The sequence below is a fragment of the Boseongicola sp. genome, from assembly GCA_014075275.1.
GTDB lineage: Bacteria > Pseudomonadota > Alphaproteobacteria > Rhodobacterales > Rhodobacteraceae.
The window spans coordinates 300172-530857 of record CP046179.1 but is presented as its reverse complement, the minus strand read 5'-3'; the positions used below and the strand labels follow the sequence as shown (position 1 = coordinate 530857).

219 protein-coding genes, 3 tRNA genes, 1 other RNA gene and 6 pseudogenes (2 of these 229 running past the window's edge) are annotated in these 230686 nt (G+C 55.2%); 97 read left to right on the top strand and 132 right to left on the bottom strand.

All coding sequences use genetic code 11. From position 1 onward, the window contains the following. Positions 1-537: the 3' portion of a hypothetical protein gene (locus tag GKR98_02745; GenBank protein ID QMU57215.1), read on the top strand. The gene continues 216 nt to the left of window position 1, outside the view; 537 of the gene's 753 nt are visible here — the last part of the coding sequence; its start codon lies beyond the left edge, outside the window; the stop codon is at positions 535-537. 7 nt (positions 538-544) lie between these two features. Continuing rightward, positions 545-925 carry a hypothetical protein gene (locus GKR98_02740; protein QMU57214.1) on the top strand — a complete coding sequence of 127 codons (381 nt, stop codon included), beginning with the start codon at positions 545-547 and terminating at the stop codon, positions 923-925. 89 nt (positions 926-1014) lie between these two features. Here the strand turns inward: GKR98_02740 and betC are convergent, their stop codons facing one another. From betC to GKR98_02720, 4 genes are all read right to left on the bottom strand, one after another. Continuing rightward, on the bottom strand, positions 1015-2523 hold the full coding sequence (betC, locus tag GKR98_02735; GenBank protein ID QMU57213.1) for a choline-sulfatase: 1509 nt from the start codon (positions 2521-2523) through the stop codon (positions 1015-1017). A gap of 63 nt (positions 2524-2586) precedes the next feature. After that, complete coding sequence (locus GKR98_02730; protein ID QMU57212.1) at positions 2587-3171, bottom strand: hypothetical protein; 585 nt, start codon at positions 3169-3171, stop codon at positions 2587-2589. 81 nt (positions 3172-3252) lie between these two features. Continuing rightward, entirely contained in the window at positions 3253-4104 is an 852-nt protein-coding gene (locus tag GKR98_02725) for an EamA family transporter (protein ID QMU59944.1), read from the bottom strand. 137 nt (positions 4105-4241) lie between these two features. Next, positions 4242-4982, bottom strand: a complete 741-nt coding sequence (locus GKR98_02720) for a YebC/PmpR family DNA-binding transcriptional regulator (protein ID QMU57211.1) — start codon at positions 4980-4982, stop codon at positions 4242-4244. A gap of 302 nt (positions 4983-5284) precedes the next feature. On the opposite strand from GKR98_02720, the gene GKR98_02715 reads away from it, so the two are divergent. Next, the gene (locus GKR98_02715) at positions 5285-5827 is read left to right on the top strand and encodes a hypothetical protein (GenBank protein QMU57210.1); all 543 of its coding nucleotides are present in this window, start codon (positions 5285-5287) and stop codon (positions 5825-5827) included. A gap of 67 nt (positions 5828-5894) precedes the next feature. On the opposite strand, the gene GKR98_02710 is transcribed toward GKR98_02715, so the two are convergent. The 5 genes from GKR98_02710 to mgtE are packed head-to-tail and all read right to left on the bottom strand — an operon-like array spanning position 5895 to position 11409. Then, positions 5895-7682, bottom strand: coding sequence for an SLC13 family permease (locus GKR98_02710; protein ID QMU57209.1), 1788 nt, complete (start codon positions 7680-7682; stop codon positions 5895-5897). A 7-nt stretch (positions 7683-7689) separates the two neighbouring features. After that, entirely contained in the window at positions 7690-8607 is a 918-nt protein-coding gene (locus GKR98_02705; GenBank protein ID QMU57208.1) for an EamA family transporter, read from the bottom strand. Next, a complete protein-coding gene (locus GKR98_02700; protein ID QMU57207.1) occupies positions 8604-9419 on the bottom strand; it encodes a metallophosphoesterase in 816 nt (271 codons plus the stop codon). Before GKR98_02700 ends, GKR98_02705 begins: the two co-directional genes overlap by 4 nt. A 50-nt stretch (positions 9420-9469) precedes the next feature. After that, on the bottom strand, positions 9470-10018 hold the full coding sequence (locus GKR98_02695; GenBank protein ID QMU57206.1) for a 5-formyltetrahydrofolate cyclo-ligase: 549 nt from the start codon (positions 10016-10018) through the stop codon (positions 9470-9472). Beyond that, positions 10015-11409: a magnesium transporter gene (gene mgtE / locus GKR98_02690; protein ID QMU57205.1), complete on the bottom strand. Its 1395-nt coding sequence runs from the start codon at positions 11407-11409 to the stop codon at positions 10015-10017. The genes GKR98_02695 and mgtE overlap by 4 nt, the downstream gene beginning before the upstream one ends. A 97-nt stretch (positions 11410-11506) precedes the next feature. Here mgtE and guaD point away from each other — a divergent pair, with 97 nt between their 5' ends. After that, positions 11507-12796 (top strand): guanine deaminase, encoded by a 1290-nt coding sequence (guaD, locus tag GKR98_02685; GenBank protein QMU57204.1) that lies wholly within the window; start codon positions 11507-11509, stop codon positions 12794-12796. A 13-nt stretch (positions 12797-12809) separates the two neighbouring features. Here the strand turns inward: guaD and GKR98_02680 are convergent, their stop codons facing one another. From GKR98_02680 to GKR98_02670, 3 genes are all read right to left on the bottom strand, one after another. Next, positions 12810-14147 (bottom strand): 8-oxoguanine deaminase, encoded by a 1338-nt coding sequence (locus GKR98_02680; GenBank protein ID QMU57203.1) that lies wholly within the window; start codon positions 14145-14147, stop codon positions 12810-12812. A 2-nt stretch (positions 14148-14149) separates the two neighbouring features. Further along, positions 14150-14947, bottom strand: coding sequence for a histidinol-phosphatase (gene hisN, locus GKR98_02675; GenBank protein ID QMU57202.1), 798 nt, complete (start codon positions 14945-14947; stop codon positions 14150-14152). 67 nt (positions 14948-15014) lie between these two features. Then, positions 15015-15386 carry a helix-turn-helix domain-containing protein gene (locus tag GKR98_02670; GenBank protein QMU57201.1) on the bottom strand — a complete coding sequence of 124 codons (372 nt, stop codon included), beginning with the start codon at positions 15384-15386 and terminating at the stop codon, positions 15015-15017. A gap of 269 nt (positions 15387-15655) precedes the next feature. Here GKR98_02670 and GKR98_02665 point away from each other — a divergent pair, with 269 nt between their 5' ends. Further along, the gene (locus GKR98_02665; GenBank protein ID QMU57200.1) at positions 15656-16627 is read left to right on the top strand and encodes a zinc-binding dehydrogenase; all 972 of its coding nucleotides are present in this window, start codon (positions 15656-15658) and stop codon (positions 16625-16627) included. Here GKR98_02665 and GKR98_02660 read toward each other — a convergent pair. Then, positions 16617-17489, bottom strand: a complete 873-nt coding sequence (locus GKR98_02660; protein QMU57199.1) for a LysR family transcriptional regulator — start codon at positions 17487-17489, stop codon at positions 16617-16619. The genes GKR98_02665 and GKR98_02660 overlap by 11 nt on opposite strands. A gap of 192 nt (positions 17490-17681) precedes the next feature. Here GKR98_02660 and GKR98_02655 point away from each other — a divergent pair, with 192 nt between their 5' ends. Together GKR98_02655 and GKR98_02650 are read left to right on the top strand one after the other, a co-directional pair. Next, positions 17682-17828, top strand: a complete 147-nt coding sequence (locus GKR98_02655; protein QMU59943.1) for a DUF1127 domain-containing protein — start codon at positions 17682-17684, stop codon at positions 17826-17828. 242 nt (positions 17829-18070) lie between these two features. Continuing rightward, positions 18071-18850: a BAX inhibitor (BI)-1/YccA family protein gene (locus GKR98_02650; protein QMU57198.1), complete on the top strand. Its 780-nt coding sequence runs from the start codon at positions 18071-18073 to the stop codon at positions 18848-18850. A 152-nt stretch (positions 18851-19002) separates the two neighbouring features. Here GKR98_02650 and zapA read toward each other — a convergent pair whose 3' ends face one another. After that, positions 19003-19401 (bottom strand): cell division protein ZapA, encoded by a 399-nt coding sequence (gene zapA / locus GKR98_02645; protein ID QMU57197.1) that lies wholly within the window; start codon positions 19399-19401, stop codon positions 19003-19005. Position 19402: 1 nt separating this feature from the next. Then, the gene (locus tag GKR98_02640) at positions 19403-19876 is read right to left on the bottom strand and encodes a hypothetical protein (GenBank protein ID QMU57196.1); all 474 of its coding nucleotides are present in this window, start codon (positions 19874-19876) and stop codon (positions 19403-19405) included. A gap of 211 nt (positions 19877-20087) precedes the next feature. On the opposite strand from GKR98_02640, the gene tkt reads away from it, so the two are divergent. Further along, positions 20088-22109 carry a transketolase gene (tkt, locus tag GKR98_02635; protein ID QMU57195.1) on the top strand — a complete coding sequence of 674 codons (2022 nt, stop codon included), beginning with the start codon at positions 20088-20090 and terminating at the stop codon, positions 22107-22109. 32 nt (positions 22110-22141) lie between these two features. Here the strand turns inward: tkt and GKR98_02630 are convergent, their stop codons facing one another. Further along, positions 22142-23728 (bottom strand): hypothetical protein, encoded by a 1587-nt coding sequence (locus GKR98_02630; GenBank protein ID QMU57194.1) that lies wholly within the window; start codon positions 23726-23728, stop codon positions 22142-22144. A gap of 85 nt (positions 23729-23813) precedes the next feature. Here GKR98_02630 and GKR98_02625 point away from each other — a divergent pair, with 85 nt between their 5' ends. Then, positions 23814-23969 (top strand): hypothetical protein, encoded by a 156-nt coding sequence (locus tag GKR98_02625; protein QMU57193.1) that lies wholly within the window; start codon positions 23814-23816, stop codon positions 23967-23969. 375 nt (positions 23970-24344) lie between these two features. On the opposite strand, the gene GKR98_02620 is transcribed toward GKR98_02625, so the two are convergent. The 3 genes from GKR98_02620 to rpmG all read right to left on the bottom strand — a co-directional run bounded on the left by GKR98_02620 (position 24345) and on the right by rpmG (position 25432). Next, positions 24345-24644, bottom strand: coding sequence for a hypothetical protein (locus tag GKR98_02620; GenBank protein QMU57192.1), 300 nt, complete (start codon positions 24642-24644; stop codon positions 24345-24347). 10 nt (positions 24645-24654) lie between these two features. Beyond that, a complete protein-coding gene (locus GKR98_02615) occupies positions 24655-25167 on the bottom strand; it encodes a GNAT family N-acetyltransferase (protein QMU57191.1) in 513 nt (170 codons plus the stop codon). Between the two features lie 97 nt (positions 25168-25264). Next, a complete protein-coding gene (gene rpmG / locus GKR98_02610) occupies positions 25265-25432 on the bottom strand; it encodes a 50S ribosomal protein L33 (protein ID QMU57190.1) in 168 nt (55 codons plus the stop codon). 98 nt (positions 25433-25530) lie between these two features. On the opposite strand from rpmG, the gene GKR98_02605 reads away from it, so the two are divergent. Then, positions 25531-26682 carry a hypothetical protein gene (locus GKR98_02605; GenBank protein QMU57189.1) on the top strand — a complete coding sequence of 384 codons (1152 nt, stop codon included), beginning with the start codon at positions 25531-25533 and terminating at the stop codon, positions 26680-26682. 122 nt (positions 26683-26804) lie between these two features. Here the strand turns inward: GKR98_02605 and rnpB are convergent. The 7 genes from rnpB to GKR98_02570 all read right to left on the bottom strand — a co-directional run bounded on the left by rnpB (position 26805) and on the right by GKR98_02570 (position 31906). Next, positions 26805-27216: RNase P RNA component class A (rnpB, locus tag GKR98_02600), an RNA gene on the bottom strand. A gap of 33 nt (positions 27217-27249) precedes the next feature. Then, a complete protein-coding gene (locus GKR98_02595) occupies positions 27250-27873 on the bottom strand; it encodes an N-acetylmuramoyl-L-alanine amidase (protein QMU59942.1) in 624 nt (207 codons plus the stop codon). 87 nt (positions 27874-27960) lie between these two features. After that, positions 27961-28704 (bottom strand): hypothetical protein, encoded by a 744-nt coding sequence (locus tag GKR98_02590; GenBank protein QMU57188.1) that lies wholly within the window; start codon positions 28702-28704, stop codon positions 27961-27963. Positions 28705-28738: 34 nt separating this feature from the next. Next, positions 28739-30223, bottom strand: coding sequence for an Asp-tRNA(Asn)/Glu-tRNA(Gln) amidotransferase subunit GatA (gene gatA, locus GKR98_02585; GenBank protein ID QMU57187.1), 1485 nt, complete (start codon positions 30221-30223; stop codon positions 28739-28741). Positions 30224-30225: 2 nt separating this feature from the next. Beyond that, the gene (gene gatC / locus GKR98_02580) at positions 30226-30513 is read right to left on the bottom strand and encodes an Asp-tRNA(Asn)/Glu-tRNA(Gln) amidotransferase subunit GatC (protein QMU57186.1); all 288 of its coding nucleotides are present in this window, start codon (positions 30511-30513) and stop codon (positions 30226-30228) included. Between the two features lie 74 nt (positions 30514-30587). Next, on the bottom strand, positions 30588-31232 hold the full coding sequence (locus GKR98_02575; protein QMU57185.1) for a hypothetical protein: 645 nt from the start codon (positions 31230-31232) through the stop codon (positions 30588-30590). 224 nt (positions 31233-31456) lie between these two features. Next, positions 31457-31906: a nucleoside deaminase gene (locus tag GKR98_02570; protein QMU57184.1), complete on the bottom strand. Its 450-nt coding sequence runs from the start codon at positions 31904-31906 to the stop codon at positions 31457-31459. Between the two features lie 97 nt (positions 31907-32003). Between GKR98_02570 and GKR98_02565 the strand changes: the two genes are divergently transcribed. Genes GKR98_02565 through GKR98_02555 form a run of 3 tightly spaced genes read left to right on the top strand, consistent with a single transcriptional unit; the run spans position 32004 to position 33587 of the window. Continuing rightward, positions 32004-32810, top strand: a complete 807-nt coding sequence (locus tag GKR98_02565) for a pseudouridine synthase (protein ID QMU57183.1) — start codon at positions 32004-32006, stop codon at positions 32808-32810. Between the two features lie 22 nt (positions 32811-32832). Beyond that, positions 32833-33093: a hypothetical protein gene (locus GKR98_02560; GenBank protein QMU57182.1), complete on the top strand. Its 261-nt coding sequence runs from the start codon at positions 32833-32835 to the stop codon at positions 33091-33093. Continuing rightward, entirely contained in the window at positions 33093-33587 is a 495-nt protein-coding gene (locus GKR98_02555; GenBank protein ID QMU57181.1) for a hypothetical protein, read from the top strand. The genes GKR98_02560 and GKR98_02555 overlap by 1 nt, the downstream gene beginning before the upstream one ends. Here GKR98_02555 and GKR98_02550 read toward each other — a convergent pair. The 6 genes and pseudogenes from GKR98_02550 to GKR98_02525 all read right to left on the bottom strand — a co-directional run bounded on the left by GKR98_02550 (position 33474) and on the right by GKR98_02525 (position 39703). After that, a complete protein-coding gene (locus GKR98_02550; GenBank protein ID QMU57180.1) occupies positions 33474-34103 on the bottom strand; it encodes a hypothetical protein in 630 nt (209 codons plus the stop codon). The two genes, GKR98_02555 and GKR98_02550, sit on opposite strands and share 114 nt — an antisense overlap. A gap of 3 nt (positions 34104-34106) precedes the next feature. Further along, on the bottom strand, positions 34107-35084 hold the full coding sequence (locus tag GKR98_02545) for a KpsF/GutQ family sugar-phosphate isomerase (GenBank protein QMU57179.1): 978 nt from the start codon (positions 35082-35084) through the stop codon (positions 34107-34109). 113 nt (positions 35085-35197) lie between these two features. Further along, positions 35198-36016: a 3-deoxy-8-phosphooctulonate synthase gene (kdsA, locus tag GKR98_02540; protein QMU57178.1), complete on the bottom strand. Its 819-nt coding sequence runs from the start codon at positions 36014-36016 to the stop codon at positions 35198-35200. Then, positions 36013-36807 (bottom strand): annotated as a pseudogene (gene kdsB / locus GKR98_02535) (3-deoxy-manno-octulosonate cytidylyltransferase). Before kdsB ends, kdsA begins: the two are co-directional and overlap by 4 nt. Before the next feature lie 213 nt (positions 36808-37020). Beyond that, positions 37021-38283, bottom strand: coding sequence for a fumarylacetoacetase (gene fahA, locus GKR98_02530; protein QMU57177.1), 1263 nt, complete (start codon positions 38281-38283; stop codon positions 37021-37023). An 82-nt stretch (positions 38284-38365) separates the two neighbouring features. Further along, complete coding sequence (locus GKR98_02525; GenBank protein QMU57176.1) at positions 38366-39703, bottom strand: homogentisate 1,2-dioxygenase; 1338 nt, start codon at positions 39701-39703, stop codon at positions 38366-38368. A 90-nt stretch (positions 39704-39793) separates the two neighbouring features. On the opposite strand from GKR98_02525, the gene GKR98_02520 reads away from it, so the two are divergent. Next, positions 39794-40246 carry a MarR family transcriptional regulator gene (locus GKR98_02520; protein QMU57175.1) on the top strand — a complete coding sequence of 151 codons (453 nt, stop codon included), beginning with the start codon at positions 39794-39796 and terminating at the stop codon, positions 40244-40246. Between the two features lie 20 nt (positions 40247-40266). Here the strand turns inward: GKR98_02520 and GKR98_02515 are convergent. After that, a tRNA-Thr gene (locus tag GKR98_02515) sits at positions 40267-40341 on the bottom strand. Positions 40342-40588: 247 nt separating this feature from the next. Here GKR98_02515 and murA point away from each other — a divergent pair. From murA to GKR98_02460, 11 genes are all read left to right on the top strand, one after another. Beyond that, complete coding sequence (gene murA, locus GKR98_02510) at positions 40589-41857, top strand: UDP-N-acetylglucosamine 1-carboxyvinyltransferase (GenBank protein QMU57174.1); 1269 nt, start codon at positions 40589-40591, stop codon at positions 41855-41857. Beyond that, positions 41854-42333: a DUF2948 family protein gene (locus tag GKR98_02505; protein QMU57173.1), complete on the top strand. Its 480-nt coding sequence runs from the start codon at positions 41854-41856 to the stop codon at positions 42331-42333. Before murA ends, GKR98_02505 begins: the two co-directional genes overlap by 4 nt. Continuing rightward, positions 42330-42848, top strand: coding sequence for a GNAT family N-acetyltransferase (locus GKR98_02500; protein ID QMU57172.1), 519 nt, complete (start codon positions 42330-42332; stop codon positions 42846-42848). The genes GKR98_02505 and GKR98_02500 overlap by 4 nt, the downstream gene beginning before the upstream one ends. Before the next feature lie 91 nt (positions 42849-42939). Next, positions 42940-44250: a histidinol dehydrogenase gene (hisD, locus tag GKR98_02495; GenBank protein ID QMU57171.1), complete on the top strand. Its 1311-nt coding sequence runs from the start codon at positions 42940-42942 to the stop codon at positions 44248-44250. After that, on the top strand, positions 44247-44726 hold the full coding sequence (locus GKR98_02490; GenBank protein QMU57170.1) for a UPF0262 family protein: 480 nt from the start codon (positions 44247-44249) through the stop codon (positions 44724-44726). Before hisD ends, GKR98_02490 begins: the two co-directional genes overlap by 4 nt. Positions 44727-44729: 3 nt before the next feature. After that, positions 44730-45185, top strand: a complete 456-nt coding sequence (locus tag GKR98_02485) for a low molecular weight phosphatase family protein (protein ID QMU57169.1) — start codon at positions 44730-44732, stop codon at positions 45183-45185. Between the two features lie 328 nt (positions 45186-45513). Beyond that, positions 45514-45732, top strand: coding sequence for a translation initiation factor IF-1 (infA, locus tag GKR98_02480; GenBank protein QMU57168.1), 219 nt, complete (start codon positions 45514-45516; stop codon positions 45730-45732). 11 nt (positions 45733-45743) lie between these two features. Next, positions 45744-46325, top strand: coding sequence for a septum formation protein Maf (gene maf, locus GKR98_02475; protein ID QMU59941.1), 582 nt, complete (start codon positions 45744-45746; stop codon positions 46323-46325). Continuing rightward, on the top strand, positions 46322-47353 hold the full coding sequence (locus GKR98_02470; protein ID QMU57167.1) for a ribonuclease G: 1032 nt from the start codon (positions 46322-46324) through the stop codon (positions 47351-47353). Before maf ends, GKR98_02470 begins: the two co-directional genes overlap by 4 nt. Then, positions 47350-47532: a DNA gyrase inhibitor YacG gene (gene yacG / locus GKR98_02465; protein QMU57166.1), complete on the top strand. Its 183-nt coding sequence runs from the start codon at positions 47350-47352 to the stop codon at positions 47530-47532. The genes GKR98_02470 and yacG overlap by 4 nt, the downstream gene beginning before the upstream one ends. Positions 47533-47618: 86 nt before the next feature. Further along, positions 47619-47693: transfer RNA gene (locus tag GKR98_02460), tRNA-Phe, on the top strand. Positions 47694-48031: 338 nt separating this feature from the next. Here GKR98_02460 and GKR98_02455 read toward each other — a convergent pair. From GKR98_02455 to GKR98_02440, 4 genes are all read right to left on the bottom strand, one after another. Next, complete coding sequence (locus GKR98_02455) at positions 48032-49339, bottom strand: FAD-dependent oxidoreductase (protein ID QMU57165.1); 1308 nt, start codon at positions 49337-49339, stop codon at positions 48032-48034. A gap of 803 nt (positions 49340-50142) precedes the next feature. Further along, positions 50143-51186: a peptidase gene (locus GKR98_02450; GenBank protein QMU57164.1), complete on the bottom strand. Its 1044-nt coding sequence runs from the start codon at positions 51184-51186 to the stop codon at positions 50143-50145. Then, a complete protein-coding gene (locus GKR98_02445) occupies positions 51187-51801 on the bottom strand; it encodes a pyridoxamine 5'-phosphate oxidase family protein (protein ID QMU57163.1) in 615 nt (204 codons plus the stop codon). It lies immediately after the preceding gene. A 213-nt stretch (positions 51802-52014) separates the two neighbouring features. Further along, entirely contained in the window at positions 52015-52218 is a 204-nt protein-coding gene (locus GKR98_02440) for a hypothetical protein (GenBank protein ID QMU57162.1), read from the bottom strand. Between the two features lie 637 nt (positions 52219-52855). Between GKR98_02440 and GKR98_02435 the strand changes: the two genes are divergently transcribed. Beyond that, entirely contained in the window at positions 52856-53167 is a 312-nt protein-coding gene (locus GKR98_02435) for a DUF4387 family protein (GenBank protein QMU57161.1), read from the top strand. Continuing rightward, positions 53167-54075, top strand: a complete 909-nt coding sequence (locus GKR98_02430; GenBank protein QMU57160.1) for a hypothetical protein — start codon at positions 53167-53169, stop codon at positions 54073-54075. Before GKR98_02435 ends, GKR98_02430 begins: the two co-directional genes overlap by 1 nt. Before the next feature lie 186 nt (positions 54076-54261). Here GKR98_02430 and GKR98_02425 read toward each other — a convergent pair whose 3' ends face one another. From GKR98_02425 to GKR98_02405, 5 genes are all read right to left on the bottom strand, one after another. Further along, positions 54262-56694, bottom strand: coding sequence for an FAD-dependent oxidoreductase (locus tag GKR98_02425; protein QMU57159.1), 2433 nt, complete (start codon positions 56692-56694; stop codon positions 54262-54264). A gap of 12 nt (positions 56695-56706) precedes the next feature. Further along, positions 56707-57582 carry a homocysteine S-methyltransferase gene (locus tag GKR98_02420; GenBank protein ID QMU57158.1) on the bottom strand — a complete coding sequence of 292 codons (876 nt, stop codon included), beginning with the start codon at positions 57580-57582 and terminating at the stop codon, positions 56707-56709. Continuing rightward, complete coding sequence (locus GKR98_02415) at positions 57579-58046, bottom strand: pyridoxamine 5'-phosphate oxidase family protein (protein QMU57157.1); 468 nt, start codon at positions 58044-58046, stop codon at positions 57579-57581. The genes GKR98_02420 and GKR98_02415 overlap by 4 nt, the downstream gene beginning before the upstream one ends. Positions 58047-58158: 112 nt before the next feature. Beyond that, positions 58159-60603 carry an FAD-dependent oxidoreductase gene (locus GKR98_02410; GenBank protein QMU57156.1) on the bottom strand — a complete coding sequence of 815 codons (2445 nt, stop codon included), beginning with the start codon at positions 60601-60603 and terminating at the stop codon, positions 58159-58161. Positions 60604-60627: 24 nt separating this feature from the next. After that, a complete protein-coding gene (locus GKR98_02405; protein QMU57155.1) occupies positions 60628-61194 on the bottom strand; it encodes a cupin domain-containing protein in 567 nt (188 codons plus the stop codon). A gap of 196 nt (positions 61195-61390) precedes the next feature. Here GKR98_02405 and GKR98_02400 point away from each other — a divergent pair, with 196 nt between their 5' ends. Together GKR98_02400 and argE are read left to right on the top strand one after the other, a co-directional pair. Further along, on the top strand, positions 61391-62671 hold the full coding sequence (locus tag GKR98_02400; GenBank protein QMU57154.1) for a DUF3422 family protein: 1281 nt from the start codon (positions 61391-61393) through the stop codon (positions 62669-62671). 74 nt (positions 62672-62745) lie between these two features. Beyond that, positions 62746-63903, top strand: a complete 1158-nt coding sequence (gene argE, locus GKR98_02395) for an acetylornithine deacetylase (GenBank protein ID QMU57153.1) — start codon at positions 62746-62748, stop codon at positions 63901-63903. Between the two features lie 95 nt (positions 63904-63998). Here the strand turns inward: argE and GKR98_02390 are convergent, their stop codons facing one another. Together GKR98_02390 and GKR98_02385 are read right to left on the bottom strand one after the other, a co-directional pair. Further along, on the bottom strand, positions 63999-64232 hold the full coding sequence (locus tag GKR98_02390; GenBank protein ID QMU57152.1) for a DUF2842 domain-containing protein: 234 nt from the start codon (positions 64230-64232) through the stop codon (positions 63999-64001). A gap of 21 nt (positions 64233-64253) precedes the next feature. Beyond that, a complete protein-coding gene (locus GKR98_02385; GenBank protein QMU57151.1) occupies positions 64254-65546 on the bottom strand; it encodes an adenylosuccinate synthase in 1293 nt (430 codons plus the stop codon). Positions 65547-65722: 176 nt separating this feature from the next. Here GKR98_02385 and glpX point away from each other — a divergent pair, with 176 nt between their 5' ends. The 3 genes from glpX (at position 65723) to GKR98_02370 (ending at position 68691) form a co-directional block, all read left to right on the top strand. Beyond that, entirely contained in the window at positions 65723-66682 is a 960-nt protein-coding gene (gene glpX / locus GKR98_02380; GenBank protein QMU57150.1) for a class II fructose-bisphosphatase, read from the top strand. Positions 66683-66698: 16 nt separating this feature from the next. Next, a complete protein-coding gene (recJ, locus tag GKR98_02375; GenBank protein QMU57149.1) occupies positions 66699-68453 on the top strand; it encodes a single-stranded-DNA-specific exonuclease RecJ in 1755 nt (584 codons plus the stop codon). A gap of 163 nt (positions 68454-68616) precedes the next feature. Continuing rightward, positions 68617-68691, top strand: a tRNA-Glu gene (locus GKR98_02370). A 123-nt stretch (positions 68692-68814) separates the two neighbouring features. On the opposite strand, the gene GKR98_02365 is transcribed toward GKR98_02370, so the two are convergent. From GKR98_02365 to GKR98_02315, 11 genes and pseudogenes are all read right to left on the bottom strand, one after another. After that, on the bottom strand, positions 68815-70398 hold the full coding sequence (locus GKR98_02365) for a hypothetical protein (GenBank protein ID QMU57148.1): 1584 nt from the start codon (positions 70396-70398) through the stop codon (positions 68815-68817). Continuing rightward, the gene (gene melA / locus GKR98_02360) at positions 70362-71735 is read right to left on the bottom strand and encodes an alpha-galactosidase (GenBank protein ID QMU57147.1); all 1374 of its coding nucleotides are present in this window, start codon (positions 71733-71735) and stop codon (positions 70362-70364) included. The genes GKR98_02365 and melA overlap by 37 nt, the downstream gene beginning before the upstream one ends. Positions 71736-71828: 93 nt before the next feature. Further along, the gene (locus tag GKR98_02355; protein QMU57146.1) at positions 71829-73442 is read right to left on the bottom strand and encodes a dipeptide ABC transporter ATP-binding protein; all 1614 of its coding nucleotides are present in this window, start codon (positions 73440-73442) and stop codon (positions 71829-71831) included. Next, positions 73429-74559 carry an ABC transporter permease subunit gene (locus GKR98_02350; protein ID QMU57145.1) on the bottom strand — a complete coding sequence of 377 codons (1131 nt, stop codon included), beginning with the start codon at positions 74557-74559 and terminating at the stop codon, positions 73429-73431. Before GKR98_02350 ends, GKR98_02355 begins: the two co-directional genes overlap by 14 nt. A 1-nt stretch (position 74560) precedes the next feature. Next, entirely contained in the window at positions 74561-75583 is a 1023-nt protein-coding gene (locus GKR98_02345) for an ABC transporter permease subunit (GenBank protein QMU57144.1), read from the bottom strand. Positions 75584-75655: 72 nt separating this feature from the next. Then, positions 75656-77662 (bottom strand): alpha-galactoside ABC transporter substrate-binding protein, encoded by a 2007-nt coding sequence (locus GKR98_02340; protein ID QMU57143.1) that lies wholly within the window; start codon positions 77660-77662, stop codon positions 75656-75658. Between the two features lie 636 nt (positions 77663-78298). Further along, positions 78299-78625 carry a hypothetical protein gene (locus GKR98_02335; protein ID QMU57142.1) on the bottom strand — a complete coding sequence of 109 codons (327 nt, stop codon included), beginning with the start codon at positions 78623-78625 and terminating at the stop codon, positions 78299-78301. Further along, the gene (locus GKR98_02330) at positions 78619-79866 is read right to left on the bottom strand and encodes a tagatose-6-phosphate kinase (GenBank protein ID QMU57141.1); all 1248 of its coding nucleotides are present in this window, start codon (positions 79864-79866) and stop codon (positions 78619-78621) included. Before GKR98_02330 ends, GKR98_02335 begins: the two co-directional genes overlap by 7 nt. Continuing rightward, on the bottom strand, positions 79859-80764 hold the full coding sequence (locus GKR98_02325; GenBank protein QMU57140.1) for an ROK family protein: 906 nt from the start codon (positions 80762-80764) through the stop codon (positions 79859-79861). The genes GKR98_02330 and GKR98_02325 overlap by 8 nt, the downstream gene beginning before the upstream one ends. Continuing rightward, positions 80761-81841 (bottom strand): annotated as a pseudogene (locus GKR98_02320) (SIS domain-containing protein). The gene GKR98_02325 and the pseudogene GKR98_02320 overlap by 4 nt, the downstream one beginning before the upstream one ends. Then, complete coding sequence (locus GKR98_02315; GenBank protein ID QMU59940.1) at positions 81838-82692, bottom strand: transcriptional regulator; 855 nt, start codon at positions 82690-82692, stop codon at positions 81838-81840. Before GKR98_02315 ends, GKR98_02320 begins: the two are co-directional and overlap by 4 nt. A gap of 147 nt (positions 82693-82839) precedes the next feature. Here GKR98_02315 and GKR98_02310 point away from each other — a divergent pair, with 147 nt between their 5' ends. Then, a complete protein-coding gene (locus GKR98_02310; GenBank protein QMU57139.1) occupies positions 82840-83988 on the top strand; it encodes a gfo/Idh/MocA family oxidoreductase in 1149 nt (382 codons plus the stop codon). A gap of 71 nt (positions 83989-84059) precedes the next feature. Here the strand turns inward: GKR98_02310 and GKR98_02305 are convergent, their stop codons facing one another. Beyond that, complete coding sequence (locus tag GKR98_02305) at positions 84060-85061, bottom strand: helix-turn-helix domain-containing protein (GenBank protein ID QMU57138.1); 1002 nt, start codon at positions 85059-85061, stop codon at positions 84060-84062. A 72-nt stretch (positions 85062-85133) separates the two neighbouring features. Here GKR98_02305 and GKR98_02300 point away from each other — a divergent pair, with 72 nt between their 5' ends. The 4 genes from GKR98_02300 to GKR98_02285 are packed head-to-tail and all read left to right on the top strand — an operon-like array spanning position 85134 to position 90152. Further along, positions 85134-86384, top strand: a complete 1251-nt coding sequence (locus GKR98_02300; protein QMU57137.1) for a sarcosine oxidase subunit beta family protein — start codon at positions 85134-85136, stop codon at positions 86382-86384. Positions 86385-86396: 12 nt separating this feature from the next. After that, complete coding sequence (locus GKR98_02295) at positions 86397-86684, top strand: sarcosine oxidase subunit delta (GenBank protein QMU57136.1); 288 nt, start codon at positions 86397-86399, stop codon at positions 86682-86684. After that, positions 86681-89584 carry a sarcosine oxidase subunit alpha family protein gene (locus GKR98_02290; protein ID QMU57135.1) on the top strand — a complete coding sequence of 968 codons (2904 nt, stop codon included), beginning with the start codon at positions 86681-86683 and terminating at the stop codon, positions 89582-89584. Before GKR98_02295 ends, GKR98_02290 begins: the two co-directional genes overlap by 4 nt. Next, positions 89550-90152, top strand: coding sequence for a hypothetical protein (locus tag GKR98_02285; protein QMU57134.1), 603 nt, complete (start codon positions 89550-89552; stop codon positions 90150-90152). The genes GKR98_02290 and GKR98_02285 overlap by 35 nt, the downstream gene beginning before the upstream one ends. A gap of 8 nt (positions 90153-90160) precedes the next feature. On the opposite strand, the gene GKR98_02280 is transcribed toward GKR98_02285, so the two are convergent. The 10 genes from GKR98_02280 to GKR98_02235 all read right to left on the bottom strand — a co-directional run bounded on the left by GKR98_02280 (position 90161) and on the right by GKR98_02235 (position 101253). After that, positions 90161-91198 carry a diguanylate cyclase gene (locus GKR98_02280; GenBank protein ID QMU57133.1) on the bottom strand — a complete coding sequence of 346 codons (1038 nt, stop codon included), beginning with the start codon at positions 91196-91198 and terminating at the stop codon, positions 90161-90163. After that, positions 91195-91785 (bottom strand): heme NO-binding protein, encoded by a 591-nt coding sequence (locus tag GKR98_02275; protein QMU57132.1) that lies wholly within the window; start codon positions 91783-91785, stop codon positions 91195-91197. The genes GKR98_02280 and GKR98_02275 overlap by 4 nt, the downstream gene beginning before the upstream one ends. 76 nt (positions 91786-91861) lie before the next feature. Next, a complete protein-coding gene (locus GKR98_02270; GenBank protein QMU57131.1) occupies positions 91862-93415 on the bottom strand; it encodes a methyltransferase in 1554 nt (517 codons plus the stop codon). Between the two features lie 99 nt (positions 93416-93514). Continuing rightward, entirely contained in the window at positions 93515-94198 is a 684-nt protein-coding gene (locus tag GKR98_02265; protein ID QMU57130.1) for an HAD-IA family hydrolase, read from the bottom strand. A gap of 93 nt (positions 94199-94291) precedes the next feature. Beyond that, positions 94292-95077, bottom strand: a complete 786-nt coding sequence (caiD, locus tag GKR98_02260) for a crotonobetainyl-CoA hydratase (GenBank protein ID QMU57129.1) — start codon at positions 95075-95077, stop codon at positions 94292-94294. Beyond that, positions 95074-97065 (bottom strand): CoA-binding protein, encoded by a 1992-nt coding sequence (locus GKR98_02255; GenBank protein ID QMU57128.1) that lies wholly within the window; start codon positions 97063-97065, stop codon positions 95074-95076. Before GKR98_02255 ends, caiD begins: the two co-directional genes overlap by 4 nt. A 39-nt stretch (positions 97066-97104) precedes the next feature. After that, complete coding sequence (locus GKR98_02250; protein QMU57127.1) at positions 97105-98277, bottom strand: acyl-CoA dehydrogenase; 1173 nt, start codon at positions 98275-98277, stop codon at positions 97105-97107. Between the two features lie 16 nt (positions 98278-98293). Then, entirely contained in the window at positions 98294-99700 is a 1407-nt protein-coding gene (locus GKR98_02245) for a carnitine 3-dehydrogenase (GenBank protein ID QMU57126.1), read from the bottom strand. A 15-nt stretch (positions 99701-99715) separates the two neighbouring features. Beyond that, positions 99716-100342 carry a GDSL family lipase gene (locus GKR98_02240; protein ID QMU57125.1) on the bottom strand — a complete coding sequence of 209 codons (627 nt, stop codon included), beginning with the start codon at positions 100340-100342 and terminating at the stop codon, positions 99716-99718. Continuing rightward, entirely contained in the window at positions 100342-101253 is a 912-nt protein-coding gene (locus tag GKR98_02235) for a 3-keto-5-aminohexanoate cleavage protein (GenBank protein ID QMU57124.1), read from the bottom strand. The genes GKR98_02240 and GKR98_02235 overlap by 1 nt, the downstream gene beginning before the upstream one ends. Before the next feature lie 74 nt (positions 101254-101327). Here GKR98_02235 and GKR98_02230 point away from each other — a divergent pair, with 74 nt between their 5' ends. Then, positions 101328-102272 (top strand): helix-turn-helix domain-containing protein, encoded by a 945-nt coding sequence (locus tag GKR98_02230; protein QMU57123.1) that lies wholly within the window; start codon positions 101328-101330, stop codon positions 102270-102272. 34 nt (positions 102273-102306) lie between these two features. Here GKR98_02230 and GKR98_02225 read toward each other — a convergent pair whose 3' ends face one another. Continuing rightward, the gene (locus tag GKR98_02225; protein QMU57122.1) at positions 102307-103134 is read right to left on the bottom strand and encodes a DUF541 domain-containing protein; all 828 of its coding nucleotides are present in this window, start codon (positions 103132-103134) and stop codon (positions 102307-102309) included. A gap of 14 nt (positions 103135-103148) precedes the next feature. Here GKR98_02225 and GKR98_02220 point away from each other — a divergent pair, with 14 nt between their 5' ends. Then, positions 103149-105494 carry a hypothetical protein gene (locus GKR98_02220; protein QMU57121.1) on the top strand — a complete coding sequence of 782 codons (2346 nt, stop codon included), beginning with the start codon at positions 103149-103151 and terminating at the stop codon, positions 105492-105494. Here GKR98_02220 and GKR98_02215 read toward each other — a convergent pair. Together GKR98_02215 and GKR98_02210 are read right to left on the bottom strand one after the other, a co-directional pair. Further along, positions 105491-106198: a VCBS repeat-containing protein gene (locus GKR98_02215; protein ID QMU57120.1), complete on the bottom strand. Its 708-nt coding sequence runs from the start codon at positions 106196-106198 to the stop codon at positions 105491-105493. The genes GKR98_02220 and GKR98_02215 overlap by 4 nt on opposite strands. Continuing rightward, positions 106198-106521 carry a 2Fe-2S iron-sulfur cluster binding domain-containing protein gene (locus GKR98_02210; GenBank protein ID QMU57119.1) on the bottom strand — a complete coding sequence of 108 codons (324 nt, stop codon included), beginning with the start codon at positions 106519-106521 and terminating at the stop codon, positions 106198-106200. Before GKR98_02210 ends, GKR98_02215 begins: the two co-directional genes overlap by 1 nt. A gap of 118 nt (positions 106522-106639) precedes the next feature. Here GKR98_02210 and GKR98_02205 point away from each other — a divergent pair, with 118 nt between their 5' ends. Beyond that, positions 106640-107005 (top strand): hypothetical protein, encoded by a 366-nt coding sequence (locus GKR98_02205; protein ID QMU57118.1) that lies wholly within the window; start codon positions 106640-106642, stop codon positions 107003-107005. Positions 107006-107018: 13 nt separating this feature from the next. Here GKR98_02205 and GKR98_02200 read toward each other — a convergent pair whose 3' ends face one another. From GKR98_02200 to GKR98_02180, 5 genes are all read right to left on the bottom strand, one after another. Beyond that, the gene (locus tag GKR98_02200) at positions 107019-107276 is read right to left on the bottom strand and encodes a hypothetical protein (protein QMU57117.1); all 258 of its coding nucleotides are present in this window, start codon (positions 107274-107276) and stop codon (positions 107019-107021) included. 140 nt (positions 107277-107416) lie between these two features. Continuing rightward, positions 107417-108226: an ABC transporter permease subunit gene (locus GKR98_02195; protein ID QMU57116.1), complete on the bottom strand. Its 810-nt coding sequence runs from the start codon at positions 108224-108226 to the stop codon at positions 107417-107419. Then, complete coding sequence (locus GKR98_02190) at positions 108226-109110, bottom strand: ABC transporter permease subunit (GenBank protein QMU57115.1); 885 nt, start codon at positions 109108-109110, stop codon at positions 108226-108228. The genes GKR98_02195 and GKR98_02190 overlap by 1 nt, the downstream gene beginning before the upstream one ends. A gap of 112 nt (positions 109111-109222) precedes the next feature. Continuing rightward, positions 109223-110365, bottom strand: coding sequence for a polyamine ABC transporter ATP-binding protein (gene potA, locus GKR98_02185; GenBank protein ID QMU57114.1), 1143 nt, complete (start codon positions 110363-110365; stop codon positions 109223-109225). Positions 110366-110426: 61 nt separating this feature from the next. Further along, entirely contained in the window at positions 110427-111512 is a 1086-nt protein-coding gene (locus GKR98_02180) for an extracellular solute-binding protein (GenBank protein QMU57113.1), read from the bottom strand. 122 nt (positions 111513-111634) lie between these two features. On the opposite strand from GKR98_02180, the gene GKR98_02175 reads away from it, so the two are divergent. Together GKR98_02175 and GKR98_02170 are read left to right on the top strand one after the other, a co-directional pair. Then, positions 111635-112285: an FCD domain-containing protein gene (locus GKR98_02175; GenBank protein QMU57112.1), complete on the top strand. Its 651-nt coding sequence runs from the start codon at positions 111635-111637 to the stop codon at positions 112283-112285. A gap of 82 nt (positions 112286-112367) precedes the next feature. Next, positions 112368-113765, top strand: coding sequence for an aminotransferase class III-fold pyridoxal phosphate-dependent enzyme (locus GKR98_02170; protein QMU57111.1), 1398 nt, complete (start codon positions 112368-112370; stop codon positions 113763-113765). Positions 113766-113870: 105 nt separating this feature from the next. On the opposite strand, the gene cobU is transcribed toward GKR98_02170, so the two are convergent. After that, a complete protein-coding gene (cobU, locus tag GKR98_02165) occupies positions 113871-114383 on the bottom strand; it encodes a bifunctional adenosylcobinamide kinase/adenosylcobinamide-phosphate guanylyltransferase (protein QMU57110.1) in 513 nt (170 codons plus the stop codon). A gap of 87 nt (positions 114384-114470) precedes the next feature. Here cobU and cobD point away from each other — a divergent pair, with 87 nt between their 5' ends. Further along, on the top strand, positions 114471-115409 hold the full coding sequence (gene cobD / locus GKR98_02160; protein QMU57109.1) for a cobalamin biosynthesis protein CobD: 939 nt from the start codon (positions 114471-114473) through the stop codon (positions 115407-115409). Positions 115410-115430: 21 nt separating this feature from the next. Then, positions 115431-116399, top strand: coding sequence for a threonine-phosphate decarboxylase (locus GKR98_02155; GenBank protein QMU57108.1), 969 nt, complete (start codon positions 115431-115433; stop codon positions 116397-116399). Here GKR98_02155 and GKR98_02150 read toward each other — a convergent pair. From GKR98_02150 to cobO, 3 genes are read right to left on the bottom strand one after another with little or no spacing between them, the layout of a single operon-like run. Further along, on the bottom strand, positions 116396-117835 hold the full coding sequence (locus GKR98_02150; GenBank protein ID QMU57107.1) for a cobyric acid synthase: 1440 nt from the start codon (positions 117833-117835) through the stop codon (positions 116396-116398). The genes GKR98_02155 and GKR98_02150 overlap by 4 nt on opposite strands. An 11-nt stretch (positions 117836-117846) precedes the next feature. After that, positions 117847-118458, bottom strand: a complete 612-nt coding sequence (locus GKR98_02145; protein QMU57106.1) for an HAD family hydrolase — start codon at positions 118456-118458, stop codon at positions 117847-117849. Between the two features lie 5 nt (positions 118459-118463). Beyond that, entirely contained in the window at positions 118464-119084 is a 621-nt protein-coding gene (cobO, locus tag GKR98_02140) for a cob(I)yrinic acid a,c-diamide adenosyltransferase (GenBank protein QMU57105.1), read from the bottom strand. 122 nt (positions 119085-119206) lie between these two features. On the opposite strand from cobO, the gene cobT reads away from it, so the two are divergent. From cobT to GKR98_02120, 4 genes are read left to right on the top strand one after another with little or no spacing between them, the layout of a single operon-like run. Beyond that, positions 119207-120166, top strand: a complete 960-nt coding sequence (gene cobT, locus GKR98_02135; protein QMU59939.1) for a nicotinate-nucleotide--dimethylbenzimidazole phosphoribosyltransferase — start codon at positions 119207-119209, stop codon at positions 120164-120166. Then, positions 120085-120915, top strand: a complete 831-nt coding sequence (gene cobS, locus GKR98_02130; GenBank protein QMU57104.1) for an adenosylcobinamide-GDP ribazoletransferase — start codon at positions 120085-120087, stop codon at positions 120913-120915. The genes cobT and cobS overlap by 82 nt, the downstream gene beginning before the upstream one ends. Continuing rightward, complete coding sequence (locus GKR98_02125) at positions 120906-121415, top strand: alpha-ribazole phosphatase (GenBank protein ID QMU57103.1); 510 nt, start codon at positions 120906-120908, stop codon at positions 121413-121415. The genes cobS and GKR98_02125 overlap by 10 nt, the downstream gene beginning before the upstream one ends. A gap of 57 nt (positions 121416-121472) precedes the next feature. Then, positions 121473-122444 (top strand): NAD-dependent epimerase/dehydratase family protein, encoded by a 972-nt coding sequence (locus GKR98_02120; protein ID QMU57102.1) that lies wholly within the window; start codon positions 121473-121475, stop codon positions 122442-122444. A gap of 20 nt (positions 122445-122464) precedes the next feature. Here the strand turns inward: GKR98_02120 and GKR98_02115 are convergent, their stop codons facing one another. Together GKR98_02115 and GKR98_02110 are read right to left on the bottom strand one after the other, a co-directional pair. Then, positions 122465-122686, bottom strand: a complete 222-nt coding sequence (locus GKR98_02115; protein QMU57101.1) for a hypothetical protein — start codon at positions 122684-122686, stop codon at positions 122465-122467. 25 nt (positions 122687-122711) lie between these two features. Then, positions 122712-123731, bottom strand: coding sequence for a substrate-binding domain-containing protein (locus GKR98_02110; GenBank protein QMU57100.1), 1020 nt, complete (start codon positions 123729-123731; stop codon positions 122712-122714). Between the two features lie 88 nt (positions 123732-123819). Here GKR98_02110 and GKR98_02105 point away from each other — a divergent pair, with 88 nt between their 5' ends. Beyond that, on the top strand, positions 123820-124995 hold the full coding sequence (locus GKR98_02105) for a phytanoyl-CoA dioxygenase (protein QMU57099.1): 1176 nt from the start codon (positions 123820-123822) through the stop codon (positions 124993-124995). A 100-nt stretch (positions 124996-125095) separates the two neighbouring features. On the opposite strand, the gene GKR98_02100 is transcribed toward GKR98_02105, so the two are convergent. The 3 genes and pseudogenes from GKR98_02100 to GKR98_02090 all read right to left on the bottom strand — a co-directional run bounded on the left by GKR98_02100 (position 125096) and on the right by GKR98_02090 (position 129244). Next, complete coding sequence (locus tag GKR98_02100; GenBank protein ID QMU57098.1) at positions 125096-127177, bottom strand: DUF3520 domain-containing protein; 2082 nt, start codon at positions 127175-127177, stop codon at positions 125096-125098. After that, entirely contained in the window at positions 127174-127707 is a 534-nt protein-coding gene (locus GKR98_02095) for a sigma-70 family RNA polymerase sigma factor (GenBank protein QMU57097.1), read from the bottom strand. Before GKR98_02095 ends, GKR98_02100 begins: the two co-directional genes overlap by 4 nt. Positions 127708-127926: 219 nt before the next feature. Further along, positions 127927-129244: pseudogene (locus GKR98_02090) on the bottom strand (aldehyde dehydrogenase family protein). Between the two features lie 80 nt (positions 129245-129324). Between GKR98_02090 and GKR98_02085 the strand changes: the two are divergent. Continuing rightward, positions 129325-130131, top strand: a complete 807-nt coding sequence (locus GKR98_02085) for an alpha/beta fold hydrolase (protein QMU57096.1) — start codon at positions 129325-129327, stop codon at positions 130129-130131. A gap of 79 nt (positions 130132-130210) precedes the next feature. Here GKR98_02085 and GKR98_02080 read toward each other — a convergent pair whose 3' ends face one another. Next, positions 130211-131188, bottom strand: a complete 978-nt coding sequence (locus GKR98_02080) for a peptidase T4 (protein ID QMU57095.1) — start codon at positions 131186-131188, stop codon at positions 130211-130213. Then, on the bottom strand, positions 131185-131538 hold the full coding sequence (locus GKR98_02075; protein ID QMU57094.1) for a hypothetical protein: 354 nt from the start codon (positions 131536-131538) through the stop codon (positions 131185-131187). The genes GKR98_02080 and GKR98_02075 overlap by 4 nt, the downstream gene beginning before the upstream one ends. Before the next feature lie 115 nt (positions 131539-131653). On the opposite strand from GKR98_02075, the gene GKR98_02070 reads away from it, so the two are divergent. Then, positions 131654-132283, top strand: a complete 630-nt coding sequence (locus tag GKR98_02070) for a DUF1523 family protein (protein QMU57093.1) — start codon at positions 131654-131656, stop codon at positions 132281-132283. Between the two features lie 64 nt (positions 132284-132347). Here the strand turns inward: GKR98_02070 and GKR98_02065 are convergent, their stop codons facing one another. Continuing rightward, positions 132348-133088, bottom strand: coding sequence for a VPLPA-CTERM sorting domain-containing protein (locus tag GKR98_02065; protein ID QMU57092.1), 741 nt, complete (start codon positions 133086-133088; stop codon positions 132348-132350). A gap of 355 nt (positions 133089-133443) precedes the next feature. Here GKR98_02065 and parE point away from each other — a divergent pair, with 355 nt between their 5' ends. From parE to GKR98_02045, 4 genes are all read left to right on the top strand, one after another. Continuing rightward, entirely contained in the window at positions 133444-135402 is a 1959-nt protein-coding gene (gene parE / locus GKR98_02060; protein ID QMU57091.1) for a DNA topoisomerase IV subunit B, read from the top strand. A gap of 9 nt (positions 135403-135411) precedes the next feature. Beyond that, entirely contained in the window at positions 135412-136062 is a 651-nt protein-coding gene (locus tag GKR98_02055) for a hypothetical protein (protein ID QMU57090.1), read from the top strand. A 767-nt stretch (positions 136063-136829) separates the two neighbouring features. Next, positions 136830-137327: a DUF4395 family protein gene (locus tag GKR98_02050; protein ID QMU57089.1), complete on the top strand. Its 498-nt coding sequence runs from the start codon at positions 136830-136832 to the stop codon at positions 137325-137327. Between the two features lie 184 nt (positions 137328-137511). Further along, a complete protein-coding gene (locus tag GKR98_02045) occupies positions 137512-137964 on the top strand; it encodes a hypothetical protein (GenBank protein QMU57088.1) in 453 nt (150 codons plus the stop codon). A 16-nt stretch (positions 137965-137980) separates the two neighbouring features. On the opposite strand, the gene GKR98_02040 is transcribed toward GKR98_02045, so the two are convergent. The 4 genes from GKR98_02040 to GKR98_02025 all read right to left on the bottom strand — a co-directional run bounded on the left by GKR98_02040 (position 137981) and on the right by GKR98_02025 (position 142394). Beyond that, on the bottom strand, positions 137981-138655 hold the full coding sequence (locus tag GKR98_02040; GenBank protein ID QMU57087.1) for an ATP-binding cassette domain-containing protein: 675 nt from the start codon (positions 138653-138655) through the stop codon (positions 137981-137983). Further along, entirely contained in the window at positions 138648-139931 is a 1284-nt protein-coding gene (locus GKR98_02035; GenBank protein ID QMU57086.1) for an FtsX-like permease family protein, read from the bottom strand. Before GKR98_02035 ends, GKR98_02040 begins: the two co-directional genes overlap by 8 nt. Before the next feature lie 141 nt (positions 139932-140072). Continuing rightward, entirely contained in the window at positions 140073-141614 is a 1542-nt protein-coding gene (locus GKR98_02030; GenBank protein QMU57085.1) for a methyltransferase, read from the bottom strand. Positions 141615-141836: 222 nt separating this feature from the next. Beyond that, entirely contained in the window at positions 141837-142394 is a 558-nt protein-coding gene (locus tag GKR98_02025) for a redoxin family protein (protein ID QMU57084.1), read from the bottom strand. 187 nt (positions 142395-142581) lie between these two features. On the opposite strand from GKR98_02025, the gene GKR98_02020 reads away from it, so the two are divergent. After that, entirely contained in the window at positions 142582-143799 is a 1218-nt protein-coding gene (locus GKR98_02020; protein QMU57083.1) for an MFS transporter, read from the top strand. 7 nt (positions 143800-143806) lie between these two features. Here GKR98_02020 and GKR98_02015 read toward each other — a convergent pair whose 3' ends face one another. Then, a complete protein-coding gene (locus GKR98_02015) occupies positions 143807-145207 on the bottom strand; it encodes a proline--tRNA ligase (GenBank protein QMU57082.1) in 1401 nt (466 codons plus the stop codon). A gap of 223 nt (positions 145208-145430) precedes the next feature. Here GKR98_02015 and GKR98_02010 point away from each other — a divergent pair, with 223 nt between their 5' ends. The 5 genes from GKR98_02010 (at position 145431) to GKR98_01990 (ending at position 151929) form a co-directional block, all read left to right on the top strand. Continuing rightward, positions 145431-146498, top strand: coding sequence for an AI-2E family transporter (locus GKR98_02010; GenBank protein QMU57081.1), 1068 nt, complete (start codon positions 145431-145433; stop codon positions 146496-146498). Between the two features lies 1 nt (position 146499). Beyond that, positions 146500-147174 (top strand): chromosomal replication initiator DnaA, encoded by a 675-nt coding sequence (locus GKR98_02005; protein ID QMU57080.1) that lies wholly within the window; start codon positions 146500-146502, stop codon positions 147172-147174. A gap of 42 nt (positions 147175-147216) precedes the next feature. Further along, positions 147217-149394 carry an RNA degradosome polyphosphate kinase gene (locus GKR98_02000; protein QMU57079.1) on the top strand — a complete coding sequence of 726 codons (2178 nt, stop codon included), beginning with the start codon at positions 147217-147219 and terminating at the stop codon, positions 149392-149394. Positions 149395-149666: 272 nt separating this feature from the next. Continuing rightward, positions 149667-150041, top strand: a complete 375-nt coding sequence (gene secG, locus GKR98_01995) for a preprotein translocase subunit SecG (protein ID QMU57078.1) — start codon at positions 149667-149669, stop codon at positions 150039-150041. 244 nt (positions 150042-150285) lie between these two features. Further along, positions 150286-151929, top strand: coding sequence for a CTP synthase (locus GKR98_01990; protein ID QMU57077.1), 1644 nt, complete (start codon positions 150286-150288; stop codon positions 151927-151929). A gap of 116 nt (positions 151930-152045) precedes the next feature. Here the strand turns inward: GKR98_01990 and GKR98_01985 are convergent, their stop codons facing one another. After that, on the bottom strand, positions 152046-152822 hold the full coding sequence (locus tag GKR98_01985) for a LuxR family transcriptional regulator (protein ID QMU57076.1): 777 nt from the start codon (positions 152820-152822) through the stop codon (positions 152046-152048). A gap of 1451 nt (positions 152823-154273) precedes the next feature. Between GKR98_01985 and GKR98_01980 the strand changes: the two genes are divergently transcribed. The 7 genes from GKR98_01980 (at position 154274) to GKR98_01950 (ending at position 160144) form a co-directional block, all read left to right on the top strand. Then, positions 154274-154714, top strand: coding sequence for a TerB family tellurite resistance protein (locus GKR98_01980; protein QMU59938.1), 441 nt, complete (start codon positions 154274-154276; stop codon positions 154712-154714). Continuing rightward, entirely contained in the window at positions 154711-155463 is a 753-nt protein-coding gene (locus GKR98_01975; protein QMU57075.1) for a PhnD/SsuA/transferrin family substrate-binding protein, read from the top strand. Before GKR98_01980 ends, GKR98_01975 begins: the two co-directional genes overlap by 4 nt. A 92-nt stretch (positions 155464-155555) precedes the next feature. Next, the gene (locus tag GKR98_01970) at positions 155556-156347 is read left to right on the top strand and encodes an ATP-binding cassette domain-containing protein (protein QMU57074.1); all 792 of its coding nucleotides are present in this window, start codon (positions 155556-155558) and stop codon (positions 156345-156347) included. A 16-nt stretch (positions 156348-156363) separates the two neighbouring features. After that, positions 156364-157095: a transporter substrate-binding domain-containing protein gene (locus GKR98_01965; GenBank protein ID QMU57073.1), complete on the top strand. Its 732-nt coding sequence runs from the start codon at positions 156364-156366 to the stop codon at positions 157093-157095. A 43-nt stretch (positions 157096-157138) separates the two neighbouring features. After that, positions 157139-158005: an ABC transporter permease subunit gene (locus GKR98_01960; protein QMU57072.1), complete on the top strand. Its 867-nt coding sequence runs from the start codon at positions 157139-157141 to the stop codon at positions 158003-158005. Continuing rightward, the gene (locus tag GKR98_01955) at positions 158002-158805 is read left to right on the top strand and encodes an ABC transporter permease subunit (GenBank protein QMU57071.1); all 804 of its coding nucleotides are present in this window, start codon (positions 158002-158004) and stop codon (positions 158803-158805) included. The genes GKR98_01960 and GKR98_01955 overlap by 4 nt, the downstream gene beginning before the upstream one ends. Before the next feature lie 7 nt (positions 158806-158812). Beyond that, positions 158813-160144 (top strand): glutamine synthetase, encoded by a 1332-nt coding sequence (locus GKR98_01950; protein QMU57070.1) that lies wholly within the window; start codon positions 158813-158815, stop codon positions 160142-160144. A 45-nt stretch (positions 160145-160189) separates the two neighbouring features. Here the strand turns inward: GKR98_01950 and GKR98_01945 are convergent, their stop codons facing one another. Further along, on the bottom strand, positions 160190-160984 hold the full coding sequence (locus GKR98_01945) for a glutathione S-transferase family protein (GenBank protein ID QMU57069.1): 795 nt from the start codon (positions 160982-160984) through the stop codon (positions 160190-160192). A 131-nt stretch (positions 160985-161115) separates the two neighbouring features. Between GKR98_01945 and GKR98_01940 the strand changes: the two genes are divergently transcribed. The 6 genes from GKR98_01940 (at position 161116) to GKR98_01915 (ending at position 169912) form a co-directional block, all read left to right on the top strand. Next, positions 161116-162336: an MFS transporter gene (locus GKR98_01940; protein QMU57068.1), complete on the top strand. Its 1221-nt coding sequence runs from the start codon at positions 161116-161118 to the stop codon at positions 162334-162336. A gap of 231 nt (positions 162337-162567) precedes the next feature. After that, entirely contained in the window at positions 162568-163296 is a 729-nt protein-coding gene (locus GKR98_01935) for a helix-turn-helix domain-containing protein (GenBank protein QMU59937.1), read from the top strand. A 223-nt stretch (positions 163297-163519) separates the two neighbouring features. Next, the gene (locus tag GKR98_01930; GenBank protein QMU57067.1) at positions 163520-165181 is read left to right on the top strand and encodes a diguanylate cyclase; all 1662 of its coding nucleotides are present in this window, start codon (positions 163520-163522) and stop codon (positions 165179-165181) included. A 93-nt stretch (positions 165182-165274) separates the two neighbouring features. Next, positions 165275-166321, top strand: coding sequence for an ABC transporter permease subunit (locus GKR98_01925; GenBank protein QMU57066.1), 1047 nt, complete (start codon positions 165275-165277; stop codon positions 166319-166321). A 14-nt stretch (positions 166322-166335) separates the two neighbouring features. After that, positions 166336-167748, top strand: coding sequence for an ABC transporter permease subunit (locus GKR98_01920; GenBank protein ID QMU57065.1), 1413 nt, complete (start codon positions 166336-166338; stop codon positions 167746-167748). Between the two features lie 79 nt (positions 167749-167827). Next, the gene (locus tag GKR98_01915) at positions 167828-169912 is read left to right on the top strand and encodes a dipeptide ABC transporter ATP-binding protein (protein QMU57064.1); all 2085 of its coding nucleotides are present in this window, start codon (positions 167828-167830) and stop codon (positions 169910-169912) included. Between the two features lie 62 nt (positions 169913-169974). Here the strand turns inward: GKR98_01915 and GKR98_01910 are convergent, their stop codons facing one another. From GKR98_01910 to scpA, 8 genes are all read right to left on the bottom strand, one after another. After that, positions 169975-170499 (bottom strand): hypothetical protein, encoded by a 525-nt coding sequence (locus GKR98_01910; protein QMU57063.1) that lies wholly within the window; start codon positions 170497-170499, stop codon positions 169975-169977. Between the two features lie 299 nt (positions 170500-170798). Further along, complete coding sequence (locus tag GKR98_01905; protein ID QMU57062.1) at positions 170799-172343, bottom strand: exopolyphosphatase; 1545 nt, start codon at positions 172341-172343, stop codon at positions 170799-170801. A gap of 75 nt (positions 172344-172418) precedes the next feature. Continuing rightward, complete coding sequence (locus tag GKR98_01900; protein ID QMU57061.1) at positions 172419-173414, bottom strand: endonuclease; 996 nt, start codon at positions 173412-173414, stop codon at positions 172419-172421. Beyond that, positions 173414-174094 (bottom strand): DnaJ domain-containing protein, encoded by a 681-nt coding sequence (locus GKR98_01895; GenBank protein QMU57060.1) that lies wholly within the window; start codon positions 174092-174094, stop codon positions 173414-173416. Before GKR98_01895 ends, GKR98_01900 begins: the two co-directional genes overlap by 1 nt. 10 nt (positions 174095-174104) lie before the next feature. Next, complete coding sequence (locus tag GKR98_01890) at positions 174105-174614, bottom strand: GNAT family N-acetyltransferase (GenBank protein QMU57059.1); 510 nt, start codon at positions 174612-174614, stop codon at positions 174105-174107. Further along, positions 174611-175237, bottom strand: a complete 627-nt coding sequence (locus GKR98_01885; GenBank protein QMU57058.1) for a VOC family protein — start codon at positions 175235-175237, stop codon at positions 174611-174613. Before GKR98_01885 ends, GKR98_01890 begins: the two co-directional genes overlap by 4 nt. Before the next feature lie 68 nt (positions 175238-175305). Continuing rightward, positions 175306-175680: a hypothetical protein gene (locus GKR98_01880; GenBank protein QMU57057.1), complete on the bottom strand. Its 375-nt coding sequence runs from the start codon at positions 175678-175680 to the stop codon at positions 175306-175308. Between the two features lie 119 nt (positions 175681-175799). Further along, a complete protein-coding gene (scpA, locus tag GKR98_01875) occupies positions 175800-177920 on the bottom strand; it encodes a methylmalonyl-CoA mutase (GenBank protein QMU57056.1) in 2121 nt (706 codons plus the stop codon). Between the two features lie 144 nt (positions 177921-178064). On the opposite strand from scpA, the gene GKR98_01870 reads away from it, so the two are divergent. Further along, positions 178065-178517: a DUF4174 domain-containing protein gene (locus GKR98_01870; protein QMU57055.1), complete on the top strand. Its 453-nt coding sequence runs from the start codon at positions 178065-178067 to the stop codon at positions 178515-178517. A gap of 10 nt (positions 178518-178527) precedes the next feature. Here the strand turns inward: GKR98_01870 and GKR98_01865 are convergent, their stop codons facing one another. From GKR98_01865 to GKR98_01845, 5 genes are all read right to left on the bottom strand, one after another. Beyond that, positions 178528-180066, bottom strand: a complete 1539-nt coding sequence (locus GKR98_01865) for a hypothetical protein (protein QMU57054.1) — start codon at positions 180064-180066, stop codon at positions 178528-178530. Then, a complete protein-coding gene (locus tag GKR98_01860) occupies positions 180063-182132 on the bottom strand; it encodes an acetyl-CoA carboxylase biotin carboxylase subunit (protein ID QMU57053.1) in 2070 nt (689 codons plus the stop codon). Before GKR98_01860 ends, GKR98_01865 begins: the two co-directional genes overlap by 4 nt. A 105-nt stretch (positions 182133-182237) precedes the next feature. Then, complete coding sequence (locus GKR98_01855; GenBank protein QMU57052.1) at positions 182238-182432, bottom strand: hypothetical protein; 195 nt, start codon at positions 182430-182432, stop codon at positions 182238-182240. Between the two features lie 331 nt (positions 182433-182763). Beyond that, positions 182764-183123: a hypothetical protein gene (locus GKR98_01850; protein ID QMU57051.1), complete on the bottom strand. Its 360-nt coding sequence runs from the start codon at positions 183121-183123 to the stop codon at positions 182764-182766. Positions 183124-183547: 424 nt separating this feature from the next. After that, positions 183548-185080 (bottom strand): methylmalonyl-CoA carboxyltransferase, encoded by a 1533-nt coding sequence (locus GKR98_01845; protein ID QMU57050.1) that lies wholly within the window; start codon positions 185078-185080, stop codon positions 183548-183550. A 176-nt stretch (positions 185081-185256) separates the two neighbouring features. Here GKR98_01845 and GKR98_01840 point away from each other — a divergent pair, with 176 nt between their 5' ends. Both GKR98_01840 and GKR98_01835 read left to right on the top strand, forming a co-directional pair. Continuing rightward, positions 185257-186474 carry a Bcr/CflA family efflux MFS transporter gene (locus GKR98_01840; GenBank protein ID QMU57049.1) on the top strand — a complete coding sequence of 406 codons (1218 nt, stop codon included), beginning with the start codon at positions 185257-185259 and terminating at the stop codon, positions 186472-186474. Positions 186475-186536: 62 nt separating this feature from the next. Next, a pseudogene (locus tag GKR98_01835) lies at positions 186537-187931 on the top strand (ImmA/IrrE family metallo-endopeptidase). Here GKR98_01835 and GKR98_01830 read toward each other — a convergent pair. After that, positions 187913-188803: an alpha/beta fold hydrolase gene (locus GKR98_01830; GenBank protein QMU57048.1), complete on the bottom strand. Its 891-nt coding sequence runs from the start codon at positions 188801-188803 to the stop codon at positions 187913-187915. The pseudogene GKR98_01835 and the gene GKR98_01830 overlap by 19 nt on opposite strands. Before the next feature lie 51 nt (positions 188804-188854). Between GKR98_01830 and thrS the strand changes: the two genes are divergently transcribed. Next, positions 188855-190810 carry a threonine--tRNA ligase gene (thrS, locus tag GKR98_01825; protein ID QMU57047.1) on the top strand — a complete coding sequence of 652 codons (1956 nt, stop codon included), beginning with the start codon at positions 188855-188857 and terminating at the stop codon, positions 190808-190810. Between the two features lie 18 nt (positions 190811-190828). Here the strand turns inward: thrS and GKR98_01820 are convergent, their stop codons facing one another. The 3 genes from GKR98_01820 to GKR98_01810 form a co-directional block, all read right to left on the bottom strand. After that, on the bottom strand, positions 190829-192862 hold the full coding sequence (locus GKR98_01820) for an EAL domain-containing protein (protein QMU57046.1): 2034 nt from the start codon (positions 192860-192862) through the stop codon (positions 190829-190831). A gap of 249 nt (positions 192863-193111) precedes the next feature. Continuing rightward, positions 193112-193480 (bottom strand): hypothetical protein, encoded by a 369-nt coding sequence (locus tag GKR98_01815; GenBank protein QMU57045.1) that lies wholly within the window; start codon positions 193478-193480, stop codon positions 193112-193114. Positions 193481-193517: 37 nt separating this feature from the next. Next, positions 193518-193853: a hypothetical protein gene (locus GKR98_01810; protein ID QMU59936.1), complete on the bottom strand. Its 336-nt coding sequence runs from the start codon at positions 193851-193853 to the stop codon at positions 193518-193520. A gap of 168 nt (positions 193854-194021) precedes the next feature. On the opposite strand from GKR98_01810, the gene GKR98_01805 reads away from it, so the two are divergent. Further along, positions 194022-194228 carry a cold-shock protein gene (locus tag GKR98_01805; protein QMU59935.1) on the top strand — a complete coding sequence of 69 codons (207 nt, stop codon included), beginning with the start codon at positions 194022-194024 and terminating at the stop codon, positions 194226-194228. A gap of 1 nt (position 194229) precedes the next feature. Here the strand turns inward: GKR98_01805 and GKR98_01800 are convergent, their stop codons facing one another. The 5 genes from GKR98_01800 to GKR98_01780 all read right to left on the bottom strand — a co-directional run bounded on the left by GKR98_01800 (position 194230) and on the right by GKR98_01780 (position 196276). After that, positions 194230-194655: a hypothetical protein gene (locus tag GKR98_01800; protein QMU57044.1), complete on the bottom strand. Its 426-nt coding sequence runs from the start codon at positions 194653-194655 to the stop codon at positions 194230-194232. 91 nt (positions 194656-194746) lie between these two features. Further along, positions 194747-195097, bottom strand: a complete 351-nt coding sequence (locus GKR98_01795) for a cupin domain-containing protein (protein QMU57043.1) — start codon at positions 195095-195097, stop codon at positions 194747-194749. 45 nt (positions 195098-195142) lie between these two features. Further along, complete coding sequence (locus GKR98_01790) at positions 195143-195460, bottom strand: HPF/RaiA family ribosome-associated protein (GenBank protein QMU57042.1); 318 nt, start codon at positions 195458-195460, stop codon at positions 195143-195145. A gap of 136 nt (positions 195461-195596) precedes the next feature. Continuing rightward, on the bottom strand, positions 195597-195968 hold the full coding sequence (locus tag GKR98_01785) for a hypothetical protein (protein QMU57041.1): 372 nt from the start codon (positions 195966-195968) through the stop codon (positions 195597-195599). A 125-nt stretch (positions 195969-196093) separates the two neighbouring features. Further along, the gene (locus GKR98_01780; protein QMU57040.1) at positions 196094-196276 is read right to left on the bottom strand and encodes a hypothetical protein; all 183 of its coding nucleotides are present in this window, start codon (positions 196274-196276) and stop codon (positions 196094-196096) included. Between the two features lie 653 nt (positions 196277-196929). Between GKR98_01780 and GKR98_01775 the strand changes: the two genes are divergently transcribed. Beyond that, positions 196930-197205 (top strand): hypothetical protein, encoded by a 276-nt coding sequence (locus tag GKR98_01775; protein ID QMU57039.1) that lies wholly within the window; start codon positions 196930-196932, stop codon positions 197203-197205. Beyond that, positions 197186-197404 (top strand): hypothetical protein, encoded by a 219-nt coding sequence (locus tag GKR98_01770; GenBank protein QMU57038.1) that lies wholly within the window; start codon positions 197186-197188, stop codon positions 197402-197404. The genes GKR98_01775 and GKR98_01770 overlap by 20 nt, the downstream gene beginning before the upstream one ends. A gap of 94 nt (positions 197405-197498) precedes the next feature. On the opposite strand, the gene GKR98_01765 is transcribed toward GKR98_01770, so the two are convergent. Next, positions 197499-198404, bottom strand: coding sequence for an FAD-dependent thymidylate synthase (locus tag GKR98_01765; protein ID QMU57037.1), 906 nt, complete (start codon positions 198402-198404; stop codon positions 197499-197501). A 198-nt stretch (positions 198405-198602) separates the two neighbouring features. Between GKR98_01765 and GKR98_01760 the strand changes: the two genes are divergently transcribed. The 5 genes from GKR98_01760 to GKR98_01740 all read left to right on the top strand — a co-directional run bounded on the left by GKR98_01760 (position 198603) and on the right by GKR98_01740 (position 202209). Beyond that, positions 198603-199436 carry a hypothetical protein gene (locus tag GKR98_01760; GenBank protein QMU57036.1) on the top strand — a complete coding sequence of 278 codons (834 nt, stop codon included), beginning with the start codon at positions 198603-198605 and terminating at the stop codon, positions 199434-199436. Between the two features lie 2 nt (positions 199437-199438). Continuing rightward, positions 199439-199786: a hypothetical protein gene (locus GKR98_01755; GenBank protein ID QMU57035.1), complete on the top strand. Its 348-nt coding sequence runs from the start codon at positions 199439-199441 to the stop codon at positions 199784-199786. Positions 199787-199813: 27 nt separating this feature from the next. Next, positions 199814-200863 carry a DUF560 domain-containing protein gene (locus GKR98_01750; protein QMU57034.1) on the top strand — a complete coding sequence of 350 codons (1050 nt, stop codon included), beginning with the start codon at positions 199814-199816 and terminating at the stop codon, positions 200861-200863. A gap of 114 nt (positions 200864-200977) precedes the next feature. Beyond that, positions 200978-201406 (top strand): lactoylglutathione lyase, encoded by a 429-nt coding sequence (locus GKR98_01745; protein QMU59934.1) that lies wholly within the window; start codon positions 200978-200980, stop codon positions 201404-201406. Next, complete coding sequence (locus GKR98_01740; protein QMU57033.1) at positions 201403-202209, top strand: DUF1194 domain-containing protein; 807 nt, start codon at positions 201403-201405, stop codon at positions 202207-202209. Before GKR98_01745 ends, GKR98_01740 begins: the two co-directional genes overlap by 4 nt. A gap of 15 nt (positions 202210-202224) precedes the next feature. Here the strand turns inward: GKR98_01740 and GKR98_01735 are convergent, their stop codons facing one another. The 3 genes from GKR98_01735 to GKR98_01725 all read right to left on the bottom strand — a co-directional run bounded on the left by GKR98_01735 (position 202225) and on the right by GKR98_01725 (position 203484). After that, the gene (locus GKR98_01735) at positions 202225-202725 is read right to left on the bottom strand and encodes a winged helix DNA-binding protein (GenBank protein ID QMU57032.1); all 501 of its coding nucleotides are present in this window, start codon (positions 202723-202725) and stop codon (positions 202225-202227) included. Between the two features lie 103 nt (positions 202726-202828). Then, positions 202829-203089, bottom strand: coding sequence for a succinate dehydrogenase assembly factor 2 (locus tag GKR98_01730; GenBank protein ID QMU57031.1), 261 nt, complete (start codon positions 203087-203089; stop codon positions 202829-202831). Continuing rightward, complete coding sequence (locus GKR98_01725) at positions 203086-203484, bottom strand: helix-turn-helix domain-containing protein (protein QMU57030.1); 399 nt, start codon at positions 203482-203484, stop codon at positions 203086-203088. The genes GKR98_01730 and GKR98_01725 overlap by 4 nt, the downstream gene beginning before the upstream one ends. A 79-nt stretch (positions 203485-203563) precedes the next feature. Here GKR98_01725 and GKR98_01720 point away from each other — a divergent pair, with 79 nt between their 5' ends. Both GKR98_01720 and GKR98_01715 read left to right on the top strand, forming a co-directional pair. Then, positions 203564-204766, top strand: coding sequence for an aminotransferase class I/II-fold pyridoxal phosphate-dependent enzyme (locus GKR98_01720; GenBank protein ID QMU57029.1), 1203 nt, complete (start codon positions 203564-203566; stop codon positions 204764-204766). After that, a complete protein-coding gene (locus GKR98_01715) occupies positions 204763-205164 on the top strand; it encodes a hypothetical protein (GenBank protein ID QMU57028.1) in 402 nt (133 codons plus the stop codon). The genes GKR98_01720 and GKR98_01715 overlap by 4 nt, the downstream gene beginning before the upstream one ends. A 10-nt stretch (positions 205165-205174) precedes the next feature. Here GKR98_01715 and GKR98_01710 read toward each other — a convergent pair whose 3' ends face one another. After that, on the bottom strand, positions 205175-205660 hold the full coding sequence (locus GKR98_01710; protein QMU57027.1) for a GNAT family N-acetyltransferase: 486 nt from the start codon (positions 205658-205660) through the stop codon (positions 205175-205177). A gap of 92 nt (positions 205661-205752) precedes the next feature. Here GKR98_01710 and GKR98_01705 point away from each other — a divergent pair, with 92 nt between their 5' ends. Further along, on the top strand, positions 205753-206358 hold the full coding sequence (locus GKR98_01705; protein QMU57026.1) for a flavin reductase family protein: 606 nt from the start codon (positions 205753-205755) through the stop codon (positions 206356-206358). An 81-nt stretch (positions 206359-206439) separates the two neighbouring features. Here GKR98_01705 and GKR98_01700 read toward each other — a convergent pair whose 3' ends face one another. From GKR98_01700 to GKR98_01685, 4 genes are all read right to left on the bottom strand, one after another. Further along, on the bottom strand, positions 206440-208503 hold the full coding sequence (locus GKR98_01700; protein QMU57025.1) for a hypothetical protein: 2064 nt from the start codon (positions 208501-208503) through the stop codon (positions 206440-206442). A gap of 41 nt (positions 208504-208544) precedes the next feature. Continuing rightward, positions 208545-211316, bottom strand: a complete 2772-nt coding sequence (locus GKR98_01695; GenBank protein ID QMU57024.1) for a DUF4159 domain-containing protein — start codon at positions 211314-211316, stop codon at positions 208545-208547. A 67-nt stretch (positions 211317-211383) separates the two neighbouring features. Further along, positions 211384-212259 carry a DUF58 domain-containing protein gene (locus GKR98_01690; GenBank protein ID QMU57023.1) on the bottom strand — a complete coding sequence of 292 codons (876 nt, stop codon included), beginning with the start codon at positions 212257-212259 and terminating at the stop codon, positions 211384-211386. After that, on the bottom strand, positions 212256-213263 hold the full coding sequence (locus tag GKR98_01685; GenBank protein QMU57022.1) for an AAA domain-containing protein: 1008 nt from the start codon (positions 213261-213263) through the stop codon (positions 212256-212258). Before GKR98_01685 ends, GKR98_01690 begins: the two co-directional genes overlap by 4 nt. 59 nt (positions 213264-213322) lie before the next feature. On the opposite strand from GKR98_01685, the gene GKR98_01680 reads away from it, so the two are divergent. Next, positions 213323-213922, top strand: coding sequence for a DUF1285 domain-containing protein (locus GKR98_01680; protein QMU57021.1), 600 nt, complete (start codon positions 213323-213325; stop codon positions 213920-213922). Between the two features lie 13 nt (positions 213923-213935). On the opposite strand, the pseudogene GKR98_01675 reads toward GKR98_01680, so the two are convergent. The 6 genes and pseudogenes from GKR98_01675 to GKR98_01650 form a co-directional block, all read right to left on the bottom strand. Further along, positions 213936-214943: pseudogene (locus tag GKR98_01675) on the bottom strand (ATP-binding cassette domain-containing protein). Next, positions 214940-215968 carry a gfo/Idh/MocA family oxidoreductase gene (locus GKR98_01670; GenBank protein QMU57020.1) on the bottom strand — a complete coding sequence of 343 codons (1029 nt, stop codon included), beginning with the start codon at positions 215966-215968 and terminating at the stop codon, positions 214940-214942. Before GKR98_01670 ends, GKR98_01675 begins: the two are co-directional and overlap by 4 nt. Next, positions 215965-216804 carry an ABC transporter permease subunit gene (locus GKR98_01665; GenBank protein ID QMU57019.1) on the bottom strand — a complete coding sequence of 280 codons (840 nt, stop codon included), beginning with the start codon at positions 216802-216804 and terminating at the stop codon, positions 215965-215967. The genes GKR98_01670 and GKR98_01665 overlap by 4 nt, the downstream gene beginning before the upstream one ends. 13 nt (positions 216805-216817) lie before the next feature. After that, on the bottom strand, positions 216818-217747 hold the full coding sequence (locus GKR98_01660; protein ID QMU57018.1) for an ABC transporter permease subunit: 930 nt from the start codon (positions 217745-217747) through the stop codon (positions 216818-216820). A gap of 83 nt (positions 217748-217830) precedes the next feature. Then, positions 217831-219086, bottom strand: a pseudogene (locus GKR98_01655) (extracellular solute-binding protein). Between the two features lie 25 nt (positions 219087-219111). Further along, positions 219112-220128, bottom strand: a complete 1017-nt coding sequence (locus GKR98_01650; protein QMU57017.1) for an N-acetylmuramic acid 6-phosphate etherase — start codon at positions 220126-220128, stop codon at positions 219112-219114. A 42-nt stretch (positions 220129-220170) separates the two neighbouring features. Between GKR98_01650 and GKR98_01645 the strand changes: the two genes are divergently transcribed. From GKR98_01645 to GKR98_01615, 7 genes are all read left to right on the top strand, one after another. Then, positions 220171-221064, top strand: coding sequence for an N-acetylglucosamine kinase (locus tag GKR98_01645; GenBank protein QMU57016.1), 894 nt, complete (start codon positions 220171-220173; stop codon positions 221062-221064). Further along, a complete protein-coding gene (locus tag GKR98_01640) occupies positions 221061-221819 on the top strand; it encodes a UTRA domain-containing protein (protein QMU57015.1) in 759 nt (252 codons plus the stop codon). The genes GKR98_01645 and GKR98_01640 overlap by 4 nt, the downstream gene beginning before the upstream one ends. Before the next feature lie 2 nt (positions 221820-221821). After that, on the top strand, positions 221822-222850 hold the full coding sequence (locus GKR98_01635) for an SIS domain-containing protein (GenBank protein ID QMU57014.1): 1029 nt from the start codon (positions 221822-221824) through the stop codon (positions 222848-222850). Further along, positions 222847-223977, top strand: a complete 1131-nt coding sequence (nagA, locus tag GKR98_01630) for an N-acetylglucosamine-6-phosphate deacetylase (protein QMU57013.1) — start codon at positions 222847-222849, stop codon at positions 223975-223977. The genes GKR98_01635 and nagA overlap by 4 nt, the downstream gene beginning before the upstream one ends. Positions 223978-224281: 304 nt before the next feature. Beyond that, entirely contained in the window at positions 224282-225367 is a 1086-nt protein-coding gene (locus tag GKR98_01625; GenBank protein QMU57012.1) for a twin-arginine translocation signal domain-containing protein, read from the top strand. A 59-nt stretch (positions 225368-225426) separates the two neighbouring features. Further along, a complete protein-coding gene (locus GKR98_01620) occupies positions 225427-226320 on the top strand; it encodes a C4-dicarboxylate ABC transporter permease (protein ID QMU57011.1) in 894 nt (297 codons plus the stop codon). 2 nt (positions 226321-226322) lie between these two features. Continuing rightward, entirely contained in the window at positions 226323-228671 is a 2349-nt protein-coding gene (locus tag GKR98_01615) for a TRAP transporter large permease subunit (protein QMU57010.1), read from the top strand. A 41-nt stretch (positions 228672-228712) separates the two neighbouring features. Here the strand turns inward: GKR98_01615 and GKR98_01610 are convergent, their stop codons facing one another. Together GKR98_01610 and GKR98_01605 are read right to left on the bottom strand one after the other, a co-directional pair. Then, entirely contained in the window at positions 228713-230329 is a 1617-nt protein-coding gene (locus GKR98_01610; GenBank protein QMU57009.1) for an AMP-binding protein, read from the bottom strand. After that, a protein-coding gene (locus GKR98_01605; GenBank protein ID QMU57008.1) for an enoyl-CoA hydratase crosses the window boundary here: on the bottom strand, positions 230326-230686 show its final stretch. It continues 452 nt past the right edge of the window; 361 of the gene's 813 nt are visible here — the last part of the coding sequence; the start codon falls outside the window, past its right edge; it ends in the stop codon at positions 230326-230328. The genes GKR98_01610 and GKR98_01605 overlap by 4 nt, the downstream gene beginning before the upstream one ends.

Genomic DNA, 230686 nt, shown 5'->3' with positions numbered 1-230686 from the left:
GCGTGGCGTCCTGACATATGGTCACTTCCGGTCAGCCCTCCTGGGCTGGCCGCGGTCACATCCAAAACAAATATCGGTGGCGAAGCGAAGGTGTTCCATGACTGCCAACTGAATGAACTCACCGTCCGTCAGATCCGAAACACCCGTGTCGAAGATATTGCGCCTTATGGCCTGCGCATGGACGTGTTCCGCTTTGATGGTTCGTTCCTCAGTCTGGTTCTGGATCTGCCGCAGGCCGCCGTCGAAAACCTGTCGCGCCGCCATATCATCCGCCTGGACATACGTGCGGAAACCGAAAGCTCACTGGAAATATTTGGCCGACTGAACATCCGTCACGGACCAAATGTCGAGCAAATCGTGCGGGAATTTGACCTCAAGTCCGAAGAAAAGACCGTCGAGTTCGACATTGCTGCCTCGCGCCTGAACGAAAAGCGGGTGGACCGTGCTTGGGTCGATCTGATTTTCGAAGGTCCCAATATGAACCAGATCACTCTCAGCGACGTCACGCTCACACGCCGCCCGCGGGCCGAGGTGTAATCTGGATATGAGCGACGTCACTCTCACTCGCATGCGTCTAGCCGAGGGCATCTGGGAAGGGCTTCTGGCCACTCGTCGCGACGCCCCCCCAAACTTGCGGCTACGTCATCAAGACCAATTAGTCGGCGCGCCGGAAACCCTGGATGCTGATCCAGACCCCAACGGCGCGCGGCGCTGGCTTGTCCGATTCCAGATCCCGATCGAACGGCTGTCAGACGGGGTGCAAACATTTATCATCGAAGATGCCGAAACCGGTGACGCCCTGGCTCATGAAACTGTCATCGCCGGCGAAATTCTAGATGAAGACATCCGCGCTGAAGTTGTCCTTCTGCGTGCTGAACTAGATATGCTGAAACGCGCCTTTCGCCGACACTGCGCCGAAACCTGACACTCAGTTCTTCTTCTGTCCAAAAATACTTCAGGGGGTCCGGGGGACAGTGTCCCCCGGTTTTTCGCCTTCAAAGAAGGCGAATCCTTCTACTCGCCGCGCGGATATCGCTGGCGCTCCTCCAGATCATTCAAGTCCATATGGTTGCGCATGAACCGTTCCGAGGCTTTCTGAAGCGGCTGGAAATCCCAAGGGTAATACCCGCCCTCGCGCAGGGCGTCATACACAACCAACCGACGCGCCTGGCTGGCCCGGATATCCGCATCTATCGCTTCCAGGTTCCAATAATCATCGGCCATCTTGCGCAACTCGGTCAAAGCATCGCCATGAGCTTCATCATCAACCAGGTTCACAAGCTCATTCGGATCCGCGTCCAGATCGAACAACAGTTCGGGATCAACGGCACATCTGATGTATTTGTATCGGCCCCACCGCAGCGCCGCCATCGGGGCAATCGTCGCTTCGGCGGCATATTCGATCCGCACTGGTTCGGTTCGATCCGATCCTGCAGCGATTGGCAAAAGAGTTTCGCCGTCCGTCCAATCCGCTAGGGACGACACATCAAGGCCGGCAATGTCGGCCAGCGTCGGCCCCAAATCCAATGTTGATACCGGCGTATCGATCCGGCCTGTCTCCAACCCCGGCGCGGCGATCATTAATGGCACCCGCGATGATCCCTCGAACATGCTCATCTTGAACCATAAGCCACGCTCGCCCAACATATCGCCGTGATCCGAAACAAAGACCACTATCGCCTCTTGGCGCGTGTCCTCCAGAACCTTCATCAATTCGCCGACCTTGTCGTCCAGATACGACAGGTTAGAGAAATAGCCGCGGCGGGCGCTTTCCACATTCTCATCGGTAATGTCAAAGGACCGCCAGTCGTTGGCATCAAAGATCCGCTGCGAATGAGGATCGTGATCTTCATATGCCATTGCTGGCACTTCGGGTTGAAGGTGCTCACAATCCTCATAAAGGTCCCAATACTTCCGCCGGGCAACATATGGGTCATGCGGATGGGTGAAGCTCACCGTCAAACACCAGGGGCGCTCGTCTTTGCCACGAGCCAAATCATACAGCTTTTGACACCCAAGGTGCGCAACCTCGTCGTCATATTCCATTTGATTGCTGATCTCAGCCACACCTGCGCCCGTAACGGACCCCATATTGTGATACCACCAGTCAATTCGCTCGCCAGGTTTGCGATAGTCCGGAGTCCAGCCAAAGTCGGCCGGATATATATCAGTGGTCAAACGCTCTTCAAACCCGTGCAACTGATCGGGACCCACAAAATGCATCTTACCCGATAAACAGGTCGCATACCCGGTCCGTCGAAGATGATGCGCAAAAGTCGGAATATCTGATCGAAACTCGGCGGCATTGTCGTAAACACCGGTGCGCGATGCCAACATTGATGACATGAACCCGGCGCGCCCCGGAGCACAAAGCGGTGAAGCGGTATAGGTGTTCGTGAATCGCGCCGAACGGTCTGCCAGCTTCTTTAGATTTGGTGTGTGTAGCCACTCTGCGGGACCATCCGGGAAAAAAGTTCCCGCCAGCTGGTCCACCATGATGATAAGGATATTCGAACGTTTCATTGCGCATGCTCCGTTGGTGGCCACAGATCAACCGATTGCGGAACACGCGTCAACTCATATTCGTCACCCCAATCTACGCACTTTTGGAAGGGCCGGCGTCTCCGGGACATCAACGTCTTCAATGTCTTCCGCCACTTCCTGTTCGGGACTTAAAACAAAGTAATTCCCACGAAAATAAATCGAGTTCGGCTCGGACCGAGCGATAACCTCTTCTGTCCATTCCGCCGAAAACAACAACGAAAATACCCGCGGCGCGGAATGAACGAAATTATGCATCATACAGATCATCGCAATGATGCCGAAAGTCTGTGCCGCTTTGAATTCCTTGCCTTCAAATCGTAATAGGCCGAACAGAAGAAAAGAACACAAACCAGCCACCACACCATCAATGACCATCGTGATATCGGCATCAAAGCCTTCCAATCCACCATCCATCAGATGAGCTCGCGCGAACCGGGCTATGAAAACAGCCGCCATGCCCAACACCGCAGCCCCAATTAGCCCGCTAGGATACCTTACATTCTGTTTCCAGTCCGGAAGAACATCCACCTGAGGTCGGGCCGCCTCGATCGGCGCCCTGCGCTCAGCGACACGGTTCAACCGGTCCTGAAAACTCCCATCACTTTGCGGATTTTGCGGTCCACTCATACCTACATTCCCTTTAAGCCACCGTCGCCAAACTTGCGGGCGAAAGCGGCGAAATAAGGGCAAACCGCGGGTAATTTCAGTTTAGATGCCACCTGCGTGGTTATGAGCTGCTCGTTTCAAATAGGCCTCTCGTACTGTGATAAACACAACTGATGACAAGATGACGATACCACCCAATACGACCCAACCATCAATCACCTCGCCAAAAGCCCAATACCCAAGAAGTGTCGCCCAGATCAGCTGCAGGAAAGTTACCGGTTGCGTCACCATCACAGGGGCAGCAGCAAATGCCAGGGTCATGCTGTAATGTGCGCCCGTGGCCACCAGGGCAACCAGTGCCATCCACCCGATCTCGGCCCACGTCGGTGTCTGCCAAACGGCAATCGCGAATGGGAGCAGACCGATTGTAACAGTGATCGTCATCATCCCGATGACCACTGGCGCCGACACCTCGTCTGCCAAACGCTTTGCCGACAAATAGCTGATTGCAAAGAATATCGCAGTCCCGATCATCGCGAAATGCCCTGAACTCAACTCACGAAATCCCGGACGCAAAATGATTAAAGCACCGACAAATGCCAGAGCAATGGCTGCAATGCGCCGAAACGCCAAACGTTCACCCAGGAACAAGGCCGCTCCAAGCGTAATGTATATTGGTGCCATATAGTTCATCGCCGTAACTTCAGCGACGGTGATACGGGTCATGGCATAGAACCAAAGAATTACACCCAATGTGTGCCCGGCTCCGCGAATACTGAACATAGTCAGCTGCTGTCGCGTCAAATTCGATGCCAAAATGGGACGGATAAGCGGCGCCAGAAAAACCAACCCAATCACATACCTCAAAAATGCTGACTGCGCCGCTGGAAGATCCTGAGCGCCATGTTTCACAATTGCGGTAACAGCTACAAACCCCAAACCGGTTACGAACATCCAGAAGACCCCAAGCAGTGGTCTTTGTCCGGCAGTCGAAGAAGGGCCTGTTTCCATACCGCCCTTATGATCCTGCACTTCCGGCGTCACAAGCCGCGAACGACACGACCCAAACCAGACAACTTGTCAGAACCAGATCAGAGCTGTTCCATAACCTCATCGGAAATGTCGAAGTTAGCGGTGACACGCTGAATGTCGTCGTCATCCTCCAGAACCTCGATCAGACGCATCAACTTTTGAGCACCTTCCAGATCCAGCTCTGTCGTCGTGGAAGGCTTCCAGATCAGCTTAGTCGATTCGGCCTCGCCAAGTTCCGTCTCAAGCGACGTTGAGACTTCGTTCAGATCGGTATCAGCCGTATAGATGGTGTGCTCATCTTCCGAGCTTTCGACATCCTCGGCACCTGCTTCAATCGCTGCCATCATGATCGTGTCTTCGTCACCCGCTTCGGGCAAATAGATGATCTCGCCCTTGCGTTCGAACATAAAGCTCACCGATCCGGTTTCGCCCAGATTTCCGCCGTGTTTACCGAATGTCGAACGAACGGTAGACGCCGTGCGGTTACGATTGTCCGTCATCGCTTCGACGATAACTGCAACACCGTTCGGCCCATAGCCCTCATAGCGGATCTCTTCGAATTCATCGCCCTCGCCAGCTTGCGACTTGGAAATTGCGCGATCAATAACGTCCTTCGGAACCGAGTTCGACTTCGCTTCCTTTACAGCCAGCCGCAAACGAGGATTTTTCTCCGGATCCGGATCGCCCATTTTGGCTGCAACAGTGATCTCTTTGGACAGTTTCGAAAATAGCTTAGAGCGCGCAGCATCCTGCCGCCCCTTACGATGTTGAATGTTTGCCCATTTTGAATGGCCCGCCATGCACGAAACTCCCGATGTCCCAGATCCGGGCCGTTCTAGTCGGCCCTGTCTTGGACCTCAAGCGGAACAGCGCATTAACTTTCAACTTCGATTTTCCACGCATTTATCACGATTTTGCCTAAATATGCACAAACCTGAATGTCAGTGTCACATTCGACGAGTTAGTTAGTATCCAGACAAGAGTAACCAGTATGAAACCGATCAATCTCCTTATTCCTGCAATTGTTGCCTTTGGCCTTAGCGCACCTGCGTCCATGGCTGCCAAACTGTCATCTGCCGAAGGTGTGACATGTTCAACCGTCTTGATTGTGACCTTCTGTTCGCCGAACAGGCAAGTCGAAGAAGTCGATAATATTCAACAACTTGCAAACGCCCGCCACGATCGCGCTGATCGCCGCGCTGACCGTGCCGGCAAGTCAGCAACCGACGCAACTGAAGACAGCGCGGCTGCATCTGCAAAAGCGGAAAAGACGGCTGAGAAAGCCGCGAATAAGGCAACGAAGGCTGAAAAAGCTGAAAAGAACGCCGATAAGGCAGTGAAAAAAGCAGCTAATAAAGCCCAAAAGGCCGACAACACCGCAAGTAAGCTGACGAAAGAAAAGGCCAAACTCCAAGCCGCCAAGAAAAAGGCCAAAACCGCCAAGAACGACAAGCAAAAAGCCAAGGCAGAAGCAAAAGTCGAAAAAGCTAAAGCCAAAGTTGCCAAGGCCAAGGACGCCAAAAAGACCGCTGCTCAAAAGGCAAAAGATGCCAAAAAGGCCGCCAACACGGCTAAGCAAAAAGCCAATAAGGCCACCAAAGCCGCAGATAAGGCCCAAAAGAAAGCCGATAAGGCCGCAAAATAACGAACCGATCAGCTAAACCTTACCCGAGCGGCATCTCCCGATGTTCGCTCGGTTGCTGCTCAGGGCTCTAGTATAACGGCCAGATCATTGGAATCATCAGCGACGCCAGCAACCCAATAGATAAATTCAGCGGCACACCGACCTTAAGGAAGTCAGTGAATTTATACCCACCCGGACCATAGACCAGCATATTAGTTTGATACCCGATAGGCGTGGAAAACGCAGCCGATGCGGCAACCATCACCGCCACAACAAGCGGCCTAGGGTCGATGCCCAGCGCTGTCGCTAATCCGATGGCAATTGGCGTGATAACCACCGCCACCGCATTGTTGGTTACCAGCTCCGTCAAAACAGATGTCAACAAGTAGATCGCCCAAACAATGGCCCACGGCGGCAGTGCCCCCAGATAAGGCGCAAACCCGTCGACAATCAGGGCAACAGCACCCGTCGCCTCTAAAGCGGCCCCAATCCCGAGCATCGCGAAAATCAATGCCAGCAACCGTCCGTCGATCATGTCAAACGCTTCTTCTGCGTCGATGCACCCGGTCAACAACACAACAGCTACCGACAAGATCGCCAGGAAAAAGATCGGCGCAACTCCAAATGCGGCAAGCAGGACGATGCCCAACAAAGCTGCAACCGCAATCGGTGCTTTGCCACGCCGATATGCACGCGCGGTCGGATGACTGACATCCACAAGATTCATATCTACGGCCAGACGTTGAATGTCGCTCGGATCACCCTCCAACAGCAGCGTGTCACCTACCCGCACGACCAGATCATCCAACTGACGCCCGATGTTCTGCGACCGGCGATGCACTGCCAAAGGATACACGCCATAGCGCCGGCGCAGTCTCAATGCCCCTAATGACCATCCAATCATCCGACACCCGGGCGTTATCAGCACTTCGACCGTTGTGGTCTCAACTGACGACAACTTATCGACGGTGTGCAGTTCTTTGGCCTGTTGCAGTCCCAGCGCTTCGGCCATTGGTGTGCGTAAGACCACCCGGTCACCGGCCTCCAGCGCCACATCCTCCAAATTGCGCCGCAACGAAGCGTCGCCGCGCAGCACATCAATCAATCGCACGCCATCACGCTTGAACAATCCGACTTCGCGCACCGCACGCCCGATCAACTCGCTGTTTTCCGGAACAGCAACTTCGGTAAAGAATTTCATTTTGCTCGACCTATCCGACAACACGGTCGCCATCGAGGAACGGTCAGGTAACAATCTCGGCCCAAATATGCGCAGATACAGCATCCCCCAGGCTACCAGAACGATTGCCAAAGGCGTCACTTCGAAGATGGTAAAAGGCTCCAGTCCATGTGTTCGCGCCACGCCGTCGACCAACAAATTTGTTGAAGTGCCCAACAGTGTAAGTGTGCCGCCCAGAATAGCTCCGTAGCTGAGTGGGATCAGCAGTTTCGACGCCGACAATCCCAGTTTTGACGCCAGTTGCACAAAGACCGGTATCATCACGACAACAACCGGCGTATTGGACACAATCGCCGACGAAAAAACGACGAACCCCATCATCGCCGCCAAGGCGGCTGCGGGTCGAATACCGGCTTGCTTTTCCACTTTCGCAGTGAACCAGCTCAAGGCACCTGTGCGCACCAATGCGCCCATAACGATGAACATCGCTGCAATCGTCCACGGGGCCGGATTCGACAAAACCGTCAGCCCGGTTTCATAGGGCAAAAGGCCTGTCGCCAACAGCAGCGCCACCCCGCCGATGGCCACAACCTCCGTCGGCCACCGCTCCCACAGGAACATGGCAAACATGATGCCAACTACGGCCAGCGATAATATCGCCTGAACCTCGGGCGAAAATCCGAAAACATCCGTCATCTCGTGATCAAGTCTTGCCGGTTTCCGGCTCGTCTACAAGCGTTTCACTTGATCGCGGCTGAACGAGGAAAACACCCGACAATATAACTGCCATCGCAGCCCAAACCCAAATCGAATAACTTTCACCCAAAATCAACATAGCCCAGCCAACCCCAAAACCCGTCACCAAATAGCTGACCTGTACCGCAAAGACCGGTCCGGCGCGCTTCACCATCCAGACATAGCACGTATAAACCAACACATGGATCACTGACGCCAATATCAGGGCGTAATCCGGCGTGCTCCACGGTAGTCTCGGGTCAATAAACTCACCTGACAGCAGGGCAGCCGGAAACGTGATGATCGCGCCTACAACCGAGGCGCCATATAATACTGCTACAGGGCCAAGACCGGCCGTGCCCCACTTGGCAACTACATTTCCCTCCAGCGCGTAAAACGCCGGTGCGACCAGAGCCAATGGAATGAATATCAGCGCCGCCCTCTCCGGCAAACTCGCTTCCGGGGCTACAATCAACAAAACACCAATCAAACCAAGCACTAATCCGATGAACCTGATCGGTTGAAATCGCTCGATATACAATGCCAATGCAATAGGAAATGCCATCATCGGCACCAACGACAAAAGTATCGAGATAATCCCCGATGGCAGATGCCTGATCGCCTCATAGGATGCCGAGTTCGGCAGAATGGTCCCGATTAATGCAATCAGTAGATAAATCTTCAATGCCGGAACCGTCAAAATCAGCCGTTTGCCACGCACAGTCTGAATGATGAACATCACCAAAGCACCGATAGCAAGTTGCCAGAAGATCAATCCGATGTGGCGATAGCCCTCACTGGTGGCAATCTTTGCTAATGGTTGGGTGGCTCCCCAACCAGCGCCCATCACCGCCAGGCAGAGTAAAAGAAATATTAGTTCCCTCATTCCGGAACAGACTGCGACAACATTCCGCCATCCCGGATCATTTGCACGTCCTTGGCTTTGCCGGTCCGATCATCCGTCACAACGAAGAGACCGCTTAACGTGCCCTCGCCGCTCGCAGGCTGAAACCGCCCCTTGCCCATGCCAGTGATAAACCGCCGCAACGGCTCTTCCTTGTCCATCCCAATGACCGAGTTGTAGTCGCCACACATTCCCGCATCGGATTGGAACGCCGTGCCGCCGGGCAGGATCATCGCATCCGCAGTCGGCACATGGGTATGCGAACCAACCACAATGCTAGCACGACCATCACAATAATGCCCCATGCCCATCTTTTCGCTGGTGGCCTCGCAATGAATGTCGACCAGACTGGCCTGCACCATTCCGCCCATGGGGTGCTTCTTCAGCACAGTATCCACCGCCGAAAACGGGTCATCGAACGGGCGCTTCATAAAGACCTGACCCAAGACCTGCGCGACCAATATCTTACGGCCGCCAGGCACATCATAAACCCGCGCACCAACACCTGGCGCAGATTTAGCATAATTCAATGGCCTGAGAATGCGCGGCTCCTGCCCGATAAAAGTCTGCATGTCACGCTGATCAAAGGCGTGATCGCCCAAAACCAACACATCCGCGCCCGCCTCCAGCAACCCTTTGGCGTGATCGCCCGAAAGCCCCGCCCCCGAAGTCGCGTTTTCGCCATTCAGCACAACAAAATCGGCGCGCAACTTGGCACGCAATCCGGCCAATCGGTCGCGGATGGCATTCCGGCCGGATAGCCCGACCACGTCACCTAGATAAAGAATACGCATGAAACCGCCCTAATGCGGCTACGAAGAACGCGCAAGCCTTGTGAACGGGGCTATTCGATAAACCTGCGCACGCGGTCTTCGGTCACGATCAGATCCAAACGTTGGTCAGTCGGTTCAATCGGCAGGGTTTCTGCCATTTGTGCCTCAAACGCCAGGCCAATCGCTGTCACCGGCCCGTTTGGGCGCAGTCGATCCAGTGTGCGGTCATAGTGCCCCGCGCCATATCCCAACCGATGCCCATGGCCATCAAATGCCAACAGCGGAACCACCAAGACTTCAGGCGTCACCAGCTCGGTCGCCTTAGGCGTCTCAACACCGAAACTATCCACCTCCATCTCGGTCCCCGGCACCCAGGCACGAAACGTCAAGGCCTCATATCCGCGGGTCACAGGCAGGCAGACGACCCGCTCCCCGGCCAGTTCTTCCATGACGGGCCGCGGGTCCATCTCGGTGCGGATCGGCCAATAAAATGACACCGGCCCGTCTGTCTTTGCCAATACCAGCCGCAGAGCATCCAATGCTGGGATAGGATCGACCTCCTCAAATGCAGCCTTGCGGCGTTTTCCCGCCTCTTTGCGCAATAATTTCTTGTCGGTCATAACAATACCATCGATGCCAGCCCCAAAAACGCAAAGAAACCAACCACATCCGTCACAGTGGTCACGAACGTGCCAGCCGCCAACGCAGGATCAACGCCCGCCTTATCCAGCGCCAACGGCACTAGAACGCCGGATAATCCGGCGACTGACAGATTAACGACCATCGCAACCGCAATGACGACCCCAATCAAGGGAGAGCCAAACCACAACACCCCAACGATCCCCATAATTACGGCAAATAGCCCACCATTCAAAAGCCCGGCCAGACTTTCTCGTCGGATCACCCGCCAGGCATTCGATCCCGTCAGGTCGCGCGTGGCCAGTGCCCGCACCGAAACTGTCATTGACTGCGTGCCGGCATTTCCACCCATCGAGGCGACAATCGGCATTAGCACGGCCAAAGCCACCACTGCTTCGATAACGTCTTCAAAATATGAAATGACAAGTGACGCCAATATTGCGGTCGCCAAATTCACCCCAAGCCACGGGAATCGGCGCTTCACAATTTCCATTGTCGAGTTCGACAGGCTTTCGTCACCCACACCGCCAAGACGCAAAACGTCTTCCTCGTGCTCTTCATCCAACACCGCCATGGCGTCATCTATTGTGATGACCCCAACCAATCGACCGTCTTCTTCAATGACTGGTGCCGTGATCAAGTGATATTGGTTGAACGCATAGGCAACGTCGCCTTCATCCTCAATCACATCAAATGTTCGAAACTCTTCCTCGGTAATATCTTTCAATGGCACGTCGCGCCGTGATGCCAACAATCGACCCAAGGCCACAAACGCCGTTGGCTGATGTCGTGGATCGACCAAAATCACATGATAAAATTCCTCGGGCAAATCATCGTGCGCGCGTAGATGGTCGATCGAGTCACCCACAGTCCAATGTTCGGGCGCAATAACAGCTTCGCGTTGCATAAGACGACCGGCCGAGAACTCCGGGTAAGACAACGCCTGTTCGACAGCGATCCGGTCAACAACATCCAGCGCGTCAAGAATCGCTTTGTGTTGCGGCTCGTCCAAATCTTCCAAAATGTCGACAACATCATCGGATTCCAACTCGCGCACCGCGTCCGCCAAAACCGTTGGCTCAAGTGCTTCAACGACCTCGTCTCGAATGTCGTCGTCGATCTCACTCAGGATATCGCCATCGATAAGATCACCGGCCAGCCGCAACATCGCTACTCGATCATCTCCGTCGACCTGCTCCAAAAGGTCAGCGATATCGGCCGCGTGAAGCGGCTCCAGAACCTGGGCCAGAGCTACTCGATCACCCGCTTCCGTCGCCTCAATGGCGGCGTTGACCACCCGATTTCGCAGCGCGTAATCGTCCTCGGTCTCGTCCTCTGAGGCGTCGATTTCTTCGATCTGATCGCTCGTCATCGGGGCACCCTCCTGAGATTGCGGGCACCCTAGGCGAAGTCTGCCATGGACAACAGAGCCTCAGCGCATTTTACTAGGTCGCCGGAGGGACCACGCCATGGCCGACAAACAACTGCTTATTGGGCAGACATTGCAATTTAACAGTGACCCGTTTCAGACAGGTCTGGATGCAGCGCGCCACAACACACGCGGTGCCGTTCTGATCGACGACGGAAAGATCGGTGCTGTCGGCAATTCCGACGATTTAATAGCTGCGCATTCCGACGCTGCGATTACAGATTACGGCGAAAGCCTGATCCTGCCAGGCTTTGTGGATGCTCACGTCCATTATCCGCAGACCGCAATCATCGCCAGCTGGGGCAAACGGCTGATCGACTGGCTGAACAGCTATACCTTCCCCGAAGAAATGCGCTTCGGTGATCCCGACTACGCCGCCGAGGCGGCAAAGCTCTTCTTCGATCTTTCGTTATCGAACGGCACCACAACCGTCGCCAGTTTCTGCACCATCCATCCTGAAAGCGTCGATGCCTTTTTTGCTGAAGCTCAAGCCCGCAACCTCTGCACTGTCGCTGGCAAAACCTGTATGGACCGGAACGCACCAGATGGGCTTAAGGACACCGTCCAGTCGGCCTATGACGACAGCAAAGCCCTTCTGAACAAATGGCACGGTCAGGATCGCCTGACATACGCCATCACACCGCGGTTTTCGCCCACATCAACGCGCGATCAGCTTTCTGCACTTGGTGCACTTTGGGGCGAACACCCCGATTGCCCTATGCAAACGCATCTTTCTGAACAAACCGACGAAATCGCATGGGTGCTCGACCTGTTCCCCGAGGCGCGTGACTATCTCGATACCTATGAGGCCACCGGACTTTTGCGAGAAGGTGGAATCTTCGGCCACGCCATCCACCTGACCGACCGCGAACGCGCTCGCTTAAAGGAAACCGGCAGCGCCGTTGTCCATTGCCCAACGTCAAACACCTTCATCGGTTCGGGATTGTTCGACATGGGCGGCCTAAAAGGCGAGCATCAAACGGTAGGCCTTGCTACGGACACCGGCGGCGGCTCATCCTTCTCTATGCTGCGCACAATGGCCGCGGCTTATGAGATCGGCCAACTGAAAGGCCGCCCAACACACCCTGCTGAACTTCTTTGGCTGGCAACAACCGGGTCAGCCCAGGCACTCGGTCAGCAAAACCGCATTGGTTCGCTACAGCCCGGGTTCGATGCCGACCTCATGGTTCTCGACTTGAAATCTACACCGGTCATCGAACAACGCGCCAACCGAGCCAACGACATCTGGGAAGCCGTCTTCCCAACCATCATGATCGGCGATGACCGCGCCATTCAGGATGTGCGCATCTTAGGCAAATCCATTCACTAGGGGCGCATCGCCCCTAGCCCATCAGCCGCGCCAATGACCTGCGACCATCTGCCAGGGCCGCGTCCATGTTGACGGTCGCAATCCGGCCATCGTCCACAACGCGCCGCCCTTCGACAAACAGATCTCGCACCTTTGTTGGCCCCGCCAGCAGCAGTGCCGCCCGATCCCAACTGCCCGCACTTTCCACGCCCGACACATCCCAAACCGCAATATCGGCCCGCATGCCCGCACGCAGTCGCCCGATGTCGTCGCGGCCCAAAACCTTTGCGCCGCCCACGGTTGCGATCTCCAAAGCCTCACGCGCCGACATAACATCGGCACCCCGACTTACCCTTTGCAGCAGCATCGCCATGCGTGCCTCGCCAACAAGCGAACCCATGTCGTTCGAAGCTGATCCATCAACGCCCAAACCAACTGGCACGCCCGCATCCCGCATCGCGCGGACCGGTGCAATTCCAGACCCAAGTCGACAGTTCGAACAAGGGCAATGCGCAACTCCTGTTCGCGTTCTTGCAAACAAATCAATTTCTTCGGCGTCTAACTTCACGCAATGTGCGTGCCAGACATCATCACCAGTCCACCCCAGATCTTCGGCGTATTGCCCCGGACGGCACCCGAACTGTTCTAGCGAATAGGCGATATCCTCGTCATTCTCGGCCAAATGCGTGTGCATTCTAACACCCTTGTCGCGCGCCAGAATTGCCGCATCACGCATCAACTCACGCGTGACGGAAAACGGAGAACAAGGCGCAACACCCACCCGAACCATTGATCCTGGTGCCGGGTCATGAAACGCATCAATCACACACAGACAATCTTTAAGAATAGCCGGCTCGCGCTCAACCACGGCATCGGGCGGCAGACCGCCGTCGCTTTCCCCGATCGACATCGCGCCACGGGTCGGATGAAACCGAATGCCCAACTCGACCGCCGCTTCAATCGTGTCATCCAACCGCGATCCGTTCGGAAACAGATACAGATGATCCGAACTCGTGGTGCACCCAGACAGTGCCAGTTCCGCTAATCCCAAAGTCGTCGAAACGCGCATGTCATCCGGCGTAAATTGCGCCCAGATCGGATAAAGCGTCTTCAACCACCCAAACAGCAATGCGTCCTGTCCTGCGGGCACCGCGCGCGTCAGCGTCTGATAAAGATGGTGATGGGTATTCACTAATCCAGGCGTCACGACACAGCCGGAAACATCCAGAACCTCAGCGCCATCTACTTCAATTGCAGTTCCAACTTCGGCAATTACGCCGCCCTGGATTAAAACATCGCCGCAGCCGATCTCATCTCCATCCATCGTCAGAACGGTGTCAGCACCTTTTAGCAGAATGTCTTTGCTCGACATGACTATCCCCTCAGTAATTCCATCGCAGCCGCGTGTAACTCGGGCGTGGCCGCTGCCAACGCGCGCCCGCCATTGTGAACCGGCGCGCCTTCCCAGTTGGTGACAACTCCACCGGCCGCCTCAATCACAGCGATCGGGGCCTGAATATCATAAGGATATAGCCCCGCCTCAATGACCAGATCAATTTGCCCGGCTGCCAGCAGCGCATAGGCATAACAATCAGTGCCGTAACGCGTTAGCCGAACCTTACTATCCACTCGCAGGAACGCTTCCCGCTCATCTGGCGTCCCAACTTCGGGAAACGTCGAAAACAAAGTTGCCCCTTCAAGACCACCAATCTTACGAACTCCCAGATTACGGACACCCAAAGGCCCGGTCATATCAGACCGGTCGGGCCCACCAAAAAAGCGCTCTCCGATATAGGGCTGATCGATAACCCCCAAAATTGGCCCGTCCTCATCCGAAAGCGCAATCAGCACTCCCCAAGTTGGAGTTCCGGAAATATACCCGCGCGTCCCGTCGATAGGGTCCAGCACCCATGTCAGCCCGCTGGTGCCTTTAGTAGCCTCCTGTTCTTCGCCAAGAATACCGTCATCGGGTCGACGCTCTGCCAATATCTTGCGCATCGCTGCCTCTGAGGCCCGATCTGCAACCGTGACTGGGTCAAAGTCGTCGGACTTGTTGTCCGCATGCAGCCCATTCGCGCGAAAATGCGCCAGTGTCTCAACTCGGGCAGCGTCGGCCAGTTCCGTCGCAACCGACCAGAACTCCGAATAATCCTCAAGATTTCTATAAGACAAACCAAACCCCCAAGCCGTGAGACATGGGGGTTTGGGTAGACAGGCCCGATCAAAGGGTCAAGTCAGGTCAGACGACGTCGCTCAAAACTCGAGCCAACTCAAAAAGCCGACGTCTCTGTGTTTCGGGAATTGCGTAATAGGAACGAACAAGTTCAAGCGCTTCATTATCAGCCAAAATATCACCGGGCAGGCTGTCGCCTGCACCCGCATCTTCAGAGTCGTGATCCAACCCTTCGAAGAAAAAACTGACAGGAGCGTTCAGAGTTTCCGAAATGTCCCAAAGACGGGACGCAGAAACGCGATTCATACCAGTTTCGTATTTTTGAATCTGCTGAAACTTTATTCCAACGTGCTCAGCTAATTGTTGCTGCGTCATTCCCACCATCCAACGACGGTGTCGAATACGCTTCCCAACGTGCACATCAACTGGATGCTTCATTTAGTACCACCTTTTGCAACCATAGCTATAAATGCGCCATTGCAGCACAACTTAGATAGCTGTCTTTTTCGACAGGTAAGGATTTCCCACATCATTCCACCTCCTTTTAACCAGTCTTTTCGCTGGATTGACAGTAATAATTATTATATTACATGGCATTAAGCAATTTTTGGCTCACGCGCTTCCGCTTTTCGATTGGCGGCTTTGATGCGCTAAGCCTCGTTTCAATGCCGCCAACAGTGTCGCAGTAAGCCAGAGAAAAATCAACTATGAGGCAAATCAGACGCGCCATCACCGCCAGTAAAGGTTGTGAGATTCGCGTAAAGGTTGCATCGCTATTGCCGCCACGCGAAGGGCAGATTTGCATCAAAGTGGCTGCGACAGCCTTGAATTTTTCGGACCACCTTTTGATCAATGGCACGTATCAGGACATGCCCGAGTTCCCTTTGACTCCGGGAATGGAGTTCTCCGGAGTTGTGGACTCAATTGCTCCAGACGTCGCGGACTTCGCACCCGGCATGCGGGTTGTGGCCGTCGCGGGCCACGGTGGACTGGCAGAATTTACCAATGTCGATGCCGTCCGCGCCGTGGCCCTGCCCGATACTATCGACCATAATTCAGCGGCAGCAATGCCCATCGCCTACAGCACAGCTCATCTTGCTCTGTCCCTCCGCGGTGGCCTTTCCTTTGGCAAAACATTGATCGTATTGGGGGCAACCGGTGGCGTCGGACTGGCCGCAATAGAGGTCGGCAAAGCCCTGGGCGCCAGTGTCGTGGCGGTTGCGCGTGGCGCCAACCGATTGGCTTCCGCCCAAGCTGCTGGCGCGGATGTCACCATCGACACGACAACTACCCCGGATCTGTATCAGACACTTAAATCCCTTGCCCCGGCCGACGTCGTCTTTGACAGCGTTGGCGGCGCAGATGGCGAAACTGCCCAGCGTTGCCTCAAACCTGAAGGTCGCCATCTGCTGATCGGCTTTGCCAGCGGCGATCTTCCTCGCCTGAAGCCCAATCATCTTCTGGTCAAGAATATCGACGTTATCGGATTCAACCTAAGCGGCTATTGGAAATTCAACTCCAAGGCTATCCACTCCAGTTTGCAAACTCTCCTGGACTGGCACGCAGATGGCAAAATCCAGCCTCAGGTCAGTCAGGTATTCACCCTCAACCAAACCCGTGAAGCACTCGACCTTCTCAAGAGCCGCAAATCTACAGGCAAAATCATCGTTACGCCGTAAGCGCCAACTGCGGCCCTCGGTATGATCGACGCACCAAATCCGCCAAATGATCTTTCACCGCACCCTTGGCAATCTCGGCGACATATAGGTTGATCTTCTTCGACCCCAGCTCTGGCAGGGCCCCACCATGCACAACCTGCTCAAGAATTGGTGCAACACTGCCTGCCAGCTGTGACTGAAAAGCCAAATCAGCTGCAACCGAAGCCTCCACGGTGCGGGTTGATTCTGAATCCACCGCCATCTCCCAGGGTATGCCGGCCCGATCCAGCGCCGCCTGCGTGGATCGGCGAAACTGGGACTGGGGCTCGGACGCAATCGGCAACGGACGCCGCTGCCACGCCTGCCCGCCAGAGGCACCATACCAAAGCAACGGCTTTTCGGTCAGCGTTTCACCACCAGCGTCAACATGATCTTCCGTCGTCAGGATCATATCGCACTTGCCATCCGCAAACATCTCTTTCAGCCGCGATGTGTATGACGAGATCAACTGCACCCGCATACGTGGATAGTCAGCGTTGAACACCTGCAAAACCTGCGAGATCGACGGGTAAACGATGTCATGCGGCACCCCCAACACCAAAATCCTCTCATAGGCCTGATCGGTCATCTGGCTGAAAACTTCGTCATTCATGGCAATCATACGCCGCCCATAAGACAGCAACTTCTCTCCCGCAGTCGTCAACCCGATGGTGCGCGACGAACGATCCAATAGATCCGCGTTTAGTGATTCCTCCAACCGCTTCAACTGCATCGAAACCGCCGATTGGGTCAAATTCAACATGCCAGCAGCCTTGGTCACGCCACCCATATCAGCGACGGCCACAAACGAACGCAAAGCTGTCAGATCAAGATTTCTTGGCATATCAATCTCCGTGATACGATACTTCAATAACATTCGTTTTACTAATTTATCGGATTGGTCCAGATAGATCAAGCAAGCTGATATATCAGCACCAAAACATTAGCGAACGGAAAGGAAATACCGATGACAACTCTCGTACACTCCGGAGCCGTTTGTGCCGCACGCCCACAGAATGATCTCTGGGCTCGCGTCATGACGGCCATAGAACTCAGAAAATCCCGCAAGGCTCTGGGTAAACTCGATCTGCATCTGCTGAACGACATTGGCGTCACCCAAAAAGACGCGAAGATCGAGGCGAACCGCTCAACATGGGACGCCCCATCCCATTGGATGCGCTAATGCGATTCGACTTAGCCTGAGCTCTCTATTCTTCGAAATTCGCATTCGACCACAGGGCGAAAGTGCGAAAAAAGATACAAGGTTAAGTCGAAACGCCAATTTCGCAACAATTCGGGACAAAATCGCACCCATCTTTGCCCGCAAAAACTTGAAAATCCGGCCATTCCGCACAATATTACCCAAGGAGATGGCCGGATTAACCGGCTGTGACGAGAACCAACGCTTTTAGGAGTATTCCTCTCATGGCAGAATATCAGACCGTCCGCACCGGTGCAGGTGTCCGCACGGCCGAGATAGATGCGGGCCTTCGCGCCCATATGAACAAAGTCTACGGCAGCATGTCCATCGGCATGGTGATCACGGCATTTGCAGCCTGGGCCATTGCTGGCCTGTCGGTAACAACCGACCCCACCGGAGCAACTGTGGCCATCCGCGAAGGCCAATACCTGACCGGCTTGGGCGAAGCGCTTTACATGTCGCCCCTGAAATGGGTCGTGATGTTCGCCCCGCTGGCTTTTGTGTTCTTTGGCTTTGGTGCCGTGATGAACAAAGGCTCCGCCGCCGCCGTGCAACTGGCATTCTTTGCCTTCGCCGCCCTTATGGGTATTTCGATCAGCTCGATCTTCCTGGTCTTCACCGGATTTTCGATCGTGCAGACGTTCCTGATTACCGCGATTGCTTTCGCTGGTCTCAGCCTCTGGGGCTATACCACGAAGAAAGATATCTCGGGTTGGGGCGCGTTCCTGATCATGGGCGTGATTGGCCTGATCGTGGCAATGGTCGTAAACATCTTCCTGGCCTCACCGGCCATGATGTTTGCCATCTCGGCCATCGGCATCCTGATTTTCGCGGGCCTCACCGCCTACGATACACAGAAGATCAAAACCAATTATCTGGCCCACGCCCATGCGGGCGACCAGGAATGGCTCGACAAATCGGCTTATGCAGGTGCGTTGAACCTCTATTTGGACTTCATCAACCTGTTCATGTTCCTGCTACAGTTCATGGGCAATCGCGAATAGGTCGACGACCAAAGCAAACAAACGAAAAGGCCGACGCAACGCGTCGGCCTTTTTCTATTCCAGAGCCCAATCGCCCCTATCTTTTTGGCAGAAATACTCCGGGGTCTGGGGCAGCGCCCCAGCGGATCGCCCCGTCAGGGGCGGAAACCACATTAACCCGCCGCCTTCTTCTCCTCAGCAGCCTCTGCCAGCGCCTCTGCGCGCGCCGCCAGTTCCGCCAGCGTCTGGGTCACCTCATCGGGGATCACGGCCACTTCAACGCGGGTCGGCTCGGGCACAGGACGCGATTGCATCTCTTCGATCCAGGCCTGCTGCTGCGCCACCTTGTCTTCCAGCGCCTTTAACTGGTCATCCGATCCGGCGGTCTTATCCGCCAGCATCAACCCGGCCATCAACAGCATCCGCGCCTCAGGCAACCGCCCGATCTGCTCCATCAGTGTCGAGGCCTCGTTATCCAACAATTGCGCGGCCGATTGCAGGAAATGCTCTTCGCCTTCCTGACAAGCCACCGCAAACGGACGTCCCCCGATCGAGATTTGCACTTCCGGCATCTCAGGCCTCCTTCAACACAGGTTCAAGCGTCGCCAGAATATCGTCCAGCTCTGCGCGGTCCGCACTTCGCGCTGCACGCAGGCTTTCCAACTCCGACATCATCGACTTGTTCACCAGATGCGGGTCTGCCAAGCCACTGGCATTCGCTTCACGCAAAGCCTGGTTCGACCCCCGCAAATCCTCGTTCACCGCCTTCACGCGCTGCAACTCACCATCGCGCCCGGACAAAGCGTCGCGAAGACGCGCCACCTCGGACTCAAGCCCCGCCAACGTCGTCTCCTGCTTATCCTTGATGGCGCGCACCCGCTCTTCAAGCTGCGCATTCGCCATCCGTTCGGCTTCAAGTTCAGATGCCAAAGCCGTGGCATCCCCCGCGTCAGACGCAGCCGCCCCCGTCGCCATCCGGTCCATGGCCTGCCCGGCCCTGTCCAGCGCCGCCGAGATCCGGCGTTCTAGTTCGGAAATATCACTCATGGATTTGCCGCTCTCCCCTGTCGTGTGCTGGCAGGACGCGAAAGCCTCGAATCGCCTCCATTCCCACCTTTTCACTAGTCATACGAAGGTCTCGGGCGGTTTTCACCCCCTTTCGCACGGATCCGGCCTCCCACGCGCTTGAACTCGCCGAATTGACTGCTATCAACCGCCCCAAGGCAGCAAACCATCTACAGGCAGGGGGACACACACCTTGGATATCGCGACGCTGAAAGACCACCACCCGGATCACTTCGCCAAAGCCAACGCAATCCGCGCATTGGCCATGGACGCGGTACAGGCCGCAAATTCCGGCCACACCGGCATGCCCATGGGTATGGCAGACGTCGCAACCGTGCTGTTCGAAAAGCACTTGAAATTCGACGCTGCAAATCCCGATTGGCCAGATCGCGATCGCTTTATCCTTTCGGCAGGTCACGGCTCGATGCTGATTTATGCGCTGCTGCACCTCACCGGCTACGAAGACATGACGATCGACCCGATCAAAAATTTCCGCCAGTTGGGTTCGATCACTGCAGGTCACCCCGAATATGGCCACGTAAAAGGCGTCGAAACCACCACTGGCCCGCTTGGTCAGGGCATCGCCAATGCCGTCGGCTTTGCAATGGCGGAAGAATCCCTGCGCTCCCGCTACGGCAAAAAGGTTGTCGATCACTACACCTACTGCATCGCTGGTGACGGCTGCCTGATGGAAGGCATCAGCCATGAAGCGATCGGCCTTGCCGGCATGCAAAGGCTCGGCAAACTGATCGTGCTTTGGGACGACAACAACATCTCGATTGATGGCGAGGTTTCACTCTCGGACATCACCGACCAGAAAAAGCGCTTTCAGGCAGCCGGCTGGCAGGTACTGGAATGTGACGGCCACGATCCGGCGGCAATTGACGAAGCCCTCACCAACGCGAAATCCACCAACAAGCCGACGATGATCGCCTGCAAAAGCCACATCGGCTTTGGCTCACCCAACCGGCAGGACACGGCCAAAGCACACGGTGCGCCACTTGGACCCGAAGAAATCGCTTTGACCCGCGAAGCCCTGGGCTGGCCCCACGGGCCGTTCGAGATCCCGCGAAACCTGCTCGAGCAATGGCGTGCAATCGGCGCACGTGGCGCTGCAGACCGCACAGATTGGGATGCCCGCTTTGCTGGCCTTTCCACGTCCCGCCAGAACGAGCTGACACGCATGTGGTCGGGCGTTCCCCACAAGAAACTTGCAGGTGTGATCCGCAGCCTGAAACGCGATATTTCCGAAGGCGCGCCGAAAATGGCCACCCGGAAATCATCCGAAATGGTGCTTGGTGTTGTGAACCCGGTCATGCCCGAAAACATCGGCGGCTCTGCCGACCTCACCGGTTCGAACAACACGCTGACCCCGGACCTTGGCATTTTCGGCCCCGATAACCGCAAAGGCCGTTACGTCCACTACGGCATCCGCGAACACGGCATGGCGGCTGCCATGAACGGTATGGCGCTCCACGGCGGCGTGAAACCCTACGGCGGCACCTTCATGTGCTTCACCGATTACGCGCGCGGGGCGATGCGCCTTTCCGCGCTGATGGGCGTGCCAACAACTTATGTCATGACCCACGACAGCATTGGCCTTGGCGAAGACGGCCCGACCCATCAGCCGGTCGAACACCTCGCCATGCTGCGTGCCACACCAAACATCAACGTTTTCCGCCCTGCGGACACCGTGGAAACGGCCGAAGCCTGGGAACTGGCGCTGACATCTGAAAAAACCCCTTCGGTTCTCAGCCTCACACGTCAGGGCCTGCCCACCGTGCGGACCGAACATAAGATGAAGAACCTGACCGCTTTTGGTGCCTATGTTCTGGCCGAAGCAGATGACAAGCGTCAGGCAATCCTCATGGCGACCGGTTCCGAAGTCGAGATCGCCTTGAAAGCCCGCGAACTTCTGCAAGAAGAAGGCATCGGCACACGCGTGGTCTCCATGCCCTGCATCGACCTCTTCGCGCAGCAGGACGAAAAATACCGCCGGAAGATCCTGCCCGCCGGTCCCGTCCGCGTGGCAATCGAAGCGGGTGTTGGCTTTGGCTGGGATACTTGGCTGTTCAACGAACGCGGCAAGCGCGACAAAGGCCGCTTCATCGGCATGGATAGCTTCGGCGCGTCTGCCCCTGCACCCGAACTATATGACTACTTCGGCATCCGCGCCGAAGCCGTGGTCGAAGCCGTCAAAGGTATGCTCACCTAAGTATCCGTCTAAAACTCACAAAAGCGGGCTTGCTACTCCGGCAGGCCCGCTTTTTTCATGCCTTCGCCGACCCGCGCCCGATCCTCCGCCTGATAATACAGCACCGTCCGCTCGATCTCCGACGCCCGCGCATGGGGCACCAGCTTCAAGAACGCCGCCAAAGCCTGCTCGGCCAACGTCTGTTTACCTGCCAGCGCCAAGGAGGCCGTGAAAAACAAATGCGAACTCGGATGCGCCGGTTTCAACTGGATCGCTTTTTCTGCCGCCGCCGCGCAGGCCGCATAATCCGCTGCCTGAAACTCGGCAATCGACAGATACAGATAGAACTTATCGATAAAAGTATCCCGCGGACTTAAGGCAATCGCCTTCTTGATATCGCGCCGCGCAAACTCAGCGTTGCCCGCATAACCATTGGCATTCCCAAGCAGCGCCCGCGCATACGCAAAGTTCGGGCTCAGATCGACAGCGTGACCATAGTTCATGATCGCCGCATCGCCATCGCGGGCAACGATCGACACATACCCCCGCCCAATCGACGCCCAGGGATCATTCGTATCCGCCAATAGCGCCCGATCCGACGCCTCCCGCGCCCGCGTAATCGTCGGCTCCATCGGCTCCCAATGCTGAATGATCCGCCAGGCCAGAATAACCGCATAAAGCCCCAGCGCCTGCGAATAGTCGGGATCAATCTCAATCGCCTGCTCCAACAGCGCAATCGCCTCAGTGCTGCTGTCCTGCGACTGCTTGCCATAAAGATGCAGCGCATTCACGAAACATTCCCAGGCATCCAGACTTTTCGGATGCCGCCGCTTCAGGCGTGCATGTTCCGCCGCATATAATTCGGGCGAAAGATGCGCCACCAAACTGGCCGCCAACTCGTCCTGAATTTCAAAGATGTCCGTTACATCGCGATCATACCGCTCGCTCCAAAGCTGCGAGCGCGTCTCGGTGTCGATCAAACTCGCCGTCACCCGAATGCGCGACCCTGCCGAACGCACAGATCCCTGAAGGATATACCGAACCCCCATTTTCTCGGCCACCGCACGCGCATCCTGCGCCTCGTCCTTCAACGCAAACGTCGTGCTGCGGTCCGTCACAAAGAAATCGCGCAACTTCGACAACGCCGTCACCACGTCCTCAGTCAAGCCATCCGCCAGAAACTCGTGGTCCGGGTCTGCCCCTTGATTGGTAAACGGCAACACCGTCAGCGATGGCCGCCCTCCCGATCCATTGGGTTTGGCAACCTCAGCCGTCGGCGCGTCATCAGCGCCCTCCGTCACCTCAGCCACAAACCGAAAGCCCTTACGCGGGATCGTCCGAATGACCGCCTGCGCCTCACCCGTGTCGCCCAGCGCCTTCCGGGCTGCCGCCAGCCGCGCGTTCATCGTCCCGTCCGAGATCGCGCGCCCTTCCCAGATGCCGTCCACCAACTCGTCCTTGGTCACCACGCGCTCGCGGTTCTCCGCCAGCAAAACGATCAGATCAAAGACCTGCGGCTGCACCGTCACCACCTGCCCGCCCCGCCGGATTTCCCGGCGGTCGATGTCCAACTGGCAGTCTTCAAACGTAATTATCAAGCGATCTGAACCTTTTGGCACGAAGAAAGAAGCAAATGACAAGCCTTTGGCAAGCTCCCGTTCAAGCGCACCGGCATTCAGCCGTTTATCAATAATTCAACACGAAACATCAAACGGGAATACGAAAATGACCGATCAAGCACACGTCACCGCCAAGCCAACCCTCGAAATTACCGTTCCATTGTCCACTGAAAAAGTTTGGAGCCGTTTTCTGACATGGCTGGGCAAAGCATGCGACGCGCAATCAAAGACCGGCACAGACTCATTCCGTGACATCATCTAATTGGCAGAAGACAGGACGATCGATTAACCAGTGCGTAACACAGATTACCGCTCACCCATGATCTTGTGTGCGAACGCGCAACACGCGCTAGGGACACCGACGTGATACCGACGTAATACCGACGCGATACAGACAGGCCGATTTCGCCCCATCCTCAATGTTTTAAGGCGTTAACCAATGCTCCGTTGCAAAGCAACGTCCGACCACCGAACGTTGCTTTTTCAGCCGTTAACTACAGTCCAGTGTATAGACTGCAGCGTCATCCGAACGCAGGGGTTGCGGATCAACCAAACACCCGGTCCGGGCGCGAATAACACCTGTCAAACTCGCAACCGGAGCAGCGCCTTCAGCGACCACGAAGTTACTGTTATTCAACTAAATTTGCCGCATGAAATAGGTGCTAGATTCAACTGCAACTTCAAGGTTCTCGCTTTCGGTGCGCAACCTGCTGTTGCCAGCATTGATGGCATCTGCCGGGCTCGGATCACCGGTCATAGAAAACCGATATAAAGGAAGCGATTCCACGCCCCCCATCTCAAATTCTGTCCGCGTTGACGCTGGTAGGTTCGCCGGCTCACCGCCCGCACCAACCGTGCCCAGCCCAACACCTCTTGGTTGGTTACAACCAGCCACCACAAGCAGCACCGCAACACATGCCAATGTCTTGTTCATCATAACAATTTCCTCACTCAATAGACTTTACAGACCGTCGCATAAGCACCGCCGGGAAGTCGATACCCGGACGCAAATTTACGCTAACGGGTTGCATTTCGACAAACCCGCAAGTGGCATAGAACGGCACCGCCGTAATTGTCGAAAGACAATCCAACCGGCTTAGTCGGGCATATTCTGCTGACATAACAATGCGCTGCATCAATACGCGCCCAATGCCTTCGCGCACCCTTGCATGGTCTGTCACCACGTGTCGGATATGCCCCACTCCTTCCGCGGCGCCCTGCCCACCGGGTGCAGATCGCGTCCATCCCCCTGCCCCGACAATCTCGCCGCGGTCATCTTCAACTACGTAATATGTCCCTGATGTCACCAGCTGCGGTTGTGCTTTAGAAATCAATGGGATCGCCGTTACCAATACCGACGGCGCGTAGTCCGCCTTCAGCAAAACCGGATAAGATCGTTGGAACAGCCGGTCGATCGCGTTGAAGTCCGACATTGTCGAGGATCTGACAGTAAAGGGCATCACCATGGCCTCAAACTTTTACCGCCCACGCGACGCACAAAAAGAAAAAGCCGCGCTCATTGCGCGGCCTTTGCCATTGAAAAAGATGGAAGATCAATTACTTGATCTTGCCTTCCTTATACTCGACGTGCTTGCGCGCAACCGGGTCGTACTTCCGCACCACCATTTTCTCGGTCATCGTACGGGCGTTCTTCTTGGTCACATAAAAGTGGCCGGTGTCCGCGGTCGAGTTCAGACGAATTTTGATCGTCGTCGGTTTCGCCATGGGTCGTCTCCTACTTGGGCGCCCCCAAAGGTGCACCCGAAAATCCTTGAAGCCCGCCTTCTAAGCGCAATTGCGACAGAGTCAACATCAAAGGCAGATTGCGACGGATCGAATTCGACTATAGGTTATCAAAGCAGCGTAAATACATTGAATTACGAATGATACCCACCTGGAAAATCAAGCGAGAGTTGGCGCGACTACAGGTGCAAGTATATGGCCTGTTTGGATATCTGACCGACCCGTATCGACGACGCAAGCATAAAGTCTGGCGGACAAATGAGCTCAAAGCATATGAAGGCAGAATCTCCGAGTCTGCCAAGATTGCATTGCTTCTGATTTACCAACCAAAATTAATACCGGAGTCGTTGCTTCAGTCCATCAAGCACTTGGTTCAAAACGGGTATTCTCCCCTAGTTATCAGCAACACACCATTGTCTTCTTCAGACACCAAGTTACTTCTCGAGAACTGCTGGCGGTTGGTCTTCAGACCGAACTTTGGTTACGATTTTGGCGGGTACCAGGATGGAGTTTGGCTGTTGAACCAACTTGGTATTCAGCCAACCACGTTGTTAATACAAAATGATAGCGTTTGGCATCCAATCTTCGACGGCTCCACAATGCTAGAACAGATGGAAGCCTCGCCCGCAGACTTCGTAGGCACGCAAATTTTCGAGAGAATTAGTACGAAACCTCTGACGCCCGAACTTATGTTCATGGGCTCCTATTGCTTTATGATAAAAGAAAAAGCCTACGAATCTGAGGCATTCCAGAGTTTTTGGATCAATTATCGAGCGACATCTAACAAAGAGAAAACCTTACGACGTGGTGAACGGGCCTTTTCCCGAAAGCTCATGGATGCAGGCATCACCTTTAAAGGCATTTTCGCTGCCTCGGACTACTTCGCCATGATCGATGGACTATCGGATACCCAGGTTGAAATCGGAATCGAATATCTTATCTGCACCAACCCTGAGCTAGTCGTGAGGCGAGACTCCTTGAAAGTGGCAGATATCGATGCAGATTGGTACATCGAAGCACGACGCCTCCTTAAAGACATGTGCAAAAAGAAAAATTTTATCGGTGCAAGTCCAGTGCTTGCAATTAATCACATGGATTTCCCAATGATCAAAAAGAATAATGAACGACACTATAAGTTAGCTCGCGCGGCGATTCTTCGAGCAGCCCAAAACAATGACATTCGCCCTTTAAGAAGCGAAATACTGGATGAACTCAGAAAACGTGACGTGTAAGAAGACAGATATCCGACCACACAAATAGCACTATGGTCGCAGGCTTAATTGAAAACTACATTGCAGATTGCAGGTCGCTCTTTTGAGTGGCTGCTGCCTGAGATGTACTCTTCACAGGATATTTGCGCGGACAGCCTGTAAGCCGGATTTTGTCCAGCCGAGTTTCCCCGGCCTGAATGATCATTCATCTGCTCCTGCCGTTGCCGACAAGATCTAGCTGCCAACCCGGATTTCTCGGGCTGAAACAACCCTGCCGTGGCGATATCCTTAGCGGATCAACCCGGCGCGAAACCCCTATTTGGCATTGCTCCCGGTGGGGCTTGCCGTGCCGCCCTTGTTGCCAAGGCCGCGGTGGGCTCTTACCCCACCGTTTCACCCTTACCCCGGATCAGATCCGGGGCGGTCTGTTCTCTGTGGCGCTATCCCTCGGGTTACCCCGGCCGGGCGTTACCCGGCACCGTTGTCTCATGGAGTCCGGACTTTCCTCCCAGACCACCCCGAAAGGCGACCAAAGGCGATCATTCGGCCATCCGCGCCCGCGCTATTTAGGGATTTAAGGCAATCAGGTCAATTGATCCGACTGATAGGTCGCGAAGGAACCCTTCGCGCAATTCGTTCGGTCACGTCTGCTGGCCATTGGCGCGCCATGCCAGCCATCATGGCCTGATCCGCATGCCCCATCGGGCCAGACGCCGATGGCCTGAAGCGCTGCCGGAATGCATCCAGAACAACAGCTTCACCATGCTCTACCGGATACCCGACAGCCGCAGCATATCGCATAAAATCGCCCGGCAATGCTGGCTCGGGCCATACCGATAGTTCCTTGTCAGCAAGACGTTTCCAGTTGAACAGACGGCCAGGGTCACATTTACGGTCAGGAGCCATGTCAGAATGAGCGATCACAGCTTTGGGTGATAGGTCGTGGCGCGAAAGTATTTCGCCAAGCAAAGCTTCAAGTGACACCATCAATTCATCGGAAAATGCGGTCACCCCGTCATTGTCCAGTTCGATCCCGATGGACCGCGAATTGACATCTTCACGCCCTGCCCAATGCCCTGCTCCTGCATGCCAAGCCCGGTTTTCTTCGCCGACCAATCCGTAAACGGTTCCTTTCCGCCCGATTAGATAATGCGCAGAAACTTCTGCCTCAGAATCACATAGCTTTTCTAAAGCCGCCTCGGCGCTTTCCATCGCTGTGTAGTGCAGAACTATCAGTGTTACCGCATGACCACGTCGGTTACCAAAGTTAGGGGAGGGGCGCTCGACGATCTCCACGACCTAGCCACCTCTTGCCGTTCTGAACGCCGATGGGTCCCAGAAACAGGCAAAGCCATCTCCGTCGGGATCCATCCCTTTGCGATCTCTCTCTGGTCCACCGTTTTCAAGAAAGGCCTCCTGCGCCAAATCGTTAGATGGATAGGCGGCACAAATGCGATTGAACCGATCAATATTGGCGCGGCCCGAGCGCTGGAACATTTGGGTTCCGACCGGATGGGTGGTCGACAAAGCAAAGGCCACCACGTTTGGTCGCCCCTGAGAATTTCGCGTCGGCAAAGCACCAGCCTGCGACTGGAATGAGTCACTATTTCGCGCAATCCGGTCTGCATCAGTTTCGACTGGCTCAGGAACGGCAACTACTTCAACAGGCTTTGGCGCCGGCGCTGCGGGCTTGGCAGGCGCTGGAACTGGTGCAACCTCTACAGCTGCAACTACAGCGACTGGGGCTGTTCCGGCAACAGGTTGGCGCTGTTCAGCAGTCCTTGCAGCCACGGGTGCGGTTCCGGCCGTTGGGGAACGGGTTGCAGCCAAAGCGTTGGCGGTTTCGGCCGCGATTATTTGCCCTTCCGGCACCGGTATTGTGCGCATTGCCTGTAGCTCGGCATCGCGCCGTGCTCGTTCCGTAGTGTAAGCGTCATATCCACCAAAACCAACGCCACCTAATTGAGGATTGCTTTCCGGTACAGGGGTTGCGCAGGCGGCTAACAATGCCAGCCCTGCAAAATAGCCTAATTTATTGGTCATTTTTCTGCTCTGCCAATTATTTATTGGCGTCAGACTACCACCATTTCGTCGGCTTGGAAACAAAACCTGCGCGATCTTCCAATGCCTGTGCGACATTCATCAACGCACCCTCTTCCCAGGGTTTGCCAATCAATTGCAGACCCAAGGGCAAGCCTTGGCTATCCAGCCCCGCAGGAACCGCAATTCCGGGAAGCCCGGCAAGGTTCACCGTCACCGTGAAAACGTCGTTCAGATACATCTGCACCGGATCATCAAATTCCTGACCCAAGGCAAAGGCCGAAGATGGCGTCGCCGGCGTCAGGATCGCGTCCACACCATCGGCAAACACATCTTCAAAGTCTTTCTTGATCAACGCCCGGACACGCCGCGCACGGTTATAATAGGCGTCGTAAAAACCAGCCGACAAAACATATGTCCCGATCATCACCCGACGCTTCACCTCGTCTCCAAAACCTTCAGCACGGGTCTTTTCATACATCTCGGTAATGCCGTCGCCCTGCGCCAGTTTCGCGCGGTGGCCATAGCGAACCCCATCATAGCGCGCCAGGTTCGACGATGCCTCAGCCGGGGCAATCACATAATAGGCTGGCAGCGCGTATTTTGTGTGTGGCAAAGTTATATCAACGATCTTCGCTCCCGCATCTTCCAGCATCTCGCGGCCACGGGTCCAAAGCGTCTCGATCTCTTCCGGCATACCGTCCAAACGATACTCGCGCGGGATACCGATGGTCTGACCCTTGATGTCGCCCTTCAGCATCGCCTCGAAGTCCGGCACCGCCAGTTCGGCGCTGGTGGAATCCTTGGCATCGTGTCCGGCCATCGACTTCAGCATGATCGCACAGTCGCGCACTGATTTCGCCATCGGCCCGGCCTGATCCAGCGAAGATGCAAAGGCAACAATACCCCATCGGCTTACACGCCCATAGGTCGGCTTCAGGCCCGTAATGCCCACAAAGGCTGCCGGTTGGCGGATTGACCCACCAGTGTCCGTTCCCGTCGCGGCCAGACACAAGTCAGCCGCCACAGCGCTGGCGGAACCACCGGACGATCCACCGGGCGTCAACGCCGCCTCGTCATTGCCGCGCCGCCAGGGGTTTACCACATTGCCGTAAACGCTGGTTTCGTTGCTGCTGCCCATGGCGAATTCGTCCATGTTCAGCTTGCCAACCATCACTGCACCGTCACCGAACAACTGGCTGGTCACCGTTGATTCATACTCGGGCTTGAACCCGTTCAGAATGCCGCTGCCTGCCTGGCTTGGCACGCCCTTGGTGCAGAACAGATCCTTGATCCCCAACGGAATACCGCACATATCCGGCGCATCCCCCGCCGCAATCCGCACGTCCGCAGCTTTCGCCTGTTCGACTGCCAATTCTGGCGTCGGATGCACAACGGCGTTCAATACAACAGCCTCGCTGACCGCCGACAAACAGGACTCCGTCAGCTCTACCGCCGTCACTTCACCCGAACGCAACTTGTCGCGCGCGTCGGCAATCGTCAGTTTGTTCAATTCACCCATGATCACTCAACCACTTTCGGAACCGCAAAAAAGCCTTCGCGCGCATCAGGTGCATTGGCCAGAACCTTATCCTGCTGCCCACCGTCGGTCACCTCATCAACTCGCCGCTTCAAACGCATCGGCGTCACCGAGGTCATCGGTTCAACGCCTTCAACATCGACTTCGTTCAATTGCTCAACGAACCCAAGGATACGGTTAAAGTCATCGGCCAGCGCGGGCAGATCAGCGTCTTCAACCTTGATCCGGGCCAATTTGGCCACGCGGCGGGCAGTTTCCGTGTCGATGGACATGGCATTCTCCAACTGAAGTTCGCCTGCATTTAGCGCGAACCCCCAAGGCCCGCAAGAATGACCAGCAACTTGTCTTACGCCGACCCGGTTTTGTGACGCCGCCAAACCTCGATCATCCACCCCAACAACACCGCATTCAACATGTGCCACATGAAATGCGTTCCTAGCGGAAACGCTGCACATACCGCCTCGTCCACGCTTCTGAATGTCAACGACACGCACAATATCCCACACGCCAACGCCATGCCGCGCGCTACTACCGGCAGCCTTTGCCGCAGCAAAACCGCATAAACCAACATCAACAGCGGCAACGTCCAATAGACCGACGAAATCGCAAAAAACGGCAGCGCCTGAAAAACCGGCGCCATCACAGCAGCAAATGGCACATAGGCAAAGGCCCCCAAAGCCGACGCCCACGCCGACAATCCCAGAAAATCCCGGTTCGCCAGAAAGATGTAAACTAGGGCGAACACCAGGATTGAAAGCGAATCCAACGCAGCAGCCCAGCCCGTCGCATGGGTGTGAAACAACCAAGACCCGACACCGATTGCGAACAGTGACCCCGTCAAAACCCGACCACCCGCTAACCCGCGCGTGCGCCGCCACATGAATACTGCCACCAAAAGAAATGCCAGATTGGTCACAGCATTCACCGGCTCGGACCAGTAACTCAGGTCGGTCCGCTCGCAATAGGCATCAAAGGCGTTTGTCCAGTCCATCGGCCCTCACAAAAATGAAGCGGCTACATAGATAGGGATAGCCATTCAGCCCGGCCATTCCAGACCAAAATGCGAAAGTCCGGCTTGCCATCATTGCATCGGACGGCCTGTTAACATCCTCGGAACAGGTTTTCCTTATAAGGGGCCACACCAACGCGTTCGACATCACAAACAACGACTACCCGAAAAACGCGAAACCAACGAAAACGCTCTAAAGCAATTTTCTACCGACGGCTGGCAAAAAACCCTTTCATCAACTCAGCCGCAGCTTCAGCAGAAATATCCCCGTAAATCTCGGGCACATGATGCGCTTGCGGGTGCGTGAACACTTTCGGCCCTACCGTGACCCCGCCGCTTTTAGGATCACTCGCCCCGTAATACAGCCGCGCGATACGCGCGTTCGAAATGGCTGCCGCACACATCGGACAAGGCTCAAGCGTCACATATAGATCGCAGCCCACCAATCGATCTGACCCAATAGCGGCACCTGCCGCACGGATTGCCAGAACCTCAGCATGGGCGGTCGGGTCATTCAACTGCCGCATCCGGTTGCCAGTTGCGGCAATCACAACCCCATCTGGCCCAATCACCACAGCCCCAACCGGCACTTCACCGCGTGCACCGGCGGCGCGCGCTTCGCTAAGCGCTTGCTCCATATGACTTTTAAAGACCATACCCTGTCATGCCCCGCCCCAAGCTTCGGTGCAAGCAGCGAAGTTCAGGCAAGGTTGAGCCTTCCCCTTCATGCGAACGCCATGTAATGCACAAGCCATGACCGATAGCCCCTACAAAGGCGAACGCATCGCCAAAAACCTTGCCCGTCGTGGTGTTGCCTCGCGCCGCGAGGTTGAACGCATGATCGAAGCCGGTCGGATCGCAGTGGATGGTAAAGTGATCAAAAGCCCCGCGCTGAACGTCACGGGCTCCGAAACTATCACGGTCGACAAATCCCCCGTCGGCGAAGCCGAACCGCCCCGCCTCTGGCGCTATCACAAGCCGTCCGGTCGCGTGACCACCGCCAAAGACGAAAAGGGCCGCGCCACCATTCATGACGACTTGCCCGAAGAAATGCCGCGCGTCATGCCTGTCGGTCGCCTTGATCTCACATCCGAAGGGCTACTGCTTCTCACTAACGACGGCGAAATCAAACGCCGCCTCGAAATGCCAAAGACCGGTTGGCTTAGAAAGTATCGCGTCCGCGTGCGCGGCACCCCCGAGGATCAAATTTTCGACCCTTTGCGCAAAGGCATCACCATTGATGGCGAGCGGTTTCTGGGCATGGAAATCAAGCTGGATCGCCAACAGGGCAGCAATGCTTGGTTAACTGTTGGGCTGCGCGAAGGAAAAAACCGCGAAATTCGCCGTGCCATGGAAAGCCTTGATCTGATCGTAAACCGGCTGATCCGTATCAGTTATGGCCCCTTCCGCTTGGAAGATCTGAAACCGGGAGAAACCGATGAAATCAAACAGAAAATTTTGCGCGACCAACTAGGATTGGACAAACCGGACGACGAAAAACCTAAGGGTGGAACAGCGCGAAAAGTAACGCGCAAGGCAAGACCTCGCCGAAATAGCTGACCCGACGATATTTTCTTGCCCTATGGCAAGCGCGGTTCCGTTAACCTATGTTATCGACAACGCTCAAAGGACCACCCGCGTTATGCCTAGGTTAGTTCTAGTTGTTCTTGTGCTTGCGATCGCATGTGCGCTTATTGCACTCTCGGCAATGGTGCTTGGCCGTTCGTTTGAACGATTACTGGCGGACGGGAACGAGAACGCAAAAGGGTATGGCATGCAAAAGATAGCTTTCTTCCTGCTTCTTGCATTGATGGCCTATGTCATTTCCAACGGTGTCAGCTGATGAGTTCGCGATTTGGCGGCAAATATTCCCCCAATGCCGATATTGGGTCTTCAGAGGATTTGCCGCGCCGTCGCCGAAAGGGCGCGCGCGTCAACCTGTTGTTCGTGGTACCTTTCCTGCTGGTTTTCACAGCTTTTCAGCAAGAGCCTGTTGGCCTGACGCTAGACCTTTTGGCGTTTGTGACCCTTATGCTGGCTGCTTGGCTGACACGCGAAGGAATTGAAGCCGAAGATGCCTATGACGCGAAGAAGATTTCGCGGCGGCCAGCGATCCCCCGGAAAATATTTGGCAGTACTCTCACGGGCCTTGGCCTGGCGCTGGCCGGTCTTAGTGCCGAGACATTTTCGCTTTTGAACCCTATACTGTTTGCCATCCTTGGCTCAGCGCTCCATTTTACCGCCTTTGGGCCCGACCCCCTTAAAAACAAGGGCATGGACGACGGACACGTCTTGCACACCGATGAAGTCAAAATACCCAAAGATGTCGCGCATTAGCCCCGACATTCTTTTGCGGCTTTGAAAATTTGCTTTCATCATTCGGCTATTGACTAAGGCCATTGGAATTTTTCGCCGATGTGTTTCGGTCATGAGCCTTGGCCAAAAATCCAGCTCTGCAAAAATTGCAAGGTCGGGCACCCAGTGATCCAAGAAACGTCGAGTAACCTTTTGAGTGTCTATGGGCAGCATAACATGCACACACCGATCGGGAAGTTGAGCCTTTTCCAGTGCGACAGCGGAACTACGTGTTGAACTGCTCAGAACAACACTCGCTTCTGGCAGCGCCGACAAAACGTGTTCAATTAGCGGTATGACCGCGAGACACTCTCCAATTCCAAGTGCATTGATCCAGATTATGGTGCCATTTGGCCGTTGCTTTTCATAAACACCGAACTTCTCGGGCAGCCGCGCCCCGTTTTCTTTTCCGCGTCTTAGTCTTCTTCGAATGATCGCCCGCCAGATCGGATCCGAAAATCGCGAAAACCCGAGATACAGTCGAAGCAGCGGCGACATTTGCTAGGCAACGCCGCGATTGAGCAGTCTTAGCATTGTGACAAGTCCAATCGGTTGATTTTTTTCGACAACAAACGCCGCTGAAATGCGTCGCTCTTGCAAAACTGACAACGCTTCACCTGCAATTATATCACTGCTGAACGTGACAGAACCCTCGGTCATTAGTTTCCTGCAAGGGGATTCATGTAAAGCCTCGCGCATTGTGGACGCCGCATGGCTTTCCAAGTAGCGCCGAATGTCGCCATCCGTAATGACACCTTGCAGCGCCCCACTCCGCGTAACGCCGACAATACCCTTGCCCTTCGCGGACAAAACGCCCAGGGCACCAACGACCGACATGTTCTCTTCAACCAGTGGCAACTCGTCCCCTTGGATCATGACTTCATCCAATCGTTTCAGCGCTGCACCAAGACTGCCGCCAGGATGGAAACCGTGGAATCCTTCTTCAGAAAGACCCTTTTCCTGGAGCAAAGCGATTGCCAGTGCGTCTCCCATCGCAAGTTGCAGCAATGTGGACGTAGTCGGCGCCAAATTATGGGGGCAAGCCTCGCGAACCCGAGGCAGAATAATCGATATATCCGACGCTTTTGCCAAAGTGCTTTCGGCAACACTTGTTATGGAAATCAATTTGACTGAACGGCGTTTCGCGTAACCAACAACATCTGCCAGTTCACGGGTTTCTCCAGACCAACTTAAAGCCAAAATTACGTCTTCAGGCTGAACCATCCCCAAATCACCATGACTGGCCTCAGCGGGATGCAGGAAGAACGCCGGTGTGCCAGTTGACGCAAAAGTAGCGGCAAGTTTGGACCCGATGTGGCCCGACTTTCCAAGACCGGTCAGTATCAAGCGGCCGTGCATGGCAGCAATGCAGTCCAAAGCATCGCGCGTTTGATCCGCAATTGCATCCAGATGATCATTCAACATCGACAGACCGGTCATGTCGGCAGCGATGATTTTCTTAACTTCAGCTATTTTCATCGCTCACCCATTTGGCACTTAAATCCCTCACTTCATTGCCAATCTTACATTTATTGGTGTTTTATTTACCAAGCTCTTCGTTGTGCTTGATCACTACATGACTTTGCGACGCGCTATCCCTTAGCCACAGCGTCTATCGCCTTCAACTTTGAAAGAAGCGCGGGCATGTCTTCGATCGGCACCATATTTGGTCCGTCTGATGGCGAACGCGACGGTTCTTCATGAGTTTCGATGAAAACGGCGCTACAGCCAACTGCCACAGCTGCTCGCGAAAGAGCGGGCACAAACTCGGCCTGCCCGCCCGAAGAGGTGCCGGCTCCGCCCGGCAACTGAACTGAATGAGTGGCGTCAAAAACCACCGGATAACCTGTCCGAGCCATTATCGGCAAACTGCGCATGTCGCTGACAAGCATATTGTAGCCAAAGCTAGCACCGCGCTCGGTTAGGAGAATGCTCTTGTTGCCAGTGCTTTCGATCTTGTCGACAATGTTCTGGACATCCCAAGGCGCAAGGAACTGTCCTTTCTTGACGTTGACGACAGCACCGGTTTTCGCCGCTGCCAAAAGCAAATCAGTCTGTCGGCACAAAAATGCGGGAATCTGCAGAATATCGACAGCTTGTGCTGCAGCCACACACTGTGTCGAGTCGTGGATATCGGTCAGAACCGGGCAATCAAACTCTTCACGGACACGCGCCATAATTTCCAAACCGTCGTCCATCCCAACGCCTCGACGGCCTTCCAAAGAAGACCGGTTCGCTTTGTCGAAACTGGCTTTGAAAATATATCCAATACCCAACTCTGAACTCATGCGAACCAGTTTTTCCGCAAGCATCCGTGCGTGATCCAATGATTCAAGTTGGCAGGGACCGGAGATCAACGTGAATGGTAAATCGTTGGCGATTTTTAGGTTGCCGACTTGAACCGAATTCATTCGATACCCTCACGTTTCATTATGCCTTCGATGACTGGAACGTCAGAAGGATTGTTTAACTCCCAAAATTCACGCCCGCGCGATTGAACTTCGACACACCGGATCAGAATGCCATTCTCTAAAAACCGAAGCTGTTCAAGTCCCTCGCGAAGTTCCAAATGGCCTTCTTCGAAAGACACATATTTCTGCAACGCCGATGGACGATATGCATAGCAACCGACATGGTGGAAGACCGGAACCGCGTCATTCCCGGCATTGTCGTAGAAAGGCACAATCTCTTTTGAAAAATAGAGCGCCTGGTTCTCCACTCCAAATACTGCGGTTGTCGCGCCGACACGGCCGGAACGCCTGTCGCCTTGAAGTTTTGCAAGATGCTCGGGTTCAGTCTTTAGAACTGGGGTCGCTACGGGTGTGTCAGGTTCGTTTGACATACAGGTAATCAAATCTTCAACGTAGTGCGGTGGCGTTAATGGCGCATCGCCTTGAAGATTGATCACCAAGTCAGGCTTTTTCGGGATCAAATCCGCACCTTGTGAACATCGTTCTGTTCCATTCCGACATTCGGGCGACGTCATGATTACATCAGCACCAAATTCATCTGCAGCCGATGCGATGCGGTCATCATCAGTAAGCACTTACACAGCGTGAACGTTGCCAACAGATTTGGCGGCCTCCCAACTTCTCTGGATAAGGCTTTTTGTAATACCGCTCGAACCTGTTAGCATCTGCAGCGGTTTCCCCGGAAACCGGGACGATTTGTATCGCGCGGGTATAAAAATAACTGTCTGCAACGTCTACTTTCTGTGTTCGGCTTCAAAAGGCATAGAAAGGATCGCTGATTTTCGCAATCGCCCAAGCTGCCAAATCGTGCGCGCCCATACAGATGCCATTTTATTTGGTTTTTGACACTCATTTAATTAGGCAAACAATAAACTCTGAATAAACTCAAATTACTAATGAAAATCTGGCTAAAATCGAAGTCCAGTGGTTCAAACAAGACTGGACTATCTCAACTTTCCAACGAACTCTCTGTCTGCAGGAACCACAGAGTTGGTGCACTCACCGAAACCTACTCTAAATCCATCTCCTTGAGCCCAACCTGATAGAGTAAGCGTATCGCCATCTTCGACAAACGTCCGCCGTTCTCCAGTATCTAACCTCAAAGGCTCTTCACCGTCCCACGTAAGTTCGAGCAAGCTGCCGCGCTGCTCTCTTCCGGGACCTGAGACAGTTCCTGAACCGACCAAATCCCCGGGCCTCATTGGACACCCCGACGAAGCGTGATGTGCAATTTGCTGCGCTGAAGAATAATACATCTCACGATAATTCGTGTGCGAGATTGTTGTTGCGGCCTTACCGCTTGGCGACATTTCCACTGAGAGTTCAATATCATACAACATGGGGCTTGGTTCGTGCAGATACGACAACAGTTCTTTTTCACGTTGGGGCGTCGAAACTCTGAATTGCTCAAGCGCAGCTTTCGTCACAACCCAAGGGCTAATGGATGTCGCAAACGCTTTTGCTTGAAAGGGTCCGAGTGGTTGATATTCCCAAGATTGTATATCTCTTGCAGACCAGTCGTTCAAAAGTAGATAGCCAAAAATCATGTCATCGGCTTCCTGAACCGTCACGGGTGACCCCATCCTGTTTGATCCCCCAATGACTGCTCCCAGCTCCAGCTCAATGTCCAAGCGCTGGCTGGGACCAAATATGGGTGCATCGGCACCGGGCTCAACAAGTTGACCGCATGGACGAACGATATCAGTTCCTGAAACCACGACAGACGAAGCCCGGCCATTGTAGCCGATTGGGATGTGGAGCCAGTTCCGCGGTAATGCATTTTCAGCCCCTCGGAACATCGTGCCCACATTGGTTGCATGAGACTTGGATGCGTAAAAATCCGTGAACTCTGCAACGACGAATGGCATATGCATTTTGCAATTTGACTGCCTGACAAGAAGATCAGCGCGCGCGATTGCCGTGTCAGACAATATGTCCGTGATCTGACCTCGAAGAAGGAGCCACAAATCCTCGCCCGCAGCCATGAAGTGGTTCCAGGTTGAGCAATTTAGAAATGAAATATTGTCCGTGTTTAGCAAACCCTCGCTTTCTGCCTGAGCCAAATCCAGGATCATTTCGCCGATGGCCACTCCACAACGAGGTGTGCGATTTCCGACTGAAAAAACGCCGTAAGGCAGGTTGTTGAGCGGAAACGGAGTCGACGGCGAGTTTGCAGACTCGACCCATGATCGAGTTAACCCGCTCATTTGAGAACCGTGACATTTGTAGCGTCGCTGCGTGCATCCGGCGTGGTAACACGCCGCAAAACTAACAACTGTTTAATAGAATTCATTTTGTCCCCGGTGTTCCGTCGAACTTTTTTTCCAAGCTAACCCAGCAGTCAATATAGTCATCCTGGAGAGGAGCTTCTCGTCCGGCAAACTCAGTCAAATGCTGCGGGAACCGCGTCTCGAACATGAACGACATTGTGTTTTCGAGCTTCTCCGGTCCAAGCACCGCATTTGAAGCGCCTTCGAATGCCTGTTTGTCGGGCCCATGCGGCAGCATCATGTTGTGCAAACTTACGCCTCCGGGAATGAACCCTTTTGGCTTTGCATCATACTGCCCATAAATGTTGCCCATGAGTTCGGACATGATGTTTTTATGGTACCACGGCGGACGAAAGGTATCCTCGGCAACCAACCAACGTTCTCGGAATAAGACGAAATCGATATTCGCAGTGCCCGGCTGACCAGATGGGGCAGTCAACACCGTAAATATTGATGGGTCCGGGTGGTCGAACAGGATTGCCCCGACTGGACAGTAGGTCGTTAAGTCATATTTATAAGGGGCGTAATTGCCGTGCCACGCAACGACGTCCAGTGGAGATTGTGCAATTTCAGTTTCGTGAAACTGGCCGCACCATTTCACTACAACCCGACTTTGCACTTCTCGGTCCTCGAACGCAGCGACTGGCGCTTTAAAATCTCTTGGATTTGCCATACAATTTGCGCCAATCGGCCCCCTGCCCGGCAAATGAAACTTTTGTCCGTAATTCTCACAAACGAAGCCCCTGCAAGGACCATCAAGAACTTCCACCCGATAGAGCAGACCCCTAGGCAAAATGACGATTTCTTGTGGCTCGGCTTCAATTACGCCCAGTTCGGTTGAAAAACGTAGTCGCCCTTCTTGTGGAACAACCAGAAGTTCGCTGTCTGCCGAGTAAAAATATTCATCGACCATACTTTGATTGACCAAATAGATGTGGGTCGCCATTCCAACTTGAGTGTTAACATCGCCTGCGGTCGTCATTGTCCGCATGCCTGTTAGCCAGGTTAATTGTTGGGTCGAGTGCGGCACCGGATCCCAGCGGTATTGTCCCAGTGAAGTGATGCCACTGACGATGTGAGGTGCAGTATTCCAGTGTGGTAAATCAATACGTTGGAATCGATGTGAGTGCTTCACAGACGGCCTGATCCTATAACACCAGGTTCGCTCGGGTCGCTCGTGTGTAAATGCCGTTCCTGATAGTTGCTCGCCATAAAGCCCGTAGTTGCACTTCTGCGGGCTATTCATCCCTTGTGGCAAAGCGTCCGGGAGTGCCTCGGTCTCAAAATCATTTCCAAATCCGGACATGTACGAGATCGCATTCTTCGAAGCGCCATTATGCAGTCCGGCAGCAGACATTTTTTCTGACGTGCCCAATTCACATTCCTTCCACGGTTTTATTCTAGGTATTAGTTGTATTTGTAACTATCAACGCATACTTTTGTTGCCATGTGTAAATCGCACCCCTTCCAGCTTCATGAATTTATGCCCTATTTGCTGAACCGAGCAGCAGAGGTGGCGGGACAGGAATTTCAGAAAACCTACAAAGATAAATATGGAATGCTGCGGACAGAGTGGCGTGTTCTGTTTCATCTAGGATGCTACGGGCAGATGACGGCCAAAGAGATTTGCGATCGAGCCAGTCTTCATAAAACCAAAGTTAGCAGAGCGGTCGCTGCTCTACAAAATCGCCGATATGTCGCTCGAGAGACGATGGAGAACGATCGAAGGCACGAGATCCTATCGCTCACAAGATTGGGCCAAACTGTATTTGACGACATATTTCAAAGTGCAGAGATTTTTAACGCCCATCTCATGACGACATTCAGTGACCAAGAGGTCCTGATCGCACGCAAAGTCTTACTCAGAATCGCCAATATGGCAGACGCCACAACTTCATGAATTTGGCTTTCATTGTGAAGTGGTGCTGCTGGAGAGAATTGAACTCTCGACCTCTCCCTTACCAAGGGAGTGCTCTACCTCTGAGCTACAGCAGCTAAGGGTCGAAACGACGTCGCGCCGAATACTGGCAAATGGCTTTTCACGCAAGCGCAATCTGGACGGTATTTTGTTGCTGGGCTAGGAAGGCAGCATGGGCAGGAAATCAACATCCGATACACCGTCGAAGGCGGGCGATACACGCAAAGACCGTTTAAAATCGGCGCTAAAGGCCAATTTGCAAAGGCGCAAATCCCAGGCACGTGCACGAAAGACATCGGACAGCAGTGACGAGGCAGAAAAATAATGGATTCAATAATTGTAACAGGCGGCGCTGAACTAAACGGCAAAATTCCGATTGCTGGGGCTAAGAATGCTTGCCTGACACTAATGCCGGCGACTTTGTTGACCGAAGAACCGCTGACTTTGACCAATGTGCCGCGTCTGTCTGACATCGAGACGATGTCGCTGCTATTGCAATCGCTGGGGGCGGAAGCCCAAAGCCTGCAAGATGGCCGAGTTATTACGATGTCATCGCACGGTCTTACAACCGTTCGCGCCGACTACGAGATTGTGCGCAAAATGCGGGCTTCGAACCTGGTACTTGGGCCGTTACTGGCCAGGGAAGGGCACGCCGTTGTTTCACTACCAGGCGGGTGTGCGATTGGCGCAAGGCCCATGGACATTCATACAACTGCTCTCGAGCTCATGGGTGCAGAAATAGAATTGAAGGACGGTTATCTGCACGCGTCAACTTCCGGAGGGTTGAAGGGAGCCATTATTCCCCTTCGGTTTGCTTCGGTTGGTGCCACTGAAAACATCTTGATGGCGGCTACGTTGGCCAAGGGCACGACAGTCATCGAAAATGCGGCCCGTGAACCAGAAATCGTGGATTTGGCAACCTGTCTTGCAAAGATGGGTGCACAGATCGAAGGGGCCGGAACTGATCGTATTGAAATTCAAGGGGTGGATCGGCTATCGGGCGCTACCCATCCGGTTGTTGCAGACCGCATTGAACTTGGCACCTATATGTTGGCACCCGTCATCGCGGGTGGCGAGGTTGAGTGTGTTGGTGGCTCTCTTGAGTTAGTCGCGGCGTTCGCAGAAAAGCTTGCAGCCACGGGTGTCGAAATCGAGGACACAGGAAGCAGCCTGAAAGTTGCCCGTGGGAATGGTCGACCAACGGCCGTCGATGTCAGAACAGAAGTATTTCCAGGCTTTCCAACAGACTTGCAAGCGCAGATGATGGCGATGCTCTGCACCGCGTCGGGAACGTCTACGCTCGAAGAAACGATATTTGAAAATCGCTTCATGCACGCCCCAGAGCTTGTTCGGATGGGGGCTGAAATAGACGTACAAGGCGGCATTGCGACCGTTACTGGCGTTGACCAGCTTAAAGGCGCGCCTGTCATGGCTACTGACCTTCGGGCATCTGTATCATTGATACTGGCCGGGTTGGCCGCCGAGGGCGAAACGATTGTAAATCGCGTTTACCATCTAGACCGCGGTTACGAGCATGTTGAAGAAAAGCTAAGTGCCGTTGGTGCCAAAATTGAAAGAGTTCCGGGATCATGACCGAAGACGCTAGATTTGAAGATGGTGGTGACAGCCCACTGAGACTTAAAGCTCTGGAGGCCGAAGACCTGGGGGTCATTTCTTCATTGGCTCAGGACGCAGTTTTTCCTGTTACCGAGATGAAATGGGACAAGCGCAGACACCGCTTCGCGATATTGATTAACCGATTTCGATGGGAGGATGCAGATCTCGCTGACCGGCGGGATCGACCATTCGAGCGTGTGCAGTCTGTGCTGACGATTGAAGATGCGATGCATGTAACCAGTCAAGGTATCGACCGGAGCGACGGCGATTTTATTATGTCGCTTTTGGCTGTTGATTTCGATGCCGGTGAAGATGGGACAGGACGCATTATGCTGACGTTGGCCGGAGACGGCGCGATAGCAATTGAAGTAGAGGCTTTAGAGGTGTCGCTTACTGATGTGACTCGGCCCTACGTCGCGCCATCCGGGAAAGTTCCGCAGCACCCCGAATGACAGTTCGAATACTAAATCCTTCGGATGTGGACATCTTTCGCTCGCTGCGGTTGGAGGCGCTTGAACTCGATCCCGACAACTTCGCTTCAGACCGCGATGAATGGGAAGTTATGTCAGAAGACCAGTGGCGAAGTTTTCTCGAAAACGAGCCAATTTTTGCCGCTTTTGACGACGAACAAGCCGTTGGAATTACGGGGCTTATTTTCCAAAAACGACGACGAATGGCGCACCGTTGTGGGATTGGGATGGTCTATGTTCGTCGCTCGCATCGCGGCTGCGGCATAGCTGACAGCCTTCTGAAGGCGGCAATAAACCATGCGCGCAACTTGGGAATTCGACAGGTGGAACTCTCGGTCAATGCCGAGAACTCTGGTGCCATTAGACTATATGAACGGCATGGCTTTACCCATTATGGCCGACTTCCCCGTGGGTTTCGCCAGGGTAAAGGCTTTGTTGATGACGCATTGATGGTACTTGCACTGGACACCACAGATGAACAAATCAACAAACTGTAAGTACCTGCCAATTTTATGAGTTCGCAGCGACAACCTGGGCGCTTGAGCACCAATCGCCCCGGCTGTATGTCCGGCGCAAAGGATAGTCCTAATGCCAATGCTTCTAGATACTCGTGCACAGAATTTTGAGAGCAAATTTGCCGCTCTACTTTCAATGAAACGCGAGGATTCGCCAGACGTCGACGCTGCCGTCGCCAATATCATTTCAGACGTCCGCGAGCGAGGCGACGAAGCAGTCATCGAGTACACGAAACGATTTGACGGTTTGGAGCTTACTCCGGACACACTCGCGTTTACCGCCGCGGAGATTGACGAAGCAATTACACTGGTCCCAGACGAGGAACGCGCCGCTCTTGAACTGGCAGCTGAACGCATCAGAGCCTATCACGAGCGCCAACTGCCAGAGGACGCGAGCTGGACTGACACTCATGGCGCGACACTTGGTTGGCGCTGGACGTCTGTTGGCACAGCCGGGCTTTATGTGCCGGGTGGGTTGGCCAGCTATCCGTCTTCTGTATTGATGAACGCCATTCCTGCTCGCGTCGCCGGGGTCGATCAACTGATCATGACAGCGCCGACTCCGAACGGCGATTCTAATCCGCTCGTACTTCTGGCCGCGCGACTAGCCGGTGTCGACAAGGTGTATCGACTTGGGGGCGCACAGGCCATTGCAGCTTTGGCATATGGCACTCAATCTATTTCTGCTGTGGACAAAATTACTGGACCCGGAAACGCATTTGTAGCCGCCGCAAAAAAACGGGTTTTTGGTAAAGTCGGCATCGACATGATTGCAGGTCCATCCGAAATTCTGGTCATTGCGGACAAAGAGAACGATCCGGAGTGGATCGCCTTGGACTTACTCAGTCAAGCCGAACACGATGAAAGCGCCCAATCGATCTTGATCACTACAGACGAGGCTTTTGGACAGGCCGTGTCGAACTCGATTAACCATCTTCTGACCAAACTGGAACGTCGCAAAATTGCGCGAAAAAGTTGGGATGACTTTGGTGCGGTGATCATAACGCGTGATCTGGACGAGGCTGTGCTTCTTTCTGACCGGGTGGCTCCGGAGCACCTAGAGATTTGCACGCAGAATGCGGATGAACTGGCGGCAAAAGTCAGAAATGCAGGAGCTCTGTTTGTTGGTCGCTGGACCCCCGAAGCCATTGGCGATTACGTCGGCGGCCCGAACCATGTTCTGCCAACGGCACGAACAGCGCGCTTCTCTTCGGGGCTAAGCGTCATGGATTTTCTTAAACGAACAACAGTGTCAAAGATGACACCAGGAGCTATTTCCGCAGTCGGTCCGGCAGCTGAAATCCTAGCCAAAAGCGAAAGCCTTGAGGCACATGGGTTATCTGTGCGGGCGCGCCTTAAGCAAGTAAATGAGGATTCATTGTGAGCCGCATCGTTCATATAGATATCGACGATAGCGCGCTGCCGCCTCCAACACCCGAAATCGAACAGGAGCGACGTGTCGCGGTTTTCGATCTGCTAGAGGATAACTCGTTTGAACTTCCCAAGCGGGACGATGGGGTTCCGGTCTTAGGACCATTTCGGTTGCTCCTGGCGATTAGAGACAGGCGCCTAGTGTTTGATCTTCGGAGCGAGTCGGAAGAACCGGCGGCCGCTTTTCATCTTTCGCTCGGACCCTTTCGGCAAGTCGTCAAAGATTACTTTCAGATTTGCGAAAGTTATTTCGACGCAGTGAAAAAGCTCCCACCCAGCCAGATTGAGGCAATCGATATGGCAAGGCGTGGCATTCACAACGAAGGCGCGCGGGTCTTACAGGAACGGTTGGAGGGCAAGGCAAATCTGGACATAGACACTGCCAGGCGTTTATTTACATTGATTTGCGTTTTGCATTTCGGAGGCTGAGACTTGGGCGAACTTCCACAGTCGGTCTTATTTTGCTGTGACTACAATGCAGTTCGCTCTCCTATGGCCGAAGGCATGATGAAGAAATACTATGGCCAAAGATGCTATGTTCAGTCTGCCGGCGTTCACAATGACCTTGAAATTGATGGGTTCTCGATCGCCGTTTGCGAAGAGTTAGGAATTGAGCTGGCCCGTCATCGTTCACGCAGCTTTGACGAAATGGAGCAGTGGGGCGATGACCTGTCAGGGTTTGACCTTGTCGTTGCATTATCTCCGGCATCGCAACGCCGAGCGCTGGACTTGACACGCCTATTTCACTTGGAAGTGGAGTATTGGCCAATCCTGGATCCGACTGGTTTGGGTGAAACGCGCGAACAACGATTAAAAAGCTATCGACAGTCTCGAGACCAGATCAGCGACCGAATTCAAAGTCGATTTGGCCCACCTACGTCAGAGTGATGGAGACTCGGCGCAGGACCATTTCCTGGGCTTCACGCGGTAATGCAAGAGACGGCGCGCCACCAACAGATCAAGATTTTCATGATCAAAACGCCCTCAATTAGTTGGCGCAAAATTAGAATGTGACAGCTAAGGGGGCCGAGGATGCCAGCACAATTTCTACGGCTCAACAGTCATAGATTTGAGTTGAATTTCGCGGCAACTTTCACAATTCGACACATCTTTAACTGCATTGCAGCATTTTTTCGTTTTCCCCTTTGATTCACCCGCCATTCCGCCTACATATTCGCCGCGTCCGCAAAGGCGGGTCTATGCAAGAGGAGAAAACATGGCCAAGGAAGAACTGCTCGAATTTCCTGGTGTCGTGAAGGAACTTTTGCCGAACGCGACATTTCGGGTCGAGCTTGAGAACGGCCATGAGATAATCGCGCATACGGCAGGTAAGATGCGCAAGAACCGCATCCGAGTTCTGGCTGGCGACAAAGTCCAGGTCGAGATGACACCATACGATCTGACCAAAGGTCGGATTAATTACCGCTTCAAGTGAACGGTTCGCCGGTGCGTTTTATTCTCGGCTCGGCTAGCCCGCGCCGGTTAGAACTGCTTGCGCAACTCGGCATTCGTCCGGACTCTATACAAGCGGCCGATGTCGACGAAACTCCCCATTCTGGAGAGCGTCCGCTGGCTTATTGTGTGCGTGTTGCGCTCGCAAAGTCGGCAGCCATCTCTCGATTGCCAGGTGAACTAGTGCTGACGGCTGATACAACAGTCGCCATTGGACGACGCATACTTGGTAAGCCAAACGACGAAAAAGAGGCGGCCGAGTTTTTGGTGTCCCTGTCAGGCCGTCGACACAAGGTGATCACGGCCATCACTGTATCATCGGATCAAGGAGTGCTTCAGCGTCACGTAACAACTGCGGTTCAAATGAAGCGTCTCTCTGACGAGGAATTGAACTTTTATCTTGCCTGCGACGATTGGCGTGGCAAAGCAGGGGCCTATGCCATCCAGGGCCCAGCAGCCGCATTTATTCCATGGATAAAGGGTTCCTATTCTGCTGTCATGGGCCTGCCCCTGGCAGAGACAGCGACGTTGTTGCAAGCCTCTGGCCTTCCGGTTGCCCGAGGCTGGGCAAAATGAAGGGTTTGCAGGCAGTTTTTGGACACGTCCACGGCATTCAAGCCGCAGCATTGATCCGCGATGGTCAGCTCGACGACCTACTGATTGATTCCCCCGAGAATCGAATACGTTCTGGCTCAATATTTCGCGCCAAGGCGTTGCGGTCGATGAAAGGCCAAGGCGGAACAATTCTGGAAACATCTCAGGGCAATCTATTTTTGAGAAACGCAAAAGGAATTGCACCAGGCCAAACGATTATTGTGCAATCGGGGTCCTATGCTGAGCCTGGCAAAGCTATGCCCGCGACTCAGAAACTGGTTCTCAAAAGTCGATACTGTCTTGCCACTCCTGATGCGCCCGGTCTGAACATCTCAAAAATGGTTAAAGATGAAGACCGGCGGGTCGCGCTTCGCGAAATACTGGCGTCAGCTAATCCGCCACCCGAAACCGGCATTGTCGTTCGCTCGGCAGCCTTGAGTGCCGATGACACTACGATCCGGGACGATATTGCGGCGATTGTGAATTTGGCTCACCGGATTTCATCGGAACCCAACGCGGGCTCGCCAGAGCTGCTTCTGGAAGGACCAGATGCACAGACGCTTGCCTGGAGGGATTGGCCAACGCCAGACAGCACGACCGATGTGCCTGAAGCGATGGATCAATTCGGCGTTTTGGACCGTGTGGACCAGCTTAGGCGGGCAGAAATGCCACTGGACAATAGTGGCGTGGCTTACGTCGAGCCAACTCGGGCATTTGTAGCAATTGATGTAAATACGTCCGGCGACACGTCCCCTGCCGCTGGACTGAAGGCGAATATGGCCCTGATAAGAGGCTTGACTCGAGAATTGCGTTTGCGAGGTCTGGGTGGTCAAATCGTTCTGGATCTTGCTCCAATGCCCAAGAGGGATCGTCGACTGGTAGAGCAACAATTCCGTACAGCATTTCGGCGCGACGCTATTGAAACGATGCTCGTTGGCTGGACACCTTTTGGGCATCTGGAAATCCAGCGAAAACGAGAGCGTTTGCCGCTTTTTGAGGTGCTGCCGTGAGTTGCCCGATATGCAAAAAAGAACCCGCAACTGATTACAAGCCATTTTGCTCTCGACGCTGCGCCGACGTGGATCTCGGGCGTTGGTTGACAGAGAGTTATTCCCTCCCTGAGGGCGACGAAGACGTCAATGAAATCGCGCCAACCATCGAGTCTTCCAAACCTCCGTTACACCACTGAAAATTTCGCATTCCACCACTGGACAGTCCGAGAACAGCCAATTAGAAGGCAGCGGACTGAGAAGCGGCACATTGATGCCATCCCGTGCCCGGGTAGCTCAGGGGTAGAGCAGTGGATTGAAAATCCTCGTGTCGGTGGTTCGATTCCGCCCCCGGGCACCATCAAATACTCGCCCTTGTTCAGTTTTTCTTTTGAGGATGGGGATTTGGCTTTTGCACTGGGTCATAGGCATAGATAAGACCTACCTTCAGAGAGCTCGGTATTCCTGCCATTCTTTGATGCACCCAGTTTCAGGCCTGCCCAATTACTTTGTCAGGACAACGCAAAATCAGAATTTGAGATGCGCTTTCGCTTTTCTGGTTTCTGTCGAGCGGTCAGGAACTCGAGTCAAATCTCTTTGACGCTTTCATTCGAATTATCCATGAGCAGCACTATCAGCGCGGCTTGAGCGTGCAATGTGAAGATCGCCAACGATCCGATCTGGGCGGTCAGCTTGGGTTTAACCGAGAACTGAAAAACTCGACTCCGTGTTGATTTCTCGCTTTCGGGAGTAAAATCCAACATCAATGTCCAAACCGATATACGGCAGTCGGAATGTCAGCGGATTTGCGTCGTGATCGTTGCCCGCTTCGCAGTATTCCACCAACGCCGCCATCATCTTGCCCGCAATTGGTGCGTTCTTGTATTGGTTCCCGCTGGTGCCGCAGGCCATGTAGAATCCCCCGAGGCTGGATTTATCGTAGATTGGTATCCAATCCGTTGACGCATCATAAAGGTCAACAACTTCACGGGTTTTGGACGGTATACCCAACGACGGAACCCGTTGGGCATAGCGCATAGCTTGTGTTGTCCATTGTTCGGTAAAGTTGCGATCATAGTCGGTGTCGTTTTCTGTCCAGTAATGCTCATCACATTCGGGATCTTCAGAACCAATCAAGATGTGATTGCCGTGTTCCGGGCGAATGTAGACACCGATATCATTGTCAGAAACGACGGGGGCCGTACCTTCGAAGTCAAAACCCTCTGGAGACGGCACGTGAACGACCTCTTGGCGCAAAGGACGTGTTGAAATGGTCATTTCATCAACAACTCCAGCCAATTCATTGATGATCGCCGAGCCTGGGCCTGCAACATTGATCACGATAGGAGCGCGTATTTCTTCACCTGTCGAAAGCTTCAATCCCTGAACACGCCCATTTTCTTGCAATATTTCAGATACTTCCACACCCATACGAAATTCGGCACCATGTGCGCGCGCGGCGTCGGCCAGGTTTTGCGAAGACAGCGCCGGGTCAGTGACATAACCGCCGTTCGGCCAATAAACCGCGCCTTTCAATTTGCCGCCATTGGTTTGCCCGAACTCGTCATCATCGCGCGACTTCGGAGGAAAGTAACTATCAAGCTGGTAGATCGGCATACGATCGGTGACTTGCTTGGCGTCCCACTCTTCGATTGGAATGTTCAAGTCTCGTGAATTCTTGGCGTGTTTGGATAGATAATCGTTCTCGGCTGTCTTCATGACCATGCATCCGCACTCGCGGAACTCGGCTAAGTTTGCTGTGTCGTCCAGTCCCAGATAGGTCTGCCAGTCGCGCCAGTAGTGATACCCTTCCCATGCGAAAGCCGTGCCGTCAAAGGTGGAGTAATGCATGCGAATGATAGCGCATGAACCTGCAGTAGAGCCGTGGCCGATCTGGGTATTTCGGTCCAAAGAGAGCGTTTTGAAGCCGGCTTTTGCCATCTCGAAAGCGGTCGCCGTGCCAATGACGCCTGTTCCGATGATGATTGCGTCGGGGGAAATTGTCATTGTTTTCTCCGTTCTAAAAGGCCATATCGTCGGCCCGGAAGCCTGCTACTTTCTGGGGTTTCATTGCCCTCCAGTTAATCTGATTAGAATGTTGGAAACTATCCAAATACGTCGTTTGTTGGTCGTTTTCAGTCGCCCCCGCAGGAGGCATTTCTTTGTCAATCGTAAGATCTTGCGACTGTCTGTCCTCGACTTCACCATATCTATATCATTGTAATGAATATATATTTTTGATGAACGCCTTGCCGATCCAAGTTCACGGTGAAATACATTCTTGGAGCAGGACAGCCGTGCAAATCATCAACCCCAAGTCGGCAGAAACCAGAACTTTCTTTTGCCAAAACTGCAATTGACGAACTGCTTGACGCTCGTAGAAGCGCAAAGGGATGAACTGAAAGGACTGACGCTTAGATAGTCGCCCTTGGTCGTAATGGGACGTCTCTCGATTTCGTCCGAGATGAAGTTTTCATTCGCGGCGATCTAGAAGATATGGCGCACGGGTTTGAAATCTCTGAGCGGTGGTGACTGCGTGGGATCAGATGGAGGCAACGCCTGGGTCCTCGCCGTCGCCGGACGTTCTGAACATCGATTTTTCGGATCGAATTTGGCAAATTTCGGAGATATTTCCCGTGTCTGTATCGCGTCGGTATCACGTCGGTATTACGTCGGTGCCTGCGAACGGAGCATTTTGACTTCGTTAATCTTTAGGCATCGCGGATTTCGACACGAAATCCGATGAGCGGGCTGACGCCCGCTGGCCTCCGGCGGGGATATTTTTGGGCCAATAATGATAGCGTGATGGTTTATTTGGCTGGTGAAAGATGCGTTGACAGAAACGCCAGCCAATTCTCGTGCGTAATTTTATCGATCAGGGTTTGACCGAAACCGGCATGTTCCATAGCCGCGATCAGAAGCGGCAGATCCGCGGACGACGTCAATGGGTCGGGCAAAGGAGCGCCGTCAAAATCGGAACCGATTGCAACGTGATCTTCGCCCGCCACGTCGATCATATGTGCCAGATGCGGAATACAGGCATCCATAGGTGCCTTGCCGGTCTTCCAGGCGGCACTGTCAAGAAACACCGTTGCGAAGTTCAGCCCTGCGATGCCGCCGGTTTCTCCGATAGCGCGAAGCTGGTCATCGGTCAGGTTTCGGCTGGTTTTGCAAACTTCCCACGCATTTGAATGCGTGGCCACAAGTGGCAGACCCGCGTCCGCCACATCCCAAAAACCCTTCATCGTGAGGTGAGAGTTGTCGATCATGATACCAAGCTCTTTGCAGCGGGCGACCAGTCGCTTTCCGTCATCGGTCAGTCCCGGACCTGTGTCACCATCGCTTTCAAATCCAAACGGCACGCCATCGCCAAATATCGTCGGCCGCGACCAGACAATGCCGAGGGATCTGAGGCCCAGCGCGTAAAGTGCATCCAGAGCCAGAAGATCGGGGCCAATGCAATCGGCCCCTTCGAGATGCAGAATGCAAGCAACGGGATCATCGACGAAAGCACGCCCCAGAGTCGGCGCATCAGTGACGATCTCGATTTGCCCGGCATCGTGCAACTGGTGCGCAATCGCCGCCTGACCGACAGCAGAACTGAGAGCGATGCCTTCGTCCATCATAGGTGGCAACGGGCTGTTGAAAACTGCGGGATCAAAGTTGGTAAAATCAAAGACAGCGCGCGCCGGCGGAGAAAAAATGGCAAAAAAGCCGCCACCCATCCCCCCTGCCCGGCAGTTTGGGACATTGACGTGGCCAATGGCCTGACCAAATTCCTGAACAGGGTCACCCATGCTGCACCACAGGCGCGAGAGAGCGTCGTTGTGGCCGTCGAATACTTTGGTCGTCATTTAGTCGGTGTTCCTTTCGGCGAGCGCTTTGCGAAGGCGCGCGTTTTCTTCGGTGAGGTCCCGTAGTCTGGGGCCCAACATCGCCTCAATCTCTGCCTCTGTATAGCGGGGCACTATATATTTCGGACAGTTCCAGTCGTAGGCCGTGATGTGGATGGTGGTCAGGTGGTCGGTGGGGTTGTCGCCGGGCGCTGCCAGACGCGCGGCCAGGTCGGGGTCATCACTGGCATCGATCATCGTGGCGTGGCCAATCATCTTCAGGCGGGCGCGGCGGGGGTAGTCCATCAGGAACAATGACACGCGGTCATTGCCCTTGAGGTTGCCCTTGGTGATCACCTGTTTGTTTCCGGTGTATCCGGCAAATCCCAGGGTTTCGTAGTCCAGAAGTTTCAGGAAGCCGGACGATCCACCGCGATGCTGGATGTAGGGCCAGCCGGTTTCGCCAACGCTGGCCATATAAAAAGACGTGCGCGTGGCAATGAAGGCTTTGGTGTCTTCATCAAGGCCGTCGGTGAATCTGTTTCGATATGCCTTTTGAAAACGGTCGCGCATGCCGAGGGTTTGTTGTTCGGACTGAACGGCCTCGGTGAACATGTGCAGAGCGAAAGAATCCATGGATGGTCACCTATTTCTTTGACGTCTGTGGCATCGGTCATTCCTGTTTGATGGAGGATTCCCGGTTTCTGAGAAAGGTCTTTCTGGTCAGCTTGTCGAGCGAGGCCACCAGGTCAGGACCAAGTTGGATGGGTCTGAGTGCGGCATGGCCTTCGAGAGACTTTGTATCACTCGCAGGCAGACCCGAGGCTTCTACCAGATCGGGACGCTGTTTCAGGCGTGCCAGAACGTTGACGAATTTTGTGCATTACCCTGATGTTCGGTGCTGTCTGTGATCAGAACTGTTCTGAGCATGACATTGGCAATATCGCGCATTTCGATAGTCTTGTAGCCGCCTGATTTTTGAAGTTGACCTGAGGTATAACTGCCAAGAACATTGTAGGTGATGGCAAGTTCGCCGTCCCGAGTATCGCGCAAGATGCCGCCGGAACAACCCTATAGCTGTAGATCGGAGCGATCTATGACCTCGAGTGGGTGTCAGAATTTTTCCGACACCCGAGTATCCCGGGTTGCTATCAGATAGCTGAGGCCAGACGCGCGCGCATCATAGGTGCCGACCTTGCCGCAGAAACGGTCAAGTTGATCGCGCGGAATGTCGATAAGTTCTTCGCGCGATGTCGGATAATCATCGACTTCGAATGCGGATAAGGGCAGCAGGTTTTGGGCCTAAGAGATTACCAGGTCGAATGTCTCGTCCTCTTCAGGCACGGCCAAAATTCTACAGCGTGCTGAAGGGAGGGTCGGTGATTTCACGCAGGGATTACGTTTGAATGGTCAGAAAGCCCCTTTGGATGCCATAGAAACGGGCCGGATAGACCGTAGCGATCGCCGCCCTGAGTTGGTCTGGGCAAATATGTCGGAACTGCCCGCAGAAATTACGAGTTGCCAAACCTCCGTCATTTGCGCCATCCGCTGACGCGCGAAAGAGACGTGTCGGCATTTGCCTTTTCATTGTCGCCGGTCGATATTGAACGCGGTGCGGTCCAAGCTATTTTCCTGAACCACGCCCTGCATTTGTCGGACCCGATGGATGCCCTTTTACTTGAGGTGCTGAATGCCTGATATTTGCGACATCGCGCAGAAAGCTCGTGCAAAAATTGCTGATCCCTTTTGGGAGACCGTCGATAACTTTTGCGAAGATGCCGAGGCAAATAAATGTAATTCAAGCGGTTTGGAGGCTTCGGTGCTAGATCGCGCCTTCGACACCACCCAGCAAACTTTGAACCGCGCTAACATCGCCTGTTTGAATGTCATCAAGCGGCCCATTCAGCGACCCGCCGTTCAGGGCACAAGTGCAGATTTTGACAGTCACGAGACGGTCTGGCCGCAGGTTGCGGTTGAACTGTCCGTATATAGGGCGCTGTGATGTCGGGAGTGTTTTCGACCTTGCCTGATGGGCGTGACGTTCACGCTGTTACGCTTCGATCAGAAGACCTTGAGGCAGATATTGTGACCTATGGGGCCCGGCTGAACGGGTTGCGCTTTCGCGGTTCTGCATCATTGGTGCCCACGCATGATCTGGACGCAATGCAAGGCAGTGAACGCTATGCGGGGGCAATCATCGGGCCGGTCATGAACCGAATTTCGGGCGCATCAGCACCCCTTGGAAACAACGTCCTGAACTTTCAACCGAACGAAGGGAAAAACCTTCTGCATTCGGGTGATACTGCGACTTTTGCCGAGATTTGGAACATCAAGGCGCAGACTGAGACGTCCGTGACCCTGATCTGCGACCTGCCCGATGGAGCATTTCCGGGCAACCGAACACTTACAGTGCAATATGCTCTGCAAGGTCCAGAGCTTAATGTCCGGATTTCGGCAACCAGCGACAAAGACACACTTATGGCGCCAGGATTTCATCCTTATTGGACGCTATCCGGGCAAGGTCGCGAAGGCCACGACGTGGTTGTTCACGCGGACCGCTATCTTCCAACCGGGCCTGATAGCATCCCAACAGGTGTGGTTTCGCACGTCGGCGACAGCCGTTTCGACCTGCGCCAAAAACGCAGCCCATCTTTCGACATCGATCATTGTTTTGATCTCGCTCCGGCCGGTGATGTTGCTTTGGCGGTCAGTCTTTCGTCGGGCAAACTGCAACTGGACATTTTGACCGACGCACCCGGAGTGCACCTTTATACCGGCGACCCTTCTGGCATCGCAGTCGAGCCTGAAATGTGGCCAGACGCCCCAAACCAGGTGAACTTCCCTTCCATTGCTCTGGCACCTGGTCACTCGTTCGAACAACGCATCGTCCACCGGTTCTCAGCAAAATAACAGGCCGCGCAGGCGCGCAGTTTGTCGCCGGTGAAACTGGCAGCGGCGGAGCCGCAGCGTCCATTCCCTGGCCCTCGGGGCCGTCTGCTCTGCGCCAGCCAATGGGACCTTATATCCTCGGTCAGCTTTCCGGGTGATTCAAAGAATGGTGTGCGGCGGGGCTTTTCGACCCGCCGCTCAATTTGATCAGGCGCGCATCCGTTCGGACTTTGGATCATACATTGGGCGTAGGGACGCATTGGCGGAGATCCGTTGCCCAGCGACTTCGATTTCCCAGCCTGCTGTTTCAGTGGCCAAATCCGCTGGCACATAGCCCATACCCACTGCGGCCCCCAAGGTATGGCCATAATTGCCGGATGAAAGGTAACCGACGAATGCGCCATCCTTCAGGATGGGTTCATTGTGAAACAACAACGGTCCGGGATTGGTCAGCAGGAATTGCATCATGCGAAGCTCAGGCCCGCTTTCTTTGCGCGCCAGAACGGAATCCCGGCCAATGAATTCGGGCTTGGACGTTTTCACCGCGAAACTCAGACCTGCATCGACCACGTTATCTTCGCAGGTGATGTCGTGTCCAAAGTGACGAAAGGCCTTTTCAATGCGCAGGGAGTCCATTGCGTGCAAGCCGACCAGTTTCGCGCCAAGGTCTGCGCCTGCTTCTGACAGGGTTTCGAACACATGGCCGCACATATCGGATGAGACATAAAGCTCCCAACCCAATTCGCCGACGTAGGACACGCGATGGGCACGGGCCAGTCCAAGGCCAACTTCGACCTCGCGGGCCAACCCGAAGGGGTGTGTTTCGTTGGACCAGTCGTCGGGGCTAACGCGGGTCATCAATTCACGCGCATTCGGACCCATCACGGCAATCACGCCCTCGCCCGCTGTAACATCCGTGATAACTACGCGTTCATCACCAGTGTGGCGTTGAAGCCAGGTTTGGTCGGCGAGGCGCGTGGCGGCCGGGGTAACGGCCAGATAGGCGGTCTCAGTCAAACGCGTGACCGTGACGTCAGCTTCGATGCCACCGCGTTTGTTCAGGAATTGGGTATAGACGATGCGGCCCGGAGCTACGGCGACATCGTTACCGCAAACCCGGTTCAGAAAGGTTTCTGCGTCGGGGCCTTCGACGCGGATTTTGCCGAAGGATGACATGTCATACATGCCAACATTTTCACGCACCGCGCGGTGTTCAGCGGCGGAGTTCTCGAACCAGTTCTGGCGTTTCCAACTGTATTCGTAGGCCGGGGTTTGACCTTCATTGGCAAACCAGTTTGCACGTTCCCAGCCAGCAATTTCGCCCATGACCGCATTGCGTTCCAGAAGATGGTTGTGCAACGGCGAGCGCCGGATGCCGCGGGCGGTGGTTTTCTGGCGATACGGGAAATGGTCGGCATAGAGCAGGCCAAGTGTTTCGACGGAGCGGTCGTAGAGATATTTTTTGTTGCCCTGAAACGGCTGCATCCGCGAGATGTCGACATCACCCAGATCAAAGGGTTTTTCGCCGGTGTCAATCCATTCTGCCAGCGCCATGCCCGCGCCACCAGCGGACTGTATACCGATAGAGTTAAAGCCCGCGGCAACCCAGATGTTGTCTGCGCCGGGGGCAAGACCAAGGTGGTAAGCGTCGTCGGGTGTGAAACTTTCGGGGCCGTTGAAGAACGTGTGAATTCCGGCTTCGGCCAGGATCGGCATGCGATCAACGGCCTTTTCCAGGATCGGTTCGAAGTGGTCGAAGTCTTCCGGCAGTTGGTCAAATTCGAAACTGTCGGGGATGCCATTCATACCCCAGGGTTTTGAGACTGGTTCGAACGCCCCAAGCAGGATTTTGCCCGCATCCTCTTTGTAATACGCACATTCATCCGGCACTCTTAGAACCGGCAATTGTGTCATGTCTTCAATGCCTTCGGTGACGATGTAGAAGTGTTCGCAGGCGTGCAGCGGGATGTTGACGCCTGCCATTTTGCCAACTTCACGCGACCACATGCCTGAGGCGATAACGACCGCCTCGCAAGCGGTGTGACCGACCTCGCCCTTCTCGGTTTCCCAATCGACACCGGTCACGCGTTTGCCAGAGCGGTGAATTTTGGTGACTTTCACACCTTCGATGGTTTTTGCGCCGCGTTGGCGGGCGCCTTTGGCCAATGCCAGCGCAATGTTTGCCGGATCGCCCTGCCCGTCTTTCGGCAACCAGACGCCTTGCAGGACGTCTTTGGTTTCCAGATATTCGTATTTGGCTTTGACCTCGGCCGGGCTGATCTCTTCGACTTCAACGCCGAAGACACGCGCCATCGAGGCCAGTCGCAGTATCTCTTCTTTGCGTTCTTCGGTCAGGGCAACCGTGATCGAACCGCAACGGCGCAAGCCTGTCGAGACGCCGGTTTCGGCTTCCAGATCGCCGTAGAGCTCTTGGGTATACTTCGCCAGTTTGGTCATGTTGGACGAATTGCGAAGCTGGGCGATCAGGCCAGCGGCGTGCCATGTGGTGCCGGACGTCAGGCGTTTGCGCTCCATCAATACGACGTCGCTCCAGCCGAGTTTCGCCAGGTGATAGGCGATTGAGCAGCCGATGACGCCGCCCCCGATGATGACCACGCGGGCGTTGGCAGGAACGGTCATGATAGGATCCCCTTAGACAATGGTGTGGCCTGCGGCGGTCAGCCGTCGGGCGATTTCGCGAATGTGTGCCGGGCCGGTTTCGCAGCAGCCGCCGACGATGGTGGCCCCGCTTTCGACCCATGCGAGAACGTGATCGGCGTAGATTTCAGGGCCGAGGTCGCGTTTGGGCAGGGCGTCGGTCGAGCTTCCCGGATTGAGATAGGCTTTGGTGATTTCCTTAAAGCCGTTGGCGTAGGCCCCGAAGGGTTTGCCCCAAGTGGCAAATATAGCCAGCGCGGCAGGCATGGCCTCGGGGGCCGAGCAGTTGGCAAGCCAGGCGTCGGGGTCCAAGTCTTTGAGCCCGTTCAGGTGTTCGCCTGAGCGCAGGCGGATGCCGTCTTCGTCGTCAAGCGTAACAGACAGCCAAACTGGCTGATCGGTTTCGCGCGCGCCATCGAGGCTTGCCCGCGCCTGTTCGACCGAGGCGACCGTCTCGCAGATCAGCAAATCTGTGCGCGAGGCGAGATGTTGGGCAACCTCGGCGTAAAGCTCTCGGGCCTCGCGGTAGGCAGGCAAGCCTTCCGCCTTGTAGGACCACGTCAGCGGGCCGATGGACCCGGCAATGCGGCCAATTGCGGGCTTGGCGGCATGTGCTTCCTCAAGCGCGCGTTGCATGAGCGTTGCAAGCTGCCCCTCTTGGGCTGTTCCTGTGAAGCGGTCATGGTGAAGCGCGTAGGTATTGGCGGTTGCGATGGTGGCACCCGCGTCGAAGTAGTCCCTATGAATGTCAGCGACCAGTCCCGGGTGATCGACCATAACTTGCGTGGCCCAGAGGCCGGTGGGCGCGTCGGGAACCCTTGCAAGAAGCTCCTGCCCCATGCCGCCGTCAAGAAGGGTGATATCGGTCATTTGGTGCTGGCCGGATAGAGTGCTGCGTATTTCGCGACATAGAGCGCAATCATTTCGTCTTCCGTGACGCCATCGTCGTAGGGTGGGGTCGTCAACGGAAGCGCACGGTCGATGTTGATCACAACCAGAGCATTGATGCGATCGGCTAGGTCGCCCCAGGTCTCGCGCCATTTGCCGATGAGCGTTTGGAACGGCTCCGACCCGATAGTGTGGACCGTCGCGTTTCCGCGAATGCGCACGCCTTTACGGCGGAATGTATCGACGAAGACGACTTCGGTCTTCGGGTTCTGATCGAGGTTCGCGCGCGTTCCGGGGGAACGGATGTCGCCATATGCAATCGTGGTGTCATCCAGCACGAGGAAGGTGCCTTTTGGGGAAGCGGCAGGGGTGCCGTCGGAGGTGACAGTTGCCACGACGCCTAACGGGAACTCAGCGATAATCCGGGCTGCTTCCTTGGTGATCATGTGCCTCTCCAGGCAGTGATTTCTGACACAGAAATCGGATTGGAAAATGACGCATTTTCCGGGGTGGGATTTTGCGTCAAAATCCATTGCAGAAATTGCGTCAATTTTTGCGTCACGCGCGGATCCTATCGTTGGCGGGATCCCAGATGGGTTGGTCTTCTTGCACCACTGCGCGACACCGCTCGCCGTAGATTTCAACCTCGATTTCAGTGCCCGGTGTTGCCAGATCGGCGCGGAGCATTCCCAGCGCGATGGAAGCGTTCACGCGGTAACCCCATGCGCCCGACGTGGTTTCACCGACCACTTGTCCGTCGTGCCAAAGCGTTGACATATAGGGCGCATCAGCAGCACCCGCGTCGACCGAAAGTGTAACAAATCGCTTAGAGACACCTTGCTGTTTTTCGTTCTGCAGCGCGGCCTTGCCGGGAAAGTCAGTCGGCTTATCGAGTTTGACAAAACGGTCGAGGCCGCCCTCTAACAGGCTGTAATCCGTGGACAAATCACCCTTCCAGGCGCGGTAGCCTTTTTCGATGCGAAGGCTGTTCAACGCCCACATCCCAAATGGCGTTGCGCCGCCGGAGGTGACCGCATCCCAAATTGCAGGCGCGTCTTCCATGAGGCTGTGGATTTCCCAGCCAAGTTCGCCTGCGAAGGAAACCCGCGCCAATGTGCAGGGTTTGCCTGCGATGGTGCCTTCGGTCTGAACGGTCAACCAGCCCTTGGACAGATCGAAGCCTTCTGTGATGGGACCGAGGATTTCGCGGGCTTTTGGGCCGGTGACAAGCAGGCATTCGCGTTCCCGCGTGTGGTCAGTCATCGTGACGCCATCAGGCAGGTTTTTTGCCAGATAGTCGCGGTCATGCCATTGCGCCACGGCGGCGGCAACGACATCGACGTCTTCGGGCGAATGCACAGCCACTGAGGTTTCCGTCAGGATGCGACCGCGAGTGTCTGCGAAATAGGCCAACCCGATGCGGCCCGGCGATGGCATCCGTGAGGCGCTGAGGCTATCGAGATAGTCCAGAGCGCCAGGGCCTGCCAGTTTTAGGCGGGAAAAGCCGGTAATTGCGATCACACCGCAACCGTCACGGACCGCTTCGCATTCTTCGCGCACGCGTTGCTCCCACGGGCCTGCGCGTTCCCAGGTTTTGGTGGCCTCGATGCTGATGTCGTCACCGTCCTTGGCAAACCAATTGGCGCGTTCCCAGCCGTTGTATGAGCCGAGCACAGCGCCCGCGTCTTCAAGACGACTGTGGATGGACGACAGTTTCTGATTGCGCCCTTCCGGCCATTCCATCCACGGAAAGTGCATGGCGTATTCGTGGCCGTAGGTCTCTTTTCCCTTAGCAATGCAATAGTCGTTGTCGGTGTAATCGGTGTAGCGGCGGGGATCGACGGCCCACATATCCCATTCGGTTTCGCCTTCGGTGATCCACTCGGCCAGCACTTTGCCAGCGCCGCCGGATTGGGCGATGCCAAAGGTGAACACGCAGGCCTCGAACGCGTTTGGAACGCCGGGCATGGGCCCGATCAACGGCAGGCCATCGGGTGCGTATGGGATCGGGCCGTTGATGACACGGGACACGCCCGAGGTGCCCAGAAGTGGGACGCGGGCCATGGCGTCTTCGATGTAGTATTCGAGCCGGTCCAGGTCATCGGGATAAAGCTGGAAGCTGAAATCTTCGGGCATTGGATCTTCGGGCGTGACCCAATGCGCCTTACAGTTCATCTCGTAAGGTCCTAGATTAAAACCGTTTTTTTCTTGCCTTAGGTAATAAGACACATCGACATCACGCAGCAGCGGCAGTTTTTTACCGGTCTCTTTCGAGAAAGCTTCGATCTCGGGGACTTCTTCGGACAACATATACTGGTGACTCATCACCATCATCGGAACGGTGCGGCCACCGTAAGGTTTGAACCATTCGCCGACGCGCTGGGCATAGTATCCGGCGGCATTCACCACGTATTCGCAACGGATTTCGCCCTTTTCCGTTTCGACCACCCATTCGCCGTTTTCGCGGCGCACACCAGTGGCCGGGGTGAAGCGTAAGATCTTCGCGCCCATGTCGCGCGCGCCCTTGGCCAATGCTTGGGTCAATTGGGCCGGATCAATGTCGCCATCAGTCGGATCATAAAGCGAGCCGACCAGATCATGGGTTTCCAGGAAGGGATAACGCGCCTGCGTTTCAGCCGGGTCAATGATGTCGATACCCTGATAGCGGCCCATGCCAGCGGCGCGTTCAAATTCCTGCATCCGCTCTTTCGAATGAGCAAGACGAAGCGAACCTGTGACGTGGTAATTCATCGGATAGTCGACCTCTTCGGCGAGGCCCCGATAAAGCTCGGTTGAGTAGCGCTGCATGTTCATGATCGACCACGAAGTCGAAAAGGTCGGGACGTTCCCGGCGGCGTGCCATGTGGATCCCGCCGTCAGCTCGTTCTTTTCGAGGATGACGCAATCGGTCCAGCCCGCCTTGGCCAGGTGATATAGCGCCGAGGCCCCTACCGCGCCGCCGCCGATGATGACAACACGCGCTGTCGTTGGGAAATCAGACATGAGGTTTCTCCCTTGTTCGCCGGATCAGTAGACCGGCGGTGCGATCACCCAGATCGCAACACATGGTTCATTTGTTCTGTTCGCCCAGCGCAAAGGCTCGCCGCGCACGCGGAAGCTGTCGCCGGGGTTTAAAGCGTGCGTTTTACCGTCGATGGTAACTTCAAGGTGGCCCGAAATGATCACGCCAAGTTCCTGCGTCGGGCGGGTGATCGGATCGCTTCTTTCAGCACCGGGCGCAAAGGTGGAATGCACAACCTCGAAATCGTCGGTGAGGTCAGGAGAAAGCAGCTCTTCCAGCAGCCCCTCGGCCTTTTTTCCGATCGGACGCCGTGCATTCTTGCGCACAACAATTCCCTCTTCCCCAGCAGGAGCCGGGGCACGGCCAAAGAACGTCGAGACCGAAACGTTCAGGACGGCAGCAAGGGTTTTGATCTCTTCCATTGTTGGTTCGGACATGTCCCGTTCGACCTGGCTGAGCCAACCCACCGACCTTTCCACGGCAGCGGCGACATCCATCAAGGTTTTGCCGCGCGACTTGCGCAGAGCGCGAAGGTCGCGGCCTAGGCTGTTGGGTGGGGCAACGTAAGTCACTGGCACTCCGACCGATGTGAAATTTTCTATCTATTTTTCACGATACTTGCGTGAAAAAGTCAATCAAAATTTCACAGACCCGAAGACGTAGAATTTGTATACTATGGTGGACATTTAAGTTGCTGATTTAGAACAATTAAATTGTTTACAATCTCGTCGAATTGCGTAGGTTCCGCCTGAGCTGCCGAGTCGCCTGATGCAAAATATTGCGGACCATACATTGCGAAAACAACTGGTGAACGAGCTTCATGCCCGTCCATTCCCGGTTATTGACGCCCCCAGCAGTGCAGCGTTTCTGGCGATCAAGCCCGAAATGGACGCTGCTGCGCGCGATCGCACCGCCGACGTCGCTCATTTGACTGAACTTTTGGACCACTATGGGGCACCACATCCCAAACCTGATGCGACACATTACTTTGGGGCAATCGGCAAGCATTTTGTCAAATGGGAAAGCCATACCGAATTTGTGACCTACACGATCTTCGGCAGCGGCGTGAATGACATTCCTTTTGGCGGCACGACATTCGATACATTTCCGAAAGAATGGCTGGAGAAAGCCCCGGGAGTGCGCATGGTGTCGATCTTGATGCGTGTCGAGCTTGAAACTGATTGTGACTCTATCGCTGCCAAACTTGAAGATTGGTTTGTTCCTGAAAGCCTCGCGGCAAGTTATGTCCTGGACCAAAGCGCTGTTGTCGCAAGTGATTTCCGACTGGATGCCGCCGGCCACTCGCGTTTTGCTGTGTTTGTTCGCCCCGGCACGGGCAATCGGCGTATTGGAAGGATTGTCCAGCGCTTATGCGAGATTGAGACCTACAAAACCATGTCGATGCTCGGGCATGCCCGTTGCGGTCAACTGGAGCGCAACATGGGTGCCATTGACGGGCGATTGAATGAACTGATGGTGGACATGAGCCAGGACGAGGCCGAGCCTGAAGAAACACTAAAGGCTCTTTTAAAGGTCTCGACCCGACTGGAAAGCCTGCTGGCCAACTCACAATTCCGGTTTGGGGCCACGGGCGCCTACGGCGCTTTGGTCAATCAGCGGATTGATATTCTTCATGAGGAACGTTTTGGCGAAAAACAGACCTTTTCAGAATTCATGATGCGCCGGTTTGACCCGGCCATGCGCACAGTCAAGTCGACCCAAAACCGCCTGCACGCCCTCGCTGACAGGGCCACTCGCGCCGGGGAACTCTTGCGCACGAGTGTCGATGTCGAGCGATCTGCCCAAAACCAGCGCCTTTTGGAAAGTATGGATCACCGCGCTGACGTTCAGTTGCGGTTGCAGCGCACAGTCGAGGGGCTGTCGGTGGTTGCAATCAGCTACTATGCCGTGAACCTTTTGATCTATGTGTTTTACCCTGCTGCAACGGCTTTTGGGATGAGCAAAGGCTGGCTGGGTGCTGCGTTGACACCGTTGGTTGCCGGAGCAGTTTATCTGGTGGTACGGCGCATTCGATTGAAATCTCACTAGGAACCAGACGGGCCGTTTGACAGGCCTTCCCCTGGTGCCCTAGCGTGCAGACGATTATGACAATCGGACCGAAAATGCCCCTGTCTTCCCGGCAAATCCTAGAAAAACTTGTTTCTTTTAAAACCGTTAGCCGCGATTCAAACCTGGAGCTGGTTGATTGGGTTCAGGGTTATCTCGAAGACCAGGGTATCAAGTCACATCGTCTGCCCAGCGACGATGGCACAAAATCTGCATTATTTGCCCAGGTCGGGCCAGATGAATTGGGCGGCATTGTCCTTTCCGGGCACACGGATGTGGTGCCGGTGGACGGTCAGTCGTGGAGCAACGATCCTTGGACGCTGACAGAACGCGATGGCAAACTGCACGGCCGCGGCGCTTGTGATATGAAGGGGTTCGACGCTCTGGCGATAGAGGCATTGGTTCGCGCGAAAGAGGCACCCCTGCAGCGCCCGCTTCAAATCGCCTTGAGTTATGATGAAGAAATCGGATGCGCGATCGCCGCTCCCTTAGTTCAGGCAATGGCAAAGGTTCTGCCCAAGGCCGCCATCGCCATCGTTGGCGAACCTTCGATGATGAAAGTAGTCACTGGCCACAAAGGCAACGATGGATACCGGGTCCATGTCAAAGGATACGAAATGCATTCATCCCTGATGCATCGGGGTGTCAATGCAATCATGGAAGGCGCACGTCTGATCGATTGGGCCAATCGCACCAATGCCAGACTTGGTTCACTTGACCCAAACCCTGTTGCCGCCGCATTCGAGCCGCCCTGGACGACCGTTCATGTCGGCACCATTTCAGGCGGCACAGCTGCAAACATCACAGCCAAGGATTGTCGCTTCAGTCTGGATTTTCGTTTTGTGCCCAGCGACGACCCCGACGCATTGAAGGCCGAGTTCATCGAAGAAGTCGCGGCCATCCAGTCCGAGATGCAAAACGTGCACACAGACACCGGCATCGAAGTCGTCCCGCATTTCGGTGTCCCGGCCCTGAAACCTGAGACCAATGGCGCAGCGGAAGAACTGACCCGGAAACTGACGGGCGACAACGGCACCCATGTTGTCAGCTATGCCACTGAGGCCGGGCATTTCCAGAATGCGGGATATTCGACCGTCGTTTGTGGACCCGGCAATATCGCCCAGGCGCATCAGCCGGACGAATTCATCACATTGCAGCAGCTTGCGGCTTGCGAAGACTTCCTGAAACGGGTCGTGCATCACCTTTGTCAGTGACTTTCTGACTTCTTCTGTCCCAAAATACTTCGGGGTCTGGGGCAGCGCCCCAGCCAAAAATGTCGTGCGCCCGAAGGGCGCTCCGCCAGATTACTCTAGTTATCGTCTTTTGACTGCGCATCCGGGTCGGGCTTGCCGATCCCAAGAAATATGGGCTTCAAAGGCAATATCCAGGCCACGCCCAAAACCACATAAAGGATAAATTCCAACCATATAGGCGGGCGATCCAACATGTTCACGATGCTAATGGCCACAACCACATAGATTGGCAGACCAATCAACAAGATCACCAGCGACCAGCGGCGACGGGCTTTCCAGGATAATGCCATGGCCTTGCTCCCTTTCAGCGATCAATCCGCAAAGGGATCGGTTACCAGAATAGTATCTTCGCGCTCGGGCGACGTCGACACCATTGCCACGGGGCAATTGATCAGTTCCTCGATGCGGCGCACATATTTGACGGCCTCGCCGGGCAGGTCGGCCCAACTCCGTGCACCAGCAGTGCTTTCGGACCAACCCTTCATCGTCTCATAGATCGGCTTTACCCGGGCCTGCTTATCGGCGGCAGTCGGCAGATAGTCCAGGCGTTCGCCGTCCAGATCATAGGCAACGCAGATTTTCAGTTCGTCAAAACCGTCCAACACATCCAGCTTTGTCAGCGAGATGCCGTTGACCCCGGATGTCGCGCAGGTCTGTCGAACCAGAACGGCATCAAACCATCCGCAACGACGTTTGCGCCCTGTTGTTGTTCCAAACTCGTGTCCGCGCTCGCCCAGGCGTTGGCCATCATCGTCGAAAAGTTCGGTCGGAAACGGCCCCTCGCCAACGCGGGTGGTGTAGGCTTTGACGATACCGAGAACGAAGTCGATTGCGCCCGGCCCGATGCCAGTGCCGGTGGCTGCCTGACCGGAGATTACATTCGAAGACGTCACGAATGGATAGGTTCCAAAATCAACGTCCAAAAGAACGCCCTGCGCACCTTCGAACAGAATACGCTGCCCGGCGCGGCGACGTTCATTCAAAATTTTCCAGACAGGTGCGGCGTAGGGCAATATTTGCGGCGCAATTTCTTTCAGGGCGGCAATCAGGCCATCGCGATCAATGGCTTCCAGACCCAGCCCGCGGCGCAGTGCGTCGTGGTGCACCAACAACCGGCCGACGCGCGTTTCCAGAGTAGCTTCGTCTGCCAGGTCAGCGACGCGCACAACACGCCGACCAACTTTGTCTTCGTAAGCGGGACCAATTCCGCGTCCCGTCGTGCCGATGCGCGCGACTGAATTCTGTGATTCCCTGGCACGATCCAATTCACCATGAAGCGGCAGGATCAGGGGTGTATTCTCGGCGATCATCAGGGTCTCGGGCGATATTTCAACGCCCTGGGCACGGATGGTCTCGATCTCTTTAATCAGATGCCAGGGGTCCAGGACCACACCATTGCCGATGACCGAAAGTTTGCCCCCACGGACAACCCCCGACGGCAAAGCGTGAAGCTTGTAGACCTCACCGTCGATAACCAGAGTATGCCCGGCGTTGTGTCCGCCCTGAAAGCGCGCAATCACGTCTGCGCGTTCGCTCAACCAATCCACGATCTTGCCTTTGCCTTCGTCGCCCCATTGCGCGCCGACAACCACCACATTCGCCATACTGAGAGTTCCCTCGGAAAGTGCTCCGAAAGCCCGTATAACGCTCCAGCCCGGCCCGCGAAACAACAAAAGCCGTCCCTGCGTCACACTGTGCCCGCTAACATGCCCCAAGTGCCCTTGCCCCATTGCACCCTGCCCGATAGGACGGGTTAAAACGCCCCCAAAGGAGTTGCCAAATGGCTGACGCCCCCGAATTTCACGACAGAATGCTTTCTCTTGGTCTTGCCCGGGTTTCCGAGGCTGCCGCCCTTGCTTCCGCAAAGATGATTGGGCGCGGCGATGAAAAGGCCGCGGATCAGGCCGCAGTGGATGCGATGCGCACCCAGTTGAACAGCCTCGATATCAAGGGAGTTGTTGTCATCGGGGAAGGCGAGCGGGATGAGGCGCCTATGCTATACATTGGCGAGGAAGTCGGTTCCGGTTCTGGACCTGAAGTGGATATTGCTTTGGATCCGCTGGAAGGCACGACGCTAACCGCCAAAGATATGCCTAACGCATTGGCGGTCATTGCCATGGGTCCACGTGGCACCATGCTGCACGCGCCGGATACCTACATGGATAAGCTGGCAATTGGGCCGGGCTACCGTCGTGGCGTAGTTACCATGGACATGTCACCGGCCGAGCGTGTTTCGGCATTGGCTGCTGCCAAAGGGTGTTCAACCGAAGACATCACTGTTTGCGTTTTGGAGCGCCCGCGCCACGAAGATATGATTGCAGAGATCCGCACTACCGGCGCTGCAATACGTCTGATTACCGATGGAGATGTCGCCGGAGTAATCCACTGTGCCGAGCCATCGACAGGGATCGACATGTATATGGGATCAGGCGGTGCCCCTGAAGGTGTTCTGGCTGCCGCTGCATTGAAATGCATGGGGGGACAGATGTTCGGCAAACTTGTGTTCCGAAATGACGACGAAAAAGCGCGAGCGCGCAAAGCCGGCATCTCAAATATGGACCGGGTCTATACCCGCGACGACATGGTGACCGGCGATGTTATTTTCGCCGCAACCGGGGTGACAGACGGGTCCATCTTGCCCGGCATCAAGCGTGAACCCGGCATTTTAACGGCGGAGACCATCTTGATGCGGTCCAAGACCGGATCGGTGCGTCGGATGAACTACCGACATCCGATCTGAGGCTGAACGCCTTTCGATGTCATCCAGCGAAAAAGCATTTCTGAACGTTGAAGCCTCTCTATCCGGGCGTCGTTGGACCGGGCCGGACGCCAATGCTGTTCGTCTGGCAGAGGCTATGGAACAGCAAACCGGGCTGCCAAAACCAGTGAGCCGTATTCTGGCTTCTCGTGGGGTTGCGCCCGGCGATGCCGAGCGATTTCTGGCCCCTGCCCTGCGTGACCTTTTGCCGGACCCGATGGGCCTGAAGGATATGGCAGCAGCGGCTGAACGGCTGATCGCGGCAGTAAGAAAACGCGAAAAGATCGCCGTTTTTGCCGATTATGATGTGGATGGGGGCAGTTCCGCCGCGTTAATTCTGGATTGGCTGCGGCAATTGAAACACGACGCAACGCTCTATGTACCGGACCGGATAGACGAAGGTTACGGCCCGAACCCGAAAGCAATGTCGGAACTGTCGCAGTCGCACGATCTGATCATTTGCGTCGACTGCGGCACGTTGAGTTTTGAGGCTATTGCCGCGGCCTCTGAGGCAGAGGTCGTCATTCTTGACCACCATCTGGGCGGAGAGACATTGCCGGATGCTGTGGCAGTTGTGAATCCAAACCGCCAGGACGAAAGCGGTGAGTTGGCGCATCTATGTGCCGCTGCTGTTGTATTTCTGGTGCTGGTTGAAGCAAACCGACGGTTGAAGGATGGCGGACATCAAACACCGGATTTGATGTCGATGTTGGATTTGGTGGCTTTGGCGACTGTGGCTGACGTTGCGCCGTTGGTGGGTGTCAACCGGGCTTTGGTGCGTCAGGGCCTGAAAGTCATGGCGCGACGGTCTCGCGTTGGGCTGGCAGCCCTTGCCGATGTTGCGGGGATAAACTCGCCGCCAAGCTCTTACCATCTGGGGTTTATTATCGGGCCACGAGTTAATGCCGGTGGGCGCGTTGGCCGCGCGGATATCGGGGCGCGGTGCCTGTCAGCTGTAGATCCCGACGAAGCCCGATCATTGGCGGAACGGCTGGACGAGTTGAACCGCGAGCGGCGCGAAATTGAGGATGCTGTGCGGGATGCCGCCATTGCACAGGCGGAAGAGCGCGGTCTGGATGCCCCATTGGTTTGGGCAGCGGGCAAAGACTGGCATCCTGGCATTGTCGGAATTGTTGCGGCGCGCTTGAAAGAGGCCAGCAACCGGCCGGCTGTTGTCATCGGTTTGTCGAATGGCGAAGGCAAAGGGTCCGGGCGGTCTGTATCGGGGGTGGATCTTGGACACGCCGTGCAGAAACTGACGGCTGAAGGGCTACTTCTGAAAGGGGGCGGTCATCGGATGGCCGCGGGTTTAACCGTGGCCGAGGATAAATTAGAGGCCGCGATGGATAGACTCTCTGAATTACTGGCCCAGCAAGGATCAGCCGCAAGCGGACCGCGCGATCTGAAAATCGATGCGACCCTGATGCCCGGCGCTGCGACGGTCGATCTGATCAATCAGATCGAGTCGGCAGGTCCGTTCGGCCAAGGCGCACCTGCTCCCAGATTCGCATTTCCGGATGTCGCTATCCTGCATACGCGTCAAGTCGGAACCGGCCATCTGAAGCTGACATTTGGGGATGGCTTGGGCGCACGTTTGGATGCCATCGCCTTCGGTGCCTTTGACACCGAGATGGGCACAGCAATAGTCAACCACGGAGGCGCGCGTTTTCATCTGGCCGGGCGGCTGGACGTCAACCATTGGGGTGGACGGCAGACGCCTCAGTTGCGCCTGGATGACGCGGCACCTGCATGAGGGAACAGCGTTCGAGTCAGCCTATCAAGTTTGCTCATTGTGGTCGCCCACCGGAATTATCTAACATTTGCGATGCAATTTCGCGCATTAGAACGGCTGAAAAAAACTCTAAAAAGCCTCTTGCTCTCTGCCTCTCGCTCGCCTAATTACCCGCCACGGCGCTGGCCCGTTCGTCTATCGGTTAGGACGCCAGGTTTTCAACCTGGAAAGAGGGGTTCGATTCCCCTACGGGCTACCACTTTCTAATACTACTGGTGATTAATAGACTGGCGCTGTGACGCTGGTCGTTTGCGTTGCGAACGTGAACCATTGCGACCGGTTATGATCAAGGGACCAATCCCGTTCAGATTGAGATTGCCACTTAGGTCGCTGCAATCGCCTCAAGGTACTCACGGTGGCCAATGGCTTTTGTGGAAGCTTTTCTGAATTCCGGCACCAATTCTGAAATTGTTTTCCGGGCGGCACTTCGAATACCTGCGTCGCCAGCCAAAGCTTTCTTTGAGGCCGCACGTGGCAATAGAGATAGACCGTCCATAACCGGGAGATAGAGCTGCTCTTGAACATGGGGCAGGTCTGCCGGAAACGCTGAAAAGTGAGTGCGGTCAATGGGTTCGGATTGCCAGATCGCGAGTTTTTTACGGCCCTGATCGGTGGGGCCTTTCTGAGCAACAGATTTCCAGAACGCTGTATCTTGTCGCCCGTCCGCGTAGTGCAAGTGGATAAACTGCGCAAAATCATCGACTTGCGACGCAACGGTGTGACTGTAGTTTTCGCGAATTTTTTCAGTGGCCGAATTGCCTACCAACTTCGATAAGTCGAGGCGGCACAGGATCAGCAATTGCACCAACGTTCCGTGGATCGAAGTCGCTTCCAAGGGTTCAAGAAAACTTTGCGCCAGCCCAACGGCAATGCAATTTTTGATCCATGTGCTTTCAAGCCGACCAGGATCGATTGTGATAAGGCCGCGCGACTCAACTTTGTTGCTGATTATTGACTGAAGTTCACGCGTAGCTTCGTCGGGTGATATATGTGCGTCACTGAAGACATATCCGCATCCGATCCGGTCCTGTGTTGGAATTTGCCACATCCAGCCAGCATCCATGGCTTTGGCCAAAGTGTACGGCGCAATTTCATCATTCGCGGAGTGATCCAGCCAAAATGGCATCGCTTTATTGAGCGGTAGGAAATCAGAATAGGAGTGCCAGCGCGCTCCCAACTGACCAATGATAGCTCGTCTAAACCCTGTGCAATCTATGACAAGGTCCACTGGCAACGCCTCGGCATCTTGCAAAAGGAGGTGTGTGATCTGGCCATTTTCACCATTGCGGTCAATACCTTGCACTTCCGCAAGTATGTGGTCGATTCCCTTTGCTTTGGTCGCAAGAAACCGTCCCAATCTGGCTTGATCAAAATGATAGGCGTGATGGAATGGGCTGACTGGGTGCATTGAGCCGCCCGCATTTCTAAAGAAAGGAGACTTTTTGCGCTGCATCAGCCAGGTGAAAAGATGAATGTCAGCAACTGGTTTGCCGGATGCCAACTGAGCGGTTTGGAGCCATGGCCGATGTGATCCATCGGGCGGCGGCACAAGTGCACTTGGGTCATCTATTGGGCCATAATACGTGCCCTTGTCCGCGCGCCATCCGTCGTGCTTGATACCGAACTTGATGGTCGCTCCGGTCTCGCGCAGAAACTCTTCTTCGTCGATGCCAAGATCCATGAGCACATGGCGAAAAACAGATGTAGACCCCTCGCCCACCCCGACTGTCGGTATGTTTGGTGACTCGACGACCGAAATACGCAGCGGGGATTTGGTGCTATCCGGAAAATTCCGCCTTAGGACAAGGGCTGCCAACCATCCCGCTGTGCCGCCTCCGACAACTGCTATGTGCCTGGCGGCTGGCTCCATCAGATTGCGGCAACCTTTGCAGCAGAGCGCGCCCATGAAGGCAGCCAATCACCGTGCGCTGCGCGCAACTCGTCGACCATTGACCAAATCTGTTTGAGGTCCAGTTCGGCGGCGGTGTGCGGGTCCATCATGGCCGCATGATAAATGTATTCCGGGTTTTCTGTCATCAGCGCTTCGACCACCAGCCCCTGTACGGAGACATTCGATTGCATAACGGCTGCAAGTTGAGGTGGAAGATCGCCAACGGCGGTTGGCTGAATGCCATTGCCATCGACAAGGCAGGCAACTTCGACTGCACATCCTTGGGGCAAATTCGATATGAGCCCGTTGTTGATGAGGTTTCCGTGCACAACCGAGGGCGCACCGGTCCAGATCGAGTTCACAATCTCGGACGCATATTCATGGCTTTCGATCGGCTCCCAATTTGAATTGGTTTCCAGGTCTCGGCGCTGTTCTTCCCACCGCTCGATCTGTTCAATGCATCGCTTGGGATATTCATCCAACGGAATTTGGAACTGGTCGAGAATATCTTTACGACCCTCTTTGATGAACCAAGGGACATATTCCGAGAAGTGTTCGGAGCTTTCGGTCAGAAAGTAGCCGAGCCTGTTCATCATCTCGTAGCGGACGTAATTTGGGCATCTGGGGTTGTGCGTGTTCGGTTTGGGCGCACGGCCTTCCTTATATGCGGTGCGCAATGCCGGGTACAGGTCCTGACGGCTTCCGTCGGGCATTTGACGTTCGTATTTCAGCATGAATGCTACGTGGTTGATACCTGCACATTCGTAGCGAATTTCCGATATCGGTATGTCCAAGTCTTTGGCTAGCTCCGCCGCTGTGCCCTGCACGGAATGGCAAAGTCCAACCTGTTTGATTTCGGGATATTTGCGAGCGATGGCCCAAGTGTTTATGGCCATCGGGTTCACATACTGCAACATCGTGGCGTCTGGGCAAACGTCCAAGATATCTTCGCAGATTGACCAAAGATGAGGCACCGTACGAATGCCTCGCATGATGCCGCCAATACCAAGCGTATCGGCAATTGTTTGACGCAGTCCGTATTTCTTGGGGATCTCAAAGTCGGTAATCGTGCACGGATCATAACCACCGATCTGAAATACCACGACGACGAAATGTGATCCTTCAAGAGCCGTGCGCCGGTCGGTGTGCGACGTCACTTTGGCGCCAACACCAAGTGTCGATATCATCCGCTCTGCGACTCTGACAGATTGCTCCAACCGCACAGGATTAATATCCATCAGCGAAATATGCGCATCCCTTAGTGCCGGACGCTGCAGTATGTCGCCGACTATATTCCGCATGAAAACGGTTGATCCTGCGCCAATGAATGTAACTTTTGGAGAATTTGTCATCAGCTCGTCGCCTTACTTAGTTCGAATATGCAGCCAGAATAGCGCAGCTTTTGCAAACAAGTTTCTGCACTTCGGGCCAACTACTCCTGAAAATCACGCGACAACTTTGAATGCCGCATCAACCAGCCTTTTTGTGTAAGGCGTCGAGGGAGTTTCAAGCACTTGAGCAGTCGGTCCCGCCTCGACAACTTTGCCATGCTGCATGACGATCACCTTATGGCAAAGTGCTTTAACGACTTTCAGGTCATGACTGATGAAGAGGTAACTCAGGCCGTGCTTGCGCCTTAAATCCCGCAACAGATCGATGATTTGCGCCTGAATCGAAAGATCTAAAGCGGATGTGGGTTCATCCAGCAGAATGAACTCCGGGTTCAATGCAATGGCCCGCGCAATTGCAATGCGCTGTCGTTGACCGCCAGAGAATTCATGTGGGAAGCGTTCAAGAGCTGCGTGTGGCATCTGAACATCGGTCAGTGCCTGCCTTACGATTTTATCGCGTTCCTGGCGATTTCCGATACCATTGACGATCAGACCTTCTTCCAAGATTTGCCGAACGATCATGCGCGGGTTTAGCGATGAAAACGGATCTTGAAACACAACCTGCATGCGGGTCCGGAATGGCCGAAGCGCGCGACGGTTAAGAGTTTCGATACGTGTTCCCTTAAATTCAATCTCGCCGCGCTGATACTCACCCAATCTGATCAGAGACATGGCAAACGTGGTCTTTCCCGATCCACTTTCGCCAACGACACCTAAAGTCTCGCCTTCGTTGATCAAGGCGGAGACATCGTCAACCGCGTGGAGTTCCATCCACTGCGGGTTAAAGAATCCGCCAGATTTGATATTGAAAGTAACACCCAAATTGCGACCAATGAGCACCGGTTCCGCTGTTTCGGACACTGGGTCCGGCGAACCTTTGGGCTCGCTTGCAATCAAGTGCTGTGTGTAGGGATGTTGAGGGTTCTCGAATACCTCTTTTGTGTACCCGCGTTCCACCACTTCACCGTGCCGCATGACAACAACGCGATCTGACACACGGCTAACAACTGTCAGGTCGTGAGTGATCAGGATTACGGCCATTTCATGCTTTTGTTGCAATTGCTTGAGAAGCGATAAGATCTCGGCCTGAACGGTGACATCCAGCGCTGTCGTCGGCTCGTCCGCAATCAGAAGATCGGGGTTATTTGCGAGAGCCATCGCAATCATGATCCGCTGGCGCTGGCCGCCGGACAGCTCGTGCGGGTATTGATTATATCGGGTTTCTGGTTCGGGCAGTTGTACTTCTGTGAGTAACCTGATGACTTCTTCTTTCAAGGCGGCTTTATCGATATCGCGGTGTGACTTGATGATTTCACCGACCTGATCACCGACCCGATAGACGGGATTCAGACTGGTTAAAGGCTCTTGAAAGATCATCGAAATACGTCGTCCACGCAGACTCTGCATCTCTAGTTCTGAGTATTTTGTCAGGTCCTCGCCATCGAAAGTGACCTCAGAGTCCTGGCCGACAATTGCGTTGGGTGCGAGCATGCCCATGATGGCACGCGCTGTAACTGACTTGCCCGAGCCGCTTTCACCGACCACGGCAAGAGTTTCGCGACGGTTCACGTCGTAGCTAACGTTCTTAACGGCCTCGACCATTCCAACAGCTGTTCGAAATGAAACGGCCACGTCTTTAATTGAGAGAAGTGGCTCAGTCATTTGCATATGGATCCATTGCGTCGCGCATACCGTCGCCTAAGGCGTTGAAGGCCAGCACCGACAAGACGATCATGGCGACAGGTGACAACAACCAGGGCGCAGCAGCGAGGGATTGGAAATCGCGGAAGGAATTTAGCATCACGCCCCAGGAGACAAGAGGTTGTTGTATGCCAACGCCGAGGAAAGATAGGAAACTCTCCAATAAGATAACTTCGGGAAGGACATATGTCGCCCAGACAATGATGTGGGAAGACATATTCGGAACCACGTGCCGAAGAATAATGCGTCGATCGCTTGCACCGACTGCCACTGCGGATCGAACAAATTCGACAGAGCGGATCGCGATTACTTTGCCGCGCAATTCGCGCGCGAGATCCGCCCATTTAAGTAAGACGATCACACCGGCGAACATAATGAATATCATGATGGGATCGGCTCGTCTTGGTAAGACCGCGACCAGTGCCAGATAGAGTGGCAAATCCGGAAACGACTTAACAAATTCGATTGTTCGCTGGATCAATGTATCGACGCGACCGCCGAAGTATCCGGAAGTCACGCCGACAATGGTTCCGATGATGCAGGCAGTTCCCATTACTAAAATGCCCATCAGAAGTGTGATGCGAGAGCCGTAGACAGTTCGACTAAACACATCACGGCCCAAACCGTCAGTTCCCAGAAGGTGAACAAACCCGCCGTCCTCGGCGCCTAAAAGTCGCGTGTTCAGCTTCAGTCCAAATAGATCGTAGGGATCCCCCTGGACGAAAAGTTTAAGCGGCACCTTTTTCTCGAAAGATGGTTCAAATGTTATCTCGAAGGTATTGGGATCCATTAATTCTTCGTAACCCAGAACGAAGGGAGCCGTCAGGCTTCCATCCTGGTCGAAAATACGAATTGTCTGGGGCGGGCTGTAAATTGTCGCACGATCCTTGGTTTCGATGCCGTAAGGCGCAATGAACCCTGCCATCAAAGCGGTTGCGACGATCAGAACCGTCACGATCAGACCGGCCATGCCGTATTTGTTTCGGCGAAACCTTCGGCGCACTAGCTGCCAATACGACAGCGAAACATGGCTTTCGGCTTCGGCATTCATCTCGTTTGGAGAGGAGCTTGGATGATCTGTCATGTCAGCCCCCTGCCACAGTTGCACGGCGGACGCGCGGATCGAGCAATGCCAGCACGATATCGGCAAGAAGATTGCCGATGATCAAAAGTGTCGCCACCAGAAGGAAAATTGCTGCGATCACATACATGTCGCGGTCGGTTACCGACGAAATGATCAGTGGTCCGAGCGTCGGAATGCCAAGCACAATCGCGATTTCGATTTCGCCCTTAATCATATAGTCGAAGCGTCCACCCATGTTCATGATGACCGGATGCAATGCGTTTGGCACAGCATGGCGGAACAACACTTTGCGCCGGCTCAATCCCTTTGCGCGGGCTGTTTCAATGTATTGAGCGTTCATGACGTCCAGCAAGTTGCCGCGCATCATGCGTGTCGTATAGGCTGAACCACCCCAGATAGAGATAACAAGGATGGGCCAGACATGAAGGAGCAAGTTCCAGAACTTGTCGAGGCTCATGCCTTCCTGGACTTGGTATTCGGGTGAGTAAAATGCGCCGATGTAGGGCCAATGCCAGACAAAGGCGAGGAAATACAGAAGCACCAAGGCAAGTACGAAACGCGGAATGACAATCCCGCCAAATGCGAACAGCGTCGCAAGATTATCGCCCATTCGATATTGGTTGGTTGCCGCGTAGATGCCAAGCATGACACCAAGCGACTGCCCCAGGACCAGAGTCACAACAGCCAGTCCCATCGTTCGCCAAAGCCGGAGTTCGATTACGTCTGTAACGGGCCGGTTTTGGACAAACGACTGTCCGAAATCTCCGGACAAAACGATGTTCTTCATCCAAATTAGATATTGCACTGGCAGGGGTTCATTCAGACCAAAACGCTCTCTCATGGCGTCGGCTTGCGGCTGGAGAGATGCGATATCCTGCCCGGTTTGCGCAGAAGTTCTGGCTTGCCAGCCATCTACGAAATCGCCTGGCACAGCAGTCATAATAAGAAACGTGACGATCGATATGCCGATCAAAAGCGGTATCGTGACAATGATCCGCGCAAGGATGAACCGCAAGAAGCCCAAATTACCACTCCGTCTCAGGCAAGGTGCGACCGCCCCAGAAGGGGCGGTCGCGTTCTCCGAAAAGCGCTGAGATTAATACTCTGCAATCTCTCCAGGGAGGACCTCGTCGATCTGGTCGTCTTTGGCTGTCCAAAGCCGTTCGCGGATAACGCCATCCTCTGCCCACTCATACATGAATACGGGCGTTCCAGGGTGTGCGTTTTTCACACGCTTGTTAACCAGAAGTGCTGCCGGGATCTGGATTGCGCCGATTGTATAGGCGTTTTCCGTCACGAGACGTTGCATGGTTTTTGCCAGTTCAGCCTGCTCCGCCGCATCACTGCTGGCATTAAAGGCGGCATAGGCATCAGCAAGCTCGGCTTCAAATGGCAGGCGATCGCCGCCGGCATTGAAGTGCGGGCAGTTGTCTCCCGCAGGCCATGTGCGACAGCTTTCACGCGTAGGTAAGATCACGTTCTCGCGTCTGAAGATCGCGGTGAACTGTCCACCGGTAAACAACGTGTCGGCTGTTGTCTGGTCAACGCTGCGTGGCTGAAGCGTGATACCCACTTCGGCCAACTGAGACGTCACGGCCTCGAGCTGTTTGCGGTCGGCATTTGCGTCGCCCCACAGAACAGTCGGGATCACGATGTCATCGCCACCGCCTGGCAAATTGCGTATGCCGTTGCCATCCGTGTCGGTCGCACCAACCCCATCAAGCAGACCGTTGGACAGTGCCTGATCAAAGGGATGGTAGTCAGTCGAATCCGCATCGTAATACGGCGACCCACTGGCGAAACCACCCATGTAGGGATACCCGAACGGTCCACGTGCCAAGGCCTGACTGATCGCATCGCGATCAAGTGCGTGGCTCAGAGCAAGGCGGAAGTCTTTCTCGCGGAAGAGTTTCCGCATGGCCGCATCGTTGTCATCTTCGGCGCCCGCGACATCAAAGTTCAGCGTCAAACGCCATGCCAGCACCCGAGGTCCAAAGTTGGCTTTTACCGGGCTATCAGCAGACTGAGACTGCTTGAGCGCCTCGACATAGTTACCAGGATCTTCCATGTTGGAGAAATCGCCTGTTCCCGCAACAGCCTGTGCTGTCCTGTCGCCCCAGGTCGAGAGACGGAAGGTCATCTCGTTGTAGTAGGGCAGCTGCTGACCGCTTTCGTCCACTTTAAAGTAGAATGGATTGCGTCGCAGGATCACCACTTCGTCCGGGCGGTGTACAACAGGGATCCAACCGCCAAGAACAACCGGTGGCACAATGTCGTTAGGCAGGGCCTGCGCATAGCTGTCGTATGTCGCATCGCCGTTATATTTTGGATGCTTGTCCTTCAGCACATGACTTGGTCCAGGGCAGCCCTGAATATACGCCAGGCTTTCGACGATGGTTTCAGATTGCGACGAACCGAAAGTGAATTTTACGGTGTAGTCGTCGAGCACCGAAAAGTCTGCACCGCCACCAAACGAGTCTTTGGCCATGCGAGAGGACACGTTATCGTCCTGCACATTGTCTTCAAACCAAAAGCGCACATCTTCAGCATCAAACGCATCGCCGTCTGACCACTTTACGCCCTTCATAAGATTGAGAGTCAGCTCGGTGTTGTCGCCGTTCCAGCTCCAGCTTTGAGCGAGATTGGGAAGCGGACCAGTCTGATCTGCCGCAGCCACCTGCCAACGGGGGCCCTGGCGCACAAGGCACTCCTGAACGGCCATATTGATGCCGCCCCATCCCTGGTGCTGACCAGCCATCCAGTGCCATCCCTCTGGACGACCACCGATCACGTGACGAAAAACACCGCCGTATTCGCCCATGCCGTCAACCATGGCACCGGTTTTGAATACCACAGGTTCTTCTGGCAGACGCTCTTCAACGGGAGGCAGCTTTCCTGCCTCTACCAGAGCTGACAACATCGGCGCTTCTGAGTAGTTATCCAGCGCACGATGGGTATAGATATCTGACCTTTGAATTAGATCATATTGCAGCCCTGACAAACTTGTCTCGGGCGGCATTGGGTCTGCGACAGCCATGCTGCCAGCAGACACAAGTGCAGTTGTAAGTCCGAACGTAAAATTCGGACGTTTCCGAAGTTTCATAGAGTCCTCCCTTTATTTTTATCAAAGATATGCTGGGCTAAAAGTCCGATGGTGTCTTTATGTGATATGATAAAATACTTCCGGAAAATCACACAAATGCAAAAAATAATCTCTGTTTAGATGATAACGATGCGACTCGCAAAAAAATATAGAATCATGAAGTAACTCCGAGGCGTTGGTGAATTCTGCGATCCACAGCCACTACTTTCTCGAGAACTTCTAAGAAATTGACTTCGTGGGCGCGCATGCCCGGCGGGAAGGAATGACTAAAAAGCACAAGACTCACGCCCCCGCGGAGCTAGATTCATTGATGGTCGATGCCAACGGAGCTTCTCTAAGGGATTGGTCGTAATATCAAAGAAATTTGATTTTTAGCAGCCAACACAGCAGGCGTCGAACAGATTGTGTTACTGCAATCGCACCATTGAGATGGACGTCGTGCCGCGCTCAATGACGGGCTGAGGACCATCGGCTTTCCAACTTTGGTGATTGAGTGCCCAACAGACCGGCAGCTCTTCGTGTGCTGCCTTGGGCAAGCTTCAGACGCTGATTATTTGCCTTCCGGGTCGCACGAAAATTCTTCCGGAAAAACACATTATTCCCGGAATCATTTTGATCCATGCATGGCGGCTTCGCTCAGTTGGACGCTGGCACCTCCATCGGTCTGAAATTGCAGTCGAAAACTAGCGAGCCTAATCCAGCATCGGATGGATGCTGGGATGGTGTCCCAAAAAACGCCTGCGATGTGTCGGTGCACATTGCATCGGTAAGTGACATGGGCAGACGTTCGTGTTGAACAGAATTGACCAGCGCTTTCGCTTCGTCGATGGGCTCCAGAGCAAGTGTCTCGTTCATATTTATCGGCATAGCATCCGACGCCACAAAAGTTGGTCTGAGACCGGCAAGCACGGTGACACCAATCATCCGTCGGTCCATACGGTGGTGATCGACGCCACTCAACATTGCTGGTCAACGAAGTATGGCAAGAGCGCTTCTTGAACATGGGCAATTAACACCGCCCTACCCCAAGGGAACGGTAGGTTTGTCGCGCGCTCGATCGTCTTGCGCGGAAGGTATTGCTCCAAAAGAGATTGCGGAGGCGATTTACTCTCCAGAAAGTCGTGCAATACTTCAACGGCTTTGTAGGCTTCGGGCTTGGCCCAATAGTAGCGGACCCTGTCCGCCAGGCCGAAATGCCAAAGAAGCTGAGAGTCATCGCTGTAGTGTTTCTTCCAGGCCGAGGGGTCGCTTGCCATTAACTTTGACATCACCTCTGGAAGTTCGGCCTCGTGCCCAAGCCAGTTTGAAATATGGGAAAGAGCATAAGCGGCTTCGCGCCACGCGTAAGTAAGCGCGGGCCCTACTTTCAGAATGCCAAAATTGCGTCGCGCCAGTTCTGGGTAAACTTCTGTGCGTTGATAGTCCGTCGAATGCGCTTCGAAACAGAGGCTTGGATGGTCATCAAGAACAGAACTCAGACGATCAGGTCCGGCAATATCAAAGTGATCAACGCGCTCTGCTCCGAATTCCAGGCCCGGTTGAACGACCAAGGCACGCACATTATCGAACGCCTCACCTGCGCCTGCTGCTACAAACGCGTCTTCATGTGCCGCCAATGTGGCCGCAGCACTTTCCGGCGAAGTTGGCACGACAATGCCTTCGTCGTCAGTCCGCGCACCGCCCGGCGGTGGGACTTCGGTGCCTATGACATATGAGAGCCGATCAGGATGAGGTGCATAAGCCTGAGCGACAAGTGCCAGCATAGCGGCGCGTTTGGACGCCGTGACGTCATCCACTTGAGCGGGTTCGCCGGCACATCCTTCCGAACAATCGAGATGAATTTTTGAGAATCCTGCGTCGGCGTAAGCCATAATCATCTCGCTGGCCTGCGCCATTGCCTTTGACGCTGGCATGGCTTTCCAGACTTGCGGGCCAAGATGATCACCCCCCAGAATAATCCGGTCCGGGTTACATTTTAGGACGTTCGCCTGTTGTCGAACGTCCGCAACGAATTGATATGGGCTTAGGCCGGTGTATCCGCCCAAGTGATTGACTTGATTGGAAGTTGCTTCGATCAGAAGCGGGCGATCCAGATTTTCCGCCAGCATCATTGATGCCGCCAGGACATCTGCGTGCGCTGAGCAAACTGACGGAATAGCTGGGCCGCGCCTTGCGCGAACATCGTGGATGATTGCATCAAGCACGGCTCATCCTTCCTGCGTATAGAGCGGCGCCACGCGCTCCGGATTCATTTCCAAAACGCGAGATTGCAATTTTTGGGAGTGGAAGAGACCCCAATACATGTGGGGCCAACGCGCTCCGTGCCCGAATAACAAAATCCGGCATCTGAGACACACCGCCACCAAGGACAATGATGTTAGGGGCAAGCATCAGATAGAGAACCTGCAAGGCTTCCGCGACAACTTCGAACCAGATGGAAAGAACCTCCTCAGATGAGGGATCGTCGATTATTTGGCTATGCGAGATGTCCCGGCCAAGAATATGACGTCCTAAGGCAGACAGACCTGCCGACGACAGATAGGCCTCGTAGCATCCAGTTCGCCCGCACCCACACTTTAACCCCGGCAATTCATGGAAAGCTGCCAATTGTGCCGATATGCCGATATGCCCAATTTCGACTGAATCGCCGCCATGTCGAAACGCAGATTTTCCCCCAACCCAATGCCCGGCACCCAAGCCAGTGCCGAATGTCAGACCAACAACCGAGCGCGCTCCTTGACCTGCACCACCTTGTGCTTCTGACAAGGCGAATGCAGCGCAATCATTCATGACCGGGACCGGCACTCCAACTCGTTGAGTAAGATCGCGAACAACCGTTTGACCGGTTGCAGGAGTGTTGGCTGCAAAACTTTCGCCGGTTTCGGAGTCAATGAGACCTGCAAGTGCCAACCCAATCGGCAGGTCACTTTGATCTGCTTGAATTCTCAACCACTCTACTGCTTCGGCGATATGCTCAATAAGCGCCGGGTAGCTTTCTTTGGGTGTCTCCCATCGCCTTGAAACACCCGGCAAGAAACCTTCCCCTGTGAAGATGCGGGCCTTTATCGCTGTACCCCCTACATCTATGCCCCCCAGTATCATGGCAATTCGTACATTCGGACACCGGACACTACACGACTGAGGGCATGCCCCTGAAATGGGTCATCGACTGGTAAACCCAGTTCGGCCGACCATCGAGCCGCGATCACTTGTGCGGGCAAAACGCACAGCAGCGCGGAAAGTGCAGGATCACCATCTACATAAAACGGAATATCGCCGCCAAACCCAATGGTTGTTACTGTGATATCCGTAAATTGTTGTCTTAGCTCGATCGCGATATCGAGGTCATACTGTCGTGTGTGCGGGTCGGGATGCAATAATACAAAAACCTGGGTGTTCCGTGTAACTGCGGATTTGGGGCCATGTCGAAACCCCAAAGAGCTGTCCCACAAAGTCAATGTTTTCCCAGCAGTGAGCTCCAGAACTTTCAACGCAGCTTCGCGGGCAGCCACGTTCATTGCGCCGCAGCCAAGAAAGACTGCGCGTTCTGGTCTCGGAAACTCGTTAAGAATTTGATTTGCAAGAATATCTTCAGCCACATTGGACATTTGCATCATTGTCGTGCGCGCATCTATTCGACCAAGAGCCGCCAAGGCGGAAAGCACCATCGTCGAAAAGCTGGACGTCATCGCGAAACCAGCGTCGTGCGTCGCCTCAGGCAAGATCAGATTTTTTATTTCGCTCGTTGGGTTGCAGGTGACATGCAAGCGCTCCATTCGCGTTGCATGTCACCTGCAACCGGTCGATATCGGGCCGGTGCGTATCAAGGATATCGAGCATGCCAACCGTTTCTGAGCTGTCGCCCGAACGGCCGAATTGAATATTGAGAATGCGTCCCTGACGAGAAAGCCAGGAACTAGGTTCGGCAACAAAATCAGTAGTGGGAACAGATATGCAGCGGCGGTTTGCGAAGGCGCCCGCACTTAGAATATCGCCTATGAAAGCGGAAGTGCCAGCACCAGAAAACCAAATCTCTTCTATCCGACGGTCGTCAATCCACGCGGAAATGTCTAAGGCTTGCACTTCGAGTTCCGACGCCCAGTTCGCCCATACTTGCGGCTGTTGGTGTATCTCGCGCCAAGTCGCCGTCTCTTTGAGGTCTGCGTTGGTGGTCTTCATTGGCTTGCCGAAAGAGCTGGTTTTACAAGAACAACATTTGCACCCGACTGCCGCAATTCCGAAGTTATTTGACTTGTTTCAGCAAGGTCAGTGATGAGGCAGTCAAGTGCATCAAACTTACAGACCTTGTGCAGACGAGCCTCTCCAAACTTGCTTTGATCCATCAATCCGTTAACGCGCCGCGCAGATCCCATCAGAGCGCGAGTCACAACAGCCTCATCCTCGTCGAAAGTGCTTAATCCAGAGCCAGGATCTGCGCAGTCTGCACCCATGACGAAGGTATCAAAATGAAACTCTGACAGGGATTGCGGGATCAACTGGCCTGTTAGACTGCGGGCTTCAGATCGAATGCGACCGCCTGTCAGCAAAACGTCATGCTGTCCTTGATCCATCAATATTTGAGCCACCATGAGACTTGCCGTCATTATGGTCTTACCTGGGCTGTTACATAATGCACGGGCGAAGATCTCGGCCGTCGAGCCGCTATCGATCAACAGATGTCGGTCCGATGAAACCCGTTGAGCAGCTGCGTCTGCGATCGCCATTTTCTGCGCAACGTTCACCAACCGTCGGTCCTGATGCAATGGCTCTACTGCAGAAAGGCCTCGTCTGTCGCGTGCGTGCGCAAGCGCAAGATCAATTCGAAACTCGGAGGTGCCGCGATAGCCAAAAGCCTGACAGAACCGAATAAGTGTGGGTTCAGAAGCATCGAGACGCTCGCAAGTCTCGCTATTGCTTCCGCGAATAAACGCCTCCGGGTCATTCAGAACTGAGGCGGCGATACCGCGAAATTTCCGCGTCCCTTCACTTAGAACAGACTCAAGCTGGGCGATTAAGTCATGCTCATCCACCGTTTCTTTTAGCTTTGGTGTCAAAAAACCCCCCGATTCTGAGTAAAATGACTATTACACTGTCATTTTTTCTGTTCAACTAAATTAATTATCTGATTTTGTGAGTTCCAGAAAAGTTAGATGCTGAAGACGAAGGGGAATACTCGAATGAAAGTTGGGATAATCGGGCTTGGCGCACGGATTGCGACATTGGCACCAAGATTTTGCCGGGCTGACCCCGAGTTGGAGTTTTCCGCGATTGCTGACCCAAGTCCTGACCGGCTTCAAGTTCTTCAGGAACTTGGGCAGTCGCCAAAAGTTTACCGGTCGGCTGAGGATATGCTTGAGGCAGAACGACTGGACATGCTGATGGTGGGGTCGGTCAACAATCAGCACCTTGACCACCTTCGGCTCGCGCTTGAAACGAGCATTCCACACATATTCGTCGAAAAACCTTTGGTTATTTCGATGTCCGATACTCTTGAACTGGCGCGACTCGCTGCCACCAACAACGGTCGTGATCGACTTATTGTGGGGCTCGTCCTGCGTTATTCTCCGCTCTATAGATTACTGCGATCTGCTCAGTCCGATGGTCATCTTGGCGAGATAATGTCCATTGAAGCAAGTGAGCACATCGCCCCTTACCACGGTTCATTCTTTGTCCGAGATTGGCGTCGTGACAGCAGGATCTCTGGTGGCTTCATGCTTGAAAAATGTTGTCATGATCTGGATCTCTATCAAGGCGTAATGGGGTGCCGCCCCGTCAAAATTTCAAGTTTTGGAGGGCGGAAAAAATTCGTTCCTGAAAACAGACCCGATAAGGCTCCGGATTATGTATCAGAGATGTCGCCGCGATGGGGTGGAATCGAAGATGCCTTTAGCGGCCAAGGAGATATCGTCGACTATCAATGCTCGCTTGTTCGGTACGAGAATGGCGCGACGATGGCCTTTCATACAAATCTGAATGTGCCTGACGAGTTTCGGCGGTTTGCCGTCATCGGTACGAATGGCATGGCAGAAGGTGACTTCATCAGGGACTATTTTCGTGTCACAGACGCAGATAGCGGCTCGCGGCTTGTCGACATACCCAAAGTCGCCGAAGGCTCGAACAAAGATCACTATGGCGCAGACGCTGCAATGGTAGAGGACGTTCTCAGCTTCGTTAAAGGCGACGCGTCGGGACTGCCTCTTAACTTTGTCGATGCGTTAGAAGCCGGTGTTTGTGCTCTTTCCATGGACCGGGCCAACGCTCTTGGCGAGGTAGTCGATCTGACAGAGTTTTGGACGCAGTTTGATGAAGCGTTGGGATCGGTTTGAGTTGGGACTCCACGATCGAACCACACGTAAATCTATTTGGGATTTGCCGTCAGTACTGTTTCAAAGCCATTTCAGATGATTTGACTGCCCAAAGGGTCTGGGCGCGAATTGATCCTGCGATCTTCCAATGGACGAACTCCAAATTGCTCGCGGTAGCGGTTTGAAAAATGTGCGGTGGTGGAAAATCCTGTCACTTCTGCGATGGAAGCGACGGACATCGCAGACTTTGTCGTTAGATCTCGAGCAAGGTTCAGACGCAATTGACGATAATACGCCATGACCGTCGCTCCTAAATTGTCCCTAAACAGGCGATTGAGCTGGCGTGTCGTAATTCCGGCCATAAGAGCCAGTTGAGTCAGCGTCAGCGGATCTGCCATGTGATCTTCCATTGCTGCCACTGCGTCGATGACGTGCGCGGGCTGATGGCCAATTCTTTCCGCAATGCCTGACCTTTGGGGCGCGGCTGCGGCTCTGATGTCGGTGTGCAGGAACCAATCACTAACCTGTCTAGCAAGGTCTGCGCCATAATGCCCGGCAATCAATGCGTGCTGCATATCTAGTGCTGCTGTGCCCCCGCCGCATGTAACTCTGTCCCGATCTATGACGTAAAGGCGACGCTCGACCAACGCATCTGGATATGTGGCGATCAACTCTGGGGCATGCTCCCAATGAACTGTCATGCGCCGATCCTTCATGAGGCCGGCTTTTGCCAGAATCACAGGTCCACCTGAGACACCGCCGACAAGCGCGCCCCGTCGAGCGGAACGACGCAACCATTCAAGGGTGTTTTCCTCTCGAAATGCGAAAGGATCGCCCCCGGCGATCACAAAATTTAAATCAACAGAGTCCATTATGTGAGTATCAGGATAACAGGCAATCTGCGCTGCACCGGAACTGGAAACCAGCGCATCCGGAGCGACATGAAATATTTCGAAAAGTTTTCTCCTGGCAAGCAAATTAGCGGCGCGCAACGGTTCGACTACACAAGCATAGGACATCAGGGCAAATCCACTAATTGGCAGGACCGCCACTCGAATTGGTTCGCCTGTGGGTGATTTTTTCTGCAATTTCATGTCTATTTTAGGCATATCCTGACTTACCAATTTCGCGTTAACTTTGCCAGAGTTTCATCCTGAAAGCTGGCTATGCGATACTCGGCACTGAAAATCCTGAAAGAAGGTCTTACGGGGAACAAAGGGTGGAAACCTGTTTGGCGTGAACCAGATCCGAAGCCGCAGTACGACGTCATCATAGTCGGGGGCGGCGGACATGGGTTAGCAACAGCTTACTACTTGTCGAACAAGTTTGGGATCAAGAATGTTGCGGTCCTGGAGAAGGGGTGGATCGGTTCGGGCAATGTGGGGCGAAACACTACAATCGTTCGTTCGAACTATCTTTTGAAGGGCAATCAACCTTTCTACGAGATGTCGATGAAATTGTGGGAAGGTCTTGAACAGGACTTCAACTACAACGCCATGGTCAGCCAACGTGGCATTCTAAATCTTATTCACAGCGACGCGCAGCGGGACGCATTTGTTCGGCGCGGTAACTCCATGCGAATGTCAGGGGCGGACGCAGTTCTGCTTGGGCCGCATGAAATCCGGGAAAAATGTCCTTACCTAGATTTCGACAATGGCCGTTTTCCCATTCAAGGCGCATTATGGCAGCCGAGGGGCGGTACGGTCAGGCACGATGCAGTGGCTTGGGGTTATGCAAGAGGCGCGGACTCGGCTGGTGTTGATATTATCCAGAACTGCGAGGTCACCGGATTTCAAATTGAAAACGGGAAGTGCCTTGGGGTGGAAACGACAAAGGGCAATATCCTTGCAAGCAAGATTGCAGTTTGCGTTGCCGGTTCGTCGTCGCGGGTGATGGCGCACGCCAACATGCGACTTCCTATTGAAACACATGTCCTTCAAGTCTTTGTTTCTGAAGGATTAAAGCCGACAATCCCCGGCGTGATAACATTTGGCGCTGGGCATTTTTACGTCAGCCAGTCGGACAAAGGCGGTCTGGTCTTTGGTGGTGATATCGATGGGTACAATTCGTATGCGCAGCGCGGAAATTTGCCAGTCGTCGAAGACGTTTGCGAGGGCGGAATGGCCATCATGCCTATGATCGGACGTGCGCGGCTTTTGCGCATGTGGGGTGGCGTTATGGATATGTCCATGGATGGTTCTCCATTCATCGACAAGACGCACATTGAAGGGCTCTATTTCAACGGCGGGTGGTGTTATGGCGGCTTTAAAGCGACCCCTGCCAGTGGTTATTGCTACGCCCACCTATTGGCCAAGAATGAGCCGCATCAGGTCGCAAAGCATTTTCGTTTGGATAGATTCCGTCAAGGCGCGCCAATCGACGAAAAGGGCGTTGGCGCCCAACCCAATCTGCATTGAGAGAGTGATCTTGTGATAATCAACCATCCACTTCTGGGACCGCGTGATGCAGCCGAATTTGTTTACAAAGGCGATGCAAGTATGATCGAGCGCCCTAGTGTAAAAGCTGATGGCGAGGGCGATGAGATGTACGAGTATGTCTATCTTCGCAGCAACCCGGCGGGCAAACATCGCGAACTTTGGTATCACGAACAAGGCGACCGGTCTTGGTTGGTTGTGACACGGGACACTACCACTCACGAGATTTCCAATGTTGAGCTTGCACGTAAGGCAGCGCGTGCTGTTGGGCGGTCGAGATGACTCAGGCATTTCGCGTAGACGGCGGTCAGATTGACAGAACCAAAACTCATAAATTCAACTGGAATGGCAAGTGGTTAAGTGGGCACCCTGGCGACACTCTGGCTTCGGCGTTACTGGCGAATGGTCAGCGATTGGTTGGCCGCTCTTTTAAATATCATCGACCAAGGGGAATTTTTTCCGCAGGCTCGGAAGAACCCAATGCTTTGGTGCAAATTCGGCAAGGAGCGGCACAGGAGCCGAACACACGCGCAACGGTGGCCGAGCTTTTTGACGGATTACACGCGACCAGTCAAAACCATCGCGGATCTCTTGAATGGGATATCATGGCCGCAAACGATTTGCTCAGCCCGTTCTTAAGTGCCGGCTTTTACTACAAAACTTTCATGTGGCCCAAATCATTCTGGGAAAAGGTCTACGAGCCAGTCATTCGTGCCTCGGCAGGGCTTGGACGACTTTCAGTGCAGCCAGATCCAGATTGCTATGATCACGGCTTCCTGCATGCAGACCTGCTGGTTATTGGAGCCGGACCCGCTGGTCTATCCGCCGCGTTGGCAGCTGGTCGTGCGGGTGCGCGTGTTATTCTCGCTGACGAAGACTTCCGAATGGGAGGTCGGCTTAACAGTGAAACTCATCAAATTTCCGGGACTTCTGGCTCAGATTGGGCGGCGACAAAAACAATTGAACTCTCATCGATGCCAAATGTCAGGCTGATGACGAGAACCACGGTCTACGGCGCATTTGACCACGGAATTTATGGTGCGCTCGAGCGTAAGACCGATCACCTCAGTTCGTCGGGCAGCAAACCTCGGCAAGTTGCTTGGCGCATCTACACAAAACGCACAGTTCTTGCTGCTGGGTCCACTGAACGCTCCATTGCATTCGGCAACAACGACCGACCGGGCATCATGCTGTCCGGGGCGGTGCGAAGCTATGTCAATCGATTTGGGGTCGCGCCCGGCAAGAACGTCGCGATCTTCACCAACAATGATGATGGCCTGCGAACGGCCGAAGATTTGAGGGCGAAAGGGCTGAATGTTGCGCGGATCATCGATGCGCGTAAGGGTGAATTTGTTGTCGACACCCGCGGTAGAAAAGCCATTCACACGGTGTTCTTGAGCAATGGCCAAAACATTAATGTCGATTGCCTGGCTGTGGCCGGCGGTTGGTCCCCAAATGTGCATTTGACCTGCCATCAACGCGGTCGGCCGAAATGGCGTTATGACATCGCTGCATTTGCACCGGGTAGTGAATTGCCCGATGGAATGTCAGTTATCGGTGCAGCGAACGGCAATCTGACGCTGGGTGCTGCCCTGCGAGATGGTCAGACCTCTGGTCGGCAAATTGCGGAAGACCTGGGCTATTCGCCGAACACCGAAAACGCCGCCCGAGCCGACGACGAACAATCCGGGATCACACCGTTTTGGCACGTGGCCGAAAGTAAATCCCGTGCATGGGTCGATCTGCAAAACGATGTCACCACAAAAGACATCAAACAATCCCACGCTGAAGGGTTTCGAGCAGTTGAGCATCTGAAGCGGTACACGACTTTGGGAATGGCGACCGACCAGGGCAAAACTGCCAATGTTCTGGGGCTGGCCATCATGGCAGAGGCGGCAGGCAAATCTATTCCCGAGACGGGAACGACGATATTTCGCCCGCCATACTCTCCTGTGGCTATCGGGGCATTCGCCGGTCGGGCCCGTGGTAAGGAATTTCGACCTACTAGGCTGACACCAAGCCACAAATGGGCCACAGAGAACGGCGCAACTTTTGTCGAAACCGGCGCGTGGTTACGGGCTCAATGGTTCGCAAGGCCAGGGGAAAAAGGCTGGCGCGACTCGGTCGACCGTGAAGTCGAGATGACGCGCCGCTCTGTCGGTGTGTGCGATGTTAGCACTCTCGGGAAAATCGACATTCAAGGTCGGGATGCTGCGGAGTTTCTCAACCGCGTGTATGCAAATCCCTTTTTGAAACTACCAATCGGCAAAGTGCGCTATGGCCTAATGTTGCGTGAAGATGGTGTATGTTACGACGATGGCACAACGGCGCGACTGTCGGAAACGCATTTTGTCATGACGACAACCACTGCCAACGCTGTGACAGTCTTTCGGAATATGGAATTCGCGCGCCAGTGTTTGTGGCCGGATCTGGACGTGCATCTGATTTCAGTGACGGATGGATGGGCACAATTCGCGGTCGCCGGACCAAATTCACGAGCGTTGCTATCTGAAGTCGTGGACGATCTTGACTTGTCCAACGACGCCTTCCCTTTCATGGCCTGCACTGAATGCACGGTGTTCGGCGGAACGCCGGGGCGACTTTTCAGGATCTCTTTCTCCGGCGAGTTAGCCTATGAAATTGCGGTTCCCGCGCGGTATGGCGACGCTATGATCCGGGCCTTGATGAAGGTTGGTGCGGCCTATGACGCCATTCCCTACGGGACTGAAGCCTTGGGTGTCATGCGCATCGAAAAGGGACATGCGGCTGGGAACGAGTTGAACGGACAAACGACCGCAGCCATGCTGGGGTTGGGCGGAATGGTGTCGAAGAAAAAGGACTCGATAGGCTCGAATCTTGCCGGACGAATGGATCAGAATTCGGAAAACGATCTGCGCCTCGTCGGGTTTCGCCCCGTCAACCAATCAGCTGAACTAAAAGCCGGAGCGCACTTCGTTCTTCCCGGCGATCCGGCTGACACGGATCACGACAAGGGGTGGATGACATCGGTTGCGTTCTCGCCCGAGCTTGGTCACTCGATAGGGATGGGTTTTCTGCGAGACGGTCAGAATCTGATTGGCAAAACGATACGAGCATTCAGCCCCGTTCAGGACAGTGATATTCTTGTGGAAGTTTGCTCTCCACACCATGTCGATCCCGAAGGAGGTCGCCAGCGTGCCTGATATTCAACTCAAACCTGTCTCGGTTCTTGGCGGCTTTGACCGAAAGTTTGGAGCCAACCGGGTTTCAGAGATTACAAATCTGGCGTTGGTATCGGTGGCAGTCCCACAATCCAAGGAACACGAACTAGAGAATGTGCTTCAGGAAGTCTGGCAGCTGTCGTTTCCTTCGCCGGTGATGAGCGAGTTTTCCAGCGAAATACGCGCAATTCAGTCGACGCCCGACCAACTAATGTTTCTGTTCTCTCATGATATCCCGAATGCCGCAGAACACATCTCGGCAAAGTTGGGCACAAACGGTTATACCACAGACCAGACCGATGCTTGGGTTATGATTGAAGTTTCGGGCCCCGATGTATTGGCAGCGCTCGAAAGACTTTGCCCCATCGATCTTGATCAAAGTGTCTTCGCAGTTGGAGCCTATGCCCGGACAGTCATGGAGCATATGGGTGGCACTATTGTTCGGCTGGACTCCGATCGGTTCTTACTCATGTCGGCAAGTTCTTCTGCGGGATCCTTTTTGCATGCGGTAACGCAATCTTTTGATTGGGTCACAGAGGCACCGCAGTGATTTCCAGTTCAGCCCACCTGGGGAAGCTTATCAAATGAACCATGGTCCCCAATACGATCGGACAGAACCGCCTGGCGACGTCCGTTTTCCTTGGCACGGTAAAGCGCTGCATCCGCACGTTTGAGGGTTGCATCAACGGAAATGCCAAAACCGCTGGCAAATGCTATTCCGATACTTGCGGAAATCTCGCAACTGCGACCCTCAAAAGGAATCGGCCGTTCCAAGGTCTGTATGAGCGCCTCACCAAGTGCTAGCAGCTCTTCCGTTGACTTAAATTCCTCTACAAGAACTAAAAACTCGTCCCCACCGAGGCGAGCGACAACGTCCTTAACATCAAGTAATCTCTTAAATCTTTCCGCTGTTTCCACCAAGACAGCGTCTCCGGCGGCATGACCGTGTGTGTCGTTGACTTGCTTAAAATAATCCAGATCAATTGCCAGAACTGCCAAAGGTTGACCTCGATGCATTTTGTTATCGATCAACCGCTCAACGCCCCGGCGGTTCGGCAGGCCGGTCAGCGCGTCAGTGATCGAGTTTTCCTCGGCTACAGCGCGGGCCGTCTCTAGTTTTAGGTTTAGTTTTCGCGACTCCTTCATGGCGGCGGACTTGGATTCGATGAGATACAGCATCTCGACAGCAAGATCAGTTGCAGCAAAGTCGCCGATTGTAAGACTGTGTTGAGACACGGCCTCGGACACGTGAATTCCGAAGGAAAGATTAACCAAAACCTTACCGCCTTCCCCTTCCAGCTTGACAACAACGGCTCGAAACTGGGTTGCGTCGGGTTGTTTCAGTCGAAGGTGCACGGCCTGACCAGTCAACGTCCCAATGTCCTTCGAGAGAGAAATTCTACGTGGTCTGCGCACCTGAAAGGTATCGAAGAAGTCTTGGCCGACCATTGCGCCGTTGCCCATCCGGTCAAGAGTTGGACCTGTATGCAAAATGGTACCATCGCGTGCTACGATCAGGCACATCGGCATCAATTCAGCGAGCGCTTGCACATTGAATTCAAAGTTGCCGTCTGTTTGGTTTTCAACAGAACTCACGGTTCGACTCTCTGTGCGAGATCGAACTGCTTGCCTTCTGCGTATGAAAGATCGTGAATCTGTACGGAAATGAGCTCGTGGCCGTTTGAAATTCTTTCCAATTCGATAGTGGCCAGGACACCATAATCATCAGCCAAGCCTTGCAAGACGCCACCCAGCACCGGACCATGCCCGAAATCACTGGTGCAGATTTCTATTTCGACAAGACTTTTGCTGGTTTCGAGCACCTCAAGTGCAGGTAACTCTAAATCAGGCACGGCCAGGCGCGCACGTTCGGGCAAGTCTTCCAATGAAATCAAAAACTCCTCAAAAGTGTCTCCACCAAATCGAAGCAATCGCCGTAAGGCTTCTGAATTTGGATGGGCAACCAGATAAATGCCCAGATCCTCGAGAATTGTCGCCGTTGGTTTGCCGAGGACACGCACGCACGACCGCAGTACGTCGGTAGTGAGCGAGTCTTCATAGATTAGCATGGGTTCGAAAGTCTCGAAGCCAAGCTCTGCAGCGCCAACGACATCCCCCCACGCCCGAGGGCCGTAGGTATCAATTACAAAGCTCTGCAATGCTCTGTTTGCCAGGCCGTGCATCAAGCCTCCCGATATATTCCCACATCGAAATAGGCCAGGCTGCTTAACATTTTCCGAAGATTGGCACCGGAAAGGATTAGAAGTCCGTGGGTGCGCCGCCTTCAGCTTTTCGGCGTTCGACAAAATCCGCGAGTTCGTCACGAACTGCCACGTCCAGCGGCGGTTCCTCGAAATTATTCACAATGTCTTTCCACATGTGATGGGCACGCTCAGCGGTCCAAACACCTCCGGCAATATCCCAACCCTCGTAATTGCGCCAATCGCTGAGAAACGGTTGATAAAACGCTGTTTCATAACGTTCCTGAGTGTGCTGAATGCCAAAGAAATGACCATCATCGCCAACCTCTGCGATGGCATCAACTGCGATGTCCGCATCTGTCGTCGCCGTAAGCGCAGGTTCGAAATATCGGATCATCTGGTTGATGACTTCGCAATCCATCACAAACTTTTCTGGGCTGGCGATTAGGCCGCCTTCAAGCCAACCAGCGGCGTGATACACCATGTTTGTCCCAGATTGGATGGCCGCCCATAGGGACGCGGTGGTTTCCCACATGGCCTGACCGTCCGGAACATTTGCAGCACAGGAACCGGACGACCGCATTGGTAGCCCGTAATATCGCGCCATTTGCCCTGTCATCTGCGTGGCGCGAATATACTCCGGCGTGCCGAATGCGGGCGCGCCAGATTTCATGTCCACGTTGGAAGTGAATGTCCCCAATACGCAAGGACAACCGGGCGAGACCCATTGAAACAAGGCAATAGCTGATAGCGCTTCCGCAATTGACTGTGCTACGGCACCGGACATCGTAACGGGTGCCATCGCACCGGCCAATGTGAATGGCGTCACAAACACGGCCTGCCCACGGCGCACAAGCCGAAGGCAACCATCGATCATCGGTTCATCATGCTTTAACGGCGACGTAGAATTAATATTGGTGTACATGCGCGGCGTTGCCTGGAATTCTTCCTCGCTGAGTTGCCCACCAATCTTCACCATCTCTATGACGTCTTCGACACGCTCGCGGCCAAGCGAATAAGCATGCATGACCTTATCGGTAAGTGTCAGCTTGTCGTAAAGCATATCCAGATGACGGACACTGGCGTGGACGTCCACCGGCTCGACCGGATAACCACCAGCAAAATGTATGCAGTTGAAATACTGCGTCAGCTTTAGCAGATTGCGTGACTGCTCTCGTGTTCCCGACAACTTGCCAGTCGTTATATCCATGTAGTTCGGCGGCGAAGACACATTTCCAAACAGGATATGCTTGCCACCTACAGTTATTTGTTTGTCCAAATTTCTCGGTGTCAAAGTAAATTCAGACGGCGCCTGAGCCACCATTTCGGTTACGAATTCTCGATCAAGCCGGACATTCGTGCCATCAATTTTTGCGCCGATCTGGCGAAACAAATCCAGCGCTTCTTCGTTCAAAAACTCGATGCCGATTTCTTCGAGAATGCGCATTGCGCCGTTGTGAATCGCCTCCACACCCACAGGAGTCAGAGGTTCGGTCGGCCGGTCGTTATTGACAGGAACGCTCCACGGCAACTGTTGAATAGTTTCAGTCGATGTTCGGCGCGTATTGCCTGCTCGTCCACCAGAACGTTTTCGCCGTGCATTCGCCGCCATGATCAACTCCTATAATTTGTCTTGGAGTCATGGCTTAATTCCGAACAAACTGCGCTACATTGGCGACATAATTTGTCGTTTTTCGATCATTGGCTTAAACTACTGCGCATCCAGCCATTTCTGCAGATGTCCAATGTTTGGCAAGATTGCATCAGCCAGATCAGTCAAGTCTTCCGTTTTAGCCACCCCTGTCAAAACTGCTACACTTTTCATCCCGGCCTTTCTTGCCGCTGACAAATCATGCCGGCTGTCGCCGACCATGACCGTTTTTTCAGGCGCAATTCCAACTTCGTCACAAAACGCGAATAGTTGCCCGGGCTCAGGTTTCGCCCCAAATCCGCTGTCGTAACCTGCGATGAACTTGAAGTGGTGAGCAATTCCGGCTGACGACAGATGAATAAGTGCCGGTTCCTCGGAGTCGTTCGTAACGACACCGAGAACATACTCGTGGGCCAATTGCGCCAGCACATCCGACAGACCGTCTACCGGGACCTGCACCGTTTCACAGGCGATCTGATCCAGCTTTCCCACAATATTTTCGTCATCAATGTGAGGCTTCAATGCCTCTTCGATATCCTCAACTGTTCCAGCAATGACTGGGCTGTCCGGAAGAAACACACCCTTTTTAAGGTCAAATCCAATGGCGTCCGAAACTAACTTGGCACGTCCATTATTCCCACGCCCCAGTGCAGCAACGGCAGACCTAGCCCAAACACTCCAGGTCGCATTGAAGTCAAACAAAGTTCCATCTTTGTCAAAGATGATGGCTTCAAAACGGGGCATTCCGCTCACCTCCAAGGGCACCTTATGATGGCATCATCGGTCTTGGGCAGCATTGCAGTCCAAGACTTTATCCACTTGTCGAGTTGAATAAAGTCAGCGCCCCTTCCAAATCGGATCGCGTTTTTCGGTAAAGGCAACTGCGCCTTCTAACTGATCTTCAGAACCGTAAAGGCTGTCGACTGTGCTAAGTTGACGTTTAGTTATCCGGTTCAACGCATCCTGAAATTTCGAATCCTCGGCATCACGAACCACTTCCTTTATGGCGGCCATGACAAGTGGCGGGCCGGATGCAATAACATGAGCCAATTCTCTGGCCGAAGTGAGCAACTCATCGTTTTTGACGACTTGCCGCAATAACCCCCAACGCAGCGCTTCTTCTGCATCCATCCATCGTCCGGTTAACAGCAAGTCCATCGCGACATGATAAGGGATGCGCTTCGGCAGCTTGATTGATGCTGCATCAGCGACGGTTCCGGAACGAATTTCCGGAAGGGCGAACGTTGCAGTATCCGACGCCACAATCAGGTCGCATGACAATGCAATCTCAAAGCCACCCCCACAACAAATGCCATTCACCGCGCAGATGACGGGCTTGTTCAAATGGGGCAATTCTTGCAAGCCCCCAAATCCGCCAACGCCATAGTCATCGTCCACGGCGTCGCCACCGGCCGCTGCTTTTAAATCCCAGCCCGCGCTGAAGAACTTGTCGCCCTCTGCCCGCAAAATTGCGACGCGAAGTTCAGGATCATCGCGGAAATCACGAAAAACTTCTCCCATAATACGGCTCGTTGCAAGATTGATCGCATTGGCCTTCGGTCGGTCCAGTGTGACTTCAAGAACAGCGCCGTCGCGGCGAGTTCGAATTGAGTCTGTGCTCATCCAGTTTCCTTTCGGATCAGTGCGTCCGCGGCAATTGCCCCGGACTCGCGGGCCATTAGAGGGTTAATTTCGACGTCAATTATATCGGGCTCGTTTTCGAGTAAGGCTTGTAACTTCATCGCTATATCGGCAATCGCGCCGACATCCGCTTTCACGCGCCCGCGATGTCCATTCAAGGTCGGCCAAAGTTTAAGTCTTGTAAGCGCCTCTTGAATTTCGGGTTCAGTCACGGGTGCAATCAAAGTTACTGAATCCCCCAATAATTCTGTAGCTACACCGCCGATGCCCAGAGTTAAGGATGCGCCATAGACAGGATCGCGGGAGACGCCAATCAAAACCTCGCCGACAACATCCGTGATCATCTCTTCCAATAGATACCCATTGGCGCCATGCATCAAAGGCTCCTCTTCGAGCGAAGAAACATTCAATCGGACCGCCCCGGCTTCGGTTTTATGAGCAAACCCAAGTCCTTTCAGGGCAAATGGAGGTGTCAGTTCTTCTGCGGAAAGTTCGGCAATGGTCGCCGCTGTGGCTGATTTCGGCGTAGCGACTTCTAATGTTTTTAGGAGCTCTTTTGCGTTTGCTTCATCCAATAGAAATGTTGCACCGTGCGGCCTTACAGACCAAGGCTTCCAGCCCGAAACAACATGCCTTCTGCGAGCTGCACTGATTGCTACGAGTGCGTCGGCTAAACCAAGTAACGGCACGATTCCGCGATCCATGAGGCGCATTGCCAACGTTTGGTCGATCGTGTCTGGCAATGTCGAAACGGCGAATGCTGGCTTGCCAGTCTTCAGAACTGCATACGCCATCGCATCAAAAGCTGGCTCATAACTTGATGTGTCGCAAGTATCCGCGCGCGGCGGGTCAATGATATACAATGCAGCTTCATATCCGTCCAAAGCCGCCTTGAACACATCCTTCATGCGTTCAGCATCGCCCCAAATAAATGTATGATAATCAAAAGGATTAGTGATCGCGACAAGGGGGCCAAGGACTTCAGATAGCTTTCTTGATTGCTCGTCGGGAACTGGTGGAAATTTCAATTCTGTGTTGTGGGCAGCATCGGCAACAAACCCGGCCTCTCCTCCGGAACAGGAAACTGAAATGAACGTGCTGGCATCCAGTGGGCCATTCACATGTAGTATCTTGAGAGTTTCAATTAATTGCGGAACCGAGTGCACTTCACTGGCTCCAATTTGCTTCAGATACGCCGAAGAAGTTTTGCCACCACCCGCAAGCGACGCAGTGTGAGTCATGGCTGCGGCCTGACCTTTTTCGGTTTGCCCTGCCTTGAAGACCACGACGCCCTTACCAAGCGCGTGCGCTTTGGCGACTACGTTGGCAAATGATATCGCGTCACCGACACCCTCCATATAGATCCCTAAAGCGGTCACCCTTGGATCGCTCAGAAAAGCGTCTGCCATGTCTGAAAGACCAGTTTGTGCCGCATTCCCTATGCAAGCCAAGTAGGCAACCGGTAGCCCGCGACGCTGCATGGACAGCGTGATGCCGATGTTCGAGGATTGGCTGAGTATCGCCACACCCTCTTCGACCTTTTCGCATCCCTGCTGGTCCGGCCAGATTATCGCGCCATCCAAACAGTTGATAACCCCATAACAATTAGGACCCAGAACAGGCATATCACCCGCCCGACGCAGGAACTCATGCTGTAGCTCGTCGTCACCCGCCTCGGCAAATCCCGCGGCGAAACTCACAGCGCCACCACAACCAACGCGTCGCAGATCATCAAGGATATCAAGTGTGGCGTGCCTGTTTACTCCAATAAATGCGGCATCAGGCGGCGCTGGCAGGTCTTCAACAGAGCGAAAGCAGGACTTCCCGCCAATTTGATCTCGTGTTGGATGAACCGGCCAGATATCCCCGGCATAGCCGATCTTTTGACACTGGCGGATCACATTCTCGGCCCAGGCAGCGCCGAATACAACGATTGTCTTGGGATGCAACAGTCGCGACAGGTCTTTCATTTCAACTGACCTCCAGCTCCATCCGGCCTAGTAGGATAACTAGCCCTTTTCATCAGGCCCCATAGGTCTCAACAATTCTCGACCGATGATATGGCGTTGAATTTCGCTGGTGCCATCCCAAATCCGCTCAACCCGGGCGTCTCGCCAGAACCGCTCAATCGGAAGGTCGTCCATCAAACCCATACCGCCAAATATCTGTAGGGTTGCATCGGTGACTCGTGCCAACATTTCGGTCGCGTAAAGCTTGGCCGATGCGATTTCTCGGCTTGCTGGCAGCTTGTGATCCAGGCGTTCGGCTGCCGAAAGTGTCAACAGATCTGCGGCGTCCATTTCCGTGATCATATCGGCAAGCTGAAAACTAACACCTTGAAACTTCCCGATTGGCTGGCCGAACTGTTCACGTTCGGCCGCGTAGGCCAAGCCCATGTCGAAACATCGACGTGCGCGTCCCACTGACATAGCCGCAACCGAAATCCGGGTGGCATACAGCCACTCATTCATGACTTTAAATCCGCCATCAACTTCGCCCAGAACTTGGGACTGTGGCAAACGACAGTCATCGAATTCCAGAATCATATTTTTGTAACCACGGTGACTGACCGAGGCATAACCATCCCTAATTACAAAACCTGGCGTTCCGCGATCCACCAGAAAAGTGGTGATGCGTTTCTTGGTGCCTTTGGGTGTCTGATCTTCACCTGTCGCCACAAACACAATTACGAAGTCCGCGTGTTCGGCGCCGGAAATGAAATGTTTGGTGCCGTTCAGTATCCAGTCTGCACCTTCTCGTCGCGCGCTTGTTGTCATTCCTCGGACGTCTGAACCCGCCCCAGGCTCTGTCATCGCAAGAGCATCCATCTTTTCGCCACGCACAGCCGGCAGTAGATATCTTTCGCGTTGATCACCTTCGCACGCCAAAAGGATATTTTGCGGGCGACCAAAGAAATGCGTCAACGCCATCGATCCGCGCCCAAGTTCTCGCTCGACCAGGGCGAATTCCAGATGAGACAGCCCCGCACCCCCAACTTCTTCTGGGAAATTGCAGGCATAAAAGCCCAGATCTATCGTTTTCTGGCGAATTCTCTCGGCCACATTGGCTGGCACAGTTCCGGTTTTTTCAACTTCAACTTCATGAGGGTAAATCTCATTCTCGACAAAACTGCGGACAGTGTCTGCAATCATCGATTGCTCGTCGGTCAACCCGAATTGCATCAATTGTGCCCTTTCATCACTTCGCCCCACCGTAACGAGCTACAAACTCTGCAAGTTTCACTTGAATTTCGGGCTGCGGGTCGCAGGTCCTGCGGGTATTCAAGCTGACATGCAGCAACAACTGATCACAGGTCGCCAATACCTCCCCATCGTCATGCCGTGTCATCTGATGTGACAAGCGCAGCTTCTTGCCCTGCCCCTCTTTGATTAACGTCTCGACCCCGATCATTTCGCCGGCGTGGGTTTCCAAGAGATATTTAACAGTCGTTTCAACTGTAAAATAGCTGAACCCAGACGCAATATAGTCTGCGTCGGCACCAATCTGAGCCATCGTCTCGTCTGCGGCGTCTGAAAAAACCTGTCCGTAGCGGCTTTCATTCATGTGGCCATTGTAGTCGGTCCAATCGATCGGAATGACCCGATGCACAGTGGTCAACGATCGTTCTTTGCTCGCCGGTTTCGGAAGCGAAACTTCATGCTCGGCAATCAGTTTGCCAGCAGCGCTGCCCCTTAATTTCAAAGCCCGCATCATCGCGACCAAGTTGGAGTCCCGCAGTCGCTCCAACTCTCGGATGGTCATGTGGCCGGATTGGCTGTCCGATTGCTCGCTAATTGCCTCAATCAAGGCCTCACTAAGCTCTGGAACGTCCATTAGCTTGGTCCAGGGCCATTTTAGGGCCGGGCCGAATTGAGCTATGAAATGCGCCATCCCGCCTTCACCACCCGCAATCCGATACGTTTCAAACAGCCCCATTTGCGCCCAGCGCAAACCAAACCCAAAGCGGATAGCATCATCGATTTCTTCGGTCGTCGCGATGCCATCGTTGATCAACCAAAGCGCCTCTCGCCAAACCGCCTCCAACAGCCGATCCGCCACATGTCCATCGATTTCTTTTTTTATTTCGATTGGGTGCATCCCAATTGAGCCTAAAATCTCGGTAGTTGCGGCGACATGGTCGTGCGATGCCTCTGAACCCGAAACCACTTCGACAACTGGCAATAGGTATACTGGATTGAACGGATGAGCGACGACCAGTCGCCCCCCAAAGCTCATGCCCGCGCGCAATTCGGACGGCTTGAAGCCACTGGTTGAAGAACCGATTGGTGCGGTAGAATTTGCGGCTTCAATCTGAGCGTAGATTCCGCGTTTCAAATCAAGGCGCTCGGGGACGCTCTCTTGAACAAAAGCAGCCTCATCAACGGCATCTTCAAGCGAGTCGGCAAAGTGCAACTTACCTTCTGCGGGCAAAGTGCGATCATACAGCATCGGCAATGCCCAGCGCGCCTGATCCAGAACTTCACCAACTTTTCTTTGCGCCTGCGGATCGGGGTCGAACACCGAAACATTCCAGCCGTTTAGCAAGAACCGCGCAGCCCAGCCCCCGCCAATAACACCACCGCCGATTATGGCCGCCTTAGGCATCTACGAAATCCTCTCTCACGCAAACATCTCCTGCACCTTTTTGGCAACGACACCGCCTAGAACACTATGACTCTCTAATCCCCAGTGAACGCCGTCGGTCTCGTGAACTTCGATGTGATCACCGGCATCCAAAAACGCGGCACCGTGAACCGTCGAAAACCGCTCCATCTGTTTTGGCAATCCCTGCGAGCGGCGCTCAGCACCCGAGAAAATTTCGGCCAGATCACCCAATTCCCGCACCGGCGGCGGGCAGACAACCAGAGTTTTGTCCACGACGTTCAGCGCGGCCGAATCTTGCAACAACCGGGCCACCCCAAGAGCGATTTCCTGCGTGCCCATTCCGTAGCGTTGCTGTGTGTCGTTGGTTCCCAGGCAGATTATGAGCAGGTCTATGGGCGCGTGCGTTAGAAGCGTCGGTTTCAATAGATGCCGCCCGTTCAGATACCAGCCTTCGATGGGGTCATCCAATGCGGTCGTCCGCCCCGGCAAGCCTTCGACAACAACATCCCAGTCGCCGCCCAATTCTTCGGCCATCACGCCCGCCCAGCGCTGGCTTTTTGAGAATGAAGGCTGATCCAACAAAGTTTCCATCGGGCCAGTGCCAAATGTATTGCTGTCGCCATAGCACAGTATGCGTCGCATCAGACCGGACTCTGCTTGGTAAGCCCCAATTTGGTTCGCACTTCGGCCGGTCCTATCACTCTTGAACCCGGTCCTTCGATTATACCAACAGCGCGCGAAACAAGCTGCGCGTTTGTCGCCAATTGGCCCTTGCCCAGCCAAAGATTGTCTTCCAATCCAACCCTGACGTTGCCTCCGGCAAGAACTGCAGCAGCGACATAGGCCATCTGATTTCGACCAAGCGCGAAGGCAGAAAATGTCCAATCCTTTGGAACATTGTTCACCATAGCCATAAATGTGTTCAGGTCGTCAGGCGCACCCCAAGGCACACCCATGCACAATTGAACCAAAGCCGGACTTTCAAGCACGCCATCTGCGACAAGCTGTTTGGCGAACCAAAGATGACCGGTATCAAACGCCTCGATCTCGGGCTTAACACCCATTTCGGTCATCAAGGACCCCATTGCATTCAGCATACCGGGCGTATTGGTCATGACGTAATCAGCTTCGGAAAAATTCATTGTACCGCAATCCAGCGTACAGATCTCGGGCCGACATTCGGCCACATGTGCAACGCGCTCAACTGCTCCGGCCATATCGGTTCCATTGGCATTCAAGGGAAGTGGCGCATCGGTCGGACCGAACACCATGTCACCCCCCATGCCAGCAGTCAGGTTCAGGACCATGTCAACTTCGGCATCACGAATGCGTTCGGTTACCTCGCGATAAAGGCCTAGGTCTCTGGATGGCACGCCCGTTTCCGGGTCCCGGACATGGCAGTGAACGACGGCCGCTCCGGCTTTCGCGGCTTCAATTGCACTGTCTGCAATCTCTTTGGGGCTTCGTGGCACATGGGGGCTGCGATCCTGCGTGCTGCCCGATCCGGTCACCGCACAGGTAATGAATACATCTTTGTTCATTTCCAGAGGCATCTTGAACTCCCTGCTTTTCTTGGAATCACAATAGACAGGTTGACGAATGCAATTGTGCACGTTTAGTCAAAACTATGCGTGAATGGATAATTCCATCTTCTGAGTCCGCCAGTATGACGTTTGTGCTGTTTGATCGGTTTTCTTCCCACGTGTTCGCCAATGCTTTAGAGCCACTGCGTGCAGCGAACACGTTTCTGGGCTGGCGCGCGTATGAATGGCAGGCGGTCACGTTGGACGGACGCGTGGTCAAAAGCTCGTCCGAAATAACCATCGTGCCGGATGGCCCGCTGACGGCAACTGCCAAAGGCGATGCGCTGATCTTATTGCCCAGCTACGGATACCGAGAAATCGCCACCGATACACTGTCACGGCAACTGCGTTCGGCCGGAAATCGTTTCAACACAATGATAGGTATCGACGGAGGTGCCTGGCTGATGGCAACGGCGGGTTTGCTGGAAAACAGGCGCGCTACCATCCATTACGACAATTTCGAAGAGTTCGAAGAGGCTTTTCCGAACGTTCACGCGCAGCGCGAACGCTGGATTGACGATGGTGATCGATTGACGGCCAGTGGCGCCATCACCGCCTTTGAAATGATGATGCACCTTATTGCGCGACGTCATGGTACGGCACTTACTCTGCAAATTGCAGCACTGTTTGCGGTTCCGGACGCGACTTCCCCCGGGCCGATGGAGCCGCCCGAAGGCGACAAACGCATTCGGCGCGCACTGGCAGCCATGGAAGCTAACATCGAAAACCCGTTGTCTGCCGCGCAACTTGCGCGCCATGCAGGTTGCCGCCAAAAAGATCTGGAACAGAGATTCAATCGATCTTTCGGCGCTCCACCCCGCAAAGTTTACCAAAGACTACGCCTGAATGCGGCTCGGCGCTTCTGCGAAGATCTGTCGATATCCCTGTCAGAGATTGCCACACGTACAGGTTACGAAAACGCATCCAGTTTTGCGCGGGCATTCAAAGAAACATTTGGTGAAACACCAAGCCAAGCACGCAAAAGATAGTTGGCTAACCTCCGCACCTTAGATCGACCCGTCGTTAGTTGTCTGCAATTGCAATTGTCATGGTTATTGTCACCCGAACATCGACTTCGCCCTCGGCGATTGGAACAGAACTGGATTCCATCATTGCACTGCGCATCATCGGCGTCGGAGCGGCGATAGTGCTTGCCTCGTGAATGCTCAAGACGGGACCCAAGGAAACACCCGCCGCATCAGCCAAAACCGCGGCCTTACTCATTGCATTCTGAACAGCATCCCTTCGAGCAAGCGTTTCAATCGCTGCTGAATCGGAAATCCCAAACGACAATCCGTTCATAGAATTCGCCCCATCGCCGACAACTGCATCCATGATGGCCCCAAGCTGGTCAAGCTGGCGGACCCGAACCCGTACGTCGTTGCTGGCAACATACCCACTGATCTTTGGCGGTCTGCCATCGTTTGTTCGCTGAAATCTGGGCGACAAACCAACACTAGCGGTCTGGACATCGCGGCTTTCAATCCCGCGTTCTTCAAGCTGCTTCAAAACCAAAGCCATTGCCTCTGACATCAGTTCCAGAGCCTGGCCAGCACTTCGAGCTTCGCGCATTACACCAAGACGAATACTCGCCATATCCGGTGAATCACTGGCGATGCCTTCGCCAGAAACAATGATTTCCCGTGTTTGGTCAGCGGCTTCTGCCATCGCACCAAGGGATAACAAGCAAACAGTCACCAAACTTACTAAACGCATACTCAAACTCCCAAATTGACGCCCAAATAGTCGACGTCCTGGCCGCGCGACGCAACCCCAACTCACGTCGGATAGGCAATAATTTGCAAAGCGTAAATTTGCTGCAAGCCACGCGTGACGCGGGACTCGACCCATGATATTCGTCGCCCATGTCTGAGTATTGGGCCTTTGATTTGTCTATGAGTGCCGTGCGGCTTTTGCGCCGCCAGGACGGTGACTGGCAGGAAATAGCGATACAAAAAATCGAAGGTGCTGACATTGAGAAGCGCCTTCAAGACCTCGCAGACCTTATTCAACCACCAGTGCCAATAACGATTTTCCTGCCAAATGATCAGATATTATTCACTGAAGTTTCAATTGCTTCCGAGGGAAATGCGGCCGCCGAGATTCACGCTGCCATGGATGGTCGCACTCCCTATTCATTGGAAGAACTTCAGATTGACTGGGAACTCAGCGCTCAAGGCATCGCAAGCGTTGCCGCCATCGCTCGCGACACATTGAGCGAAGCCCAGCAATTCGCCGCCGGACGCGGATTGGAAGTTGTAGGTTACTCTTCCTTCGTAGACGAAAACCAATTCCCTCGTCTTCCGCTATTTAGCGAACCTCAATCTGCCGCATTTGCTGAAATCGCCCCCAAATCAATAACCGAGGACGAGACCCAACCCAAAGTCGAGACTACAGCACCTTCATTTGCAACGACCCGAACAGACCAGCCTTCCGAGACGGCAACTCCTGCGCCAAAATCCAATGATCCCGAGGGTCCCGTCGTCAAAGTTGACGACCCTATGCCGGTTATGCGCATTGAAAGTGCAGATTATCCGCCATTAGATCCCGGCACCCCGCTGCCGCGAGAAAACGCCACTCCACGAATTCGCACAGATATAGGGGTCGCAACCGCGCGGGCCCGTGTCGAAAGCCTAACCACACCATCGCCAATATCGATCAAGAAGCGTGATCGCGCTGTGCCAACCCCCGCGCTTGCGGCGGTTGCAGCCGCGCTTTCGATCGGCATCGCAGCTGTCATCTGGGCAATCCTGCCAACAGCCCCCGAAAATTCGTCTGCTCCGCAAGACAGTACGTCTGGTCAAACCGAGCAAGTGCTTCAAGAAAACCCATCTGGTGCCGAAACTGGAAGCACAACAGATGACACTGTTGCCAATGCCACCTCGGAAAGCTCGATCTTGTCGGACGTCTCGCCCGCCATACCAGAAATTACGGCGGAAATGGGTGCCGCCGCGCCAACCGTGGATGACCCTATTGTCTTTGGGGTTCCTGATGCGGCGTTGGATCGGCCTGTCCTGCCGTCGTTAGATACAGAAATTCTGACTTCTGGCCCTGAATCTGTTCCGACCCCAGGTCAACTTTTGGAACGCCGCCCACTGAACCTTGTCGGCATCGAAGAAAGTGGACCCAGCAGTCTTTCGCCTAATGGCTCGCCCTTGACTGAGACCTCCGACGGCATAACTTTCGCTGCTCTCAAAGACGATGTTGCGCTTCAGGGGGCGACGGCGGTCATCGGCTCGATAGCCGACCCGCCAGAATACCAACTGCCGCAATTGCTGGACGCAATTCCCACCTTTGCAACTGCAGTTTCCACATCAGACCTTGCAGTGCCTGACGTTGTTGCTCTTGAGATCCAGCTTGCCTCTTGGGACCCAAGTGTTCCCCGTCAACGCGAACCCGGGGTATTTCCGCGAAGCGTATTTCCTGATCCACAAAGCGGCACTATGGAAACTCCTCCTGAGGCTAATCAGCCAGAGGCCATCGTCGCAGTAGCACCCACAGCAGAGCAGGTTCAGACCGAACCAACGCCCCCTACAGCTGCAGGTCCACTTCCAACGCCGACTGAACTTGCGCTCTCCTTGACGAACATAGCACCGCGCGGGCGCCCGGAAGGCTTTGGTCTACAAGCCGAAGTCTCCAAGTTCGGTCGTCCCATCGTTGAACTCGCCAACATCCGTCCCGGCCAACGTCCAAGTTCAGCACAAATCGAAGCAATGCGCGCGCGCGCAGACACGGCTCCAACCGCACTTGCCGTCGCCACTTCGAGCAATCCAAAACTGCGTCCCGGAAACATTGAAATCATCGTCGCCACCGCGCGATCTGCACAAGCAGTTGCGCGACAAGAGCGTGCACTTGCCGCCGCAACGCCCGACACCACAGCAGCAATCGAAGCCGCGCTGGCCGAAGACACCGCCGCCGAAGAGGCTGCACCGGTGCCACGCGTGGCGACGCAACCATCTGCACCGACTTCGGTCAATGTAGCTCGTCAGGCCACTATTGATGACGCCATCAGGCTCAACAGACTCAACCTTGTTGGCGTGTTCGGAACGTCATCAGACAGACGCGCACTGGTTCGATTGCCATCGGGGCGCTACGTACGCGTCAAAGTCGGCGACAAAATAGACGGAGGAACTATCGCTCGTATCACGGCTGACCAACTAATTTACAATAAAGGCAATCGTAGTTTCGCCCTTGAAATGCCCAGCGGCTAATCCTGGCAGTTCAATGCGGAATTGAAACTCGCCCGATCTTTATGTTCGCCAAGATCGCTGGTTTGAAATCCAACACCATCAAAGGTGATCGCAAGAATGCGTCTCCAGGACGCGTCGGCAACGATCATTGCAGGACCCGCACCGCAGTCGCGAATACCACCTGCAATATCGCGCTCGCCGATCCTGTGATTGGTCACACCCGGATATTCACCAACAAGCACTAGCGTTTCAGGTTCAAATCTGAAGATGCGCAACGTCTTTGCAAGGTGTGGGCGATCCACGAATGCCAGTTCAACGCTTCCATCTCCATCCAGGTCTGCGGCGGCCAATCCAACCGGGGCCAACCAACGGCTCGAGCGGCCAATGAATTCATTTGATGCAACTAGTCCCTCAGGCCCGTAGATTGCTAATCGGGCACCCAGCTCCATATCACTTTCGACGACGATAACTTCTCTCTGTCCATCGCCATCAACGTCAAACAATCTTGGCTCGGTATCCTCAAAAACACGTCGCTCGGGAAGGTCTACGCGAAAACGACGCCCGCCTGCAGTTTCCATCACAAGACTATCGTGTTCGATGGCGTCGCCGAGAACTCCGTGGGCATAACGTGTCGTCGGGGCTGCATACTCTGCAGACACGACATCTTCAGCTATTGCCGGACTTGCAACAAAGAATAGCAGGCCTATGGCGATGGAAAATCGCATCAAATTTGGCGTTCCGGCATCTGGACAATCAGACCATCAAGGTCGTCCGACACTTTCAATTGGCACGTCAAACGCGAACGATCTGCGTCGGGCTCATAGGCAAAATCCAACATGTCTTCTTCCATCGCATCGCGTTCAGGCAATTTTGCAACCCAGTCAGGATGGACATAGACATGGCATGTCGAACAGGCACATGCGCCTCCACAATCTGCTTCAATGCCAGGAATACCGTTGTCACGTGCGCCCTCCATAACCGTTAGGCCACTTGGGACATCCACAACATGCTCTTTGCCGCCATGCTCAATATAGGTGATCTTCGCCATGATCGTTCCTTGTTAGATTCGTCGCGGAACTACCTAGCCTTCTCCATCGGATCCTTCCAGCCCCAGCTGGTAAGATCTTTGTTTGCGAAGATGTCAATTTTGTTCTATATTTGTTCTTATGCTTACCACCAGTTCCTGCTCTGATCTCCAGTCTTGGCATCGCCCCCCTGCATGCCTGCCCCATGACCAGCTTGACCGGCCACCCAACGGTGCCCGCATTGCTGTTGCCGGACTGGTTCTTGTGCGCCAGCGCCCGGGAACAGCAAAAGGCGTGATCTTCATCACTCTGGAGGACGAAACAGGCATCTCAAATGTGATTGTCTGGCGCAAACTCTACGAGAAATATCGCCGCGCGGTCATCGCCGGGCGTGCCCTAAAGGTGACTGGTCGTATTCAACGTGAAAGCGGAGTGACTCACATCATTGCCGAAGTGGTTGAAGATATCTCACCCATGCTTGACGCATTGATCAAACCGCAAACTTAGCCCGCACTGTGACCTATTCATCCGATGCCGCGGCTTTGCCATCCATATCATACAAATACAGCGTTACCGGCGCTCCCGCTTGCTCGGCCCACTGAACGGCTTCGCGCACAGAAATTCCCGACCGCTCAGCATAGTCAATGTCGATACTCTGGCCCGCCTCAACCTGGTCGGAATCGGAAGCCTCGTTATCTTTTAACGCACTTTCCATAACTGCAAGAACCGAACTCCACCGATAGGTCCGCTCCCGTAAATCAACAACATTAACCAGCATTAAAACATGCCTCCTCGGACGCCAAAAACGACCTCGCCTTCACTCCGAATTGTCCCCAAAGAAAAGGAAGGTCAAAAACATTAAAAAAATCAAGTAAATTTCCTGAATATCATAAGTATAGTATCGTCAAATGCGCGCTATCAACCCGCCGCCGCCTCATCCGCTAATCGCCGCGCAATCTGACGCTTCGACATGATCGAGGCCGTCAAAACCCCGACGGTCACAATGGCAATGATAATCGTCGACAACGCATTAATCTCGGGCGAAACGCCCAAGCGAACGGATGAAAATATCTTGATCGGCAATGTCGTCGAAGACGGCCCCGCCGTGAACGACGCAATCACCAGATCATCCAACGACAGCGTAAACGCCAGCAACCACCCCGAGATCACCGCAGGCGCGATGATCGGCAATGTCACCAGCCGGAACGCTTCAAACGGCGAAGCCCCAAGGTCCAGCGCGGCTTCCTCAAGCGAGTCATCAAAGCTCACCAAGCGCGACGACACCACCACCGACACATAGCACATCGCAAAGGTCGTATGCGCCAGCACGATCGTCAGCACACCCCTGTCCAACCCGATCGCAATGAACAGCAACAACAGCGACAGCCCGGTGATCACCTCGGGCATTACAAGCGGCGCATAGATCATTCCCGAAAACAACGTCCGCCCGAAAAATCGCCCCCGCCGCACCATCACATAGGCCGCCATTGTGCCCAACACGGTCGCAATTGAGGACGAGAAAAACGCCACCTTCAAAGTTACCCAGGCCGCATCAATCATCGCCTCGTTGCGCAGCAATTCCCCATACCACTTGGTCGAGAACCCCGCCCAAACCGTCACCAGCTTCGACTCGTTGAAACTAAAGAAAATCAGGATCACCATCGGGATATACAGTAACGCAAATCCCAATGTCAGCGACACAATATTGAACGGGGTCAGCCGGTTCATCAGTCAGCCTCCCGGTTCTGTTGCTGGTTCCGCTGGAACAGAATGATCGGCACGATCAACAGCAGCAGCAGGATGATCGCCACTGCCGAAGCCACCGGCCAATCCCGGTTCGAGAAGAATTCCTCCCACAAGACCTTACCGATCATCAACGTGTCCGACCCACCCAGCAATGACGGGATCACAAACTCGCCCAGGGCCGGGATGAAGACCAGAAAACACCCGGCAATTATGCCTGGCCGCGCCAGCCTGACCGTCACCAGCCAGAAGGCTTCTGTGCGCGAACACCCCAAGTCTTCCGCCGCCTCCAACAACGATCCGTCCATCTTTTCCAACGTCGAATAGATCGGCAGGATCATGAACGGCAGATAGGTGTAAACAATGCCGATATAGACCGCGACATTCGTCCCCAAAATTTGCAGCGGCTCATTGATGATCCCCGACCACAGTAGGAATTGATTCAAAAACCCTTCCGTCGACAGGATGCCGATCCACGCATAAACCCGGATCAGAAAACTGGTCCAGAACGGCAGAATGACCATCAACAGCAAGGCTGGCCGCCATTCCTCCGGCGCACGCGCCATACCGTAAGCGATTGGAAATCCAACTAAAAGCGTAAAGAATGTCGACAGAACCGCAATCTTCAACGACGACAGATAGGCTTTCCAATACAGGTCATCCGTTGTCAGAAAGATGTAGTTCTCGAAATCCAGCCGACTAAAGAAATCCGTGACCGCGGCCCATCCGCCCGACAAATCCAGCTTCGGCTCATAAGGCGGGATCGACAGCGCAATATCACTCAGTGATATTTTCAGAACGATCCCGAACGGCACCAAAAACAGCACCAAGAGCCAAACATAGGGAATGCCAACCAACAGTCGCTTCATGACGTCCAGACCCGAACAATTTGACTAAAATTGCCCTTCTTCTGATCTAAAATACTCCGGGGTGTGGGGCAGCGCCCCACAAGAATTCCGCTATGCCCGTCGCCACCCACCATCAATCCGCCAGCACCATTCCAGCCGTATCACTCCACGACAGCCAGACCTCATCTTCCCAGGTGAAATCCCGCCTCTCTATCCGGCTGCGGTTCCCAACTTCGCATTTCACAACTGGCCCCTCGGGCAGTTCAACGTGATAGGTCGACAGGTTCCCCAAATATCCAATGTCCAGGATCTTACCCTGCACCTTGTTATTCCGGTCCTGCGGTTCTTCCGCCGATATGGCTATCTTTTCGGGGCGAATGGCAAATGTCGCTGTCCCGCCAACACTCAGGTCCGCTGCCCCCTGCCCGACCAAAGGCGCGCGCCCCTCAGCCCAATCCAGCGCAACACTTCCTTCATTCGTGCGAACCGATCCCTTAATAAGATTCACATCCCCAATGAAATCGGCCACATAAACCGAGTTCGGCTGTTCATAAATCCGCTCGGGTGTCTCCACCTGAATAAGCTGACCGTGGTCCATCACCGCCACCCGGCTCGCCACTGTCATCGCCTCTTCCTGATCGTGGGTCACAATCACAAAGGTCGTGCCCAGCGTCTCCTGAATATCCATCAACTCAAACTGCGTTTCCTGTCGCAGCTTCTTGTCCAACGCGCCCAGTGGCTCATCCAACAGCAACAATTTCGGCGCCTTCGCCAAAGACCGCGCCAAAGCAACCCGCTGTCGCTGACCGCCAGAAATCTGGTGCGGTTTGCGCTTGGCGAACTTACCCAGTTGCACCAGCTTCAACATCTCTTCCACGCGGTCGCCAACCTGATCCGCCGGCAGTTTGTCACGCCGCAATCCAAAGGCAATGTTGTCCCAGACACTTAAATGCGGGAACAAAGCGTAGGACTGGAACATCATGTTCACAGCCCGCTTGTTCGGCGGAACCGAGGCCATATCCACCCCGTCGATACTGATTGCACCCTCTGTCGGGGTCTCAAACCCCGCCAGCATCCGCATCAACGTCGTCTTGCCGCACCCTGACGGCCCCAACAAAGCAAAAAACTCGCGAGGATAAATGTGCAAGGCTATGTTGTCGATCGCTGTGAATGCGCCAAACCGCTTTGTCACACTATCGATGCGTATAAGGGGAACAGCATTAGGATCCTCCCAGGCCGCAACATCACCGGTTTGTGCAGCTGATGTTTCTGCCATGAGAGTCCCCCGTCAAAAAAAACGCCCGGGGACAATTGCACCCGGGCGCGTCAGCCTGATCTTAAGTGCCAGACTTTATCTTCGTCCAGAGCCGCGTGATCGTCCGCTGAGTACGCGCATCATACGGATTCACGGTATAAAGTGTCTCCAGCGTCGCTTCATCCGGGTAGATCGCAGTATCACCGATTACGTCTTCCAGCAGAAATTCCTGGCTCGCCAGGTTTCCGTTGGCAAAATAAACATAGTTCGACGCATCCGCCATGTTCTGCGCATCCATGATGAAGTTCAGAAACTTATGCGCTGCTTCGGCATTCGGCGCGTCCGTAGGGACCGCCATCATGTCAAACCACATCAGCGCGCCTTCAACCGGGGCGTTATACGCGATTTCAACTCCATTGTCGGCCTCCCAGGCCCGATCGCGCGCCTGCAAAACGTCCCCAGACCAGCCGATCGCAACACAGATATCACCGTTGGCCAGTGCATTTATGTATTCCGATGAATGGAATTTCTTCACATAAGGACGGACAGCTTCCAGAACCTTGCCAGCCTGCTCAATCTCAGCCTTGTCTCGCGTGTTCGGGTCAAGACCCAGATATGTCAAAGCGGCCGGAATGATCTCGGTCGGCGCATCAAGGAAGTAAACGCCGCAACTTGCCAGCTTTTCCATATGCGCCGGATTGAACACAAGATCCAAAGAGCCGATTGGCGCATCATCGCCAAGAACTGCGGCGACTTTTCCGGTGTTTACCGCAACCCCTGTCGTGCCCCACATATAGTTGATCGCATATTGCGCACCCGGATCATAAAGGTCCGTCCGCTCTTTAATAACCTCCCACATGTTGCCCGAATTCGGCAATTTCGAGTAATCCAGCTTTTGGAATGCACCAGCCGTGATCTGGCGCTGAAGAAAGTCTGCAGTCGGCACAACAACGTCATACCCCGACCCACCGGCCAACATCTTCGTTTCCAGAACCTCGTTCGAATCAAAAACGTCATAGATCAACTCGATCCCGGTCTCGTCTTCAAACTTTGTCAGCAGCTCCTCGTCGATATAGTCTGACCAGTTGTAAACACGGACTTCTTCGGCCCATGCGCTGGTCGCCAAAAGCGTGGCGACCGCAGACGCCGTCACTAATTTCATGGTCATTTTCGTCTCCCCAATGGTATTTCATCGCACATTTGATCAAATTCTACGCACAAAACAAGTAAATTCGTGATAGGACACCTGAAACCGGTCTCAAATCCGTGTCGAATGTGGGAACAAATGCAATGAACAAAGTCGCCGCCAAACTTCCAGAGCACCAAACGATCTACCACCAGATCCGCGACATGATCTTGTTCGGTCGGCTGGTGCCAGGGCAAGCCGTAACGATCCAGGGGCTTGTGGAAATGATCGGCGGCGGGATGACTCCGGTGCGTGAGGCTATCCGGCGCCTGACAGCAGAAGGTGCTTTGGAATCTGGCGGTAATCGCCGCGTGAACGTGCCTGTCATGACCCGCGAAGTACTTGAGGAAATTGGGTTCGCACGTCTATCTATCGAGCCGCGACTGGCAGAACTTGCCGCCCGACGTATGACAGACGACTGTCTGCGCGAACTCGCGGAACTGGACGCTCAAGTCGATGCCGCAATCGAAAATGGCAGTATCGAAAGCTATCTTGAGTTCAATTATCGCTTTCATTTCCGTCTTTACGAGCAGGCAGATGCAGAGGTTTTGGCCAAAATTGCAAAGTCTTTATGGCTTCAAGTGGGTCCAAGTTTGCGAATCGTCTGCGGTCGGTTCGGCACGTCAAATCTGCCGGACAAACACACCGAAGCCCTGATTGCCCTTCGTGAAGGGCAAGTCGAAAGAGCCGCACATGCAATATCTGATGATATTAGACAGGGCATTGGACAGGTTCGGCTAACATTAAATGACTAGGCGTCCAGCGCAACGATTGACCTAACCAATAATTTGATCATATTTTGTGGCAAACGTCCCGCACCCTGAGGAGCGCTGCGCCATGACCATGATCACCAACCATATGCCCACGGCAGAACTACAGGCGCTGGATGTCGCACACCATGTGCACCCCTTCACGGCTCAGGATGATCTGAAGCAAAATGGCGCGCGCGTCATGGTGCGCGGCGACGGAGCATGGCTAACCGATTCCGAAGGCGAGCGGGTGCTGGACGCCATGGCGGGTCTCTGGTGCGTGAACATCGGCTATGGCCGCAATGAACTGGCCGAGGTTGCAGCCCGCCAGATGCGCGAATTGCCCTACTACAACACCTTCTTCAAAACGACCCACACGCCGGTCATTGCGCTTTCGGCCAAACTGGCCGAACTGGCCCCCGGCGACCTGAACCACGTCTTTTACGCCAGCGGCGGCTCCGAAGCGAACGACACGAACATTCGCCTCGTCCGTCAATATTGGGCGTTAAAAGGCCAGTCAAACAAGAAGATCATCATCAGCCGCAAGAACGCTTACCACGGCTCGTCCGTTGGCAGCGGATCATTGGGCGGGATGGCGGCCATGCACGCCCAAGGCGGCCTGCCGATCCCGGACATTCACCACATCGGTCAGCCAAATTGGTGGGCTGAAGGCGGGGATATGTCACCTGCGGACTTCGGCCTCGCCCGCGCACGCGAGTTGGAAACGGCAATTGCCGAACTTGGTGTCGACAATGTCGCCGCTTTCATCGCCGAACCCATTCAGGGCGCTGGCGGTGTGATTGTTCCACCCGAGACATACTGGCCGGAACTGAAACGTATCTGCAACGCACATGATATCTTGCTGATCGCCGACGAAGTAATCTGCGGTTTTGGTCGCACCGGCGCATGGTTTGGCAGCGAAGTCATCGGCATCCAACCCGACATCATGACCATCGCCAAGGGCCTTTCGTCTGGCTACCAGCCCATCGGCGGGTCGATCCTGTCGGACGAGATTGCCTCTGTTCTCGGCTCGGACGAATTCAACCACGGATACACCTATTCCGGCCATCCAGTGGCCGCGGCTGTCGCCTTGGAAAACTTGCGGATTATCGAAGAAGAAGGTCTCGTAGACCACGTCCGCGACACCGCCGCGCCCTACCTCAAGGGAAAATGGGAATCACTCGCAGATCATCCATTGGTGGGCGAAGCGAAGATCGTCGGAATGATGGGCTCCATCGCACTGACGCCCGACAGTGCCAGCCGCGCGACATTTGCCGGCGGTCCCGGAACCGCCGGTTTGGTCTGCCGCGGCCATTGCTTCGACAACAATCTGATCATGCGCCATGTTGGCGACCGCATGATAATTTCGCCGCCGCTGATCCTGTCCACTGAAGAGATCGACACGTTGATCGAACGCGCTTGGAAATCGCTGGATCAAACCCACGCGCAATTGCAGGCCGAAGGCAAAATGGTGGCGGCAAACTAACGGAGACCGACGCGGTCTCCGCCCCATTCCCGACGCGGGAATGATCGCAGAATCAAACGGAAACTCCGTTGAGTTTCCGCACCGATCTCCGCGTCGGAGATCGGTTCACCCTTTAATCCTCAAAGGCTGCCCTGCAACGACCAAAACAACCTCGTCGGCAATCGCCCCAACCGCCTGATTAACCGTTCCCGCAGCATCCTGAAACGCTCGCGACAGCGCGTTCGCAGGCACAATCCCTGATCCGACTTCATTGGTCACCAATACAACAGGTGCCGCTTGGCCCTTCAAAACCTCCACAAGACCCTCCAGCGCAGCTTCCCAATCGCCCCCATCCGCCAGCATCTCATTGGTCAACCACAACGTCAGGCAATCCACCAATCGCGCCCCGGCCCCATCTGTTCGCTGCAAAGCCCCCGCCAAATCGCGGGGTTCTTCAACCGTCGACCACTCCGGTCCCCGGCGCGCAATATGCGCCGCGATCCGGCCCTCCATCTCACCGTCGCGCGCTTCAGCGGTCGCAATGTAAACCGGCGGCCCTGCCAGATCGCGCATCCGGGCCTCGGCCCAGACAGACTTGCCCGAGCGCGCACCACCCGTCACCAATATGATGCGTCCCATAATATGGCTCCGTTTCTTGCCACCTCACGTTGCATAGCGCTGCCAGGAATGTCATTCAATTGAAAGCTAACCGCAAAGGGACATGGGATGACGTCGCTTGCAATGCTCATAGCTTTGGCAATCGAAGGCGCCTTTGGCTGGCCAGATCGACTGTTTCGCCTAGTTGGCCATCCTGTCACATGGATTGGCCGCCTTATTTCTTGGATGGAACTGCGCTTTAATCTTAGCGAAGAGCAACCTTCAGATCATATCTTCTGGGGCCGAGTAACTGTTTTCATCACACTTCTCGTCGTGTTGGTGCCAACAATCGGGCTCACCTTTGTATTGCCCGGCGGCATTATCGGAGCGGTTCTGACCGGTATTCTCGCCGCACCTCTCGTTGCCCCTCGCAGCATGCACGACCACGTCGCCAACGTCGCCCGTCCCCTGAACCGGGATGATATAGAAGAAGCCCGCTCTGAAGTCGCAAAGATCGTCGGACGGGACCCGTCAAGCCTTGATGAACACGCGATCGCCCGCGCCGTCATCGAAAGCCTCGCGGAAAACACATCCGACGGCATCGTCGCCCCGGTTTTTTGGGGTGTCCTTCTCGGCCTGCCCGGCATCGCCGCCTACAAAGCCATCAACACATTGGACAGCATGATCGGCCACAAAAGCGACCGTTATCTGCATTTCGGCCGCGCCGCTGCCCGCCTCGACGACGTCGTGAACTGGATACCCGCCCGCCTGACCGCCCTGATTTTTTCCCTAGCGTCTGGCCACCCGGTGAAATCCCTGAAAACTGTCGTGGGCGACGCCCACCATCACCGTTCGCCCAACGCAGGCTGGCCCGAGGCGGCGATGGCTGGTGGCCTTAATATCCGCCTTTCGGGCCCCCGCGCCTACGAAACCGGTCCCACCGACGACGCATATGTCAACGAAACCGCCCCCGATCCAACTGGCAAAGACATCACCCGCGCCCTCGCCCTTTACCTCAAAAGTCTGGCAGGCCTCGCCGCCCTCCTGCTCCTTCTTGTCATCTTCTGAAAGACCAGCGAAGAAGCTGACATGAGCACACGCGATCACGGCGGCGATCTGGCCCGCGCGATAAACACATACGGCGGCACAGCCAACGACTGGATTGACCTCTCAACCGGCATCAATCGGCGCGCCTATCCCGTGCCCATGCTCAGCGACGCCGCTTGGCGCAGCCTTCCCGACAAAGACGCCACCGCAAATCTGCTGCAAGCCGCCCGCACCGCGTATCGCACCACCTGGCCCATGACCCAGATGGCCGGCGCACAAGCCGCGATCCAGCTTCTGCCACGCCTCGCCACCCCCGGCGAAGCCCGCATCCTGTCGCCGACATATAACGAGTTCCAAGCCGCCCTAAACGACGCCAACTGGACCGTTACCCGGGTCACATCCGAAACCGACCTGCCCGGCGCCGACGTGGCCATCGTGGTCAACCCCAACAATCCCACCGGCCACCACATCCATCCCGAAGCCCTGCATAAACTGGCCCAAAAGGTCGGCATCCTCATCGTCGATGAAAGTTTCGGCGACGCCACCCCCGACCTCTCGCTCCTTCCCGGCACCATGCCGGAAAACGTCGTGGTCCTGCGGTCTTTCGGCAAGTTCTTCGGGCTGGCAGGCGCGCGTCTCGGCTTTGTCGCCGGGCCGCAAAACATGATCGACCAAATCCAATCCGGCGCAGGCCCATGGCCCGCCTCTGGCCCTGCGATCGAGATCGGCACGAAAGCCCTCAATGACCTGAATTGGCAAGATAATATGCGCACCCAACTTGCCGAAGACGCATCTCGCATGGACAGCATTGCAATCAAAGCAGCATGGATTCCAGTTGGTGGAACTCATCTATTTCGAACATACGATACAGGAGCGGCTGCTGCATGCCAGGAGATGCTAGCCAATTCTCGTATCTGGAGTCGGATTTTTCCATATTCGAATAGCTGGATGAGGTTGGGATTCCCCGGCTCAGAAGAAGAGTGGGAACGCTTCGAAGACGCAGCCTATTAAACCTCACCCGCCACGGCGAACAGCGCATCCAGATCCATATGCGTCTCCAAATGCGCCGCCAATTCGTCCAGAATCCGGTCCACTTCGGCCCCATAAGACACATTCGCCGCCGCAACTCCGCGCGCCGTTAACCAAGCCGCGCGAAACGCATCATCCGTAAACAACCCGTGCAGATAGGTCCCGGCAATACGACCATCAGACGACACCGCCCCGTCCGCCTGATCCCCGATCATCGCATAGGGTCGCGCACAATCCGCACCCGCTGTCTGCCCGATATGGATCTCATAGCCATTAAGGCCCAAACCAGTCGCAACATGGCTTGCCCGCACCCGCGTTAATGCCTTCGCAGGCGTCATCACCGTCTGGGTGTCCAACAGCCCCAAACCTTCGGTCTCGCCCGCCGCACCGTCCAAACCATCAGGATCCACGATCTTGCGACCAAGCATCTGATACCCGCCGCAAATTCCCAAAACCTGACCGCCACGGCGCACATGGGCCGCCAGATCAACGTCCCAACCCTGCGCCCGCAGAAACGCCAGATCGCCAATGGTCGACTTCGTTCCTGGCAAGATCACCAGATCCGCATCACGTGGCAAAACCTGCCCCGGGCGCACCATCGTCAACCGCACATTCGGCTCCGCCATCAACGGGTCAAAGTCATCAAAGTTCGCAATCCGGCTCAGCATTGGAACAACGACGTGAAATTCGCCCGATGCCGCCCCCGAGCCTAGATCCACCGCATCTTCAGCAGGCAACTTCGAAACATCGCGAAACCAAGGGATCACCCCGAAACCGGTCCACCCGGTGCGCGTCTCGATCTCGGCATATCCATCGTCAAACAACCGGGGATCGCCGCGAAACTTGTTAATCGCAAAGCCCGCAATCTGTGCGGCATCACCGGCCTCGAGAACCGCCTGCGTCCCCACGATCTGCGCAATCACTCCGCCACGGTCAATGTCCCCCAACAGAACAACCGGCACACCCGCCGCCCGCGCAAACCCCATGTTGGCAATGTCGCTTTCCCGTAAGTTGATCTCGGCCGGACTACCCGCGCCCTCAACCAAAACCAGATCGGCATCCTCTCCAACCCGTTGAAAACTCTCAAGAACAACCGTCATCAATCCCGGCTTCGCCGCCTTATAATCACCCGCCTTCATGGCCCCAGTCGCACGCCCCTGAACCACCACCTGACTGCCGGTATCGGTTTCTGGTTTCAGCAAAACAGGGTTCATATGCACCGTCAGGGCGGCGCGACACGCCAACGCCTGCAACGCCTGCGCCCGACCGATCTCGCCACCATCTTCGGTCACCGCAGCATTGTTCGACATGTTCTGCGGCTTGAAAGGGCGCACCTTCAATCCCCGGTTCGCCGCCGCACGGCATAACCCCGCCACGATCACCGATTTCCCGACGTTCGAGCCTGTGCCCTGTATCATCAACGCCCGCGTCACCCCGCCAACCCCAGATACTCCGGCAAGCAGCTCCGGGTCTCATCGTTGAACAGAAACCCACGCCAACCCCGCGCAACCGCCGCTTCGACATTCGCGTCCGTGTCATCGACCAGCAGTATCTCAGTCGCGGGCACTCCTGCCCAGACTTCGACCACCTCAAAGAACCCGTCTGCGGGCTTTGCAACCTTCATCCGCCCCGAGGCAAAGACACAGCGAACATGCGCCATGAATTCCGGCACAGCCTCAATCGCCCGCACGCGCCGGTCTTCGTTGTTGGTTCCAATCACATGACGCGCCCGATGCGCCCGCAAAAGGTCCAGCACAGGCACATCAGGATACAGGTCATTCTGAAACCAAAACGCCAAAAACGCCTCAGCCGTCACATCGGTATCCTGATCCGCCAGCCACTCGGCCACGAACTCCCGAATATCAACCTGTCCGGTTATCGCCTGTTTCATCCTGTGCGAACGGAACAGAAATTCGTCAAACGCCTCGCAATCCAGGCCCAGCTCCGCGTCCATCCGGTCGCTCCAGATGAACTGACCCCCGACGATATTGCGGTTCAAAACCCCGTCGAAATCCCAGACAATGATCGCAGGCTGACCCATGGGCCTTAAAACTCGACCCCGGCCTGCGCCTTCACACCTTGGGTGCGGAACGGATGTTTCACATCCTGAATGTCCGTCACCATATCTGCCACATCAATCAATGGCTCTTTGGCATTCCGTCCCGTCAGTATCACATGGGTCATCGGCGGTTTCTCGTTCACCAGAAAATCCGCCACATCCTCGACGTCGATGTAATCATAGCGCATCGCGATGTTGATCTCGTCCAACAGCACCATCTTGTTGTTCTCATCCCGGATCAGATCTTTCGCCTTCTCCCATGCCGCCTGCGCCATCTCAATATCGCGTTCGCGATCCTGCGTTTCCCAGGTGAACCCCTCGCCCATCACATAAATCGGGCATTCGTCCGCGAACTTATCCTTGATCAGCTCACATTCCGCAGATTTCCACGCGCCCTTGATGAACTGCACCACCGCACACGGCATCCCATGCCCAATCGCGCGGAAAATCATCCCGAATCCCGAACTGGATTTGCCTTTCCCCTTGCCGGTCAGAACGATGATCAACCCCTTCTCGGTGGTCTTGTTCTCCATCATCCGGTCGCGCGCAGCCTTGATCTTCTGCATTCGGTCTTTGTGGCGGGTGTTGATGTCGTTTTCGTCGGTCATGTTGGCGTCCCGGGATTGAGGCTTTTGCGTTCTATTCGTAAACATAGCCCAGCCATCCACAGGGATTCCAAGCCGTGAACGACCAAACGACATTCGCAACCGATCTTCAACGCAAGATCGACATGAAAACGAAACCTTTGGGCGCGCTTGGCCGGATCGAAGCATTGGCCAGCCAAATCGCCACGATCAAGGGCAACCTGAACCCGAAGATGGAAACCTGCCAACTGACGATTTTCGCGGGCGACCATGGCATCGCTGCCGAAGGCGTTTCCGCCTTCCCGCAAGAGGTCACGCGTCAGATGGTGCTGAACTTCGTCGCAGGCGGCGCGGCTGCCAACGTCTTCGCGAATTCCACCGGAGCATCCTTGCGCGTCGTCGACGCCGGTGTCGCGGGCGATCCCTTCGACATTCCCGGCCTGATCGACCAGCGCGTCGCCCCCGGCACAGCCAGCTTCCTGACCCGCCCGGCCATGACCAACGAGCAGCGCGACGAGGCCCTCGCCAAAGGCCGCGCGCTTGGCGCTGATGGCAACTGGGACGCGGTGGCATTCGGTGAAATGGGCATCGCCAATACCTCTTCCGCCACCCTCCTGGCCCATAAAATCACCGGCACGGATATCGACACGCTGACGGGGCGCGGCACCGGACTTGATGACGCGGGCCTCACCGCCAAAGCCGCCACCCTGACCCGCGCAGCCCAACGCACTGGCGATCTATCCGCCGCTGACGCCCTCGCCGAATACGGCGGGTTCGAGATCGCCATGATGGCAGGCGCCATGATGGGTGCCACCGCCGCTGGCCGCTGCGTCATCGTCGATGGTTTCATCGCCACCTCAGCCGCCCTCGTCGCCGCGCATATCGAACCCGCATCCCGTAACGCCATGATTTTCGCCCATAAATCCCAGGAACAGGGCCACCAGACCATGCTCGCCGCCCTAAAGGCCGACCCGCTTCTGGACCTGTCCCTACGCCTCGGCGAAGGCACCGGGGCGCTCCTGGCATGGCCCCTTCTGCAAGCCGCCGCGCGCATGCTGACCGACATGGCCAGCTTCGAAGACGCAGGCGTCACAGGCCCAGCGTGAATGATACCCGCACAGAACTGATCCTCGCCGCAGGGTTCCTGACCCGGCTGCACTTCCCGCCCGTTGAATATACCGACGCCACCATGGCCCGCGCCACCCGCTGGTATTCCGCAATCGGTCTGGCCATTGGCATTGCTCTGGCAATCATCCTCTTCGCGCTGTCCACCATCCTGCCCCAGGCCATCGCTGTCCTACTGACAGTGGCCGCCGGAATGGTCCTGACCGGAGCACTCCATGAAGATGGCCTCGCCGACCTCGCCGATGGCCTCGGCGGCAGCCAATCACGCGGACGCGCGCTTGAGATCATGCGCGACAGCCGCATCGGCAGCTATGGCGCGCTCGCCTTGGGCATGACACTCACCATCAAAATCGCAGCCCTTGCCCTTCTGCCCCTGCCCGCCGCCATCGCCACCCTGATCGCGGGTCACGCCCTTGGGCGCGGGGCCATGGTCTGGCTCATGCGCAACCTGCCCTATGCCCGCACCGAAGGCGCCGCATCCTTCATGGACGATACCCCACGCGGCACTGACGGCATCTTGTGGGCCTTTGCCGCCATCGCCCTGCTTCCGCTGTGGATCACCGTAAGTTTTTCGGCAGCGGCCTATGCACTTTTGTGCACTGCCATCCTTTTCTACCTAATCTCGCGCCGCCTGATGTCCCGCTTAAACGGCTATACTGGTGACAGTCTCGGCGCAGCCGAACAACTGACCGAGGTTTTGATCCCACTCTTGATCCTTGCATGGCTCTGATCTTCCTGCGCCACACCGAACCCACGGGCGCAAGTGGTCTGTGCTATGGCCGCACGGACCTACCGCTCATTGACACCTATCACGCCGATTTCACTCATCTTGCCAACACCTTACCTCCCATCGAACGTATCGTCAGCAGCCCTCTGTCGCGCTGCCACTTATTAGCGGCATCCATCGCAAACACCCGAAACATCCCGCTTACGACAAACCCCGATCTCATCGAAATGGACTTCGGCAAGTGGGAGGGTGTCCCCTGGAACGACCTTCCCCGCCATGAACTTGACCAATGGGCAGATGATTTTAACAACGCCCGCCCCCACGGCGGCGAAAGCGTTGCCCAACTGGCAACCCGCGTGCGTCGCGCGCTGGATAATACAACCGCTGAGCCAACCCTGTGGGTCAGTCACATGGGCGTCTACCGCGCCGCAGCGTGGCATCTGGGCCACGATGATCCCTGGAACGCCAAACTCGACTTCGGCACCTTTCGGGAACTGGCCTAGCCCAAGCCTCAAGACCTGGCTACCCTCACGGCAAAGCTACAACGAAGGGACCATCCATTGGCATCGACACTGATCATTGGCGGCGGCGGCATGGTCGGCCAGAAATTCGCCAGCAGCCTTGCTGAAACACCGCTTTACGATGCCAGCGATACCGTCACACTCTTCGATCTCGCCTTCCCCCCCAAAGGCGCGTCTGCGACAACGCGCGTCACCGGCAACGTTACCGACAAAGACGCGATTCAATCCCTGATCGCCCAACGCCCCGACACCATTTTCCACCTCGCGTCCATCGTCTCGGGCCAGGCCGAGACCGATTTCGACCTCGGCTGGACAATCAACGGCACAGCTTTCTGGAATTTCCTGGAAACCATCCGCGCCGAACACACCGCCAGCGGCGGCGCTTGGCGACCCCGCGTAGTTTTCACTTCGTCCATCGCCGTCTTCGGCGCGCCCTACCCCGACAAGATCGATGACGAATTCCTCTCGGCCCCGCAAACGTCCTACGGCGCTCAAAAAGCCATCTCGGAACTCATGCTGTCGGATTTCTCGCGCAAGGGCTTCCTCGACGGCCTCTCGATCCGCCTGCCAACCATCTGTGTGCGCCCGGGCAAACCAAACCTCGCGGCGTCGTCCTTCTTTTCCGGCATCATCCGCGAGCCCCTGAATGGCGTCGAGGCGATCCTGCCGGTGCCAACGGACGTGCGCCACTGGCATGCCTCTCCCCGCTCAGCCGCCGGGTTCCTGCGTCACGCGGGCACTATCGACCTTTCCCAACTCGGCACCCGCCGCGCCCTGAACCTGCCCGGCGTCAGCTGTACTGTCGAAGAACAGATAGAAGCCCTGCGCGACATTTCCGGCAACGAGGTTGTCAAATTGATCAAACCCCAGCCCGACGCTGCCATCATGGAAATCGTCAAAGGCTGGCCCCGCAATTTCACCCCGGAACGCGCCATCTCCCTCGGCTTCAAAGCCGATGCGGACTTCCACGCGATCATCAACACTTACATCGAAGAGGACAGCGATCTCTGACGCAGAGATCGCCCGGAACCTTACAAAGGTTCCAGTGCACGCTTTCCCCCACGACCCCACGCTAACTTCTTCCCGAAATTCGCGTCGAATTTCACATTGGAGATCGCGTCGATCTCCACGCCATTTCCAAGCGTCAGTGCCCGCACCGACGCGATACCGACGTAATACCGACACTCCAAAATCAGCGATTTCCGCTTGTTTTTAAGGGCACTCGCCATGTTGTCGTGCAGGAACGCGGACATCACCGCGCGCTCCCAAAAGACTTTGTTAATCTACCAAACCCTCAGGCGTCACAACTTCAAACCGGGACGGCACAAAGCGCACCTCGTCCGACAGCATACGATGATAATGCAGGACCGCCTGACAGACCGTCCGCGCGTCCTGGCGCAGATCATGGTGAATGACAAAAGTTAATTGTCGCGCAGCCAACAATGCCCGGTTCGCCCGATCCAGGTCATGCGCTGCAAACACCCGACACTCCCGCCGCGCCTCTCGAAAGGCCTGCAAAACAGCGCGGTTTCCACCCCCAACCGAATAGACCGCGCCGATCCCCGGATGCGCCTCCAAGGCTGCCGCCACCAACTCCTTGGTGTCCCTCTCAAGGCCCATCCCCTCTGAGACCTGAAGAATGCCAATCTTTGGAAACCGCTCCGCCATCGCTTCGCGAAATCCCGTAACCCGTTCATCTTCACCGGAAAACTGCGCACTCGACATCGTCGTCATGACCTCGCATGGCCGCCCTACCAACATGTGCCCCATCAGCCAGGCCGCCGCCGCCCCGGCCGCTCGGTTATCTATCCCGACATAGGCCGCCCGCGCATCTTCCGGCAGATCCGTCACGAAAGTCAGCACCGGTATCCCCGCCGCCATCAACCCCCGCGCCATCTCTGCAATGCCATCGCGCAACGGAGCTTTCAAAACCACACCATGGCTCCCCCGTCGCCGGATCGCCTTAAGAATGCTTAAGAACTCCGCGTCCCCCAGCGTCTGCCCCACATGAAACCGCGCCGTCACACTGGCAGGCCGCAGCGCCGGCAGTTCCGCCTCAAACGCCGCCCGCACTGCATCCGAAAACCGCCGCGGCGCTTCCATCACCACATCAATCGATACCCGCCGCCCGGCCAATCCCACTGCCCCATACTGCCGCTCCAACTCCCCAATTGCCGCCGCCACCCGCGCCCGCGTCACCGCCCGCACCCCGGCCCGCCCATGCAACGCCCGGTCCACCGTCGCCAGACTCACCCCCGCCTGGAACGCGATCTCTTTCATAGGAAACTGATCAACCATACTTCATTCTGAGGTGTTTCTGAGGTCTTTTCCATCCCAAACCACCGCAATCCTCCCTATTCTGACTTCAACAACAAAGGGCCAACTCATGAACGCACCAACCAAATCCCTCAGCCAACAAGTCTGGCTCGACGCGACGTCAGGCGATTTCGATGCCTTCAAACGCGATATGGACCGCACCACAGACATCGCCAATCTGCCTAATGCTGCCGAAGTTCAGCAAAACATCCCAATCTACGACGGTGAAACCGTCCGCAACGCCGCCAAAACGCTGGCTAACAAACTCGCCCTCATGGCCGAATGGAACCAGATCTTCGACAAAGGCGCTGGCGTCATCGCGATCAAAAACGCCATGCCCGACCTCGTGTTCGTCGATCAGGCGACCGAGGTCTTCAACCAACTCATCGAAGCTGAACGCGCAACCGGCGCAGGCGGCGGCGATCACTTCGCCAAACCCGGCGCAAACGACCGTGTCTGGAATGCCGCGCAGAAACACTGCCTCGCCAACCCGGAAAACTTCGCCGCCTATTTCGCCTCAGACGCCATCGCCATGGCCAGCCGCGCATGGCTCGGGCGCGGCTATCAGGTCACCGCACAAGTCAACCGCGTAAACCCCGGCGGGGCCGCCCAAACTCCGCACCGAGATTACCACCTCGGCTTCATGACGCCCGATCAATTGGCCACCTACCCTGTTCAGGCGCACATCACATCGCCTTCGCTCACGCTTCAAGGCGCCGTCGCCCATTGCGACATGCCGCTGGAAAGTGGCCCGACGATGCTCTTGCCCTATTCGCAAAGTTTCCGCGATGGCTATGTCGCCTTCGGTCGCCCGGAGTTCCAACAATACTTCGCCGAAAACCACGCCCAGCTTGCGCTTGAAAAAGGCGATGCAGTCTTCTTCAACCCGGCTCTCATGCATGGCGCCGGCAACAATGTCTCAACCGACATCTACCGCATGGCCAACCTCCTTCAGATCGGCTCCGCCTTCGGGCGCTCCATCGAAACCGTTAACCGCACTGCCATGGCCAAAGCGCTCTACCCGGTCCTGCAAAACACCGCGCTGAGCGCAGGCGAAATCGCAAACGTCATCGCCGCCAGCGCCGAAGGCTACGCCTTCCCCACCAACCTCGACCGCGACCCGCCCGTCGGCGGGCTGATCCCAAAATCCCAGGCCGAACGCATGGAAGCTGCAATAGACGACAACATGCCTGTCAATGAGTTCAACGAAATGCTCGACGCATACGACACAGCGCGTAGCACCTGACTGAAGGCGCACCAAGCTCCTTCATCTTACCTAAAACACGCAAAAGGGCCGCCGGGTTTACCCGGCGGCCCCCCCCCCCCTCGACCCCGAAGGGCGAAACCTACTTCGCCAATGTCTCAGCCAGCCGCATCAACGTCACAGCCTCTGCCCGATAACCAAAGGCGTCCTCGCCACGGGACCCCGAGGCCAGCGCAATCGCCTCACCCCAGGACCAGCCACCCAGATACTCACCGCCGCGCAGCAACTGTCCGAATCCTGCCATCGCGACCGAGAACTGAATGTCCGATCCCGCCGTGCCCTGCTCGGCAAAAATTGGTTCTTCCAACAACACACTCGTGCTCTCGCCTGGCGATTTATACCGCAGTTTGAAGAACCCCAATTCGCCCGTGCTATCGCCGGAAAACGCAGTGTCATCGCCATACCGCAGCGGTCCATTTCGAACCGCATCCGAGCCCACAGGCGTCACCTCATAGATCGCCGTCACCGAATGCCCGGCCCCAATATCACCAGCATCGACACGATCATTGTTGAAATCCTCGCGGGCCAAAGCGCGCGTTTCATAGCCGATCAACCGGTATTCCGCGATTTCAGCCGGATTGAACTCAACCTGTATCTTCACGTCATTGGCAATCGGAAACAACGCGCCGGTCAACTGATCTACAAGCACCTTTCGCGCCTCGGACAACGTGTCGATATAGGCCGCCTGCCCGTTGCCGTTCTGCGCCAGCGCCTGCATCGTGGCATCGTCCAGATTGCCCCGCCCAAAGCCCAGAACGCTTAAGTAAGTGCCGCTTTCGCGCTTCTTGGCGATCACATCTTTCAAAGCTTCCGGATCACTGATCCCAACATTGAAATCCCCATCCGTCGCCAGAACAACCCGGGTGACTTCGCCCTCACCGGCCATACCTTCGGCGACCGCATAGGCCTGCTCAATCCCCGCCTGACCAGCGGTCGAGCCACCTGCCGACAACCGCTCCAAAGCCGCCAAGATAACAGACCGTTCTGCTGCCCGCGTCGGCTCCAATACCTGCCCGGCACTGCCCGCATAGGTCACAATCGAGACCTCATCGTCGGGGCGTAACTCGCTCAACATCAACCGAAAAGATTGCTTCAACAACGGCAGCTTATTGGCATCCTGCATCGACCCCGACGTATCAATCAGGAAAACCAGATTCAGCGGCGGACGATCCTCAACAGCAGGCATCGTTCCCTGAATGCCGATATGCACCAACTCGGTGCCCGAATTCCACGGCGTCGGCATTACCGTAACCGCAGGGCGGAACGGGTGCGCCCCATCGGGCGCGGCATAGTCATAGGGAAAATAGTTGACCATTTCCTCAACCCGAACCGCCTGCTCCGGCGGCAAAGCACCCGCCATCAAAGACGACCGCACGACGGCATAAGACGCCGTATCCACATCAATCGAAAACGTCGAAACCGGCTCGTCACCCGTTATCTTCAGCGGCGAAACCTCTTCATTCGCGAAAGCTTCGGTATCGCCTTCGACGATCACAACTCGCTCATCGGGGCGAATGATCAGGGCTTCAGCCTCCATCGTCGCGGTCGGCGCAGCCTGAAACTGCTCGCGTGCCACTGACTTCGAAGCAACCTGACCCAAGGGCGCAACCGGTGAAGCCGCATCCGCCATTTCCATCATCGGCTCTTCCAAAGCCAACTCGGACATCATAGCATCCGCCTCAGCCCTATCCCGCCGGGTCAGATCGCGCGGCGCTTCCGTTACGGCCAAGACGTCATCACCAAACTGTCGACTTTCAGTGCCCTGTAGCTGCGCCTCACCGCCAACAGCAATCTCGTCAACGACAGTGTTTTCCACAGGAGCCACAATTTCCGGCTGTTCCACCCGCGCGCCAAGATCAAAATCACCCGGCGGCATCAACAAATCCCGCCCCCCAGGCAGCACCACAAAAGCCCCGACCGCCACCATAGCCGTCGTCGCCGTCAACCCACCGCGCGTCGTCATCACATTCAACATCTGCTTCACTCCATCAAATATGCGGGTCAATTGACCTCGCTCAGATGTGTGACGCAGCCCGGACCCAATTCCTTGGATCCGCGCGAAATTTTCTTCCGCCATGGTGAGATTCGACGCCTTCTTCACCGCATCCGGCAAAGGCGTCGCCGCCTCCATGGCTCTCTTCAGATCGTCCAACTCATCGCTCATAGCTCTGCGTCCTTTAACGCCCGCAATCGCTTTTTCACTTCTGACATGCGCCAGCTAACAGTGCCCTCGCTGACCCCCAGAACCTCAGCCGCCGCACCATGGGTCATTCCGTCCTCCAGCGTTAAAGCCAACGTGTCGCGCAAATCTTCTGGCAACGAAGCCATCGCCGCTTGCAACCAATCCAGCGCCACCCGCGCCTCATCCGCTTCTGCCCGACGTGCCAATTCAACTTCGCCCCAACCCTCCGCCGCCCGCGCATGGGCCGCGGCCCGTCGGCGTCGGTCGTGGGTCGCATTTACCGCCACCCGATACAGCCAGGTCGTAAACCGCGCCTCGCCCCGAAATGCCCTAAGCTTGGTGGGCAGCACCACGCAAATGTCCTGAACCAGATCCTCGGCGTCCTCGCGCCGCCCGGTCAGACGAAACGCAAAGCGGAACAAGCGGTCATAATGGCGCGAGATCAATGCCGAAAAGGCATCGCCGTCCCCACCTGCCGCCGCTTTGGCCAAGGCTTCATCCGAAACTGTCATACGCATCACGATGGGTAAGACGCACCCCAAAGGTCAATCCTTGGCGCATGGCTAAATTTATTTCGCCACACTTCTGTTGTGTCGACCCGCACGCCGACCATGTCACCGCAAGGTTTATGTTTTCACCAAGCTGGCGAAATCATCTTCTTCTGATCAAAAATACTCCGGGGGTCTGGGGGCAGCGCCCCCAGCGGATCGCCTGCCGAAGGCAGGGGAAACCTAGACACTTACACAGATGTATTTCATCTCAAGATAGTCCTCGATCCCGTGATGCGATCCCTCACGTCCAAGCCCCGATTGCTTAACACCGCCAAAGGGCGCGACCTCGGTCGAAATGATCCCGGTGTTCACGCCCACGATGCCGTATTCCAGCGCCTCGGCCACCTTGGTCACGCGCCCCAGATCGCGGGCATAGAAGTAACTGGCCAGGCCGAAAATAGTGTCATTGGCCTGCTCAATTACATCGTCGACATTGCTGAACCGGAACAGGGGTGCAAGCGGACCAAATGTCTCTTCCACCGCAACCTTCATGTCGCGGGTCACACCCGTCACCAACTTTCATTTCAGCCAGCTTAGCCGACAGCTTAGCCGCAAATTCATCGTATACAGCGTCCTGAACGTAAATCCGGTTGGCGCAGACACATGTCTGACCGTTATTGCGGAACTTGCTGGCCATGGCCCCATCGACAGCCGCATCCAGATCAGCGTCATCAAAGACAATGAACGGTGCATTGCCGCCCAGTTCCATGGAACACTTCATCACCTGATCCGCAGCCTGGCGCAGCAAAATCCGACCCACCTCGGTCGAACCAGTGAACGACAACTTGCGCACGGTATGATTCTCGCAAAATTCTTTACCAATCTCGGACGCTGCCGACGACGGCACAATCGACAAGATACCCTTCGGCAAACCTGCACGGTCAGCCAAAACCGCCATGGCCAGCGCCGACAGCGGTGTCTGGGTCGCCGGGCGCACCAGCATCGCGCATCCCGCCGCCAAAGCAGGGGCCACCTTGCGGGTGATCATCGCGTTCGGGAAGTTCCAGGGCGTGATCGCAGCACAGACACCAATCGGCTGCTTCAAAACCGTGATACGCTTGTCCGGCTGATGACCTGGAATAGTCTCGCCGTAAATACGCTTGGCCTCTTCCGCGAACCATTCGATGAAAGAGGCGCCATAGACGATCTCACCTTTTGCCTCGGCCAGGGGTTTGCCCTGCTCCGCCGTCAGGATCACCGACAGATCATCTGCGTTTTCGATCATCAGATCGAACCAGCCGCGCAGGATATTGGCACGGTCTTTTGCCGTGCGCGCCGCCCATTCCTTCTGGGCTGCCGCTGATTTCGCAATGGCATCCGCGACTTGCGCGCGATCTACATCCGCAACCGTCGCGATCACATCGCCACGTGCCGGGTTCGTGACGTCAAAGGTCCTGCCGCCCGCGCCGTCAACCCAGTCGCCCGCCAGATAGGCGCGGGTTTCAAGCAAACTCGGGTCCTTCAAAAGTGCGTACAAATTCGTCGCCGTATCCAACATGGAAACCTCCAAATTCTGGCATTCGCCAGCCATTCATGCTTTCTCGCTGATATATCCAACTCACGGATCGCCGAACAGCCATGAAAAACGATACCGCCTACGAGAACGGCGCCTTCATCCCCGATGCCGCCGAATATCCCGACCGATGGGCTGACGCCGCGCGGGCCCACCGCGAACTTCAGGCCAGTATCGGGCGGGCGCGTCTGAATGTGTCCTACGGGCCATCCGAGCGCGAAAAGCTGGATATCTTTCATCCGACCGGCGCAGCAAAGGGCTTGATCGTCTTTATCCACGGCGGCTATTGGCGCCGTTTTGATCGCAGCTTCTGGTCGCATATGTCGGCCGGTTTAACCGCGCATGATTGGGCCGTCGCGATGCCGTCCTATCCCCTGGCACCAGAGGTGCACATCCGGCAGATCACCCTTTGCATGGCGCGCGCCGCGGAAACTGCCGCTGGTTTGGTGGCAGGACCGATCCGGCTTACCGGCCACTCGGCAGGTGGGCATCTGGTCGCACGACTTGGGTGCCGGGATATCGTGCTTGACGAAGACGTGCGCAAACGCATCGACCGGATCGTGCCGATCTCACCAGTGGCCGATTTACGGCCGCTTCTGGAAACTTCAATGAACGCAGACCTCGGTCTGGATGACGATGAAGCAAACTCGGAAAGCCCCGTTTTGCACGCACCTCCGGATGTGTCAGTTGATGTTTGGGTTGGTGGGGAGGAGCGCCCGGCGTTTCTTGATCAAGCCCGCTGGCTGGCCGAGACTTGGTCAGGTGATTTGCACCATGCTCCGGGTCGCCACCATTTCGATGTGATTGAATTGCTTGAAGAAAAAGACTCGCCGCTGGTATCAGCGCTTGTCAGGGAGATTGCGCCGCGCTGACGCGCGTCGCGGTGGCTGGGGGCGCTGCCCCCGCCCGCTTCGCGGACTCCCCCGGGATATTTCTGGGCCAATAATGGTGTCAGGCGAACTTTTGCTTCCAGGTCGGGTAGTGGTCATTATCCGCAGGTGTCGCGTAGTACACCGCGCGTGCAATCGCTCGGCTGAGACAGGTGGCCGCCGCGTGCCCCATCCACATCCAATCTGTATCTCCGGGCAGGCGCTGATCCGTCGAGCAGGCGAAGACCAGATCGCCATCCGTCGGCAAGTGTGAGGGAACGATGGCCCGTGCCGCGCCATCATGGGCGGCTATGGCCATGCGGGTCGCTTCCGCCTTGGTCAGGCGTGCATCTGTGGCGACAATGGCAATGGCGGTATTGGTCTTTTCATAGGATTTCAGGACTGGCGCAGGTGCCAGGATGTTGGCCTGACCGATACCGCCGAATTCATCTCCAACCTCCCATGGCGCTGCCCAGAAATGCGGGCCGTCCCCAACCGTGACCTGACCAACGGCATTAACAACCACTAACGCACCAACGGTCACTCCGCTGTCCATGATCACCGACGCCGACCCGACGCCACCCTTCAACCCCGAAACCAAAGCACCGGTTCCGGCCCCTGCTGTCCCAAGAGTGATGTCATTCTGGCGTGCCGCATAAGCCGTCTGACCAAGACCCGGATAGGGGTCTTGGGACCATTTCTTGTTACCTCCGTTGGCGAGATCGAAAATGATCGCGGCAGGCACAATCGGGACATTGTGTCCGGCCACTGCCACCCCCCGACCATCCGCCGCCATAGCCTGCGCAATACCGCTGGCCGATGACAATCCGAAAGCAGATCCCCCCGACATCACCAGCGCGTCCACTTCCTGTATGGTTGCGTCGGGGCGCAACAAATCCGTCTCGCGCGTTCCCGGCGCGCCGCCCATCACATGCACGCCCGCAACCATCGGCTTATCACCCACCAGAACCGTCACCCCGGACTTCAGCACAGGATCATCAGCCTGCCCGACCGTCAGCCCGACAACGTCCGTAATCAGATTGCGCGCACCTGGCTTCATACCCAGTTATGCCCCTGTTCCGCCTCTATGATTTCGCCAGCAAAGCGGCCCAGATGCCGCAATTCCGCAGTGTCAGACGGGAAATTCCGGACCGACGCCAGGGCACTGGGGCGCACCACAACAGCTGTATTATCATCCATTTGCAGCTCCTGAATTCGGGCTACAATCGCGGGTCGGAAATAATGCGCCAGCCGCACATTCGCGGCTTGTTGGATAACATCAACCTCGGCCAGATCCACGTTGATACCGCGTTCTTCAGCAAGTTGGGTCAAACACGTAAATGCCTCGGGCTGGCTGGCGAACTGACCGGACAGTAAGGTTAAAATGGCTGGTACTTTTTCGCGTTGCATCCATCAGCCTCGGTTTCTCGGTGTCGACAGACTGGCGCAATTGCAAGTTCAGGGAAACCCCTTGCCGCACCCCCACCACAGACCCTATGTGAAGACCGAACAAGGGAACATCACCATGGCCTATTTTAAGTGGACATTTCGTATTCTGCTGATCGTTTTGATTGGTGGATTCCTGCATTACACACTACCACAACGCGATATTGTGCGCATCGTTAACACCTATGAAGAACGGCAGGACTTCGGCGGGTGGAATAGTATCTTCTGGTCATCAGGAAGCGCCGGAACCAGCGAAACGCCGGTAAACCGCGACGTTCTGTTTATCTCAACCAAAACTGCAGACGACGATACGATCGTCTTTCGCAACGAGGACACAGGTTGGGGTTGGCCACCCTACTTCAAGTTCGACACAGCCGATCTTCAGGCCGAGGCCGCTGATATCACCTCGACCAATGAAGCGCCTGAATGGGTTGCCGTTCGCCACTATGGCTGGCGTAATACCTGGCTGTCCATCTTCCCGAATGCGACGTCCATAAAGGCGGTTCCAAGCCCGGACACCCGGCTGATCCCCTGGTTCAATATAATTTTTCTGACGATAATGACCATTTTGTCGCTGACCATATGGCGTCTGTGGCGCAATTTCCGTCAAGCGCGAATTGATCCGGTCTTTGACGAGATTGATGAAACCGCCGATGCAGCACGCGGGCGCTTGGCGGGCTGGTTCAATCGTTTGTTTGGTCGGCGCTAATAGACGCAAAAGAAAAGGCCCGCAAAAGCGGGCCTTCTCATAAACTTCACTTAAAGAGTTAAGATTACTCTTTGCCTCTGATGCCACGGCGACGAGTCGCAGCCAGGCCGCCAACACCAGCAAGCAGTAACCAACCCGCAGCTGGCAGCGGTACCGAAGCAGTCAACGTGCTCAGGTAAATCTCTGGATTTGGATCATTTAGAGCTTCCGGATCGGAAGAAAACCAGAACATGCTGGCAAAACCCGCACCCTCAAGACCTTGAACCCAACCGTCCACGACCTCAAACAAACCACCAACGTGAGTATCGTCGCCCAATACACCGGTTACAATCGCGATGAAACCGTTCATCGGATCATGGCTGGCATCGCGGATATACAATTCGCGGAGCCATACAGATTCGCTGAAAGTCAGCTTCAATAGCTCGGGAAACAAGAGGTTGTCGTCTCCCTTGTTATCGGCAGTCGGGTTGCCCGTGGCACAATCGCTCATGCTGTTGTCGTCAATACCGCTTGAACAAACACCCAAGCCAGCAAGATTGCTAACATCGGTCTGTGACTGGTCGCCATCGGCGTCCATAAATGGATGAATGTCCTCAGTCGTGCCGTCGTGCAACGAAGCCGTAGCGCTCACTGACAGGCTGCCCTCGACTGCATCAGGTCCACCGTAGACCTGCTCGAATGTGCCCTCGTAGCCGTTTAAGTCGTAAAACGCGTCAGCGTCGAGATCAAAATCCCAAGTTGCTGCCGACGCCGAAGTGCCAATTGCCACAGCCAAAACCGCGACTGCACTAGAAAGAAGTTTCATTACCTTCCCCTCACCAAAAAAATTACATTACGCGGACCAGTATACACACTTCCACACCTGGCCCAAGACTTGATTTGCTAAACAAAATCAAATGGCTAACTTCGCATATGAGTCGAAAATTGGCTTGAAAAACCGCTGCGAAACAAGGCAGAATTGCGGCAATATTAAGTATTTTCAAAGCCTTAACGCTAACCAAAATTTACTTGATTCGGCAATATTCCGCCTATAGCGCGATATCACAACAGACATTTTCCATTTGAGAAACAATGACCAGCGCATTCAGCCACCCGTTTCCCCATTGCCCCGACCCGTCCGCACTGGTCTAATGGAACCGCCTTAAAAACGAGCAGAACACATGGCAAATGACCTTCTGACACCGTCCCAATCGGACGCCTATGATGCGACCTCAATCGAGGTTCTCGAGGGTCTGGAACCCGTGCGCAAACGCCCCGGCATGTATATCGGCGGCACCGACGAACGCGCGCTCCACCACCTCGTGGCCGAAGTTCTGGATAACTCGATGGACGAGGCTGTCGCAGGCCACGCCAACCGCATCGAAGTCGAACTTCTCGAGGACGGCTCCGTCACCGTGCGCGACAATGGCCGGGGCATCCCCGTCGATCCGCATCCGAAGTTCCCTGACAAATCTGCGCTCGAAGTGATCCTTTGCACCCTCCACGCGGGCGGCAAATTCTCCGGTAAAGCCTATCAGACCTCTGGTGGCCTCCACGGCGTCGGTGTTTCCGTGGTGAACGCCCTGTCCGACCACGTCCGCGTCGAAGTCGCTCGCAACAAAGAACTTTTCGTTCAGGAGTTCTCACGCGGCATCCCCCAGCGTGGCGTCGAAAAGCTCGGCCCCACCAACAACCGCCGCGGCACCTCCGTCACCTTCCACGCCGACCCCGAGATCTTCGGCAAACTCAAGATGAAACCCGCCCGCCTCTTCAACATGGCGCGCTCCAAGGCCTACCTCTTCTCCGGCGTCGAAATCCGCTGGAAGTCCCAGATCGACGACGGCGAAACCCCGACCGAGGCGACATTCCACTTCCCCGGCGGCCTCTCCGACTATCTTGGCGAAACCCTTGGACCGGCAACAACCTACGCCGAAAATCCCTTCGCGGGCCTCGTCGACTTTCAGGAAAAGTTCGGCGAACCCGGCAAAGTCGAATGGGCCATCAACTGGACCCCCTCCCGCGACGGCTTCATCCAATCCTACTGCAACACCGTTCCAACCCCCGAAGGCGGCACCCACGAAAGCGGCTTCTGGGCCGCGATCCTGAAAGGCATCCGCGCTTACGGCGAACTATCAAACAACCGCAAAGCCGCCCAGATCAACCGCGATGACCTGATCACCGGCGGCTGCGCCCTTGTCTCGGTCTTCATCCGCGATCCGCAATTCGTCGGCCAGACCAAAGACCGCCTGTCCACCGAAGCCGCCCAGAAGATGGTTGAAAACGCCATCCGCGATCACTTCGACAACTGGCTGACATCCGACACCAAATCAGCGGGTGCCATCCTCGATTTCCTGGTCCTGCGCGCAGAAGAACGTCTGCGCCGCCGTCAGGAAAAGGAAACCGCCCGCAAGACCGCCACCAAGAAACTGCGCCTGCCCGGCAAGCTGGTCGATTGTTCCGCCACCGCCCGCGACGGCACCGAATTGTTCCTGGTCGAGGGTGACAGCGCCGGTGGTTCCGCCAAAATGGCACGTGACCGCAAGACCCAGGCCCTTCTGCCTTTGCGCGGTAAAATCCTGAACGTCCTCGGCGCCGCAAGTTCCAAAATCGGCACCAACGCCGAGATTAACGATCTCTGCCAGGCCCTCGGCGTCTCGATGGGCACCCGCTTCAACGTCGACGATCTGCGCTATGACAAGATCATCATCATGACCGATGCGGACGTCGACGGCGCCCATATCGCCGCCCTTCTGATGACCTTCTTCTTCACCCAAATGCGCCCGATGATCGACGCCGGCCACCTGTACCTGGCCTGCCCACCGCTCTACCGCCTGACCCAAGGCGCGCGCCGCATCTACGTCTCGGACGACGCGGAAAAAGAGGCGATGATGACTAAGGGTCTGGGCGGCAAAGGCAAAATCGACGTCCAGCGCTTTAAAGGCCTGGGCGAGATGGACGCGAAAGACCTGAAAGACACCACGATGAACCCCGAAACGCGGAAATTAATCCGCGTGACCATAGACGAGGACGAACCCGGAGAAACCGGCGATCTTGTTGAGCGTCTGATGGGCAAAAAGCCCGAGCTGCGGTTCCAGTATATACAGGAAAACGCGCGATTTGTGGAGGAGTTGGATGTATGAGAGGCCATTATGGATTTCGTAGTTGCTCAGTTGGCGCTCATCTTCTTGCCGGGATTTATTTGGGCCAATCTTGATGCAAAGTATGTAAGCGGCTCTAAAGGCACACAATATTCTCTGCTGCTAAGAACTTTTCTATTCGGCATCACTACTTACGGCATTTTATTCCTTTTGTATGGTCTCACCGGGTATAACTTTTCGTATGAAGGATTTGCAGATGGCGCCAATACCTTCAATGTTGTTGCTTTCATTGACGAAATCTTGTGGTCACTCCCTCTAGCTTTCATTTGTGCTGTTGTTTGGATGTATTTCCAGAATTATCGCATATTTATGCGATTATTGCATTGGATAGGCGCAACCAACCGTTTCGGAGACCAAGACGTTTGGAGTTTTACCCTAAATTCCGAGCAACCACATGTAGAATATGTTAATATCCGCAATGTTGAACTTGGATTTACTTACTCTGGATGGGTCAATTCGTTCTCTGAACACGAAGAAGTTCGTGAAATTTTGCTCGAAGACGCATATATATACGACAACAACGGGTCAGAGGTGCAAAGAGTTCCGCACCTTTATTTGTCAATGGATAGGAAGAACCTATGGATAGAATTTCCGTATACAGAGAACGAAGAGTTTTATGATGACGACAAAAACGATGAATAGTGGACCTGCTGTCAAAGCCATTCGCGGAGGCTCCGTTGCGAAGGGAGGACGCAATGGCTCCTATCAAATCTTAAAGCGGCCTCCAGCTCCAAAGTCGCTGGCGGCATCCGCTCTAACCCAAAGGCCGAACAAAAAGAAATAGCGCGATGAGGCAGAGGTACTGTTTTCACCTTCGAGTACAAAACAGATCCATCAGTGAAGTGGGGGCTGAACCCTCGGTTCAATTCAGTTACTAGGCCTCCCCAAACTGCTTGCGAAATGGAGCGTGTTGCTACGTAAGACCACGTAGGGCGAGGTTTCACCCCGCCAAACCCCGGTCACAATTAACCATTATGCCTCGGTTATTAACTTATGAGGATTTGATTCAATGAAACTCATACTCGCAACGACTTTTCTAATCGCCAATATCGGCTTCGCAGTCGCCGCAACTCCCACCCACAACCATTGGACAACAACACCCAAAACCGAGCACGGCGGCGGCTGCCGAAAATCTTCGCCTCCGGGCGAATGCTGCCACGCCGGGTCTGAACCGCTCCACTGCCACGTCAAACCCTAACCGTAGGGCGGGGTTCCACCCCGCCTTCCCCAACCACCGCATCAAGCGCCCACTTTTCCACCAACCCAGTCCCTCTCCATTCCAAGCTCCCCACCAACAACCCAAACAACTCACACCCTTTTCCCCCCAAATTCACACCAAACTCACCGCCACGCGCCAGCCCACCCCCTAAACCGTCCTCATCAACGTCACGCCGATAAGGACAACCAAAATGTTTAACCAATCTTTCCAAAGCCGCCTTGACCTGCGTGGCCTGCCACACCGCACCGACACCGCTTATGCCCGGATGCTGCCCTGGACACGCATCGCTTTTGCCGTCGGCGGGCTGCAAAGCCTTGTGGCAACCACTACCATGAACACCCAGATGCTCTGGATCATGGCCCCAATCGCGGCACTGGCCGTGGTGATGCCGCATCACCTGATCGAATATCTCTACAACTTCGTCATCCGCCACATCACCAAAACCGAAAAGCTGCCCCGCAATCAGGCCCCGGTTCGATTTGCCTTCTTCATGGCCACCCTGATGCTGATCGCAACTGCCACCGCTTTTGACGCTGGCGTCATCTGGCTGGGCTTTGTTCTGGGTATGACCATGGTTATGATCTCGGCTGTTTTTTGCCTAACCCATTTCTGTGTGCCCGCCGCCATCTGGACGTGGATGTTCGGCGATCGCGCCAAAATCACCTGCGCTCTCAACGCAAACGCTTGAAATCAAGCGTGAAATCGGGCTGCCTCTCCCTCGGGGCGGCCCATTTCCATCCCCGTCATCTGCACTGTTTTTAAAGGGAAAATCACCGCCCTGGGGACAGGTTCCAAAAGCCACATTTCGCGGATAATGCACCAGAAATTCAATTAATGTTGCAATAGCCGTGCTAATACAATAGCGTCGCACCATGTTAAGCTACGCCATTTCGCTCTGGTTAGCTGCCGCTTTTGTAATGATTGTTCACGCAATCCTCGCTCCGCTCATAAGCCGGTGGCAGACAAGTAACCCGCAGTATTTGCGGGAATATTACGCTTTGCCTGCTGACATTTCACCTGACGAGCTTGCACAAGCCAACAAATACTACGCCTGGTGCAAGTCACATCAGTTCGTACCGTGGGGCGTTTTGCGCATGATCGTCCCGGCTGCCATTCCGGTTCTGCTAACGTGGGTCGCACTCGAAGCGATCTTCAGCGGCGCACATTTGGTGCATGCTATTATCCTCTTGTTGGTGACCATCATCATCGCCCGTTTGTTCATCGTGCTGTCAAAGGTGCACCAGCAAAAAGTCTGCGAAGAGTTCGAAACGCTGGAAATCGACAAGAAACTCGTTACTCGCCTGCAAACCAGCCGCGAACCCTGATCACCGCCAGGCTCCGCTAAACCAGCCGACCATCTTCTAATCGAACCACCCGGTCCATGCGCGCTGCAAGTTCGGGATTATGTGTCGCGATCAATGCGGATAGCCCTGTCTCTCGCACCAGTTCCATCAGCGCCTCAAACACCGTATCCGACGTGGCCGGGTCCAGGTTCCCCGTTGGCTCATCCGCCAGCAAAACCCGCGGTCGGTTGGCCAAGGCCCGGCAAAACGCCACCCGCTGCTGTTCGCCGCCAGACAACGCCGCCGGTCGGTTTTCCGCGCGCCCCTCAACGCCCACCTTCGTCAACAGTTCCAACGCGTGGGATCGCGCAGCACCGTCTGAAACCCCATTCGCCAACTGCGGCAGCATGACATTCTCAATCGCGGAAAACTCCGGCAACAGATGGTGAAACTGATAGATGAACCCAACGTCATCGCGCCGTGCTGCGGTGCGTCGGGCATCGCTCAATCCTGTGTAGTCGACTTCTCCGATAGAAACCGCTCCAGCATCAGCTGAATCCAGTAATCCGGCGATATGCAGCAACGTCGACTTACCCGCACCCGAAGGCGCCACCAGGGCCACGACCTCACCTGATTCCAACGTCAGCGAGGCATCCTCCAAAACCCGTAACGCATTCGCGCGCCCCGCATTATAGGTTTTGCTGATCCCGTCCAGCCGCAATGCCTCACTCATATCGCAGGGCCTCCACCGGATTCATCCGCGCCGCCCGCCGTGCCGGGATCAACGTGATCCCCCAGCTCAACAACAACGACAGCCCAACGGCAGACAACACATCCGCCAATTCCAACTTTGCAGGCAAGCGATAGATGCCGCGCACCGCTCCATCCCAGACGCCGCCCCCCGCTGCGCCATTCACAAAGGCCAGGATCGCGTCGAAATAGACTGCGAAAAGACACCCGATGATCACGCCAAACAAGGTCCCCAGCGTGCCCACCAAAGCGCCCGTCAAAAAGAACACCCGCATGATTGACCCCTCGGTCAGCCCAATGGTCCGCAATATCCCGATATCGCGCCCCTTGTTCTTCACCAGCATCACCAAACCGCTGATAATATTCATACTTGCGATCAGAACCAACACCGACATCAACACGAACATCACCGTGTCTTCGACCTCCAACGCGCGCAAAAAGCCCTCCGCTGAATCCTTCCAGCTCCACAAAAGCGCGCGATCGCCCGCCGCTTCGAACAAGGCCGGGGCCATGGCATCGATCCCCTCGGGGTCCATCACATTCACGTCCAACTCGTCCGCCACACCGTCGCGATTGAAGAATACCTGCGCCTCGGCAAACGGCAAAAACGCCCGGGTCCGGTCGATGTCAAACCGACCCGAATTAAAAATATAGGCCACCGGATATTCTGCCACGCGCGGCGACGTCCCGAACGCTGTCCTCACCCCATTGGGCGAAATCACGCGCAAAACATCTCCCACCGAGATGCCCAGTGACCGTGCTGCCTCGCGCCCAATGGCAATCCCGCCCGGAAAGTCATCCAAAGACCCTCGGGCCGTCTCTGGATCGGCAATCCGCGGAATCTCTGCCAGATCCGACCCCGAGATGCCGAATATCTCCAACCCAGAGTTCTCATCGCGAAACACCGCCATCACCTGCCCCTTCACAAGGGGCGCAACCCGCGTCACACCGTCAACGTCCCGCAATCGCTCAGCCATCGCCTGATAATCCGGGATCACCCGCGTTATCCGGCCAGCTTCATCCTCGTAAGCACTTGAATACACAGTCACATGAGCATTCGCGCCAAGAATGGTCGACACGAATTCATCCCGAAATCCAGACCGAACCGCCAGGGTGATAATCAACGCCGCCACGGCCAATGTGATCCCAACCAGCGAGATCCAGGTCATCACGCTGACGCCACCTTCGGCCCGCTTGGCACGCAAATAGCGCCAGGCGATCAGGAATTCATAGCGTGAGAAAGGGGCTGGCGTGGCCATGACTGCTCCGGTTTTCCCCTCTGTCGCAAGCCAAACGCCCGGGGTCAACTCACGTCACCGCCAATCCCTTCTTCTGATCATAAATACTCTGGGGAGGTCTGGAGGGGCAAAGCCCCTCCAGCGGATCGCTTCCGAAGCCCCCTAAAGCGCTGGCAAATGAATGGCGAACCGCTCCCGGATCGCGGCATCCACATCAGGCGCCAAAACCGCCTTTGAGCGCTCGGCCAACAACGCTTCCTTGCGCGCCGTGGCATTCTTGATCAGATTGGGTTTGTCATTCTCGGCCCACTCTTTCGGGCTCGTGCGATCTCCAAACGCCGGGTAAACGTAATCCGTCTCCATCCGCGCCAGCGTATCGCCAACCCCCAGATAATGACCGGGTCCGCCCAGGCAAACTTCGCGCATGGCGTCCAAAGCCAGGGTCTCTTCGGTAACTTCAATCCCCTTCACACACCGCAACGCCTGCCCGATGATGTCATCGCCTAAAATCAAGCTCTCGTGGCAAAACCCCAACAGCGAGGCATGCATCCCCGCCGCCTCATAGACCATGTTCAATCCCGACAACCCTGTCATCACGTTCGAACACATCTGCTCCCACCCGGCCTGCATATCCGGCATCTTGGAATCCGATGCGCCAGCCGCAGCCCCACCCGGCATCCCATAGAACTGATGCATCTGTGCACAGGCCGCAGACAGCAAAGCCTGCTCCCCCGACCCGATCGACATTGCACCAGTGCGCAAATCGACAACAAAGGGCCAGGTTCCGAAGATCGCCGGATGTCCCGGCTGGATGGCATTCACATAGACCAGCCCGGCCAGACACTCCGCAACGGCCTGCACCACGGCACCGGCCAGTGTGGCAGGCGCAGTCGCCCCCGCCATCCCCGCGCTTAACAGCAACACCGGCATTCCACCCCGGATGCAGGCTTCCATCACTTCACTGCTTTCGGTGGCAAACTTCATCGGCGGCACAACAAAGCAATTACTGTTCGAGACAAACGGTCGTTCCCGCCATGCCGCCTCGCTGCCTGCCATCATATGCAACATTTCCAGCACGCCCGGCACATGGCTCGGTTCAGTGATTGAAGTGCCAATATGCTTCGTCGTCCCCGATACACAGGCATAGATCGTGTTCAGATCCATCTCGTGGTTGTCGACGATATCCCGCGCCACCATCGGACGCTGTAGGAAATGCACGTTGTCCAACTGGTCGGTGATCCGCGCGGCGTCAAACAAATCCTGCACCGTGCTGTCGCGGTATTCTGTGCCTTCAACATTCACCATATGCACTGCTGCACCAGCTGTGCCGTAATGCACATTGGTGCCCGACAACGTCATATCATGGCGCGCATCACGCCCCATCAGCGTGATGTCCCGGGCCGCCAAGGCCAACGTATCCTCGACCAGGCTGCGCGGATATCTCAAGCGGCCGTCATCGCCCAGAATGGCACCAGCGGCCACCATCGCATCGATGCCCGACTGGGGCGCATCCGCCAGCCCGATCTCTTCAAGCGCCACCAATGCGGCCTCGTGGATCCGCGTGATATCGCCATCGCTCAGGGGTTTGAAAGTGCCCCCTGACATCCCCGCGCGCACGGGGCGTAAATCTTCAGCCAATGGCGCTTCGCGCATGGCTTTTCGGGCAGCGCGTCCACCGGATCGGCGGGTTCTTGTCTCTGTCATGTCACTTAATTCCTTGGGAGATGGTCAAACGTTTATGATCATCAATCCCAAAGGCCGCCCCCGCGCCGCACGCCCACGATCCGCACCAATGGTGCGGCTGACCAACACGATTTGCCATTGATCGCCCATTACCGCGACCCTCCCTCAAGGCACGACTTTAGACTGGTCGGAAATCGCGTCTGTGACAATCCCGCCAGAAATCACGTCGCAATCAGACGATTTTCAGTGATTTTGCAGCCACGCCACCACATCGGCGGCATTTCGGTCCGGCGGGAAAATCGGATAAAACACACGCACAATCACACCGTCCTCCGCCACCCAGGCCATCCGCTTCAACAGCGTCGCGCCTCCAGCCTCGAAACGGGGTAATTGCAGCGCATCCGCCAAAACCAACCCGGCATCCGACAACACCGGAAACGGCAGATGCAGCCGCGCCACCGCCTCGCGCTGATAATCACTGCCTTGCACAGATAACCCAAACAGATGTCGCACACCCAGCCCCTTCAACTCGTCAAAATGATCCCGAAACGCGCAGGACTGCGGCGTGCACCCACGCGCACCTGGAATACCGTCCCACCCATCCGGCAAAGCCACATCCGGGCGACCCGTCATCGGATAGACATAAACGACGGAACGCCCTTCCAACGCGGACAAATCCACAGATGCACCATCCGTCGCTTCTAACGCTACCGCTGGCAAAGCCATCCCCAGCAGATGATCCGCCAGGCCATCGTCTTCAGGCGCGGGGATCTGCGACCAATCAACATCCGTAAGGCTCATCGTTCACTCCCGGTTCTGCTTGGTGACAATACTTACATGCAGAATGCGAATTTCCGAGCGGCAAACATGTCACCGTGTATGACCGTCGATTGTTCCGTAGCGCCCCCAACACAGTCCGCGATTTTCGCTTTATCAATCCGACCCGGCCCCATAGCCTCTTTTCAGTAAGCAACCATTGGGCCGATCAGTGGAACGCCAACCCGACCGAAACATCACAGCTGCCATCATCGCAGGCTGCCTTGTCGCCTTCATCGGCTTCGGTTTCGCTGCCACTTTCGGCGTTTTCCTGCGCCCAATGTCCGAAGATCTGGGCTGGGGACGCGAGGTATTCTCGCTGTCGTTGGCCATTCAAGCCCTGACCTGGGGCATCACCCAACCCTTGGCGGGCATGGTCGCCGACCGTTACGGCACCGCCCGTGTCCTGGCGGCAGGCGCGGTCTTGTCGGCTGTCGGCTTCTTTCTGCGCGGCGCTATCCTTGATCCGAGTGTTTTCGTTGCCTCTGGGGTCATCGTCGGTATCGGTACCGGATGCTGCTCGTTCCAGATCGTCATAATCGCCCTCGGCAAAGTGGTCGAGGCGCGCCGCAGAAGTTTCGTTCTTGGTCTCGGAACTGCCGCCGCCTCAACTGGCATGTTCGTCGCTGCCCCTCTTTCCGCCTTCCTCATGAGCCGCATCGGCTGGCAATCCTCAATCCTCGTCATCGCCGCCAGCTTTCTGTTGATCCTTCCCACGATCTATTTCATCGCCCGGGTCGCGAAACCCACGGTCACCGATACCAGCGAAGGCGGCTTCGCCCATGCGATACGCACCGCATTCTCCGACCGGTCCTACGTCCTTTTGTTTTTCGGCTTTTTCGTCTGCGGCTTCCACGTTTCCTTCATCCAAACCCACCTGCCAGCCTATATCGCCGACGAAGGCTTGGCCCCGATCATCGGCGCCTGGTCGCTGGGGCTAGTGGGATTGTTTAACATTGCCGGATCGTTCTTCGCCGGCTGGTCCGGTCAACACTACCCCAAGAAAAGCCTTCTTGCAGGTATCTACCTTGCGCGAGCCTTCATCATAACCGCATTCATCCTGACGCCCCTCAGCGTCACCAGCATCTATGTCTTCTCCGCGCTCATGGGGGTTTTGTGGCTTGCAACCGTGCCCCTAACCACCGGATTGGTGGCGCACACCCAAGGCTTGCGGTTCTTTTCAACTCTCGGAGGTCTGGTCTTTTTCAGCCATCAGGTCGGCGGTTTCCTGGGCGCATGGCTGGGCGGCCGCATCTACGACGCCACCGGGGATTACTCCGCCATGTGGTGGGCCGCCATCGCGCTGGGACTACTGGCCACGCTCTTGCACATACCGATCCGCGAAGAACCCGGCGAACTTGCCCGCGCCGAGCAATCCTCCAACGCCTAATCGACCCTCAAAGCCAAGTATGAAACGACCGCTTCTCCATCGGCTGCACCATAGCTGCAGCCACGGCTTGCGAATGTGGCGCATAGATCGCGGCGACCTTCTCGATAGCCTTCTCCGGCGGCAGCTCTTCGCTTTGCCCAGTGCGCCTGTTGGTCAACTCAACCACCCCGTTCTTCAATCCGCGCGGCCCAACGGTAATCCGCCATGGTAACCCGATCAGATCCATCGTCGCAAATTTCGTCCCGGCCCGCTCGTCGCGGTCATCGTAAAGTGGCTCCATCCCATGGGCGACCAGGGCCTTATACAGAGCCTCTGAATGGCGAGCCGTTTCCGCATCCCCCTGCCGCAAATTCACAATCCCACAATGGAAAGGGGTCACCCCTTCGGGCCAGATAATTCCGTTATCATCATGTGACGCCTCAATAATCGCACCCACCAACCGCGAAACACCGATCCCGTGCGATCCCATATGCACCGCCACCGGTTTTCCGTCCGGCCCCTGCACCCTCGCGCCCAGCGCTTCAGAATACTTGGTGCCAAAATAGAAAATCTGCCCCACTTCGATACCCCGCGCTGTCCGCTGCCGCTCTACCGGCACCCTAGCGAAAGTATCTTCATCATGGGTCTCATCCGTGCGGGCATAGCGCGAGGTAAACTCCTCCAGCACCGCCTGACAGGCTTCATGGCTGTCAAAATCAATCTCGCGCGACCCGAACTTCAGATCGGTGATCTCGCTGTCATAAAACACTTCAGACTCGCCCGTCTCAGCCAACACCAGAAACTCGTGGGTATCATCACCACCGATTGGCCCTGAATCCGCGCGCATAGGGATCGCCTGCAACCCCATCCGTTCATAAGTGCGCAAGTAAGTCACCAGATGGCGGTTATAGGAATGCAGCGCATCCTCCTTCGTCAGATCGAAGTTATAGCCGTCCTTCATGTAAAACTCGCGGCCCCGCATCACGCCAAAGCGGGGGCGGATCTCATCGCGAAACTTCCACTGGATCTGGTACATGGTCAGCGGCAGGTCCTTGTAGGACGACACCGATGACCGGAAGATATCGGTAATCAACTCCTCAGCCGTTGGCGTAAACAACATATCGCGATCATGGCGATCTTTGATGCGCAGCATCTCCTGTCCATAATCGTCATACCGACCCGACTCGCGCCACAAATCCGCCGACTGGATCGTCGGCATCAGCATTGGAATATGCCCCGCTTTGTTCTGCTCTTCACGCACGATGCGCTCAACGTTCTCCAGAACCTTCAGCCCAAGCGGCAACCAGGAATATATCCCGGCGCTGGCCTGACGAATCATACCAGCACGCAACATATACCGATGGCTGACAATCTGCGCCTCGGCGGGCGTCTCTTTCAGAACGGGCAGGAAATAGCGGGACAGACGCATATCGGCGAAACCTCAAGGCAAATAAGACCCCAATCCTCTAGGCCATCCCCCCGCCCCTCGCAAGCCACCCCGAACCATCATTATTGGCCCATAAATATCCCGGGAGGGTCTGGGAGGGCAGCGCCCTCCCAGCGGATCGATGCACGAAGTGCGGCGAAACCACCCCTTGCAAGTGGGTCTCTGCCTTGCCACACCTGAACTACATGAAATCAGGAACCACCCCATGGCTTTGACCGTCCGCGAACAAGTGAAAACCTGGGCCGTTGCCACGGCGGCCTTCCTCGTCGTGCTGTGGTTTCTTGGCGACGTGATTCTGCCCTTCGTCCTGGGCGCAGCCATCGCCTATTTCCTCGATCCCGTTGCCGACAGGCTCGAAGCCATGGGATGCTCCCGCGCCATTGCAACAGGTATCATCACCCTCGGCGCAATCCTGATCTTCGTCATTGCGGCTCTTCTGGTGATCCCGACACTGATCAGCCAGACCGCCTCGCTGATCTCGACCGTGCCCGAAATGGCAGGCCGCCTCCAAGCTTTCCAGACCGAACAATTCCCGGAACTCGGCGACGCTAACTCGACTATCCGCAAATCTTTGGCCTCCATCGGCGAAACCGTCCAGTCGCGCGGCGGCGAACTTTTGAACGCCGCCCTCGGGTCCTTCTCCAGTATCGTTAACGCGGTGGTTCTCTTCGTCATCGTCCCGGTAGTCGCCTTCTACCTGCTTCTCGACTGGGACCGTATGGTCGCCAAAGTCGATGCGCTTTTGCCACGCGATCACGCCCCGACAATTCGCAAACTGGCCCATGACATCGACCGCACCATGGCAGGATTCATCCGCGGTCAAGGCACTGTCTGCCTGGTCCTCGGCGCGTATTATGCCATCGCGCTGATGCTGGTCGGCCTCAACTTCGGCCTTGTGGTCGGCGTTGTCGCCGGCGCGCTGACCTTTATCCCCTATGTCGGAGCCCTCGTCGGCGGCGTCCTCGCCATCGGCCTCGCGCTTTTTCAGTTCTGGGGCGACTGGCTCTGGATCTTTCTCGTCTGGGCCATCTTCCAATCCGGCCAGTTCGTCGAAGGCAATATCCTGACACCAAAGCTCGTCGGCGGCTCAATTGGCCTGCACCCGGTGTGGCTGATCTTCTCGCTGTCCGCCTTCGGGGCCGTTTTCGGCTTTGTCGGCCTCCTGGTCGCTGTCCCCGTCGCCGCCGCCATTGGCGTGGTCACCCGCTTCGCCATCGACCAATACAAAGCCTCACGCCTCTACAAAGGCCTGGCCGAGCGCGACCCCGACTGACATGCCCCAGCAACTAACCTTCGAACTGCCCGTGCGTCCCGCACTTGGGCGCGGTGACTTCTTCGTCTCCACCGCCAATGCGCTGGCCGTCGCGCGCCTCGACACAACGCAGACCTGGCCCAATGGAAAGCTGACCCTCATCGGCCCGGCTGGCGCTGGCAAAACCCACCTCGCCCACGTCTGGGCCGAAGCCGAAAACGCCAAACTCATCAGTCCTGCCGACCTCACGACCGTCAACGTCGCCGAGATCACCACGCCAATCGCCCTCGACGACGCCGATCAAATCCCATCAAGCGCGGAAGAACCCCTTTTCCACCTCCACAACCACCACGCCGCGCAACGGCTGCCCTTCCTCTTAACCGCCTCTGAAGCACCCGCACGCTGGCCCATCACTCTGCCCGATCTCAAAAGCCGCATGTCCGCCACCGATGTCACGAAAATCGATCTACCCGACGACGCGCTTTTGAACGCCGTCATCGTCAAACTCTTTGCCGACCGGCAACTTGCGGTATCCCCCAACCTGATCCCATGGCTCATCACCCGGACCGAACGCAGCTTTGCTGCCATTCGCACCTTGGTTGCCGAACTCGATGCCGCGGCGCTCGCGGAAAAACGCGCCATCACCCGCCCGCTGGCCCAAGCCACACTGGACAAAATGCACAGAAACGCGCGATAAACGTCATCTTGACGTCAAGATTAACCAGTACTCGGCGGTGAAATGACTGTTTCAACCAATTTCCTCAAAGCCCCCTTTCCGGAGGCCCAAGACCTCAAGGGTGTCACCCTCGAAGGCCCTGACCGCTTTTTTAATCGCGAATTGTCGTGGCTTGCGTTCAACTGGCGCGTGCTGGAAGAAGCCGAAAATCCCCGCGTCCCCTTGTTAGAGCGCCTGCGTTTCCTATCGATCTCGGCCACCAACCTTGACGAGTTCTACACAGTCCGCGTCGCGGGCTTGCGCGAACTGGCCCATGCGGGGAATACCACCCCCGCCGCCGATGGTCTGACCCCGGCCGAACAGCTTGTCCTGATCAACGAAAACGCCCGCAACCTTTTGAATCGCCAACAAGACGCCTGGAGCAGCCTGAACGCCGAGCTGCGCGAAAACGGCATTGACCTGTTGACCGGCGATGACCTTTCGAAAGAAGACAAAGAACACTGCGCCCATGCCTTTCTGACCCAAGTCTTCCCAATCCTGTCGCCGCTGGCCATCGACCCTGCGCACCCGTTCCCGTTCATCCCGAACACCGGCTATTCGCTGGCCCTGCAACTGCAACGCAAATCCGACAAACGTCCACTGCAAGCGTTGCTGCCGATCCCGCACCAGATCGACCGTTTTATCGCCCTGCCTGCCCCCGACGGCGCCCACCGCTTCCTGCCGCTGGAAGAACTGCTGCTGCAACACCTCGACAAGCTCTTTCCCGGTTACAAAATGACCGCCAACTGCTCGTTCCGGGTGTTGCGGGACAGCGATCTGGAAGTCGAAGACGAAGCCGAAGATCTGGTCCGCGAGTTTGAGGTCGCCCTGAAACGTCGCCGCCGCGGCGAAGCCGTGCGCCTCACCCTGTCCGCAGGCGCGCCCAAGGGTCTGCGCAATGTGATCATGAAAGAACTTGGCGTAGACGAAGAAGAAGTCATCGAACTTGGCGGCATGATCGGCCTCGCCGACCTCAAGGAACTCGTCCTCGACGCCCGCCCCGACCTTCTCTGGCCTTCATTCCAACCCCGCGTGCCCGAACGCGTGCAGGACCACGACGGCGACATGTTCGCCGCGATCCGCCAAAAGGACATGTTGCTGCACCACCCCTACGAGACCTTCGACATGGTGGTGCGGTTCCTGAAACAGGCCGCCGTTGATCCCAATGTTGTGGCCATCAAGCAGACACTCTACCGCACCTCGCACAACAGCCCGATCGTCTCGGCGCTCAGCGAAGCCGCCGAAGAAGGCAAATCCGTCACCGCACTGGTGGAACTCAAAGCCCGCTTTGATGAGGCTGCCAACATCCGACAATCCCGGATGTTGGAACGCGCAGGCGCCCATGTCGTGTATGGGTTCCTGAACTACAAAACCCACTGCAAAATTTCGACCGTGGTGCGCCGCGAAGGTGGCGAGTTGGTCACCTACACCCACTTCGGCACCGGCAATTATCATCCCATCACTGCTAAGATTTACACCGATCTCAGCCTCTTCACCTGCGACGCAGCACTTGGGCGCGACGCCACCAAGGTCTTTAATTACCTCTCGGGCTACGCCCAGCCTGAAGGCATGGAAAACCTGTCGATCTCCCCCATCAGCCTGAAAAACACGCTTCTGGAACGCATTGCCGAAGAAGCCGAATACGCGCTGGAAGGCAAACCAGCCGAAATCTGGGCCAAGATGAACTCGATCATCGAACCCGACGTGATCGACGCGCTTTATATCGCCAGTCAGGCGGGCGTGAAGATCAACCTCGTGGTGCGCGGCATCTGCGGCATCCGCCCCGGCATCAAAGGCCTCAGCGAAAACATCCGGGTCAAATCCATTGTCGGTCGCTTCCTGGAACACAGCCGCATCGTCTGTTTCGGCGCGGGCCACGGCCTGCCGCACAAAAAAGCGCGTGTTTACATCTCGTCCGCTGACTGGATGGGCCGAAACCTGAACCGCCGCGTCGAAACTCTGGTCGAAGCAACCAATCCGACGGTCAAAGCCCAGATCGTCAGCCAGATCATGGCCGCCAACCTGGCCGACGTCGCCCAAAGCTGGATTCTTGCCCCTGACGGCACATTCCATCGCCCAGATCCATCGGCAGACGAACACCCGTTCAACTGCCACCGCTTCTTCATGGAAAACCCCTCGCTTTCGGGGCGTGGCTCAGCTGGGGCCAGCGACGTTCCAAAACTGGCCCATAGCGAAGACTAATCGACCCTCACCGTCTGGTAACTCGCCTGGCCAAGCTATTGACTAGTCACACATATTATTGGCCCAAAAATATCCTCGCCGAAGGCATGCGTGCGGAACGCGCGCACCCCGGATTTCGTGTGGAAATCCGTCGCTCAAATCACGCATCGTTGCCTTGATGCATGTGCGCCGGTTGAAATAGCTCCCACAATCAATTCCCCGGCACTCACCCCTTGCGCCGCCGCCACCCCTCGAATACATACCAGCCGTTCAACCAACCACGGACCGGCCAGATGGAAACCATCGTCCTTGTCATTCACCTGATCCTCGCGCTTTGCCTTATCGGCTGCGTGCTTCTTCAGCGTTCCGAAGGCGGCGGACTTGGGCTTGGCGGTGGTGGCGGTGGCGGCCTTGTGAATGCTCGCAGTGCGGCGACGGCTTTGGGCAAAGTAACCTGGCTTCTGGCAATTGCCTTCATCGGCACGTCGATCACTCTGACCGTGATTGCAGCGCAGAATTCTGCCAGCGGCTCTGTCCTTGACAGGTTGGGCATAGAAACACCCAGCGGCGTAACGGCTCCGGGTGAGGTGCCATCTGGCGACGCTCTATTGCCGTCGCTTCCAGGTGACACTGGTGCAGGCGGTCTGGAGCTGCCACGCGCCGAGTAATTCGCGCCGCCCGAAACAAGGCACGCGCAACTGAAAGACCCCTAATACGGCGGGCCCGCCCCGCCGTTGCACTGCCTCCCTCACACACAACACCTTGGTTGCAGCGTATCTTTTTCACAATATGTTGCGTCCACCTGTTGGCAAGCACCCCCGAATCCCCTAAGACTTAAATCCCGTGATGGTGCAGATTCGGGCCCACCGAACCGCAGCGACAGGCAGACATTCACGGGGGAGTTTCCGTTTCATGGCAAGGTATGTGTTTATCACCGGCGGTGTGGTGTCATCGCTTGGAAAAGGCCTTGCGTCTGCCGCCCTCGGGGCCCTGTTGCAAGCCCGCGGCTACACCGTCCGCCTCAGAAAACTTGACCCCTACCTGAACGTCGACCCCGGCACGATGAGCCCGTTTGAACACGGCGAGGTTTTCGTCACCGATGATGGCGCTGAAACCGACCTCGACCTTGGCCATTACGAACGTTTCACCGGCGTGCATGCGCGCGGCACCGACAGCGTGTCGTCCGGGCGCATCTATTCCACCGTGCTCGAAAAGGAACGGCGCGGCGATTACCTGGGCAAAACCATTCAGGTCATCCCCCACGTCACCAACGAGATCAAAGATTTCATCCACATCGGCGACGACGAAGTCGATTTCATGCTGTGTGAAATCGGCGGCACAGTCGGCGACATCGAAGGCCTGCCATTCTTCGAAGCCATCCGCCAGTTCGCTCAGGACAAACCGCGCGGCCAGTGCATCTTCATGCACCTGACGCTTTTGCCGTGGATGGCCGCCAGCGGTGAACTCAAAACCAAACCCACGCAGCACAGCGTCAAAGAACTCCGCTCCATTGGCCTGCAACCAGACGTCCTGGTCTGCCGCTCCGACGTCGAAATCCCCGAAAAGGAACGCGAGAAAATCGCACTTTTCTGCAACGTCCGCAAAGAAGACGTCATCGCCGCCCCCGATCTCAAATCCATCTACGAAGCCCCGCTGGCCTACCACGCTCAGGGCCTCGACCAGGCCGTCCTCGATGCGTTCAGCATTGCCCCCGCCCCGAAACCGAACCTTGCCCGCTGGCACGACGTCCAGGACCGCATCCATAACGCAGAAGGCGAGATCAAAGTCGCCATCGTCGGCAAATACACCCAGCTTGAAGACGCTTATAAATCCATCGCCGAGGCCCTGACCCACGGCGGCATGGCCAACCGCACCCGCGTCAAAGCCGAATGGATCGACAGCGAAATATTCGAACGCGAAGACCCGGCCCCCTACCTCGAAGGCTTCCACGCAATTTTGGTCCCCGGAGGTTTCGGCGAACGCGGCACCGAGGGCATGCTGAAGGCAGCCGAATTCGCCCGCACCCGCAAAATCCCCTATCTGGGCATTTGTTTGGGCATGCAGCTCGCCGTGATCGAGGCGATGCGAAACATGGTCGGGATCGAAGAGGCTGGCAGCGAAGAATTTGACCACGAGGCCGGTAAAAAACGTTTCGAACCCGTGGTTTACCACCTGAAAGAATGGATCCAGGGCAACCACGTCGCCCGTCGCAAAGTCGACGACGACAAAGGCGGCACCATGCGTCTGGGCTCCTACACCGCCAACCTGACCGAAGGCTCAAAAGTGGCGGAAGTCTACGGCGACACCGTCATCGAAGAACGCCACCGCCACCGGTATGAAGTCGACACAAAATACCGCAAACAATTGGAAGCCCAGGGCCTATGCTTCTCCGGCATGTCCCCCGACGGCCGCCTGCCCGAGATCGTCGAATGGAAAGACCACCCTTGGTTTATCGGCGTCCAGTTCCACCCTGAGCTGAAAAGCAAACCCTTTGCGCCGCATCCACTGTTCAGGGATTTCGTGAAAGCGGCGATTGAGGTGTCGCGGTTAGTCTAACTCGGCAAGACCTTACTGCATATATTTGTGAGCGCCGCCTTTGAGGCCATACTATCGGATGCTGCAAAATAGTCTAAATCTCCGCTTGTCTCTGCTTCGGGCTCTGCACTTTGCTCTCACCCAACGCTTAAAAGCAATCTCACCAGAGCAGCCTGGGAATTAACCCCGGTTTTCTCATACATGCGAGTCAAATGGGTGCGCGCCGTGTTTGAACTAATGTCGAGCTTGAGTGAAAGCCTTCTAAGGCTGTCTCCCATAGCGATGTGCCTGGCAATGCGGATTTGACCATCTGACAGGCCAAAAACCACCTGAGCATACCGGAGACGACGCTCCAAAAAGTCGTCTGCATCGATCCTGATGTTCGTTACGCCGTCTTTGATCGAGAAGTGCACGACTGCCACGCCACCATCGTCGGATTGACCTAGAATGACAGGATAAACGGGCGATCTTCCCATCTGAATTTCATATTTATGAGTTTCAAAAAAGCCGTGGTGCCGAGCGGCGTCAGAGATAGCCCGTTGTAAGTTTTTGTCCCAACTCAATCGTCGCGCACGAAGTTTGCCAGCCGATACGGTAAGATGTGGGTGCGTCTTCAGGGCCGCCAAGCTCACTTCGTTGGATGCAACAATTCTTCCCTCTCCGTCCAAACTCACTGATAATCCAATGGCCGCGCCTCCCTGCCTAATTGCGAAAGACGAATAAGCAATTTTCCAGCATCCGTTGAGCTTCTCTAGAATGCGCGTTTCATAAGTATGGGCTCTGCCACCGTCCCGAAACCGGGCCCAACCGTCATATACCGCCCAAGCCATATCGCCACTTTCGCTGACGCAAAGGTTTTCCTGGCCAAATTCATCAATCTCTGACCAACGGTCATCGTCGAAGAATTTTTTCATATTCGTTGAAATTGCTGTCCAGCCGCGCAACGCACTCAGTCCCGCCGTGGATGAAATATAAACGTCTTGAGTTCGTTCTTCATGCACCCAGCAGTCTTGCCACGCAGAGTAGTCTCTGCGCTGGAACGCGAGCGTCTCTCTAAAAATAACGTCAGCTATTTCCTTATGACTTAGTGCCAAAGTTTCCGAGGTCGCTCCAGTTTTCTGCTCTTTGGGCTTCACTTTGGGTCTCTTTTTCGAAGTCAAACTGATGCCGCTCCCTATGGACTACATTTACATTCCAGCGGCGGCGGCTGGGACGATGAACAATCTGAGTCCTTGGCCCCCTGGTACATCTCCAAATCCCGGGGTCGTAAGAAACCCTTCTGGCACCTCTAAAATCCGGATACTGTCAAAGCATTGCTCATCGGCGTGAGTTTCGCATTTATCATTACTTGTTCGCAATATCTCCCAACTGATCTGTGCAGTCGTCAACTCACCTTGAGAATTGCGAACGGTTACACTTCTGGATTGGTGTTCCCGGTCAGGTGTTTCTTCTCCACTGGGTGTGTTTTGGTAAGTCAGAATCCAACCGCTGTATCCCGGTTCCTCCCGAAATAGTTTCATAGGGACCAGAATAGTTTCGGGAAGGCGGACGCTTTGCTTTGCATAAATTGATGGCCAACCCTCTGCGCCGCAACTACTCGTCCATACAACTACAGAAAGAACGCACCAGAATATGCGTGCCGCAAGCTGTGATATCCGCAAGCGCCGATAGATTGGGTTCATTGAAATTGCGCGATTTGTCATCATCTGGCTCCGCATTGTCCTAAACTTTGGACAAGCGTGCACAGTTCCGCGCACCTGGCTGTCGTACAAACGGACCACAGTCAGAAAAATTTTTGCAACCATAAACAAATACAGTCGGACGTTGCCGCATCGCAATTCGTTGTGCAGATGGCGCCCAAGTCTCGCAGCGATACCTGAATGACCAATACCTCCCACAGCCAAAGCGAAAACGCCGATCTGTCTCAATGGCCGTGACAGGTTACAGTCAGAGTCAATTGAATTTCTGGTTCAGTTGGACAAAATTCATTCTGAACATCGGCGGACAGCATCACGCCAAAAGGATTTACTCAAAAATCCAATTTCATTTGCCAAAAGCTCAGACACGACACGAGTTTTCCATTGAGCGTCCTCAAACAGGAATGGCCCCGACGTATCTGGCCCCGTGGCATTGCTGTGCACTTAGCAGCATATATCGTGCTGCAGGACCCCATCAGAATATTATCGGCCCAAAAATATCCCCGCCGGAGGCCAGCGGGCGTCAGCTCGCTCTCCGGATTTCGCGTCGAAATCCGGTTACCTGAAAGTTAAAGAAACCCTGCATCAGCGCACGCTGGCACCGACGTAATACCGACGTGATACAGACACCACTTTTCGTTGCCCCCAAAGACTCCTATATCGGATGTATGTTTGGTGACCTTTTACGCCGTATGACGGCCCCCGACCCCGACCCGCTTAGCGAAGACGACGCCCGCCTGGCGTTGGCAGCGCTTTTGGTTCGCATTGCCCGAACTGATGGCGACTACGCGCGCGTAGAAATCGACCAAATCGATAACGCTCTGAAAACACGCTATAATCTCGGACCCTTCGAGGTTTCGCAACTGCGCAGTCAAGCCGAAGCCCTGGAATCTGAAGCCCCCGACACTGTGCGGTTTACCCGCGCCATCAAGGATGCCGTCGACTACGATGATCGCGCAATGGTCGTTGAAAGCCTGTGGAAAATCGTTCTGGCTGATGGCGCACGTGACCACGAGGAAGACGCTCTCATGCGACTGGTCGCACCCATGCTCGGCATCAATGATCGCGACTCGGCATTTGCCCGTCAACGCGCTGAAAAGAAAGGATGATCGCCAGCCTGCCAATGTATGACCGCCCCGAAACCGCGGCGGCAAACGACCGGCTTTGGGCGTTGATCCATCACAATATCGGCATCGCTTCACCGCCAATGCTTACACGCAAAAATAACATATGGGATCAATGGCTTGCAAATGATCTGGTGATATCCCAGACCTGCGGCATGCCCTTCCGAACCAGACTTCACGGGCGGGTAAATCTTGTCGCCAGCCCAACTCACGACCTGTCTTGCGCCGAAGGACACTATTACAGCCTTGTAATTGCACGAAAGTCTGACGACCGGGCGGCCCTTCAGGACTGCCAAAGCGCACGCTTTGCTGTCAACGATCCATTGTCCCAATCCGGCTGGGCAGCCCCGCAATCACTCGCGGCTTCCTATGGTTTTTCTTTCGACAGCACCATAATCACCGGCAGTCATCTTGCCTCTGCGCAGGCCGTCGCCTCCGGCAAGGCCGACGTCGCCGCGCTGGACGCAGTCACCTGGTCACACATCTGCCGTTGGGACGATTTTGCAAGCGATCTCAAAGAGATCGCACAAACACCAGCCACACCCGCGCTACCCTATATCACCAGCCTTGGACGCGACCCGGCTCCAATTGCCGCTGCATTGGAATACGCCATCGCTGAACTCAGCGCACAGGACAAGGCCGCGCTTTGTCTTAAAGGAATATCAATGATCCCGGTCGAAGATTACCTCGCTGTCCCCACCCCGGCACCACCAGTAAACGTCGGTGCAACCTGAAAATTTACGTCCAGCAACGCGCTCCAGCACAGTTGCATTCAAGCCGGTTTCGGGCCTTACTTTGGCCTTGGGGATAGCAGCATCGTAAAAAAGTGACCGAAACCAGTTCAGTTATTGAGATAAGAGACCTTCACAAGAGCTATGACGCTCTGGAAGTCTTAAAGGGCGTCAGCCTATCTGCGCCGCGTGGTCACGTCATTTCTTTGATCGGATCATCGGGTTCGGGCAAGTCAACGCTACTGCGTTGTGCAAACCTTTTGGAAAACAGCCAGCAAGGCGAAATTCTGTTCGAAGATGAACCCGTAGTCTGGAGCGGTGTAGGGCACAACCGTCGCCCTTCGGACCGCGACCAAGTCAAGCGCATTCGCACAAATCTTTCCATGGTTTTTCAACAGTTTAACCTTTGGGCCCACCTCAGTGTTCTGCAGAACGTTATGGAGGCACCGATAACTGTTCTGAAACGGGATCCGGCCGAAGTTGAGACTAAGGCACGCGCCTATCTCGACAAGGTGGGAATTGGTGACAAATGTGATGTTTGGCCCGCCCAATTGTCCGGCGGCCAACAGCAGCGCGCCGCCATCGCACGGGCTTTATGCATGGAACCACGCGCATTGTTGTTTGACGAACCGACTTCTGCACTAGATCCTGAGCTTGAGCAGGAAGTGATCCGCGTGATCAAAGCGCTCGCAGAAGAAGGTAGGACAATGATTGTCGTCACACACGACATGAGCTTGGCCCGAGATGTCAGTGATCACGTTGTATTTCTGCATCAGGGCCTCATCGAAGAAGAAGGGACGCCCGATGCTGTTTTCGGCGCCCCGAAATCACCGCGTTTGCAGCAGTTCATTTCTGCTGTCAGCGCTGGAAACGTAACTCACGGATAAGACTAGGGAGAACCAAATGAAAAACCTGATCATCACGGCAACCGCTCTAGCGATCACCGCTGGAACGGCATTTGCCGGCAGCCACTCGGTGGTCCGCATGGGCACAGAGGGGGCCTACCCTCCATATAACTTCATAAATGATGCCGGTCAGATTGACGGTTTCGAACGCGATGTTGGGGATGAACTTTGCGCGCGCGCCGAACTGACCTGCGAATGGGTTATCAACGACTGGGACTCGATTATCCCGAACCTCACATCCGGTAACTACGACACTATCATCGCGGGCATGTCGATCACGGACGAGCGCGATGAGGTCATCGACTTCACCCAGGACTACTACCCACCGACCGCGTCCCGTTACATGGCAAAATCAGATGACGTTGACCTTATGGGCGGTGTCATTGCGGCGCAGATCAACACCATCCAGTCAGGCTACGTGGCCGAAACCGGCGCAACCCTGCTGGAATTCGCAACACCGGACGAAACCATCGCCGCTGTGCGCAGCGGAGAAGCTGACGCCGTGTTTGCCGATGCCGACTTCCTTTTGCCGATGGCAGATGAATCCGGTGGCGAACTTAAGATCGTCGGCGATCCGGTTCCGCTGGGCGGTGGTGTTGGCATGGGTATCCGTGAAACCGACGGTGAACTTCGGGCCAAGTTTGATGCCGCCATCACCTCGATGAAAGAAGACGGCACACTAAACGCCCTTCTCATCAAGTGGTTCGGCGAAGAAACCGCGACCTACTAAGACTTAGAAAGGGCGGCGATAATTTCGCCGCCTTTCCGCAATCATGTTTGAATTCTGTACCAACCCCGACACGCTGAACACAGCCCCATGGTTTGCCTGTTATCTGACAACCGGCATTCACATGAACCTCTATATCAGTGTCGTTGTCGTGTTGGTGCTTCTGGCCGTAACCGCGCCTGTCAGTCTTGCGTTCGGCTTCGCCGGAGCGGTGGCCTCGCGGTCGCGCTTTCTGCCGCTTTCACTATTGGGCAAAACCTACACGTCGATGGTGCGCGGTATTCCCGACATCCTGTTCTTTCTGTTCTTCGTGATTGCCCTCGATCAGGCGATGGAGTGGTCGAAACACCATATCGTTTGCCCGGACTGGACCGATCCAATACGTCAGGGCGCGAACTTCCTTGTCTGCCCCGAGGCAAAAATCCCGGCGTCAACATCCCCGCAATGGGTGCACGAAGTCTATGGCTTTGCCCTTGCGGTGGTCACTTTTGCCATTGTTTTCGGGGCCTTCGTTGCAAATGTGCTCTACGGCGCAATGATGACTGTGCCCAGCGCTCAGTTGGAAACCGCCGAAGCATATGGCATGTCGCACCGCCAGGTCTTCTGGCGCGTTTTGGTGCCGCAAATGTGGATCTACGCTTTGCCGGGACTATCGAACATCTGGATGATCCTTATCAAAGCTACGCCGCTTTTGTTCCTTCTGGGCGTCGAAGACGTGGTCTATTGGGCGCGCGAACTTGGCGCGACAAAAGCATCCCGTTTCTTTGATTTCCCGCACGGCGATTGGCGGCTCTGGTACTTCCTTGCGCTGCTCGTGCTCTATCTAATCGGCACAAAGCTATCGGAAATGGCACTGGCCCGTCTGACACTTCGCCTTTCGCGCGGTCAGCCAATCGCAGGGAACCGCCGATGACCTGCATCGAAACCATTCAAGCCTATGCGCTCCGATCCATTGGTATCGGTGAACGGCTTTTGCCACGGGAAGATTTCACGATTTGCCAGCAAGTGACCCTTATTGGGTCGGGTGTCTTGTGGAACCTCTACTTCGGTCTTCTGGCCCTGATCATCGGCTTTTTCATCGCCAATGCGATGGCCGTTGCCAAAGCCAACCCCAATCCGCTCATTCGCAAGCCAGCGGAATGGTTCATTTTCGTCTTTCGCGGCTCACCGCTGTTTATTCAGTTCTTCCTTGCTTACTTCATCTTCCTGAACTTCAAGCAGGCAGGCTTTCTGCCATGGTTTACGGCAGCACAGGCCGGTGCCCTGATTGTTCTCATCCTCAACACCTCGGCATATTCTGGCGAGATCTTCTATGGCGCACTTCGCGCGATCCCACGTGGTGATCTGGATGCCGCCGATGCCTACGGTCTGTCCGGCTGGTCGCGATTTCGCCGCATCACCTGGCCAACAACAATGCGCATCGCCTGGCCGGCCTATACAAACGAAGCGATATTTCTCTTTCACGCCACGACCCTGGTTTTCTTCACCGGTTTCCCAGCCGTAAAACAAAAAGGCGACGCGCTTTATTACGCAAACTACTTTGCTGACAAGACGTTCAATCCTTTTGTGGCCTACCCAATCGCAGGCGGCTACTTCGTTATTCTGACACTGGTCATCATTTGGTGCTTTTCACGGGTCAACCGTCGGCTAAACAGGCACCGGCCCGATAACACGAGTAAGAAAATCCGCTACCGCCCGCAATTGATCCGTTGAGAAATCCATGAATGACTGGCTGAAAACCCATCCCGAAGTGCGCACTGTCACAACTGCGGTTGCTGACCTGAACGGTCAGGCGCGCGGCAAACGAATGCCTTCAGGCTTTGCCGATAAAGCAACAAAGGGCAGCGTGCGAATGCCGCTCTCGGTGCTGAACGTCGACATCTGGGGCGACGACATCGAAGACAGTCCGCTGGTGTTTGAAACCGGCGACCGCGATGGCGTTCTCAAACCAACGGATCGCGGTTTTGTGCCAATGCCCTGGCTGGCGAACCCGGCGGCATTGTTGCCCATGTGGATGTTCACCGACTCCGGCGAGCCATTCAACGGCGATCCGCGCCACGCTCTCGCTAAAGTACTCCAGCGATACACTGATCGAGGCTGGCAGGTTGTCGCGGCCACAGAGTTGGAATTTTATCTGATTGATGACAGCGGCGACGTTCTGCAACCCCCGACCTCGCCACGCTCGGGCAAGCGCAGGCTGGGCGGTGAAATCCTGTCGTTGAGGGCATTGGACGCCTTCGACGATTTCTTTACCGAGCTCTATGACGCCTGTGAAGCCATGGGCATCCCCGCCGAAACAGCCATCAGCGAAAGTGGTTTAGGCCAATACGAGATCAACCTGGTACACGGACCCGCCCTCAAAGCGGCTGACGACGCTTGGCTATTCAAGATCCTTACCCGTGGATTGGCGCGCAAGCACGGCTTCGCCGCCAGTTTTATGGCAAAGCCCTACGGTGATTGGTCCGGCAATGGCATGCACATCCATTTCTCGGTCGTCGACGATGATGGAGTGAATATTTTCGACAATGGCGGCGAGCGCGGCACCGACGAGTTGCTGTACGCTGTTGGTGGCTGCCTGAAGGCCATGCGCGATCAGACACTGATTTTTGCGCCCCACGGCAATAGTTATGAACGTCTGGTCCCCGGTGCCCATGCGCCCACAGGCATCGGCTGGGCCTATGAAAACCGCACGTCCGCCATTCGCATTCCGGCGGGCGCTCCACAGGCCCGCCGCATCGAACACCGCGTCGCCGGTGGAGATATCAATCCCTATCTGATGCTGGCGGCTGTTTTGGGTGCTGCGATAATGGGGATCGAAGACAAAGTTGTGCCGCCACAACCGATCAAGGGCAACGCCTATAGCCGACAGCTGGAAACCTTGCCGTCCGAATGGGGCGAAGCGATCGATCTCTTTGAGAAGAGCGAGGTCATGTCACGGATCTTGCCGAAGTCTCTGATCAAGAATTACGTCATGACAAAACGGCAAGAACTGGACGCCTATAGCGATCTGGACGATGCCGAGCGGATCGACCTCTACCTCGACACTGTTTGAGGCGCCAGAAAATCCCATTTTCCGGGCTGACTTCCGTGGCGGAAATCACCGCCCCAAACCAAGGTCAGCGTCAGTGGCCGAAACCCCGTATTTGTCTGGTGGCGGCATAGGCCGTTCAGGCCAATCCGGATCAAACACAAAACTCGACACCTCACGACCGCCAACCGCCGATCCGTCCCCTGCCCCTTTGGCGTAATCGTAATAAAGCTTCACAATCTGCTCATAGCTGACTTGCCCAGCGCAGGCTTCGTCCAAACATGCCGCCCGCCACTTCTGCACACGGTCAAATTCTGTGCCTTCGGGCAGCTCAAACCCCTCATAATATTCTAGAAACCAAAACCGCTGGAACAAGGGCGTAAAAACAATCTCAGCCCAGCCAAACCGGTCAAAAAAGAATACCTTTCCCGGCGCGTAGTCTCGCAAAATACTGTTCATCGCCCGATAGACAGACAGTATCTGCCCGCTCCAGTACTCCCGCTTCTCTGGATCCTGATTCAGGATCATCGAATACCCAGCTTTCGTGAAAGCCCTCTCCTGGGCCACCAGCAAGCTCTCTAGGGCGTGTTCATAGGCATCCACTCTCGCGACCACCGTTTCCGGAAAAAGATGCTCAAGAAACCGAAGGATCACCAAACTTTCCTTGATTGGGGTCCGCTCATCGACCTCCATCACTGGCAAAGCTGTCGTGCCACGTGTTAATTCCGTCAAATATCCGGGGCGCGGTTTCGTTATGTCGATAACGTTGAAATCGACCGCTCCACGAATGCCTTTCAAGGCCAACAATATCTCAACCCGCTGACTGAACGGGCAAACCGGAATATGATGCAGACGAAGTTTCATACCCCGAGCCTAGAACCAAATCGCGCTACCACAACGCTTTTCCTGTTTTCGCCATCACTTTGTCGAAAAAATACAAGCATCGCCCTCGCAACGGCGTTCAGTGGTCGTATTCAAGCCAACCAATCGGTCCCATGCGCCTTCTGATTTCATTCGCCGCCCTGTTTTTGTCAGTCGTCTTTTTGCAACTCGGCTCCGGTGCCATCGCACCCTTGGATGCAATCTCGGGAATCGAGATTGGTTTCTCCACCGCTCAGATCGGTATCCTCGGATCGGCGCACTTTTTTGGGTTCTTCATAGGCTGCTGGTGGGCACCGCGCCTCATGGGCAGTGTTGGACACAGCCGTGCTTTTGCCGCGTTCACCGCCCTAGGCACAATCGGCATCCTCAGTCACATGCTTGTCATTGACCCGACCGCCTGGGCCGCCATGAGGGTCATGTCCGGACTTTGTATCGCCGGGTGTTACACAGTCGTCGAGAGCTGGCTCCAGGCTAAAGTTTCGAACGAGACGCGCGGCCGCGCCATGGGAACTTATAGGGTCGTCGATATTGGCGGTTCGCTGATTGCTCAAATGATGATCTCGGTTCTGTCACCGGCCAGCTACGTGTCTTACAATATCCTGGCCCTGGTCTGTTGCGCAGCGCTTATTCCGTTGGTCCTGACACGCTCAGCCGAACCGGTCATTCCCGAAGCGCCAAGATTGCGTCCTTTTATGGCCTGGCAACGCTCGCCGCTCGCAGCCGCAGGAGTCATCTCGGCTGGCGTCACCACCGCCAGTTTCCGTATGGTCGGCCCAATATACGGCGTCGAAGTTGGGCTTTCCGTTGACCAGATTGCCCTGTTCTTGGCCGCCTTCGTTCTTGGCGGTGCCCTGGCCCAATATCCTGCAGGCTGGCTGGCCGACCGTTATGACCGTCGCTGGATTCTTATCTGGTTGTCAGCCGCCGCCATGGTGTCTTGCGCGGTAACAGTCGGGCTTTCGACGAGCGGCGCTTCAGGCGTCATGTTTGCCTCGGGTGTATTCGGATTTGCGACATTTCCTATCTATTCTGTTGCGGTTGCACATGCACACGACTTCGGCACAGACGACGAAAGGGGCGAACTGTCCGCAGCACTCCTGTTTCTCTACGCACTGGGGGCCATTGCTTCGCCCTATGTAGTCTCGGAACTCATCGATTCGCTTGGACCCGAAGCAATGTTTGTCTTTGTTTCCGGCATTCACGCCATCCTGATCGTGTTCGGCATCTTAAGAATGAGAATTCGCAAGACCGCCACCAAAACCAACTATGTTTACGCTCCGAGGACATCTTTCCTCATCGGGCGTCTCTTAGGAAGCTCACGCAACAAGCCCTGATAGCTTCGTCGGTTGACGCACAAGGTAACCTGTCGATAAACTTCACGGGTAACCTGGTTGGGGGGCCAGTCAACTGTGACGATTCAAAGACTTACTCTTCTGCCAACCGCAGAAGCTGCCGGGGAATTTCGCGCGCCCCAAACACCGGACTTCACTGACGGACCGACCACTCCGATTACCGTGACATCCATCACCAAACTGGCACGCGGCGGCCGCTGGCGAACCGAAGCGATGCGCAGCTATTCGCGACCTGTATTGATTTGGTTCACCCGCGGTCAAGGTCGCATAACGATTGCCGGTCGTTCCGGCGGATACAGCGCCAACAGCGCGGTATTTCTGCCTGCCGGGACAATGCACGGCTTTTCGGTTTCTCACGCGGTTCTCGGATCGGTCATCCATATCCCGAAAGAAAGTGCTGACCTTTGGCCGAATGAGCCGCGTCATTTGCGCGTCCGCGAAGTTCAGCTCCAGCGCGAACTCACCGGCATGATCGACGCGATAGAGCAGGAAACCCATTCCAACGAGGCAGACGCCGACTTGGCTCAGCGGTATCATGCTGGCCTGCTTGCCATCTGGTTCGGACGCAAATCCGATGCCATCGAGGCGGCGTCCAGCTTGCCGAGCACCGAAAACGCAGCCCACAGATTGACCCAGGCCTACACTGCATTGGTCGAGCGCGATTTTCGATACACAGTCGGCGTTCAGCATTTCGCGGAATTACTTGGCGTGACACCTACCCACCTCAGCCGCGCGTGCCGCGAAGCCTCGGGACGTGCTGCGCTCGACTTTCTGACTGACCGGCGGCATTTCGAAGCCTGTCGTTTATTGAAGGATACCGGAATTCCAATCGCGATTGTGGCTTCCCGCTCGGGATTCGCCTCGCCAGCCTATTTCACGCGCGCTTTCAGTGCGCGGGCCGGGAAGAGCCCATCAATATTCCGTCGCGAAAGGAGTATTTGATAGAATCTCGGCTGCATTCTCGATAATGTCGTTTTTGATCGATGCCAATGTCGCTTTTGTTACATGTATCGAAGTTGCTCGCCGTTGACCTTGGGCCAGAAGCGTGAAGAATTGCCAGCGGAGTTAGGGACAACAATAACAAAGAGTTCCAATAACAATTGATTCGGCCAGAAGGCCGGAACGTATGAAAATAGAATGTATGTCTGACAGGGAGAGACTAGACATGACGAAACCCAACAAATCCAAAGTGGCTGTACATCCTTTTGCGCGGATGCATGCTCAGGAATTCAAGGACGGTAAACTCAGCCGCCGCGAATTTATGGCACGCTCGACTGCCTTAGGTGTTACGGCAACAGCTGCTTACGGCCTGATCGGTGCAACCGCACCTGCTCAAGCTGCAGGGCATGCCAAAATGGGTGGCACGCTTCGCATTCAGCAAGAAGTCCACGGCCTGACCGAACCGCGCCTTTATGAATGGTCGGAAATGGGCAACATCAGCCGCGGCTGGCTGGAACTCCTCGTGCATTACGAAGCTGATGGATCGTTCACTCCGGTCCTTATGGAAAGCTGGGAAGCCAACGACGACGCAACCGAGTATCGTCTGAACCTGCGCCAGGGCGTCAAGTGGAACAATGGCGACGACTTTATCGCCGCCGACGTAATCGCAAACTTTGAAGGCTGGTGCGACACCGGCGTTGAAGGTAGCTCGGCCCCAGGCCGCATGGGCTCGCTGGTTGACGGCGACACCGGCAAAATGCGCGAAGGTGCAGTTACATCAGACGGCGACCACACGGTTGTCCTGAAGTTCACGCAGCCCGATATCTCGATCATCGCTGGTCTTGCTGATTATCCGATGGCGGTTGTTCACCGCGATCTGGTTGGCGCTCACCCAATCGACAATCCGGTCGGCACCGGCGCCTATTTGCCAGATTCCTATGCGGTTGGCGAAAAAGCTGTCATCGTCAAGAACCCGAACCACACTTGGTGGAACGAAGGCAACGGCGCCTATATGGACCGTATCGAATTCATCGACTACGGCACAGACCCGGCGACAATTATGGCGGCAGTTGAAGCTGAAGAAGTCGATATGACTTATGAATCAACTGGTGACTTTATCGACATCCTGACCAGTCTGGGCATGGTTGAATCGGAAGCTGATACAGCCGCGACAATCATCTGTCGTCCGAACGCAATCGCTGAAGTCGATGGAATAAAGCCATACGCTGACCAGCGTGTACGCCAGGCACTTGCAATGGCGGTGGACAATTCGATCGTTCTGGAACTCGGGTATGCAAGCCGCGGTAAGCCGGCCGAAAACCACCATATCTCACCAATCCATCCGGCATACGCCGAGCTGCCACCACAAAAAGTGGATCCGAATGCAGCGGCAGCGCTGATGGCAGAAGCAGGTATGGCAGACTTCGAGCACGAGTTGATCTCACTCGACGACGGTTGGGAAAAAGATACAACCGACGCAATTGCGGCGCAGCTTCGCGATGCCGGCATCAACGTCAAGCGGACGGTCCTGCCTGGTTCAACCTACTGGAACGACTGGCAGAAGCACTCGTATTCGACAACAACCTGGAACCAGCGTCCGCTGGACATCCAAATTCCGATCCTGGCCTACAAGTCAGACGGTGTCTGGAACGAAACCGGGTTCAACAACGAAGAGTTCGACAAAACGCTCGCCGAGGCGGCAGCAATTGCCGACGCCGACAAGCGCCGCGTGAAAGTCAAGCGTTTGGAAGAGATCATGCAAGAACAGGGCGTGATCATTCAGCCGTTCTGGCGGTCGATCTACAAACACTATGTAGAAGGTCTCGTAGGTGCGGAAATGCATCCGCAGTTCGAAATCCGCTATCAGTCCATCGGCTGGGCAGCCTGATTGGACATAAGCCCGCCACCCAGTGTGGCGGGCTTTTTTCGCACTGAAAGCACTTCGGCTTTCTAATCGCCCCTCCCCCAAAGGAGTCTATCGATGGCCCAATTCCTACTTCGCCGTTTAGGTCTGATGATACTGACATCGCTTGCGCTGACATTTATCGTCTTCGGTCTGACCAACCTCGAACCAAATCTCGAAAAAATCGCACGATCCGAGGCAAGCGCACGCATGTCTCAGGAAGATGTCACCCTCTGGTTAGACAGAAACGGGTATAAGGCACCGCTGATTTCGCGTTATGCGCAATGGCTTGGCGTTGCGCCTGGTTGGACGCGACGAGGCGAAGATGGTGCTATGACGGGTCGTTGCATTGATGGCGACGTTAATCCGCTGGACGCACCAAAGTTCTGCGGGGTGCTTCAAGGGGATTGGGGGCAATCAACCGTTTTTGACAAAGGCGCTGGCGGCGTTGTTTCCGCCAAACTGGCATTGACGGGTAAGCTGATGTTCTGGGTCATGGTGCTTATGGTGCCATCGGCTTTGATCGTTGGCGTTCTGGCAGGGATGCGCGAGGGTTCGCGTCTGGATAGATCGCTATCAACCTTCTCAATCGCATCAACGGCCACACCGGAATACGTCTCGGGCGTTATCTTCGTGGCGATCTTCGCGTCCTCGGCGGTGGGCCTGAAATGGTTCAAAGGCACGGCGACGTCAGCTGCCGAAAATGCGACGTTCGAAAACTTTTTCCTGCCGGTTCTGACCATCTCCCTTTACGGCGTTGGCTACATCGCGCGCATGACCCGCGCTTCCATGACCGAGGTTATGACGGCGCAATACATTCGAACGGCACGATTAAAGGGAGTCAGTTTCCCCAACATCGTTATGAAGCACGCACTTAGAAATGCCCTGATCGCACCGTTTACAGTGATCATGCTTCAGTTTCCGTGGCTCCTGAACGGCGTCGTCATCGTCGAAACCCTGTTCAACTACAAGGGCTTCGGATGGACGCTGGTGCAAGCTGCCAGCAACAATGACATCGAGCTGCTTCTGGCCTGCTCTGTTGTCGCCGTCTTCGTGGTTCTGGTGACCCAGCTGATATCCGATATTGGCTACGTCTTCCTGAACCCACGTATCAGAATAGCTTAAGGGGGGCCGAAACAATGGAACCATTAACCTGGACAGGTAGTCTCTCTTTCGTAAACCCGCTGTTCCAATTGGCTTTGGTGGCAATCGCCGTCGCAGTCGTGGCACAGATCGTTCTTAGCGCGGTTATGCCCTCAGCAGAAATGCAAGGCGACGCGCTGGCAGCCAGAAGATCGCCCGGCGAAATGGCCGCAACGGCAGTCAGATACCTCTTTCTTCTGATCGTCTTGCTGTGCCTGGTCTATCTTGTCGGCGGCATCCTGATCCCCGGCCCCGAGAGCAAGGGCATCATCGGAACCATATCTTCACGGTTCCTGCCGGTCTGGATATCGCTTCTGATCGTCTACGCCGCGTCTATTGTCTACAAGCGTCGGCTGGGCCTCTATGGCAAACTGTTCGACAGCCCCATCGGGATGATCGGCTATGGCATCGTGATGTTCTGGGTGTTCACCGGTATCTTTGGCGCCATGGACTTCATCGTCACCCACGACGCACTTTCTCAGGTTTCGGGCATGAAGAACAAGGTTCCCGGAACTGCAACACCTGAAAGCGCCGAGATCTACGGTTACTACCTCTTGGGTGGTGACAATTTGGCCCGCGACGTCTTTAGCCGCATGGTCAAAGGGTCGTGGGAGGTGATTAAGATCGCTCCGTTCGCAACCCTCTTCGCCTTCATGGTCGGCATCACGCTTGGTCTTCCGGCAGCTTACTATGGCGGCAAACTCGACGCGCTTCTGTCGTTCCAGGCCAACCTGATCCTGGCCTTCCCTGTGATCCTGCTTTTCTATCTTCTGGTCACACCGGAAATCGTCGCAACGGGTATCCCGATCTATATGGCGGGCGTGTTGTTCATCTTCCCGATCATCTTTTTGGTGGTCCTGATAAATTCGCGTTTCTATGTCATTCCGAAAAAGCGGAATACCTATCTGGCATTCGTCTTGGTTATCGGTCTCTGGCTTTACATGGGCATCGCCTGGAACCTTGATCCGCTTGGCATCATCGAATTCCCGCCGAACCTTCTGGTGGTCTTCGTGTCAGTTGTTTTCGTGAACTCGCCAACCGTGTTCAGGATCGTCCGTGGCCTGGCTATGGACATCAAGACCCGCGACTACGTTGCTGCTGGACAGACACGCGGTGAAGGGGCTTGGTACATCATGCTGTGGGAAATCCTTCCCAACGCACGGGGTCCGCTGATCGTCGATTTCTGTCTCCGGATTGGTTACACAACCATCCTGCTCGGAACTCTCGGCTTCTTCGGCCTGGGTCTTTCGCCTGAAAGCCCGGATTGGGGATCAACCATCAACGACGGGCGTAAGTTGCTCTCAATCTTCCCGCATCCGGCTCTTGCACCGGCACTGTCTCTTATGAGCCTCGTGCTGGGTCTGAACCTGTTGGCCGACGGCCTGCGCGAAGAAAGTCTTAAGGACTGATGAGTGCAGCGTTCGCAGCCACCGACGTAATACCGACGCGATACCGACAACGGTTTTCGCCCAATCGGAAGGAAGAAAAATGACCAAGTTGGACTATGATGGACCGATCCTGGAAATCGAAAATCTGTCGATCAGCTTCTTCACAAGGCTCCGCGAAATACCTGCGGTTATGGACTTCTCCTGTGTTGTTCAACCGGGCGAAGCCATGGGCCTTGTTGGCGAATCTGGATGCGGAAAAAGCACCGTGGCGCTGGGGGTTATGCAAGACCTTGGCGTTAACGGCCGAATTGTAGGTGGTTCGATAAAGTTCAAAGGGCGCAACCTCAATGAGATGAGCCCGGAAGAGCTACGCGATATTCGTGGCAGCGAAATTGCCATGATTTATCAGGAACCTATGGCCTCACTAAACCCTGCCATGAAGATCGGCAAACAGTTGATGGAAGTGCCCATGATCCACGAAGGCGTGGACGAAAAAGAGGCACACAAGCGCGCGCTAGAGGTGGTGACCGATGTGCGCCTGCCTGACCCGGAACGGATGCTAAACAGCTATCCGCATCAACTTTCCGGAGGCCAACAACAACGCATCGTCATCGCGATGGCGTTGATGGCAAACCCATCGCTGTTGATCCTGGACGAGCCGACAACAGCCCTTGACGTGACGGTCGAAGCCGCCGTTGTCGAATTGGTCAAAGACCTCGGAAAAAAATACGGCACCTCCATGCTGTTCATCAGCCACAACCTTGGTTTGGTGCTCGAAACCTGCGACCGCCTCTGCGTCATGTATTCCGGCGAAGCAGTCGAAGCTGGGTCCATAGAAGACGTCTTCGACAAGATGCAACACCCTTATACGCAAGCACTTTTCCGTTCCATCCCGCTGCCGGGCGCGGATAAAAACGCGCGTCCGCTGGTGGCAATTCCGGGCAATTTCCCATTGCCGCACGAACGTCCGCCAGGGTGTAACTTCGGTCCCCGTTGTGATTATTTCGAAGCCGGTCGTTGCGACGCAGGCGATATCAAAATGGATGAAATCGCCGGTGATGACCGCCACACCAGTCGTTGCGTGAAGTTTAAGGAAATCGATTGGAACGCACCTATAGCGGCAGGCAAGATTACCGAAAAAGCCGAGCCCGGTCAGGTCGTCCTCAAAATGGAAAACCTCAAGAAATACTACGAGGTTGCCGCGAATGCGCTGTTCGGCGGAGCCGAGAAGAAAGTGGTCAAAGCTAACGAAACCCTTAGCTTTGAGGCGCGCGAAAGTGAAACGCTGGCGATCGTGGGCGAGTCCGGTTGCGGCAAGTCGACCTTTGCTAAGGTATTGATGGGATTGGAAACTGCCACTTCTGGCCGCATTTTGTTGGATAATAACGAAATCCAGGATGTGCCGATTGAAGAGCGGGACACAAAAACGATTTCGTCAGTTCAGATGGTGTTCCAGAATCCTTTTGACACATTGAACCCATCAATGACGGTTGGCCGCCAAATCATTCGCGCGCTCGAGATTTTTGGCATCGGCAAAACCGAAGACAGCCGACGCGAGCACATGCTTGAACTGCTTGATCTGGTGAAGCTTCCCCGCGAATTTGCCGACCGAATGCCACGCCAGCTTTCCGGTGGCCAAAAGCAACGTGTGGGCATCGCCCGCGCCTTCGCTGGCGGTGCTCGGATCGTCATCGCTGACGAACCGGTTTCAGCGCTTGATGTGTCGGTGCAAGCAGCAGTGACCGATCTGTTAATGGAAATTCAACGAAACGAGAAGACAACGTTGCTGTTCATCAGCCACGACCTCTCGATCGTTCGGTATTTGTCGGATCGGGTTATGGTGATGTATCTGGGTCATGTTGTGGAATTGGGAAGCACCGATCAGGTCTTCTCGCCACCGTATCACCCCTATACCGAGGCGCTGTTGTCGGCCGTTCCAATCGCCGATACCAGCATCAAGAAGAAGCACGTTGTGCTGGAAGGTGACATTCCATCGGCGATGAACCCGCCGCCGGGTTGCCCTTTCCAAACACGCTGTAACTGGAAGGATAAAGTTCAAGGCGGGCTTTGCGAACGCGAAGTGCCAACCATGAAAACTCTTGCCGACGGTCACCAGATCAAGTGCCACTTGTCCGAAGCAGCTTTGGACGAGATGGAACCGGTTATCAAGATCGCAGCAGAATAGTAATAAAGAACAATTACTTAGGGCCGGGCGATTGCCCGGCCCTTTTGCTTGTTTAGACCTTCTTACATTGCCCGTTCAATGGTCACACTTGCTGCACCTGACCCAACAGCCATGTTCATTTTCGTTCCCTCGTCGTGACCGATATCAAAACGGTTCAGGTCAAAAGCGACCTTTTCTTGAGCATGAACATCGACAACATTGGACACATAGTGGTCAGCCACCATTGTAGGTGCGACCATCGCAATAACGCGCAAAGCGGTCGCATCGGTTTTGAAGTTAAGCGTTACTGACTTGCCAGGTGCCAACAGAACTCCCGGAGGTCCATCCATGCCGTGACCAACGGCAACCATGTCGCCACCAATGCGCTCGGCCAGCATCTTTGGATCGCCCGTCAAGATCTGCTCTTCCGCCTCGGCAGTTACGTAAGCACCATCAAATATATGCGCATCGTTTCCAGCATCCGTGACAAGGATGGGTGCCAAAAGCTCTTCGTCCAGATTGTTGGTGACGGTAATCGTGTAATTGTCAGCAAACGCTGTGCCAGCCACTACGCTTAGGGCTACAGCGGAAATAAGTGTCTTAAACATGGATACATCTCCTCGGTTTCGATGCATCTTGGCTAGACCGAGGATCCGTGATGGGCAAAACACGGTTAATGACGTGAAAGTGGGAATAATTTCTGACACGCCTGTGACCAATTGTAACGATTAAATGTTGATTTTTCAATTGGTTGGGTTTTAGCCAATCTCAGAAGTCCCGCAAATGCGCCATCGAAACTATGACGCCACAAAAACAGCCTGTGATTATCTTTCGCAATTTTCTCACGCGTCCTCACGCGCAGATTTCCAAATCTTTCAAAAAAAGAGCGGGGAATCACACAATCGGATCAGTTGCCCTTCACCTCAACGTCCGAAACTTCCAGTGCCGATGCCAACGAGTTCAATCGTGCTTCAGCGACTTCGCCAAATAGCAATCTGGTCCCCTTGGCGAACCTAACCTCAAGACGCCCCTTCTTGGGGTAGTATTTCAATTCACCCATGGTGTCGTCTTTCGACGCCGTCAGCATCGCACCAAACCGCATTGCCTTGCCCAATATCTCTGCCTGTTTGAGGTCTTTCTCGGGGATCAAGTTAAACAGCTCTTCGAATCGAGAGCTGTCGCGCGAATTTTTATAGCGATGCAGCAAAGCAACCCCCAGGAACACGCGCTCACCGTGGGTCATTCCTCCAAGGTTGGCGCGCGTCACCATCTCAAAACAGACCTCGTGCCGATAGTCGGGGTGCGCTCGCCAGGTAACATCGTGCAATAGACATGCAGCTTTGATCAGACGCTTAGGCGCCGTGCCCCGTGACCCGAACAAGGGCAGAACAAACTCATACAGACGCTTACCAAATCCCGGAATGCGCGCGTCCTTTGCTTCGGAAAACCGGCAGGCCTCGATCAAGGGATCGCGATCACGAAGGCGCTGTGGCATCTGTTCATAAAGCATGCCCTCGCGAATACCGTAGCTGGAGACAGCAATATCATAGGGCTTAAACGTCTTGACCAGCTCGCGCAGAACTAACGAAGCATGGGGCACCAACGACATTCGGCTATCGCTCAGACCATTGCGCTGACGCAACTCTTGCAGGTCATTGTCGGCGATATAGTCGACTGTCGCCAATACCGACTTCCGTGACATCCGGTACTCGTGCAAAACCGCCAGCGGATAATTTCGCCGATCCATATCCAGCCGCGCCACGGCCCGCCAAGACCCACCAACCAGGAACAAGCGGTCAGGTTGCGCACCCATAGTCTCGGCCAAGGCCCTGACCTCGGTCTTGATGTGATGCAGAAGCCCTTTTTTCCCACCCTTGACCGTCATCAACCGCTGCGGGCCAAGTTTAGTGCTGATGCGCTTTCCAACACGGCCATCACGTAGTTCGGCCAACTCCATGGACGAGCCACCAATATCGCAAATCAATCCATAGGCACCGGGCCATCCCAGTAAAACACCTTGAGCAGACAGCCGGGCCTCTTCTTCACCATCAACGACCCAAAGTTTCAGCCCCGTCTGTCGCAATACCTCGTCGCAAAAGTCCTGCCCGTCCTCGGCCTCTCTTACTGCCGCGGTGGCGACGGCAGTCAGAGGCGGAATTCCCATTCCATCAGCCAGAAACTGAAACCGTTTTAGCGCGTCCAAAGCCCGAACCCGGCCTTCCGGGTTCAACTGGCCTGTAGCAGCCATACCTGCGCCCAGGCCAGCCATAACTTTCTCGTTGAAAAAGTATGCGGGACTTCGGGCTGCACCATCAAACACAACCATTCGAACCGAGTTTGACCCAACATCGACCACCCCAACTCGGCTTAACGCACGAGCACTTGGGTCTTCGAACAACGGGCGACCAAAAGGTCCCCAATCCTCGGCCGCTGCATCCGCGCCACCGTCCATATCTGTCCCCCCAGGGGCTTATTCGTTCGCCAAAACACTGCCCTGCAAGTCAAATCAGGTCAACGAGTTACGAGGTCACACATCCAATTCAACACTTACCGGGAAATGGTCCGACGCCGTCAGCAGCGCTTCGCGCAACTCGGGCGTTTCATAGCAAATCGGGTCGTCAAATGGATGCCAAATACGCCAGGCAGACGCCAGATCACGCAAGTCGGGTGACACCATCACATAATCCAAAAGCGTCTGCATCCACCGTTTCTGGCTCGCCATCCAGAACCGAGCGCTTGCCGGCATATAACCTAAAGGACGACGAATAACGGCATCAGCGTGCGGATCAAACATCTGTGCGTCGCCGTCTTCGCCAATCACTATTTCAACACCCGAACGGCCAAACAATTCTTCATACTCATCAAGCCCCGGGCCGTCGTTAAAATCTCCCATGACCACCAAGGCCTCCTCTGCGTCCAAATGATCTTCGACGCGTTCCCTTAGCCAGATACACTGAGCCAGTTGCTTGCGGCGGTTTTCGATCCCAATACGCATAACCTCGGACGGTTTCCGAGCACCGTGCGGAGCTTTTGACTTTGCATGTACACCGAGCAGGCGAAGTTGGTTTCCCGCTTTCGTTGTGACCGCCAGTTCCAACGGCGGCTTGGACCAGCGCACTTTCTCAGGCGCAGAATCCACGTCCAGATCGATGTGATACGTGCCATCAAATCGGGGAGCGCCTTGCGGGTCATGCCGAACATCAAGCTCATCAGGATCATATAAAAATGCGATTTCTTGCTGTGTTTGATTGACGAATCCCATCACGGCATTGTCCGCCCGCAACCCCATAGTCTTGGCAAAGTTCTCCAACGCGGCAACACCGTCCCGACGACGGTGACTGTCCGGCGCTTCGATGATCATGACAGCATCTGCATCAAGAGCATTGAAGACTATTCCCAGTGCTTCCAACTGTTGATGACGGCGCACATCGTGACGGCCCGACCATGCGCGATCTTCCAGTAAACGACCCCGATCATCGAACAGATTGCTAAACCACTCGACGTTATAGGTCGCTAGGCGCATCAGGCGCGACCCTCATTGATGATCTCCCAAGCACGATTTACCGCCACTAACCGCTTTTCGGCCATCTTGACGGCCTCTTCAGGCAAGCCCCTTGCAATCATTCGATCCGGGTGGCTGTCGCGGACAAGCTGCCGCCAAGCAGCCCGAACGTCGTCTTGGGGCGCGCCCGAATCAACGCCAAGAACGTCATAAGGGTCAGGTTCAACGTCCGGCACGAACCGTGCGCGCAACGCGCGAAACTGTCTGTCTGGTATTCCAAAAATCTCGGCAACACGCTCCAGAAAGACGTCTTCGTTGGGGTGATAGTCGCCATCGGCAACTGCGATATGAAATAAGCCTTCCATCAAATCACAAAGCATTGCGCTTTGGCTGTCAAACATCTGCGCAATCGTCGTTGCGTATTCTTCAAAGCCGGCCACATCCTGACGCGCATAGTTGAATAATCGCGCCGCGTTTTGCTCTTCCTCGCGTGGAATATGAAAAACTTCGCGAAATGCGGTGACTTCATCGCGGGTGACCAGACCATCGGCCTTCGCCATCTTCGCGCCAAGAGCAATCACGGCAATTGTGAATGCGATCGATCGTTCAGGCGGCGTACGCAAGCGCTCAAAAATCTCCGCCAGACTTTCGCCTGCACGTAGGGCCGCAACGGCATCTGCAATTCTTGACCAGATCGACATGTCGGGCAGTCTAGTCGGCTTGTTCTGGCGCGTCACCCTCGGGCAGCAACCACTTTCGCAAGAGCGTCAAATCAATCCACCGCCCAAACTTGAATCCAACACTCGGCAGAACTGCCACGAACTCATACCCCAAGCGTGTATGAAACGTCACACCTTCGGCGTTCTCACCGCTTACCCCGGCCCACATTGACGCAATTCCTGCGTCTCGTGCATGATCCTCAATCTTCTGCATCAAAGCTGGGCCAATCCCCTGCCCGCGCGCCCTTGGCAATACGGCTATCGAATGTTCCATCGTCTGATTATAACCGGCACCCCGACGAAATTGGTCATAGGACGCATATCCAACGACGCTTCCTTGGTCTTCCGCTACAAACATGCAGGCCGAGCCAGAAATTCGTTCCAGGATTTCCTTGTCGGTTAGTTCCTGCGTTCGAAATGAGATGGTGGTATCGCGAACAATCAAATTGATGATTTCTCCAACCGCGTCCGCGTCGCCGACCCGTGAGGGCCTAATAATCATGCCAATACCCGATTACCTAAAGGGGTTGAGATCGTTGCAATCAGTCGTTTCTCGGGCCCTTCGCGAACATCTACACGGTCCAAACCATACAATGACGGAAAGGCTTCTAGCAGATCATCAGCCGCGGGATGGAATACATCCAAACGGGTTAGTCTGAATCCGTGATCCAGCAACCGGTCAGAAGGGCGCGGACTGTCGCCCCATGACATCAGGGCGGGGCTGGCGTCTTCAAACGGCAATCGGCCAAATTCGGTCACGGCCATGTGCCACTCCATGTCGGCTCTGTTCAACAGCATCGGCGTGCCGCTGCCAGGCGGAGCTTCATCAAGTGCCAGATCCAAGTCATCGGTATTGCAAACCCAGTTCATAATGCGCGGCGGGCCGCTGTACTGATCAAGGTTAAACCACCGCCGATGCGCCGGCCGTGGAACGTCAGGATCGACGGCAATGACTTCCAGATAGACGCCTGGCCCGAGAGACAGCAACCTGTTGTGCGTGCCCATTTTAGGATGATATCCACCTGACGACAGTTCAGCACCAAGTACGGCTTCGACATAGGTCACGCCTTCTTCAAGCGTCCTAGCAACAACAACGATATGATCGAGGGCGAGTGAAAACCTCATGCCGTGTTGATGGCGTCAAGTGGGGTGCCGTTTCAAGGGAAAATTGGACAACAAACTGTCCAGGGGCGCTACGTCACCCAAACCGCCACGGACCAAATCAACGACAACAGACTTGGCATCAGCATTGCCGTTTGCCCAAATGCCGCAAAACCAGCACGGTATTTGGCACCCAACAAGAAAATCAATGCGGCTATCGGAAATGCCACGCTCATGGCAATAACCGCGCCCAAACCATCACCAGGCGCTATGTAAGCGGATGCAGGCCAAAGGCTAAGCGCCGAAACCACGGCAACCAGCAAGACAAAACCAGCCTGAGCCTCGGGCATTGTCCGATAATCTGACGCCGGTTCAGAATCAGAGTTATCAGCTTTCCGGACAAAGTTTCGTATTGCTGCCACCACAAAAAATAACACCAAAGTCAGTCCCGGCGTAGCAAGAGACATTGCTAGTGCGGGAACAAGTGTAAAAACGGGAGGCTCAATTACGTTTGCTCCAACCCATACCACGGCAATGGACCAAACGGCGCCAAGCGCCACGCCAGCAAGCGATTTACGTTTTCCAATCAAGATGCTCGCATCTCGCGGATCAGTGACATGATATCTGCCGCCGCGGAAGGAATGTTCGTTCCAGGACCAAATATCGCCTTCACACCTGCAGATTTCAGGAATTCGTAATCTTGCTGCGGAATTACACCCCCACATATCACAAGAATATCGCTGGCATCTTGTTCGGCCAGTGCTTCGATCAGTTTTGGAGCAAGTGTTTTGTGCCCCGCAGCTTGCGAAGAAATACCAATTACGTGAACGTCGTTATCAACCGCGTCTTGTGCCGCTTCCTCCGGCGTTTGAAACAGCGGACCGACATCAACGTCAAAACCGATGTCAGCAAAAGCAGTCGCAATTACTTTGGCACCCCTGTCGTGGCCATCTTGGCCCATCTTTACGACCAGCATTCGCGGACGGCGGCCTTCTTCTTCGGCGAAGTGCTCAACGTCTTTTTGAATAGCGGCAAAACCCTCGTCACCTTCGTATGCCGCCCCGTAGACTCCCGCCAATGTTTTGACTTCGGCGCGGTGCCGTCCGAATACCTTTTCCATTGCCATTGAAATTTCTCCTACAGTGGCGCGCGCACGCGCTGCCTCGACGGCTGCGGCAAGAAGATTGCCACCCTTGCTTGTGGTCTGCTCCAAATTGCGAAGCGCCGTTTCGCATGACGCTTGGTCACGTGTTGAACGGATTTGTTCCAACCGCTCAACCTGAGCCTCGCGAACCTTGACGTTGTCCACATCAAGGATGTCGATTGGGTCTTCTTTGTCCTTGCGGTATTTATTGACGCCGACAATCACTTCTTCACCGCGATCAATCATCGCTTGCCGCCGCGCCGCGCTCTCTTCAATCTGCAATTTGGGCATGCCCGACGCGACTGCTTTGGTCATTCCACCCAGTTCCTCGACTTCCTCAATCAAAGCCCAGGCTTTTTCTGCGAGATCAGCGGTCAAAGATTCGACGTAGTAGGAGCCAGCAAGTGGATCCACGACATTGGTGATCCCGGTTTCTTCTTGCAGAATAAGCTGCGTGTTTCGCGCAATTCGCGCCGAGAAATCCGTTGGCAATGCTATTGCTTCGTCCAAAGCGTTCGTATGCAGCGACTGGGTTCCACCCAAAACCGCGCTCATCGCCTCATAAGCAGTTCGCACGACATTGTTGTACGGGTCCTGCTCTTGCAACGACACACCGCTGGTCTGACAATGAGTTCGCAACATGCTGGATCGAGGGTTCTTCGGCTCGAATTCTTCCATGATCCGCGACCACAGCAACCGAGCGGCCCGCAATTTGGCCGCTTCCATGAAGAAATTCATTCCGATGGCAAAGAAAAAGCTTAACCGGCCTGCAAACTTGTCGACATCCATTCCCCGAGCAATGGCAGTCCGCACGTATTCACGACCGTCCGCTAAAGTGAAAGCAAGCTCCTGCACCAGGTTCGCGCCAGCCTCTTGCATGTGGTAGCCGGAAATCGAGATCGAGTTAAATTTCGGCATAGATTCGGATGTGTATTCGATGATATCTGCGACAATCCGCATCGAGGGTTCAGGTGGGTAAACATAGGTGTTGCGCACCATGAACTCTTTCAAAATATCATTCTGAATGGTCCCTGCAAGCAACGACTTGTCGTGGCCCTGCTCTTCTCCAGCGACAATGAAACTTGCCAAAATTGGAATGACAGCACCGTTCATAGTCATGGAAACCGTGACTTGTTCCAACGGAATGCCATCGAAGAGGATTTTCATGTCCTCGACACTGTCTATTGCGACACCGGCTTTACCGACATCTCCAACAACACGCGGGTGATCGCTGTCATATCCGCGATGTGTCGCCAGATCGAACGCGACACTGACGCCCTGCTGCCCGGCAGCCAGATTTCGGCGGTAAAAGGCGTTTGATTCTTCGGCCGTAGAGAACCCGGCGTATTGCCGGATCGTCCAAGGACGACCGGCATACATGGTTGCCTTCACCCCACGAGTGAACGGTGCATAGCCCGGAGTAGACCCCATATGGCCCAATCCGGCCAAATCGTCCTCTGAGTAGTGCGGCTTCACCCGAATACCTTCAAGTGTTTCCCATTCAATGTCTGAAACTCCGCGTCCGCGAAGTTCTTTTTCAGCGAGTGACTTCCAATCGCTCATTGAAAACTCTCCTTAATGCACTTGGTTTTGCTGAAAACTCTGTGACCAAGCATCAATACCCTTAGATTTCCGGAAAAACGGCATATATTCCATTCAGATGGAGGACGAATATTGCGCCCAGAACTGAGATATATCTTTGCTACTATGGCTTTTCTTGCACCTGTTGCAGCATCGGCGGCGGATGGTTCGGTCACGGACCTGTCCCCTGTCGAGGCTTGGAAAGCTGACCGAACGATCATTTTGGAAGCAGAAGACATTGATCTCGACGATTTCATGTGGCTTGCCCGTGCCGTTATCGTCTTTGCTGATACAGACGCTGATCCTGCGTACGACCGCCAGCTTACATTGCTCCAAGAACGCATCGATGAACTGGCTGAGAGGGACGTTGTCTTAATCACCGATACAACACGATCCGAACCCAGTGCATTGCGCAAGAAACTCCGCCCGCGCGGATTCATGCTAACAGTCATTGGCAAGGACGGCGGTGTGAAACTGCGCAAGCCGGTTCCATGGAGCGTTCGTGAGCTGTCACGTTCCATCGACAAGATACCGCTCAGAAAGCAGGAAATTCGCGAACGACGCGAGCAGGCGGAATAGGCAACAGCTTTCATTTGACTTCACCCGAAAATTCGAACGAAGCACGTTCGGGTAAGTTTTGCTGCCAATCCATGATCGCACTCGTCAACTTGGGCACATCTGCTGAGCTCGATGCATAAAAGGCAACTTCGTAGTCGCCAATGAACGCTAAAGGCACATCCGTTGTAAGGGTTCCAAGCCGTGTCCATTCTGGCGAAACGGCATTTTCAAACCAGCGGTCGTAAATCATGATCAAAGAGACATCCTTGTCGTCTGTCAGATCCCTTGCCCAACCGTCTGGTGCCTGTTCTGACAAACGCGTCTCCAATGCCTCGGCCGAGGCAAGCCCCCATAGGTCCAGCACGTAATTTGGGTTTTGCCATGTGACGTGACCCAGATCATTCACGGCAATATTTCCAATGTCTGACTGCTTGGCCAGACGACCCATCTCTTTTTGCTGTAGCTGCATGGCGGCGATGTTCCAGCTGTGTCGAACGATTGTGTGGGGCAAGTAGGTTGCGATACCTGCCGCAAGAGCCAGTCCAAGGGCGGCAATCTGCAATGAGCGGGACAGCCCCATTAACAGCAACGGCAGCGTCGCCATTAGCGAAATCAAAATGTAAATCTCGTACCGATCCATCCACCCGATGGATGCCAGCATCAAATGTGCCAGACTCGACGCGGCTATTGCAAATCCGAACAGTGCCCGGTCAGTCGACCGCAAGGCTGCAACAAGGGCAGCCAGTGCCACAGCAAGCGTCGCCCAACCCAACAGATTTCCGCCGTAGGTACCAAGGTTTGCAACGAGCTTGCCAATAACACCCTGATTTCCCACAGCGCCCTCGGCCAACTTTGCCGTCACAGAGTTGGGGATTGGTCCCAACCCCATCGAAACTAAAAAACTCGAAAATGCTGCCAGCGGGGCAATCCCGAGACCCATCAAAGCAATACCTACGCGCGGCGCACCCGTAATCATCACAACCCCAGCTGCGGCCATCGACAAGGCCAGACCTTCAGGGCGCAAGGCAGGGGAAAGGAAAATGCCCAGTATCAACCACCAGGTCATCCGGCGATCTTCCACCCACAGCCACAGTCCAAACACGATCATCAGGCTGGCCACACCATGCGCCATGTTTTCCATGCCTGTATAGGCCGACACATACATATTGAACGCCAACGGTGCCAATGCGGCGAATGCTACTCCAATCGCACCTATCCCGGCTCTGGCGACCAATGCCCCAAATAACGTCCCCGCTGCGGCCACTGATATCAGGTTGTAGATCAACGGTAGTAATCGCTGAAGTTCACTTCCCGCAAAAGGAGTTAACAACAGTGGATAAAGTGGCGAAGAAGCCGCAGACGCGAACTCAGATGAATTCACCCCATAGTGGCCAGCGGCAATCTGCTCGGCGACAGCAAGATGAATATAAACATCATCTAGCGGATACTCATATCCACCGCCTGCGCGTGCCATCGCGAACGCATTGAGTGTTGCAAAGGCAATCAACGCACCAATGGCGCCTGCCCAAGCAGTTCCGCTGGAATAATTCTTGTCGATTTGCTCTGTCACTCAAATTCCATGATGACTTCGTCAACTTGCAGACTGTCGCCAATCGACACGTTGACCTTGGCAACAACGCCCGTTTTTTCGGCCCGCAATATGTTTTCCATTTTCATCGCCTCGACCGTACAAAGCGCCTGTCCCTGTTGAACCTGCTGCCCTTCTGAAACGGCCAGACCGACAATTAGACCTGGCATAGGGCACAGCAACAACTTGGAAGTATCTGGCGGGGTTTTTTCGGGCATCCTTGCGAAAAGATGCGCCTGCCGCGGGCTCTGCACCTTAACATCCATGTCGGCGCCACGGTAGCGAATGCGGTAACCGCGCGATAATTTGTCAACCTTCAGGATCAGCTTCGTGTCTCCAAAAAACTCGAGTTGACCTTCGGTTCGGTTCTCTTCGTGGACGCGTGCGAGGCTTGCACCGGGTTTCCAGCCCAAATTTACATCAATAGGCGTCTTGTCATCCCATATTGTGATTGCTTCCGGTGTCTCAGGGTCTGGATCAACAAAGTTAAACTCATCAGGTTCGATGACCACGCAAAATGTGAACTCTGCAGAACCCAGGTCAACGACATAAGAGAAGTTCAAGTCAGCTCTTCGTTCTGACATTTGTCCGCTAATACAAGCGTCCCGGCGATCCGATACGAACTGCATTGCCGCCACCGCCTCGGCAATTTCGCGCAACTCTTTATCGGAAAGTTTGACGCCCTCAAAACCATCTGGATACTCTTCTTCGATGAATGCAGTCGTCATGTCACCGGAAACAAATTTCGGGTGGTCCATAACCGCCGCCAGAAACGGCAAATTGTGACCAATTCCCTCAATTTCAAACTTGTCTAATGCGCCGCGCATTTCTTCGATAGCTTGCTCTCGGGTTGGGGCCCAAGTGCAAAGCTTGGCGATCATCGGATCGTAGAACATACTGATCTCGCCGCCCTCGAACACGCCTGTATCGTTGCGAACGGCGCGCGTATCCTCGGAAATTTCGACAGGTGGACGGTATCGCGTCAGGCGCCCGATTGACGGCAGGAAACCACGATAGGGATCTTCGGCATAAAGTCGATTTTCGATTGCCCAGCCGTTGATGCCGATGTCGTCTTGATCAAACTCTAATTTCTCTCCGGCGGCCACCCGGATCATCTGCTCGACCAGATCGATCCCGGTGATCAGCTCTGTCACCGGATGTTCGACCTGCAAGCGCGTATTCATTTCCAGAAAGTAGAAGTTTTTCTCGCCATCGACGATGAATTCAACCGTGCCCGCACTGGTATAACCCACGGCAGCAGCCAAATCGCACGCTTGCTTGCCCATTGCTGCGCGTGTTGCCTCATCCAAGAAAGGCGAGGGCGCTTCTTCCACGACTTTTTGGTTCCGACGTTGAATCGAGCACTCGCGCTCGTTCAAATACAACGTGTTACCGTGCGCGTCCGCCAACACCTGAATTTCGATGTGACGCGGTTGAGTTACAAACTTCTCGATGAAAATCCTGTCGTCGCCAAAGCTATTCGCGGCTTCATTCTTAGAACTTTGAAAACCCTCGCGCGCTTCGTCATCGTTCCAGGCGATCCGCATGCCTTTGCCGCCGCCGCCAGCGCTTGCTTTGATCATCACAGGATAGCCAACTTGGTTGCTGATCTTTACTGCTTCGTCGGCGTCGACGATCAATCCCATGTAACCCGGCACGGTCGACACACCGGCTTCCTGAGCGATCTTTTTCGAGGTTATCTTGTCTCCCATAGACTCGATGGCACCTTTCGGTGGGCCTATGAAGGCAACACCAGCGGCCTCAAGAGCTTCAGCGAATTTCGGGTTCTCGGACAGAAATCCATAGCCGGGATGAACAGCCTCGGCCCCAGTCTGTTTTATCGCCTCCATGACCTTATCGATAACGATATAGGATTGGTTGGCGGGCGGTGGTCCAATGTGAACAGCCTCATCAGCCATTCGTACGTGCAGGGCCTCTTCATCAGCGTCTGAGTAGACAGCAACGGTTTCGATGCCCATTTTCTTGGCTGTTTTGATGACCCGACATGCGATTTCACCACGGTTGGCAATCAGTATCTTCTTGAACATCAGGCTTCCCCTATTCCCGACTGCACCCAAATGCGCAAAAAACAACCGTCCGGTCGCAAAACCGGACGGTCTAAAGTGTTGTTAATGCCTTGCGGCTCTAGCCGATCAGATGTCGTTAGCAAGCGCACCAGCTGCAGCGCCGACGGCGGCACCCGAGATGCATTCGCCTTCCTCAAAAACTTCGCCAGCCGCGCAGCCAATTGCGGCACCGACGATAGCCCTTTCAAGATCGCTGCCTTGATTACAGGCCACCAATCCGAACGCTGCTGCAACCAGCAACCAATATGGTTTATTTCGCATGTATCTTCGCCTCTCTCAGGGAATTTTGCACACCCCCTGGCACCTTGCATCACATGGCAGCCAAATTTTGCAATCTTTTCGCGTGCTTCAAGCCAATTTTCGGCGATAGCTCGCTCAATCGAATGCAAAAACAGCGGCCTGGCCCGACGATCCGGGCCAAGCCGCCTTAAGGGGGAAGGGTAACAGTAGTGACGTTTGCAGACACCAGTCTTTGTGAAGGGATGTGCCTGCAAAAAAACAGTATGACGAGTCAACAGGGCTACAAAGACAGCACCGATAGGACGACTAAAACTGGCAGTGCGCCGCCAAATTACGTATCCGGTCGGCAAAATCATGCCACTATGCTTCCATCAAAGGCTTCTGGAAACGATGCCCGCGCCTGTGCTTCATCAATGACAAGCAGTGCCGTGTAACTTTCGGGATCGAATGGGTCCTCTGCCGGAACGACTTCTCGCCCAAACAGCCAACTTAGACGTCCCGCATCGAGGTTTCCGCGTTCGAATGGCTCGTCACCAAAATAGTCCCAAAGGCAGGCCATGAAACCCGCATCAGCCCGACGATCGGCTGGCCGACGATCCGCATGACGCTCGCGTTGAACCATCCGGGTTACACCGCGGGGATTGGCTCGTCTAATTGTGAATTGAGAATCGGTCCCTGGAAGTCGGCCGGGAAAGCCCTTGTATTTCAGCACGATGCCACCTCTGTATCGGTAGCAAGCTGTATTTGCCGGGCGCAATCAGCGCCCGGCAAAAAAGATGTATTACATCTTGTCCATTGTCGGTTCTTCCATGACCGGCTCTTCAACAACGACAACTTCTTCTTGCTGTGCGCAAGCAGTGACGATTGTGAACAGGCCCAGGGCCAGAAGCGTTTTAATTGTGGTCGACATAACTGCCTCCTTAGATTACTAGGGGCTGCCTTCATAGCCCAGCCCGAGTGTATTTTGTCCGCAGCAGCTTTTTGGGCTGATACTGATCGCGACGTTTGCACACTTGTCCCGTCAAGGACAAGCCCACATGCGCCCGATATCCGCTCAATACCGTTATTCGGCGAAAGATTTAGGCTTTCGGGCCACATTCCGCAGGTTCTGGGCTGTGTGTGACTATGCTGCATCATCATAGCGGGATGTTGTCGTGTTTCTTCCACGGGTTGCTTAGCTTCTTTGAGTGAAGGGAAGCAAAGGCGCGCGCAACGCGCCGTCGTGTAGAATGAGGCATGATGACTTCGTCGATGAATCCGCGTTCGGCAGCACGAAACGGGTTAGCGAACTTGGCCTCATAATCTTCCGTCCGCGCCGCAATCTTCTCTGGGTCACCCAATTCGGCGCGATACAATATTTCGGTGGCACCCTTAGCACCCATCACGGCTATCTGAGCCGTTGGCCAAGCATAGTTAAAATCGCCGCGTAGATGCTTTGAGGACATAACATCATACGCCCCGCCATACGCCTTGCGCGTGATGACTGTGACTTTTGGCACCGTCGCTTCGCCGTAGGCGAACAGCAGCTTCGCGCCATGCTTAATGACACCACCATATTCCTGACTTGTACCAGGCAAAAATCCGGGCACATCCACCAAAGTTAGAATCGGTATTTCGAAGGCATCACAGAAACGGACAAACCGCGCCGCCTTGCGACTGGAATCGATATCCAAAACACCCGCCAAAACCATCGGTTGGTTGGCGACAACTCCAACGGTTGATCCATCGATCCGGACAAACCCTGTGATAATGTTTGCGGCAAAATCTTCTTGGATTTCATAGAAATCGCCCTCGTCAGCAATCTTGTGGATGAGTTCTTTCATGTCGTAGGGCTGGTTCGGGTTTTTCGGAACCAAGGTATCAAGGCTTTCTTCAATTCGGGTTGCCTCGTCGAACGACGGCCGAACCGGTGGTTTTTCCCGGTTTGAAAGCGGAAGGAAATCAACCAATCGCCGAACCTCGGCCAAGGCTTCCACATCATCAGAAAATGCACCGTCAGCGACCGAACTTTTCTTTGTGTGAGTGCTGGCACCACCCAGTTCTTCTGCCGTTACGACCTCGTTCGTCACAGTTTTTACGACGTCCGGCCCGGTTACGAACATGTAAGAACTGTCTTTGACCATGAAGATGAAGTCGGTCATGGCAGGTGAATAAACTGCGCCGCCCGCGCATGGCCCCATGATCACACTGATTTGTGGGATCACTCCAGAGGCCATGATGTTGCGCTGAAAAACTTCAGCATAACCCGCCAAAGAGGCGACGCCCTCTTGGATGCGCGCGCCGCCGGAATCATTCAAACCAATGACAGGCGCACCGTTTTGCATCGCCATGTCCATGATTTTGCAAATCTTCTTTGCATGAGTTTCGCTCAACGATCCTCCGAAAACCGTGAAATCCTGGCTGAAAACATAGACCATTCGGCCATTAATTGTGCCCCAACCTGTAACAACCCCATCACCAGCAGGCTTGGATTCATCCATGCCGAAATCTGTGGCCCGATGGGTGACAAACATATCGAATTCTTCAAACGAACCCTGATCCAAAAGAAGTTCGACACGTTCACGGGCTGTCAACTTTCCCTTGGCATGCTGGGCCTCGACGCGTTTTTTCCCACCGCCAGCGCGCGCCGCAGCACGGCGGCTTTCCAGTTCTGCTAGAATGTCTGTCATCAAGGCCTCCACAACTTTCGCCGGAGATATCTTGCGCAGCATCAAAATCATAGCAATATTCAGCAAATTTGCAAATTTTGCGAACCATAACTCCGTAAAATTGCGAAGTTGCTAATTCTTGAAAATCGCAATGTCCCTTAGTGGACAGTCTAGCAGAGCGGGCGTAGGTCTGCTTGATGTCCCGACACCTGAAGGTCCGCTTCATGGACCGCACCACACCGCCCCATATACTTACGCTTGTTCTACTGTCTGGACTTGGCGCTATGAGTATGAGCGCTTTTCTTCCTTCATTGCCCAGCATGACGGCCTACTTCGACACCGACTATGGGATCATGCAACTTTCGGTGTCGCTCTATCTGGCGATGGTAGCTGTTCTTCAGTTGATTTTCGGTCCGCTGAGCGACAGATTCGGAAGGCGCTCAATATCCGTGGTTGCAGTGGGAATTTTCACCGTCGCATCGCTTGGATGCATGGTCGCGCCAAACATCGAGGCTTTTCTATTCTTTAGGATGCTCCAGGCAGTAGTCGCCGCCGGGCTGGTAATATCCCGGGCAATCGTCCGCGATATGGTCCCGCAAGAAGAGGCGGCGTCTATGATCGGCTATGTGACAATGGGTATGGCACTAATCCCAATGGTTGCTCCCATTCTTGGCGGGGCACTGGACGAAGCATTTAACTGGCAAGCTATTTTCTTGGCACTTTCGGTCGCGGGTTTGGGTGTATTTGTACTCTGTCACTATGATCTGGGCGAAACTTGGCAGGGCGAAGGCAAAACACTAGGCGAGCAGATCAAAGATTACCCTGAATTGCTGACATCACCGCGGTTTTGGGGGTATGCACTGGCCGCTGCCTTCGCCAGCGGTGCATTTTTTGCATTTCTCGGTGGCGCTCCTCTGATTGCATCTGACGTTTATGGGCTTTCCGCCGTCTGGGCTGGAGTTGGGTTCGGAGCACCGGCCATAGGCTATGTCGTGGGGAATGGGTTATCGGGACGGTATTCCGTCCAGTTCGGCATAAATTGGATGATAAAAACCGGCATTCTGGTTTCTGCGGCCGGATTGGCTGTCGCGATTTTACTGGTTGCGATGGGATACGACTCGGCGCTCATGTTCTTTGCCTTTTGTACATTTGTCGGGCTTGGGAATGGAATGGTCATCCCGAACTCCAGCGCCGGCATGCTATCCGTTCGGCCTCATCTTGCTGGGACGGCGTCAGGCCTTGGTGGGTCGCTCATGATCGGCGGCGGTGCTGCCATGTCGGTGCTGGCCGGTTTCGCGATGAAGTTGGGCGGAGGAAGTATGCCGCTGCTCATCATCATGACAGTAACGATGCTTCTGGCGCTTGTCGCAATAATTTATGTCATACGCCGCGAAAAGACACTGCAATCCCAGTAGGACTTGCCTGATTTGCCAATTCAAGCCACGATGTTTGCAAACTTGCAAACTGCCGAGGCACCATGGGCAATCAGAAACTCTATGCGGGCGCAAAACTGCGCGAGATCCGGTCACGTCAGAACCTCACACAGAAAGCCTTTGCCGCACGGCTGGGCGTCAGCCTTCCCTATGCCAACCAGATGGAAAATAACCAAAGGCCGATCAGCTCCACCGTCATTTTAGCCCTTGTTCAGGAATTCGGGTTTGATGTCAGTGAGCTGGCCGTCGGCGACAGTGAACGGATGGTCAGCGATCTGCGTGAGGCCCTTGCGGATCCGGTTTTCCAAGACACTTCAACGCCAATTGTCGATCTGAGGCTGGTCGCCTCAAACGCCCCGTCGTTGGCTAAGGCATTTCTAAAGATGCACCAGACCTATCGCCATGCAACTGAAAGACTTGCATCTTTGGACGAAGTTCTGGACAGCGGAAATGGACAACCTGCCCCCTCGCCGTGGGAAGAAGTCAGGGATTTCTTCCATTACTGCGACAACTATATTGATGCTGTCGACAAGGCCGCCGAAAACTTCGCTGGGGCGAATGACTCTGATGCCGCCATATCGACGGCCTTAGAAGACTTGGGGGTCTCGACCAGGGACTCCAAGGACCCAAGCGCGGTCCGAAGTTTTGATGCCAACCGTAAGATTCTTTTCTTGTCGGCCGCTGCGCCATCTTCAACTCGACGATTTCAAGCCTTGCACCAAATCGCCCTACTTGCGCACGAAGATCTCTTGGAGGCCACACTGGATCTGGCTCGCTTTCACAGCAATGACGCACGCGCCATCGCAAAGGTCGGCCTGGCTAACTATTTTGCTGGTGCCGCACAGATGCCCTACGGCACTTTTATTGATGCGGCGCTGGATACCTGACATGATCTCGAAAAGCTTTCGCGACAATTCGGAGCTTCGCTCGAGCAAGTTGCACATCGGCTTTCAACCCTTCAACGGTCCGGGGCAAAGGGCATCCCATTCTTCTTTGTACGGGTCGATCAGGCAGGCACAATCACCAAACGTCACTCTGCAACGCGACTGCAATTTGCGCGATATGGAGGCGGATGTCCTTTGTGGAATGTTCACAGCGTATTTGAAACTCCCGGTCAGTTTTTGAGGCAACTGGCGGAAACTCCGGATGGGGTGCGTTACCTTTGCCTTGCGCGTGACGTCAGTCAGGGTGGCGGTGCATGGCGCGCGCCGGTCCGACGCTATGCCATCGGACTGGGGTGCGAAATCAGCCATGCTGCAAATCTGGTTTACGCTGATGGATTGGATCTGTCAGATGCGGCCGCGTTTGATCCTATTGGCATATCGTGCCGAATTTGCGAGCGTCGGCACTGCCATCAACGTGCAGTTCCGCCTTTAGAACATTCGCTGACTATAGATCATAACCAGCGCGGCGTCTTGCCCTACAAGGTTGCCGACTGATCCGCGCGCTGAATAACCTCTTCCAGTGCATCCACAATCAACTGAAGACAATCGGGATCGGAAAAACGGTGATCAGCTCCCTTCACCAATGTTAGTCTCAAATCCGCTCCCTCAACGTGATTTAACAATCGCAAGGCAACAGGCATTTCTACATCGGTGTCTGCAGTGCCCTGTAAAAACCGAACAGGAAACAGCAGTTGCAAAGGATCGCGCAGAACCAACTGTTTGCGTCCGTCGTCGATCAATCGGCGTGTGATAATATAAGGTTCATCGGAGTAGTCAGACGGCAACTCAACCTGACCGTCGGCAAGCAGGGTTTGCCGCTGTTCGTCGCCGAAACTGGCCCACATGCTGTCTTCGGTGAAATCCGGCGCCGCCGCAATTGTCACCAACCCGGCAACCTTTTCCGAAACTGCCCGTGCGACCAAAAGCGATATCCACCCTCCCATTGACGATCCGACAAGGATTTGCGGACCCTCGGTCAGTACTTCGATGGCTGACATGGCATCCGTCGCCCATTGGCCGATTGATCCGTCCAGAAATTCGCCAGAGGAGTTACCGTGCCCGGAATAGTCAAATCGCAGAAATGCTCTGCCCTGCTCTTTCGCCCAATCCTCAAGATGGATGGCCTTTGTGCCTTCCTTATCAGACCGAAAACCACCCAGAAATACAATTCCAGGACCTGATCCAACCGTAAGATTATAGGCAATCTGATGAGTGCCCGTCTGATGAAATTGCTCGGCCACTTGCGCCTCCGTATCGATTTTGGCCACGCTAACGCATCGCTCGGGTGATGCAACCAAACCGCGTCTTAGCTGGCTTGATCGGCCTTGCGTTGACAATACGCGATCACACTGCCAAATGACCGTCATAACCCGCAATCGGGCGTTCCGTGGGCGCCAAACCGACGAGGAGCTAGGCCAATGGCCCAGATTTCCCTTACATTTCCTGACGGCAATTCACGCAACTATGACGCAGGCATTACTCCCGGCGAAATTGCTGCCGATATTTCGACATCGCTTGCCAAGAAGGCAATCAGTGCTTCGGTGAATGGCGAACACTGGGATCTTCAATGGCCGATCGACGCGAATGCAGCGATTGCCATCCACACCATGAAAGATGACGCTCCGGCTCTGGAACTGATCCGGCACGACCTTGCCCACATCATGGCGCGCGCGGTTCAGGAAATCTGGCCCGAAGTACAAGTGACAATCGGCCCCGTGATACAAAATGGCTGGTATTATGACTTTGACCGGGCTGAACCTTTTACGCCAGAAGACTTGGGCCAAATCGAAACCAAGATGAAGGAGATCATCAATTCCCGAGATCCTGTTCGAACAGAGATCTGGGAACGAGACGATGCAATCCTTCACTACAAGAAAAGCCATGAACCCTACAAAGTTGAGTTGATCGAAGCTATCCCCGGCACCGATCCGATCAGGATGTATTGGCACGGCGATTGGCAAGATCTTTGCCGTGGTCCGCATCTGCAACATACGGGTCAGGTTCCGGCAGACGCCTTTAAATTAATGTCTGTCGCGGGCGCCTACTGGCGCGGTGATAATGATCGCGCCATGTTGCAGCGGATTTATGGCGTCGCATTCAAGAACCGTGACGACCTGAAAAAACATCTGACGATGTTGGAAGAAGCCGCGAAACGCGACCATCGCCTGCTAGGGCGCGAGATGGACCTGTTCCATATGCAGGAAGAAGCGCCAGGTCAGATATTCTGGCATCCGAACGGCTGGACACTCTACACAGCCCTGCAGGACTTTATGCGTCGCCAACAGCGCGACGGTGGCTATCAGGAAATCAACACGCCTCAGATCTTGAACCGTACGTTCTGGGAGCAATCCGGGCACTGGGATAACTACGGCGAGAACATGTTTGTCGTAGAGGTTGAAGAAGAGCACGCTCGCGAGAAGGCGGTTAACGCTTTGAAACCTATGAATTGCCCCTGCCATGTTCAGGTATTTAACCATGGGCTTCGAAGCTATCGTGAGCTGCCATTGCGTTTGGCGGAGTTCGGATCTTGCTCGCGCTATGAGCCTTCAGGCGCTTTGCATGGCTTGATGCGCGTGCGCGGCTTTACACAAGATGACGGGCATATCTTTTGCACTGGCGAGCAAATCGAGGCCGAATGTGTGCGCTTTGTGGATTACTTGGAAGGCGTTTATCGCGATCTTGGTTTTGAGAAGTTCGACATCATGTTTTCGACACGGCCGGATAAACGCGTCGGCGAAGAAGCTGTTTGGGATCACGCCGAGGCAGCCCTTGAAGCAGCCGTAAAAGCAACTGGCCGGCCCTATATCGTCGACCCTGGCGAAGGCGCGTTTTACGGACCAAAGCTTGACATCAAACTTACTGACGCAATCGGTCGCGAGTGGCAGTGCGGAACGTTTCAGGTTGACCCAAACCTGCCCGAGAGACTGGGTGCTAATTACATCGGCGAAGACGGTGAAAAGCACCGCCCATTCATGCTGCATAGGGCGTGTCTTGGAAGTTTCGAACGGTTCCTAGGCATTCTAATTGAAAACTATGCCGGGCGCTTCCCTCTATGGTTGGCACCGCGTCAAGTTGTTGTTGCCTCGATCGTTTCGGATGCCGATGCGTATGTGAAAGAAGTGGTTGAAACTTTGCGCTCGGCGGGCATTCGTGCTGAAGCAGATATTCGCAACGAGAAGATTAACTATAAAATTCGCGAGCATTCTGTCGGGAAAGTTCCTGTCATTCTGGCCATCGGTCAGAGAGAAGTTGCAGAGCGCACAGTAACGCTGCGCAGACTTGGCGAAAAGCAAACTAAAGTTGTCGATCTTGAAAGTGTCATCGCAGATTTGACTCAGGAAGCTACTCCGCCAGATATCGCGCGCAAAAGCTGATCAATCGGCCCGTTCAGCTTAGGCGTCGATTACGTCAACGCGCGGGCGAGAAACAAAAGTTGCGTTAACAAGTGCATCAGCGGCCGGGCGCGGACGGTCAAAAAGATATCCTTGACCAAGGACACAGCCTAAATCGCGCAACCGATCTCTCTGCTCTTGTCGTTCGATTCCTTCGACGACGACATCGAGATCGAGACTGCGCGCGAGATCTAAAACAGCATCCAGAATGAACTGGCTTTGGCCGGATGTCTCAATCTCGGCGACTAAAGATTTATCGATCTTTAGCTCGTCAGCATTAATTGCCCGCAGATAGGCAAGGGATGAGTAGCCGGCACCAAAGTCATCAATGGATATCCGGCACCCCAACTCGCGAAGCCCGGAAACCGCTCGACCGACAATCTCCCAGTTCTCAAGTTGGACAGTTTCAGTCACTTCCAATGTCAAAAGCCTGGCAGGAAACTGGTGGCACGATAGCGAGTCTTGCACGAAAGAAAGCTCTTCGGCCTTATCGAAGTGGAGACCTGACAAATTCACGCTTACGGAAAATTCGGTATTGTGTGTTCGGTTCCAATTCGAAACGATCTCGATTGCTCTATCTAGGACGTAGCGATCAATATCTACAATACGACCGGTTTCTTCCGCCACTTGGACAAACTCATTTGGTGGCAGGATCGTTCCGTTGCGGCGCCAACGAACAAGCCCTTCAAATCCCACAGTTTCATCTGTCTTTAAGTTCACTTTTGGTTGCAGGTAAACTTCCATCTCGCCCTGCAAGATTGCACCTGGAATCTCTTTGATCAGCTGCCGCCGCTCTTTGAAAACACGCTCCAGATCAGCATCATACAAAGTATAACGACCCCGACCGTTGGATTTCGAAGCATAAAGCGCAAAGTCGGTTATTCGCAAAAGGTCATCGTATTGCGGGTTTTTCGTAGTTGAAATCTGGGAGGTCGTGGCAAGCCCAACGCTTATTCCCGGTACGATACGTTCGTCCGAATAGTTTATAGATCGCGCACAGTCCGCCACCAGACTTGCACAAAATCTTTTGAGAAGTGCGCCGTCATCGGAGGATAGAAATATAGCGAACTCATCGCCCCCCAATCGCGCGGCAAGACCATGATTGTCCTCAGCCTGAATGCGAAGTCGTCGTCCGGTAATTTTTAGCACCTCGTCACCAAAAAGGTGCCCATGCCGATCATTTATCTCTTTGAAGCCATCTAGGTCGATTAAGATCATCCCGCCCTGTACACCTGGTTTTAGATGGTCAACGACATGATCGCGGAACTTGACCCGATTGGCCAAACCGGTGACTGGATTGTGAAATGCGAGATGGTCGGCGCGACGGGCAACCTTGTCACGTTCTTTGCGCCCAAAAATCTCTCCCCGAAACAGTTTCAGAGTGATGCCGCCGCCGACGGTGATCACCGCTAGAAAGGCATAAGTTGCATTGGTGAGAATGGCGACTTTCCGCGTTTGCCAGGCAAGAAGACGTTCTTCCATACGAGCGGTTGCATCCAGATATCCGAATACACGCCTGTGGGCTCGGTCGAGTAAGAACAAGAATTCGGGGCTTTGAAATACTGTCGCGGGTTCTTTGGAAACGAGAGCGACCGCACTCCAATCGACAAGCTCAGTAACTGCCATTATGGCATTAGCAGCTTGTGCCTGCGCACTGCCGCCAGCCGCCAATTCCGGATGAACATCATCTATTACTTTCAATGAGTTGAGGTAAGTTTCCATATATTGCGCCCGGTCTCGCAGTTCTTCCACCGCATTTGCGATATCGGTGCGCGCTTCATCAACCCGGCTGCCATATTTTAGCTTCAGGTGAACAACCGAGGAAAGGTTCACGAGTTCGCTCAGAGCCGCATGGCTGCGCGAGGTTTGGTGCTGTGACAGTTCTTTTTGGGTAGACAGAATTACGGCTGTCGAATTGCGAAACCAAAGTCCCGAAAGAATTGTCGCGCCGCAAAGTATGAGCATTGCCAGGAGAAATCCGGCCCGTGTTGCGAGTGAATCAACCGGTAACTTCAATCCATCGTGCGCGGTCATGCCGAACGCGCCCGTCGAGATATCCGAAGAAGATACGAAATGTGTTCAAAAAATAGGGATCGCGACGTAGACAAAAACAACAACAAGACGTCCTTTACGCCATCTGGAACTATCCGGTGACGATAAGCGCGATAATGCTAATGACTCATTTCTTACTCATTCATTAGAACGTTGAATTTTATGTGCTTTTCGGTTGAAATCGTGGCGACGCCTGTCGATTGGTCGAACGATAACTCGACTAATCCGATTTCAGAAATGACTTTTAGGTTCGTCCGGGCGTCCAGCGGCCAACGCAAGAAGTGCCGCCAGGGAGCACATGGTCACCGGGAATATTGAGAAGAACCCGATGCCAAATGCAACATACAACCCAATCGCAGCAACGCCCAATGCGATCCCACCCCATAAGGCGCGATACTTGGCCATGGCGGCGCCTGCAATGGCAAGCACCGGTGCCAAAACACTAACGCCGCGTATGATGTCCACGTTTTCGGGCATCTCAGCAAGATCTGGCCACTCTCCAAAGCGATAGAGTGCCTCGGTATAGCCGAAACTTACCATGCCCAAAATCAGGGCCAGTATTCCGCCTATCAATCCCAAGACCATTGCTGCTGTGCGCATTTATTACTCCTGAACCGACCAGAACTTATGATCGCGATTAGCCTTCGCCAAGATGTCTGCTTTCAATTTGCGGACTCCATCCCAGCGTCAGCGCCTTATCACTATGCACAATAGGCCGTTTCATTAAGGTTGGATGGGCCAACAAAAGATCAATTGGGGCGTGATTGCGCTGCGACTCAGTCAATGACCGCCACGTGGTTGACCGTGTATTTACAAGCTTTTCGCCAAATTCAGAGATAAAGCGCTCTAGTGCGGCTTTGTCCAGCGGATCGGCCCGCACATCCCGGAATGTTACATTCAAACCTTTGGACTCGAGTGCTTTTTTTGCTTTCCGACATGTGTCGCAGCTTGGCAAACCATACAAAATCGCCATCAAACGTGATCTCCGAAAAAGTGAATTTCCTTGTTTTTCGCTAAAAAACCGCCAGCTTCAAGTGTGCAACAGACGTTCTTGCGTTTGGCTTATTACATCGAACGCTTCAGAGCACTCTGCGGCAACACTAGCCCGCTGGCGACGGCGGAGACGATGGAAGGAAGACCAATGCCAACTGGCACTGTGAAGTGGTTCAATACAACCAAAGGCTATGGTTTCATTGCACCTGATGATGGCGGGAAAGACATTTTTGTCCATATTTCCCAGGTCGAGAAGTCCGGTTTGACCGGTTTGACGGAAGACCAGAAAATCGCCTTTGAAATGGTCGAAGGCATGGACGGGCGCACGATGGCGGGTGACCTCAAGGCGCTTTAAATCAAAGGCTCGCTTCGGTTGCGGCGGTTTCAGAACTAACGCGGTCGAGACGGGGCACGGGCGACAAGGCTGACGCGGGCGCAGTGCCGCAGCGCAAGTAGACTTTGTCGCCATCATCTACAGTAACCCACTGATTTTCCTCGCCGTTACCGGTGAGCGCCGTGATGGTATAGTTGCCCTTTGGCACGCGGATCAACAGCGGTTGGCCGAAGCGGCAGGTGCCTATTGTTCGGTTGTCCAGGAGGAGGGCTGGGGCGGTGGCGACTGTGGTGATCAGACCGGCCTCGGCGGGGCGGTAGATGTGAATTTCATTAGTGGGAACAGGGCCTTGGCCAATTATCAGCGGTTCGGGATCGGGCGCGGCGGGGCCGATTTGAACGGCGGCGGCGCAACCGGACAAAATCAGGGTAAGGGCAAGTAAACGCATGATTTTTACCCTATCAGCCTTAGATTTCCGCGCAAGGGGCAGGCCTGTCTGTATCACGTCGGTGGACCCGAACGGTCGGGTAAGTATCCGTTTACGCCTGCCCAGCGCCATCATCGTCAAGGAACACCGCCAGCCAGATCGTCGTCTGGTCCGGATCCGTCCAAGTAACCCGATGCCGGACATGAGGGGCAAGATAAAGATGGTCGCCGGAGCCGAGGACACGCTCGGCCTTTTCGCCGTCGATCAGCAACCGCGCGGCCCCTTGTACCACCATCACCCATTCGCCTTGATCCTGATCATACCATTCGCCTTCGGGCGTCACCTGCCCGCGCGAAACGATGCGTTCGATGCGCACACCGGGGCGCCATAGAAGGTCGGTAAACTCTTCTTCAGCCAGATCGACGGGAAGAGCGGCAAAGAGGTTTTGGGCGGGGGCGGTCATAGCACCCGACCTTAATCGAAAAGCTGTGGCCGGGTGAACCCCGCCCTACCGGTGGGGATCGCGTTTGTTATGCGTGGACTGCAAGCGCTGGCGCAGCTTCGACGCAGCACCTTTGAGTGCCGCCGGAATGTCGGCGGCATCGGCGTGGGCGGACATGGGGGCAAGTCCGCGCGGACGTGCCTCGATGGTGCAGCGGATGTGATCGGGGCCGCGTTTGTTTGCATTCTGGTCCTGCAGATGCACCTCGATCCGGGTCAGCCAGTCGGACATATGGCCGAGATCATTGGTGACGGCGTTGCGGGCAACTTCGCCGACGCGTTCGTCGCCGTGGATGGTGTTATCGGTGCTGACTTGGATATCCATTTCGTGCAGCCTTCTTCTGGTTGTCTTTATCAGAGGTAAGCATGGCAGAGTGGGGAGTGATGGCATTGAGGTGGGTCAAGTTTGGGGAATATTTAATGGGGCAACGAGATACCGGGCCGCCGGACGCCTTGCAATTTCAGAACGCGTTTCGACAATTGCCAAACAACACTTCGGACCCGTCTTCGTGCTTGGATTGGCGGACCCATAGAGTTTCAGCGGACTCTGGGGTGAATATGATCAGGTGTGTTTGACCTGAGTGTTCCCACTTCAACATCCCCAATTCAGAATCTATCCGCGCGTTTCTTCGAGTGGGATCTTCACCAAAATCAACCGTTGCCCATCGTCCGGTGCCCGGGGAATAGCCCATCAACACGTTGATGCTTTCTTCGATCACCTGGCACTCGCCGGAATGAGCACAGGTCTGGTCGAAATTACAAATGAATGTTTCTGACCCAACGACAAAAGTCTGACTTGCTGCGGCCAACAAGCCAGCAATGCTTAAATTCATTCCCACGCCCCCGTGATGTGTTTGTTCAATATACTCATGAGACTAGGGCTTTTGGAAGGATGTCAATGGAAGGCGGGATTGCTCGCCGGTTCGTGAGAATTGCGGCACAGTGTTGCGAAGGGCGATCACGAGGTCGGTAAAGCGCCTGACAATTGGTTGTGGCGTGACCGGTTAGGTATCGAACACCCCTCTTCCGCGCGGCAGGTTTTGGCATAGTGGCGGGCGGCGTGCATGAATGCGTTGCGGTTTTTGGGATCGAGGCGGGTCCAACCGATGATGTATTTGTTGCCGGCGGTGCGGTTTGTCATGGTGAGGCCCCCTTTGCGGTTTTGGTGTGGTGGTAGGGGAGGATACAGGAGTTTGGGTGGGTCTTGGAGGTTGGGCGCAACGCGCGGGATTAACGTTGCCACCCGTCCCGGGCTTGATCCGGGACCTCATCGGCGGTCGAGGCCCCGGATCAAGCCCGGGGCGTGTGGGGGGTTCAGCGCGGCGGGGACGATTAAGGCGTGGGTTCGTCGATGACCCCGCCGATTGGCCGTATTCGTCGTATCACCGGGATAGCGAATGGTTGCGGGCGTAGGGCGGGGTTTCACCCCGCCGTTTTTGGTGTTGATGTGGGAGTGGTGGGGTGGAACCCCACCCTACGGTTTGCCACGGCTCGCTCAAGAATTTTGCATTGACATACATCAAATATTCATCATGATTGCATCAAGTCGCACAAGACGACATTTGAGGCAGATTTCATACAGGCAATTAGGCTGTCAGTGTGAGAACATGAGCAGAGCGCGATCTTTCTGGATCGCTAAGTGGGACGGAAATGGAATTACTTTTCGCGATAGCGGAGCTGGACTGAAATGAACTGTAACCAAAACTACCGACACGTCCAAATGAGCGCAAACACCATTTCCTTGTGGAGCTTTGCTCCACTTATTTGCGCTCTTGGGCGTTTGGGGTTTTGGATATGGAAAAGGAACCGAATTTAGGCAAAGATTTTCCACTTGAATTGAGGATAATCGAAGCTCGCACTAGGTGGCTTTCTGAGGCGACAAGATCTTGGATTGCATTGGCAGTGACCGTGGGGTCAGTGACAGCAATGACAGCCGCAGCAGCTTTAGCTCTAATTCACGGAGAATATGGCTATCTTTCAACTGTATGGTCGCTTGTTGCCATGCCAATTGGCGCGGTGCTGGGACACTACTTCGGCAGGTCAAATCAAGATGAAGAAGTCGACAACTAGGGTTCAACTCGAATTGCCACCAAACTCGATGGAGCGCTTGGGCAAACTGAAAGAGATCTCCGAGGCAGCTTCGTACGCTGAAGTAGTTAAATCAGCACTGCGGCTCTACGAAGGTTTATTATTCGAGATGAAAAGTGGAAGTGAATTTGAGATCGTCAAGAAAGACGGTGAACGCAAATTACTTCGAATGTTCCTTTGAACGCCGTCCAAAACAATTGTGGGCGCAATACATTCTTGGAAGTATCGTATCTCGAACTCGAGAAATCAGTTGGGGTGGTAAACCTCGCGGAATTTCACCCTCCAATAACCCCCATAAACTCCCGCCATTCCCCCTTCGACATACCGGAGGTCTCTTGCGTCACGTCCTCGCCTTGTAGCATCCGGCGGACACAATCTAAAGCTTTGCCGGACAGGGTGGCTCCTCCCATGCGGTAGTCCTCGAACGCTCCATAGGCGAAGGGCACCCAGTCTTTGACCAGTTTGCACATCTCTTCCGCGTAGACGCGGATTTCGTATTGGGCGTGGGCGTCGGCGCGCAGACGCAGGAAGTGGAAGAGGTTGTGCAGGTCAACTTTCCAATACCATTGGGTGTAGACGTTGGCGGGCAGGTTCATGCGGGCAAGTTCGCGGGCAAGGCCATCCTGACCATCCTGGCTGAGCATTTCTTCGTAGTGGTCGTAGCTGCGCATGGCGTCGGATTTCAGGATTTCCAGCACGCGTTCGGCTTCGGCGCCTTGCAGAATGTCGCCGCGGCCCTGGTTGTTGACCTTGGACTGGGCGTTCAGGGCGTCGGGTTCGGGGATGTAGAATTCGCGGTCCAGGATCGAGTAGCGGGCCGAGTATTCGTTGACGTTGGCGGTGCGGTGGCGGATCCACTGGCGGGCGACGAAGACAGGCAGTTTGACGTGGAATTTAACCTCGCACATCTCGAACGGGGTCGAGTGCCAGTGGCGCATGAGGTAGCGGATGAGGCCTTCGTCGTTGGAGACGGCTTTGGTGCCTTTGCCGTAAGAGACGCGGGCGGCCTGGGTGATGGCGTTGTCGTCGCCCATGTAGTCGATGACGCGGATGAGGCCGTGATCGAGGACGGGGTAAGCGGTGTAGAGGTGCTTTTCCATGCCAAGGGCGACGGCGCGGAGCGTTGGCTGAGGCGCGCTTCTGAGTTCGTCGATTTCGGCCTGTTGTTCCGGTGTGAGCATGGGGTTTCCCTCGTCTTGGCATGAGTCGCTTGGGCACTCTATCTATGTGCGGCGGCAGGGTGAACCACAATATGCGGCGTTTGCGTTGCGAAAGAGGCGCATTGTGCCTAGGGTGGATGCAAATTGATTAACGGGCGTTGACATATTCGCCATGTCTGGCAGGATTTGGCCAAAATCAGATAGAGGGCAGTTATAGGCATGAAACTTCATTTAGCAGTGACAACAGCGTTTTTGGCGCTTGCCGCGTGTGGCGGACAAGGCATTGCCGACTTGGGCGATGGGGGCGGTGACGGCGGCGGCGATCCCAGCGATACCTGTGAAGGTGCATTTGTCTGTAGCGGCGATATCACCGCAGTTAATCTGGACGGTGCGGTGCTGGAAATCACCGGGCTGCCGTTTGACGAGACTGTTCTTGCCGGCACATACACACTAGCGGGCGCGGTCAACGGTTTTGCTCTTTACATTAGCGACGATCCGTCAGCTGCGGCATTGCTATACAACGCCTACTACGAGACCAGCGCGGACGGCAGCGTGACAGTTGGACAAGCCGCTGTGATGGAAGGGTATCGCAGCTTTGGATACGAGGGCACATTCCTTCGCCTGAACGATCCGGCGAACTTGCCGGTTGCAGAGCTGGCAACTTACTCGGGTCAATATGCGGGCATTGTCCTGTTAAACGGTAGTTCAGATACCTACAACTCGCAGGGTGCCATCTCGTTCAATGTCGACTTCACTGATGGCGTCATCAATGGCTCGACCACAGGCCGAGACATCATCACCCTTACTTCCGCGACGCAGGAACTGGACCTGATCTTTGACGATACCGATATCGTCAATGGCGCCTTTACGGGGAACGCCCTCAGCATTGATGCAATGGGCGACGAATTCCATTCCGGAACCTACAGCGGTGTTTTCGGCGGAACTGACGCCGAAACCGTCGGTGGACATTTCATTATCACGGCTGACGAGTTCGACGGAGATACCGAAGTCGGATCCAAGGAAACCGGTACATTTATCGCAACGAAAGACTGAGAATGTCCAAATATTCTTGCGGCCCATTCCGGGCTGGCTTGAACAACAGTTTGAAGGCCGCATTTGCGGCCTTCTTTCTCTTTATTGGAACCGGTACTCCTGTTCCGCTGGCGGCGCAGGAAGTCGCGCAGCCTTCGCGGGTTCAGATGTCACCTGCACAGGCACGGGGTTTGGCACGACAGGCGCTGGCTGGCGGAAATGCGGAGATGGCCGATGCCATTTCCAAGGCACTGATCGAGCGCAATCCTTCGGATGCGGAAGCTCATTTGATCCAGGCCCTCGTGGCACGGGGAAGAGGCGATCTTAGAGCATCGCGGGATGCTTCGGCTCGTGCATATCAGCTTGCCTAAAATCCGAACCTCAAATTTGACGCAGCCATGTTGGCAGCGGACGTCCACACCCGACAAGAGCAATACACGCGCGCGCAGATTTGGTTGCGTCGGGCGGATCAGGTCGGCGGCGACGACCCCCAGCGGAAGCAAATTGTAGCACGGGCGTTTCAGCAGGTTGCACGGCGTAATCCTCTGTCGCTTCAATTGAGCTTAACCGTTCGACCTTCCAACAACGTGAACAATGGCGCCGAAACCGCCGAGATCGAGATCGGCGGATTGCCTTTTGTTCTGGATCCGTCAGGTGTGGAACTGGGTGGGTATGAGGCTTCGACGGGCGTTTCTTTAAGCTATCGACTGTCGGAGACAGAGAAGCACCGGACCAGCCTGGTTGGAGAAGTGTTTTACAGAAGAATCTGGCTGGGTGATGATGCCAAACTGGAAGCGCCCGGCGTGGCATCATCTGATTTCAACTACGGCGTATTGATAACTGGCGTTCGCCACCAAAGGCTGATTTGGCCGGAGTTGGGACCAAGTCAAGCAACCGGACTGATCGGACAAAGCTGGTATGGCGACAAAGGACTGGCGCGATGGGTTGAACTACAGTTTTCACAGAGCGTGCGCCAAGAGGAAGGCCGTGGGTTGCGTTTTGGCGCGACGGCGCGTTCGGAAAAGCGGTTGGATAACGATATCAATTCGTCGCACAGCCTTGGATTTTCGGCCGATGCAACACGGGCGACTGAGAATGGTGGAAACTATTCTTTTGGCATTGCCGTCAAAAATGTCTGGTCTGACTCGGCGACGTCCGATCATTTTTCGACCCAGCTGCGGGCAAGTCGCAGGTTTGATGATGTATGGGGCATTCAACCCACGGTTCGAGGATCGATCGAGCAGCGCCTTTACACCGAGTTTACATCAGTGGTGCTGGGTCGCGACGATCTGAGCGTCAATGTTGGAGTCGATTTGGTCTGGCCTGAGGTGAGCTATTATGGATTCTCACCACGCTTGTCGGTTGATTATCGGCGCACCAATTCAAATGTTGGTATCTATGACCGGAATTCATTTTCAGCTGGTTTGACGGCCGTCTCGCGATTTTGAACTGATTCATTGCCGATTGTTGGCGAGATCACCTCGTCAATTGGTGCCGTTGGTCTTATCCTTGGGCAAAATCCGCGCGCCGAAGGGCGGATGCTTAACCGATCGGAGAGACTAATGGGCATCGAGTATTTACACACTATGGTCCGGGTGAAAGACTTGGACGTCTCAATCAAATTTTTTCAGCTTTTGGGGTTGGAAGAGACAAAGCGAACCAGCAGCGAAGGTGGGCGTTTTACCTTGGTGTTCATGGCACCTCCGGGTCAAGCGAATGCGGCGGTAGAGTTGACTTATAACTGGGATGGCGACGACGGGTTGCCATCGGACAGCCGTCATTTTGGTCATCTGGCATACCGTGTGGACGATATTTACGCTTTGTGTCAGCACCTTATGGATAATGGGGTGGAGATTAACCGGCCTCCGCGTGATGGGCACATGGCTTTTGTGAGATCGCCGGACAACATATCGATCGAGCTGATACAGCGTGGCGATGATCTGCCGAAACAAGAGCCCTGGGCCAGCATGGAAAGCGTCGGGCACTGGTGAGGCGTCGTGCCTTGCCTTGGATGACGACACTGCAAGCCATTGTGGCGAGTGCGGCCGTTGCTGCATCAATGGCCGCTGCCGGAGGTGCGCAGGCGGCGTGCCGATTGGCGTTATCATTGGCATTGGACGTTTCGGGGTCGGTGGATGCCGAAGAGTATCAGCTGCAGCTACATGGAGTCGCTGACGCTCTGACAAACAGCGACGTTCAGGCGGCCTTGCTGGCGATCCCGGAGTTGCCGGTTGCGATGTCGGTGTTTGAGTGGTCTTCGGCGTCTTATCAGCAAGTTCTGGTGGACTGGCGGCTTATTGAGAGCGCGGATGATATTGCTGCGGTCAGTCAGGTGTTGAAGTCACGGAGCCGGTCGCGGGCGCCAAATATCACCGGCCTGGGGGCTGCAATGGTCTTTGGAGCCGAGATGATGGGTCGCGCGCCACAGTGCTGGAAGCAGACGCTGGATGTATCGGCCGACGGCATGAATAACGATTGGCCCGCGCCGAAACATGTGATGCAAGACGGTAGCCTTGGGTCGATGGATATCAACGCGTTGGTGATTGTGCGGCGGGCGAACAACTCGACGGACTACTCCGAGGTCGATATTCTTGAGATGACATCATATTTTGAGGCGAACGTCATTAGGGGGCCCGATGCGTTCATTGAGGTGGCCAGAGGATATCAGGACTACACTACAGCAATGGCACGCAAGTTATTGCGCGAGCTGGCGACGCGGCCAGTTAGCACGTTGCCATCGCCCAGATCGACATTGGTAGAGGTCCGGCCAGCCGCCTATGTGGCCAGCCAATAGCTGCCAGAACAGCACTTAGTAAATGTAGCGGATTTGATGGCTCCAGAACCTTTCGATCCGTCCCAACGCATCGTTTATCTGGTTGATCTTGCCTGCGCCAATATCGCTGTCACCCGCCAATGACTCAGCCTGGTTCGTGAACAGGTCATCGACGACTTTGCGCACGTGGCGGCCCTTGTCAGTCAGTCGCACCCGCACAGAACGGCGGTCGATTTCGCAGCGCTGGTGGTGCATGAAGCCCATGTCGACCAGCTTTTTAAGGTTATATGACACGTTCGATCCCTGATAATAACCGCGCGATTTCAGTTCACCGGCGGTAACTTCGTGATCCCCGATATTGAAAAGCAAGAGAGCCTGAACGGCGTTTATCTCGAGAATACCCAGGCGTTCAAATTCATCCTTGATGACATCCAGTAGCAGCCGGTGGAGACGTTCCACCATGCCAAGGCTTTCCAGATAATCGCGTTTGAAAACTGCGCCCACTTCTGGATCTGAAACCTGTTGATACATTGACATTGATGAAACCCCTGGATCAAAAACTGCTCGCTCGGGGTCAGAATTCGTCGAAAATTCCGAACATTACGTTAAAGCATTTCAGATTCAGCGAAAACTTTGCCGATCAACTGGACAGCGCGTATGTGCGAATGGTCCCGACCAGAACGGAAAATTGCGCGGGCGGCTCAATCTGGCCGCTGACCCACTGATACAAATCCTGATCATTCTCGTCCAAGAGCGTTTCGTAATGGTCCAGCGTTTCATCGCTGAGATCACCGGAACTCGCATCAAAAAACGGCCCCAGAATCATATCCATTTCTTTGGTCCCGCGACGCCAGGACCGCATCTTCAGACGACGCAGACGCACATCGCGGGCTTCGGTCATGCTGCGTGATCGGTCATGGCGGACTTGAGGCGCTTTTCCAGCACGCCCATGCGATCAGCGGCCTTAGTCATCTGCGAGCGCAACAAGCGGAATTCGCTCATCAGATCGTCAAGATCTGCTTGTGGCTCATCGGCGCCGGGCGCAGCCAATCCATCACCCTCGCCGATCAACAGCCAAGGAATGGAAACATTCAGAACACCTGAAAGCATTTGAAGGCGGTTCGCACGCGGTTCGCGCACATCGTTTTCCCAACCTTCCACCGAATCTGCGGACACACCCAGTTTCTTGGCCAAATCCGACTGCGAAAGCCCGAGACTTTCGCGCGCTGCGGCCAAACGGTCGCCAAATGTTGAGGATTCGTTCGAATACCAGTTGAATTCGGCAAGATCGTTCATTTCACCGGTCCTAGATGCTTGCGAGTACGATAACGGGTTTCTATGACGTTCTTACAACTAGGTCTTGCCGGGGACGACCATGCCTTTTCTATCTGCGACACTGGACCGCGTGAAACCTTCGCCAACAATCGCCGTTTCGACGCTGGCGGATGAGCTTCGGGCCGCCGGGCGCGATGTCATTGGGTTGGGCGCCGGTGAACCGGACTTTCCGACACCGGAACACATTCGCGAAGCCGGAAAACGGGCCATAGACGATGGGAAAACGCGCTATACGGCTGTTGATGGTATTCCCGAACTGAAGGCTGCGATTGTCGAGAAATTCCGTCGTGAAAACGGGCTTGAGTATACCCCGGCGGAAATCTCGGTGGGGACCGGCGGCAAGCAGGTGCTTTATAATGCTCTGATGGCGACGCTGAACCCTGGCGACGAGGTGATCATTCCCGCACCGTATTGGGTCAGCTATCCCGACATGGTCAAATTGGCCGGTGGCGAGCCAGTTATTGTTGCCGCTTCGCTGGAATCCGGGTTTCGGATCACGCCCGAACAGCTTGAGGCGGCGATTACGCCCAAAACAAAGTGGCTGATTTTCAACTCTCCATCCAATCCCACGGGTGCGGGGTATAGCCCGGACGAACTGCGCGCGCTTATGGCGGTTGTTGAGAGATATCCGAATGTTTGGGTTCTGACGGATGATATGTACGAGCACATCGCCTTTCCGGGCTTTGAGTTTAGCACGCCTGCACAGGTTTGCCCCTCTTTGAAGGATCGGACGCTTACCCTGAATGGTGTGTCGAAGGCTTATGCGATGACCGGGTGGAGAATTGGGTATGCCGGTGGTCCAAGCCATCTGATTGCCGCGATGCGAAAAATACAATCGCAGTCTACTTCAAATCCGTCGGCGATCAGTCAATGGGCCGCGGTTGAAGCCCTATCAGGTCCGCAAGATTTTATTGTCGACAATGTCAAAATATTTCGGCGACGACGCGACCTTGTCGTTGCCGGGTTGAATGCTGCGAAGGGCATCAGTTGCCCAGAGCCACAGGGGGCGTTCTATGTTTATCCGTCCATTGCGGGTTGCATCGGGAAAACCAGCGCTGGTGGCGCTCTGATAGAGTCCGATGAGGCCTTCAGCACCGCTTTGTTGGAGGAAACTGGAGTTGCGGTTGTCTTTGGTGCGGCCTTTGGACTGTCGCCTGCATTTCGGGTGAGCTATGCGACGTCGGATGCGCAGTTAACCGAGGCCTGCGCGCGCATTCAGGCATTTTGTGCCGGTCTGTCATGAACGACGGTTTGCCCGAATACTACTTCCGCATTCGGGAGAACGGCCCAATTGTTTTTCGGGTTGATACCGAGAACCGGCACAGACGGATCGAGATGGACCAGATCGCTGTTGTGAATGTCAAGAACGGTGATGTGAAGCCGCATGGGGATCGCACACTGAGCGACGCCGATCGTGCCGAGATTGATGGTTGGTTGGCGCGGCGGCGCGAGACATTGAAATCGCGTGAGATTGAGGACATTCTGCGCACGGTGGACCGTTTGAATTTGACGGCGGCTTGGGCGCAGCAAAAGGCGATGCCAGAGGAACTGGAGGCGGTGACCGACGAATTATTGTTGGCTATGCATGATTTGCGCGCGGTGCTGGTTCGCAAAAAGGCGGATCGTTTGAAGAAAGGCTAGCCCGTTTAGGTCAAGCCGGCGACCATTTTTCGACTTTTCCGACCACGCCATCCCAGGCATTGGGTGCTAGTGACCGACCGAGTATCCGATCCGGGTTCGTTGGCGGGGGCATTTCGATCCCACTTAACTGCTTGAAGCCAAAGCGCCCGTAGTAAGGTGCGTCGCCGACAAGCAATACTCGATCCCAACGTGTTGCGCGATCCAGGCTTTCTTCAACCAAAAGTGCGCCCAGACCTTCACCTTGACGTGTCGGGTGGACGGCGATGGGGCCTAGCAGAAGTGTCGGCGCCTGTCCGATGCGCACCGGCCAATAGCGGATGGCTCCGGCCAGAATGTCAGCCTCATCCCGCGCCACGAGGCTGAGGCCAGCCACGGGCGGCACATCATCGCGCAAACGGTACGACGACAGCGCCTCGCGCCCGGGCGCAAAGCATTGGTCGTAGAGCGCTTCGACCTCCCACCAGTCCTGCGGCGTTTCAGGTGCCAGCCGATACATCTTTGCCTGTCGTCGTTTTGATGCCTTGTGGACTTGGCCGTAGCACGGCACTACCCAAGGCACAAACCAGCAACGATGATTTGAGGCTTTTGATGTTCTATCGCCCCGAAAACGGCCACGGCCTGAAGCACAACCCCTTCAATGCCATTGTGACACCCCGGCCCATCGGTTGGATATCAACGCGCGGATCGGATGGGTCGGAGAACCTTGCACCTTATTCGTTCTTCAATGCCGTTGCTTACGTGCCACCACAGGTGATGTTTGCGTCAACCAGCGCCAAGCCGGACCGGGACGGGACCAAGGACAGTGTGTCGAACATTCGTGAGACCGGCGTGTTCTGCGTGAACGTCGTCGAATATGCGATGCGCGAGGCAATGAGCGAAACCTCTGGGGCCTGGGGCCGCGAGATTGATGAGTTTGAACTGGCGGGAATTGAGCGCGCCGAATGCGATACGATTGCCTGTTCGCGCGTGGTGAGGTCTCCGGCATCGCTGGAGTGTAAGTTGAGCCAGATTGTGACGCTGGAGGGCGAAGCGAATTTTCTGGTGCTAGGCGAAGTGACCGGTGTGCATTTGCGGGATGATTGCGTCTCGGACGGGATATTCGATGTGTTGTCTTATCAGCCGCTGACCCGGTTGGGATATCGCGATTACAGCCGGATTACTGAGGTGTTCAGCCTGAAGCGACCGGGCGAGTAACGCTGGTTTCCCTGACTGCGTCAGGGAACCGCCGGGGGCCAGCCCCCGGACCCTCGGAGTAATTTTGCCAGAAAGAAAGAGCTAGCGGCGGCCTTCTCGGAGCCATGCCGTAATTGCCAGAAGCGAAGCCAGTAAGAGCAGCGCCCAGGCGGGAAGGAGCGGTGAGACGCTGACGTCTGCCGTGATGTAGGCGCCGCGCGGGGTGATGCCGATCCAACCACGACCAGCAGCCACGCGCCCTGGCCGCACGGTGCGGATGTCTGGTACACCGTCTTCGATCCGGCGGAGGCCACCGCGCGTTGCTTCGACGGGTGGCGTCAGGGCAGTGGCGCTGGCAATGGTCTCTTCGAACTCGCGCGGGGCAGAGGGGCCGAGTGCGATAACAGCTTCTTCTTCGCCTTCTTTCAGCCGATAGAGCCCCATTTCGGGGCCTTCGAATGTTGCTGTGAAGCGGCCCGGGCTTTCGGGGTCCAGAGATAGCAAGGTCTGGGTGCCATCGGGAGCCGTGATCTGCACTTCGCCTACAGCCTCGCCCAAAGTGCGGCGGGTGATGGTCATGGTCTGGCCCTCGGCGCTGACCAGAAGCGCCTCTTCTTCGAGGTCCGGTTCTTTCATCATCCAATGGGCGAGACGGCGCAGCAGCTCTAATTGCGGGCCTCCGCCATCAAATCCGCGCGACCAGAGCCAGGCATGATCAGAGGCCAGAAGTGCTACGCGGCCTTCGCCAACGCGATCCAAAACCAGCAAAGGTCGGTCTTCCGGCCCGGACATCACCGACTGGCCTCGTTCCGGGAAGACATCAATCAAGCGCATCCAGCGGCCCCAGGGTCGATCCTCGCTGTCAGGATCAGGTTCGAATCCTTCGGTCACCGGATGGCGGTGGCCGATGTCAGTCACGGCGGGGCGGAAAGGCTCTTCCAGCACGCGGCCTGTGGGTGCGGCGGGCAGGATATCGGACAGCGGCGAGCGATAGATGCTGTCAGCCGAAGCGAAATCCGGGCCAGCGGCGATTAGAAGCGCGCCGCCATCTTCGACATAACGGCGTACGTTGTCGAGGTAGATCGACGGTAGAATACCCCGGCGCTTGTAGCGGTCGAAGATGATCAGATCAAACTCGTCAACTTTGTCCAGAAACAGCTCACGCGTGGGAAACGCGATGAGACTGAGCTCATTGACAGGTACGCCGTCTTGTTTTTCCGGCGGACGCAGGATGGTGAAATGCACCAGGTCGACCGAGGCATCTGACTTCAAAAGGTTGCGCCAAGTGCGTTCGCCGGCGTGGGGTTCGCCCGAGACCAGAAGCACACGCAAGCGGTCACGAACGCCGTTGATCTGGACGACCGCAGAGTTGTTGCGCGTTGTCAATTCGCCGGGCTGTTCAGGCAGGGTGAACTGAATAACGTTAGTGCCCCCGTGTTGAAGAGTGACCGGAAGTTCGAGATCTTCGCCGATGGGAACAGGGAAACGTTGTGGTTCGTTGCCGTCTATTGCGATTTCGATCTCGGCGCGCTCTGCAAGGGATTGCGGCGCGCGGCCCTGATCTTCAATCCTGAGCGAAAGTGTCACAGGTTCGTCCAAAATGGCGAAGGCTGGGGCGTTGGTGATTATGAGGCGGCGATCCCAGTCCCGCTCATTTCCGGTCAGGAGGACATGTAAGGGCGCTGGCAAATCCGGCGCACGGTCGATGTCGTGCAGCTGACCATCAGTAAGGAGAATTGCTCCTGCTAACCGGGCGCGCGGTTCTTCGGCCATGGCTTTTGCCAAAGTCTGCATAAGAAGCGTGCCTTGATTGTCTTCGCTGTCCGAAAGCCGGATTATGCGAAGGTCAGTATTCTCAAGACCGGCAATCTCGGCTTCGACCTTGGCCGTGGCTTCGGCGATTTGCTCCGGGCGGTCAGCGATGCCCTGACTGGCGCTTTCGTCAACGACAAGGATCACGATGTCCGTCAGATCTTCGCGGTTTTCAACCTGAAGCGAGGGGTTGGCAGTGGCCAGAAGAAGCACGGCAAAGGCAAGGCCGCGCAACCACCATGCGGGCAGTCCGCGCCAGAGCGCCAGGGCGACGAAAACCGCGCCCAGCAGGACACCGGCCCAGAGCGAAGCCCATGGCAGAAGCGGATCAAATATGATGCTGCCGGTGTCCATGGATCAGGTTTCCCCGTTCGGTGCTGAGAGATTGCCTGCGTTCATTGGCCGAGCCTGTCGAGAAGGGCAGGCACGTGAACCTGATCGGATTTATAATTGCCGGTGAGAACGTGCATGATCAGGTTGATGCCGAAACGGTAAGCAATCTCGCGGTGGCGTTCGCCTGCGAAGCCCCGGCCCACAGGGAACATGGGTACATTGTTGGCGTCCATTGCCCAGGCTGCGGCCCAGTCGTTACCGCCGATGATCACGGGCGTGACATTGTCGTTAAGATTTCTGAACGGCATCCCTTCGGCCTGTTCGGCGTCGGCGGGTGCGGCCTCGACCCAGACATCGCGGCCTGCGTGGCGGCCCGGGAAGTCCTGCAACAGATAGAATGTCCGCGTCAGGACATGATCTGACGGGATCGGTTCCAGCGGTGGGATGTCCAGCGGCAGGGCGAGGTCTTGCAGTTTCTGGCCGTTCGGGCTGCCGCCACCGAAACGGGCAGTGTCACTGTCGCGGGTGTCGAACAGGATCATACCGCCGGTGCGCAGATAGCGGTTCAGCTTTTCATAGGCGGTGCCGCTGGGGCGTGGCTGGTCCGGGGTCACGGCCCAGTAGAGGAACGGATAGACCGCCAGTTCGTCGGTTTCGAGGTTCACGGCGGTGGGGTTTGCAGGCTCGATTGAAGTGCGGCGGAACAGCATCCGCGAAAGGCCGCTCAGCCCTGCTTCAGAGGCCTGATCGATGCGGGAATTGCCGGTGATGATGTAGGCCAGCGTGACTTCAGAAGCGGCAGCCAGCGCCTTTGCAAGGTCGTCATCGCTGGTCTGGGCTTGGGCATGGTGCGGCAAGGCGATCAGCGTTGCCAAAAGCAACCCGGCGGTTTGCGCGCGCGGGCCTATCAGGCGGCCAGACAACCAAAGCGAGGCGATGATATCAGCCATCAGCGCCAGCATTGCCAGAGTGAGGACAAGTCCTTTTAGCGGCATATCGCGGATAAATCCCAACCCCTCGACCGGGACTTCTGCGGGCCATGTTGTGGCGGCCAACGTCGTGTCCGGGGTGATAACGTTGCGGGCGATGCGACGGTCTTCGCCGGAATAAAGACCGGGTTGCAGATCGGCACTGAGGGGGGCTTCGGCCAGGTCTTCTCCCGCCACACCGGGCAGATTGCCCGCATCTTCGATAAGGCCGCCCGCCGTCAGGATGCGGTTCGGGGTCCAGGTGGTGCCGGTCAGATCCTCGGCAGTGATCTGGCTGGGGCGGGCCGAGATCGACAGGCGTTCCAGCATCTGCACGAAAAGGCCCGACAGCGGCAGGGTCGACCATTCGGCGTTGGCGGTGACGTGGAACAGCACAATTTGCCCCGCATCCATGCGTTTGCGGGTGACCAGCGGTGTGCCGTCGGCCAACGTGGCGATGGTGCGTTCGGACAGAGTCGGGTCGGGTTGCGCCATGACCTGCGCCGAGACGCGGACGTCTTGTGGCACGGCCAGCCCGAAGAACGGGCTGTCGGGACCAAAGGCGCGGAGTTCCTTCGGTTCGCCCCAGGACATCGCGCCGCCAACGCTGCGGCCACCGGCGCGCAGACGAACGGGCATCAGCGTATCTTCGGCCTCGCGCCCGATATCCGAAGCGGCCAAGCGGGGGCCAGCGAACCGCAACAAAATGCCACCGTCGCGCACCCAGTCTTCCAGCAGGTCGGGCTCATTGCCCGCAAGGGAGGCGATATCGGCCAAAACGATTACGTCGGGGTTGGCCAGCACCAGATCAGGGATTGCACCGGATATCAGCTCGGCGTTGGGGATCAGCGCCTGTTCGAGGTAGTGCGTTGGTGACAACAGTTGCAGGCCTTCACGTTCGTCACGGGCCGACAGGATCGCCACCTCGCGACGGCGCAGTGCATCATCCGTCAGCGTCACAGCGCCTGCCGAGCGCCGCCCGTCAATCTCGAACCGGGTAATCCGATTTCGCAATTCGGGCGGTAGCGAGAGTTCGCCTTCAGCAGCGGCGGCGTCGAGAAAGAAGGTCAGGGGCAAGCTCGCCAGTTGTCGTTCAATCCCGGTCGGGTCCAGACCAAAGGCAGACACATCAATTCCAGCGGCGTCGCCGACCCGACTGCGGACCGCCTCGATCACGATGGAGCCGTCTTCAAATCGGGCTGGCTTAAGCCCGAAAACTGATCGAGATGCTTCGAACACCGAAACCGCGCCCTTTTCTTGCAGCACATCCAGAAGCGGCGCGCGCCAGTCCCAATCCAAGCCATCCGACAGCCATAGAGTGTCAAAACCGCCCTCCAGCGCGGCGGACCATCCCGCAACTTCTTCCGCATTCGGAGACCATGCTTTGGGTTCCAACCCCAGCAGATCAGCGACCAGAGCATCACCGGTGCGGAAGACCAGTTCACCCGGTGGCAGGTCCGTCAGCACAGCCAAAGCCACTTCGCGCCCGGCCTGCGCGGCTTCGTTCAGCGCGGCCCCGGCCCGATCCATGCGCGCCGACCAGTCAGATGCGTCAGCCCAGGTTCCGTCGATCAGAACCAGCAATGGCCCGCTACCTACTTGCTCGGCCTTTGGGTTCAGAACCGGTCCCGCAAATCCAATGATCGCCGCGGCGATGGCCAGTGTCCGTATCAGTAACAGCCACCAAGGCGTGCGGTCGGTTTGGGTTTCGTCGTCGGTCAGGCCCAGCAGCAGTGCGACGCCGGGAAAACGTCGCCGGATCGGCGCTGGCGGCACCGCGCGCAGCAATAACCACAGGATCGGCAACAGGACGAGGCCTAGCAAGAGCCAGGGCGCCGTGAACCCTATGGGACCAATGGACCACATCAGCAGTCAACATTCCTAAATTGGCGCGATCCGCGAAAATCTTGGCGTGATATGCGAGCGTTTTTGGTCAATGCACCCGCTCCAACGCCCCAAACAGCCACAACAAGGCCCCGGCTGCGGGGCGATCTGTGTGGTGACAGTGATATTGCCAGCCGGTCGCACGGACCAATGCCTGCAAGCGATCTTTACGCTCGGCCAAGCGCTCAAGATAGCGATCCCTGAGGTCGCTGGCTTTCAACGTCTCATGCGCCATGCTGCCACCGATGCTTTCGAAGATTGTGCGGCCATCGAAGGGAAACGCTTCTTCTTCCGGGTCCAACACCTGCACCAATGCGCCATCTATACCCCGGTCCGCTGCCTTGGTCAGCGCGGCTTCAACCGCATCAATGTCGCCCAGAAAATCCGACAGGAACACCGACCGCGACCGTGCTGGCACGCCGCGCAATTCAGGCGGTTGATACTCGCTGGCGTCCGAGGCATCGCCCAGATAGCCGGTCAACCGCATCAGTTGGATCTGGCCCGTGCGGGGCGGCAATCCGGTATTGGACAATCCAACCCGTTCACCGCCGCGGACCAACAAAACCGCCAGCGCCAACGCCAACTGCCGCGCAACGTCCGCCTTTGTCGCCAACCCCTTGGCCGAGGCAAATTCCATTGACTGCCCGGTATCCAGCCACAACATCACCGATTGCGCCGCCTGCCATTCCTTTTCGCGCACGAACAACCCGTCGGACCGGGCCGAACGCCGCCAATCCACCATGCGCGCCTCGTCCCCGGACACACTTGGGCGATACTGCCAAAACTGATCACCCTGCCCCGCGCGCCGCCGCCCATGTTCGCCGGACATTACCGACGTCGCCAGATGCTCGGCTGCCGCCAAAAGGGGTGGAAGCGGACCAGCAAGGGTCTCGGCCTGTTGCCTTAGGGTGGCAGGTGCTCTCACGCGGCGGCCTCTGCTTGGGTGACCACAGCGACGGTTTGATCAATCACCTCTCGCAGCTCCATGCCTCGCGCCCGCGCCGCGAACGTCAAGGCCATGCGGTGCGTCAAGACGGGAACCGCCATTGCGGTGACGTCTTCGGGAGACGGAGCCAAACGGCCCGACAACAACGCCCGCGCCCGCACCGTCAGCATTAGCGCCTGTGCGGCGCGTGGGCCCGGACCCCAACCGACGTTGTCGCGCACCAGATCAGACGCGCCTTCGCTTTCGGGGCGACAGGCACGGACCAGGTCCAGAATCAATTCAACAATCCCCTCGCCCACCGGCATCCGACGCACCAGTTCCTGTGCGGCAATCAGTTCTGCTCCGGTAAAGACCTGGGTTGATGTCGCCTCGGTCGCGCCGGTGGTTGCTATCAAAATCTCATGTTCGGTATCGCGATCCGGGTAAGGCACATCGATCTGCACCAGGAAGCGGTCGAGTTGCGCCTCGGGCAAGGGATAAGTTCCCTCCTGTTCAATCGGGTTTTGGGTCGCCAGAACGTGAAACGGTACCGGCAGATCGCGGCTTTCGCCCGCTACGGTCACTGATTTCTCCTGCATGGCCTGCAACAACGCCGATTGCGTGCGCGGGCTGGCGCGGTTGACCTCATCGGCCATCAAAAGCTGACAGAACACAGGCCCCTGAATGAATTTGAACGCACGGGCGCCATCCGTCCCGGTTTCAAGCACTTCTGATCCCAGAATATCGGCTGGCATAAGATCGGGTGTGAACTGAACCCGCTTGCCATCCAGCCCCAGCACCGTCGACAGCGTGTCTACAAGCCGAGTCTTTCCAAGCCCCGGCAAACCCACCAGCAATCCATGCCCGCCACACAGGATCGCCGACAAAACCAGATCGACGACCTGCTCTTGTCCGATGAACCGTTTGGTGATGCTGGCCTTGGCCGCGCTCAGCTTTTCGCCCAGCGCTTCGATTTCGCCGACAAGATCGGGGGTCTCGGACATAGTATTCGCCTCCAAAAGTCTTATGGTTGCAGTAGACCTAAACTTAGGCCCATGCACAAATGACAAAAGACGATATGGCACAAAACATTGTGAAACCCAGTGCAGAAGGCATCGCGGCCAGCGCACGGGCGGCCTCAAAGCGCGGATTGCCGCCGGTTCACCTGTGGAATCCCCGCGATTGCGGCGATCTGGACATGCGGATTGCCCGCGACGGCACATGGTTTTATCTGGGCACCCCCATCGGACGACCCGAATTGGTGCGTCTGTTTTCGACGATTCTGCGCAAAGACGGCGATCGCTATGTGCTGGTCACCCCGGTTGAAAAGGTCGGTATTCAGGTCGATGACGCGCCCTTTGTTGCGGTGGATTTCACTCCGATGGGCGAGGGTGATGAACAGACTTTGGAGTTTGAGACGAACCTTGGCGATACCGCTGTTGCTGGTCCCGATCATCCAATCCGCGTCGAGCGCGACCCGGAAACCGGCGAACCATCCCCTTATGTTCATATTCGCGCCGATCTTGAGGCGCTAATTGACCGCAAAAGCTTTTACCGGCTTGTAGATATCGGGGCGCATACCGACCACAACGGCGCTAGTTGGTTTGGTCTGTGGTCGGAAGGTGTGTTCTTTCCAATAATTCCGAGCGAAGAGCTTGGTTAGTTTATATGGGAATTCACGCCGCCGAGCGGATGCGTTCATCCGCTTCATTGAAGTAAAAAGCGTTGGCAGCATCGTAACCCAAGCTGATTTTCGCACCCACTTCTGTTGGGTCCTGTCCAAATAGCCGTACAGTCAGCCGCTCGCCGCTATCGGTGTCGACCAGAAGGTTGGTGTCTCCGCCAAGTCTTTCAACGTGCATGACTTCGCCCGAGATCGGACCAGTTTCGCTGAGACTTAGGTGTTCGGGACGAATGCCGAGCGATTGGCCAGCTTCGAGGCCCTTAACCGAAGTTGTAAGAAAGTTCATGGATGGTGACCCCAGGAAACCGGCGACGAAGCGATTGGCTGGGTTGTTATAAAGCTCCATCGGTGAGCCGACTTGTTCGACGCGACCGTCACGAAGGACAACGATTTTGTCTGCAAGTGTCATGGCTTCGATCTAATCGTGAGTGACGTAGATCATTGATGCGGAAAGAGTGCGATGGAGAGCTGCGATTTCGACGCGAGTATTCATTCTGAGCGCGGCGTCGAGATTCGACAGTGGCTCGTCGAACAGAAACAGCTTTGGATCGCGAACAATTGCGCGCCCGATTGCAACGCGCTGTCGCTGGCCGCCGCTGAGTTCGGCAGGGCGGCGCGCGATGTAGTCGTCGAGGTCGAGCATATTGCTGGCTTTCGCCACACGCTCTTCAACAACGGTTTTGGGTTGGCCTTCCTGTTTGAGGCCAAGGCCCATGTTGTCCTTGACCGTCAGGTGCGGATAGAGCGCGTATGACTGGAAAACCATAGCGATGCCGCGCTTGGCGGGGGGCACCGTGTTGACCACGGATTCGTCGATCATGACTGTTCCCGAGGTCGCATCTTCGAGGCCAGCGATGACACGCAGAAGGGTTGATTTCCCGCAACCAGAGGGGCCAACGAACACGACGAATTCGCCGTCTTCGACTGTCAGGTTAATATCTTTCAAGACGTGAACGGGCCCGAAAGACTTGTTCACATTTTCAAGTTTCAGGGCGGTCATGCGCCTTCTCCTAAGTATATAGATTTGCCGGTGCGAATGCTTTCGTCTGCTGCTAGGCAGATGCTTAGAGATTGCACCGCATCGTTCATGTGTCGACTGAGATCGGTGTCATTTTGAATAGCGTCGACGATCCACGCCTGTTCGGCATCACAAAGTTCCTGATGCCCGGGTTCATTTGGCAGGTTGATCAGAGTGTCGTTTCCGGGGCGGTGGACCAGAAGACCGCCGACTTTGGTATGCCCATCAACGTCGTCGGAGGCGCCTTTATCGGCATCAGTGATTGAAACCGAGCCGTTGGGGCTGACAACGTCTTTTACGAAGAATGCGGTTTCGGACATCATCGGACCCCAGCCCGCTTCGTACCACCCAACAGACCCATCATCGAAGGTGACCTGGAACTGACCGTAATTATACATGTCTTCGGCAATCTCGTCGGATAGCCTTAGCCCCATTCCGTTCACGCGCACCGGCTGAGCATCGGTGATTTGGCACATGACATCGACGTAGTGGACACCGCAATCCACAAGCGGCGACGTTGTTTGCATCAGGGCTTTGTGGGTTTCCCAAGTGTCGCCATCAGACTGCTGATTGAGGTTCAGGCGGAAAACATAGGGGCCGCCGAGGTCGCGTGCTTCTGAGATCAGGCGCGTCCAACTTGGATGGTGACGCAGGATGTATCCGATCCCAAGTTTACGGTTTAGTCGGCGCGCAGTTTCCACGACCCGCATGGCGTCTGCAACGTTTCCTGCAAGTGGTTTCTCTACGAAGACATGTGCACCGGCTTCCATCGCTGCGACGGCGTAGTCGGCATGGGTGTCGGTGTAGGTAGCAACCACCACCAGATCAGGTGTGGTTTCTGACAACGCCGCATTGAAATCCTGTAAGTAAGGATAACCGGACAGTTCATCAGGCAGATCGACTTTGGAACGATTGACCAGTCCGACAATTTCAACGCCATCCAGTTTGTGGTGCGCCAATGCGTGGCTTTGCCCCATATTGCCAAGGCCAGCGATAAGGACCCTCATTTGACTGCTCCTGACGTGATGCCACGGATGAGCTGACGCGAGAAAATAGCGTAGAGGATCATTACTGGCAGGATCGCCATGGATAGTGCTGACAGAACTGCATTCCAGTCGGTCACAAACTGTCCGATGAACACCTGAGAGCCAAGAGTCAGCGTTTTGGTTTCTTCGGCCGGTGCCAGGATAAGAGGGAACCAAAGGTCGTTCCAGATCGGGATCATGTTGAAGACGGCAACTGTCGCCATAGCAGGACGCACAAGTGGCAGGACCAGACGGAAGAAGATTTTGTATTCGGAAAGACCATCTATTCGTCCTGCGTTTTTGAGATCATCCGAGACCCCGCGCATGAACTCGGACAGGATGAACACTGCAAGCGGCAAGCCTTGGGCCGTGTAAACCAAAATGAGCGCCAGAAGTGTATTTACCAACCCGGTTGCTACCATCATTTCCAGGATCGCAACGGTGCCAATGCGGATCGGGATCATGATGCCAAGCGCCAAGTATAGCCCCATTAATGTGTTGAAACGGAAGCGATACTCGGCCAGCGCGAATGCCGCCATTGAGCCGAACAGAAGGATCAGGAAAAGCGAAACAACGGTAACGATCATCGAGTTTTGGAAGTAGAGAAAGAAGTCGCCTTGCTTCAGGACAGTTTCGTAACCGATCATGCTGAAGCTGTCGGCATTGGGTAGCGCCAGAGGCTCGCGGAAGATGGCTTTGCGTGCCTTGAAGCTGTTGATCAGGATCACAAAAACCGGGAAAAGTGCAATGACTGTATAGGTCAGCAACACTCCGTGAGCGGCGATTGTCGTTCCGAGGGATTGGCGTGTTTTTGTCATGTCCCTGCCCCTCTCAGAACTGATATGAGCGCAAGCGGCGCTGGATGCCAAAGAGGTAGATACAGACACCTACCAAAATGATGCCGAACATGGCGGATGCAATGGCAGACCCCATGTGTGGATCGCCCAGCTGCAGCTGAAAGCCAAAGAAGGTGCGATACATGAAAGTGCCCAGAATATCGGTTGAGAAATCTGGCCCCGCGAGCGCGCCCTGAGCGGCGTAGATCAAGTCGAAGGCGTTGAAGTTACCAACGAATGTCAGGATCGAGATGATGCCTATCGATGGCAGGATCAGCGGCAGCTTAATCTTCCAGAAGGCAGACATTCCGGTCACGCCGTCACATTCGCCCGCTTCGAGAATTTCGTCAGGAATGGAAAGCAGAGCCGCATAAATCAGCATCATCGGGATGCCGACGTATTGCCAGACAGAAACAAGCGCGAGGGTTGTAAGCGCGTATTCTTCTTTGCCTAACCATGGGGCGTAAAGGAACTTCAGACCCACGGCATCCAGCATATCCGGGGCTATGCCCCAGATGGGTGACAGGATCAGTTTCCAGGCAAAGCCGACAATGACGAAACTGAGGATAGTCGGCACGAAGATCGCCGAGCGGTAAAGTGAAGAAAATCGGAGTTTTGGGCTGGACAGAATTGCCGCCAACACAACGCCTATGGGGTTTTGCACCAGCATGTGGATGACGAAAAACCAGGTGTTGTTGCCCAAAGCGTTCCAGAACTGCTCTGACCAGAAGACATCGCCAAAAAGCGTGCGAAAATTCTGGAGACCAACATGCACACGTTCATGATCGATTTCCGAATAGAACGACAGCCGAAGTGTGTTGAACAGCGGGTAAATCATCACCGCCGTGTAGACGAGCACCGCAGGCGCCAGGAACACAGCAATGTGCCACCGCCTGGGATTGGCGTTACCTGATTGCTCGGCCATCACATTGCTCCTTGGCGAATTGTCGGGATTTCAGTATGGCCCCCGGGCGGGGAGGATCGCCCGGGGGTTTCGTCACTTACCGCTTACTGGTGCGGCGCATACCAGGCTTCGAGACCAGCTTGCAGGCGCTTACCGGCATCTTCGGGGCTTTCCTGACCCTTGATCACCGCAGCCGAAGCATTCCAGGTATCATTTTCCAGGTTCGGCGTGCCACGCGACAAAATCTGGTAAGTTGACCTGATCGAGCTTTCGCATTTACCGCGCCAGGAAATGAATTCTTGCGCCAGCGGATCCTGCAAATCGACTGCTGCGTTAGACAGAGGGAAGAACCCCGGCAGCGCATTTGCAAAGATATTCGAGAACTCGGAACTGGCCACCCAGTTTAGGAAAGTCATGGCCGCGTCCGGGTTTTCTGTAGACGCGTTCATGCCAATGCCGATGTCGGTGTGATCCGAAATGTAGCAAGTGTCTCCGGCGTTCGCGACAGGTGGGTTAAAGGCACCCATTTCAAAGTCAGCCTGCGCGTTAAATCCGGAAATTTCCCAAGAACCAGCGGATAGATAGCGGCGCGGCCCAACGTGAAGATATTCTGGCTGTCGGGATAAGTCTGTGCTTCGAAACCGTCGCCCAGGTAGTCACCCCATTTCGCGAGTGCGCGATAGGGTGCAACCCAACCTTCGTCAGTCAGTTTTTGGTCGCCAGCGATCAGAGCGTTTCGACCTTCTTCGCCTTTCCAGTAGTTGGGGCCGATATTGTTGTAGCCCATTGTTGCGGCTTCCCACTGGTCGTTGGTGCCCATGGCCATTGGAATATAGTTGCCATCGGCTTTGAAAGCTTCGAGGGCTGCAAAGAATTCCGCTTCGGTTTCAGGCACTTCGATGCCAACTTCGGCGAATGCGTCTTTGTTATAGATGAAACCGTGAATCACACTGGCCATCGGGACGCAGAACGTGGTTGAGCCGTCATCAGTCGTCCATGCGGATTTGGCCACGTCCGAGAAGTTGGACATGCCATCAAGGCCGTTCAGCGATGCAAGGTGTCCTGCATCATAAAGGCCAAGCGAGCGGTCAAATGGGCGACAGGTGATCAGATCACCAGCAGAACCTGCATCCAGCTTGGCATTCAACGCTGCATCATATTCTGTAGGCGCAAACGGCGAAAATTTCACTTTGATGCCGGGATTTTCGGCCTCAAAAGCCGGAATCAGCTTTTCCTGCCAGAGTGCCAGGTCGTCATTGCGCCAGCTTTCGATTGTTAGCTCGACATCCTGTGCCGCGGCGGCTGAGGCGCAGAGCAGCGTCGTCGCGAGCAGTGCACCTTTCATTGTTGGTTTGTTCATCTTTTCTCTCCCTTTTGTGTTTAAGTCAGTTCGTCGTTTCGATTTGGAATGCCGCTTCATTTAGACATTCGTGCAATCGCCCATTGTGCTGCAAAAGCAGCTGCCGGGCGGCATCGCTGTTAATTCCAGTCGCAATGAGTGTCGCGAGCTTGGTGTCATAGTCGGCCAACTCTAAAGCGGCATCGGCGACGGCAGGCTCGACGCCAGAAATCTGCGCAACTATGTCTCGAGCGCGCTGACGCAGCTTTATGTTGTCCGGGTGCAAATTGACCATCAACCCATCGTGCACATGGCCCAAAAGCACACCTGCCTGTGTCGAGATCATATTTAATGCTACCTTCTGGGCAGTCCCTGCCCCCAATCGCGTGGACCCTTTCACCACCTCTGCGGCAGTGTTGAGCGCGATGGCAATATCGGCAATCTGCAAAAGTGCAGAGTTTGCGACGCTGGCTATGGCAATGATTTGCGCGCCCTTTTGCTGTGCAGACCTGGCGAAAGACAGCGCATAAGGTGTGGTGCCGCTGGCGCTGAGTACAATTGCAACGTCCCCATCCCGGACACTTTCGGCGGCGCGGTTGGCCTCGGCTTCGTCATCTTCGGTGCCGCCGGGCATATGCCCGTCGGCCGGAACACCCCCTGCCATGCAGATGCGAATTTGATTGGCCGGAACTTTGAAGGTTCCCGGCAATTCGCTGGCATCGGCCAAAGCCATCAGACCAGAACTGCCTGCAGCGGCGTAGTGGATTGTTGCACCTGATTGGAATGCGGCCGCAACAGCATGGGCCGCCGCATCAAGGTCGCCCAGCGCGCCGCGCACATTTTGAAGAGCGTTGATGTGAGAGTTCAGCATGGTCGCCAGCGACTCTTGACTTGGAAGCGCGTCAATTGGCGTCCCATGGTCTTTTGATGCTTGGCGTTCGTGCACGGTCGATTCCCCCGGATTTGCAAATACAATACCGAAATAATACCTTTTGTCTACCAATATTTTGGAAAACCCGGATTGGGGTCTAAAATCGCGAAAATTACAAGGTTTTGGCCTTATATTGGAGTTTTAATTGGAAAATTGGTATGCTATAGGTATTTCATGACTTGCAATTTGTCACATTACATAATTGGAATCGACGGCGGCGGCTCGGGCTGCCGCGCAGCCCTTTCCGATTCAGACGGCGTGCGGATTGGTGAAGCAACTGGTGGTGCTGCAAACTTTACGACCAACCCAGAACTGGCAATCAAGAGTGTCCTTGAAGCTGCGCAGGAGGCCGCAAAGTCTGCTGATATTGAACTTGATACACTAAGTCATTGCGTGGCCCATGTTGGATTGGCGGGCATCTTGAATGCGTCAGGTGCTGCGCGCATGGCTGCGGCCTTGCCGTTTCGACAAGTCAACGTGACAGACGACCGGCCAACATCGACCGTCGGTGCGCTGGGCACTGAGGACGGACTGCTTGCAGCAATTGGCACCGGTGCGTTTGTGGCCATCCAAAAAAACGGCGCGGCCAGGTTCTTTGGCGGCTGGGGATTTCAGATATCGGACCATGGGTCCGGAGCATGGCTGGGGCGGGCTGCAATGGAACGCTGTCTCAATGTATGTGATGGGCTGGAGCCTGGCAGTGTGCTGAGCAATCAGGTGCTTACTGAGTTTCACAATGATCCCGTTGAAATGGTTAGCTTTGCAAAGGCGGCGGCGCCGAGCGATTTCGCAGCGCTGGCTCCAATGGTGATTAAGGCGGGAGCCAAGAGCGATGCGCTTGGGCGCTCGATCATGACCGAAGGCGCGCGGTTCATTAACTCATGCATTGGAAAGGCGGACCTTGGTGAAAGCGATATCGTTTGCCTGACCGGCGGAATTGGTCCGCATTATGCCCCTTACCTTGATGATCGCGCGAAGTCGCTGGTTCGTCCAGCCAAAGGAACTGCCCTGGATGGAGCACTGATGCTGGCCAAGGCTGCAAGCGAGAATATGGAGTGTGCCGGATGAGCGTGACCGAGTTTCTTAAACCTCAAGACTGGTTTCGGGCAGACGCAGGTCCGAGATACGTCCAGTTGCGACAACGTCTAAGCGATGGCGTTACCAAGGGCATTCTGCCTCCTGGGAGCCCATTGCCGCCCGAGCGTGAAATAGCATCGATCACAGATTTTTCCCGTGTCACGGTTCGTAAAGCGATCCAATCGCTGGCCGAGGATGGCACCATTGTGCAGAAGCAGGGATCAGGCTCCTTCGTATCATCCAAACCTGATCGTATTGAGCAAAAGCTGTCGCGCCTGACGTCGTTTTCTGAAGACATGGCGCGTCGGGGGATGGTCGCAACATCGCGTTGGCTTGGGCGTGGACTATATATGCCATCACCAGATGAAATGACGTCCCTAGGCTTGGCCGCCGAGGACTCTGTTGCTCGCATTACACGCCTTCGACTTGCCGATGGCGACCCAATCGCAATTGAGCGGGCTTCTCTGCCGACTGACATCCTGGAGAATCCGCTTTTGGTTGAAGTCTCGCTTTATGAAGTTCTGGAGCGTACTGGGCATCGACCTGTACGCGCGCTCCAGAAAATATCGGCAGTCAACATAGAGCCTGCGGATGCAGAGTTGTTGGCCGTTTCGCCCGGCGATGCCGGGCTACGAATTGAGAGGACATCGTATTTGGCGTCTGGTCGGGTCGCTGAATTCACCCAGTCTCTCTATCGGGGTGATGCCTATAATTTTGTCGCCGAACTTCGACTATCAAAGGACTGACAATGTCACAGCAGACGAATATGCACCGCGAAATCCGTCAGATTCCTGATGCCGTCGAGGATCTTCTGACCAATGGGGCGCAGCATGTCAGAGACGCGGCCAAGGCGCTTGCCGAATGTGATCCTAGTGTCGTAATTTCTGTTGCGCGCGGGTCTTCGGACCATGCTGCTACATACTTTAAATATGCCAGCGAATTGGTAGCCGGAGTGCCTGTAGCGTCAGTCGGGCCCTCTATCGCATCGATTTATGGACACAAGCTGCGGCTTGCCCAAAGCGCCTGCCTGTCGATTTCGCAATCTGGCAAGAGTCCGGATATTGTCGCAATGGCGGATATGGCGGCACGTCAGGGCGCACTTAGTCTGGCATTGACCAATCACACAGACAGCGATCTTGCCAAGGTCAGCAGCCACACACTGAATTTGCACGCAGGTGTGGAACAAAGTGTTGCCGCCACGAAGACCTACGTAAATTCAGCGGTTTCCGCAGTTTGGTTGTTGGCCGAATGGCAAAAGGATGTTGACCTTGTCGCGGCGATTCACGATTTGCCGCAGGTTCTAGAAAATGCAGTTACGCAAGACTGGGGTGCTTTGACCAAGGTGATGGCTACAAAGAACTCGCTATTTTGTCTGGGTCGAGGTCCTTCTTTGGCTATTTCAAATGAGACGGCTCTGAAGTTCAAGGAGACCTGCCAAATCCATGCAGAATCTTACTCTTCGGCCGAAGTTATGCATGGTCCGGTTTCAATCGTTCAAAGCGGGTTTCCTGTGATGGCATTGACCGCCGCGGACAACGTGGAATCCTCTGTTGTCGAAATTTCGGACGCCATTGCCGCTAAAGGTGCAACGGTTTTTGTGACGTCTGACAAGGCGGAACGATCCACTCGGCTGCCGGTTGCGCGCACTGGCCATCCTCTGACGGACCCGGTTTCTTTGATTGTTTCGCTCTACGCTATGGTGGAACAGATTTCACGCATGCGCGGAATTGATCCCGACAAACCACGCCATCTACAGAAAGTGACTGAAACCGTATGACACGTCGCGCTCTAATTGGTGCCCAGATATTTGATGGCAGAGACATGTATGTGGATCAGGCATGCCTGTTTGATGGCGATGTTTTCAAAGGAATTGTTGCGTGTGACGATATCCCCGACGACTTCGCGACCGAAGAACTGGAAGGTGGCACGATATTACCTGGGTTTGTCGACCTGCAGGTAAATGGCGGTGGCGGCGTGATGTTCAATGACGATACTTCGCTTGATGGGCTTATCACCATAGCCGAAGCTCATGCTAGAACCGGAACAAGAGCGGTTTTACCAACATTGATCACAGACATACCGGAGCGAACGCGTGCTGCGGTTGACGCGGTTGAGGCGGCCATCGCTGCGGGCGTTCCGGGCGTCGTAGGAGTCCATTTGGAAGGGCCGCATTTGTCCGTAGCGCGCAAGGGAGCGCATGATCCTTCCCTAATTCGACCCATGGATGATCCAGACGAAGCTTTTTTAATAGAAGCGGCGGAAAGACTTCCGAACGTCATGGTGACGATTGCTCCTGAGAATGTGAGCCTGGAGCAAATGCGGCGTTTGAACGCTGCTGGGATTATCCTTTCGCTGGGTCACACGGATTGTTCTTTTGATACGGCCCTGGCTGCCTTTGATGCGGGTGTTCGTTGTGTGACGCATCTTTTCAACGCCATGAGTCAGTTGGGAAATCGCGAACCCGGGCTTGTTGGGGCGGCTTTGCATGAAGCTGGCGTTTCGGCAGGCATCATAGCGGACGGTTTCCACGTTCATAATGCCAGCTTGCGCACAGCACTAAGCTCTAAGCGTTCGCCTGGAAGTATCTTCCTGGTGACAGACGCAATGTCTACCGTTGGCTCGGATATTTCGGAGTTCAGTTTAAATGGCAGAAAAGTATTCCTGAAATCTGGACGGCTGACACTGGAAGATGGAACGCTTGCGGGAGCACATCTGAGTTTCACAAAAGCAGTTTCGCATTTGGTCAATGAGGTTGGCGTTTCCGAAATCACGGCGCTTGCGATGGCAACGTCCGGGCCAGCACACTTGCTTAGGGAGCCACTTCACCATGGCCATTTTCAAGCAAATAATCCGGCAAGTCCGATCCTGTTAGATCGCAATCGGGAATATCTGCGATCAGCCTAATCGTCGTAGTGAATGACCACATTGCTGACTTTAACGTTAGGATACAGAGCCGCCAGTCCGAATGACGTTGCGCCAAGCCTGTTGACTCGGGGTCGACATGCCACAAGTTTACACGCGTTGGACCGACGCGGCGAAACGATCAAATTGAGGGCAACCGAGACAGGTACGTCTGCCTAACCTGCGCAAATGCGGCAAGTGACGGCACGCAGCTATTCAATTTTGGCATCAATAACGCTATCGTCCCGACATGATTCAAATGGACCCGGCAATTCGGGCCAACAATGGAAACTACGGGAGGTATTCTATGGATCGACGTTCATTTTTGCGCACATCAGCGATAGCTGGCGGAGCGGCTGCGGCCACAAGTCTTGCATCACCAGCGATTTCACAAGGTCGCGAACAACTTGTCATGGTCACAAGCTGGCCGCGGGGACTGGCAGGTGTTTGGGATTCGGTTGAGCGTTTTGCAAACAACGTCGCCGACATCACTGGCGGCACGCTGACAATCGACACCAAAGCTGGCGGAGAATTGGTCGGGGCGCTTGAGAGTTTTGACGCTGCGTCGTCTGGCCAGGCGGATATGTATCACGCCGCAGACTATTATTTCTTGAACACGGACCCGGCCTTGGCCTTCTTTACGGCGGTTCCATTTGGGATGACTGCGCCCGAGATGATGGTTTGGTACTATCATGGCGAAGGTCAGAAATTGCACCACGAGCTTGGTGAAATTTACGGTCTGAAGCACTTTATTGCGGGCCAGACTGGCGCTCAGGGTGGCGGCTGGTATCGCTCGCCCATCAATTCGCCAGAGGACTATCAAGGTCTGAAATTCCGCATGCCAGGTCTTGGTGGACAGACCGTGTCCAAATTGGGCGCTTCGGTTCAGACTCTTCCAGCGTCGGAAATCTACCAAGCGCTGTCTTCGGGTGCCTTGGACGGCACCGAGTGGATCGGCCCATGGTCGGACGAGCGGCTTGGTCTTCAGGAAGTGTGTGACCACTACTATCCTGCCGGTTTCCACGAGCCATGTGCAGCTTTGTCTGTGGCTGTGAACAACGAGCGCTTCAATGGGTTGTCCAAACAGCATCAGCGCGCCATCGAAGTTGCCGCCGCAGATGCACATCAGGCCAATTACGCGCAGTTCATCGGCAACAACGGACCGGCGCTTGAGCGCTTGGTTGCAGGCGGCACGCAACTTCATGAGTTCTCGGAAGAAACCTGGGACGCTTTCGGGGCTGCAGCTCAGGAAGTCATGGAAGAATTCAGAAGCGACGCTTTGTTTGCAAAAATCCACGACAGCTTCCTGGCATCTGCCAAAGCAACGTCGGGCTGGATTGGCCGTTCGGATGCGGCTTATGCAGCGCAGCGCTCTCGCGTTCTGGGCCTCTGAACCCTATCAAACGGGATCGCAAACCTTTTGCGGTCCCAGCTAATCCTTAAGGGGCGCAGATGGCAGCACTTAGCTGGATCATCGAGCATGCTTGGTCGGCATTGTCCGGCCTTGTCTACGTTTTGCTTAACCCATTGACAGTTTGGAATCTTTCCGAACCCGAAGCGGTGATGCGCTTTGTATATTACGGCGCTTCGCCCGAGCTGTTTTTATTATCGACGATGCTGTTTTTCGGTGTCTTCGCGTATGGTGTGTACAACCGTGAATTTCTATGGCGCATTGTCGGCGGCCTGGAAGGGTTTTCCAACAGCATTGGCCGCCTGGCAGCCTGGGCGGGCCTGCTAATGGTTCTTCAGCAGATCATGGTCATCTTTTTGCAAGCGATCTTTCGCGTTTCGGACATTGGTCTGGGGCCGGTTGGCCTGGGATTTGACCGCCCGCTTGGATGGTGGGGCGACAGTCTTAAGCTGTATAACGCCATCGTCGTTTGCATGTGCTGTGCATACACGTTTGTGCAAGGCGGTCACGTCCGGGTGGATTTGTTTTATGCCGGCGTCAAATATCGCACAAAGCGCGTGATCGATATGTTTGGGGCCCTATTCTTCATGATCCCCGCGCTGCTATTGATCTGGCATTACTCGTGGTTTTTTATGTGGCGTCACCTGATCAACCCAAAGGTCAACGCCTCGGATACGTTGGATGGCATGATCCGCAAAGCACGGGCCTTTCGGTGGCAACCTGAGACCATCGGCTTTTCACCCAATGGATTCGACGCGTACTTCCTGTTCAAAGTTCTGATCGTCTTCTTTGCGTTCATGATGATGGTTCAAGCCGCTGCCGTTTTCTATCGCTCCTACCTGGAATTTGTTGGCGGCGAAGATGACGAAGGGCGTGGACTTGATCGCGACATTCTTGATGCCGCTGATCCCGACACCACGGAAGGGGCTGCCTGATCATGCCATTCGGACTTGATGGGATCGAAGTCGGCCTTTTGATCGTCTTCATCAGCCTTTTTGCGGGGATCATGACGGGGTTTCCCGTGGCCTTTGCGATTGGCGGCTCTGCTATAATTTCGTTCGCCATTATTGCGGCTCTTGATAGCGGTGGCCTGCTGATTCATCAGGCGATTGACACATTTTCAAACGAATACAATTTGTTGCTGGCGGACGGGGTTGCCCGCGACGCAATCTCTGTATTCCGATACCCGGAATTGCCTCGAATTGAGGAGCAGTTATTAAGAGGTGGTTGGGAACAAGCGCTAAACCGCAACATTTCATTCGTCGTAAACCGCATGAATGAACGCGTAATTGCCGGGCAGTCCATTGAAACGCTCTTGGCGGTTTTGATGTTCGTTATGATGGGGATCACGCTGGAGCGCTCGAAGATCGCCGAAGATCTTTTGATCACGATGGCGCTTGTTTTCGGGCCCCTGCCCGGCGGTCTGGCTGTTTCTATTGTCGTGGTTGGCGCGTTTCTGGCGGCGTCCACCGGTATCGTTGGCGCTACAGTTGTCACTATGGGCTTGCTGGCTTTGCCCACAATGCTCAGAGCGGGATACGCCCCTGAATTGTCTACCGGCGTCATTGCAGCGTCGGGCACGCTGGGGCAGATTATTCCGCCGTCCATCGTTATTGTTCTTCTTGGAACTTTGGCCGGTGATTTATACGCAACCGGGCAAGAACAACGCGCGCAACTGCAAGGGTGTTCGGATGCGTTGACGTATTTGGGCAAACCCGCCGTTCTTTCAGTAGGAACGTTATTTCAGGCCGCTTTGTTGCCGGGCATCCTGTTGGCATGTCTCTATGCTGGTTATGCGTTTTGCTACGCACTTTTAAATCCAAGCAAAGCGCCGGCTGTGCAGTCGGATGCTATTTCACCAGAATACGTAACGCTTGGCGAGGCTTTGACTTGGTATGTGGCTGCGCCGTTGTTGATAATCACAATCTTAATCGGCGCAGGGCAAGTTGGTTTTGTTGGCTCTCAGGACTTGACTGTCCGAGGCACAACCGCGGTTGAACGTTCGAGCCTGCTGCGCACCAGTGTTTCCGATCAATGCCGCGACGCAATGATCGAACTTCACGGTCAAGAAGCCTGGGATCTTTCGGTTGCAGCTGTCTCGGGTGATGGGTCGGCCAATGTGCCAACCCGAAACCTGACAGAAGAAGAGCTGACAGCAGCGCTGGCCGCTAAGATTGACAACGCGGCACCGATTGGGACCGCCTCTGCGATTATATTCAGTCTGATGGCCGTTACGATCGCATTGGCGCGCGGTGTTGCACCATCGATGTCGACTTATCCCTTGATGATTGGCGCGGGGGGTATTGTTGCATCGCTGGGATTCGACTGGGCTTTCCTGTCGCCCCTAGCCTCTCCGGGCACCAGGGTTCTGGTGCTGGCAATTCCGATTGTGGCGACGCTTTACGGACTGCGAGTGGCTGCAACACGACTTGGCAAGAATGACCTCGTTCGGGTGGTTTTTCCACCGCTCGTGCTGATCGTAGCCGTATTGGGTTCAATCCTTGGCGGCATCACCAATCCGACACCGGCTGCGGCGTTAGGTGCGGGCGGCGCGATCATGTTGGCCGCCTATCGGAAGTTGCGAGAAGAAAACCGGACAGCGAAGACTATATTGATGGCTGCTTTTTCAATCGTGGTTATGATTTTGCTTGGTGCGTCATTCGATCTGCGGATGTCCAGAGAAGTAATCCCGTTTGAAGATCGTGTCGCATTCCTTGTGGCCATGGTCGCCTATCACATTGCCATGTTCGGTTTGCTTTACGGATGTTGGGTGCTGTATCGAACTTCGGTTCTGGCGCCGGTCGTCCGAGAAACGGCCAAGGTCACTTCGATGGTGTTTACGATCCTGATCGGATCGCAGTTGCTAAACCTTGTGGTGATTTCGTTTGGCGGTGAGCATTATATTCAACAATTCCTGCGCTCGTTCAGTCAGGAATGGGTCGTCTTCTTGCTGGTCATGGTGATCCTGTTCATCCTTGGATTTGTCTTGGATTTCCTGGAGATAATTTACATCGTTGTCCCAATCGTTGGACCGGTGATCTATGGGGGAACACTGGATCCGGCTTGGGTCACGATTATGATCGCCGTTAACTTGCAAACCTCATTCCTGACGCCACCGTTTGGGTTTGCGCTGTTCTATCTACGTGGTGTCGCGCCGCCTTCGGTGACGACCGCCCACATTTACCGAGGCATATTGCCGTTTGTGTTGATACAGGTCGTCGGAATTGGCTTGTTATGGATGTTCCCGGATGTCGTGACCATCTTGCCGTCACTTATCGGTCGTTAGCGAGCAATGTGCGTTCTTTTGGATTTCGGGACAATCAGCCACTAACCGCGAACGCGATCTCTTAGTTCGTTTTTGCGGACTTTCCCGGTCGATGTTTTGGGCAATTCGCCAAATACAATCTTCTTGGGGCGTTGAAAGCCCGCCAGCTTTGATCGGGCATGTTCAATTAATTCATCTTCGGTGACATTGGCATCCAAGGTCAGTTCAACGAAGGCGCAAGGCACTTCGCCCCACTTGTCGTCAGGCATAGCAACAACTGCTGCCAGATTGACCGCGGGGTGTGAGTAAAGCGCTTTTTCCACTTCGATTGATGAGATGTTTTCGCCCCCCGAGATTATGATATCCTTGGCTCTGTCCCGAATGTCGATGTAGCCGTCGGGATGTTGCACGGCGATGTCACCGGACCAGAACCAACCGTCTTTGAAAGACTTCGCGGTCTCTTCGGGTTGTTTGAGATATCCCTTCATCACGATATTGCCACGAAATACGATCTCGCCCTGGGTTTCACCATCTAAGGGCACCGGCAATCCGGTATCCGGGTCCAGCACCAAGACGTCTTCTTCAAGCTCATAGGCTACGCCCTGTCGGGCTTTGAGATTGGCTTGTTGTTCAGTTGGAAGTTCTTTCCAGTCGGGCTTTTCGGCGCAGACAACTGCCGGTCCATAGACTTCGGTCAGGCCATATACATGGGTTATGGAAATCCCCATTGCTTCCATTCCGGCGATGACGGTCGCTGGCGGCGGGGCGGCAGCGGTCATCATTTTGATATCTTGTGGAAAATCGCGGCGGTCTGCTTTGGCCGCACCAGCGATCATCGACATGACAATCGGCGCGCCGCAAAGATGTGTGACGCCATGCTCGGCAAATGCGTGGTAGATTGCATCTGCCTTTGGCGCGCGCAGAAAAACATGAGTGCCGGCCAGAAGGGAGATGGTCCAGGGGAAGCACCAACCGTTGCAATGGAACAGAGGCAACGTCCACAAATACACAGGATGGTGCGGCATTTGCCAGGTCACCACATTGTTTACCGCATTGGTCCATGCACCGCGATGAGAGTAAACCACGCCTTTGGGTCGCCCGGTGGTTCCGGATGTATAGTTCAGGGCGATTGCATCCCATTCATCGTTCGGCAAAGTATGGGCGAAGTTGGGATCGCCCTCTTCCAGTAATTCATCGTAGGTCAATTCGCCGATGCGATCGCCACCCGGGCCTTGGGTATCCTCAATGTCGATGATCAGCATGTCACGACCGGACTGTTTAACCGCGTCGGCCATCATTTCCGAGAATTCGGTGTCCACAAGAAGCACATTGGCTTCACCGTGATTTAGGATGTAAGCGATGGTTCCCGCATCCAAACGCACATTATTGGCGTTCAGGACAGCTCCGGTCATAGGTACTGCCAGCGCGCATTCGAGTGCCTCAGGGATATTGGGCGCAACCAATGCCACTGTGTCACCGGGGCCGATGCCACGGTTTACCAACGCCGATGCAAGTCGCTTGCATCTTTCAGCGACTTCACCCCAGTTTCTACGGACTGAACCATGAATTTGTGCCGGTAGTTCAGGGTGTACGCGTTCGACCCGCTTGAGGATCGAAACGGGCGACAGGGCGGTATGATTGGCAGCGCATTTTTGAAGTTCGAGGCCGTCGTAGATCATTCTCCGCTCCATTCCGGCATTGGGCCCTTTCGATTGAAAGCACCTATTCCGGCCGCCGCATCCTGTGCCATCATATTCTCGGCCATAATTCGTCCTGCATAGTTGTAGGCGTCTTCAAGGGACAGTTCGGCTTGTTCGTAAAAGCCACGCTTGCCAATCTTTATGGCAACCGGCGATTTGTCGGCGATAGTGCGGGCCAAATGAATAGACGTGGCCTCCAATATGTCGCGCGGCACGACCCTATTGATCAAACCCAGCTCAGCGACCTGTCCGGCGGACAGAAACTCTCCCAATAGAAGCATTTCCATTGCGTGTTTGCGCGGCAGGTTCCGGCTGAGGGCGACCATTGGAGTCGAG

Bases quoted from the DNA above. Each gene is read 5' to 3' on its own strand.
- GKR98_02340 (QMU57143.1), bottom strand. From the start codon at position 77,662: ATGAAACTTCGGAAACGTCCGAATTTTACGTTCGGACTTACAACTGCA.
- GKR98_02355 (QMU57146.1), bottom strand. From the start codon at position 73,442: ATGCAAATGACTGAGCCACTTCTCTCAATTAAAGACGTGGCCGTTTCA.
- GKR98_02225 (QMU57122.1), bottom strand. From the start codon at position 103,134: ATGGGTCGAGTCCCGCGTCACGCGTGGCTTGCAGCAAATTTACGCTTT.
- rpmG (QMU57190.1), bottom strand. From the start codon at position 25,432: ATGGCGAAACCGACGACGATCAAAATTCGTCTGAACTCGACCGCGGAC.
- GKR98_01780 (QMU57040.1), bottom strand. From the start codon at position 196,276: ATGACAAACCGCACCGCCGGCAACAAATACATCATCGGTTGGACCCGC.
- GKR98_02170 (QMU57111.1), top strand. From the start codon at position 112,368: ATGACCATGATCACCAACCATATGCCCACGGCAGAACTACAGGCGCTG.
- GKR98_01685 (QMU57022.1), bottom strand. From the start codon at position 213,263: ATGTCCGAGACCCCCGATCTTGTCGGCGAAATCGAAGCGCTGGGCGAA.
- GKR98_01960 (QMU57072.1), top strand. From the start codon at position 157,139: ATGTTTGAATTCTGTACCAACCCCGACACGCTGAACACAGCCCCATGG.
- GKR98_02310 (QMU57139.1), top strand. From the start codon at position 82,840: ATGAAAGTTGGGATAATCGGGCTTGGCGCACGGATTGCGACATTGGCA.
- GKR98_01620 (QMU57011.1), top strand. From the start codon at position 225,427: ATGGCAGCACTTAGCTGGATCATCGAGCATGCTTGGTCGGCATTGTCC.
- GKR98_01700 (QMU57025.1), bottom strand. From the start codon at position 208,503: ATGGACACCGGCAGCATCATATTTGATCCGCTTCTGCCATGGGCTTCG.
- GKR98_02300 (QMU57137.1), top strand. From the start codon at position 85,134: ATGCGATACTCGGCACTGAAAATCCTGAAAGAAGGTCTTACGGGGAAC.
- GKR98_02065 (QMU57092.1), bottom strand. From the start codon at position 133,088: ATGAAACTTCTTTCTAGTGCAGTCGCGGTTTTGGCTGTGGCAATTGGC.
- GKR98_02595 (QMU59942.1), bottom strand. From the start codon at position 27,873: ATGGAAAGCGCCGAGGCGGCTTTAGAAAAGCTATGTGATTCTGAGGCA.
- glpX (QMU57150.1), top strand. From the start codon at position 65,723: ATGGCTGACGCCCCCGAATTTCACGACAGAATGCTTTCTCTTGGTCTT.
- GKR98_02555 (QMU57181.1), top strand. From the start codon at position 33,093: ATGAGTTCGCGATTTGGCGGCAAATATTCCCCCAATGCCGATATTGGG.
- cobU (QMU57110.1), bottom strand. From the start codon at position 114,383: ATGGGACGCATCATATTGGTGACGGGTGGTGCGCGCTCGGGCAAGTCT.
- GKR98_01705 (QMU57026.1), top strand. From the start codon at position 205,753: ATGTTCTATCGCCCCGAAAACGGCCACGGCCTGAAGCACAACCCCTTC.
- GKR98_01710 (QMU57027.1), bottom strand. From the start codon at position 205,660: ATGTATCGGCTGGCACCTGAAACGCCGCAGGACTGGTGGGAGGTCGAA.
- GKR98_01980 (QMU59938.1), top strand. From the start codon at position 154,274: ATGTTTGGTGACCTTTTACGCCGTATGACGGCCCCCGACCCCGACCCG.
- GKR98_01745 (QMU59934.1), top strand. From the start codon at position 200,978: ATGGGCATCGAGTATTTACACACTATGGTCCGGGTGAAAGACTTGGAC.
- GKR98_01715 (QMU57028.1), top strand. From the start codon at position 204,763: ATGAACGACGGTTTGCCCGAATACTACTTCCGCATTCGGGAGAACGGC.
- GKR98_02215 (QMU57120.1), bottom strand. From the start codon at position 106,198: ATGCGATTTTCCATCGCCATAGGCCTGCTATTCTTTGTTGCAAGTCCG.
- GKR98_02450 (QMU57164.1), bottom strand. From the start codon at position 51,186: ATGACGACCAAAGTATTCGACGGCCACAACGACGCTCTCTCGCGCCTG.
- GKR98_02740 (QMU57214.1), top strand. From the start codon at position 545: ATGAGCGACGTCACTCTCACTCGCATGCGTCTAGCCGAGGGCATCTGG.
- betC (QMU57213.1), bottom strand. From the start codon at position 2,523: ATGAAACGTTCGAATATCCTTATCATCATGGTGGACCAGCTGGCGGGA.
- GKR98_02500 (QMU57172.1), top strand. From the start codon at position 42,330: ATGACAGTTCGAATACTAAATCCTTCGGATGTGGACATCTTTCGCTCG.
- GKR98_02275 (QMU57132.1), bottom strand. From the start codon at position 91,785: ATGCACGGCCTGGCAAACAGAGCATTGCAGAGCTTTGTAATTGATACC.
- cobT (QMU59939.1), top strand. From the start codon at position 119,207: ATGAAAACGAAACCTTTGGGCGCGCTTGGCCGGATCGAAGCATTGGCC.
- mgtE (QMU57205.1), bottom strand. From the start codon at position 11,409: ATGACGAGCGATCAGATCGAAGAAATCGACGCCTCAGAGGACGAGACC.
- GKR98_02095 (QMU57097.1), bottom strand. From the start codon at position 127,707: ATGACAGTTTCGGATGAAGCCTTGGCCAAAGCGGCGGCAGGTGGGGAC.
- GKR98_02175 (QMU57112.1), top strand. From the start codon at position 111,635: ATGAACAAAGTCGCCGCCAAACTTCCAGAGCACCAAACGATCTACCAC.
- GKR98_02255 (QMU57128.1), bottom strand. From the start codon at position 97,065: ATGAAAGACCTGTCGCGACTGTTGCATCCCAAGACAATCGTTGTATTC.
- thrS (QMU57047.1), top strand. From the start codon at position 188,855: ATGGCCCAGATTTCCCTTACATTTCCTGACGGCAATTCACGCAACTAT.
- cobS (QMU57104.1), top strand. From the start codon at position 120,085: ATGGCCCCTTCTGCAAGCCGCCGCGCGCATGCTGACCGACATGGCCAG.
- GKR98_01845 (QMU57050.1), bottom strand. From the start codon at position 185,080: ATGACAGACATTCTAGCAGAACTGGAAAGCCGCCGTGCTGCGGCGCGC.
- nagA (QMU57013.1), top strand. From the start codon at position 222,847: ATGACACGTCGCGCTCTAATTGGTGCCCAGATATTTGATGGCAGAGAC.
- GKR98_02415 (QMU57157.1), bottom strand. From the start codon at position 58,046: ATGATCACCAAGGAAGCAGCCCGGATTATCGCTGAGTTCCCGTTAGGC.
- GKR98_02590 (QMU57188.1), bottom strand. From the start codon at position 28,704: ATGACCAATAAATTAGGCTATTTTGCAGGGCTGGCATTGTTAGCCGCC.
- GKR98_01855 (QMU57052.1), bottom strand. From the start codon at position 182,432: ATGCGAAATAAACCATATTGGTTGCTGGTTGCAGCAGCGTTCGGATTG.
- GKR98_01755 (QMU57035.1), top strand. From the start codon at position 199,439: ATGTCCAAATATTCTTGCGGCCCATTCCGGGCTGGCTTGAACAACAGT.
- GKR98_02545 (QMU57179.1), bottom strand. From the start codon at position 35,084: ATGAAAATAGCTGAAGTTAAGAAAATCATCGCTGCCGACATGACCGGT.
- GKR98_02625 (QMU57193.1), top strand. From the start codon at position 23,814: ATGACCGATCAAGCACACGTCACCGCCAAGCCAACCCTCGAAATTACC.
- argE (QMU57153.1), top strand. From the start codon at position 62,746: ATGCCCCTGTCTTCCCGGCAAATCCTAGAAAAACTTGTTTCTTTTAAA.
- GKR98_01965 (QMU57073.1), top strand. From the start codon at position 156,364: ATGAAAAACCTGATCATCACGGCAACCGCTCTAGCGATCACCGCTGGA.
- fahA (QMU57177.1), bottom strand. From the start codon at position 38,283: ATGAGCGGGTTAACTCGATCATGGGTCGAGTCTGCAAACTCGCCGTCG.
- GKR98_02720 (QMU57211.1), bottom strand. From the start codon at position 4,982: ATGGCGGGCCATTCAAAATGGGCAAACATTCAACATCGTAAGGGGCGG.
- GKR98_01840 (QMU57049.1), top strand. From the start codon at position 185,257: ATGTCCCGACACCTGAAGGTCCGCTTCATGGACCGCACCACACCGCCC.
- GKR98_02245 (QMU57126.1), bottom strand. From the start codon at position 99,700: ATGCCTAAGGCGGCCATAATCGGCGGTGGTGTTATTGGCGGGGGCTGG.
- GKR98_02250 (QMU57127.1), bottom strand. From the start codon at position 98,277: ATGCAATTCGGGTTGACCGACGAGCAATCGATGATTGCAGACACTGTC.
- guaD (QMU57204.1), top strand. From the start codon at position 11,507: ATGGCCGACAAACAACTGCTTATTGGGCAGACATTGCAATTTAACAGT.
- GKR98_01665 (QMU57019.1), bottom strand. From the start codon at position 216,804: ATGACAAAAACACGCCAATCCCTCGGAACGACAATCGCCGCTCACGGA.
- GKR98_02570 (QMU57184.1), bottom strand. From the start codon at position 31,906: ATGGTCTTTAAAAGTCATATGGAGCAAGCGCTTAGCGAAGCGCGCGCC.
- GKR98_02420 (QMU57158.1), bottom strand. From the start codon at position 57,582: ATGACCGATATCACCCTTCTTGACGGCGGCATGGGGCAGGAGCTTCTT.
- GKR98_02400 (QMU57154.1), top strand. From the start codon at position 61,391: ATGCAAAATATTGCGGACCATACATTGCGAAAACAACTGGTGAACGAG.
- GKR98_02695 (QMU57206.1), bottom strand. From the start codon at position 10,018: ATGACCGACAAGAAATTATTGCGCAAAGAGGCGGGAAAACGCCGCAAG.
- GKR98_02285 (QMU57134.1), top strand. From the start codon at position 89,550: ATGTCGATCCCGAAGGAGGTCGCCAGCGTGCCTGATATTCAACTCAAA.
- GKR98_01670 (QMU57020.1), bottom strand. From the start codon at position 215,968: ATGAGGGTCCTTATCGCTGGCCTTGGCAATATGGGGCAAAGCCACGCA.
- GKR98_02265 (QMU57130.1), bottom strand. From the start codon at position 94,198: ATGCCCCGTTTTGAAGCCATCATCTTTGACAAAGATGGAACTTTGTTT.
- GKR98_01945 (QMU57069.1), bottom strand. From the start codon at position 160,984: ATGAAACTTCGTCTGCATCATATTCCGGTTTGCCCGTTCAGTCAGCGG.
- GKR98_02230 (QMU57123.1), top strand. From the start codon at position 101,328: ATGCGTGAATGGATAATTCCATCTTCTGAGTCCGCCAGTATGACGTTT.
- GKR98_01730 (QMU57031.1), bottom strand. From the start codon at position 203,089: ATGACCGAAGCCCGCGATGTGCGTCTGCGTCGTCTGAAGATGCGGTCC.
- GKR98_02040 (QMU57087.1), bottom strand. From the start codon at position 138,655: ATGAGTGAGGCATTGCGGCTGGACGGGATCAGCAAAACCTATAATGCG.
- GKR98_02055 (QMU57090.1), top strand. From the start codon at position 135,412: ATGGATTTCGTAGTTGCTCAGTTGGCGCTCATCTTCTTGCCGGGATTT.
- GKR98_02115 (QMU57101.1), bottom strand. From the start codon at position 122,686: ATGTCCGCGTTCCTGCACGACAACATGGCGAGTGCCCTTAAAAACAAG.
- GKR98_01920 (QMU57065.1), top strand. From the start codon at position 166,336: ATGGAACCATTAACCTGGACAGGTAGTCTCTCTTTCGTAAACCCGCTG.
- GKR98_02080 (QMU57095.1), bottom strand. From the start codon at position 131,188: ATGAAGCCAGGTGCGCGCAATCTGATTACGGACGTTGTCGGGCTGACG.
- GKR98_02640 (QMU57196.1), bottom strand. From the start codon at position 19,876: ATGAGTGATATTTCCGAACTAGAACGCCGGATCTCGGCGGCGCTGGAC.
- GKR98_02145 (QMU57106.1), bottom strand. From the start codon at position 118,458: ATGGGTCAGCCTGCGATCATTGTCTGGGATTTCGACGGGGTTTTGAAC.
- GKR98_02660 (QMU57199.1), bottom strand. From the start codon at position 17,489: ATGCCAAGAAATCTTGATCTGACAGCTTTGCGTTCGTTTGTGGCCGTC.
- GKR98_02455 (QMU57165.1), bottom strand. From the start codon at position 49,339: ATGACAATTTCCCCCGACGCAATCATCATCGGAACAGGCGTCATTGGC.
- GKR98_02100 (QMU57098.1), bottom strand. From the start codon at position 127,177: ATGAGCGATGAGTTGGACGATCTGAAGAGAGCCATGGAGGCGGCGACG.
- GKR98_01915 (QMU57064.1), top strand. From the start codon at position 167,828: ATGACCAAGTTGGACTATGATGGACCGATCCTGGAAATCGAAAATCTG.
- GKR98_02235 (QMU57124.1), bottom strand. From the start codon at position 101,253: ATGCCTCTGGAAATGAACAAAGATGTATTCATTACCTGTGCGGTGACC.
- GKR98_02180 (QMU57113.1), bottom strand. From the start codon at position 111,512: ATGACCATGAAATTAGTGACGGCGTCTGCGGTCGCCACGCTTTTGGCG.
- GKR98_01810 (QMU59936.1), bottom strand. From the start codon at position 193,853: ATGGCGATTTTGTATGGTTTGCCAAGCTGCGACACATGTCGGAAAGCA.
- GKR98_01985 (QMU57076.1), bottom strand. From the start codon at position 152,822: ATGAAAAAATTCTTCGACGATGACCGTTGGTCAGAGATTGATGAATTT.
- GKR98_02030 (QMU57085.1), bottom strand. From the start codon at position 141,614: ATGACAGAGACAAGAACCCGCCGATCCGGTGGACGCGCTGCCCGAAAA.
- GKR98_02385 (QMU57151.1), bottom strand. From the start codon at position 65,546: ATGGCGAATGTGGTGGTTGTCGGCGCGCAATGGGGCGACGAAGGCAAA.
- GKR98_02445 (QMU57163.1), bottom strand. From the start codon at position 51,801: ATGGATTCTTTCGCTCTGCACATGTTCACCGAGGCCGTTCAGTCCGAA.
- GKR98_02210 (QMU57119.1), bottom strand. From the start codon at position 106,521: ATGGCGAAGATCACCTATATTGAGCATGGCGGCAAAGAGCATGTTGTG.
- GKR98_01955 (QMU57071.1), top strand. From the start codon at position 158,002: ATGACCTGCATCGAAACCATTCAAGCCTATGCGCTCCGATCCATTGGT.
- GKR98_02005 (QMU57080.1), top strand. From the start codon at position 146,500: ATGCCCCAGCAACTAACCTTCGAACTGCCCGTGCGTCCCGCACTTGGG.
- GKR98_01930 (QMU57067.1), top strand. From the start codon at position 163,520: ATGACGAAACCCAACAAATCCAAAGTGGCTGTACATCCTTTTGCGCGG.
- infA (QMU57168.1), top strand. From the start codon at position 45,514: ATGGCCAAGGAAGAACTGCTCGAATTTCCTGGTGTCGTGAAGGAACTT.
- GKR98_02150 (QMU57107.1), bottom strand. From the start codon at position 117,835: ATGATACAGGGCACAGGCTCGAACGTCGGGAAATCGGTGATCGTGGCG.
- GKR98_01615 (QMU57010.1), top strand. From the start codon at position 226,323: ATGCCATTCGGACTTGATGGGATCGAAGTCGGCCTTTTGATCGTCTTC.
- GKR98_02710 (QMU57209.1), bottom strand. From the start codon at position 7,682: ATGACGGATGTTTTCGGATTTTCGCCCGAGGTTCAGGCGATATTATCG.
- zapA (QMU57197.1), bottom strand. From the start codon at position 19,401: ATGCCGGAAGTGCAAATCTCGATCGGGGGACGTCCGTTTGCGGTGGCT.
- GKR98_02525 (QMU57176.1), bottom strand. From the start codon at position 39,703: ATGTCTGCTGCCGGACTGCATAATGGCGCTTCGAAGAATGCGATCTCG.
- GKR98_01990 (QMU57077.1), top strand. From the start codon at position 150,286: ATGGCAAGGTATGTGTTTATCACCGGCGGTGTGGTGTCATCGCTTGGA.
- hisD (QMU57171.1), top strand. From the start codon at position 42,940: ATGCCAATGCTTCTAGATACTCGTGCACAGAATTTTGAGAGCAAATTT.
- GKR98_02520 (QMU57175.1), top strand. From the start codon at position 39,794: ATGTGTAAATCGCACCCCTTCCAGCTTCATGAATTTATGCCCTATTTG.
- GKR98_01900 (QMU57061.1), bottom strand. From the start codon at position 173,414: ATGCGCCTAGCGACCTATAACGTCGAGTGGTTTAGCAATCTGTTCGAT.
- GKR98_01695 (QMU57024.1), bottom strand. From the start codon at position 211,316: ATGTGGTCCATTGGTCCCATAGGGTTCACGGCGCCCTGGCTCTTGCTA.
- GKR98_02155 (QMU57108.1), top strand. From the start codon at position 115,431: ATGAGCACACGCGATCACGGCGGCGATCTGGCCCGCGCGATAAACACA.
- GKR98_02550 (QMU57180.1), bottom strand. From the start codon at position 34,103: ATGTCGCCGCTGCTTCGACTGTATCTCGGGTTTTCGCGATTTTCGGAT.
- GKR98_02000 (QMU57079.1), top strand. From the start codon at position 147,217: ATGACTGTTTCAACCAATTTCCTCAAAGCCCCCTTTCCGGAGGCCCAA.
- GKR98_01625 (QMU57012.1), top strand. From the start codon at position 224,282: ATGGATCGACGTTCATTTTTGCGCACATCAGCGATAGCTGGCGGAGCG.
- GKR98_02125 (QMU57103.1), top strand. From the start codon at position 120,906: ATGGCTCTGATCTTCCTGCGCCACACCGAACCCACGGGCGCAAGTGGT.
- GKR98_02075 (QMU57094.1), bottom strand. From the start codon at position 131,538: ATGCAACGCGAAAAAGTACCAGCCATTTTAACCTTACTGTCCGGTCAG.
- GKR98_01760 (QMU57036.1), top strand. From the start codon at position 198,603: ATGAAACTTCATTTAGCAGTGACAACAGCGTTTTTGGCGCTTGCCGCG.
- GKR98_02110 (QMU57100.1), bottom strand. From the start codon at position 123,731: ATGGTTGATCAGTTTCCTATGAAAGAGATCGCGTTCCAGGCGGGGGTG.
- GKR98_02010 (QMU57081.1), top strand. From the start codon at position 145,431: ATGGCTTTGACCGTCCGCGAACAAGTGAAAACCTGGGCCGTTGCCACG.
- GKR98_02565 (QMU57183.1), top strand. From the start codon at position 32,004: ATGACCGATAGCCCCTACAAAGGCGAACGCATCGCCAAAAACCTTGCC.
- GKR98_01640 (QMU57015.1), top strand. From the start codon at position 221,061: ATGAGCGTGACCGAGTTTCTTAAACCTCAAGACTGGTTTCGGGCAGAC.
- GKR98_01610 (QMU57009.1), bottom strand. From the start codon at position 230,329: ATGATCTACGACGGCCTCGAACTTCAAAAATGCGCTGCCAATCATACC.
- GKR98_02335 (QMU57142.1), bottom strand. From the start codon at position 78,625: ATGTTGAGTGGCGTCGATCACCACCGTATGGACCGACGGATGATTGGT.
- GKR98_02410 (QMU57156.1), bottom strand. From the start codon at position 60,603: ATGTCTGATTTCCCAACGACAGCGCGTGTTGTCATCATCGGCGGCGGC.
- GKR98_01860 (QMU57053.1), bottom strand. From the start codon at position 182,132: ATGTTCAAGAAGATACTGATTGCCAACCGTGGTGAAATCGCATGTCGG.
- GKR98_02680 (QMU57203.1), bottom strand. From the start codon at position 14,147: ATGTCGAGCAAAGACATTCTGCTAAAAGGTGCTGACACCGTTCTGACG.
- GKR98_01790 (QMU57042.1), bottom strand. From the start codon at position 195,460: ATGGATATCCAAGTCAGCACCGATAACACCATCCACGGCGACGAACGC.
- melA (QMU57147.1), bottom strand. From the start codon at position 71,735: ATGACAAATTCTCCAAAAGTTACATTCATTGGCGCAGGATCAACCGTT.
- GKR98_02325 (QMU57140.1), bottom strand. From the start codon at position 80,764: ATGATACTGGGGGGCATAGATGTAGGGGGTACAGCGATAAAGGCCCGC.
- GKR98_02430 (QMU57160.1), top strand. From the start codon at position 53,167: ATGTCGGGAGTGTTTTCGACCTTGCCTGATGGGCGTGACGTTCACGCT.
- GKR98_02270 (QMU57131.1), bottom strand. From the start codon at position 93,415: ATGGCGGCGAATGCACGGCGAAAACGTTCTGGTGGACGAGCAGGCAAT.
- GKR98_02305 (QMU57138.1), bottom strand. From the start codon at position 85,061: ATGAAATTGCAGAAAAAATCACCCACAGGCGAACCAATTCGAGTGGCG.
- cobD (QMU57109.1), top strand. From the start codon at position 114,471: ATGACGTCGCTTGCAATGCTCATAGCTTTGGCAATCGAAGGCGCCTTT.
- GKR98_02505 (QMU57173.1), top strand. From the start codon at position 41,854: ATGACCGAAGACGCTAGATTTGAAGATGGTGGTGACAGCCCACTGAGA.
- GKR98_01765 (QMU57037.1), bottom strand. From the start codon at position 198,404: ATGCTCACACCGGAACAACAGGCCGAAATCGACGAACTCAGAAGCGCG.
- GKR98_02015 (QMU57082.1), bottom strand. From the start codon at position 145,207: ATGCGTCTGTCCCGCTATTTCCTGCCCGTTCTGAAAGAGACGCCCGCC.
- GKR98_01680 (QMU57021.1), top strand. From the start codon at position 213,323: ATGACAAAAGACGATATGGCACAAAACATTGTGAAACCCAGTGCAGAA.
- GKR98_01830 (QMU57048.1), bottom strand. From the start codon at position 188,803: ATGACGGTCATTTGGCAGTGTGATCGCGTATTGTCAACGCAAGGCCGA.
- GKR98_02035 (QMU57086.1), bottom strand. From the start codon at position 139,931: ATGGCCACGCCAGCCCCTTTCTCACGCTATGAATTCCTGATCGCCTGG.
- GKR98_02105 (QMU57099.1), top strand. From the start codon at position 123,820: ATGAACGCACCAACCAAATCCCTCAGCCAACAAGTCTGGCTCGACGCG.
- GKR98_01635 (QMU57014.1), top strand. From the start codon at position 221,822: ATGTCACAGCAGACGAATATGCACCGCGAAATCCGTCAGATTCCTGAT.
- secG (QMU57078.1), top strand. From the start codon at position 149,667: ATGGAAACCATCGTCCTTGTCATTCACCTGATCCTCGCGCTTTGCCTT.
- GKR98_01800 (QMU57044.1), bottom strand. From the start codon at position 194,655: ATGCGTTTACTTGCCCTTACCCTGATTTTGTCCGGTTGCGCCGCCGCC.
- GKR98_01785 (QMU57041.1), bottom strand. From the start codon at position 195,968: ATGAATTTAAGCATTGCTGGCTTGTTGGCCGCAGCAAGTCAGACTTTT.
- GKR98_02435 (QMU57161.1), top strand. From the start codon at position 52,856: ATGCCTGATATTTGCGACATCGCGCAGAAAGCTCGTGCAAAAATTGCT.
- GKR98_02560 (QMU57182.1), top strand. From the start codon at position 32,833: ATGGCAAGCGCGGTTCCGTTAACCTATGTTATCGACAACGCTCAAAGG.
- gatA (QMU57187.1), bottom strand. From the start codon at position 30,223: ATGGGTGAATTGAACAAACTGACGATTGCCGACGCGCGCGACAAGTTG.
- GKR98_02615 (QMU57191.1), bottom strand. From the start codon at position 25,167: ATGCCCTTTACTGTCAGATCCTCGACAATGTCGGACTTCAACGCGATC.
- GKR98_01725 (QMU57030.1), bottom strand. From the start codon at position 203,484: ATGAACGATCTTGCCGAATTCAACTGGTATTCGAACGAATCCTCAACA.
- GKR98_02650 (QMU57198.1), top strand. From the start codon at position 18,071: ATGGCAGAATATCAGACCGTCCGCACCGGTGCAGGTGTCCGCACGGCC.
- GKR98_02470 (QMU57167.1), top strand. From the start codon at position 46,322: ATGAAGGGTTTGCAGGCAGTTTTTGGACACGTCCACGGCATTCAAGCC.
- GKR98_02025 (QMU57084.1), bottom strand. From the start codon at position 142,394: ATGAGCCTTACGGATGTTGATTGGTCGCAGATCCCCGCGCCTGAAGAC.
- parE (QMU57091.1), top strand. From the start codon at position 133,444: ATGGCAAATGACCTTCTGACACCGTCCCAATCGGACGCCTATGATGCG.
- GKR98_02725 (QMU59944.1), bottom strand. From the start codon at position 4,104: ATGTTCGTAACCGGTTTGGGGTTTGTAGCTGTTACCGCAATTGTGAAA.
- GKR98_01805 (QMU59935.1), top strand. From the start codon at position 194,022: ATGCCAACTGGCACTGTGAAGTGGTTCAATACAACCAAAGGCTATGGT.
- GKR98_02620 (QMU57192.1), bottom strand. From the start codon at position 24,644: ATGATGAACAAGACATTGGCATGTGTTGCGGTGCTGCTTGTGGTGGCT.
- GKR98_01770 (QMU57038.1), top strand. From the start codon at position 197,186: ATGAAGAAGTCGACAACTAGGGTTCAACTCGAATTGCCACCAAACTCG.
- GKR98_02670 (QMU57201.1), bottom strand. From the start codon at position 15,386: ATGAAGCATCCAGTTGATGTGCACGTTGGGAAGCGTATTCGACACCGT.
- GKR98_02205 (QMU57118.1), top strand. From the start codon at position 106,640: ATGCTTACCACCAGTTCCTGCTCTGATCTCCAGTCTTGGCATCGCCCC.
- GKR98_02705 (QMU57208.1), bottom strand. From the start codon at position 8,607: ATGAGGGAACTAATATTTCTTTTACTCTGCCTGGCGGTGATGGGCGCT.
- GKR98_01870 (QMU57055.1), top strand. From the start codon at position 178,065: ATGGCTTTTCTTGCACCTGTTGCAGCATCGGCGGCGGATGGTTCGGTC.
- GKR98_01950 (QMU57070.1), top strand. From the start codon at position 158,813: ATGAATGACTGGCTGAAAACCCATCCCGAAGTGCGCACTGTCACAACT.
- GKR98_02190 (QMU57115.1), bottom strand. From the start codon at position 109,110: ATGAAGCGACTGTTGGTTGGCATTCCCTATGTTTGGCTCTTGGTGCTG.
- GKR98_01895 (QMU57060.1), bottom strand. From the start codon at position 174,094: ATGTCGATCTGGTCAAGAATTGCAGATGCCGTTGCGGCCCTACGTGCA.
- GKR98_01645 (QMU57016.1), top strand. From the start codon at position 220,171: ATGACTTGCAATTTGTCACATTACATAATTGGAATCGACGGCGGCGGC.
- GKR98_02070 (QMU57093.1), top strand. From the start codon at position 131,654: ATGGCCTATTTTAAGTGGACATTTCGTATTCTGCTGATCGTTTTGATT.
- GKR98_02350 (QMU57145.1), bottom strand. From the start codon at position 74,559: ATGACAGATCATCCAAGCTCCTCTCCAAACGAGATGAATGCCGAAGCC.
- GKR98_02365 (QMU57148.1), bottom strand. From the start codon at position 70,398: ATGGGCGCGCTCTGCTGCAAAGGTTGCCGCAATCTGATGGAGCCAGCC.
- GKR98_01775 (QMU57039.1), top strand. From the start codon at position 196,930: ATGGAAAAGGAACCGAATTTAGGCAAAGATTTTCCACTTGAATTGAGG.
- GKR98_01880 (QMU57057.1), bottom strand. From the start codon at position 175,680: ATGTCTCTTGCTACGCCGGGACTGACTTTGGTGTTATTTTTTGTGGTG.
- GKR98_01935 (QMU59937.1), top strand. From the start codon at position 162,568: ATGCGCAGCTATTCGCGACCTGTATTGATTTGGTTCACCCGCGGTCAA.
- GKR98_01815 (QMU57045.1), bottom strand. From the start codon at position 193,480: ATGCGCACAGCAGCAATGGTCTTGGGATTGATAGGCGGAATACTGGCC.
- GKR98_01750 (QMU57034.1), top strand. From the start codon at position 199,814: ATGTTGGCAGCGGACGTCCACACCCGACAAGAGCAATACACGCGCGCG.
- GKR98_02200 (QMU57117.1), bottom strand. From the start codon at position 107,276: ATGCTGGTTAATGTTGTTGATTTACGGGAGCGGACCTATCGGTGGAGT.
- murA (QMU57174.1), top strand. From the start codon at position 40,589: ATGGATTCAATAATTGTAACAGGCGGCGCTGAACTAAACGGCAAAATT.
- GKR98_01910 (QMU57063.1), bottom strand. From the start codon at position 170,499: ATGTTTAAGACACTTATTTCCGCTGTAGCCCTAAGCGTAGTGGCTGGC.
- potA (QMU57114.1), bottom strand. From the start codon at position 110,365: ATGGCAGAAACATCAGCTGCACAAACCGGTGATGTTGCGGCCTGGGAG.
- GKR98_02050 (QMU57089.1), top strand. From the start codon at position 136,830: ATGTTTAACCAATCTTTCCAAAGCCGCCTTGACCTGCGTGGCCTGCCA.
- GKR98_01795 (QMU57043.1), bottom strand. From the start codon at position 195,097: ATGACCGCCCCCGCCCAAAACCTCTTTGCCGCTCTTCCCGTCGATCTG.
- GKR98_02390 (QMU57152.1), bottom strand. From the start codon at position 64,232: ATGGCATTATCCTGGAAAGCCCGTCGCCGCTGGTCGCTGGTGATCTTG.
- GKR98_02730 (QMU57212.1), bottom strand. From the start codon at position 3,171: ATGAGTGGACCGCAAAATCCGCAAAGTGATGGGAGTTTTCAGGACCGG.
- GKR98_02195 (QMU57116.1), bottom strand. From the start codon at position 108,226: ATGAACCGGCTGACCCCGTTCAATATTGTGTCGCTGACATTGGGATTT.
- GKR98_01720 (QMU57029.1), top strand. From the start codon at position 203,564: ATGCCTTTTCTATCTGCGACACTGGACCGCGTGAAACCTTCGCCAACA.
- GKR98_02085 (QMU57096.1), top strand. From the start codon at position 129,325: ATGAAAAACGATACCGCCTACGAGAACGGCGCCTTCATCCCCGATGCC.
- GKR98_01735 (QMU57032.1), bottom strand. From the start codon at position 202,725: ATGTCAATGTATCAACAGGTTTCAGATCCAGAAGTGGGCGCAGTTTTC.
- kdsA (QMU57178.1), bottom strand. From the start codon at position 36,016: ATGAATTCGGTTCAAGTCGGCAACCTAAAAATCGCCAACGATTTACCA.
- GKR98_02575 (QMU57185.1), bottom strand. From the start codon at position 31,232: ATGGACTGGACAAACGCCTTTGATGCCTATTGCGAGCGGACCGACCTG.
- scpA (QMU57056.1), bottom strand. From the start codon at position 177,920: ATGAGCGATTGGAAGTCACTCGCTGAAAAAGAACTTCGCGGACGCGGA.
- gatC (QMU57186.1), bottom strand. From the start codon at position 30,513: ATGTCCATCGACACGGAAACTGCCCGCCGCGTGGCCAAATTGGCCCGG.
- GKR98_02425 (QMU57159.1), bottom strand. From the start codon at position 56,694: ATGACCGTTCCTGCCAACGCCCGCGTGGTCATCATCGGGGGCGGCGTC.
- GKR98_01925 (QMU57066.1), top strand. From the start codon at position 165,275: ATGGCCCAATTCCTACTTCGCCGTTTAGGTCTGATGATACTGACATCG.
- GKR98_01975 (QMU57075.1), top strand. From the start codon at position 154,711: ATGATCGCCAGCCTGCCAATGTATGACCGCCCCGAAACCGCGGCGGCA.
- cobO (QMU57105.1), bottom strand. From the start codon at position 119,084: ATGACCGACGAAAACGACATCAACACCCGCCACAAAGACCGAATGCAG.
- GKR98_01820 (QMU57046.1), bottom strand. From the start codon at position 192,862: ATGACCGCGCACGATGGATTGAAGTTACCGGTTGATTCACTCGCAACA.
- GKR98_01660 (QMU57018.1), bottom strand. From the start codon at position 217,747: ATGGCCGAGCAATCAGGTAACGCCAATCCCAGGCGGTGGCACATTGCT.
- GKR98_02045 (QMU57088.1), top strand. From the start codon at position 137,512: ATGTTAAGCTACGCCATTTCGCTCTGGTTAGCTGCCGCTTTTGTAATG.
- GKR98_02220 (QMU57121.1), top strand. From the start codon at position 103,149: ATGTCTGAGTATTGGGCCTTTGATTTGTCTATGAGTGCCGTGCGGCTT.
- GKR98_01940 (QMU57068.1), top strand. From the start codon at position 161,116: ATGCGCCTTCTGATTTCATTCGCCGCCCTGTTTTTGTCAGTCGTCTTT.
- GKR98_02655 (QMU59943.1), top strand. From the start codon at position 17,682: ATGACGGCCATAGAACTCAGAAAATCCCGCAAGGCTCTGGGTAAACTC.
- GKR98_01890 (QMU57059.1), bottom strand. From the start codon at position 174,614: ATGATTATTAGGCCCTCACGGGTCGGCGACGCGGACGCGGTTGGAGAA.
- GKR98_02240 (QMU57125.1), bottom strand. From the start codon at position 100,342: ATGCGACGCATACTGTGCTATGGCGACAGCAATACATTTGGCACTGGC.
- GKR98_01905 (QMU57062.1), bottom strand. From the start codon at position 172,343: ATGGACGGTGGCGCGGATGCAGCGGCCGAGGATTGGGGACCTTTTGGT.
- caiD (QMU57129.1), bottom strand. From the start codon at position 95,077: ATGAGCACAGACTCAATTCGAACTCGCCGCGACGGCGCTGTTCTTGAA.
- recJ (QMU57149.1), top strand. From the start codon at position 66,699: ATGTCATCCAGCGAAAAAGCATTTCTGAACGTTGAAGCCTCTCTATCC.
- GKR98_02290 (QMU57135.1), top strand. From the start codon at position 86,681: ATGACTCAGGCATTTCGCGTAGACGGCGGTCAGATTGACAGAACCAAA.
- GKR98_02665 (QMU57200.1), top strand. From the start codon at position 15,656: ATGAGGCAAATCAGACGCGCCATCACCGCCAGTAAAGGTTGTGAGATT.
- GKR98_02700 (QMU57207.1), bottom strand. From the start codon at position 9,419: ATGCGTATTCTTTATCTAGGTGACGTGGTCGGGCTATCCGGCCGGAAT.
- GKR98_01885 (QMU57058.1), bottom strand. From the start codon at position 175,237: ATGAGGTTTTCACTCGCCCTCGATCATATCGTTGTTGTTGCTAGGACG.